The following is a 224264-nucleotide window of genomic DNA, read 5'->3' on the forward strand; positions in this document are numbered from 1 at the left end:
TGTCGACGCTGGCGCCCAGCACCGACGGGCGGCCCCCGATGCTGCAGATGTGGGCGCGGCCGCGTGGTGTCGCTCCTGACGGCCTCTTCGCGCTGATGTGCGGCGATCTGTCCGCACCGGTGACGTTCGCCGTGGAGCGCACCGGCTGGGCGCCCACGATCCAGCTGACCGCCTTCCTTCGCGCCCTGCCCGCCGACGGCTGGCTGCGCGTGATCTGTACCTGCCTGGAGATCGGGCACGACTGGTTCGACGAGGACCACATCGTCGTCGACAGCCTGGGCCGGCTGGTCGCGCAGTCCCGGCAACTGGCGCTGGTGCCCGCGCCCCGGTAGCCGGGCGAAGCCCGGCCGTCTGCGATGCTTTCTCCGTGGCGAGAATCGCGATCATCGGTGGTGGCAGCATGGGCGAGGCCCTGCTGTCGGGTCTGCTTCGGTCCGGGCGAAAGGTCAAGGACCTGGTGGTGGCCGAACGTGTCCCGGAACGCGCCAAGTACCTGGCCGACACGTATTCGGTGCTGGTCACATCGTCAGTGGGCGATGCGGTGAGCGGCGCGACGTTCATCGTCGTCGCGGTGAAGCCCGCCGACGTCGAGTCGGTGATGGAAAAGCTGAGCAAAGCGGCTTCCGCGGTCGAAGGCGACAGCGCCGAGCAGGTTTTCGTCACCGTCGCGGCGGGGATCACGCTCGCCTCCTTCGAGTCCAAGTTGCCCGCCGGGACGCCGGTGGTCCGGGCGATGCCGAACGCGGCCGCAGTGGTGGGCGCGGGGGTGACCGCGCTGGCCAAGGGCCGTTTCGTCACCCCGCCGCAGCTCCAGGAGGTGTCGGCGCTGTTCGACGCGGTCGGCGGCGTGCTGACCGTGCCCGAATCCCAAATGGATGCGGTGACCGCACTGTCGGGCTCGGGACCCGCGTATTTCTTTCTGATGGTCGAGGCGCTGGTGGACGCGGGCGTCGCGGCGGGTCTGAGCCGGGGCGTGGCGACGGACCTGACGGCACAGACGATGGCTGGATCGGCGGCGCTGCTGCTGGAACGGCTGGATCAAGGGCCGGGGCCGGCCGACAGCGAGGCAATGGGCAAGCAGTCGGATGCCACCGCGGCGCAACTGCGTGCCATGGTGACCTCACCGGGCGGTACGACCGCCGCTGCGCTGCGCGAACTCGAACGAGGGGGGCTGCGCACAGCCGTCGACGCGGCCGTTCAGGCCGCGAAAACGCGCTCTGAGCAGCTGAGAATTACATCGGAATAATTTAAAGATTTCAAATTGATTGTCCCCCACCAGTACCAGTAACCCCACTAGTCCCGCTATTCTCCTTTCTGTATGCCCGTGTGGGTGCCAGCGGAGGGGAAGCCGCTGGCGTTGCGCGGGCCTGACACGATTGGGTTGCGATGACGTCTACCAATGGGCCATCGGCGCGAGATTCCGCAGGTAAGCCGCGGGACACAGCTTCGGCCGATAGCCAGGCAAGGACACAATTTCTCACCGTCGCCGAGGTGGCGGCCCTGATGCGGGTCTCCAAGATGACGGTTTACCGCTTGGTGCACAACGGAGAGCTGCCGGCGGTACGAGTTGGCCGGTCCTTCCGCGTGCACGCCAAGGCGGTGCACGACATGCTGGAGACGTCCTACTTCGACGCCGGCTGAGCCCGCGCTCGCCGCGAGACGCCGGCGGACCGATCGGGACCGACGCGTGGCGCGTGGCCGTTCAACCGGCCGCGCGACCGGCGGTTTGGTGTTCGGTGCGGCCCGCCGGGTAAAGTGACCCCGAAGTTTTCAATTACTTCAGCAGTCCTTAAGAAGCGGTCACAGGTCAGATAGCGGAGTTCATGGGTTCAGTAATCAAGAAGCGGCGCAAGCGTATGTCGAAGAAAAAGCACCGCAAGCTGCTGCGCCGCACGCGAGTGCAGCGCAGAAAACTGGGCAAGTAAGCCCCGCTTCGCCGCACTCGCGAACTCACCGACCACCGCGCGGCCATAGCGCCGCGGCGCATCTCGGCCGCTAGGCTGTTCGGGTGGATTCGTCGAGCGGAGGCGGAGCCGGAACCGGCGACAACGCGGATAACACGATGCACTACCCCAAGGTGGTGCTGGTGACCGGTGCGTGCCGGTTTCTCGGCGGCTACTTGATTGCCCGGCTGGCGCAGAACCCATTGATCCAAGGGGTTATCGCGGTGGACGCGATTGCGCCGAGCAAGGACATGCTGCGCCGGATGGGGCGGGCCGAGTTCGTCCGCGCCGACATTCGTAATCCCTTCATAGCCAAGGTGATTCGCAACGGCGACGTCGACACGGTGGTGCATGCCGCCGCGGCGTCATACGCGCCCCGCTCCGGCGGCACGGCGGCACTGAAGGAACTGAACGTGATGGGCGCGATGCAGCTTTTCGCGGCCTGCCAGAAAGCGCCCTCGGTCCGGCGCGTCGTGCTGAAGTCGACCTCCGAGGTATACGGGTCAAGCCCGCACGACCCGGTGATGTTCACCGAGGACAGCAGTAGCCGTCGCCCGCTGCGCAGTGGATTCGCCAAGGACTCCCTCGACATCGAGGGATACGTGCGCGGGCTGGGGCGGCGTCGCCCCGATATCGCGGTGACGATTCTGCGGCTGGCCAACATGATTGGCCCGGCGATGGACACCACCCTGTCCCGGTATCTGGCCGGTCCGGTGGTCCCGACGATGTTCGGCCGGGACGCGCGATTGCAGTTGCTGCACGAGCAAGACGCGTTGGGTGCGCTCGAGCGTGCGGCGATGGCCGGCAAGGCCGGCACCTTCAACGTCGGCGCCGACGGCATCATCATGCTGTCGCAGGCGATCCGGCGTGCGGGCCGTATTCCGTTGCCGGTGCCGGGTTTCGGTGTGTGGGCGCTGGATTCGCTGCGGCGAGCCAATCGCTATACCGAGATCAATCGGGAACAATTCAATTACCTGAGTTATGGCCGGGTCATGGACACCTCGAGGATGCGCACCGAGCTCGGCTATCAGCCGAAATGGTCGACCGCGGAGGCGTTTGACGACTATGTTCGCGGTCGCGGCCTGACTCCCATAATCGACCCACATCGGGTACGCTCCTTGGAGGGTCGCGCCATAGCCTTAGCGCAGCGCTGGGGAAGCCGAAATCCAATTCCATGGGGTGGGGTCAGGTAGATATCGTGGCGGGTGAAACCAGAGCGAATGTCATTCCCCTGCACAGTAATCGGGGTCGCGTCGCAGCTCGCCGCAGAGCCGAAGCATCGCGTCAGCATCCTTCCTTGCTGTCCGATCCGCACGGTCATGCATCTGCCGAACAGATCGCCTCGGTGGTCCGCGAAATCGACGAGCACCGGCGCGTCGCGGGTGGGACTTCGTCAACTGAGGCTCCGCTCAACGAGTTTGCTCAACAGGTCGCCTCGGTCGCCGGATTTTTCCGGCAGCGTCTGACGGGCGACTACGCAGTCGACGAATTCGGCTTCGATCCGCACTTCAACAACGCGATCGTTCGGCCTTTGCTGAGATTCTTTTTCAAGAACTGGTTCCGCGTCGAGGTCAGCGGGATCGAGAACCTGCCGACTGAAGGCGCCGCGCTGTTGGTGGCCAATCACGCCGGGGTATTGCCGTTCGACGGACTGATGTTGTCGGTGGCGGTACACGACGAACATCCGGCGCAGCGGGACATGCGGCTGCTGGCCGCCGACATGGTGTTCGACCTACCTCTGGTCGGCGAAGCCGCCCGCAAGGCGGGTCACACCATGGCCTGCACGACGGACGCACACCGGCTGCTGGCCGCGGGCGAGCTCACCGCGGTGTTCCCGGAGGGCTACAAGGGCCTGGGCAAGCGCTTCGAGGACCGCTACCGGCTGCAGAGGTTCGGTCGCGGTGGCTTCGTGACGGCGGCGCTGCGCACCAAGGCGCCGATCATCCCGTGCTCGATCATCGGATCCGAAGAGATCTACCCGATGCTCACCGACGTGAAGCTGCTGGCGCGCCTGTTCGGCCTGCCCTACTTCCCGCTCACCCCGCTGTTCCCGCTGGCCGGACCGGCCGGGCTGGTGCCGCTGCCGTCGAAGTGGCGTATCGCGTTCGGTGAGCCGATCTACACCGACGACTACGCCGCGTCCGACGCCGAGGACCCGATGGTCACCTTCGAGCTGACTGATCAGGTGCGCGAGACCATCCAGCAGACGCTGTACCGCCTGCTGGCCGGGCGTCGCAACGTCTTTCTCGGCTAACGCATCGGCCAGCACTGACGAAAACGCCCCGGGCCGATTGGCACCGGGGCGTCTTGCGTACGGGTTACTTGACCAGCGTGAACTGGCAGACGTTGGTATAGCCGTCGCGGAACAGGTCCGAGCAGCCGCGCAAGTACTTCAGGTAGATGTCGTAGGTCTCCTGCCCCTTCAGGGCAATCGCCTCTTCCTTGTGCGCCTCGAGGGCATCGGCCCACGCGGTCAGCGTCGGGACGTAGTTCTTGCCGATGAAGTGGTGGCGCTCGATCTTGAAGCCGGCGTCAGTCGAGTACTTGTCGACCAGGTCCACCTGCGGCAGCTTCCCGCCCGGGTAGATCTCCTTCAGGATGAAGCTGATGAACCGCAGCAGGGTCATGTTGACCTTCAGGCCCATCGCGTTGCCCTCTTCGCGGCTGGGGACGACGATCGAGTGCAGCAGCATGCGGCCGTCGTCGGGCAGCAGGTCGTAGTACTTCTTGAAGAAGGTGGCGTACCGCTCGTACCCGGCGTCACCGGCGCCGTCGGCGAAGTGCTCGAAAGCCCCCAGCGACACGATGCGGTCGATCGGCTCGTCGGGGAATTCCTCCCAGCCCTGGATCCGCACCTCCTTGCGGCGGGGGCTGTCCATCTTGTCGAACTCCGCCACACAGTGGGCGTGCTGGTTCTCGCTGAGCGTCAGGCCGATGACGTTGACGTCGTACTCGGCCACCGCGTGCCGCATTGTCGAGCCCCAGCCGCTGCCGATGTCCAGCAGCGTCATGCCGGGCTCGAGGTTCAGCTTGTCCAGCGCGAGCTTGCGCTTGGCGTACTGCGCCTCTTCGAGCGTCTTGGTGAGGTTCTGCGGGTCTGGATTTTCGTCAAAGTAACCGCAGCTGTAGGTCATTGACGGGTCGAGCCAGAGCTTGAAGAACTCGTTCGACTTGTCGTAATGGGACCGGACTTTTTCGACTGGTGGCTTGAGCTGGGTGCCACCGGCTTCCCCCTGGGACGTCATCAAATCGACCCTACTTTCGTGCAGATATTGATGCAATCGCGGCGACGGTTTCTTCAGCGCGCGCGTCTGGGTGTGAGGCTTCCCCGAGCATGGTTACGACGCTGGTGACGATCGGTTTGCCGTCGGCGTCGGTCACCTCACTGCGGATCTCGGCGATCACAGTGCCGTGCGACTCGATGACCGAGTCTAGATAGGTATCGAAGTACAACTTGTCGTGGGCCAGGATCGGGCGGTGAAAGGTGAACTTCTGGTCGCGATGCAGCACCCGGGCGATGTTGATCGGGATGCTGAACTTCGTGAAAATGTCCAGCTGCACCCGGCGTCCGGCGATTGCCAGGAATGTCAGCGGAGCCACCACGGCCGGATACCCGGCTTCCCCGGCGTCAATCTCGCTGAAGTGCGTCGCGTGGTCGTCTTGCACCGAGGCCGCGAACTCGCGGATCTTTTCGCGGCCGACCTCGAAGTAGTCCGGTGCGCGGTAATGGCTGCCGATCAGGCCCTGGGTCCCCTCGGGAAGGGTCGTGGCCCCCTCTGATGTTGTCATGGCGTTGCGGGCTCCCCACTAATCGTTGCTCAGCGGCGCAGCCTATCAGCGGGATTGGCGCCGGGACGCCAACGCGGCCAGCGCACCGCCTGCGGCGCCGAGGGCCAGCGCCGACGGAACCCCGATCCGCGCGGCCTTGCGAGCGGTCCGGAAGTCGCGGATCTCCCATCCGCGCTCCCGGGCCAGGCTGCGCAGCCGGGCGTCGGGGTTGATGGCGACCGCGGTGCCCACCAGCGACAGCATCGGCACGTCGTTGTAGCTGTCGGAGTAGGCCGTACAGCGTTTGAGATTGAGGCCCTCGCGGATCGCCAGGGACCGAACGGCGTGCGCCTTGCCCGGGCCGTGCAGGATGTCGCCGACGAGCCGACCGGTGAAGACGCCGTCCACCGATTCCGCCACGGTGCCCAGCGCGCCGGTCAGGCCGAGCCGACGCGCAATGGTTGCGGCAAGCTCGTACGGCGTTGCCGTGATCAGCCACACCTGCTGGCCCGCGTCCAGATGCATCTGGGTGAGCTCCCGAGTGCCGGCCCAGATCTTGTCGGCGATGATCTCGTCGTAGATGTCCTCGCCGAGGGTGACCAGCTCTTCGACCGAGCGGCCCTCGATGAACGTGAGCGCTTTGCGTCGGCCGGCGGCGACGTCGTTGCTGTTCTCCTTGCCGAGTAGCTGAAACTTGGTCTGCGCGTAGATGAATCCGATCACGTCGCGATAAGTGAAGTAGTTGCGCGCGGCCAGACCGCGTCCGAAATGCACCGCGGAAGAGCCCTGGACCAATGTGTTGTCGACGTCGAAGAACGCCGCGGCGGTCAGGTCGATCGGCGGTTGCGGGCCACCTTGGGCGGCGGTCGCCTCTTGCAGGCCCTCGAGCGCGCGGGCGGCGCTGGCATTGGCCGCTACCGACTCCAGGTCAACTCGAACGGCGGGGTCGGCGTTGTCCGACTCATCCGACTCTGAGGAAGTCATCGCCACACCTCCTGGATCGCCGGGCCATCGGGTGGCCGGTCCGCGGCCGCTATCAACCCTATCCGGCAGGCTTGATGGCCGGTTTCACGCCTCCGACATGGGTTGGTGTTGTGGAGACTGCGGCGCGAAATGTGTTGTGACACTTAACTCTTCGATAGCACCGCTCGGCTTGGGATCGACAGGTCTCTCGACGTATGCATTTCTAGTGCACACGGCGTCACGCTTTTCGCAGTGCCGAAGAAATCCGAAAGGATGCGTAGCAAATCGTCATTGGCGGACAGGCCACGGAGATTCGCAGTCATCGAGATGTGCGTGAATCAGCGATTCTTTGGATCGTACTCAGTCCCGGAAATGTCATCCCAAAACTTTGGTGAGATTTCCTTGATTCGATCTTCCGGAGCGATAGCGTCCACCTCTCGCTGAAACTCGTCAAATGCTTTCCGTGCCCGTGCTAATTCTTCGGGCGTCGGTGGTGTGACGCCAGCTTCCTCGGGAGTTGAAAAGATCTTACCCGCGATTTTCTCGCTCATCATGCAATCTCCATATCACTCGCCTGCGCCTGTACCATACGCTATGCCTAGCGCTCAATCATCTCGATAATGGTCCGACCCGTTCTCGGGTCGACTGTCCTGTTTTCGACATAGAACTTTGATCCCGGCGGGAATAACACCTCTTTCTCGCCGGGATACATCGAGAAAGACGAAATATCTCGACCAGTGAGGGAGAAAATTCTAAACTCGACATTTCCGCCGAACGCCGGTCCCTCTGCGACGGCCCGGAGAGTTGTCGTACTCGTAAAAGCAGGTTCTGTAATGACTCGGCCAGGTTGATATCGGTCGAGAACTTCGGTCGGTAAGCTTGTGCCTCGAATGACCGGGCCTTGGTAGGCTGGAAGCTTTTCTAATGCTCGATTTATCGCGTCGACTCGCGCTTGATGAGATGCATCCAATGCGCCGTTCCTCAGGACGTCATTTAATTCTTGATAGCCAGGCCCAGTGTAATCGGTCAACGCCGCTATATCAGCCGGTGTCAACGGGATCGTTGAATGTGGGTGGCCGCTGCCGTCGCCGGGTTCGAGTGGTGAGCCATCAGCCGGTGGGTATGGCGTGCCCTCACCGGGATGGTGTGGGGATCCGCCGTCAGGAAGATGCGGCGTCGCCCCATTGGGTTGGTGTGGTCCGTGTGGGCCCGGTTCACCCATGTGAGGCGCCCCGCCGTGCGGGACTGGCGCCTCGCCTGGGCCGCTACCTGTCGGCACCGACGGCGGATGCGGCGCAGACGGGTTTGCGCCTTTCTGAGCCAGCTCGCCCGGATTTTCGCTCGGAGTCGTCGGGACATGCTCATGCGGCTGGGGCGCCTCCGCAGGTGCAGACGCGGGTGGCTTGCCACCGGACGTCGGTGGCGGCGCAGTCGGTTTGGGCGTCTTACCGGCTGGAGGCTTGGGCTCGGTTGGGCTATGCGGCGGTGCGGTGCCGGCGGGGGCCGGGCCCGGCTTGGGCGTAGGTGCTGGACTGCCTGGTTCCGGCGGTTTCGGGCCGGTCGGCGGTGGTTTGGGGCGCTCGACGGGCGGCTTAGGCGTCTCGGGCGGCTTGATTCCCGCGCGATCGAGAGGCTCCGGCAGGGGCGGCTTCTTCAAGCCCTTGATGGCATCCAGCGCTGCGCGGCCCCTGGTGCCCAGCCTGGAAAGCGGTCCGCCCGGCAGGGCCAACGTCAGTCCGTCAAACAACGTCCGGCCGGCCGCCCCGACGGGATCGGTCTGCCACTGATCCCAATGGGAGACGTCCTTGCCCAATGCTTTCCACGAATCTTGGACCGACGGCGAACCTTCCGGGCCCAAGCCGGCCAGCGGCAACGCACCCCGGACCATGTCGTTCGAATCGTGGTAGAAACCCACCGGGTCGAACAGGAGCCGCAGCTGGCTCATGCTCAACGCGCCTTCGACGAATTCGGCGGCTTCGCTCAGAAACTCCTCGCCGCCGTGCCCATTCCGACCGATGATTCGCCCGACATCGGTACCGTGCAGAAACTGATCCCACTGCTTGGCGGCGTAATTGCCCATCGTGGTAACAATCGCCTCGGCTTCGGCGAGGGCGGAGGCGATCTCGGCTTCCAGCGCCTTGACCTCGGAATTGAAATTGTCGATCACCGTGCGGATGTCGTTGGCGATCTTTCTGATCTCGTCTTCGTCCTCGTCGGTCAGGATGTCCCAGACCTCTTTGAACCCGGTCAGCGGATCGCAGATCCGCGACAGCAAGTCCAGGATCGCCGCATGAACCTTGTCGATCTTGGCGGCATAGCTGCTGAGCTGACTCGCGATCCGTTGGCACTGCTGCACGAGTCGGGTGGAACGGCTGTATGCGTCGGTGAAGGCGTTCTCGACGAGTGAGGCCTCCGGAAGTTGTTGGGCGCGAATAACTCCCATCGCCGTCCCGGTCCCGAGAATTTCCCCGAGCGCGAACTGCGTGCCGGCTGCCGTCCACGCCGTGGCGGCGGCCCGCAATTTCGCCGAATCGCCACTGGGCCAGATCATTCCGAGGTACGGCGCGACCCAGCCCCAACCCGGCGGGGCGCTATCGCTGTTTCCGAGCGACGACGGCAAATGGCCCGCCGAAATGAAACCTGAGGACGGGGGTGGCGGAACCGTTCCACCGTTACCGCCAACGTTAGACATCGCTTCGGCCAGTGAGTAATTGTGCGCCGACATCCGTACGCCATTACCCAAGCTGCACAGCCCGTTTCGGGTCGACACCATGGCCTCGATGAGCTTGGCTGCCGAACGGTCGTAGTCGCGGCCGAGTGCAGCACCGGCAGGATCGTCGCCGGCCATACCGGCACAACCTGACAGTGCCGCCGTCAGAGTCGAGATCACCGACGCCAACCCCTCGGCGGCGGTCACCACCTCGGCGCCTGCCCCGTCAAGGGCCGCGGTATCAACCGCTAGCGGCGCCATTAGCTCACGACCACATCGCCAAATTCGTCGTCATGGCGCCGGTGTAGTTGCTGTGCGCGGTCGCACCGGCCGTTCGCAGCCGAGCCAGCGCCTCGCGCATTATTGCCTCGCCGCGAGCCCAGTGTTGATGGGCTTCGGCATGGGCAGCCGCTCCCTCGCCCGTCCACGTCGTGTGCAGATTGCTTACAAGAGAGTCGATTTCGGTCAACATGCTCTCGGCATAGCGTTGAAATTCGGCCATCCGTTGCACGGCATCCGCCAATGCCTGCGGTTCCACCCGGAATGCCTCAGCCACGGTGCACCTGCCGGACCAGCTGCGCGGATACAGCCTCGTTGTTCAGATATTCCTGGCCGGCCCGGTCTACCGCCTTGGCCAAGATCGACAGTCCCATCTCGACCTCGCGAGCACCGCGATGCCACAGCTCCCACGCGGCCGAGTAGGCGCTTCCCGATCCGCCCAGCCAGCCGCCCAACATGTCGCCGACTTGACCGTCCAGCTCGGCCAGCTGACTCCGCAGCGACTCGGCCGCACCGAGTAGTCCCTGCGCGAACCCCTGCATCATGTGGGGGTCGACACGCAGATCCTCGTTTGCGGCCATAGCCGAAATTTAATCCGTGCCGTGGCCGCCCACAATTCACTTTTGGGTGTCCAAATGTGCCGATGCCACACTGGTGCCATGACCAAGCGCCCCAAGGTGGAGCTGCTGACTCGCGCCGGATGCACCATCTGCGAGCGGGCCCACGCACGGCTGGCGGAGTTAGCCGGGGAGCTGAATTTCGACCTGGCCACCACCGACGTCGACGCCGCCGCGGCGGCCGGCAACCCCGGGCTGCGGGCCGAGTTCGGCGATCGGCTGCCCGTGATTTTGCTGGACGGCCGCGAGCACAGTTACTGGGAGATCGACGAGCCGCGGCTGCGCGCGGACCTCACCCGATAATGGAGCGGGGTGGGCGACGACTCATTATTTGGTAGCCCACCGAATAAACGTTTACCGTAGATGGCAGTTCAGTTACTGGAGTAGCGAGGGAGCTGGCCAGGTGATGCTGCCGTGAGCATCTTGCTCTTCGGGGTTTCGCACCGTAGTGCGCCGGTCTCCGTTCTGGAACAACTCAGCATCGACGAATCGGATCGCAACAAGATCGTCGACCGGGTTTTGCAGTCGCCGCTGGTCACCGAGGCCTTGGTGCTGTCGACATGCAACCGGGTCGAGGTCTACGCGGTGGTTGACGCGTTCCACGGCGGTTTGGCCGTGATCGGGCAGGTGCTGTCGGAATACTCCGGAATGTCGATGGGCGACCTCACCAAACACGCGTACGTGCGCTACAGCGAGGCCGCCGTCGAGCACCTGTTCGCCGTCGCCAGCGGTCTGGACTCCGCGGTGATCGGCGAACAGCAGGTGCTCGGGCAGGTGCGCCGCGCCTACGCCGCCGCCGAGTCGAATCGCACAGTCGGGCGGATCCTGCACGAGCTGGCTCAACGCGCGCTGTCGGTCGGCAAGCGGGTGCATTCCGAAACGGCGATCGACGCCGCGGGCGCCTCGGTGGTGTCGGTCGCGCTCGGCATGGCCGAACGCAAGGTGGACGGGCTGGCGGGCAAGACCGCCGTCGTCGTCGGCGCCGGCGCGATGGGCGCGCTGTCGGCGGCCCACCTGATCCGGGCCGGTGTCGATCACATCCTGGTCCTCAACCGGTCGCAGTCCCGGGGACAACGGCTGGTCCGCAAGATTCGCGAATCGGGCGTGCGCGCCCAGGCGATGACGCTCGACCGGCTCGCCGATGCACTGGCCGACGCCGACGTGGTGGTCAGCTGTACCGGCGCGGTGAGTCCGGTGGTGTCGCTGGCCGACGTGCACAACGCGCTGGCCGCCGCGCAGCGCGACGACACCGGCCACCCGCTGCTGATCTGCGACCTGGGCATGCCGCGCGACGTCGATCCCGCGGTGGCCGGGTTGCCCGGCGTCTGGGTCGTCGACGTGGAGCGCATTCAGCACGAGCCCTCGGCGCACGCCGCCGCCGGCGACGTCGACGCCGCACGCCACATCGTGGCCGCCGAGGTTGCGGCCTACCTGGCCGGACAGCGGATGGCCGAGGTGACCCCGACCGTGACCGCGTTGCGCCAGCGCGCCGCCGACGTCGTGGAAGCCGAGCTGTTGCGGCTGGAGAACCGGCTGCCTGGCCTCGAGAGCGCCCAGCGCGAAGAGGTCGCTCGCACTGTCCGGCGCGTGGTGGACAAGCTGCTGCACGCTCCGACCGTGCGAATCAAGCAACTCGCCAGCGCCCCCGGCGGCGACAGCTACGCCGAGGCACTACGCGAACTTTTCGAACTCGACCAGACCGCCGTCGATGCCGTGGCTGCGGGTGAATTGCCGGTACTCCCAATGGGATTCGACGCCGGCACGCAGCAATCCGCCGAGTAACCCGATTGGCGCACGTGATCCGGTTAGGCACGCGGGGCAGTCTGCTCGCCACCACCCAGGCCTCCGTCGTTCGAGACACTCTGATCGCCAACGGCCACCCCGCGGAGTTGGTGATCATCAGCACGGCCGGTGACCAGTCGTCGGCGCCCATCGAAAGTCTGGGTGTGGGGGTGTTCACCACCGCGTTGCGCGAGGCGATCGTAGATGGCCGGGTCGACGCTGCCGTGCACTCTCACAAGGATTTGCCGACCGCCGACGACCCGAGGTTCAACATCGCGGCCATCCCGGCACGGAATGACCCGCGCGACGCGCTGGTTGCGCGCGACGGACTGGTGCTCGGGGAGTTGCCGGCGGGTTCGCTGGTGGGCACGTCATCCCCGCGACGGGCCGCGCAGCTTAGGGCATTGGGTCTCGGTTTGGAAATCCGCCCCCTACGAGGCAACCTAGATACCAGGTTGAACAGGGTAAGTAGTGGTGATCTAGACGCCATCGTGGTGGCCCGGGCCGGACTGGCCCGCCTGGGCCGGCTCGCTGATGTCACCGAGACGCTTGAGCCGGTGCAAATGTTGCCAGCGCCGGCTCAGGGTGCGCTCGCCGTCGAATGCCGCGCCGAGGACAGCGGGCTGGCGGCAGTGCTGGCGGAGTTGGACGACTCCGACACACGCGCAGCGGTCACCGCGGAGCGAGCCCTGTTGGCCGAACTGGAGGCGGGTTGCTCCGCACCGGTGGGAGCGATCGCCGAGGTGGTCGAGTCCATTGATGAGGACGGCCGGGTCTTCGACGAGCTGTCGCTGCGCGGTTGCGTGGCGGCGCTCGACGGATCCGATGTGATCCGCGCGTCCGGCATCGGCGCTCCCGAGCGGGCCCGAGAGCTAGGGCTCTCGGTGGCAGCGGAGCTGTTGGAGTTGGGCGCGGGAGAGCTGATTGGGGGAGCGCGGCAAGACCCCGCGCATGAGAACTGAATGACCTCAAAAAGGGATGACTTGGGAGCGACAATGACGACGCGAGGGCGCAAGCCGAGACCGGGCCGCATCACGTTCGTGGGTTCCGGCCCGGGTGATCCGGGATTGTTGACCACACGGGCGGCCACAGTGCTGGCCAATGCGGCTCTGGTGTTCACCGATCCCGACGTACCCGAACCGGTGCTGGCGCTGATCGGCAAAGACCTGCCGCCCGTTTCGGGCCCGGCACCCGCCGAACCACCACCCGCGACGAGCGATGGGTCAGCCGACGCGGATCCGCCACCGGCGGCGCCGACGGTGCTGTCCGGTGGTGCCGACATCCGCCCGGCGCTCGGCGAGCCCGCCGAGGTGGCCAAGACGCTGACCGCCGAGGCCCGCACGGGCGTCGACGTGGTGCGGCTGGTGTCCGGCGACCCGCTGACGCTCGACGCGGTGATCAGCGAGGTGAACGCCGTCGCGCGAACTCACCTGCACATCGAGATCGTGCCGGGCCTGGCCGCGACCAGCGCGGTGCCGACGTATGCGGGTCTGCCGCTGGGCTCCTCGCACACCGTGGCCGACGTGCGCGACCCGCAGGTGGATTGGGAGGCGTTGGCGGCGGCTCCCGGCCCGCTGATCCTGCAGGCCACGCCGACGCATCTGGCCGACGCGGCGCGCACGCTGATCGAGCATGAGCTGGCCGAGACGACCCCCTGCGTGGTGACCGCCCAGGGCACGACCTGTCAGCAGCGTTCGATCGAGACCACGTTGCACGGGCTGACCGACGCGGCCGTCGTGGCCGGCGCCGGCGACCCGGCGGGCCCGTTGACCGGACCGCTGGTGGTGACCATCGGCAAGACGGTCAACAGCCGGTCGAAGCTGAACTGGTGGGAGAGTCGCGCCCTGTACGGCTGGACCGTGTTGGTGCCGCGCACCAAGGACCAGGCCGGCGAGATGAGCGAGCGACTCACCTCCTACGGCGCGCTGCCGGTCGAGGTCCCGACCATCGCGGTCGAGCCGCCGCGCAGCCCCGCCCAGATGGAGCGTGCTGTCAAGGGATTGGTCGACGGCCGGTTCCAGTGGGTGGTGTTCACCTCCACCAACGCCGTGCGCGCGGTGTGGGAGAAGTTCGGCGAGTTCGGGCTGGACGCCCGCGCATTCTCCGGCGTGAAGATCGCCTGCGTGGGCGAGTCGACGGCTGACCGGGTCCGGGCCTTCGGGATCAGCCCCGAGCTGGTGCCGGCCGGGGAGCAGTCCTCGCTGGGTCTGCTGGACGACTTCCCGCCCTACGACAGCATTTTCGATCCGGTGAACCGGGTTTTGCTGCCGCGTGCCGACATCGCCACCGAGACGCTGGCCGAAGGTCTGCGCGAACGTGGTTGGGAGATCGAGGATGTCACCGCGTACCGGACGGTGCGTGCGGCGCCTCCGCCGGCGTCTACCCGCGAAATGATCAAGACGGGTGGCTTCGACGCGGTGTGCTTCACGTCCAGCTCGACAGTGCGCAACCTGGTCGGCATCGCCGGTAAACCGCACGCGCGCACCATCATCGCCTGCATCGGCCCCAAGACGGCCGAGACCGCCGCCGAGTTCGGCCTGCGGGTGGATGTGCAGCCCGACACCGCTGCCATCGGCCCACTGGTCGACGCGCTGGCCGAACACGCCGCGCGGTTGCGCGCCGAGGGCGCGCTGCCACCGCCGCGTAAGAAGAGCCGCAGGCGCTAGTGGCGTACCCGCGGCAGCGCCCGCGTCGGCTCCGTTCCACCCCCGCGTTGCGTCGCTTGGTGGCGCAAACATCCTTGGAGCCAAGGCATTTGGTGCTGCCGATGTTCGTCGCCGACGGGATCGACGAACCGCGCCCGATCCCGTCGATGCCTGACATCGTGCAGCACACCCGCGAATCGCTGCGCCGCGCAGCCGCCGATGCGGTGGCAGCCGGAGTGGGCGGGCTGATGCTGTTCGGTGTGCCGCTCGACGAGGACAAGGACGTGACCGGCTCGGCCGGTACCGACCCCGACGGCATTCTCAACGTCGCGCTTCGGGACCTGGCCAAGGATCTCGGTGACGCCACGGTGTTGATGGCCGACACCTGCCTCGACGAATTCACCGACCATGGTCACTGTGGCGTCCTTGACTCCCGGGGCCGGGTGGACAACGACGCCACGCTGAGGCGATACGTGAAATTGGCTGTGGCGCAAGCGGAATCGGGCGCTCAGGTGGTTGGTCCGAGCGGCATGATGGACGGGCAGGTGGGCGCCATTCGCGACGGCCTGGACACGGCGGGCTACACCGATGTGGTGATCCTGGCCTACGCCGCGAAGTTCGCTTCGGCGTTCTACGGCCCGTTCCGGGAAGCGGTGAGCTCGAGCCTGTCCGGCGATCGTCGCACCTACCAGCAGGAACCGGGCAACGTCCGAGAAGCGGTGCGGGAGATCGAGTTGGACATCGACGAGGGCGCCGACATCATCATGGTCAAGCCCGCGATGGGTTACCTCGACGTGGTGGCCGCCGCGGCGGAAGTCTCGCCAGTGCCGGTGGCCGCCTATCAGGTGTCGGGGGAGTACGCGATGATTTGTGCTGCGGCAGAAAATAATTGGATCGACAAGCGCGCCGCGGCCCTGGAGTCGCTAATCAGCATTCGCCGGGCCGGTGCCGACATCGTGCTGACCTATTGGGCCGCGGAGGCGGCGGGTTGGCTTTCCTAGCGGCCACATCGCCGGTAGACGATCAGGGGATGAGGCTTCCATGACGACAGCGAGGGATGTCGATCCCGGCCCGTTGTTCTACGAACCCGGCGCCAGCTGGCTTTGGGTGTTGAGCGGCCCGGCCGCGGCGGTGTCGATGATCCTGATCGAAATGTGGAGTGGCGCAGCGATATCGCTGTGGGTCCCGGCGATCTTCCTGGTGATGGTGTCGGCGTTCATCTCGCTGCAGATCAAGGCGGCGCGCATCCACGTGTCGGTCGAACTGACCCAGGACGCCCTGCGTCAGGGCACCGAGACGATCCTGGTGCGCGAAATCATCAAGGTTTACCCCGAACCGGAGAATCCGGCGAATTCCGACAGGGAGTTGGCGCGCTGGCAGTCGGCTCGGGCGCTCGGCGAACTGTTCGGGGTGCCGCGCGGCCGGACCGGAATCGGCCTCAAGCTCACCGGGGGGCGCACCGCGCAGGCTTGGGCCAAACGCCATCGTCGTCTTCGGGAAGCGTTGACCCCGTTGGTGCAGGAGCGCGTGGAGCCGGCCCGATCGGACGTCTGGGACATCGACGACGATGAGCCTCAGCTGTGATCGCCCGCTACCGGGCCGTGGTCGAACTCGTCGTCGCCGGCGTGGCGCTGGTCGGTGTCGGAGTGAGCTGGGTGCACGCGCGACACATCGTGAACGTGGCGCCGATCACCGATGGTCAGCCGTCCACGACGGCGTTGGTATACAACCCCCAGCTGCTGCTGCTGGCCTTGCTGCTGGCGTTGATCGCCGGAGTGCTGGCCGTCCTTGGGGCCGCCAGGCTGTGGCGCGCTCGACGCGCCGCTACGCCGTCTTCCTGAACAGCGGCATCGCCAGCCGGCGGCGGCAGACGACCGCGTCGGCCAGGTCGCCGAATGCCTGGGGCACCGAGCCGGCGATCGGAAACACCGAATCGCCGTTGCCGGCGACCAGCTGCTCGATCACGTCGGGGCCGGCGACCAGCGTCCACTCCACCCCGGCGCGGCGGCAATCCTCGTCGAATGTGTACAGCAACGAGAAGCCGGCACCGGCGAAGTCGGTCACGGCGCTGATGTCGAGTACCAGAGGATTGTCGCCGACGACGAAACGGCGAACGCAGCCGCTGACCCGGTCGACATTGACGGCGTCGACCTCTCCCCGGATGGTCACCACCGTCGCGAGGTGGCGGCAGTGAGCCCGAACCTCGGCTCCGCCGCAGTCGAGGCTTCCTTGTCGAGCTGTGGTCATCGCGATCGTCATGAACGCCCCTATTTCGGTGGTGGTGCGAAGGCCGTCCGCAATGCCGACCAAGCTAGCTACAACGGTGCCCGCCAAACTTAAGGAGACCGACAGTTACGTCTAACTGTTTGCTAAAAAGCTGACCGAGTAGATGTCTGCGGCGGCATGTCGGCGGGCACACCGTCGCCGTCACGCGATCCGGGCCGCCGCGCTGTTAGGCTGCTCTGGCTACCGGTTGCGAGTCGGGGGGCTTGGGATAGGGCGAAATGCCCGGTCAGCCGGGTGAGAAGGCAACGAAAACCGCAAGGGCCAGAGCGAAAGAGCGTCGTGCGCAGCGCAGAGATCAAGGGTGAGATCAAGGCCCTGACGGGACTCCGCATCATCGCCGCCGTGTGGGTGGTGCTGTTTCATTTCCGGCCGATGCTGAGCGACATCTCGCCCGATTTCCGCGAGAACCTGGCGCCCGTGCTCAATAGCGGCGCCCAGGGCGTCGACCTGTTCTTCATTCTCAGCGGGTTCGTGCTGACCTGGAACTACCTCGACCGGATGGGTCGTTCCTGGTCGACGCGCGAGACCCTGCACTTCCTGTGGCTGCGGCTGGCCCGGGTCTGGCCGGTGTATTTGGTCACCATGCACCTGGCCGCGTTGCTGGTGATCCTTTCGATGCACGTCGGCCATGTGCCGCTGCCCGAGGCGAACGACCTCACCGCGATCAGTTACATCCGCCAGGTCCTGCTCGTGCAGCTGTGGTTCGAGCCGTTCTTCGATGGAACCAGCTGGGACGGGCCGGCCTGGTCGATCAGTGCGGAATGGCTGGCTTACCTGCTTTTCGGCGTGCTGGCCCTGGTCGTGTTCCGGATGAAGCTGGCCACCCGGGCGCGGACCCTGATGTGGCTGGCCGTCGCGGCCTCGCTGCCGCCGGTGGTGATGCTGTTGGCCAGCGGGCACTTTTATACGCCGTGGAGCTGGCTGCCGCGGATCGTGACGCAGTTCGCCGCGGGGGCGCTGGCCTGCGCGGCCGTGCGCCGGTTGCGGCTGAGCGACCGCGGTCGCCACATCGCCGGATACCTCTCGTTGTTGCTGCTGGCCGCGGTGGTGGGCGTGCTGTACTGGTTTAACGCCCATCCGATCAGCGGGGTCGTGGAAAACGACAGCGGCGGCGTGGTCGACGTGCTGTTCGTCCCCCTGGTCATCACGCTGGCGGTCGGCCTGGGCAGCCTGCCCAGGGTGCTATCCACCCGGGTGATGGTCTACGGCGGGCAGATCTCGTTCTGCCTGTACATGGTGCATGAGCTGGTGCACACGTCCTGGGGATGGGCGGTCGAACAATTCGAGCTGACGCCGTGGGAGTCCGATTCCCCCTGGAAATGGAACGTGCTGGGCCTGTTCGCGATCGCTCTGGCGCTGTCCAGCCTGCTCTATCACGTCGTGGAGGAGCCCGCCCGGCGCTGGATGCGCAGGATGGTCGACGTCCGTTCCGCGGCCCAGCCAACCGAGGCCGGCGAGCCGGCCGCGGCCAGGGTTCGCCCGATCGACGGTGGACTGGAGCCGATCGCCGAGCGCACGGCTTCCTGAGTGCCCGCGAATCATGCTGTGCCCCATGCCCTCTCGGACCAGGAGTTCGCAGTGGTAGCCACGCCGCACTGGTAGCTTGGGGCATGCCGATCCATCCGGTCCTGTATCGCACCTGTGAAACAGCGCGTTGACGGCCGGTTCGCGTCGGTTATTCGTACGATTTCCGTTGGTCGGGTGCATTACCGGGCCATGCAGTGCACAGGGGTGCAAAAGGGGGGAGTAAGAGTGAGTCGTCTGGCCGCGTTCGTCGTCAACCTTGCTCTGCTGGTCGGCGTGGGCTGTGAAGTCGTGGCACACCCGGCATACGCGCTGCCTTACCAGGCATTGACTCTGGATGGCCGGCTGACCCACATCGCGGTGGTCGGCGACTCCTACACGACCGGCACCGACGAGGGCGGCCTGGGCCCGAACGCGTGGACCGCCCTTGCCTGGCAAACACTGACCAAGCGCGGCCTGCAGATCGACGCCGAGGTGGCGGCCGAGGGCAGGGCCGGTTATGCCGTACTCGGTGACCACGGCAGCATCTTCGAGGATCTCACTGTCAGGTCGGTCAAGGCCGATGACGTGCTGGTGGTGTTCTTCGGCTCCCGCAACGACCAGGGCACCGATCCGGGCATGCTGGCCGGGCGCGCGCGCGATACGTTCCAGATTGCGCGCATCCTGGCACCGACGGCGAGATTCCTGGTGATCGGACCGCCGTGGCCGACCGCCGATGTGCCCGAATCGGTGTTGCAGATTCGTGATGTGCTCAACTCGGAGGCCCGGGCTGCGGGTGCGGCGTTCGTCGACCCGATCGGCGCCCACTGGTTCGTCGACAGGCCCGACCTGATCGGCCCAGATGGCGTGCACCCCAATGACGCCGGGCACCGATACATGGCTGACAAGATTGCGCCGCTGATTCGCACGCAGTTATTCAGGTAGCGAGGCAATGGAAGTTTCGGCGGGCTGGCCCCCTCAAAACGCCAGCCGCGCAAGGCTTTACGCGCCGACCCTGAGCGCTTAGTCCTCTGCGTGCCGTTCGTAGTCCCACTGCTCCAGGCGTGCTTGTAGCTGCATCAAGCCGATTCCGGCGACTGGCGTAGCAGCCGCGATGCAGACCAACAACAGCGGGGACATTTCAAACCTCCAAAACCCTTACATTCCTAACACGTTCGGTTTCGCGGCGGGGTTCATTCGCAAAGAAAGTCATCGCAACGTCATCCGTCCGTTATGGCTCCGTCTGCGAGTGCGCCCATCACTGGCGCCAACAACTGCGCATATTCGGTTGTGACGTGGTTGTCGTCGCGAAACACCAGGGTGTTACCGACGATCATGGGGCACCGTTCGGACGTGCAGAACAGGTCGGTGAGGTCGGCGTAGTGGCCGCCGTTGCCGGTGGCCGCGGCCCGCTCGGCGGAGATACCGCCGTCGTTGACCGCGACCGAACGGCTTGGAGCGCAGGCGGTGGCGTCGTCCAGGTGTCCCGATAAGCAGGTGGGCACCGGGGACTGCGGATCCGGGGCGGGGCCGAGCACCAGCACGGTCGCGCCGGTGCGGCGCAGTTGTGCGACGGTGCGACCCAGCGTCTCGATCCACGCCGGGTCGTACGACACGAAGCCGAAATCGCCGCCGTAGCGCCGGCTCATGTCCAGCACGACCAGCCGCGGATGCTCGGCAGCCACCCGGGCCAGCACCTGCGCGCGCCATTGTTCGCACTCGGTGTACTCGCGGCCCAGATACGGGCTGTCGATGGGCAGGTCCTGGATCGGGCAGGTCACTTTGGCCATCGTCTCCAGTCGCCAGTGCCGCTGCTCGGCGACTTGGGCAAAGGCCGGGTTCCACATCGCCGCGTGCGAGTCGCCGATCAGCGCGACCGTCGTCGGCGAGCCGACGTCGCCTGCCGCACACTCGCTTTGCCCGATGTCGCGCCAGGAGCGCACGCAGCCGTTGACGAACACGGCGGCCTTGTCGGCCGGCGCCTGGGCCAGCGGCGGATCCAGATTCGACGGGACGGCACGCAGGCCGGCGGCCTGCCCGACGGCGTCGCGCACCTGCGCCAGAGCCTGCTGGACGGCCGTCTGCTGCGCACCGGCGTTGGGGGCGGCGGTGGGCAGCGCCATGATGGTGGCCTTCGCCGCGGCCGGGCCGTGGCCGACCGGAACCGGTATCACCGTCAGCAGCAGCACGCAGGCGGATGCGGTGGCGGCACTGGCGATCCCGGCTACGGCCAGGCTCGTCTTGGCCGACCGGCGCAGCGCGGCGGCGAACCGACCGGGATTCTCCACCAGATGGAACGTGATCACTGCCAGCCCGGCGGAGACGGCCGTCGCGGCCAATCGGGCCGCCAGGCCGGCTTCGCCCAGCAGCCGCGGCATCAGCAGCAGCACCGGCCAGTGCCACAGGTACCAGGAGTACGACACCCGCCCGATCGCGCGCATCGCCGGCCGGCACAGCAGCCGTCCGACCCCCAGGCTGCGGGTGGCACAGCCACCGCCGATCACCAGCGCGGTGCCCAGCACCGGCAGCAGCGCCGCGGTGCCCGGGTAAGGAGTAGCGGGGCCCAGCTGGGTGCAGGTCAGCAGAATCAGCGCCAGGCCGCCCCAGCCGGCGATCGCCGCGGGCAGCAGCGGCAGCCGGCGCCACTGCTCGATCGACAGCGCGACCAGGCCGCCGACGGCCAGCTCCCAGGCCCGGGTGGGCAACGAGAAGAACGCCCACGGCGGCGAGCTACGGGTCCACACCACGGCCGCCGCCAGGGAGGCCGCGGCGACCAACGCCAGCACCGCCGCGTACGGCGCCGCCTTGGCTTTGGCATCGGCATTGGGACTGGCCTCAGCGTCGCGCCGCACGCGTCCGGCCAACCACGCGGTGCCGATGATCAACACCGGCCATACCAGATAGAACTGCTCCTCGACGCCGAGTGACCAGTAGTGCTGGAACGGCGAGGGCCCCTCGGCGTTCAGGTAGTCGGTGCCAAGGTGGGCGAACCGGTAATTGCCGACGTAGAGCGCACTGGCGATGCCGTCGAGGAACACGCTTCGGGCCTGCAACGGCGGCAGCACGGCGGCCGCCGCGATGGCGGGGACGACGGCGACGGTGGCCGCGGCAGGCAACAGCCGTCGGGCCCGTGCTCCGTAAAACCGGCCCAGCGCAATGGTTTTCGCGGTGCTGACTTCGCGCCACAACAGGCCGGTGATCAGGAAGCCGGAGATGACGAAGAAGACGTCGACGCCGATGAAGCCGCCGGCGGTACCGGGAATGCCCGCGTGGTAGAGCACCACCGCGACGACTGCGACGGCCCGCAGGCCCTCGATGTCGGGGCGAAACCCGCGTCGGGGAATTTGTCGGGTGGGGCTATCGCCCGCTGGTGAGGGCGGGCTCGACGCGGTTTCCTGCCGGACTGCCATGCCTTTGTTGGGATGCCTCGCTAGGTCGCCAGCCAGGAAAGCTCGCCGGGTAATTGCAAACGCCACCACGTCATGTCGTGGCCTCCGACGGTGAAGCTTACCGCCGGAGGCGTTTTGAGTTGGCTCACGAATTGGCGTGTCGCGGGATAGAACCGGTCGAATGTTCCGCAGTCCACCCGCAGCGGAATCTGCGACAGCGCCGGCAGGCCCATGACGCTGTTGGTCATCCAGTCCTCTTCGCTGTCAAACGCTTTGGGTGCGCAGTCGGCGTAGGACGGGTACAGCGCCGGGCTGATTGCGCAGATCCCCGCGGTCCGCGACGGCCCCAGCTTGGCGCCCAGACGCAGTGCCCCGTATCCACCCATGGACCAGCCCATGAAGCCCACCCGAGACGTATCCATGCCCATCGAGCCCAGCATCGGCAACAGCTCGTCGAGGACCATCGCGCCGGAGTCGGTACCGTCGGCCCGCTTGTGCCAGTAGGAGTCGCTGCCGCCGTCGACACCGACCACCGCGAACGGCGGCTTGCCCTCCTTGACCAGCCGGGCCAGCGCGTCCTCGACACCGCAGTCCAGCATCATGTTCGCGTCGCCGTCCTTGCCGTGCAACGCGATTACCGGCCGCAGCGGCCCGCTTTGCGACATCTGCCCGGGCGGCAGCGCGATCACCCAGTTGGTCTTGACCCCGCCGCGCGCCTTGGAGATGAACGAGCCCGTCAGTTTGTTGGGCAGGTTGCTGCTCGCGGTCGACGGTTCGAACGGGGAGGGCAATGGCGCCGCTCGTGGCTGCAGCGGATCCAGCCAGGCGCTCAACGCCCACGCGCCCGCGGCCGCAACGGTGGCATTGGCGCCCAATCGCAGCACCGCGCGGCGGTTCGGTTCAGGCACGAGCGTCATAATGCCGCGCGCACCGCGTCATTCCGACCCCGTCGCGGAGTTTGGAAGGGCTTTGTGATGCGGCAGTCATCGAGCAGTGACGTGCGGCGCAGCACAGTCCGGCGGATGGAATCTGCGAGGTTTCAACCCTCGCGCGGCGCACCGCGCTTCGCGACGCTGGAGCTTTCGTGCATGGTTTCGAAACGAATGCTGATCAGGAACGGAAAAGGATTCGATGACTCTGGCATTTCACTGGTTCTTGCCGACGTACGGGGATTCGCGCAATCTCGTTGCCGGTGGGCACGGTACGTCGATGCACGGCGACCGGCCTGCGACGCTGCGATATCTGCACCAGATTTGCGCCGCCGCCGAGGACAACGGTTTCGAGGCGGTGCTCACACCGACCGGATTGTGGTGTGAGGACGCCTGGTTGACGACGGCGACGCTGATCGAGCGCACCGAGACGCTGAAGTTCCTGGTCGCCTTTCGCCCGGGCCTGCTGAGCCCCACCCTGGCCGCACAGATGGCCGGCACCTTCCAGCGCCACTCGGACGGACGGCTGCTGCTCAATGTCGTCACCGGTGGCGAACCCCACGAGCAGCGGGCCTACGGGGATTTCCTGGACAAGCAGGCGCGCTACGCCCGCACCGCCGAATTTCTCGACGTGGTGCGGCAATTGTGGACCTCGAAGGAACCGGTGACGTTCGCCGGTGAGCACGTTCACATCGAGGGCGCACAACTGAACAATCCGCCCGACCCGATTCCCGAGGTGTTCTTCGGCGGCTCGTCCGGGTCGGCCGGGCCGGTCGCGGCGAAGTACTCCGACGTCTACCTCACCTGGGGGGAACCGCTGGCGGCCGTCGGCGAGAAATTGGATTGGGTGCGCGGGCTGGCCGCCGATGTCGGGCGGACCCTGAAATTCGGGTTGCGGATCCACGTGATCAGCCGCCCGAGCGCCGAGGAAGCCTGGGCCGAAGCCGATCGGCTGCTCGAGGCGATCGACCCGGCGGACGTCGAACGCGTGCAGGCGAGTCTGGCCCGCAGCGAATCCGAGGGACAGCAGCGGATGCTGAAGTTGCACGGCGGCAAGAGCAGTGAGTTGCTGATCGCCCCCAACCTGTGGGCCGGCGTCGGCCTGGTGCGTGGTGGTGCGGGCACCGCGCTGGTCGGGTCGCACGAAGAGGTCGCGCAGCGACTGATCGAATACGCGGACCTCGGCATCGACCACTTCATCCTGTCCGGATACCCGCACCTGGAAGAGGCGTACTGGTTCGGCGAGGGCGTGCTGCCGCTGCTGGAGCGCCGGGGCGTATGGAAGCACCCCAATCGCAGGCCCCGGCAGCCGGCCTCGTCGACACCGTTCGCCGCGGCGTCGGCGCAATAGCCGTGGCGACGACGCTGCCCGCCCCCGCACCGGCGGACAACCTCGACGAATCCGACGCCGACCGGCGCCGGCGCCTGCGCACCGTCGTCGCGGCGAGCCTGCTCGGCACCACGGTGGAGTGGTACGACTTCTTCCTCTACGCCACCGCCGCCGGGCTGGTGTTCAGCAAGCTGTTCTTTCCCAACGCCAGCTCGCTGGTGGGCACGCTGCTGGCGTTCGCGACGTTCGCTGTCGGGTTTGTGATGCGGCCCGTCGGTGGCCTGGTGTTCGGCCACATCGGTGACCGGATCGGGCGCAAACGCAGCCTGGCGCTGACGATGCTGATCATGGGAGGTGCGACGGCGCTGATCGGCGCGCTGCCGAGCGCCGCCGCGATCGGGGTGTGGGCGCCGATCCTGCTGCTGGTGCTGCGCGTGCTGCAGGGTTTCGCACTCGGCGGTGAGTGGGGCGGTGCGGTGCTGCTGGCCGTCGAACACAGCCCCGGCGACCAGCGCGGCCGGTACGGGGCGATCCCCCAGATCGGCCTGGCCCTGGGCCTGGCGCTGGGGACCGGCATATTCGCGCTCCTGCAGGTCGAGTTGGGTTCGGCGGAGTTCCTCGCCTACGGCTGGCGGATCGCCTTCCTGCTGAGCCTGGTGCTGGTCGTGGTCGGCGTCCTGGTGCGGTGGCGCGTCGACGAGACACCGGCGTTCCAGGAGCTGCGCGACCTCGAGGCGGCGTCCACCGTGCCGATCCGTGAGATTTTCCGCGGCGGCCGCTCCAGGCGAAACACCTTGCTGGGACTGCTTTCTCGGTGGGCCGAGGGTTCGGCGTTCAACACCTGGGGGGTGTTCGCGATCAGCTATGCCACCGGGTCGCTGGGCTTCCACAAGGTGCCCGTCCTGGTCGTGGTGACCATCGCCGCCCTGGTGATGGCGGTGCTGTTGCCCGTGTCGGGCGCACTGACCGACCGGTACGGCGCCCGGCGGGTCTACCTGGTGGGCGTGGTGTGCTACGGCCTGGTGACCTTCCCGGTATTCGCTCTGTTCGGCACCAGGAATCTGGTGTTGTTCGGGCTGGCGATGGTCATCGTGTTCGGTGTCGTGCACGCGCTGTTCTACGGCGCGCAGGGCACGCTGTTCTCGTCGCTGTACCCGACTCAGACCCGCTACACGGGCCTGTCGTTCGTCTACCAGTTCTCGGGCATCTATGCCTCCGGGGTGACGCCGATGATCCTGACCGCGCTGATCGCCGCGACCGGAGGCACGCCGTGGCTGGCGTGCGGGTATCTGGTTGCCACGGCGGTGATTAGCGTGATCGCCACGGCGTTGATCCGCGACCAAGATCTCTACCTCTAAGCCCCCTGCACAGTCACTTTCCTCAGTAGGCTGCACTACTGGAGTTGTCGTTCCCCGTCGGCAGCCGCCGAGGAAGCGAGAAGGCAAGTGACTGACGCTAACGTCGCCGGTTTCGAGTCGTTGTATGACCAGGCGGAGCACACCGACCGGCGGATCCCCTGGGACATCGGCGGCCCGCAGCCCGCCGTTGAGCAACTGGTGGCTTACGGCGGGATCCGCGGCCAGGTGCTCGATCCCGGTACGGGTCCCGGCTACCACGCCATTCATTTTGCGGCGCAAGGGTATTCAGCAACCGGAATCGACGAGTCGCCGTCGGCTATCGAGCGCGCCAAACGAAACGCCGAACAGGCCGGGGTCCAAGTCGATTTCCAGGTGGCCGACGCCACCAGGCTGGAAGGTTTCGACGGCCGATTCGACACCGTGGTGGACAGCGCGTTTTATCACGTGTTTTTGAATGACGAGGACGTCCAGACCCGGTACGCACAAGCGCTGCACCGGGCCACCAAGCCCGGGGCACGTCTGTACATGTTTGAATTCAGCCCCCACAACGTCAACGGCCTGCAGTGGACGGGTATACCGGCCGACAATTTCGAGCGGGTGCTCGGTGGTAGCGGGTGGCATATCGACTACCTGGGTGCAACGACCTATCAGGCCCGCTTCCTCAAGGAGACGTTCGACGCGATGAAAACCTTTGCGTCCGACCAGCAGGGCGAGATTCTGGAGAAGATGCGACCGCTGGTGCATCGACTGGGCGTGATCGATCCGCTCCTGGAAGACCACCGGGTGCACCTTCCGGCGTGGTCGGTGGTGGCCACCCGCCTGGACTAAACAGCTTCAAGGGCGGGCGCTTGCAACGGCGTCGGGACACCGGCGTCGGCCTGGCCCAGCAGGCCGGCGCGGGCCGGCGTGCAGACCGTCTCGCCCAACAGCGCGCTGGCGTTGAGCTGGGGCTGGATTCCCGAGGTTCCCGCCAACCCCGGTGAGCCGCTCGCGACCGCGGTCGCCGGCGCCACCGGGGCCGTGCTGGGGGCGATGGGCGTCGCGACCGGGCTCAGGGAGGTGATCGCGAATCCCTCACCGCTGATGTTGGCCGTGCCGCCCCCGACCTCGACGAGGGCGGAGCTGCCGGCGCTGAGCATCACTGGGGCGTTTGGCTGGACTACGGTTGCGGCGCCCTGCTCTAAAGGGATTACGAAGCCGTCCCCCAGCAGGATGACGCCGTTGCCGCCTTGGAGGGTGACCGTGACAGTGGAGTCGCCTTGAGCCCCGACGAACGCCACGCTTGTTTCATCGAGAGTGGTTGTCACGGTGTAGGAGCCGGGACCGATGGCGGGGTCGGCGTCGGCGGCGGCGCTAGAGACGAGCTGGTTCGTGAAGCCGCTCGAGTTGAGTTGCTGCGTGGCGGTATTCGAGCTGAGCTGTACCAGGGATTGGGTGCGGGCGCTGGTGGTGTTGCCGGAGGCTTGGGCCACGGCGCGAGTCTGGTCCAGCTGCCCGTCCGGCCGGGTGGTCTGTTGTGGTTGGTCAAAGGGTTGCAGTGCGCTGGCGGTCTCGGAGTCGGCGGCGTAGGCGTACATCGCGGTGGCGTCTTGGACCCACATCTCCATGTACTGGGCTTCGGTGGCCGCAATCGCCGGCGTGTTCTGTCCCAGGAAGTTGGTTGCCACCAACACCATCAGCTGGGCACGGTTGGCCGCGATGACCGGCGGAGGCACCGTCATCGCGTACGCCGCCTCGTACGCAGCCGCGGCGGCGTACGCCTGTGCGGCGGTTTTCGCGGCTTGAGCGGCGGTGGCCTGCAGCCACCCCACTGGGTGTGCGGCCGCGCCCGCCATCACCAACGACGAAGGACCCAGCCAGCGGCTGGTCAGCTCCGCGACCTGCGCGGTGCAGTCACTCGCGGCCACCTCCAGCTGAGCGCTCACCGCATCCCAGCCCGCTGCCGCCGCCAGCATCGGTCCCGCCCCGGGGCCGGTATACATGAGTCCGGAGTTGACCTCCGGTGGCTGCAGCGCGAAATCCATGGCATGAGCCTCTTTTCGGCCATAAGCGTGTTTCTTACGGAGCTTCATGCATGCGCAGAGGATCTAACGCCGCTTACGTAAACGCGCGGCGACAGCGTGCTTAAGCTCCGCTATAGACCACGGGATTCATGCGTGAAAACGCTTCTGCTGTTGGAATTCCGCGGGCCTGAGGGTTTCAATTGCATTCTCTCCCAGCATTTCACGCGATATTTTTAAAACCCACGTCGAATCCAGGTAGTTCGGGCTAATACATCGCGGGTCCGGCTAGAGGTGACCGGGCGCCGCTCGCAAACCAGCGGCGTGGCGACTGGCTGCATAACCTGAGCGCCAGTCGTCGGGCGCTTCTGGTTGATGCATCAGCCACCATGTGCTGTGGTTAATTTCCATGACTAGCTGGGGCGCGCCGGGAGGCCCGAGACATGCAAGACGTGAGTAGCACTGCGGAGCTGCGCCAAGGGCTTTCGCAGCGGCAGCTGAGCATGATCGCGCTCGGCGGGGTGATCGGCGCCGGGTTGTTCGTCGGGTCGGGCGTGGTGATCCGGGACACCGGTCCCGCCGCGTTCCTGACGTATGCGCTGTGCGGGGTGCTGGTCGTCCTGGTGATGCGGATGCTGGGCGAGATGGCCGCCGCCAACCCGTCGACCGGATCGTTCGCCGATTACGCGGCCAAGGCGTTGGGCGGCTGGGCCGGGTTTTCGGTGGGCTGGCTGTATTGGTACTTCTGGGTGATCGTCGTCGGGTTCGAGGCGGTCGCCGGCGGCAAAGTCCTCAACTATTGGTTCCACGCGCCACTGTGGTTGCTGTCGCTGTGCCTGATGGTGTTGATGACCGCGACCAATCTGTTCTCGGTGACATCGTTCGGCGAGTTCGAATTCTGGTTCGCCGGAATCAAAGTCGCGACCATCATCGCATTCCTCGGCATCGGTGCGGCGTTCGTGCTCGGCCTATGGCCAGGGCATCACGGCGGGTTCGCCAACCTGACCGCTCACGGCGGATTCTTCCCCAAGGGCATCGGCGCGGTCTTCGCCGCGATCGTCGTGGTGATCTTCTCGATGGTCGGCGCCGAGATCGTCACGATCGCCGCGGCCGAAAGCCGCGACCCGGCGCTCGGCGTGCAACGGGCGACCCGCTCGGTGGTCGTGCGCATCGCGATCTTCTTCGTCGGCTCGGTCTTTCTGCTCGTCGTCATCCTGCCGTGGCACTCGGTCGAGCTCGGTGCTTCGCCGTATGTCGCGGCGTTCAAGCAGATGGGCCTGGCCGGTGCGGATCAGGTGATGAACGCCGTGGTGCTCACGGCGGTGCTGTCGTGTTTGAACTCCGGCCTCTACACCGCGTCGCGCATGTTGTTCGTGCTCGCCGCGCGCAACGAGGCGCCGATGCGGCTGGTCAAACTCAGCGGACGCGGGGTGCCGCACTTCGCCATCTTGTTCTCGTCGGCGATCGGGTTCCTGTGCGTGCTGATGTCCTGGCTGGCGCCGCGCACGGTGTTCCTTTTCCTGCTCAATTCCTCGGGCGCGATCATCTTGTTCGTCTACTGGCTGATCGCCCTGTCACAGATCATCCTGCGTCGGCGGACTCCCCCGGAGAAGCTGCGATTGAAGATGTGGTTCTTCCCGGTGCTGTCGATCCTCACGCTGGCCGCAATCACCGCCGTGCTGGTGCAGATGGCGTTCGACCATTCGGCACGCAGCCAGTTCTGGTTGTCGCTGTTGTCCTGGGCGTTCGTGCTGGGGCTGTATGCGGTGATGCGCGCGAGGGTTCGCCGCGCCGCCTAGGACGTCTTGGTGAACAGCACCGCCTGCTCGAACGGCAGCCGCCCGAACACCTTCTGCACCCCGTCGCTGACATGCTCGGCGGCCTCGTCGCGGCTGACGATCTGGGGGTCGGTGATGCCGAACGTCTTGCCGTGGCGCCGCATCTTCCCACCGCCGGCCGCCTTGAGGTTCTTCAGCCAGTCGCGGTCCGGGCCGTAGGTCAGCAGCACCGCGATGCCGGGTTTGCCGTCGACGGTCGCGTTGAACGCGCTCACCGGCGTGCGGAACTCCTTGCCGGATTTTCGCCCGGTGTGCTCGATGATGGCGAAGGACGGGGCCCACCCGGCCCACATCTTCTGGATGGGGTTGGTGACGTGCCGGTTGAACCGGGCCAGGCCTTGGGGAAGTTGCATGACACCATCCAACTCTTCCTCGGCGGGCGACTTCAAGGCGTCGCCGCTTAATCCGGCGCAAACGGCGTAGGTTCATTGCATGGCCGCCTCACCCGGCGATGAAGCCGCCCAACGCGCTCGCGAGCTGCTGCAGCGCGCCGCGGAGCTCGCGGAACGCAAGGCCGTCACGCCCGAAGACGCTGAACGCGCGGCCGAGCGTGCCGCGCACGCCCGGGTGCGCGACCAGCAGGCCCGCGACCGGGAGCTGCTGCGCCACTACGAGGCCGGCGCGGCCCACGAACGCGCCGCGGAGATCGAGGAGCTCGCTGTTCGGGAGGGTCTCGGCGATGTCGCGGCGCACCGTCGTGCGGGAGAACGAGAACGCGCGGCGGCCCGCCGGGACCTGATGGCCGCGCAGGAATCCGACCAACAGGACGCCTGACTGCTACACCCTGTAGTTGAGCGATCGGCGAAGGCTGGGACACTGGTCGGCATGGGCAGCACTGATCAGACGACCGCGTCGGTGCGCACCTCGGCGCGGTTGTTCGACGACGCCTGCAAGGTCATCCCCGGCGGGGTGAACTCGCCGGTGCGGGCGTTCACCGCGGTGGGCGGCACGCCGCGCTTCATCACCGAGGCGCACGGCTGCCGGCTCACCGACGCCGACGGCAATCGCTACGTCGACCTGGTCTGTTCCTGGGGCCCGATGATCCTGGGCCACGCGCACCCGGCCGTGGTCGACGCGGTCGCCAAGGCCGCGGCGAACGGTCTGTCGTTCGGGGCGCCCACCCCGGCGGAGTCCGAGCTGGCCGCCGAGATCATCGGCCGGGTCGCGCCGGTCGAACGGCTGCGGCTGGTGAACTCCGGCACCGAGGCCACGATGAGCGCGGTGCGGCTGGCCCGCGGCTTCACCGGCAGGGCCAAGATCATCAAGTTCTCCGGCTGCTATCACGGCCACGCCGACGCATTGCTCGCCGACGCCGGATCCGGGGTGGCGACACTGGGATTGCCGTCCTCGCCCGGCGTCACCGGTGCCGCCGCGGCCGACACAATTGTGTTGCCCTACAACGATATTGACGCAGTGCGCGAAACGTTCGCGCAGTTCGGTGACCAGATCGCCGCGGTGATCACCGAGGCCAGCCCCGGCAACATGGGTGTCGTCCCGCCGGGTGCGGGCTACAACGCGGCGCTGCGGGCGATCACCGCAGAGCACGGCGCGCTGCTGATCGTCGACGAGGTGATGACCGGCTTCCGGGTCAGCCGAAGCGGTTGGTACGGAATCGATCCCGTCGCCGCGGACCTGTTCACGTTCGGGAAGGTGATGAGCGGTGGGCTGCCCGCCGCCGCATTCGGCGGACGGGTCGAGGTGATGGAGCGTCTGGCGCCGCTGGGGCCGGTGTATCAGGCCGGCACCTTGTCGGGTAACCCGGTGGCGATGGCCGCCGGGCTGGCCACCCTGCGCGCCGCGGACGATGCCGTCTACGCCGCGCTGGACGCCAACGCCGACCGCCTGGCCGGGTTGTTCTCCGAAGCGCTCACCAATGCTGGTGTGCCGCATCAGATTCCGCGAGCCGGCAATATGCTCGGGGTGTTCTTCACCGACACGCCGGTCACCGACTTCGCGTCGGCTCGCAATAGCCAGACGTGGCGCTACCCGTCGTTCTTCCACGCCCTGCTGGACGCGGGGGTCTATCCGCCGTGCAGCGCGTTCGAGGCGTGGTTCGTTTCGGCGGCACTCGACGACACCGCGTTCGAGCGAATCGCGGCCGCGCTGCCCGGTGCCGCGCGCGCTGCCGCGAGCGCGACCCACGAGGGAGAAGCTTGATGGCCGAACAAACCCGGGTGCATGTGATGCGCCACGGCGAGGTGCACAACCCCGACGGCATCCTGTACGGGCGGCTGCCCGGATTTCACTTGTCCGACCGCGGGAAAGCGCAGGCGGCGGCGGTCGCCGACGCGCTGGCCGGCCGCGACATCGTCGCGGTCATCGCCTCGCCGCTGCAGCGGGCGCAGGAGACCGCGACCCCGATCGCGTCCGGGCTCAACCTGCCCATCGACACCGATCCCGATCTGATCGAGTCGGCGAACTTCTTCGAGGGCCGGCGGGTCAGTCCCGGTGACGGCGCCTGGCGCGACCCGCGGGTGTGGTGGCAGCTGCGTAATCCGTTCGCGCCGTCCTGGGGTGAGCCCTATCGCGAGATCGCGCAGCGCATGTCGACCGCGGTGGACAAGGCGCGTGCCCGCGGCGCGGGCCACGAGGTGGTGTGCGTCAGCCATCAGCTGCCGGTGTGGACGTTGCGGCTGCACCTGACCGGCCAGCGGCTGTGGCACGACCCGCGGCGGCGCGAATGCGACCTCGCCTCGCTGACCACCCTGGTCTACGACGGCGACCGGCTGGTCGACGTCGAGTACTCCCAACCGGCGCGAGGCACTTGACCGTGCTTCGGTCGATGATCGCCGTGGCTGTGTTGGCAATCTCCGGATTGCTGACCGGCTGCTCGGCTGGTCATGACGCCGTCGCGCAGGGCGGCACCTTCGAATTCGTCTCTCCCGGAGGCAAAACCGACATCTTCTACGACCCGCCGTCGAGTCGCGGCCGCCCCGGCCCGCTGTCCGGGCCGGACCTGGCCGACCCGTCGCACACGCTGTCGCTGGACGACTCGATCTTCTCCGGCAACGTCGTCGTCATCAACGTCTGGGGCCAGTGGTGCGGGCCGTGCCGCGCCGAAGTCACCCAGCTGCAGCAGGTGTATGACGCCACCCGCGAATCGGGGGCGTCATTCCTCGGCATCGACGTGCGCGACAACAATCGCCAGGCGGCCCTGGACTTCGTCAACGACCGGGCCGTCACCTACCCGTCGATCTACGACCCGGCGATGCGCACCCTGATCGCGTTCGGCGGCAAGTATCCGACCACCGTCATCCCGTCGACGCTGGTGCTGGATCGCCAGCACCGGGTCGCAGCGGTGTTCCTGCGGGAGTTGCTGGCGTCCGACCTGCGTCCGGTGGTGCAGCAGCTGACCCGGGAAGCGCCGCCGGGCGTGCAGGCGCCGGGGCAGCAGGGTTCGTCGCGATGAACGGTTTCGCACAGACCGCCGCCGCCGGGCCCTTGCTGGTGGCGCTGGGTGCCTGCGTGCTCGCGGGGCTGGTGTCGTTCGCCTCGCCCTGCGTGGTGCCGCTGGTGCCCGGCTACCTGTCTTATCTGGCCGCGGTGGTCGGAGTGGACGACCAGCCGGGCTCCGGTGTGGTCAAAGCCCCGCCCGCGGCCCGGTGGCGCGTCGCCGGATCTGCGGCCCTGTTCGTCGCCGGATTCACCACGGTGTTCGTCCTCGGCACCGTCGCCGTGCTCGGGATGACGACGACGCTGATCACCAACCAGCTGGCGCTGCAGCGCGCCGGCGGCGTGCTGACCATCGTGATGGGCCTGGTGTTCGTCGGGCTCATTCCCGCGCTGCAGCGCCAGGTCGGGTTCAGCCCGCAACAGCTGACGACGGTCGCCGGGGCGCCGGTGCTGGGTGCGGTGTTCGCGCTGGGGTGGACGCCGTGTTTGGGCCCGACGCTGACCGGCGTGATCACCGTGGCCTCGGCCACCGAAGGCGCGAATGTTCCCCGCGGCATCCTGCTGGTGATCGCCTACTGCCTGGGATTGGGAATCCCGTTCGTGCTGTTGGCTTTTGGCTCGGCGCGCGCGGTCGCCGGCCTGGGCTGGCTGCGCCGGCACAGCCGGGCCATCCAGGTCTTCGGCGGCGCGCTGCTGATCGCGGTCGGGGTGCTGCTGGTCACCGGCGTGTGGAACGACTTCATCTCCTGGCTGCGCGACGCGTTCGTCAGCGACGTGAGGTTGCCGATTTGAGGCACGCTTTCGCTTGGATGCGCAACACCTGGCGCGCGCTGACCTCGATGGGCACCGCGCTGGTGCTGCTGTGCCTGCTGGCGCTCGGCGCGATCCCCGGCGCGCTGCTGCCGCAGCGCAGCCTGAACGCCGGCAAGGTCGACGAGTATCTGGCCGCCCACCCGACCATCGGCCCGTGGCTGGATCGGTTGCAGGCCTTCGAGGTGTTCTCCAGCTTCTGGTTCACCGCGATCTACGTGCTGCTGTTTGTCTCCCTGGTCGGCTGCCTGACCCCGCGGATGATCGAGCACGCCCGCAGCCTGCGCGCCACGCCCGTCGCCGCCCCCCGCAACCTGGCCCGGCTGCCCAAGCACGCCGGCTCGCAACTCACCCTGGCCGACGAGGCGGACCTGAACGCCGTGGCGAACAACATCGCCGGGCGCTTGAACGGCTGGCGCACCGCGATCCGCCACGAGGACCACGCCGTCGAGGTCTCGGCCGAAAAGGGCTACCTCCGCGAATTCGGCAACATCGTCTTCCACTTCTCGCTGCTGGGCCTGCTGGTCGCGGTGGCCGTCGGCAAGCTGTTCGGCTACGAAGGCAACGTCATCGTCATCGCCGACGGCGGCCCCGGCTTCTGCTCGGCCTCACCGGCCGCGTTCGACTCGTTCCGCGCCGGCAACACCGTCGACGGCACCTCGCTGCACCCAATCTGTGTACGGGTCAACGACTTTCAGGCACACTACCTGCCGTCCGGGCAGGCCACGTCGTTCGCCGCCGATATCGACTACCAGGACGGTCGCGACCTGGCGGCCAACAGCTGGCGGCCCTACCGGCTGGAGGTCAACCACCCGCTGCGGGTCGGCGGCGACAGGGTGTACCTGCAGGGCCACGGTTACGCGCCCACCTTCACGGTGACCTTTCCCGACGGGCAGCAGCGGACGTCGACGGTGCAGTGGCGCCCCGACAATCCGCAGACCCTGCTCTCGTCGGGGGTGGCGCGCATCGACCCGCCGGCCGGCAGCTACCCGAACGCCGCCGAGCGCCGCCAGCACCAGATCGCGATCCAGGGCCTGCTGGCGCCGACCGCGCAACTCGACGGCGCGCTGCTGTCGTCGCGGTTCCCGGCGCTGGACGCCCCGGCGGTGGCCGTCGACATCTACCGCGGCGACACCGGCCTGGACACCGGGCGCCCGCAATCGTTGTTCACCCTGGACCCGCGGCTGATCGAGCAGGGCCGGCTGACCAAGGAGAAGCGGGTCAACCTGCGCGCCGGCCAGGAGGTGCGCATCGACCAGGGTCCCGGCGCGGGCACCACGATCCGGTTCGACGGGGCCGTGCCTTTCGTCAACCTGCAGGTTTCCCACGACCCCGGCCAGGCGTGGGTGCTGGTCTTCGCGATCACGATGATGGCCGGGCTGCTGGTCTCGCTGCTGGTGCGCCGCCGCCGGGTATGGGTTCGTCTGATGCCGGCGGAATCGGCCCCCGGTACGGTGAACGTCGAGCTGGGCGGCTTGGCCCGCACCGACAACTCCGGTTGGGGCGACGAGTTCGAAAGGCTCACCGAGCGCTTGTTGAGCGGGCTCGACGAATCCGCCGCCCCGGGCCAGGCCCAATACCCAGCGTCCAGAAGGAGTTCTGAGGTGGACGTCACGTGAACACCACACACGTCAATATCGGCTTGGCGCGCTACTCCGACTGGGCGTTCACCTCGGCGGTGGTGGCCCTGGTCGTCGCAATGCTGCTGCTGGCCTTCGAGCTCGCCTACGCCGGCAGCAGGCGATCCGACAACCGCGAGCGGGTACTGGCCGGCGTGCGCGCCGACAGCGCCACCCCCGGCATCGTCGAGGACGCCGACCGGCGGCCGGTCGACGAACGCGCCGGGCGGGCCGGGCTGGCGGTCGTCTACCTCGGCATCGGCCTGCTGCTGGCCTGCCTGGTGCTGCGCGGCCTGGCCACCATGCGGGTGCCGTGGGGCAACATGTACGAGTTCATCAACCTCACCTGCCTGTGCGGGCTGATCGCCGGCGCAATCGTGCTGCGCCGCCCGCAGTTCCGCCCGCTGTGGGTCTTCCTGCTGCTGCCGGTGCTGATCCTGCTCACGGTGTCCGGGCGCTGGCTTTACACCAACGCCGCTCCCGTGATGCCGGCGCTGCAGTCCTACTGGCTGCCCATCCACGTGTCGGTGGTCAGCCTGGGCTCCGGGGTGTTTCTGGTCGCCGGCATCGCCAGCATCCTGTTCTTGCTGCGCACCTCGCGGTTCGGCGACCCCGCCGCCGACCAGCGCGCTGAGGGCGTGCTGCAACGTGTGGTGCATCGGCTGCCCGACGCGCAGACCCTGGACCGCATCGCCTACCGCACCACGATCTTCGCGTTCCCGGTCTTCGGTTTCGGGGTCATCTTCGGAGCCATCTGGGCTGAGGAGGCCTGGGGCAGATATTGGGGCTGGGATCCCAAGGAGACGGTTTCGTTCATCGCCTGGGTGGTATACGCGGCGTACCTGCATGCCAGGTCGACCGCGGGTTGGCGAGACCGAAAGGCCGCCTGGGTCAACGTGGTCGGTTTCGTGGCCATGGTCTTCAATTTGTTCTTCGTTAACCTGGTCACCGTGGGCCTGCATTCGTATGCCGGCGTGGGCTGACAGTTAGGAAGCGACACCGCAACAAGGGGGAAATGCACGTGGCTGAGCAGTCATCGAGTGGCGTGGGGGCGCCCGAACATCCGACGGCTGATTTGAATCCGCAGGAGCAGCAGTCGGCCGGCGAGACGTCTGTCGATCCCAACACCGAGGCACCGACCAGGGCCTTCGCGGGCTTCCGCGCCCAGGGTCGGCCGCCGGCAACCGAGCGGCGCGAAGCACCGGCGCCGCCCCCGGGCGCGATGCCGCCCTGGGATTCCACGCCGGTGACCGGCATCCCGCGCGTCGACCCGACCGCATACGGCGCCTACTACAACGGCCAGGCCGACGCGCCCGCGCAAGCCCCGGCCCCGTACCGCCGCGAGCACCTGCCGCACACCCCGTATCCGGAGCTGTCCACCGGCATGCTGCTGCGCCCGATCAAGCCGCCGCCCTCCGAGGGCTGGCGCCGGCTGGTGTACGTGCTGTCCGGCCGGACGATCAACCTGGGCGAGAGCCCTCGGGCTGCCCGGCAGAACAACCTGGTGGCGTCGGTCAACCGGCCGCTGCGCGGCTCCTACCGGATCGCGGTGATCTCCCTGAAGGGCGGCGTCGGCAAAACCACGATCGCCGCCACCCTGGGTGCCACCTTCGCCGAGATCCGCGGCGACCGGGTGGTGGCCGTCGACGCCAACCCCGACCGCGGCACCCTGAGTCAAAAGGTTCCGCTGGAGACCGCGGGCACGGTGCGTCAGCTTCTGCACGACGCCGGAGCCGTCGAGCGCTACAGCGATGTCCGCCGCTACACCTCGAGGGGCCCGAGCGGGCTGGAAGTGCTGGCGTCGGACAGTGACCCGGCGGTGTCGGAGGAATTCGACGCCGACGACTACACCCGCACCCTGGGCATCCTCGAGCGCTACTACGGCCTGGTGATCACCGACTGCGGGCCGGGCCTGCTGCACTCGGCGATGTCGTCTGTGCTGGAGAACGCGAACGTTCTGATCGTGGTGAGTTCTGGTTCCATCGACGGTGCGCGCAGCGCCTCGGCGACGCTGGACTGGCTGGACGCGCACGGCCACGAAGCGCTGGTGCGCAATTCGATCGCGGTCATCAACGCGGTGCGCCCGCGGACCGGCAAGGTCGACATGAACAAGGTGGTCGACCACTTCTCCCGGCGCTGCCGCGCGGTGCGGTTGGTGCCCTACGACGCTCACCTCGACGAGGGCGCCGAGATTCACCTGGATCAGCTGCGGCGGGAGACCCGCGAAGCACTCACCAGCCTGGCTGCCGTTGTCGCCGAAGGGTTTCCGGGAGACCAGCCAAACCTCGGCCTGGGCTAGTCGAGCCTGACGGAGGGGTCAGCGGGGGCTATCGTCCCCGCTTCCCAACCGCCGCATGAAGTCTGGATCGTCGTCGGGCCCGATGACGCGCGTCTTCGGCCGGTGCGCCTGCGATCGCGCCGCGCGCCAGCCAACGTAGATCAGCGTCCCCAAGACCAGGACGACCACCAGGTAGAGCACTGCACACCTCCTGTGAGCGAATATACTCGCGCCGTAGGCTCGAGCTGTGTCAGAAAGGCCGAGCGACAACAGCACTGGGAACCATCCGCCGGACGGTGCGCAGCAGCGCACTCGAGACCGCGTGGTGGTCGACGTTTTGCTCTACGCGGCGGCACGACTGCTGCTCGCGGTGGTGCTCACCGCGGTGATCTATCTCGTCGCGCGGCTGCTCGGCGTCACCCAGATCCCGATCGTCGTCGCGGCGCTGTTCGCGTTGATCATCGCGATGCCGTTGGGCATCTGGGTGTTCGGCTCGCTGCGCCGGCGTGCCACGGCCTCGCTCGCGGTTTCCGGCGAACGCCGCCGCGCCGAACGCGAACACCTGCAAGCCCGGCTGCGCGGTGAGGCCGTCGACGACGAGCCTTCCGAGACCTGAGCTCAGTAGTTGGGCATCCGCACGACCTGCGCGGCGTAACTCAGGCCGGCGCCGTAACCGATCAGCAGGGCCAGATCGCCGGGCTGGGACGCCCCGGTCGCGAGCAGCTCGGCCATCGCCAGCGGAATGGACGCCGCGGACGTGTTCCCGGTGTGCTCAATGTCATTGGCGACGATCGCGTCCGAGCGAAGGTCCAGATTCTTGGCCAGCACCTCGTTGATCCGGGCGTTGGCCTGATGCGGGATGAACACGTCGATCTGGTCGGATCGCACGCCCGCGGCGTCCATCGCCTGCCGCCCGACCTTGCCCATTTCGAATGCGGCCCAACGGAATACAGCGCTGCCTTCCAGCCGGAGAAACGGGCGCGGGCCAGTCGGGTTCTCGGTGTAGGCGATCCAGTCGATGTCCTGACGGATGGCCATGGCCTGTTCGCCGTCGCTGCCCCACACGGTCGGCCCGATACCTTGCTCGGGCGTCTCGCCCACCACGACCGCGGCGGCGCCGTCGGCGAAGATGAAGCAGTTGCTGCGGTCGAGCATGTCCACGGTGGGGGACAGTTTCTCCGAACCGATGACCAGCATCTTGGCCACGCTGCCGCCGCGGATCATGTCGGCCGCGACGCCGACCGCGTAGCCGAAGCCGGCGCATCCGGCCGAGACGTCGAATGCGGGCACACCGGTTGCGCCCAACGCCGAAGCGACCGCCGGTGCGCTGGCCGGGGTCTGCAAGAACTGCGTGCTGGTGGCGACGATGACGCCGTCGATGTCGGTCGCTTCCAGCGAGGCCCTGGCGATCGCTTCCCGGCTGGCCTCGATCGACATGGACGCGACGGATTCGTCGGCGGCGGCGAAGCGGCGGGGCTTGATGCCGGGGCGCGAGTAGATCCACTCATCGGACGAGTCGATGTTGCGACACAGCTCCTCGTTCGTGACCACGCGTTCGGGGCGGTACGCGCCGACGCTGAGCAGTCCGATGTTCCTGGGCCCACTGGTCGCGGCGATCTGCTGCATTGCGCTCCTCGCTCGGTCTAGCGGTGTAAGGGCTGTCACACCGACGCTAACGTGTGTTGCCGGAATCCGACGACGTCTTCGTAAGGAATCCCGTTATCGGGTGTGTAATGACGGCGCCGTCACCGCACACTCGAAGCCCTCAGCGCACACTCAACGCATCAATAACGGGGGGCCAGCGCCAGGGCCGCGGCCACCGCGACCGCCCAGACCAGCATCGTCAGCCCCGTGTCCCGCAGCACCGGGATCAGCTCGGGGCCGCCGCGCCCGGATCGCACCGGCGCGGCAGCGCGCAGCGCCAACGGCGTGGCGATCAGGCCCGCCGCGCACCATGGCGTCGCCCACATCAACGCCAGGGTCAGCACCCCGGCGGTCGCCAGCAGCCCCTGGTAGAACACCCGGGTGTAGGTGTCGCCGAGGCGCACCGCGAGGGTGATCTTGTTGGCCTGCGCGTCGGTCGGGATGTCCCGCAGATTGTTGGCCACCAGCACCGACGACGACAGCGCGCCGGTGGCCACCGCCAGCTCCAGGCCTACCCAGTCCACCTGCAGTGCCTGGGTGTACTGCGTGCCCAGCACCGCGACCAGCCCGAAGAACACGAACACGGCGACCTCGCCGAAACCCGCGTACCCGTAGGGCCGCGAGCCGCCGGTGTAGAGCCAGGCGCCCGCGATGCACACGACACCGACCGCGATCAGCCACGGCGCGGACAGCAGGGCCAGCGACAGACCGGCCGCCGCGCCCACCGCGAGCGAGGCCACCGCGGCGGTCAGCACCGCCCGCGGCGTCGCCAGTTTCGAGCCCACCAGCCGTGCCGGGCCGGTCCGGACGTCGTCGGTGCCCCGGATGCCGTCGGAGTAGTCGTTGGCGTAGTTGACGCCGACCGTCAGCGCCACGGCGACTGCCAGCGCCAGCAGCGCTTTCCACCACACGGCGCTGTGCAGCCATGCCGCCGCACCGGTGCCCGCGACGACCGGTGCGATCGCGTTGGGCAGCGTCCGCGGCCGAGCCCCCGAAATCCACTGCGCAAAAGTGGCCACCAGGGCATCCTGCCCTATGCGCCAGAATGGGCGAATGCCCGCCGGTGACGATGCAGAGCGGAGCGATATGGGGGCACCACCCGCTTGCGGGGGAGAGGAAGCGGCGTCAATGCTCGGGGTGATCGGCGGCAGCGGTTTCTATACGTTCTTCGGCTCCGACGTTCACCACGTCACCCCCCAGACCCCATACGGCCCGCCCAGTGCCCCGCTGACGGTGGGCACCGTCGGCGAGCACGAGGTCGTTTTCCTGCCCCGGCACGGCGCCCGGCACGAGTACTCGGCGCACACCGTGCCGTACCGTGCCAACATGTGGGCGCTGCGCTCGCTGGGGGTGCGGCGGGGGGTCGCGCCGGGCGCGGGGGGGAGGCTGAACCCCCCCCATGGGCCGGGCTCCATCGTGGGGCCCGATCAGCTGGGGGGCCGCACCAACAGCCGCGCTGACACCTACTTCGACTCCGGCGCGATTCACGTCGACTTCGCCGACCCGTATTGCCCGGTATTGCGCGAGGCGGCCACCGGCCTGCCCGGCGTGGTCGACGGCGGCACCATGGTAGTGATCCAGGGCCCGCGTTTTTCCACCCGCGCCGAGAGCCAGTGGTTCGCCTCGGCGGGTTTCACGCTGGTCAACATGACCGGATATCCGGAGGCGGTGCTGGCTCGTGAGCTTGAAATATGTTATGCGGCAATCGCTTTGGTGACCGATCTGGACGCCGGTGTCAGCCATGGTCAGGGGGTGAAGACGGTCGACGTGATGGTGGAGTTCGAGAAGAACATCGAGCCGTTCAAGACGCTGGTGCGCGCGGCCATCGGCCGGGTGGCCGTCGAGCGCGACTGCACACACTGCCTGTCGCACACCGGTGTCACGCTGCCCTTCGAGCTGCCGTGAGGGTGCTGCTGACCGGTGCGGCCGGTTTCATCGGGTCGCGGGTGGACGCGGCGCTGCGCGCGGCGGGTCACGAGGTGATCGGTTTCGACCTGCTGTTGCCCGCCGCCCATGGTCCAAAAGCATTGCTGCCCAACGGGTGTCACCGGGTTGACATCCGGGACGCCGAGGCGCTGGCCCCGCTGCTCGACGGGGTGGATCTGGTGTGTCACCAGGCCGCGATGGTGGGCGCCGGCGTCGACGCGGCCGACGCGCCCGCCTACGGCGGTCACAACGACTACGGCACCACGGTGCTGCTGGCGCAGATGTTCGCCGCCGGGGTTTCTCGCCTGGTGCTGGCGTCGTCGATGGTGGTGTACGGGCAGGGCCGCTATGACTGTCCGCAACACGGGGAGGTTGACCCGTTGCCGCGACGGCGGGCCGATCTGGATGCCGGAGCCTTCGAGCACCGTTGTCCGCTCGGTGGCGAGGAGCTGGCCTGGCGGCTGGTCGACGAGGATGCCGCCCTGCGCCCGCGCAGCCTGTACGCCGCCAGCAAGACGGCCCAGGAGCATTACGCGCTGGCGTGGTCGGAGGCGACGGGCGGCTCGGTGGTGGCGTTGCGCTACCACAACGTCTACGGCCCGGGCATGCCGCGCGACACCCCGTACTCCGGAGTGGCGGCGATCTTCCGCTCGGCGCTGGAAAAGGGTGAGCCGCCAAGGGTTTTCGAAGACGGCGGCCAGATGCGTGACTTCGTCCACGTCGACGACGTGGCGGCCGCCAACCTGGCTGCCACCGCTGACCGCGACGGCTTCACCGCGGTCAATGTCTGCTCGGGACGGCCGATCTCGATCCTGGAGGTGGCCACCGCGATCTGCCAGGCGCGCGACGAGGCGGTGTCCCCGGTGATCACCGGGCAGTACCGCAGCGGCGACGTGCGCCACATTGTCGCCGACCCCGCGCGCGCCGCCGAGGTGTTGGGCTTCCGCGCGGCGATCGATCCGCGTGAAGGCCTGCGCGAGTTCGCATTCGCGCCGCTGCGGTAAGCCTCGCTACGAGGGGTCGTGCGGCGGCCGGTAGATCTGCGGCTTGGCGACCGGGATCTGGCTGGTGGCCGAATCGTCACCGCGGAAGATCCGCGGCGAGCCGGCCAGTTGCGGTATCGCGGTGGTCGGTGATTCGCCGGTGTGAATCCGGGTCGTCACATCGGCCGGCGCAGCGCCGGTCGGGATGTGGGTCGTCGGCGCCTCGGCGTTCTGCGCGACGGCACGCCGGCGCGCGGCACGGCGACGCCGCCGCAGCCGGCTCAGGTGTCCGGTGATGATCGCCGCCACCAGGATGCACACCGCCAGCGCGGACAGCGCCACGTCGAAGGTGCTGGTGATCTGCTGGGCGAGATCGTTTCCGTAGACCGGGTTTTGCACCGCATTGGGCGCTTCCTGGAACCGCGGCGCCAGCACGACGCCCACGATCACCCGCGAAATGCTCAGTGTGGCAACAAGTCCGCACAGCGTCGTGATCAGCCGGGCGGAGGCCGACGCCTGACCCAGGCTGCTCCGCAACCAGATGGCCAGCGCAGCGGTGGCCACGTCGAACGCGGCCAGCACCACACTGTCGTAACGCGAGTACGGGTAGTTCAGGCTCACCGCGACGGCCAGGTCGGTGATCCGCATCACCACCGACCCCAGGCTCCACATGACGATGAGCGACAGGCCGGTTCGGGCCGCCGCCCGCCAGGCGCCCTCCTCGGACGACACGGTGCGGGCGCGCCCGAACAGCGTGCGCGGCACGAAGATCGCCGCGACCGCGGCCCACGCCAAATAGCCCTCGAACCCGACGCCCGCCGTCGACGTGTTCTGCGCGATGCCGTGGAACGCGTCGATGTCACGGCCGACCGGGAGCAGCCAGACGATGATCCCGGCGACCAGCGTCGAGGCCCCCAGCGCGATCGTCGCCAGCCGGGCAGCCCTGGTGCCGCTGAGCAGCCACCGCGAGGCGACGAGCACCGCGATCAAGGCGACCAGGCCGTACACCGTCGCCGTCGCGATGACCGCGATGTTCTGCCTACCGAAGTCGCCGCCCGAGTCGCCCAGCGCGTACTTCACCCGCCAGTACAGCGTGAAGCCGAAGCTCAATGCCGCGGCCACCATCGAGACGTAGCCGATGATCTGGGCGGAGCGGTGCCGCCCGTCCGCGGTGTCGTCGTCCGGCGCGTCGACGTGGCCGCCGGCCTGCGTGCTCAGCACCGCGCCGGCCACGCCCAGCCAGGCGCCCGGCCCGACACCGCCCGGCACGGTCACGGTCCCGCCGAAGCGGACTGTCTCGAACGCGTCGAACCCGACGAAGGCGAGTACCAGCAGCAAATAGGGAACGTTGAGCGCCAGACGAAGCGTGCTGACCGTCCGCCCGGAACCGGGCAAAGCGATGGCGATCAGCGAAAGTAGGGTCACCCCGATCAGGGCCGCGAACACCGAGGTGTTGCTGTCGGCGATCGCGATGCCGAAATACAGGTTCCACGGCAACAGCGCCGCGGCGAGGAGCAAGACGGCGGCGCTCAGGTCGGCCACGACGTTGCGCCGCGGGGCCGGCGCCCCGGCAACCTGCGGGCCCGCGGCCGGCACACCTCTGATGGGGCCGGTAGGCGCCTCGTCGCTGCTCTGGCTCACGGTTCCCCCCGGGTATCGAGGACGGTTACGGACGGCGCACATTCGCTCAGGTGGCCAGGGAACCCCCTGCCGTGGCGACTTCGTTGCTTACTTGGAAACATAATCTCCGTTCGGACGACGCGGGAGTGACCGTCCGGTCTGGGAACGCGGTTACGCTGCGCCTGTAGGCGAACGGGGTCGCCCGAATGATTGTTACTGCCGACGGTACCGAAGTGTAATGATGCCGGGACAAGCTGGTTGCGGGGTCGGCCAGCCGAAGGAGAGCAGGTATGGACGTCGTTTTGGGGGTCGCTGTCACCGGCCCCGTCGCCCGCTTGGCGCTTGTCGGAGCGGGTGCCGGCGGTAGTGACGTGATCGACCAATCCGTCGTCGACCTGGCTAACAACCCCATCGAACAACTCACCGAAACCGTGGTCGGCACTAATCGGCTGCTGGCGAACGACAACCACCGGCTGGTCGGGACCCGGCTGTGCTGGACCGACCATCCCAGCGCCGACCAGCTGCGGCAGGCGCTGGAGGATTCCGGCGTTCACAACGTCGCCGTGCTGTCGCAGTCGCAGGCGGTGACGGCCCTGATGCGTGCGGCGGGCCGGTCCGGCGGCGCGCTGGTGGTGGACGACAACACCGCGACGCTGTCGGTGGTGGGCTCGGCCGACGGGGATCCGGACGCACCGCCGACCATGCTGGCCAGCGAGCTGCTGGGCGGCGACGCCACCGGCACGCTGGACACGATGATGGCCCGGCTGGGCGCGCACCCCGAGGCCACCAACGACGTGTTCCTGGTGGGCGCCTCGTCCGATCTATCCGGGGTCGCCGATCAGCTGCGCGACGCGACGGTGCGGGTGCAAATTCCCGAAGACCCGACTTTCGCGCTGGCCCGCGGCGCCGCGATCGCGGCCGCACCGCCGGCCGCGGACTCCACCGCGATGGCCCCTGCGGTCGGGCTGACCAGCGATGCGACGGCGATGGCGCCCGCGGCCGGGCTGACCGGCGACGCGACCGCGATGGCCCCGTCCGCCGGGTTGACCGATCCTGCCGCGGTCGACCAGCTGGCCTACTCGATGACCGACGATGACGACGATCTGTTCGAGGGCGAGGTCGACGATTTCGACGACTTCTACGAGGACGACCCCGACGCGGAGACCGGCCCGCTGAAACTGAGCCGCCGGTCGTTGCTGGTCGGCAATGCCGTGATCGCGTTCGCGGTCGTCGGGGTGGCCTCGCTGGCCGTCGCGGTGGTGGTTGCCGTGCGGCCGACCGCGGCCCAGGAGCCGGTGGTGGGTCACCAGAACGCCGCGCCGGGCAAGTTCATGCCGCTGTTGCCGACCCAGCAGCAGGCGCCGGTGCCCCCGCCGCCGCCGCAAGCGCCCAACGCGGGCTACCAGGGCGGCGTCATTCCGGCTGTGCCGCAGGCGCCGGTGGGTCCGGCACCGGTCGGTCCCGCTCCGGAAGCACCGGTCGCACCGGTTGTTCCGGGCCTGGTGCCCAACCCGGATGGGCCGATTCCGATACCGGTGCCGATCATCGTCCCGTACCCGGGCTGGCGGCCACATCCCTGGTATCCGCCGTACACGCCGCCGACGTACACGACACCGACCACGCCGACGACGCCGACCACACCGACCACCCCGACCACGCCGACGACGACCCCGTACACGCCGCCGACGACGACGACGCCGACGACACCGACGCCGACGACCACGCCGTACACACCGACGACGCCCGTCCCGCCGCCGACGACGACGTCCACGCCACTGACGCCGACGACGACCGTCGCGCCCACCACGGTCGCTCCCACGACGCAGGCGCCGACTCAGCAAACCCAGACGCCACAGACCCAGACGCAGCAGCCGACGGTCCAGCCGACGCAGCAGCCGACCGTCCAGCCGACGCAGCAGCAGACGGTCGCGCCCAAGCCGCCCACCCAGCAGCAGACCGCGGCGCCCAAGCCGCCGCCGCAGACCGTGGCCCCCAAGCCGCCATCCAGTGGCGGGGGCGGCCACTCGTCTTCCGGGTTCTGATCGCGGCTCATGCCCGGCGACCTGGTCACGGTGGTGCTGCCGTGTCTGAACGAGGAGGAGTCGTTGCCGGCGGTGCTGGCGGCCATCCCCGCCGGTTATCGGGCACTGGTCGTGGACAACAACAGCACCGATGACACCGCGGGCGTCGCCAAACGGCACGGCGCCGACGTCGTCGCCGAACCGCGGCCCGGATATGGCTCGGCGGTGCAAGCCGGCGTGGTCGCCGCGACGACTCCGATCGTGGCGGTCATCGATGCCGACGGCTCGATGGATGCCGGCGACTTGCCGCGGCTGGTCGCGGCGCTCGAGCAGGGCGCGGACCTGGCGACTGGCCGGCGGCGGCCCGTTGCCGGGCTGCACTGGCCGTGGGTCGCGCGGGTGGGCACCGTGGTGATGAGCTGGCGGCTGCGCACCCGTCACGGCCTGCCGGTCCACGACATCGCGCCGATGCGGGTCGCCCGCCGGGATGCGCTGCTGGGTCTCGGGGTCGTCGATCGGCGCTCCGGGTATCCGCTGGAGTTGCTGGTGCGCGCCGCGGCGGCCGGCTGGCGTGTCGTCGAGCTCGACGTCAGCTACGGACCCCGCACCGGTGGCAAGTCGAAGGTCAGCGGATCACTGAGGGGCAGCATCATCGCGATCCTCGACTTCTGGAAAGTGATTTCATGATCCCGGTGACGCTGCTCGTCGTCGCCAAGGCGCCGGAGCCCGGCCTGGCCAAGACCCGGCTGGCCGCTTCGGTCGGCGATAGGGTCGCGGCGGAGATCGCCGCGGCGGCGTTGCTGGACACGCTCGACGCGGTGGCGGCCGCCGCGGTGAGCTCGCGGGTGGTCGCGCTGACCGGAGACCTGGATGCGGCCGCCGGCGCGGCGCAGATCCGGCAGCGGCTCGAGTCGTTCACGGTGATCGAGCAACGCGGTGACGACTTCGCCGACCGGCTGGCCAACGCCCACGCCGACGCGGCCAACGGCTGTCCGGTGTTGCAGATCGGCATGGACACCCCGCAGGTGACCGCCGAGCTGTTGACCGACTGCGCGCGCCGGTTGTTGAATGCGCCGGCTGTGCTCGGCCCGGCCGACGATGGTGGTTGGTGGCTGCTCGGTGTGCAGAACCCGGCGATGGCCGAATGTCTGCGTGTCGTGCCGATGTCTCAACCCGACACCGGCGAGCTCACGCGAAAAGCTCTGAAAGACAACGATATTGACGTGATTATGCTAAAGCAGCTGAGCGATTTCGACGTCGTTGCCGATGTCGCCGCGGTACGGGAGGCCTGCGGGCCGGCCAGTCGTTTCGCGCGCGCCACCCGCGCGGCGGGACTCTAGCGCGCTCCCGGCGTGCATCCTGGGCGGAAATTCGGCGGCACATTTCCCGCCGCCACCGCACACTCAAGATCATTGCCGCACAATCAACGTCGTTGCCGCACTGTCGACGGCGCACCCGACCAGTTGTCTAGTGCTTGGCGGTCTAGCTCTTCCCGCCCTTGCCGGTTTCCTCGAGTTGTTTCGGGCAGTACGATTTCGCGGAAATCGTCGCGAACTGGGCGGCGCCGCTGGTGGTCAGCGCGGGGTTGTTTTCCTTGAGGTCGTTGAGCAGTTGCAGACCGGATACGCCACGAGAGATCAACCCGCACACCGATTTTCCGGCGGATATCGCTTGGCCCGGGTCCTGAAAGCTGATTCCCACCGCATGCAGGTCCGCCAGGAAGACTTCGTTGTTGTCATCGACGGCCGCCTCATCGACGCCGGTTTCGCCGTAGGCAGGCACCGCGACGACGAATCCCATCGAGATGCCGAGAACGGCGAGCAGCAGTTTCATAATTCCTCCATCTCCGTACTGATGTTCCTGCGCCGCAAAGGCTTTCCCGCGGTTATCCGAGCTTGGATTCGGTCGAAATGACCGGGGCCCGCGCGTCGTCGGTGACATGCACCGCGTGGACGCCGGGCGTGGTCGTCAATCTGGCAACCAAGTCGTCGAGCCCGGCTTCGTCGACACTCCAGTGCTGCACCTGGTCGGGCTGTTCTTGCAGTTGCGCGATGACGCGGTCGAGTTTGACCGGACCTACGCGGCGCTCACCGGTGATCGTGCGGGACTGGATGCCGGTTGAGCTGACGACGCGGGAAACCGGGCTGCCCAACGCACCACCGGACAGACTGCCCAGGGTCGCCTCGTTGATCAGGCCGGCATCCAGGCTCGCGGGAGCCGCTGCCACACTGGCAGGCAGTGCGGTCGAGGTCAGCCTGATCGCCGGGGTGGCGGTCGCCCAACTCGGCGGCACCGACATCGATCCCACCGTCGGCGCGCCGCCCAGCACCGCCGACACCGGCCGCACCGCGCCGACGGCGGCGAGATGTCCGGGCGACGCAAGACCGGCGCCCAGCGACGACTTGGCCATCGCGGCACTCCATGGCGCGTAGATGAAGAAGTTCTTCCACTGCGAAACACCAAGGCCGATACTGGCATTGACGACGTTGGTCCACGTGCCCTGACTGCCGATCGACGAAATGGTGGAGTACAGCGCTTCCCACATCGGTGCGACATCCGAGCTCCCCGTCACCCCGGTGATCAGTTGCTGCCAGAACGTCGCGTACTGACCCGTGAGCGAGTTGATGTAGTTCTCCAGCTCCGTCAGCCACGACGACAACGACTGCGGCGGTGCCGCGGCCGCCGCGGCGGCTTGAGTTGCCGGCGCGGTCGCGGAGGTGGTTTGCGGCGCCTCGCGGAACGCCGTCAGCTCACCGGCAGATTCCGAGGCGCTGGCGTAGCCGAACATCACCTCGACGTCCTGAGCCCACATCTCGCCGTATTCGGCTTGGTTGGCCGCGATTTCGCCGTTGTTCTGGCCGAGGATGTTGGTCGTTAACAGCTCTTCCAGCTCGAGACGGTTCTCGATGATCAGCGGAGGCGGAACGGCCGCCGCCAACGCGGCCTCGTAGGCGCGCGCCGCGGCCAGCGCCTGGGACGCGGCCTCCTCGGCCTGAGCCGCCGTCGTCGACGTCCACGTCACATACGGTGCCGCTGCCGCCGCCATGGCCTCGGACGACGGACCCGCCCACGACTCGCCGACCAGTTCTGAAATCACCGAACTGTACGAGGCCGCGGCGGAATGCAACTCGGCGGCCAGCGCCTCCCACGCCGCGGCGGCGGCCAAAAAGGATCCCGAACCCGGGCCCGAGTAGAGCAGACCGGAGATCAGCTCCGGTGGCTGCACTGCGAAATCCGCGAAAACCATTGCCGTGACTCTCCTTATTTCACGTTCGGCGGGATCACGATGACCGTCGAGGTCGTCGCGATGTCGTCGAGTGCCACCGCACCGGGAACCCGCACGGCGGGTGCAACGGCACGGGTGGCGGCCCCGCCGACAGCGCGGCCGGCCAGGCTCGACAACGCCGTCGGGGCGAACATGCCGTCGTCGGCGGCCACCGCGGGAGCCGCCTCGAGCATGGTCTCGGGCAACTCCGAGGCAACCGTTCTGATCGCCGGAACAGCCGACGCCCAATTCGCGGGCACCGACAGCGCGCCGACCGTGCCGGCACGCCCCGCCGCGGCCGCCACCGCCCCCGCCGGGTGCAATGCACCGGCCCCGGTCAACAGGTCGCTGTGCAGCAACGGCGCCAAAACCCCGAGCAGTGGTTTGGGGTGCAGCAGCGGGCCGATGCCTTGGATGCCCGTGCCCACAGACGGGATGCTGATCGCGACCTGGTACCAATTCCTGAACAGGCCCGCGATCCCGAGCGGGTTGTAGGGCCCGGCCACGAAGTTGGTCATGAAGCCGTTGAACGTCTTGAGAATCCCCGTGATGTCCTTGATGCCCAACGGGACCTCGGCCGCTGCCGCGTTCACGGTGGCGTTCGCGGCGAGGGCTTGCACCGCGGCCGGCGCCTGAACCGATGCTTGTGACAGCGCCGATTCCGCATCGGAGGCAGCCGACGACTCGGCCGCGGCGGCGACCACGGCCGACTGGTCGGCCGTCCCGCTCTCGGTCGTCGTCGTTGGGGGTGCGGTGAACGGAGTCAACCGGGTCGCAACTTCGGAGGCCGCGGCGTAGCCGTACATCGCGCCGGCGTCTTGGGCCCACATCTCGGCGTACTGGGCCTCGGTGGTCGCGATTGCCGGCGTGTTCTGACCCAGGATGTTGGTCGCGGTCAGCGTCGCCAACAACGCCCGGTTGGCCGCGACCACCTGGGGCGCAACGGTCGCCGCGAAGACGGCCTCGAACGCGGCGGCCGCGGCCTTGGCTTGCAATGCCGTCTGCTCGGCTTGCGCGGCAGTGCTTTCCAGCCACGCGATGTACGGCGCCGCGGCAGCCAACATCGACGTCGCCGAGGGTCCAAGCCAACCGCTGAGCAGCTCGGCGATGATGGACCCGTAAGACGCTGCCGTTGAACGTAATTCGCTGGCCAACCCATCCCAGGCAGTTCCGGCGACCAACAGCGGCGCCGACCCCGGCCCAGAGTAGATCTTGCCGGAGTTGATCTCCGGAGGTAACGCTCCGAAATCCATTGCCTTCCCTCCGCCGGCCCCTTGATCGCTGACATCGTTGAACGTCAACAACATTGACCGACTTCGACCATCGCCGGTCGACGACCGTGATTGGTTGTCAGTCATTGAGCTGCTCTCGTGGCCAGTACGCTAGCCAGCCCCGGCGGAAAACTCGGTCGCCCACTTGGCCGTCGCGACGGTGCCCGGCTCCGGGTTGAGATTCGGCGGCCGGCCAGGCGAGGCGCCGATGAACCCGTCTACCTCGCGTTAACGCCGAAGCTCGGCAGGGTGAACACATATAAAACACACACTCGACGTATAGCGGCCGACGATGTCGTTAATTTAAATCTCCCCACCAATAATTCGGGTCCGCGCCAGCAAACGTGCCGAACGGTAAGTGCGCACCCCGCGCGCTGCCACCGTGGCCGCAGATCCGACCCGTGCCACGAGACGCTCCGCGCCGGCAAAGGCCAGTTGAACGGTTTGATGCGTGGACAACACATGGCCCGAAATCGGCACCACAATCGGCCGGTGCAGCCGGCTGACCGGCTCGGCCCTGGTTAACTGCCGGAGAGCCTCAGTCGCGCCGGCTCAACACGGCCGCGCGTCCGGCGATCCCGACGGCGAAAACCGCCAGCCCCGCGGCCGCCGATTCCCACGGCAGGGTGGCGACCAGCAGCAGGCACCCGGCCAGTCCGACACCATTCATCAGCCGGCGACGGCGCAATGTATACGCGGCGGCGTTGGCGATCGCGTAGTAGATCAGCACCCCGAACGACGAAAAGCCGATGACTCCACGCAGATCCGCCGCACTCACCAGAACGCAGACCACCACGCCGATCGCGATCTCGGCGTGGTGTGGCACCCGGTGTTCCGAGTGCACCGCCGCCAGCCAGGCCGGCAGATCCCGGTGCCGGGCCATCGCCAGGGTGGTGCGCCCGAGTCCGGCGATCAGTGCCAGCAGCGCGCCTAGGCTGGCCAGCGCGGCCCCGATCGAGATCACCGGGACCAACTCCGGGGCGCCGGCCGCGCGCACGGCCTCGGCCAGTGGGGCAACGGCATTCGCGAGCCGGTCGGGTCCCGCGGCCAGTAGTGCGGCCACCCCGACAACCAGATAGATCACCACCGCGATCGCCAAGGCAATTGAAATCGCGCGGGGGATGGTGTGGGCCGGGTCGCGAACCTCCTCACCCATCGTCGCGATGCGGGCATACCCGGCGAACGCGAAGAACAACAGGCCCGCCGACTGCAGCACTCCGTAAATCGAGCCGGTGAACCACGAGCCGCTCAGGTGGGCGATATTCGGCTTGCTCATCGCGATACCGATGACCACGGCGGCCAGCGCAATCAGGGTGCATACCAACAGAATTCGGGCCAGCATCGCGGTCTTGGTGACGCCGCGGTAGTTCAGGGTGGTCAGCAGGACCACGGCGGCGATCCCGACGATTCGCTGCAACCACACCTGCGCCCCGGGAACCGCATAGGCGGCAACGGTGAGCGCCATCGCCGCGCACGACGCCGTCTTGCCGATCACGAATCCCCACCCAGCGATGAAGCCCCACCACGGGCCGAGGCGTTCCCGGCCGTAGATGTACGTCCCGCCCGACGTCGGATACTCCGCGGCCAGTTGCGCGGACGAGGTGGCGTTGCAGTAGGCGATCACCGCGGCCAGCGCCAGACCGATCAGCAGACCCGCGCCCGCGGCGCGCGCGGCCGGGCCGAACGCGGCGAACACCCCGGCCCCGATCATCGACCCCAATCCGATGACGACCGCGTCGGTCGTGTTGAGCCGGCGCGCCAGCTCGGGTTGATCTTCCATGTCCGCCTACCAGTGCGTGACCATGACGGTATTGACCAGGAGTGCACCGGCCGCGTTGATGGCCAGCCACATACGGTGCGACCGCACCGCCAGCAGCGCGGGCGCGGCGGTGAGCCAGATCGTGAACGGCAGCCAGATCCGTTCCACCTCGGCCTTACTCAGCATGCTCAGGTCGGCGCAGACGATCGCGGCCAGCATGGCCAGCAACAGCAGGTGAAAGCCGGATCGGCGGCGGATGGCGGCGCCGTCGAACACCCGGGTGATGCCCGCGACACCGCCGAGGCCGATCGCGCACACCACGCAGGCCAGATTAGCCCACCACCAATACTGGAACGGCCGGTCGTGGGCGATCCCCTGCCAATAGCGCTGCTGGACAAGGGTGTAGCCGTCGAACCAGTAGAACCCGGCGACGGCGAAGGTCACCGCGACCGCCAACGCGGTCACGGTGGCCGGGCCCAGTGCCCGCAGCGCCGGGCGAAAATCCTTGGCCGAGAAGAGCACGGCCGCGGCGGGAAGGCCCAGCAGCGCCAGGCCGTAACTGAGGAACACGCACCAGCCGAGTAGCAGCCCGGCGGCAGCGGCGATCAGCGCCGGGAAACGAACCTGTCGGTGTACGGCCACGGCCAAAAGCGCGATGCCCCACGCCGCGACGCCGGCGAAGTAGCCGTCGGCCGAGACCGCCACCCAGATCGCCGTCGGCGCTATCGCGACGAACGGGGCGGCCAGCCGCGCGGTCTGCTCGTCGGCCACAGCGCGGATGGCGATCAGCACGGCTGCCGCCGAGCTGGAGCCGACCAGCAGGCACCACAGGCCGGCCCACGCGCCGCCGTGCAGACCGAGGCGGTCCAGCCAGACGAACGACAGGAGCGCGCCCGGCGGGTGCCCGGACACGTGGGTGATCCAGGAGTTGGGCTGGTAGTCCAGAATCCGGGTGGTAAACGTGCGCACCGTCGCCGGAATGTCGCGGATGCCCGGCACCTGGGTCACATATTCGTCCCGGGTGGTCAGCCGGCCCGCGAAGCCGCGCTGCCAGCCGTCGATCATGGCCAGCGCGAATGCCCACCCGCAGGCCAGTGCCCAGGTGCCCAGCGTCAGCGTCCGCCACGAAAGCCGTTGTGCGACAGAGGGTCCCCACACGACTGCGGCAACCGCGAGCAGTATCGCCGGGCCGGTTCCCCAACTGGCGTGCACCTCCCAGGCGCCGAACAACGGTGCTGACTCGGCGTTGGTGGCAAAGCGCTCCGGACCCAGGTCGAGGCGGGGCCGCACGCCCCAATCCAGCGACGGCAGCACCACCGCGGCGGCAACCAGGCCGGCACCGGCCGCGGCGGCCAGCATTTCCCGGCGAGCCACCCTCACGATCGGCCGGCCTCGTGATCGGCACCGAACCGGTGGACCAGCGCCGCCCGGTCTACTTTGCCGATACCGCGGCGGGGCAACGCGTCGACGATGTGCAACTCGCGCGGGGCGGCGGTGGTGTGCAGGATGCCGGCCACATGTGTGCGCAGCGCGTCCAGCGTCGGCGGTCCGGAGCCGTCACGCACCACGATCGCCGCGACCACCCGCTGCCCCAACCGGTCGTCGGCCAGTCCGAACACCGCGCAGTCGCCGACCGCGGGGTGGGTGCACAGCGCGGCCTCGACCGGCTGGGGCAGGACCGTCAGCCCGCCGGTGCTGATCGCGTCGTCGGCGCGGCCCAGCACGGTCAGCACACCGGAGTCGATTGCACCCAGGTCGTCGGTGCGGAACCAGCCGGGCTCGGCGAACGGGTCCGGATCAACCGGGTTGCGATAGCCCTTAGCCACTGTGGCGCCGCCGATCACGATGCGCCCGTCGTCCACCCGCAGCCGTACGCCGTCCAGTGCGACGCCGTCGTATACGCAGCCGCCCGCCGTCTCGCTCATCCCGTAGGTGCGCACCACCGTGATTCCCGCGGCCGCCGCGGCGTCGAGCACCGGTCGGGGAGCGGGTCCGCCGCCCAGCAGTACGGCGTCTAATTCGGCGAGCGCGGCGGCAGCCGCGGGATCGGCCAATGCCTTGGCCAGTTGGGCGGCGACCAGCGACGTGTATCGCCGGCCGGCGCTCAATGTGCTTACCGCACGCGGCAATTCGGCGGCGTCGAACCCGTGGGAGACATCCAGCTCGACGGGCGCCGAACCGGCCAGCAGACTGCGCACCAGCACCTGGATGCCGGCGATGTGATACGGCGGCAGAGCCAGCAGCCAGCTGCCCGGCCCGCCGAGACGGTCATGGGTGGCGGCTGCGCTGGCGGCCAGGGCCGCGGCAGTCAGCAAGGCGCCCTTGGGTTTACCGGTGGTTCCCGACGTCGTCACAACCAAAGCGACGTCGTCGTCGATGGCCTCGCCCACCCGCAGCCCGCGCAGGTCGTCGTTATCCTGTTGCGCCGCAACGAACGCCGAGTCACGCCCGGCCAGCACCCGCTCCAGCGCGGGCAGCAACACTGCGGTGGCGGAGCCGGGCGAGACAAACAGCGCACGCAGAACAGCTATGCGTGCGCTCCGCCATCGAGGTCGTCGACTTCGTCGTCATGCGGGTCGTCCAACGGCCAGCCCTGGGCGGCCAGCCGCGCCCGCACCCGCTCGATGTCCTCGGGCGACGGCAGCTCATCGGTGAGTTTGCTGATCATCACGCCGATGTCGATATTGTCGAAATCGCCGCGTTCCATCAGCGCGTTGGCCACGAGTCGGACCTCGTCGTTGGACAGTCGGTTGGCCAACAGCGCCAGCAGGGCGAAGGTATCCGTCGGGGGAATGCCCTCCGGATAACCAGCGCGCAACCACGAGACGACGGAGGTTAGGAATCGGTTCATTCGATCAACTCCGCCCGGGGGCTCGGTAGTTCGGTGGACGACGATTCGATGTTACTTAAGCTTGGCCCCTAGGAAGGGGTACCCGGTGTGGTGCGCAATGAAATCGCGCGCGATGAACAACACACCGACGATGATCACGGTCACCACCAGTGCGTAGATCAACCAGGCCAGAGCCGACAGCATCGGGTTCGGTTGCGACGTGGAGCCGTCGGCGCCGGCGTGACCGGAGCCGAGCGCTTGCAGCCGGATCCCGACGGCGAACAGCCCGGGCAGGAAGGCGCCGGCCAGCATGCTGAAGAGCAGGATCTTCAGGGTTGCTTCGTAGTTGAACCACTCGCTCAGTTGACTCATCGGACGCTACCCCACACTCACGTCGTCGGAACCGGCCGCAGCGCCTACCTTGGCGCCACTGGACGGCTTGGCCTCGTCGAGCCCGGCGGTCAGGTCGCCCTTCCAGTCGTCGTTGACGTTGTGCTGGTCGACCTTGTTCTTGCGAGACCGGATGTAGATGGCCGCCGAGGTGGCGACCAGAAGCCCGAAGCCGACGACGGCGCCGGGGTATCCGCCGATGTAGTGGACGATCCAGTAGGTGACGGCACCGACCAGGCCGGCCAGCGGAAGCGTCACCACCCAGGCAACGGCCATCCGGCCGGCGACACCCCAGCGGACCTCACCGCCGGGCTTGCCCAGCCCGCTGCCCATCACCGAGCCGGTGCAGACCTGGGTGGTCGACAGCGCGTAGCCGAAGTGGGCGGACAGCAGAATCACTGCGGCAGAGGACGATTCGGCGGCCATCCCCTGCGGCGACGTGATCTCGACGAGTCCCTTGCCCAGCGTGCGGATGATCCGCCAGCCGCCCAGGTAGGTGCCCGTGGCCATCGCGATGGCGCAGCAGACGATGACCCACATCGGCGGGACCGCGGCGCTCTTGCTGACCGAGCCGTAGGACATCAGGGCCAGGAAGATGATGCCCATCGTCTTCTGCGCGTCGTTGGTGCCGTGCGCCAGCGAGACCAGCGACGCCGAGCCGATCTGGCCGCGCCGGAACCCGGCTTCGGTGCGCTCCTTCCCCAGGCCCCGGGTGATCCGGAAGACCGCCCAGGTCGCGCAGGCGCCGACCAACAGGGCCACGAACACCGACACGACGGCCGGGATGATCGCCTTGGACATCACGCCCGACCAGATCACCCCGTGCGCGCCGACGGCCGCGATCGTGGCACCGATGATGCCTCCGATCAGCGCGTGCGACGAGCTCGAGGGGATACCGAGAAGCCAGGTCAGCAGGTTCCAGACAACGCCGCCGACCAGGCCGGCGAACACCAGTTCCAGCGAGACGATGCTGGAATCGATGAGGCCCTTGGCGATGGTGGCCGCAACGGTGGTCGACAGGAACGCGCCCACCAGGTTGAGCACCGCGGAGAGCGCGACGGCTGTTTTGGGCTTCAGCGCGCCACTGGCGATCGAGGTCGCCATGGCGTTCGCGGTGTCATGGAAGCCGTTGGTGAAATCGAATGCCAATGCCGTGACTACGACAATGATTAGGAGGAACAGTTGTATGTCCACAGCGCCTGATTCTGGTGGTAGGGGGATTAAATTGTCGAATGCTGGCATGGGTGAAACTCAGGTAATTTATGAACCGTCGCCAGATGTTACCTGTCAGTTAACCGGTCGTTCCCTGCTGTTCACCTCGGGTGTCGCGGCGTAACGGGTGGTCGCCCGGGACCTCGACGAAGATGAGCGTAACGCCATCCGGATCGGTCACATGCATCTCTTTGAGACCCCACGGTTCGGTACGGGCCTCGCGGGCAATCGGCACCCCGCGGCCGACCAGCTCGGCCTGGGTTGCCTCGATGTCGCGCACCTGCAGCCACAACGCGCCGGGGAAGGGTCCGCGGGACCCGTGGGTATCGCTCCAGCCGGCCAGCTCCAGCAAAGACTGACCCGCGAAAAACACTGTGCCAGCGCCATAGTCGCGATAGATGGCCAGGCCGATTTCGTCGCGGTAGAACGTCAACGACCGCTGATAATCAGCCGGCCGAAGCAGCATTCGGCTGAACAGGATCTCCATAGCTCGTGTCTATCACGTCGCCGTCGCGCGCTGGCTTGGCGGCGCGGCCCCACAACCCTGCGAAGACCGGCGGTCAGCTCCCGTTTTCGCGATTGGGCTGAAGGTTCTGGCGCTGCATCAGGGTGTTCACCCAGCGGGGTCCGATGGTGTCGAGTGCCCGCGCCGCGATCGCCATCCGCGGGGCGATCCGCACCGGCCGGGTTCGGGCCGCGGTGACCATCCACTCGGCGGCTTCTTCTGACGTCAGCGCGGGCAATCCGTCATAGGCCTTAGTCGGCTCGATCATCGGCGTGGCCACCAATGGGTAGTACAGCGTCGTCGAGTGCACACCGCGCCGGCCCCACTCGGTTTCGGCGACCCGGCTCACCGCGGACAGCGCCGCCTTGGACGCGTTGTACGGAGCGAACAACGGCGACGCCTCGGACAGCACTCCCCAGGTCGAGACGTTGATGATGTGGCCGTCGCCGCGCTGCAGCATTCCCGGCGCGAAACCGCGGATGAGCCGCAGCGGCGCGTAGTAGTTGAGCACCATGGTCCGCTCGACGTCGTGCCAGCGCTCCAGCGAGTCGGCCAGCGGCCGGCGGATGGATCGGCCGGCGTTGTTGATCAAGATGTCGATCCCGCCGAGACGTTTGTCGACGTCGGTGACCAAGGCGTCCACGGCATCCATGTCCGAGACGTCGCACGGGACGGCGACGGCGTCGCCGCCCGCGACGGTGATGCGCTCGGCCAGCGCGTCCAGTAGTTCCTGGCGCCGGGCGACGACGACCACGGTGGCGCCGTGCTCGGCCAACCGTTCGGCGCCGGCTTCGCCGATGCCCGACGACGCCCCGGTCACCAGGATGCGCTTGCCGGCGAGCTCGACCGGCTTGATCGGTGGGCGGTTGACCAGAATCTGCGGCGATATCGGGGGCCGCATGGTGGCCAGGACCAGCTGGTCGGTGATTCGGCGAAGCGGACTCTTACCCACGGGACGCGAGTCTAGGTGGGGGCGCCGAGCGTCACGCCAGCGTGGCGTTCGGCCTCGAGCGTCACGCCAGCGTGACCCGCTAGAAGTAGCGGGGGAAGGGGCTCCAGTCCGGATCGCGCTTCTGCAGGAACGCGTCACGGCCTTCGACCGCCTCGTCGGTCATGTACGCCAGCCGGGTGGCCTCGCCCGCGAACAGCTGCTGGCCGACCAGGCCGTCGTCGAGCAGGTTGAACGCGAACTTGAGCATCCGTTGCGCCTGAGGCGATTTGGCGTTGATCTCGCGCGCCCACTGGATGGCTTCGGATTCCAGGTCGGCATGGTCGACGACGGCGTTGACCGCGCCCATGTGATGCATCTGTTCGGCGGTGTACGGGCGGCCCAGGAAGAAGATCTCCCGGGCGAACTTCTGTCCGACCTGACGGGCCAGATACGCGCTGCCGTAGCCGCCGTCGAAGCTGCCGACGTCGGCGTCGGTCTGCTTGAAGCGGGCGTGCTCGCGGCTGGCCAGCGTGAGGTCGCAGACCACGTGCAGGCTGTGCCCGCCGCCGGCGGCCCAGCCGTTGACCAGACAGATGACCACCTTGGGCATGAACCGGATCAGCCGCTGCACCTCGAGGATGTGCAGCCGGCCGGCGCGGGCGGCGTCGACGGTGTCGGCGGTCTCGCCGGAGGCGTATTGGTAGCCCGAGCGCCCGCGGATGCGCTGATCGCCGCCGGAGCAAAACGCCCAGCCGCCGTCCTTCGGGGACGGGCCGTTGCCGGTCAGCAGCACCACGCCGACGTCGGGGGACATTCGGGCGTGGTCGAGCACCTGGTACAGCTCGTCGACGGTGTGCGGCCGAAACGCGTTGCGCACCTCGGGGCGGTCGAACGCCACGCGGACCGTGGCGTCGTCGACGTGGCGGTGGTAGGTGATGTCGGTCAGATCGCCGAAGCCGTCGACTTCTCGCCAGACCTGCGCATCAAATGGGTTGTCACTCAAGGCTGTTCAACTCCTATACGGGGTCCAGGCGGAACACCGCGCAGCGGCCCGCCAGACGCTCGAACTCGTCGGGACTGCCCTCGGTGACGAGTCCGGCCCGCTTCATGAATCCCACACCCGTGGGCACCTCTTGAGGGAACACCCGCAGAATCGACCGGGCGTCGGCCGCGGACAACTCCACCATCCGCACCCGCTCGGTCCGGCGGCCGCGGGCCACGGTCGCCTGTTCGGCGGCCCGCACGTTGGCCACCCAGTCGGCGCCGGGGAATCCGGCGACGACGTACTGTTTGCCGTCGACGGTCATCGGTGTCACCGGCGTCGCGCGCTCGCGTCCCGATCTGCGTCCCCGCACCGTCAGCACGACAGGGCTTTCGCCGCCGAAACTCATTCCCAGCCGCGACATCTGGATGAAGAGTTTGTTCGCCGGCTTCAGCCACCACGGGGGCCTGATCGGTTTACCCATGCGACCACAGTAGTCAGGTTTGCGGCGCCTCCAAGAAGCGTTGGACTCCGTGCGCCCACGGGTCGGCGCCGGGGGTGGCGACGGCGTCCAGCCTTTTCAGGGCGTCCGCATCCAGCGTGACGTCCGCCGCGCCGATGTTCTCCTCGAGGTGCGCGATCGACTTCGTGCCCGGGATCAGCAAGCTGTTCGGCGCGTGCGCCAGGATCCAGGCCAGCCCGATCTGCGACGGCGTGGCGCCGATCTCGCCGGCGATGTCGACGACGACGGGGTTGTCGGTGGCCTTAGGGAAGCCCGGGAACGCCGAGCCCAGCGGGAAATACGGCACCCAGGCGATGCCCTCGGCCACGCAGACGTCGACCATCTCCTCCTGGGAGCGGTCCAGCAGGCTGTAGGCGTTCTGCACGCACACGATGCCGGCGGGCAGGGCGCGCCGCAGCACGTCGAGCGGCACGCTGCTGATCCCGATCGCGCCAATCTTGCCCTCGTCGCGCAGCGCGATCATCTCGGCCAGCTGGTCGTCGAGGTCGACGATCTGATCGCCCTCGGCGGCCACCCCGGGGCCAAGGTCCATGCGCCGCAGGTTGACCACCGGCACACGGTCCAGGCCGAGCTGGCTCAGGTCGTCCTCGACGGCGGCCCGCAGCTCGGCGGGCCGCTGCGCGGCGGCCAGCGGAATCGGTTCGTCGCCGGTGTAGCGCGCGCCGACCTTACTGACGATGACGAGGTCTTCCCCATACAGCGAGCGGTAGGGGGCCAGCGCCGCGCGGATGCGGCGATTGACCTCGCCGGGGCCGTAAAACGAGGCCGTGTCGATGTGGTTGACGCCGAGTTCGACGGCGCGGCGCAGCACCGCGGCGGCGTCGTCGGGCGAGGTCTCGAACAGCTGCATGGCGCCGTACCCGACGCGGGCGACCGCCGCCGTGCCGATGCTGCCCAGGCCGCCGGGCTGTGGTTTGTCCGTCATGGTGCTCCTTATCCCGTGCGACACTGGGGAATGCGGAGGCTCCTCCGCTTGGCCGAGAGTAGCAGAAACGGAGGGCCCTCCGCTTGGCTGACAGCTCCCGGTCCGACGCGCGCCGGAATCGCGAAAAGCTCCTCGAGGTGGCGACCGCGGCGTTCGCCACCGCCGACGGGCGCGCGGTGTCCCTGGAGTCGATCGCGCGCGCCGCCGGCGTCGGCATCGGCACGCTGTACCGCCATTTCCCCAGCCGGGAGGCGCTGGTCGAGGCGATTTTCCGCACCGAGCTCGCCGAGGTGGCCGCGGCCGCCGGGCAGCTGCTGGACCGGCACCCGCCCCAAGTCGCCCTGCGGCGCTGGATGGACCGCTACGCCGGCTTCGTGGCCGCCAAGCGCGGTATGGCCGAGACGCTGCATGCGATCTTCGACTCCGGCGCCATGGAACCCGGCCACACCCGCGACAGCATCCCCGGCGCCGTCGACCTGCTGCTGCGGGCGGGCGCCGACGACGGCAGCCTGCGCGACGACGTGCGCGCCGACGACGTGGTGTCAAGCCTGATCGGCATTTTTCTGGCCAGCGGCTCGCCGGAGCAGACCGGCCGCATGCTCGACCTGCTGGTCGCCGGCATAGCCACGTAGGCCGTTCCATCGACCGCCAGCGTCACGCCAGAGTGACCGCCGACCGCGAGCGCCACGCTGGCGTGACGCTCGGTGCGGAAACTCAGCCCACCGAGCGGCCGGCGCCCTCCCAGAACCGCGCGCGGACGGCCTTCTTATCGGGCTTGCCCAGCGCGGTCACCGGCACCGACTCGACGACGATCACCTGCTTGGGCGACTGCACCGAACCCTTGCGCTCCTTGACCGCGGACTGGATCTCGACGGTCACCTTCGCCACCGACTCCTCGTCGGACGGGTGGTCGGGCCGGAGCACTATCACCGCGGTGACGGCCTCGCCCCACTTCTCGTCGGGCGTGCCGATCACGCAGACCTGCGCGACGGCCGGATGCTCGGCGACGACGTCCTCGACCTCGCGCGGGAACACGTTGAACCCGCCGGTGACGATCATGTCCTTGACCCGGTCGACGATGAACCAGAAGCCGTCCTCGTCCTCGCGGGCCATGTCGCCGGTGTGCAGCCAACCGTCTTTGAACGTCTTGGCCGTCTCCTCGGGCAGGTTCCAGTACCCGCCGCTCAGCAGCGGCCCGGACACGCAGATCTCGCCGACGTCGCCTTGCGGCACGGGGTTGCCGTCGGCGTCCAGCAGTGCGGTGCGCGCGAACAGCGTGGGCCGTCCGCAGGAGGTCAGCCGCTTCTCGTCGTGGTCCTTCTTGGCCAGATACGAGATCACCATCGGGGCTTCGGACTGCCCGTAGTACTGGGCGAAGATCGGCCCGAAGCGGCGGATGGCCTCGGCCAGCCGCACCGGGTTCATCGCCGAGGCGCCGTAGTAGACGGTCTCCAGCGACGACAGGTCGCGGGTGTGCGAATCCGGGTGGTCCATCAGGGCGTAGATCATCGACGGCACCAACATGGTCGCGGTGATCTTCTGCTCCTCGATCACCCGCAGCACCTCGGCCGGATCGAACTTGGTCAGCACCACCAGCTCGCCACCCTTGATGATGGTCGGCACGAAGAACGCCGCCCCGGCGTGCGACAGCGGGGTGCACATCAAAAAGCGCGGGTTCTCGGGCCACTCCCACTCGGCGAGCTGGATCGTGGTCATCGTGGTGATCGACTGCGCGGTGCCCAGCACGCCCTTGGGCTTGCCGGTGGTGCCGCCGGTGTAGGCCATCCCGCCGATGTGGTCGGGCGGAAGGTCCGCGGCCACCAACGGCTTCGGGGAATACTTCGCGGCTTCGGCCACCAGGTCCACCGCGGAATCGCCCAACGCCTCGGGGACCGGGCCGATGGTCAGGACCTGCTTGAGGCCGGGCACCTTGTCCAGCAGGCCCAGCGCGCGCTCGACGAACATCGGGTTGGGGTCGATGATCAGCGACGTCACGCCGGCGTCGCCCAGCACGTAGGCGTGGTCGTCCAGCGAGCCCAGCGGGTGCAGCGCCACGCGCCGATAGCCTTGGGTCTGCCCGGCGCCGATGATCATCAGCACCTCGGGCCGATTCAGCGACAGCAGCCCGACGGTCGCGCCGGTGCCCGCACCGAGCGCCTCGAACGCCTGGATGTATTGGCTGATGCGCTCGGCGAGCTGTCCACCGGTCAGCGTGGTGTCGCCGAGATGCAGCACCGGCTTGTCCTTATTGCGCTTGAGCGCACCGACTGTCAGGTGTCCGGAATGAATGGGATGGCGCAACAGATCGTCACTCATGGGGCAAGACTAGAACGTGTTGCAATTCTTGTCTGCCACCCCCTCGGCAGGCGGCGGCAGCACTAGGCTTTCTGCCCATGGCGCAGGCAGATCTCGTCGTTACCGGAACCATCCTCACCGTCGATGACGCGAAGCCCACCGCGGCGGCGCTCGCCATCGCCGATGGCCGCATCGTCGCCGTCGGCGACCGGTCCGAGGTCGAGACGCTCATCGGCCAGGCCACCGAGACGATCGATATCGGCGACGGCTGCGCGATGCCGGGATTCGTTGAGGCACACGGACATCCGCTGATGGAGGCCGTCGCGCTGTCGGACCGGATCGTCGACATCCGGCCGGTCACCATCCCCGGCCCCGACGACGTCGTCGCCGCGATCCGTCGCGAGGTCGCCCGGCGCCGATCGACGGGCGCCTACCTGAACGGCTGGGACGCGCTGCTGCAGTCCGGCCTGCCCACCCCGACGCTGGCGTGGCTGGACGACATCGCCCCGGACGGACCGCTGGTGATCATCCACAACTCCGGGCACAAGGCCTACTTCAACTCGCACGCTGCGCGTCTCAACGGGTTGACCCGCGACACCCCAGACCCCAAGGGCGCCAAGTACGGCCGTGACGCCAGCGGTGACTTGGACGGCAGCGCCGAGGAGATCGGCGCGGTGTTCCCGTTGCTCGGTGGCGCCATCTCGGCCGACAGCTACCCGGCGATGTTGCTGGCCGAGTGCGCCCGGCTCAATCGGGCCGGGCTGACCACCTGCTCGGAGATGGCATTCGACCCGAACTTCGGACCGATGGTGGCGCAGTTGCACGACCGGCTGACGGTCCGGCTGCGCACCTACGAGGTCTCCAACCCGAAGATGGCCACCGCCGCCACGCCCGGCCAGGGTGACGACATCGTCCGTCAGGTCGGCATCAAGATCTGGGTGGACGGCTCGCCCTGGATCGGCAATATCGCGCTCTCCTTTCCCTACCTGGACACCGAGGCCACCCGCGCCATCGGCATCCCGCCGGGTTCGTGCGGCTGCGCCAACTACACCCCCGAGCAACTGCGCGAGATCGTCGGTGCCTACTACCCGCTGGGCTGGCAGATGGCCTGCCATGTGCAGGGCGACGCCGGCGTGGACACCATCCTCGACGTCTACGAGGAGGCCCTCAAGCGCCACCCCCGCGACGACCACCGGCTGCGCCTCGAGCACGTCGGGGCCATCCGGCCCGAACAGTTGCAACGCGCCCACGACCTCGGCGTGACCTGCAGCATCTTCGTCGACCAGATCCACTACTGGGGTGACGTCATCGTCGACGGGTTGTTCGGCGAGGAGCGCGGATCCCGTTGGATGCCGGCCGGATCGGCGGTGGCCACCGGGATGCGCATCTCGTTGCACAACGACCCGCCCGTCACGCCCGAGGAGCCGCTGCGCAACATCAGCGTGGCCGTCACCCGCACCGCGCCCAGCGGCCGGGTGCTGGCCCCCGAAGAGCGGCTGACGGTCGAGCAGGCGATCCGCGCGCAGACCATCGACGCGGCCTGGCAGCTGTTCGCCGACGACGTCGTCGGCTCGCTGGAGGTCGGCAAGTACGCGGACCTGGTGGTGCTGTCGGCCGATCCGCGCACGGTGCCGCCCGAGCAAATCGCCGATCTCGAGGTGCGGGCGACCTATCTGGCGGGCCGCCAGGTCTACAGCCAGTGAGGCCCGCTTTAGGCGAGCTGCTGGAGCGCCTGCATGTGGTGGCGCTGCCGATGCGGGTGCGGTTTCGCGGCATCACCACCCGCGAGGTCGCGCTGATCGAGGGACCGGCGGGGTGGGGCGAGTTCGGGGCCTTCGTCGAATACGGGCCGGCCGAGGCGTCGGCATGGCTAGCGTCGGGCATCGAGGGCGCCTACCGGCAGCCGCCGCCGGTGCACCGCGACCGCATCCCGATCAACGCCACCGTGCCCGCCGTGGCCGCGGCCGAGGTGCCCGGCGTGCTGGCCCGATTTCCCGGCGCCGGCACGGCGAAGGTGAAGGTCGCCGAACCCGGTCAGACGCTGGCCGACGACGTCGCCCGGGTCAACGCCGTGCGCGAACTGGTCCCGACGGTGCGGGTGGACGCCAACGGCGGCTGGACGATCGACCAGGCGATGCTGGCCGCGGCCGTGCTGACCGTCCACGGCCCGCTGGAATACCTCGAACAACCCTGCGCCACCGTCGACGAACTCGCCGAGCTGCGGCGGCGGATCGACGTTCCGGTCGCCGCCGACGAAAGCATCCGTAAGGCCGACGATCCGTTGGCCGTGGTCCGCGCCGGCGCCGCTGACATTGCGGTGCTCAAAGTCGCTCCGCTGGGCGGGATTTCGGCCCTGCTGGACATTGCCGCGCAGATCGACATCCCGGTCGTGGTCTCCAGTGCTCTCGACTCGGCGGTCGGCATCGCCGCCGGGCTGACGGCCGCGGCGGCATTGCCGCAACTGCGGCACGCCTGCGGGCTGGGCACCGGCGGGCTGTTCGCCGAAGACGTCGCCACGCCCGCTGCGGCCGTCGACGGCCACCTGGCCGTCGGGCCTGTTGCCCCCGATCCGGAGCGGCTGCACGCGCTGCGGGCATCGCCGCAGCGCCGACAGTGGTGGATCGACCGGGTCAAGGCGTGCTATCCGCTCCTTGTACCGTCGATCCAGTGATCAACCTGGCGTATGACGACCGCGGCAGCGGTGAGCCCGTGGTCTTCATCTCGGGCAGCGGCGGCCCCGGACGCACCTGGTTGCCGCATCAGGTCCCGGCATTCGTGTCCGCGGGTTATCGCGTGATCACCTTCGACAATCGCGGGATCGGCGCCACCGAAAACGCCGAGGGGTTCACAACGGACACCATGGTCAACGACACCGCGGCCCTGATCGAGTCCCTGGGTGCGGCCCCGGCGCGCATCGTCGGGGTGTCGATGGGCGCGTTCATCGCCCAGGAGCTGATGGTGGCGCGCCCCGAGCTGGTGAAGGCCGCGGTGCTGATGGCCACCCGCGGTCGCCTGGACCGCGCCCGTCAGGGTTTCCACGAGGGCGAGCAGGAGCTCTACGCTTCCAACACCGAACTACCGCCCGCTTACGAGGCGAAAGTCCGTGTGCTGGAGAACTTTTCGCGCAAGACAATCAACGACGACGTGCTGGTCGCCGACTGGATCACCATGTTCCGGGCCTGGCCGGTCAAGCGCACGCCCGGGTTGCGCACCCAGCTCAGCGTGTCCCCGCAGACCAGCCGGCTCGCGGCCTACCGCGGCATCAATACCCCGGTGCTGGTGATGGGCTTCGCCGACGACGTCATCACCCCGCCGCACCTGGGGCGCGAGGTCGCCGACGCCTTGCCCAATGGCCGCTACGTGCAGATCCCCGACGCGGGTCATCTCGGCTTCCTGGAGCGGCCCGAGGCGGTCAACAGCGTGGCGCTGAAGTTCTTCACCGACGTTTGAGTTCGTCGTCCGACGACGCAGCGCGGCGGCCGACGACGCAGCGCGGCGGCCGACGACGCGGCGCGTCGGGCATCGTCAGCGCGTGGGTTGATGGCGCGCTTCCTCTTCCCGACGCGACGCGTCGGGCATCGTCAGCGCGTGGGTTGATGGCGCGCTTCCTCGTCCCGACGCAGCGCGTCGGGCATCGTCAGCGCGTGGGTTGATGGCGCGCTTCCTCGTCCCGACGCAGCGCGGCGGGCATCGTCAGCGCGCTGTGACACCCTGTAGGAGTGAATCCCTCGACGACACAGGCTCGCGTCGTCGTTGACGAGCTGGTCCGCGGCGGCGTGCGCGACGTGGTGTTATGCCCCGGCTCGCGCAACGCCCCGCTGGCGTTCGCGCTGCAGGACGCCGATCGATCCGGCCGGATCCGGCTGCATGTGCGCATCGACGAACGCACCGCCGGCTATCTGGCCATCGGGTTGGCGATCGCGGCGGGCGCGCCGGTCTGTGTGGCGATGACCTCGGGCACCGCGGTGGCCAATCTCGGCCCAGCCGTCGTCGAGGCGAATTACGCGCGGGTGCCGCTGATCGTGCTGTCCGCCAACCGGCCCTACGAACTGCTGGGCACCGGGGCCAACCAGACCATGGAGCAGCTGGGCTACTTCGGCACCCAGGTCCGCGCCACGATCAGCCTGGGGCTGGCCGAGGACACGCCGGAGCGACTGGATGCGCTCAACGCCACCTGGCGGTCGGCCACCTGCCGGGTGTTGGCGGCGGCCACGGGTTCTCGCACCGCCAACGCCGGGCCCGTCCAGTTCGACATCCCGCTGCGCGAACCGCTGGTGCCCGATCCGCACAGTGCGGCGACGCCGCCCGGGCGGCCCGACGGCAGGCCGTGGACCTACACGCCGCCGGTCACCTTCGACCAGCCGCTGGAAATCGACCTGTCGCCGGACACCGTCGTCATCGCCGGCCACGGCGCCGGCGCGCAGCCCGCCCTCGCGCAGCTGCCGACGGTGGCCGAACCGACCGCGCCGGCGGCGGTCACCCCGTTACACCCGCTGGCCCTGCCGCTGCTGCGCCCGAAGCAGGTGATCATGCTCGGCCGTCCGACGCTGCATCGCACGGTCTCGACGCTGCTGGCCGACCCGCAGGTGCCGGTGTACGCACTGACCACCGGACCGCGCTGGCCGGACGTCTCGGGCAACTCGCAGGCCACCGGAACCCGGGCCGTCACCACCGGGACACCCAATCCGGCGTGGCTGGATCGCTGCGCACAGATGAACCGGCACGCGGTCGCGGCGGTGCGCGGCCAGCTGGCCGCGCATCCGTTGACCACCGGCCTGCACGTCGCCGCCGCCGTGGCGGATGCGCTGCGGCCGGGCGATCAGCTCGTGCTGGGCGCGTCCAACCCGGTCCGCGACGCCGCGCTGGTGGGGCTCGACACGACCGCCGTCCGGGTCCGGTCCAACCGCGGCGTCGCCGGCATCGACGGCACCGTGTCCACCGCGATCGGTGCGGCGCTGGCGCACGAACGCAACGGTACGGGCGAGAACCCGGCCCGCACTGTCGCGCTGATCGGCGACCTGACGTTCGTCCACGACAGCTCCGGGCTGCTGATCGGTCCGACCGAGCCGACGCCGCGGCATCTGACTATCGTGGTGTCCAACGACAACGGCGGCGGCATCTTCGAATTGCTGGAGCAGGGCGACCCGAGGTTCTCGGACGTGTCCGCACGGATCTTCGGCACCCCGCACGATGTGGACGTCGGTGCACTATGTCGCGCCTACCACGTCGAAAGCCGTCAGATCGAGGTTGACGAACTGGATGCGGCGCTCAACGAATCCGGCGCCGGCATGCGCGTGCTGGAGGTCAAGGCGGATCGGTCGTCGCTGCGCGGCCTCCACGCCGCCATCAAGGCTGCCTTGTGAAGTCACCAAAAGCATTGCTGCGCACTGTGATCCACGGCCGCAGCGATGAACCGCCGACCACGCCGGCGCGGATTACGTTGCGGCTGACCCGGATCGCGGTGCTGGTGATCGCCGGGCTGGTGACGCTGCAGTCGGTGTTGCTGGTGGCCGGCGCCTGGCGCAACGATCTCGCGATCCGGCACAACATGGGTGTGGCGCAGGCGGAGGTGCTCAGTGCGGGGCCCCGCCGGTCGACGATCGAATTCGTCACACCTGAGCGAGTCACCTACCGACCCGAGCTCGGCGTGCTATATCCGTCCGAATTAGCCACGGGTATGCGGATATACGTCGAATACAACAAAAACGACCCGAACCTGGTGCGAGTCCAGCACCGCAACGCCGGGTTGGCGATCATCCCGGCGGGATCGATCGCGGTCGCCAGTTGGCTCGTCGCACTGGTTGTGCTGGTGGGCCTGGCGCTGATAGACAAGCAACTGGACCGTCGCGACGCGGCCAAAAGTGCCGGTAGCAAAGACATATAACGTTTCAGCAGCAAATTTCGCGCCCTGTATGCCAGTCGGCAACCTTCGAGACAGGCAGTGCTGACACTATGGCCTGGTGCGCGTTGCGATCGTCGCAGAATCCTTTCTGCCTCATGTCAACGGTGTCAGTAATTCAGTAATCCGCGTACTAGAGCATCTGCGCCGAACGGGCCATGAAGCTCTGGTGATCGCGCCCGACACCCCGCCCGGTGAACCGCCCGCCGAGCGCATTCACGACGGTATCCGGGTACACCGGGTGCCGTCGCGGATGTTTCCGAAGGTCACCACGTTGCCGCTTGGTGTGCCCCGCCCGCGACTGCTCAAGGTGCTGCGCGGGTTCCAGCCCGATGTGATGCATCTCGCATCGCCCGCGCTGCTGGGCTACGGCGGCGTGCGAGCCGCGCGCTACCTCGGGGTGCCGACGGTCGCCGTCTATCAGACCGACGTACCGGGTTTCGCCGAGAGCTACGGCATCGGGATCACGACGCGCGCGGCGTGGGCGTGGTTCCGCCACCTGCACCGCCTCGCCGACCGCACGTTGGCGCCTTCCACGGCGACGATGGAATCGCTTGTCGCCCATCGAATCCCGCGGGTTCATCACTGGGCGCGCGGCGTCGACATCATGGGATACGCGCCGTCGGCGCGCGACGAGGAATTACGCCGGCACTGGTCGCCCGAAGGCAAGCCGATTGTCGGGTTCGTGGGCCGGTTGGCGCCGGAGAAGCATGTGGAGCGCCTGGCCGGCCTGGCCGCCGCCGGTGACGTGCAGCTCGTGATCGTCGGGGACGGCGTCGACCAGCAGAAGCTCCAATCGGCAATGCCCACAGCGCGATTCACCGGTGCGATGTACGGCGCCGAGCTCGCCGCGGCGTACGCCAGCATGGACGTTTTCGTCCACACCGGCGAGCACGAGACGTTCTGCCAAGTCGTGCAGGAGGCGCTGGCGTCCGGGTTGCCGGTGATCGCGCCCGACGCGGGCGGACCGCGCGACCTCGTCACGCCGTGGCGCACCGGATTGCTGCTGCCCGTCCCCGAATTCGAGCAGCGGCTACCCGAGGCCGTGGGGCATCTGCTGGCTGAGCGGCCGCGCTATTCACAAGCCGCACGCAAGAGTGTCCTCGCCCGCACCTGGCCCGCCATCTGCGACGAGCTACTCGGCCACTACACCGCCGTGCAATCCCCTATCGCCAGGGCGCGCGCCCGCAACGCACAACGCAAACTCGCGCAAGGCGAGTGACGTTGCGCCGCTAGCCCTGCGCCAGCTCGGAGACCGGCTGCCATTGCTCCCAGATGCGTAACCGGTTCTCGTAGTCGGCCTTTGCGGTCTGCAGCGGCGACGCACCGAAGAACACTCGCAGCGGCGGCTCGTCGGCGTCAACCACCTTCAGCAGCGCGGCCGCCGAGGCTTTCGGATTGCCGGGACTCGCCCAGCGCCGACCGCGCTCTTCTTGGACGGCGGCGCGCACCTCGTCATAGGCGGGCAGTGGTTCGCTGTGCCGCGACGACGAGCCGGACCAGTCGGTGTCGAAGCCACCCGGTTCGATCAGCGTGACGTGCACGCCGAACGGCGCGACCTCCTGAGCCAGCGCCTGGGAGAAGCCCTCCAGTGCCCACTTCGACGCGTGGTACATGCCGACGAGCGGGAACGCGGTGATGCCGCCGATCGACGACACCTGGATGATGTGGCCGCTGCGCTGCTCGCGCAGGTAGGGCAATGCGGCCTGGGTGATCCACAGCGCGCCGAACACATTCGTTTCGAGTTGATCGCGCGCGTCTTGCTCGGACAGTTCCTCGACGAATCCGAAGTGACCGTAGCCGGCGTTGTTCACCACGATGTCCAGCCGACCGAAGTGGTCGTGTGCCTGCTTGACCGCGGCGAAATCCGCGTCGCGATCGGTGACATCCAGCCCGATCGGCAGCACGGCGTCGCCGTACTCGGCGACCAGGTCGTCCAGCGCCGCGGTGTTGCGCGCGGTGGCGGCGACCTTGTCGCCCCGCTGCAGCGCGGCGATGGTCCACTCGCGCCCGAATCCACGTGATGTACCGGTGATAAACCAAACTTTTTCGCTCACGCCGTTGTGTAACGCACTGCCCGGCGCACCATTCCCGAGTGGGCAGACCGGAGCCGGGTAGCGTCTTCGTCGTGAGTCGTGCGGCCTTGGACAAGGATCCCCGGGAGGTCGCGTCGATGTTCGACGGCGTCGCCCGTCGTTATGACCTGACCAACACCGTGTTGTCGCTGGGGCAGGACCGCTATTGGCGACGCGCCACCCGCGCCGCGCTGCGGATCGGACCCGGCCGCAAGGTGCTGGACCTGGCCGCGGGCACCGCGGTGTCCACGGTGGAGCTGGCGAAATCCGGGGCCTGGTGCGTGGCGGCCGATTTCTCGGTCGGGATGCTCGCCGCCGGCGGTATGCGCAAGGTGCCCAAGGTCGCCGGCGACGCCACCAAGCTGCCGTTCGCCGATGGCGTATTCGATGCCGTGACAATCAGTTTCGGGTTGCGCAACGTCGCCGACCCGCTGGCGGGGTTGCGGGAGATGGCCCGGGTCACCCGGCCGGGCGGGCGCCTGGTGGTGTGCGAATTCTCCACACCCACCAACGCGCTGTTCGCCACCGTCTACAAGGAATATCTGATGCGGACGCTGCCACGGGTGGCGCAGGCGGTGTCCAGCAACCCCGATGCCTACGTGTATCTCGCGGAATCGATCAGGGCCTGGCCCGATCAAGCCGCTCTGGCAGCGCAGATGGCCCAAGCCGGATGGTCGGGCGTGCGGTGGCGCAATTTGACCGGCGGAATCGTGGCCCTACACGCGGGGCACAAGCCCCTGCGCTGACTCAGTTCGGGTGCTGCCCCGCGGCCTGCACCACACCCACCTGGTCCGGGCAGTAGTGGTCGACGGCCGCGCCGAGGAACTGGAACGCCTGTCCCTGGCTGGTGCCGCGCGGCAGGTTGCGCTGGATGAAGGTGGCCGACTGGTACGCGTCGTGGTCCACACCGCGGCCCAGCCGATCGCAAGTGATTTTGCCCAGCCACGCGAGCTGGTCCTGCGGCTGGTAGATGCCGAAGCCGTTGACGGTTTGCTTGAACGGGGCGTCGTAGTCGCTGGGCGGCGACGGGGTCCGCAGCGGCGTCGGAGCCGGAGGCGGCAACGGCGGCGTCGTCGGATCGGCCAATGCCGGCGCGCCCAGCGAAATAGCGGCAGCCGCAACGGCGGCGCCGGAAAGCAGCTTGATACCCCTCATTAGCCGGACTATACACCTCGATAACGACTCGGTCTCAAGGACGATCAGTCCCGGTGAGCAATCAACAGCCACGCGCTCGCTGACTTCAAACCGTTGGGTTCGTCGCGGAGTCCGACGAACGGCATCTCTGGGGAGTCCTCCGGCAGCTTGGCATGGATGCGGGCCGGCCGGATCTCGTCGATGACCCAGTAGTGGGACACGGCGTCGCGCAGCTCGTCGGCGGTCACCGCGTTGACGGGACCGTCGGGTGCGCCCGCCCTGTCGAAGACGAGGGCGAAGTAGGTGGCGCCGGGAGCGGCGGCCCGGCTGATCGACTGCTGGTAGCCCTCGCGCAGCTCGACCGGGATCGAGTGGAACAGCGTGCTGTCGACGATGGTGCCGAACCGGCCGTCGTATCCAGTGAACCTGCTGATGTCGGCAACCTCGAAGGTGGCGTTGGTCAGGCCGCGCTTCGCGGCTTCGCGGCGGGCCAGGTCGATCGCGGTCGGCGAGAGGTCCAGGCCCACCGTGGTGTGGCCCTGGGCGGCCAGCGTCAGGGAGATGGCGGCTTCTCCGCAACCCACGTCGAGCACGTCGTCGTGGAACTTGCCCTGCTCGATCAGTGCGGCCAGCTCGGGTTGCGGGACGCCGATGCTCCACGGCGGGCGCACGCCCTCGCCGAGGCTGGATTCACCGCGATAAGCCGATTCGAATTCGAAATCCGTTGGTTGAGTCATGGCTCCAGATATATCAATTAGCCTGATTTATGTCAACGAAGTTGATATTAAGCGAATGGGTGCATCGCGGGCGAAAAGTTGGTTCAGCTGAACGGTGTTCGGCGATCCAGCAGTCGCGAGAATCGGCCACCGCCGCGCCAGGCGCGCGCCACCCAGTCGGCGTCGTCGTCGGTGACCAGATTCGCCATCACCCGCACGGCGATGGTCATCAACGTGGTCGAGCGCATCGCGACGGGGCCGGTGGCGGGGAGGAATCGCTGGAAGGTCAGCAGCAGCGCCAGCCGGCGCGCGACGGAGAATCCGCGGCCGTAGTGGTCTTGCAACAGCGACGGCCAGGCCCGCGACACGTCACCCGAGTCCAGCAACTCGGCGGCCAGCCGTCCGGTTTCCAGCCCGTAGTCGATGCCCTCCCCGTTGAGCGGGTTCACGCAGGCCGCGGCGTCGCCGATCAGCATCCAGTTCGGCCCGGCCACGCCCGAAACGGCGCCGCCCATCGGCAGCAGCGCCGAGGAGACCGCCCGCGGTTCACCGGTGAAGCCCCACTCCTCGCGGCGCAGGTCGGTGTAATAGGAGATCAGGGGTCGCAGCGACAGGTCGGCCGGCCGCTTCGACGTCGAGAGTGCTCCGACACCGATGTTCACCTCGCCGTTGCCCAGCGGGAAGATCCAGCCGTAGCCGGGCAGCACGGCGCCGTCGGGGGAGCGCAGCTCGAGATGCGATGTCAACCACGGGTCCTCGCTGCGCGGGGTCCTCAGATAGCCACGGGCCGCGACGCCGTACACCGTCTCCTGATGCCAGCGCCGGCCCAGCTTGCGGCCCAGCGGGGAGCGCGCGCCGTCGGCGACGATCAGGTATCGGCAACCCAACTCGGTGCCGTCGGCCAGCAGCAGCGAAGTTACCTTGCGTGACGAGTCATGGTGTACGCCAACAACTTTGGTGCCGAGTAACATACGTGCCCCGGATTCCTCGGCGACTTTGCGGATCCGGTCGTCGAGTTCGAGGCGGGCGACCGCGCTGCTGGTGGACGGGAACGACGGCCCCGGCCAATCCACTTCGAGCTCGGCGCCGAACCCGCTCATCCGCAGGCCCCGGTGCCGGATGCGAGTGTCCAGCCAGTCGCCGAGTCCGAGGTGTTCCAGCTCGGCGACGGCACGCGGGGTCAGGCCGTCGCCGCACGGCTTGTCGCGGGGAAAGCTGGCGGAGTCGACGACGAGCACGTCGCGACCCGCGCGAGCCGCCCAGGCGGCGGCCGCCGAACCGGCAGGTCCGGCACCCACGACCACCACGTCGGCCCCCACGCCAAGCCCGGTCTCCACGCCCACCAGTATGTTGGTCGCGTGAGTACTCCGGCGACGGTGGTCGCGGGCATTGACTTCGGCGACGCCGCGTTCGCCACTACCGTGCGCGACGGCGTCGCGAAGATCGAGCAGCTGATGGACGCCGAGCTGCGCAGCGCCGACGAGATCATGACTGATTCGCTCACGCATTTGTTCAAGGCCGGCGGCAAGCGGTTCCGGCCGTTGTTCACCGTGCTGTCCGCGCAGGTCGGGCCGCGCCCGGACGCCGACGAGGTGACGATCGCCGGCGCGGTCATCGAGCTGGTGCACCTGGCCACGCTGTATCACGACGACGTGATGGACGAGGCCGAGGTGCGCCGCGGGGCGCAGACCGCCAACATGCGCTGGAGCAACAACGTCGCGATACTTGCCGGCGATTACCTCTTCGCGACCGCGTCGCGGCTGGTGTCGCGGCTGGGGCCCGACGCGGTGCGGCTGATCGCCGAAACGTTCGCGCAGCTGGTCACCGGGCAGATGCGGGAGACCCGCGGGGTGGCCGACGGCGCGGATTCGATCGAGCACTACCTGAAGGTGGTCTACGAGAAGACGGCCTGCCTGATCGCCGCGGCCGGACAATTCGGCGCGATGTTTTCCGGTGCCGACGATGAGCAGGTCGCCCGGCTGAGCCGGCTCGGCGGCATCGTGGGCACCGCGTTTCAGATCTCCGATGACATCATCGACATCGACAGCGACTCGCACGAGTCGGGCAAGCTGCCCGGGACCGACATCCGCGAGGGCGTGCACACCCTGCCGATGGTCTTCGCGCTGCAACAACCCGGGCCGGACGGCGACCGGCTGCGCCAGCTGCTGTCCGGTCCCGTCGAGGACGACGGCGAGGTGGCTGAGGCGCTGCGGCTGTTGCGAGCGTCGCCGGGCATGGCCCAGGCCAAGGAATTTCTGGCGCAGTACGCCGCGAAAGCCCGTCATGAGCTGGGCCTTTTGCCCGACGTCGCCGGTCGGCGCGCGCTGGAGACGTTGGTCGACTACACGATCAGCCGGCACGGCTAGCGGGTCATGGAACCCGGAAGGTCGTCCGGGGCGTTCAATTGACAACAGTCAAGCAATGACCGAGTTCTTCTTAGGGGAGGACAACCCGATGACCTGGCATCCGCATGCCAACAAGCTGAAAACCTTCCTGCTGTTGGCCGGTATGTCCGCGATGATCGTGTTCGTGGGGTCGCTGTTCGGCAGGACGGCGATGTTCCTGGCGCTGATGTTCGCCATCGGCATGAACCTGTACACGTACTACAACAGCGACAAGCTGGCGCTGCGTGCGATGCACGCCCAGCCGGTGTCCGAACTTCAGGCTCCGGTGATCTACCGGATCGTGCGCGAGCTGGCCACCGCCGCACACCAGCCCATGCCCCGGCTGTACATCAGCGACACCAACGCTCCAAATGCCTTCGCGACCGGACGCAACCCGCGCAACGCCGCGGTGTGCTGCACCACCGGCATTCTGGACATCCTCAACGAGCGTGAGCTGCGCGCCGTGCTGGGCCACGAACTCTCGCACGTCTACAACCGCGACATTCTGATCTCCTGTGTGGCCGGCGCGCTGGCGGGTGTGATCACCGCCCTGGCCAACATGGCGATGTGGGCCGGCCTGTTCGGTGGCAACCGCGACGGTGAGAATCCCTTTGCGCTGCTGCTGGTTTCGCTGCTGGGCCCGATCGCGGCGACGGTGGTCAAGCTGGCCGTCTCGCGGTCCCGCGAGTACCAGGCCGACGAGTCCGGCGCGGTGCTGACCGGTGACCCGCTGGCCTTGGCGTCGGCCCTGCGCAAGATTTCCGGCGGTGTGCAGGCGGCCCCGTTGCCGCCCGAGCCGCAGCTGGCCAGCCAGGCCCATTTGATGATCGCCAATCCGTTCCGCGCCGGCGAGCGCATCGGCTCGATGTTCTCGACGCACCCGCCGATCGAAGATCGCATCCGCCGGCTGGAGGCGATGGCGCGCGGGTAAGACAGCGGGCGGGCGTCGTCCACGCGAGGCCGCGAATTGCCCAGCGCGATAGGGCTGTTCGGCTTCGATCAGAACCCGGAGCCGTGCACCTCGTGCCCCGGCACCTCGGCGATCAAGCCGCTGTAGGCCTGCTCGACCGTCGAGCCGTGATTGATGACGCCGTCGACTTCGCGGGCGATCGGCATGCTCAGGCCGAAGTCGTTGGCGAACTCCATGATCACGCTGGCAGCCTTCACTCCCTCGGCGACCTGGTTCATCGACGCAATGATCTCGTCGATGGGCTTGCCCGCGCCGAGTTGTTCACCGACGTGGCGGTTGCGGCTGCGCTGACTGGTACAGGTGACGATCAGATCACCCAGGCCGGCCAGCCCGGGGAAGGTTTCCGGATCACCGCCCAGCGCCACGCCCAGCTTCGTCATCTCGCGCAACGCCCGCGCGATCACCAGCGCACGGGTGTTCTCCCCGATGCCCAGCGAGTAGCCCATCCCGACCGCGATCGCATAGACGTTCTTCAGCGCACCCGCCATCTCGACGCCGATGACGTCGTCGGTGGTGTAGACCCGGAATCGCCGGGTGCGGAACAGCCCCGACAGCCGGGTCGCCAGATGCTGGTCGGGCATCGCCAGCACCGCCGCGGCCGCATAACCCTCGCCGACCTCGCGCGCGATGTTGGGTCCGGCCAGGATGCCCGCCGGATGACCTGGCAGCACCTCCTCGATGATCTGCGACATCCGCATATTGGTGCCCTGCTCGAGCCCCTTGACCAACGACACCACCGGAACCCAGGGCCGCAGTTCCTTACTCAGTTCGGTCAGCACCCCGCGGAAGCCATGCGAGGGCACGCCCATCACGAGAACGTCGGCACAGTGGGCGGCCTCGGCGAAATCGGTCGTGGCGCGCAGCGTCTCGCTGAGGATCACGTCGTTTCCGAGGTAGCGGGTATTGCGGTGCTGCTCGTTGATGTCATTGGCGGTCTCCTCGGAGCGCACCCACTGCAGCGTCGGTCCTCGGCGCGCGCAAATGGACGCCACGGTGGTTCCCCAGGAACCACCGCCAAGGACAACGACTTTGGGTTCGCGCTTCTCGGCTGCCATGAAGCTCAGCGTATTGCTGAAACCTCACATTTAGTAGCAGTTCACTCGGAGTGTGGGCCGGCGCCGGGTTCCCCGCGCAGACACCGAACGCGGCGGCCTGCGGGTGAAGTTAAAACCAACGACCTCCGAGCAGGGGACTTCGGTCCCTACCCGACGGCGCCCCGGCACCGGATCGTCAAGGTCATCGCTTCATCGAGGAGGAATCATGTCCCGACGAGCGGACCTGGCGAGTACAGGGTTCGTGGCCCGCGGCAGCCGGGCGTTCGCGGCTGCTCTGGTGGTGCTGGCCGGATCGCCGGGCGTCGCCGCCGCCGATGGCGCACGGCCCCAGGCCAACCCCGAGGAGAGGGCGGCCGCGCTGATACGGCCCGCCGTGGTCTATCTCGACGTCGAAACCTTCGGCCAGGTGCGTCTGCCCGACGGGCAGACGTTGTCTCCATTCGGCGGAGGCTTGAATCTTCCCTTCGATGCGAACTGGTCGTGCACCGGTTTCGTCGTCAACCCCGACGGCTGGGTCGCTACCGCCGGCCACTGCGTCGACCCGGAAAACGCGAAAGATTTCATCGCCAAGAGTGCCGCGGACGCCTACATCGAACAGTTTCCGGACTCACCCACCGGGAAGGATCCCGTCGCCACAGCGGAGTGGCTGCGCAAGAACGCGCGGATAGAAGGTAAGAGCCCCGACCGGGGTCCCGAGGTCGGCCTCACGGTGCTCTACGGCGCGGGGACCAAGCTCACCGGCAAGCTGCCCGCGAGCGTGGTCGATTTCCGGCCCCTCGGCAAGGGTGACGTCGCGTTGCTCAAGGTGGAAAGGCACGGCATGCCGTCCTCCGAGCTGGCCGGCGACGCCGACGTCAACATCGGCACCCCGATTCTCGCGGTCGGTTTCCCCGAAGCCACGCAACGGGTCACCGGCCCCTCGCTGGATCCAACGAACAAGAGCGGCAAGGTGAATAAGAAGTCGGCGATCCAGACCATGCCGGAGTACGAGATCGACGCCGCCGTTTCGGAAGGCATGAGCGGCGGCCCGACGATCGCACTCGACGGCAGGGTGATCGGCGTGAACAGCTTCGCCCCCGTCGGTGAGCCGCAGGCGTTCAACTTCATCGCCCCGGTCGATCGTCTGGCGGCGATGCTGGCCGGCAAGGCCGTCAAGCCAGAACTCGGCCCCGCCGACGTCTATTACCGCAAGGGGCTCAGCAACTACTACTCCGGCCGCTACAGCGACGCGATCAAGAACTTCGACCAGGCCGCGGCGTTGTCACCGGATTATCCCGGGCTGGCCGATCTGAAGACGAGCGCGGTGAATCTGCGCCAGCAGTATGGTGACGTGTCGGTGTTCCATACCTCAAACCTGTTGTGGTACATCGTCAGCGGGATTCTGATGATGCTGGTCGTCGGCGGCTGGGTGGCATTCATGGTGCTCAAGAGCCGTCGGCAGCGCCGCACGCAAGCGGGTATCGCGGCTTTGCCCGAGGTCGTCGGCAGGCACGAACGCGTCGATAGCCCGGTCGCCGAACCTCATGCGACTGCGACGGAGCCGCACTACTGCGCCAATTGCGGGGCGCAGCACCATCCCGCCGAAAAGTTCTGTCCCAGCTGTGGCAAGCACATCGAACTCTTGCGACCCGAGGCGGAAACCGGCCAATTATTCTGACGCCCGGACAGTTTGGGCCCAACGGGAGCTAACCCGCTACTGGCGCCCGGTCGGGGACGCGGCCGAATTCCATCGACTCCTCGATCCGGTCGAACCGGTAGTCGAGGGCATCGGCGAGGTAGTTCTGCCGCACGTTCCACGGCCGCTTGGTGCCCGACTTGGGTAACTGATGCGCGGAACGCAACACGTAGCCGGCGTTGATGTCCCAGGACGGTTTCTCGGTCATCGGCTGGTTGCCCAGGTGTGGGTAGGCGTGGGTGTAGCCATGAGAAGCCATGTGCGCCAGCAGTTTTGCGGTGGCACGGGCGGTGATGTCGGCACGCAGTGTCCACGACGCGTTGGTGTAACCCACGCACCAGAACAGGTTCGGCACGTCTTCGAGCATGTGCGCCTTGTAGACGAAACGCTCACGGTGGTCGACCTTTTCGCCGTCCAGGCTGATTGTGGCGCCGCCCAGCGCCTGCAGTTGCAAGCCGGTGGCGGTGACGATGATGTCGGCGTCGAGGTGTGCGCCGGACTTCAGCGCGATGCCGGTGGCATCGAAGTGGTCGATCTGATCGGTCACCACCTCGGCGCGGCCCTGGCTGATCGCGTTGTACAGGTCCGCGTCGGGGATCATGCACATCCGCTGGTCCCACGGGTTGTATCGCGGTTTGAAGTGGACGTCGACCGCGTACCCGTCGGGCAGATTGTCCACCGCCTGACGCCGCAACAGCCGCTTGATCAAACCGGGCAGCTTGCGGGACATGAAGAAGAACACGGCCTCGGTCAGGGCGGTGTACATCCGGATTACCAGGTGAGATACCTTGCGCGGCAACAGAGCACGAATGACGGCGTCGATTGTTCGATACTTCGTTGCAGAGACCAGATAGGTCGGCGAGCGCTGCAGCATGGTCACTTTCGCGGCCCGCTCTGACAGCGAGGGAAGCAGGGTGACCGCGGTGGCGCCGCTACCGATCACCACGATCTTCTTGCCGTCGTAATCGAGGTCCTCGGGCCAGCGCTGGGGATGGATGACGGTGCCGCCGAACCGCTCGATGTCGGGGAATTCCGGGGTGTAGCCCTCGTCGTAGTTGTAGTAGCCGGAAGCGAAGAACACGAACCGGCTGCGGTACACCGTGGTGGAGTCGCCTTGGTCGACGGTGATCGTCCAGGTGTCGGTGGACGAATCCCAATCCGCGGAACGGACATAGCTGTTGAACTGGATGTGGCGATCGATGCCGTACTTGTGTGCGGTGGCCGCCAGGTATTCGCGGATGTGCTCGCCGTCGGCGACGCCCTCCCTCCGGGTCCAGGGCTCGAAGGGAAACGACAGCGTGAAGATGCTGCTGTCCGAACGCACTCCCGGATACCGGAACAGATCCCACGTACCGCCGATCTGCTCGCGGCGTTCCAAAATCGTGTACGTCATCTGGGGGTTGCGCTCGGCGATGCGGTAAGCCGCGTCGATGCCGGAGATCCCGGCGCCGATGATGACAACGTCGAAGTAGCCGGCCTTGGCCGGTGGGCGGCCGGTGGCTTCCTGGGGAGTCACGGTCATCGTGAACCTCGCTTGCAGTGTGGGACTCGTCACTACATTAGGCACCGACTGGTTGGTGGAGCCAGCAGGCCGGAAATGTTCGTGTTACGAAGGCTCGATCAGCACGTCGACGTGCAGCGGCGCGCAGCGATCGATCAGCCAGATTTGGTCGGCCGGGCTGGCGAAGATGCGCGCGTGCGACGGATCCTGACTGAACCCCTGTGAGCACCTGTCGCCGAAGAATACGTATGCCTTGGTGTCGTTGCATTGCCGCGACATCCACACCAGCCCGTCGAACCCCGAGTCATGGGCGGCCTGCGCCCAGCGCACCGTGCTGGCGTAGCTCGATGCCGGGCTGGACGTGAGTTCACCGGCGGTGACCTTGAGCCGGCGCAGCCCGGTGCCGTGCAGTACGGCGAGGCGCAACTCCTGCTCGACTTTGAGCCGGACGAGCACCTTGGCCGCGTATTGGTCGTACGGCAGCAGACCGCCGTCGACCGGAATATCGTGCAGCAACGTCTCGGCGACGGCCGCGTCTTCGGTGTCTGCCGCGTACATGATCGGCACCACCGGCTTGCCGAAGAAGCCGAACCGGGTCCGCGCGCCGAAACCGGGGTTGAAGTCGGTGGCGGTTCGGGTGGCCGACAGGACCCGGTAAAGCAGCTGACCCTCCGGCAGCGTGGCGGTGGCCGGGTCGAAGGGGTCCGGCGGACGTCTCACCACGAAACGTTCAGCGCCTCCCCGGCGACCGCCAGGACGCGATCGGGATCCGTGACGAGGTGGTCGACGGGCCGGTCTCCGTCCAGATAGGTGGTGGGGGAGCAGAGCCACTGCACCAGGCCCGCCTCCGACCAGCCACTGTCGTCGGCCAGCGCGAGCAGGCGTCCGATCACGGGCAGCGGCTTGCCGTCCGGCCCGAACTGGAAACCGGGATAGGACAGATAGTTGCCCTGGCGGACCGCGAGCAGTGTCTTGTTGCGGCGCGCGGTGGTGGCCAGGTTACGCGGCGCGCTCGACCGCGACCCCATCCGCTTGCCGGCTTCGGTGCTGGTCAGCATCCCGAACTCGGCCGTGATGCGGGCATACAGATTCAGCTCGGCCTGCACTGCCCGCGCGACGGCGGGCTCGGTGTACCCGGCGACCGACGACAGGGCGACGCCCACCGCGTGGGCGCTTTCGCGGAGCCGACGGTGAGCGGCGTCCAGCTCGGCGACCGTGGGGGGCATGACCAGCTCCTACATTCGATCCGTGCGGCCCAGTTTACTGCACGAAACGAACGCTAAAGGGTGCGCTTTTTCGCGAGCGTAAAGGCACCGCGAAAAAGCGCGCTCCATTTCGCAGCGTGCTTACGCTCGGCTCGCTAGCGGTAGTTGACGAACTGCAGCGCCACGTCGAGGTCGGCGCCGCGCAGCAGCGCTTGGACGGCTTGCAAATCGTCGCGCTTCTTGCTGCTGACCCGAATCTCGTCGCCCTGGATCTGGGTCTTGACGCCCTTGGGCCCGTCGTCGCGGATCAGCTTGGTGATCTTCTTGGCGTTCTCGCTGTCGATGCCCTGCTTGAGGGTGCCGGTGACCTTGAAGGTCTTGCCGGAGGCCTGCGGCTCGCCGGCGTCGAAGGCCTTCATCGAGATGTCGCGGCGGATCAGCTTCTCCTTGAACACGTCGATGGCGGCCTTGATGCGCTCCTCGGTGGAGGAGGTCAGTTCGACGCCCTCTTCGCCCTTCCAGGCGATCGTGGTGTCGGTGCCGCGGAAATCGAACCGGGTGGCCAACTCCTTGGCGGCCTGGTTAAGCGCGTTGTCGACCTCTTGCCGATCGAACTTGCTGACGATGTCGAACGATGAGTCCGCCATGCGAACGCCCTTCCTCGTTGGTTCCGGGTTGCTCCTAGCCGTTTGTGAATTGTCTACCCGCTCGTTGTACCCTGCTAGGCGGCAGGTTGCCCGAGCGGCCAATGGGAGCGGACTGTAAATCCGTCGGCTTACGCCTACACTGGTTCGAATCCAGTACCTGCCACCACAGGTCAGAAGGTATTTTCGCGCACCGCAACGGGTTTGGCCCCCGGACCGGGCGCGGCGGCCCCAGCGTCAGGCGCCGTCGATTTGGGCGACGATCTTGCCGAGAACTTTGCGGCTGCCCAGTCGCGCGAGCGCTTCGGGGATGTCGTTGAACGACACGCTTTCGGTCACCGTTTTCGCGATGGTCCCGGCGTCGACCAATTCCTCGAGGCCGCGCCGGATCCCTTCGAGATGCTCGCGGCTGTAGCCCGCCGCGAGCACACCGACCAGTGCGGTGTTCGTCATGACCATCATGGCCACGTCGGGGGTCGTCCAGGTGCCGCTGGCGAAGCCGACCGCCAGATGCCGGCCGTCGCGGGCCAGGGCGCCCATGGCCGCGGTGCCTTGCGCGCCGCCGACCGGGTCGAAGATCACGTCCAGACCGGCCCAGTCGGTCGCTTCGCGCAGCGCATGTGCGAGTGGTGTTCCGTCAGAAGCGGTTTCGCCGAGGGCGACGACGACGTCGTCGGCGCCCAGGGATCGGCAGTATTCGGCCCTCCTCTCGTCGCTGACGACGGCCAGCACCTTCGCGCCCTTGGCCTTCCCGAGTTGGACGGCGGCGATGCCGCTGCCGCCGGCTGCGCCCAGCACCGCGAGGCGTTCTCCCGCCTGGAGTCCGCCGCGATCGACCAGGCCGATCCATGCCGTCATGTTCGGGATCCAGAATCCGGCCGCGGCGGAGTCGTCCATGTTGGCGGGAGCGGGGAAGACGGTGCTGGCGTGTGCGAGCGCTTCGGTGGCGAAGGACCCGTTGCCGCTGACAAAGTCACTGACGCCCATTACGCGGGTGCCGATTGCGATGTCGGCGCCCGGCCCGACCGCGGTGACAGTGCCGACCAGTTCCTGGCCGGGCGTAAACGGCAATGGGGGAGTCAGCGGGTAGGTGCCGCGACACATCAGCACATCCGGCAGTCCGAGCCCCGCCGCGGCGACCTGGATTCTTACCTGCTCGGCCCCGGGCTCGGGCAGCTCCCGGTCCACTTGGCGCAAGACGTCCGCCGGCTCACCGCTTCCGTGGACTTGCCAAGCTTTCACGTCGCTCCCCGGCCTGTCTGTGCGTTGAATCACATAATAATTACACCGTAATTTCAACGCGCGGAAGGGCTGCGCCGGTTGGGTCCGGCGGCTCAGCTGCCCGTCGGCACCTCGGTGGCCACGCGCCCGCTGGCAGGACTCGAACTCGGCGCGGATTCTTCCGCAGGGTGGCGTCAACAGACATCACCGATGCGGCCGGCGTGCCAAAAGGCTCTCTGGACGCCTGCATCGAGAAAAGAAGCGTTCGCCGCGGCTGCGGCCGATGTTCACGGAGGCGGGTTGGCTCAGGCGGCGCGTTACGCCGGTCTAGGCGCTTGCCGACGAACATGAATCGGACGAATTCCTGATCGGCAGTGAGCCGACCGGTCACCTATCTTTTGGTGACGGCGCTAGCAGCGGGCGCCGGGCCCGTCGACTACCAAGCCAGAACAGCCACTGCGGCAGCGCATCCGGTAGATGACGCGTCCGACCGTGTTCCCCCGTGAGGAGTACTGATACCAGACCAGCGCGTCGGCCTGGCCCCGGCACTTTCGGCATTCTTCGGTTTCACGTTTGTACATTGGCGTCCTCCATCCAGCGGAGCGGGGGAATCGTCCAACGGTGGGCGACTTGAATTAAAATTACCGGGGCGCCATTGTCGAGGCGCCTTGGCGCGCCGAGAGTTTTACAACCGTAAACGCAGGGCGACACCATCGCAGCTCAACCGAAACATATTTGATACATAGTGCAGTGAAAGGGGCCGGGCCATTTCGGTATTCGTCGTGGCCTAGACGGCGCGTGGCGAAATGCCGAATACTTGACTTCGTGGTCATGGCAGACGTTCCGGACGGCACCAGCAAGATTGCGGATTTCTGGAGCCTTGTTGTCCCGCAACGCATTACCGAGATCGTCGACGTCGGTGCGAATCCGATCGATTCCGAGCCGCCTTATACGCCAATGCTGGCCGCGAGACTATGTCGTGTAACGGGATTCGAGCCGCAGGGCGATCCGCTGCGAACGTTGCAGAGCCGCGAAGGCTTGCCGGAGCGGTATCTGCCGTATGCCGTGGGCGATGGCAAAGCGCACACGCTCAACGTGTGTCGCGGATCCGGAATGACGAGCCTGCTCGAATTGGACCCGGCGGCGCTGGACGTTTTCGAGTACCTCAAGCTGCCGGGGCTCGTGGTCGAGCGGGTACCCGTGCAAGCGCACAAGCTTGATGACATCTCCGAGATTGAACACGTCGACTTTCTGAAAATAGACGTTCAAGGAAGCGAACTCGCGGTATTTCGGGGCGGCACAGCGAGACTCGCCGAGACGGTCGCGATACAAACCGAGATTCCATTCGTGACGCTGTACAAGGACCAGCCAACGCTGGGCGACATCGACGCCGAGCTACGCGGCCAGGGATTTATTCCGCACGGTTTCCGCGAGATCAAGCTATGGCCCATCTCGCCGTGTTTGGATCCGCGCCAGCCCATCAACCAGCTCCTGGAAGCCGACATGGTCTACGTGCGGGACTTCATCCACGCGGAGACGATGAGTGACGAACAACTCAAGCACCTCGCCCTGATCGCGCACTACTGTTATCGATCGTTCGATCTCGCGCTGCGTTGTGTGCTGCTGCTGGAGCGCCGGAAGGCGGTCGAGGCCGGAGTCCTGCAGGGGTATTTGAACCTGTTGTCCGCCGGTTGAATTCGGTCAGGCCGGACGCGAGGCTCCTCATGATTCGCTTTCCGCCAGCACCCGCTGCTTCTGCTCGTCGATGACCCTGTGGAGATACTCGGCCTTCGCGCAGCCGTAGTACGCCGCGAATTGCAAAGCCAGTTCGTCCATTTCGCCGAACGAAACGTCACCGCTCTTGAGTGCCGCGTAGACGTGGGACACGATCGGGATCTCGGCGTCCTGGAACGCGACACACGCGACGGTGATCAGCCGCCGCTCCTTCATGCCCAGCCCGGGGCGAAGCCACATCTCGCCGAAGACGAAGTTCAGGATGCCCGCGCCGGTGTACGGGTTGTCCCGCGGCGGCGCGAACGGGATGCAGTTGATGTCCTTGAACGAGCTCTCGCCGCCCAGCAGCCGTTGCTCCGGATCGCTTTCGGTGACCAGTGGCAGCAACTCCTCGGCGGGTGGCGGCTGCTGGCCGCGTTCCGCCATCAGGGCCGACCACTGCTGGTCGACGACGATGTTGAACCTCGACGCTTTGGGCCAGCCCGCGTAGACGGCGAAATGTAGTACCGCCTCCCGCATTTCGGTGATCGAGATATCACCGCTACTCAGCGCCGCGTAGACGTGTTGCTCCAGGGGCGTCATCGCATCGGCGGCGGCCACGCAGGCCAGGGTGACGAACCTGCGATCGCGACGGCTCAGCGTCGGCCGCGACCACACCTCGGCGAAGACGAAGTCGATCAGCCCGGCGGCAAACGGGGTACTGGTATCCGCGGGCGGGTCGACGGCCATCACCTCGGCATACGCGCGGATGCCCCGCTCTCGACGTTGATGATCCATCGCGGCTCCTACCTAATCGTCACGCCGGCGTCTACTTTGAATTCGAGGCCGGTGACATAACGCGATTCATCCGATACCAGGAAGAGCACGGCGTTGCTCACGTCGGCTGCCTCGATGAGCGGTACCGGCAGCGCATTGACGAAGATGGGCACCAAGTCGGCTCGTGCCTCGATGTGTTGGTGCAGGGATGCCGGCGCCATTCCCGTCGCGACGCCCGTGGGATGGACCGTGTTGACCCGAATGCTTTGTGCCGCCAGCTCATTGGCGAGCGCCAAGCTCATGCCCACGATGGCGTGCTTGGATGCGGTATATGGCACGTGTAGCGGGGTGCCCTTGATGCCTGCCGACGAACTGATGTTGACCAGGCTGCCGCCTCGCTCGATCAAGTGGGGAATCGCGGCGGCGCAGGTGTTCCACGCTCCGATCAGATTGACATCCGTCACCAGGCGCCACTGCTCGGCCGTGGTGGTGTCCCAAGTGCCGGTGGTCAGGACGCCGGCGTTGGCTACCGCCGCGTCGAGCCCGCCGAGCCGCGAGACCGCGTCGTCCGTAACGGATTTCATCGCATCGGCGTCGCGGACGTCGGCTACGTAGGTCAGAGCCGTGCGGCCACGGTCGCGGACCAGGCGCGCGGTTTCCTCCAGTTCTTCTTTCGTCGCCAGCGGGTATTCCAGCCCGGCAAGCGGCGCGCAGACATCGACCAGCACCAGGTCGGCGCCTTCTTCGGCCAGGCGTACCGCGTGGCTGCGGCCCATTCCCCTTGCCGCCCCGGTGATCACGACGCGTTTGCCGGCCGCCCGCCCGCTCATAGCTTGTTGCAGAATCCGGCGTCGACGGGGAACGTCACACCCGTGATGTACCGGCCCTCGTCGGACACCAGGAACGCGATGGCGGCACTGATGTCTTCAGGCTGGAGCAACTCGACCGGCAGCGGGTTCTGCAGATGTGGTCCGCCGCCGGGATAGTTTTCGAGGAATTCGGTCATCGTGGGATTGATCGCCATCATGGTGTTGACCGCGGTGGGATGCACCGTGTTGACCCGGATGTTCGCCGGCGCAAGAGCATTGGCGAGGGTGCGCATCAGCCCGACGATGCCGTGCTTGGACGCCGCATAGCCGAGTCCGCCACCCTGCACGCCACCGAATCCCCTCAGTCCGGCCGTCGAACTGGTGAACACGATCGATCCACCCCGATTCCCGGACAGCAGATGGGGAACCGCGGCCGCCGCGACGTGGTAGGAGCCGTCGAGATTGACGTCGACCGCCGCGCGCCATTGGGCCAACTCTTCTTCGATACTCAGCTCACGAAAGGCCACCGGAGCGATCCCGGCGTTCGCCAGCACGATGTCGAGGCGGCCGAAATGCGCGACCCCGGCGTCCAACGCCACCTTGACTTGCAGGAAGTCACGCACGTCCGCCACGGTGCCGAGCATCTTGCCGCCGGCCTGTTCGACAAGGGCGATCGTTTCGTCGAGCTCCTGGCGCGATGCCATCGGGTAGTGATTGGCCGGGATGTCCGTGCAGATGTCGATGCCGATGATGTCGGCGCCGTCGCGGGCCAGCCGGATCGCATGGCTGCGTCCCTGGCCACGTGCGACTCCGGAGATAAAGGCGACCTTGCCGTCCAGCTGGCCCACATGTCCTCACTTTGGATCGCCGCGTCAGTGCAGTTAGATCACCGGTAACCGGGTTACTCGCAGCACAGTAACATGGTTACCGTGACCCGCAACAGGGGTTCCGAGACGGTCGACCCGATCATCGGAATCGTCGTCGAGCTACTCGACACCGACGGCTATGACGCCGTCGCGCTGCGTGAAATCGCGCGGCGGGCGCGCGTGTCACTTGCGACGATCTACAAGCGCTTCGGCACGCGCGACGAACTCATCGTCGCCGCGCTCGAATGGTGGATGGACACCAATCGCTACGCGAAGCTGCCGGAGCCGGAGGCGGCCAGGCTCTCCGGTGAATCCCTCTACGCGGGACTCATGCGCGTGATGAGAACCATCTTCGAACCGTGGGAGCAGCACCCGCAGATGCTGAAATCCTACTTTCGCGCGAGGTCCGGACCCGGTGGTGAGCGACTCATCGAACGCGGCGTTGACGCGGTGGTACCAGTCGCCAGAGCCGTTCTGGCACAAGCTGATCAGAGTTTCGCCAGCGACCTCGAACTGATCCTCACCGGCGTCGTATACGGCTTCCTCGCCCGATTCACCCAAGGGGAAATCGAGGTCACCGAGATCGTCCCCGGGCTCGAGCGTGCGGTGTACCGGTTGACCGCGGCCCACGAGACGGGCCGGCCGCAGGGCTAGAACCAAGGGCCGGGGTAATGGCCTTCCTGGTCTTGCACCATGACGATCTCCTTGCACTCTCCGCCCGCGGTGGTCTCGCCGCGGCAGACCAGCGTCCAGCCCGATATCCGCTCGAACGGCCGGATGGACCAGTTCGTCGCGACCGGGTCCGCAGCGGGCAGGGCCAGCACCGAATACGTTCCGCCGATGTTCGAGATGTAGAGGTGGTTTTCGAAGAACGCCATCTTGGCGATCGGCATCTTCTTGGCCTCCTCTCGGTTCTTCAGCAGGTCCCAGTGCTGGGTGCGCAGGTTCCACACTCCGAAGCCGAACTGCGAATCGGCCGAGTCCCGGCCGTCGACGAACAGCTGTCCGTCCGACAACGTCGCCGTCAATCCGCCGCCGGAGAGCCGGTCGGTGTCGCCGATTTTGATGATGGCTTTGGAATTCAGGTCGAAGAACATGGTCGACACGGCGGTCGGCGAGTCACGATGAGTGATCTTCACCAATTTGTCTGGCCCATCGGATAATTCGGCATCGATGCTTACGGCATCGTTGTCCTGATAGACCGGTTCTCCCGACGGACGGCGCAGTTCTGCCCCAGAGGCCTTGCCGGGCTGGTTATTTCGTTGAAACGACAAGACATCCGGCCAGACTCGACCGGGTTCTGGGTCGCTCCACGGCATGGCCAGGTCGGTGCCGGAAAGAATGACGGTTCGTGGCGGCGACGCGGTCGCATGCCCGTCGGTGAAGGCGTTGAGCCATGCGGCGCCGGATGTCGTTGCGCCAAGCCGCCATTGCTTCGGTTCACTCAATTTCAACTCGGGAGTGGGTGGTTGCAGTTCTTTCGTCGCGGCCGACTTTCCGGTCTTGAAGTCGAAGCTGTAGGCGGTGGTCTTGGTGACCTCGGGTGCCGGCGCCTGCGCCGGTTTGAGGGTGGTCACCACATAGATGACTTTCATGTCGTCCGCGGTGCCCGAAAGCGCGCAGATGGCGCCGGTGACGTTTTCGCCGGCGGGGATCGTCGGCAGGGACGGCGCTACGTACTGTCCTGATTTGGTATCGAATATTTTGGGGCGAATGTCATCGAGTGCGGATTTGCTGACCGAGAATTCCTCGGGGCAGCCGAAGTAAGCCGTTCCGCCGTAACTTTTCCAGTCCTTCTCCAGCGGGCCGGTGATCGGCGGCGGGGGTGGGGCCGAACTGGTGGCCGTCGTCGAAGTAGCAGTCGAGGTCGTCGGCGTTGCGGCTGGTGGGGACGCCGTCTCCGAACACGCGGCAACCAGAAGGCAGATTGCCGGCCCGAGCAGGCCAAGCCGGTGTCTGGGCACACTTCGGCCCATGAACCCACGCATCAGTGAACCCCCGTTAACTTCGTGTAACCAAGGAGCGTAAGGCGGGTTCGCTGGGGCCGCGACCCGTGGGGGTCTTTCTCACAATCGCACAATCACGAAGCCGGTTGGGCCTCGGGGAATGTCCACTGCCCGTCGAGGACCCTTTGTTGCGGCCGGTAGAGCCGGACCAGGTAGTTCCAGCCCGCGGTGATCGGCAGGCAGTTGGCTGTCGCGGTATCACAACCGCCGAATTGAATGGTGATCGCGCCGCTGTCGTCGCGTCGCGCGGTGATGTTGTTGAGCGAATACGCGTTGAGCGGGTTCGGGGTGAAGTAGCCGTCTTTGTTGTAGACGGTGACCGACCAGAACCCGTCCACCGGCACCTCGCCCACGGTGAGCCGGTAAACGGTGGCGCCGTCATTTTCGGCGGGATGGGAACTGAAATAAATCGCATCTTTTTCCGGATTGCCGCCCCACGCGGAGGCCGAACCGGCCAGGTGGCGCACCGGGTCGGTGGCGTCCTGGGTGCCGAACATCCGGTGGGAGTCGGGCAACGTCGCCGACAGCGCAACCAGAGCCTCGCGAACCGCCTGTTGGCTGACCGGATCCCAGTTCGGAGTCTCAAAGGTGCCGGTGGCCTCATGGTGCACCGCGACCGCATCTTGCAGCCGGTGGACCTCGTCGAGGTCGGCGTCGTCGTCGGGATCGACGAGGGTGCGGATCACGACGGCGACATATCGCGTGCCGACGTCGTCGCGGGTGAGGGTGTGTTCGCCCTGCCCGTAGAACACGGCGGGCACATAGTGATCTTCGGTGATGACCTGCATCGACATGAACCGCCCGGCGGGGTCGGGCAGCACTATCGTCACCGGCGCGGCGTCGAGGTCGAAGACACCCGCGGAGTACAAGGTGTCACGGTTGGGACGCACCACCAGTTGGTTGTCCAGCGGCGTCAGCTCCCGGATGTGCATGAATTTTCCGAACCCGCCGCCGTTGACGATATTGCCGAAATACAAGTCGCTTCGGCCCTGGCGAAGTTGTCCGGTGAGACCGGTGCCGCCGCCCCGCCGGGCGTCGTCCGTCCTGCCACCATTCGGACCTTACGCGCGCAGCGCGGCGCTGACTATCGCTGAATGTCGAACTCGATGGGCACGCTCGTCGGCCCGCTCAAACTCACCATCGGCTTCCACGGCACCGGACCGGTGATGCGTGGGTTGGCCATCCGCTGGCTGAGCACGGTCAGCGCTTCGGCGAGTTCGCGGCGGGCCAGGTTGGCGCCCAGGCAGTAGTGAACTCCGCCGCCGAAGGTGAGGATGGGCGGTGCTCCCTCGCGGGTGATGTCGACGCGGTTCGGGGCGTTGTACACATCGGGATCACGGTTGGCCGCAGCGGTATTCACCAACACCATGGTGCCGGCGGGGAAAAGATAGCCGTCGAGTTCGGCGTCCTCTACTACCAGACGCAGAGTCCCGCAGGCGATCGGTGAGTGGCGCATGGTCTCCTCGACCGCGCGCATGGCCAGCTCGGGATTCTGCTTGAGCAAGTCCCACTGCTCGGGGTGCTCGCAGAGGACTTGCACCGAGGCGCCCACCTGGTTGCGGGTGGTGTCCGTCCCCGCCAACAACAGACCTCCGGCAAGCATCCGCAGTTCGGCGGCGTTGAGGCGATCGCCGTCGTCCTCGGCGCGGATGAGGTCGGACAGCAGGTCGTCGGTCAGGCTGTGCCGGCGCCGGGCCACCATGTCGTCGACGTAGTCGTCGAGCTCGGCCCACGCGCGCATGACACCGGGCTCGAGTTCACGAATGTCGGCACTGAAGGTGAAGGCCTTGAAGATCTCGTCGGCCCACAGTGAAAACTGTTGCCAATCCTCACGTGGCGCACCGAGTAGCGCGCAGATGATCGGGACGGGGTAGGGGCGGGCGATATCGGTGACCACGTCGCAGCGCCTCGCGCTGGCGACCTGATCGACGAGTTCGTTCATCAAATCGGCCATCGTGTCGTGCAGCCGAAGGGTCGCTTTGGGGGTGAAGGCCTTGGACGTCAGACTCCGCAGCCGATGGTGCTCGGCGCCTTCCAGGCACAGCAGGCTGTTGACCACCTTGTCCCACAACGGGCCCGACGTGATGCCCTGGACCAGCAGATTGATGCCGGGCGGGATCTGGAACCGGGTGTCGCGAAGCACGGCGCGCACGAGTTGGTACGAGAGCACCTCGGGTCCGAACGGTCCGATCGCGATGGGGCTTTGTTGCTGGACCGCTTCGATGCGCGGGTAGACATCCGCGGGAGTTTCCGCGGCGTCGTAGCTCAGCGTGGGGAGGTCAGCATCGAAAACACTTGGGGCGGCGGTACCGACGGCCATGGCGGTCTCCTTAGCCGGAGTCTGCGGTGTACGCAGCTCGCGGACAATTTCCGAATAATGTATGGCCACGCTGTTCGAGTGTCAACGAGGCGCGTGGCCCGTCGAGGCCTACGCGCTAACGCGTGTAGTCGACCTGCCAGTGTTTGATGCCGTTGATGAACGGTGACCGCAGCCGCTGCGGCTCTCCCGCGGAGACCAGATCGGGCATGTGGTCGGCGATCGCGTTGAACATGATGTCGATCGTCATGCGGGCCAGGTTGGCGCCGATGCAGTAGTGCGCACCGGTACCACCGAATCCCAGATGTGGGTTCGGGCTGCGTAAGACGTTGAACGCGTAGGGGTCGGCGAAGACTTCTTCGTCGAAATTGGCGGAGCGGTAGAACATCACGACCCGCTGACCCTTCTTGATCGCGACACCGCCGAGCTCGGTGTCGGCCAGCGCGGCGCGCTGAAACGCGGTGATCGGGGTGGCCCACCGGATGATCTCGTCGGCCGCGGTCCTGGGTCGCTGCGCCTTGAACAGCTCCCACTGGTCGGGGTGGTCGGTGAAAGCCATCATCCCCTGGGTGATCGAATTACGGGTGGTCTCGTTGCCGGCGATGCCCAGCGTGACCACGAACATGCCGAACTCCGCGTCGGAAAGCCCGTCCCCGTCGGCGCCGGCAGCCACCAGCGCCGTGACGATGTCGTCGCCCGGGTTCTCGGTCTTACGGGCCGCCAATTGCATTGCATACCACATCAATTCGCCCGCCGAAGTGAGGGCGTCGTAATCGGCGAACTCCGGGTCGTCGCTGCCGATCATCTTGTTGGACCAGTCGAACAGCTTGCCCCGGTCCTCGGCCGGCACTCCGAGCAACCCAGCGATGGCGTGCAGCGGCAACTCGCAGGCTACCTGCAACACAAAGTCGCCCGAACGTTGTGCCTTGGCCTGCTGGGCGATCTGCCGCGCCCGCTCATTGAGGTCCGTGCGCAGCCGCTCGACGGCTCGCGGGGTGAAGCCGCGCGCCACAATCTTTCGCAGCCGGCTGTGTTCGGGATCGTCCATCATGATCATCGACGCGCGGCCGGCTTCGATCTGCCCCTGCGCCTGGTCTTCTCGATAGCGCGGCACGATGGATTTCGACGCCGACGAAAACACGTCAGTGCGCAGCGACACCTCGCGGATGTCGCGGTGCTTGGTCACTACCCAGTAGCCGCCGTCGGAGAACCCACCCCGATCCAGCGGCTGCTCATTCCACCAGATCGGCGCCGCACGGCGCAGTTCCGCCAACTCCTGCACCGGTAACCGGTGGGCGTAGATGTCGGGATCGGTGAAGTCGAACCCCGGCGGCAGGTTGACACTGGCGATGAATGTGCTCCTCGGGAATCACGAGCTGTGAGGAGATGCTAGCGCTCACCCGCTCCTGGGCATACACATCAGCGGCGAATGTCGGCTATTTGCCGTGCGCTGGCGCCTTTCCGGTGTGGTTAGAGCCTGCCAACTCCGTGCGCGAGGCCGCGGGCTCAGCTCGTCGTGGAGCTGGACAGCGTCGGGGTGTCGTGGGCGCCGAGGTTGGTCGCGGCGGTGATGATGGCGCGTTCGATCTGGCGAAGTGCGTGTACCGCGGTGAGGAATCGCCGGGTGTCGGGATGCGGCCCGTCCTCGCCGTCTTGGTGGCGGGCCAGTGCCTCGGCGGCGTCGAGCGCATCGGTCGTGGAGTTGACCGTCACCGCGGTTGCCCCGTCGACGAGGGCGATCAGCGCGTCGATGTTGTGCCGAGTCTGGTCGGCGGCGGCGGTGAAGGCGTCTACGAGTCGTTGCGATCCAACGGGATCCCGATAGCGCTCGCTGCTGCGCGCCAGGCGTCGCCCGTAGCGGTCGCACGCGCTGAAGATGCGCAGGCCACGCCGAATGCTGCGACGCCCGGCAAGGCCGGCCACCCCGGCCAGCAGCGGCTTGGCGGTGACCCGGAACTGCTGCAGGTTGCGGTCCAGCTGGCGTGCTTGCTCGGTCGGGCTGACGGCCTCGTCCTCGCCGAACATCGTCGCGGTGGAGATCTCGATCAGCGAGTTCAACGCCTGCAGGAAGGCCCGAGTGTCGTCGCGGATCGCGGTTCTGGTGTTGGTCGGCAGCACCAGGATCGCCACCGCTACTCCGATCACCGCGCCGACCGCGGTCTCTTCGATCCGCAACATCAGTACGCCGAAAGAGAATTGGCCCATCAAGCCGTACAGCAGCGCCAGCATCGTGGTGATCCAGAAGGTCATCAGGCTGTAGGTGACCGTCATGAAATAGAAGGCGCAGAACAGGCAGACGAAGATCGCGGCTAGCGATGCGGTCTTGTCGCCGGCCAACACCGTGGCCGCCAGCATGCCGCAGGGCACGCCGAGCAAGGTGCCGAACAGCCGCTGCCAGCCCTTGGTCAGCGTTTCGCCCCAGGAGTTGGTGCCGGCGAAGATCACGAACGCCGCGATCACCGCCCAGAACCACCGGGCCGGCGAAACCAGCTCGCCCGTGATGATTGCCAACGACGCCGCGATAGTCACCTGGATGGCTTGCCGGGTGGTCTGCGACAGCCCACTGTCCGCTGTGCCGGCACCGGCGTCGTCGTCGTTCACGTCGTCTTCGGGTTCGGGCGGCTCGGTGCTGCCGGGGCCGGCCTCGGCGCCGGTGGTGGCGTGCTCGACGATTGCGCGCACTTCAGCGGTTGCGTTGGCGGCGTTGATGACTGCCAGCGCAAGGCGCCGCACCGCAAATTCGCCGGCATCGTCGTCGGCGGTGGGTCCGGGCTGCTTGTCGAGGATCCGCTGAGCCTGTTTCGCGGCCTCCTGCAGACCGCCGGGCGCGGGAATCCGGATCGCTCGCGCGAGTTCGTTGAGCGCTCCGACCAGTTCGAGGCGGGTGCCCTCCAGGATGGCGGCCGGATTTTCCGCGGCGACGGCTGTCACCGTCCGCCCGGCATTGGCGACCCATTCGATGGCGAGTTCGGCGTCGAACAACCACGGCGCCAGCTGCTGGCTGGTCACACCCGGCCACAGGACGGCGGGATCGGCCTTATCCTCAATCTGGCTCTGCACCATCAGCGCGGTCTCGTTGAGCCGAATCGTGCGGGCCCGCATGTGGCGTCGGCGCCGTTCGTCGAGCCGGCCGGTACGAACCGCTTCGGCCGTGGTGTCGACCAGGATGGCCATCCGAGCGCGCAGTGCCCGAATTGTGGCGCGCAGCACGCGTTCTGGCCGATCGGGCATGACGTAGGTGCTCATCACGAACGTGCACACCGTTCCCACCACGACGGCACCGATCATCCACGGCAACTCCGAAAGGCTTGCTCGCAGATACAAAGTGAAGAAAAAGGCCATGAAAGCGACCATGCCGAGTGCTCGGCCGCGAGGTCCGAAGCGGCGGACGTAGACCGCGGCGAAGACGACAGCCACGAACACGACGTCGGCGGCCACCGGGTATGGCGCGAGCACCGCGGCGGCGGTGATGGACAGGGCGGCGGGCACCGGCAGCAGCGCCATCGTGATGCGCTGCTGGAGCGGGTCCGGTTCGTTGACGGATCGGGCCGCGATCATCGTGATGACGACGCCCAGCAACGCGACGGTCAGCGGCTGCCCCGTCGCCCGAGTCAGCACGAAAAGCATCCCCAGCGAGCAGGCCAGCGCGGCCGTCGTGCGCGTCGCCATCCGCAGTCGCAACAGCCCGGGATCGGAGCCGATCCACCAGTTTCGCGCTCGCTCGTAGTGCTCCATCGCGGCTGCGCGCAGGCCGACGGCGGCGTCGAGATTTCGGGTATCGCCGAGGCCGCGCTCGTCCACCTCGCGCCCACCCGACACCCGCTACCGCCTCTCTGCTGCTCGCCCCATTCGCCGCGTCAACTGCGTGACTGCTGCCGACCAGGCTAGTCTTCGAACTCGTGACAGCGCCGACGCGGGCGAAACTGGCCGACGGCCGTGACCTGTTGTTCTTCGCATTGCCGGGGCACTCGCCTGAGCCGGTCGCCGACCGCAGACCCTTGCCGCAGCGCAACCCGGACCAGTCGCAGTTGCGGTTCGACCGCTCGACCGGGCAGTGGGTGATCATCGCCGCGCTGCGACAAGACCGCACCTACAAGCCGCCCGCCGACCAGTGCCCGCTGTGTCCGGGTCCCACCGGACTGACCAGCGAGGTGCCCGCGCCGGACTACGACGTCGTCGTCTTCGAGAACCGGTTCCCCAGCCTGTCCGGCGCCGGCCGGCCGTTGGGTGCACCCGGCGGCGACGGCTTCGTCTGCGCACCCGGCCACGGCCGCACCGAGGTGATCTGTTTTTCCAGTGACCACACCGGTTCGTTCGCCCAGCTACTGCCGGCGCACGCGCGGCTGGTGATCGACGCCTGGCGGCACCGCACCGCCGACATGTTGGCCACCCCGGGTATCGAGCAGGTCTTCTGCTTCGAGAATCGTGGCGAGGAAATCGGGGTCACGCTGAGCCACCCGCATGGTCAGATCTACGGTTACCCGTATCTGACGCCGCGCACCGCCACGATGCTGGAGCAGGCACGCGAACATCGAAAGCGTTACGGCGGCAACCTCTTTGCCGCCCTGCTCGAGCATGAGGTCGCCGATGGCAGCCGTGTCGTCGCCCGCACCGAGCTGTTCACTGCGTTCGTTCCGTTCGCGGCGCGCTGGCCGGTGGAAGTGCACATCTACCCGAACCGGTTCGTGCGCAACCTGGTCGAATTGACCGGCGACGAGCTCGACGAATTCGCACGGCTGTACCTCGACGTGCTGGGGCGGTTCGACCGCATGTATTCGGCTCCGCTGCCTTATATTTCGGCACTGCATCAGTACGCCGAAACCGACGCACAGGCGGACGGCTACTTCCACGTCGAGTTGATGTCGATCAGGCGCGGCGCCACCAAGCTCAAGTACCTGGCGGCTTCCGAGTCGGCGATGGGCGCGTTCATCGGCGACGTCATGCCCGAAAGCGTGGCCGAGCGTCTGCGTGAACTCGCGTGACGGTCCGTTACGCGGCACCCGGCCGGATCAACCTGATCGGGGAGCACACCGACTACAATCTCGGATTCGCGCTGCCGATCGCACTTCCGCGGCGCACCACGGTGACTTTCACCCCTGACGGCGGTGACGCGATCACCGTGACCAGCGACCGCGCCGACGCCGCGGTGCGCATTCCACTGACAACGGTTCCCGGCGACCTGGACGGCTGGGCGAGTTATGTGGCCGGGGTGATGTGGGCGCTGCGCCAGGCCGGTCATCCGGTCCCGGGTGGGGCGATGTCGATCACCAGCGATCTGCAGATGGGGTCGGGCCTGTCGTCGTCGGCGGCTCTGGAATGCGCGGTGCTGGGCGCGATCACCTCGGTCGCCGGCGTCGCGCTCGACAGAAAAGACCAGGCCCGCCTTGCTCAGCGTGCCGAGAATGACTATGTCGGCGCCCCAACGGGTTTGCTCGATCAACTGTCCGCGCTGTTCGGAGAACCGTCGACCGCACTGCTGATCGACTTTCGCGATGTCACCGTCGAGACGGTGGCATTCGACCCCGATGCCCGCGGTGTCGCACTCCTCCTGATCGACTCCCGGGCGCGGCATCGGCATGCCGGCGGCGAATATGCGGCCCGGCGCGCGTCGTGCGAGCGGGCGGCCGCCGAGCTCGCGGTGTCGTCACTGCGCGAGGTCCAAGACCGTGGGCCCGCGGTGCTGGCCGGGGTGAGCGATTCCCTCGACGTTCGCCGGGCTCGTCATGTGCTGACGGAGAACCGGCGGGTTCTCGATTTCGTTGCTGCGCTGGGTGATTCGGATTTCACCGCGGCCGGCCGGCTGATGACCGAGTCACACGCGTCGATGCGCGACGACTTCGAAATCACTACCGGGCACCTCGATCTGATCGCCGACGCCGCGGTGCGCGCGGGCGCCCTGGGTGCCCGGATGACCGGCGGCGGGTTCGGGGGCTGCGTGATCGCGTTCGTGCCGACCGACCGTGCTGAGGCGGTCGGAGACGCGGTGCGAGAGGCGGTGTCGGAAGCCGGTTTCCAGCTACCGGCGATCACCCGAACCCGCGCGGCCGCGGGTGCCGGCGTTAGCTGAGGGCCCTCGAGTGTGCGTGCTGGGCGCCGCTGGTGCACACTCGACGCCGTCGTTGCACACGCGAAGTCAGGACTGAGCCGGGGTCAGCTTGACCGCGCCGAGGTGCATGCGGTCGACCGCCTCGCCGAACTCCTCGAGCGTCGGGATCCGCTGGTCGCGGAACTTCAGCCCGATCATCGTTTGCGCACGCCGCAGGCCATACGCCTCAGCGCAGCGATGGTAGAGATCGGAGACGATCGCGCGGTCCCGGATCAGCTCGCCGTTCATCGCGGTCGACTTGCCGTCGTAGACCACCTGGGCCGATGCACCGCCGCGGAAGTTCTGCTTCCACGGCGCACCGGTCAGCGCATACAGATCGTTGTCGATGACATGGGCGCTCACCGGAAGGGTGAACGGGCGACCGGTCTTTCGGCCGGTGAAGCTCAGCACCATCAGCTGCTTGCGGGCCGGGCCGGCCAGCGGGGTGCGCAGCAGAAAACCCAGCAGCGGGTTGATGAGTTTGAGCAGGAAAGAGGGCGGGTGCCCGGCGTCGATCGCGTACGGCTCTTCTGCCATGCACACACCGTAAGGCCAATCGCTACGTTGAGCAGCCTTTTTCGCGCAGGATCGGGGCGAGCTGAGCCAGCGGAATGTGGGGTGCGACGGCGCCGGGCGAAATCCCGCCGGGGCCGCGCTCGGCCGGCATGTAGAGGATGAGATCTTCGCCGTCCACTGCCCAGGCCTGGTAGCCGTCGACCAGTGTGCCCTCGGGACGGTCGGGTTCGAACTGCTCAACCTGGAACGGCGACCCAGCCAGCGCCTGCTGCACATAGGGATGCGCGATGGGCGGGATCGCCGTCAATGGATCCATCCCGGGGCAGAGCAGGTCGGCCAGCTGCAGCTGACGTTTCGCGTCGAAGGTGAACGTGGTGATCGCGGCACTGGGGTGGGGCATGCTGCTGAAGTACCAATCTGACTGGAATACCACCGTTCTCGTCGTTCCCGCGTGCGTGAGAACCTGCGCGCGCAGGTTGGCGTCGCCCTTGCCGTTTGCATCCGTTTCGCCGTAGTCGGCGAAGAATTTCCGGATGAACGGTGTCAGGACCGGGCCGGCCGGCGGGTTGTCGACGAGGTCGACGGGGTACGCGGCGGTCACCTCGAGGTGCGCGCCGTTGACATCCCTGCTCACTTTGCATCGGCTTCCGTCCCACGCCCCGTGCACCTCGCCGCAGAGGGTATTGGGACGCGGAGTCGCGCTGGCGCCGGGACTGCTCGGGCCCGGGTTCGCGCTCTGGCAGCCGCATGCGAGCAGTGCTGCGGCTACGGCGATGGCGAGCCGGCGTCCTGGCATCGCCTCACTCTAGGGCTCTGTCGTCGGCGACGGATCGGTCTGCGCCCGGCGTCGCGCCGGCCGGCATTTGCAAAAGATCTACGCGAACGCACGGTTATGCAGTAAGAGACAGCTATGAAGTCGCGAAGAATCCTCATCGCACTCGTTGCGGTGACGGCTGTCTTCATGACTTTTGTCGCGGCCGCCCCGCCCATCGCCTACGACGGTGAACCGGCGTTCGTCGCGAATCCGGTCGAGCATGTCGACACGCTCATCGGAACCGGCACCGGTGGCGAGACGGTGGGAGAGATCAACGACTTTCCCGGCGCGTCCGTGCCCTTCGGGATGGTGCAGTACTCGCCGGACACCGTCGACAACTACGCCGGCTACAACTACCACAATCCGCGCTCGACGGGGTTCAGCATGACCCACGCATCGGTGGGCTGTGCGGCATTCGGCGATATCTCAATGTTGCCGACTACCACGCGCCCCCACTCGCAACCGTGGAACGCCTGGGAGCGGATCGCCCACGATGACACGGAGCAGGGCGAGCCGGGTTACTACACCGTGCGATTCCCCGATACCGAAGTGAAGGCGGAACTTACCGCCACCACCCGCACCGGCGTGGGTCGATTCAGCTACCCGCACAACGGCCGGCCGGCCGTGTTGCACGTGCGCTCCGGCGCCTCGTTGGCCGGCAACTCGCGCGCGGCCATCCAAATCGGAGAAGACAACACCACGATCACCGGATGGGCGACCAGCGGTGGATTCTGTGGCAAGAACAACACGTACACAGTGTATTTCGCGATGAAGTTCAGCCAGCCGTTCACCTCCTACGGCACCTGGGACGGGTATGCGGTCTACCCGGGTTTGCGCGCCGCGGTTTCACCGTTCAGCGGAGGCTACGTCGAGTTCCCGGCCGGGTCGGCGGTGGAGGTCCGCACCGCGATCTCCTACGTCGGCATCGACGGGGCGCGCGCCAACCTGGCCGCCGACGCAGCGGCGAGTTTCGACGAGGTACGTGCCGGGGCAAGCTCGCAGTGGAACGCGGCTTTGTCGGGTATTGCCGTGGCCGGCCGCAATACCGCCAACATCGACACGTTCTATACCTCGCTCTACCGATCTCTGTTGCACCCCAACACCTTCAATGACGCGGACGGACGCTACATCGGATTCGACGGCTCGATCCATGAGGTCGCCCCGGGGCACACCCAGTATGCGAACTTCTCCGACTGGGACACCTACCGCAGCCTGGCGCCTCTGCAGGGACTGCTCTTTCCCAAGCAAGCCAGCGACATGGCGCAGTCACTCGTCAACGACGCCGAACAAAGCGGATCGCTGCCGCGCTGGTCCTTCGCGAACGCGGCAACCGGTGAGATGAGTGGAGACAACGTGGTACCGCTCATCGTCAATCTGTATACCTACGGCGCTAAAGAATTCGATACTCGAACGGCGTTACGCTACATGGTGAATGCGGCGATTAACGGCGGCATCGGTCTGAACGGCTACGTGGAACGACCGGGCATCTCCACGTACCGCCAGCTCGGTTATGCGCCGTTCACGTATGAGTTTCACACCGACGGGTGGATCGCCGACGCGTCCATCACGCTCGAATGGTCGGTCGATGACTTCGCCATCTCCCGATTCGCCGACTCGCTCGGCGAGGCCGCGGTCGCGGCCCAATTCCAGAATCGGTCGCAGTACTGGCAGAACCTCTTCAATCCGACCACCCGTTACGTTTCTCCCCGCAACTCGATGGGCTTCTTCAGCGAAGGTCCCGGATTCGTCGATTCTCCTTCAGCTTTCGGTCAGATCGGGTACGACGAGGGCAACGCCGAGCAATATGTCTGGTGGGTACCGCACAATGTGGCCGGCCTGGTGACGGCGCTGGGTGGTCGTCAGACAGTGGCCAGCCGGCTCGACCGCTTCACCAGGAAACTCAACGAGGGGCCCAACGAGCCATACCTGTGGGCCGGCAATGAGCCGGGCTTCGGGGTGCCGTGGCTCTACAACTACCTCGGTCAGCCCTGGAAGACTCAGCTCACCGTCGACCGGGTGCGCGGACTGTTCGGGCCTACGCCGGACGGTGCGCCCGGCAACGACGACCTGGGGGCGCTGTCCAGCTGGTATGTCTGGGCAGCGCTCGGCCTGTATCCGGAAACTCCCGGTACGCCGACCCTCACGCTCAGCGCCCCGCTGTTCGATCGCGCCGTAATCAGGCTTCCGGCAGGCAATTCCATCCGGATGTCCGCGCCAGGGGCATCCGGACCCAACCACCTGAAATACATCAGCAGCCTGACCGTCGACGGCAAGCCCACCGCCCGCACCTTTGTTCCCGATTCGATCGTCCGTACCGGCGGCGATCTGATGTTCTCGTTGGCCGCCCACCCTGACATGGACTGGGGTGTCGATAAGGACTCGGCGCCACCGTCGTTCGGCGTGGGAGGTTCGGCGATGACTCTCAGCGCGCCGCGTCCTGTCGTCACGATTGCCCCCGGAGGGACGGCCGGCGTCAAAGTCGACGCCCAACGAATGGTCGACGATGTCGGCGGCTACAGTCTCGCCGGGGTGTCCGCTACCGATGGGATCACCACGACACCGGTGTCGGGTCAGTTCGCCGCTGACGGCTCATCGGCGGTTACCGTCCCCATCGCGGTGGCGCGATCGGTGCCCGAGGGTTATCACTTCGTTTATCTCACCGCTGTCGTGGGCGAAAGTGTCCGGCGGGCAACGGTACTCGTCACGGTGCGTGCCGAAAGCGACGAATCCTGAGCGTGTCCCTACACCATGTCGTTGTCGGTGAGCCAGCGCATCACCGGCCAGCCGATGAACACCGGTACCCAACAGGTCAGCACCCGGTACAGCAGCACCGACGGGACCCCGACGGCGGCCGGCACTCCGAAGGCCGCCAGCCCACCGATCAGGGCCGCCTCGACGGCGCCCACACCGCCGGGTGTCGGGGCGGCCGAGGCGAGCGTGCCGCCGACCATCGTCACGACGGTGCAGGTGACGAACGTCGCGCCGCCGCCGAACGCCTGCACACTGGTCCACAGCGCCAGTGCTGCGCCGAGAGTTGTTCCAGCACAACCGAGTACGATCAGCGAGAGCCTCCGCGGTTCACGGACCAGCTCGACGAGATCCTCGGCGACCTCCTGTAGCCGCGGACGCACCGCTGTCGACAGCCAGCTGCGGAGCTTGGGCACGAACAAGAACGTCCCGATGATGCCCAGCGCCACACCCGCGAGCAGATAGAGCACCGTGGCATCGGGAACGAAATGTGAAAGGTCCATCGACGCGCCCGCCACGGTGCTGAACAAGATCAGCAACACCAGGTGCATGATTACCTGCACCGATTGCTGCAAGGCCACCGCGGCGGTGGCCCGCATCACCGAAAGGCCACCCTTCTGCAAGATCCGGGTGCTCAGCGCCAGGCCGCCGACCCCGGCCGGGGTGGTGGTCGCGGCAAAGGTGTTGGCCACCTGAGCGATCGACAGCTTCCAGAAGTTCACCGTGCCGTCCGTGCACGCCCACAAGGCCGCTGCCGCACCCACATACGTCGACGCCGAGATGAACAGCCCCAGCAGCGCCCACCACCAGTTCGCGGTTCGCAGTTCGGAAAAGAACGTCGGCACGGTGCTGATGAAGGGGTATGCGACATAGACCAGCGCGCCGAGCAGGATCAACTGGATGACCTGGCTACGGGTGAACCGGGTGATGGTTTCCTTCTTGATCTGATCCGCACCGGTCTGGGATTTGACTTCGGCGCGGGCGGCCGAGATGACGGCGGACGCATCGCCGACCGACTTCCGCACTCGTTTGGGCACAGCGGATTTGGTGAGCCGACGGGACGCGGTCAAGATGGCGTCCTTACCGAAGGTGTCGATCGCCGCCCGCACCGCCGACTTCGCGTCGTATAGCGCCGTCGTCGTCACCAGAAGCTGTGCCAGGTCGGACTGCAGCTGCGCGTCGGTGGCACCGTATTCGGCGTTGCCGAACCCACCGAACAGCACGGTGCCGTCCTCGACGGTGATCTCGTGGCAGCGCAGGTCGCCGTGCGAGATCTGGTACTCGTGCAACTTTCGCAGCGATTCCCATACCCGCGCCACCGGCGTGGTCTTGGTGCATTCGTCGAGCGCGATGCCCCGAACGGGCTTGTGCGCGTATAACGTCCAGCCCCGGTCCAGGGCCGCGAAGGCGATCGTCGACGTGTTCGCCACGCCGGCCTCGCCGATCGCGATGGCCATCAACGCGCGGTGCTCGACGGCGCGGCTCATCGAGGCTTGGAAGGGGGCGGTCTCCGCGTCGCGCAGCCGCAGCTTGCGCCACAGCTCGCGCAGTGCGCCGCCGCTGCGCTGGTGCGGGCCGTACAACTCGATTGCGGCCGTCGAGTCCGGGTCCCCCGAATCGGTCGACAGCACCAGCGGACCCGGCCCGGCGGGGCGGACCACCATCAGCCGCGACACGATGAACCCGCGCTTGGCCATCGCTCGCACCGCGGCCGCCAGCGGGACTTCCAACGCCGGCGTTCCGACGGCCAGCACCACCAGCGCTCCGACGAACCATCCCACCGCCAACCCCACCAGGGAACGGGCCGGGACGATCGCGCTGATCAACAGGTGAATCGGGACGAACGCGAGCAGCAGCGCCCACCACCAGTGCCGCCAGCGCGCGGGCAGCCAGGGGCCGGAAACCGTCAGCACCGCGGCCAGCATCGCGATCCAGCGCGGATCGTCGAGGAACTGCGCCGGCAGCGTGCTCAACCGGTCCGAGACATCGAAGTGCCACCGGGGTGCGGCGAGACGGTTGCTGCTGATCGACAACGGCAGTGCCGCCAGAACCGCGGCAGCTCCATAGGCGCCCAACAGCTTCCATTGGCGGGCGACGACCAGACCGATCAGGATCATGAACGGCAGCGCCAGAATCGCGAATCCGTACAGCAGGTAAACCACATCGGCCTGGGTGGGCGACAAGACCCCGACGATCCGCGAGATGGATTTCTCCAGCAGAATCCAGCGGCTGCGGGTGACCAGCGAACCGGTGATCACCGTCGCGAGAAAAGCGGTGGCCAGGATCAGCCGCAGAATGTCATTGGTGCGCCGGTTGACCGGTTGCAGCAAGCTGCCAGAGACGCTGATGTCGCGCCCGTCAACTCGCATGTCAGGATCCTTCGGATCGGGGCCACGCTGTTAGCCGCCCGCCGACAACTTAACCGGATACCTTCGGGCAAGCGTGCATGAACCTGACGGAAAGCTTGTTCACCTGCGGGTAAACGGTAGCGGGCGCCGAAGCCGGGCACAGCCTGCGGACAGCTTGCTCACGTAGGGTCGCCGAAGGCGGGATTCAACCGGGAGGACGTGAGGGTGGCCAGGACCGATAACGACAGCTGGGAGATCACCGAGAGCGTGGGGGCGACGGCACTGGGCGTCGCGGCGTCCCGCGCGGCGGAGACCGAGAGCGACAATCCCCTGATCCGCGACCCGTTCGCGCGGGTGTTCCTCGACGCGGCCGGCGACGGGGTGTGGAACTGGTACTCCGCTGCGCGGTTACCCGACGAATTGCTGGAAACCGAACCCAATCTGGCTCAGCAGATGCAGGCGATGGTCGGCTACATGGCCTCCCGGACCGCCTTTTTCGATGCGTTCTTCATCGATGCCGCCACCGCCGGCATTTCCCAGGCCGTCATCCTGGCGGCCGGCCTGGACTCGCGGTCCTGGCGGTTGCCATGGCCGGACGGCATCACGGTCTACGAGCTCGACCAGCCCAAGGTGCTGGACTTCAAGGCGTCGACGTTGGCTGAGCACGGGGCCGAACCCGCCTGCAACAGGGTCGCGGTCCCGGTGGACTTGCGCCAGGATTGGCCAACGGCGTTGCGGGAGGCCGGTTTTGACGCCTCGAGGCCGAGCGTCTGGTCGGCCGAGGGGCTGATGCCCTATCTGCCGGCCGCGGCCCAGGAGCTTTTGTTCGAACGCGTGCAGGCGCTGACCGTCCCCGGCAGCCGGGTCGGCGTGGAGGCGTTGGGGCCGAAGTTTCTCGATCCCGAGGCCCGGGCGCGCCGGCGGGCACGGATGGATCGCGTCCGCGAGGTGTTCGCGAAAGTGGACCCGCAGCGCCAGGTCCCCACCACCGACGAACTGTGGTACTTCGAGGAGCGCGAGGACGTGGGCCAGTGGTTCGGCCGCCATGGCTGGGACGTGACGGTGACGCCGTCGCTGGAACTGATGGCCGGCTATGGTCGCAGACCGGCGCCAGAGGTCGAGAATGACGTGCCCGGGAACCTGTTCGTGGCCGCGCAGCGCTCTGGGACGTGATTCGCGGCGCGATCTCATCAGCCCTACAGCGGTTGTTCGTGTCGATGTAACGGCTGGTTAGACCTTCATGGCGAATGCTGTGGGCGGGCCCGACGCTGTCGTCGGAATGGCTAACGCGCCGAACAGGAGAAGCCATGAGCATTGCCAGGGTCGCGCCCGGTGCTGTCACCGGGCAACGCGACGGAAAGGCAATCGAAATAGCCTTTTCGGGACGGTTTGGGTTTGGTATCTACCGCTGGGCCTACCTACCGTTCGAGGTACCGCCGGGTGTGCAACAAATTCGGGTGACCACCTCGCATGACTCCGGCATGGGCGGGCCAGCGCGAAATGTGTTGGACCTGGGTATGTTTGGGGCCGCAGGCCACGAACTGGGCAATGCCGCCGGATTCCGGGGCTGGTCGGGCGGGGCCCGTGACGAGTTCATGATCTCCAGCTCTTATGCCACACCCGGGTACCTGGCCGGTCCGATCGAACCGGGCGTGTGGGCGGTGGCGCTGGGCCCGGTGGTCCTCAGCCCGTGGGGGATGGCCTGGCAGGTGACGGTCGCGTTGGACTACCAGCCGCCGGTCGGGCCACCGGTGACGCAGAGCACATCGACGGCGTTCACACCCGCCTCTGTCGGAGCGCGCTGGTACCGCGGTGATCTGCATCTGCACACCGAGCACTCCGACGGTGAGCGCGATCCCGGTGAATTGGTGTCGGCCGCGCACGCCGGCGGGCTCGACTTCATCGTCTCGACCGAACACAACACCAATTCAGCCAACCGGGTATGGCCCACCTGCCGCACCGGATCGCTGTTGGTGATTCCGGGCGTCGAGGTCACCACGCGGCACGGACACTGGCTCGCGGCCGGCCTGCCCCCGGGCGGTTGGGTCGACTGGCGCTACGGGCCGAGCGACGGGGTGTTCGGCCGCTTCGCCGCCGAGGTGCGCCAAGCCGGCGGCTTGGTGGTCGCCGCCCATCCTGCCGCGCCGCTGCCGGGCTCGGCGTGGGAATTCGGCTTCGCCGACGTGGACGCGTTAGAGGTATGGAACGGCCGCTGGAACGTCGATGATGAAGTCTCCCTGCGTATTTGGCAACGGCTCTTGCGACAGGGCCGACGCATCGTCGCCGTCGGCGGCAGCGACTCGCACGCCAAACGGCAAGTGGTCGGTGCACCGCAGACCGCCGTGCATGCCGACGAACTGTCGACGACGGCGATCATCGACGGGTTGCGCCGGGGCCGCTCGTACATCGCGGGATCGCGCGATGTCGCATGCGAGCTGACCGCGTCCGGTCCGAGCGGCGACGTGGCCGGGCCCGGGCAGCAGTTGCGGGTGCGGACCGGTGACGCGGTGACGGTCACCGCGGTCATCAGTGGCGCTCCCGGCACCACCGCCGCCCTGATCACCGCGGCGGGCTGCGCCGGCCGGGCGCCGGTAGCCTCGGCGGGGAGCAGGCTGCAGTGGGAGCTCGATGCCGCGTCCGCGCGTTTTGCCCGGCTCGAAGTCCGCGACCGGCGGCGGGGCCGGCTCGGCGCGATGGTCGCCTTGACGAATCCGGTGTGGCTAGCCTGAGAAGAGGCCAAGCACAGCGGCATTCGCGGCATCGGCGCGCGCTGAGGAGAGGAACGAGATGGAAACCTGGGACGCGATCTGTGCGCGACGCAACGTCCGGCAGTACCAGCCGCAACCGGTGTCGGACGACGATCTGAACAGGATCGTCGAGGCCGGATGGCGAGCACCGTCGGCGAAAAATCGCCAGCCGTGGGACTTTGTGATCGTCACCGACCCGGTGCAGCTGCAGGAGCTGTCCACAGTCTGGCGCGGTGCCGGTCACATCGCGTCGGCCCCGGCCGCGATCGTGTTGGTGATTCCGGTGCCGCCGGACGAGCGCCGGCTGGTGACCGACAACTACGACGTCGGTCAGGCGACGATGGCGATGATGATCGCGGCCACCGACCTGGGCATCGGCACCGGCCATTCTTCGGTGGGGGACCAGGAGAAGGCGCGTTCGATCCTGGGCGTGCCGGATGACTATCTGGTGGCTTTCATGCTTGGCGTCGGATATCCGGCCGATCGCCCGATCGCTCCGATCCGCAAGCCGGATCGGCGCCCGTTCGACGAAGTCGTCCACCGCGGACGCTGGTGAGGGCGGGCATCGTGGCAGCGGACATGGCGCTGGCGCGCCGGCATCGCGGCGAATACGGATACGACGGGTCTTTTCACAACGTCTCGCCGGTAGCGCAGGTGGCCGGCGTGGCCGGTATTTCCGCCGCCCTCTTCGCGGGTGCGGCAGTCGCCCTGGCCCGCGGTAACCGGCTGGCGGCGGTACTCGGCGCGGCCTCGGCGGTGGAGGTTCTGGCGACCGCAGCGTCGTATATCTACGCCACCAGGAGCGGCAAGTTCGTGGTGTGGGAGCGGATCCTCGACGAGTTGGGGCTGCAAGGCGACGAAACCGTGCTCGATCTCGGGTGTGGGCGCGGTGCGGTGTTGCTGGCCGCGGCCAAGCGGGTGCCGCGGGGCCGTGCGATAGGCGTCGACCTGTGGCGCGCGGACCAGACCAAGAATTCGCAGCAGTCCACGCTGTCCAACGCGGATCTGGAAAGCGTCGCTGACCGCGTCGAGGTGCGGACCGCCGACATGACCGCGCTGCCGTTGGCCGACGAGAGCGTCGACGCGATCGTCAGCAGTTTGGCCATCCACAACATCGCGACTCACGAGGGCCGGCGAAAGGCGCTGCAAGAAGCGATTCGGGTGCTGCGTCCGGGTGGTCGACTCGCGATCGCCGACCTGTGGGAAACGAACCGCCATGCCGGCTACTTGCGTCGACTGGGCTGGCACGACGTGCGGCGGCGCAATCTCGGCTGGCGGATGTGGTACGGCGGCCCCTGGGTCGCGACGCGCGTGGTCACCGCGACCAAGCCCGGCCGATTACCGACTCAGGATCTCGCTGTAGTCGACGAGTAGATGCCGTGGGCCGCGGAATACCTGGCTGATGCGATAAGGCGGTGGATCTTCAACCAGCCGTGGACCTTTCACCCGGCGCAGGAAAGCCTCGAACGCGGTGTTGACTTCCAGCCGGGCCAGCGGTCCACCGAAACACACGTGAATGCCGCGGCCCCAACCCACGTGCTCGTTGTCGGCCCGCCGCGGGTCGAACGTGTTGGGGTCGCAGAAGCGGCGCGGATCCCGGTTGGCGGCGCCGTACATGAGATAGATGGGCGCACCTTTGGGGATCGTCGTGCCCGCGATGTCGATGTCGGCCAGCGCCGAACGGGTCGGGAAGAATTGCACCGAAGACTGCAATCGCAGCACTTCTTCGATGGCACCGGGGATCAGTTCCGGCTTTTCGCAGAGTAATTCGATCGACCACGGGTTGCGCAGCACGGTGAGAATGCAATGCGAGATCAGATTGACCGTTGAGTCGTGACCGGCGACGAACAACAGGATGGTGTTGTTGACGATCGCACTCGTCGACATCTGGCCGTCGGGTCCGTCGTCGTGGACCAACTGCGAAATCATCCCGGGCCCAGGGGACTTCGCGGCCTTCTCGACCAGACCGATGATGTACTCGTTGAGTTCGGCGTCGGCGGCTTCGCCCTTGGCGCGCCGGGTCTGGCCCTCCTCGGTTTGGATGTCGGGGCCGAGATCGAATATGCCGGAAGCGATGTCGGTGACCCACGCGTGAAACTGGGGTTCGTCTTCGACGGGTATGCCCATGATTCGGCAGATCACATTGACCGGCAACGGGTAAGCGAACTCGTCGACCACGTCCATCCGGGTCTTACCCGTTGTCTTGTCGAGCATGTCGTTGACGAGCTGTTCGCAAAACGGCTCTTGGCCCGGGATCAGCTCCGGCGATTCCGGCGGCCCGAAAAAGCGCATGCACTGGCGGCGTGCCCGGTCATGGTCGGGCGGGTCCTGCGCGATGAAGCTCGGCTCCCGGCCGTAGGCCCCGGTGATTTCGGAGGCCATCTCGTCCGCGCCCAGCCGGTTGCGGCTGACGGCCGCGGGGCGTCCCTTGCGCAGGTCGGAACTCACCCGCGGGTCGTGGGCCAGCGCCATCAGCTCCTCGTACCCGGTGACCGCATAGATGCCATTGGTCACCCGCACCACCGGTGTCTTGCGCAGCTCGTCGAAGTACGGATAGGGATTCGCGCGGTTTTCGTACCGCATCGCGGCGTCGAATGCTTCCTCGGGAGTCATTGGCGCCGCTCCTTCACATCGCTCTTTTGCTCTGCCTCGTCGCCGGCGCGCGTCATGCGCAGGTCCTCACTCATCGCTGCCGGGGCCGGAATTCCGCGCGCCGTTCGCTGGGGTCATGTCCCGTCAACACCACGTCGGGTGTCTCGGTCGGCACGCCGCGTGCGGGAAAGTCGGCCGGCATCACGCGCATGTTCTCCGGGAAGTCGAAACCCGGCGGATGCGGCGGGAACGGTCCCGAGCGCGCGATCTGGTCGCGGTAGAAGTCGATCCATTTCGCGTGGTTGAAGGTGACCGCGCCGACGATGCGCCCGCGGCGGCCATAAGCCGCGGCAAACCGCCGCGCTCTGACCGAGCCCTGAGTGAAGACGATCTCGTCGCCGAAGGACGGCACACCGACGGATTTGATGTTGACGCCGAATTGGGCCGACCAGAACTGCGGGACCAGCAGGTGCGCCCAGCGGTCGACCTCGTTGCAGACCATGTTGTGTGCCGCGACCCGCGCGCCCAGCACGGCGTTGTCCCAATGCTCCATCGCCAGGAATTCGTAGTCGTAGAGAACATGCGGAGCCCGGGCGATGTCGCCGGCCACGAAGATGCGGTTGGTCACCACGGCGTTGATATCGAACGCGCGGCACCCGGCGTCGCACCCCACGCCCCAGAACCCGGCCGCCAACCCGGCGCCCTCAAGCCACTCGACATTGCGGATCGAGCCCAGCGAGGTCAGCACCACGTCGACGTCGAGCGTGCTGCCATCGGAGAGCCGGGCGCGTCGTACCCGCCCGTCGGCATCCCCGTCCAGCGCGAGCACCGACACCCCGGTGCGCAGATCCACCCCGGCGTCGCGCTGCATCTCGGCAGCGATCGCGCCGATCACGCCGCCCAGCGGACCGCTCAGCGGTGCCGGACCCCGCTCGGTGACCGTGACTTCCAAGCCGAGTTCGCGGCAGACCGAGGCGGCCTCCGATCCGATGAACCCCGAACCGATGATCAGCACCCGGCGCGGGCGGGCGGCCAACGCGGCCTGCAATCGCGCGGCGTCGGCCCTGGTGCGCAGCGTGTAGACGCCTTGCAGCGCGGCCTCGTCCGGGTTGGGCCACCGCCGCGACCGCACACCCGTGGCGATCAGCAGACTGTCACCCGATACCTCACTGCCGTCGGCAAGGCGGACCACCTGGCTGGCCCGGTCCAGGCCGGTCGCGGCCACCCCGAGGCGCCACTGGGCATCCACCGCACGCAGCCGCGGCAGCTTGGTGTGATCGGCTGGCACCCAGCCCTTGAGGACCTGCTTGGACAACGGCGGCCGGTCATACGGCTCGTCCGGCTCGTCGCCGACGATGGTCAGCTGACCCCGAAAACCCTCTTCGCGCAGCGCTTCGGCGGCACGCAGGCCGGCCAGCGAGGCGCCGACGATGACGATGCGTCCGTTGTCCTTGAAGTCCTTCGGATCCACGGCCGGCCGCTACTGCCCGTCGAGCTTGTCGACGATGATCGCCTGCACCGGGCAGGCGGCCGCCGCCCGCAGCACCCGCAGGCGCTGATCGTCGTCGGGGTTGGGGTCGTAGCTGAGGGCCTCTTCCCCGTTGAGCTTGAGCACCTCCGGAGCCAGCGGTACGCAGTGCGCGTACCCCAGACAACGGTTGAGGTCGACAACGATCCGCATAGCGCCTCCGATCCCCCGGGGCCCAAGATCCGACGCCTGGCAGCGTACCTCTCCCAGGTGAGGCCAATCTCGGTGTTTGCGAAACCCTTTCGCGGGGACGCGCCGCATATCGCTGCGCTATGAAGTCTTCTTCGCGGGTCGTGGCGACAGGACGGCTAGGGCATGCTGGGTTGATGAACAGAAACGAGATCACCGAGCAGATCGTCGTTGCCCGCCTGACGAAGCGCCTCACATGGCAGGAGCTGGCCGACGCGATCGATCGGCCGCTGCTGTGGACCACGTCGGCGCTGCTCGGTCAGCATCCGATTCCGCCGGAGCTGGGCAAGGTGCTGGTCGAGATGCTGGGTCTCGAGGAGTCGGCGACACCGGTGCTGGCCGCCCCGCCGTTGCGCGGGGGACAGGCCGCCTTCGCAAACGGCGGAGTGCCGACCGACCCCACCATCTACCGGTTCTACGAAGCGCTTCAGGTGTACGGCGGTGCCATCAAGGAGGTCATCCACGAGCAGTTCGGTGACGGCATCATGAGCGCGATCAACTTCAGCGTCGACCTGCAGCGTAAGCCGCACCCCGCCGGCGATCGCGTCGTCGTGACTTTCGACGGCAAATACCTTGCCTACGACTGGGTTTCGGCGCAGGACGAGTGATGGGGAGCCGGCAGTCGAAATCCGCTGATCTCGTTCTCTCCGGCGGGGGCGTCAAGTTCATCGGTCTGGTGGGCGCCATCGTCGCCCTGATGGACGCGGGCTATACGTTCCCGCGGGTATCGGGCGTGTCGGCCGGATCGGTGGTCGGTGCGATTCTGGCGGCCTCGTCCAAGGGTGACCAGCTGACGAGCGAAGAGGTCAAGGAGCTCGCGCTGTCGGCGCCGCTGAGCAAGTGGCGCGACTCGGGACCCGTCCCGATTCTCGGTGCTGCATGGGGACTTGTCCGGGACACCAGCATGTTTCGGGGAGACGCCGCCTACGAATGGATTCGCGGCGAGCTGAAGAACCTGGGCGTCACCTACTTCGGAGATCTGCTCCTCGACGAGGCCACGATGCCCGAGCGGCCGCGGCACAAGCTGGTCGTTACCGTCGCCGACGTGACCGCGGCGCAGTTGGTGCGGCTGCCCTGGGACTACCGGCGGCTCTACGGGCTGGACCCGAATGAGCAGCTGGTCGCTGACGCCGTGCGCGCGTCGATGGCGATCCCGTTCTTTTACCCCCCGGTCAAGCTGCGCAGCGTCACCGGGGCGACGTCCACCCTCGTCGACGGCGGCGTGCTGTCGAACTTTCCGATCGACACGTTCGACCGCTTCGACGGAAAAGTGCCGCGGTGGCCGACATTCGGGGTCACGGTCTTGCCCCGGCTTAATGAAGGTTTCAGCGCGGTGATGCCCGCGCTGAAACCGCTACGGCTTTTCGAACAGACGGCGTTGCTGGAAAGCCTGCTCACCACGATGCTGACCGGCCACGATCAGACCCACCTCAACCAGCCGTGGGTCGCAGCCCGCGCGATCCCGGTCGAGTCGACCGATGTGGGCGTCCTCGACTTCGACATCGCCGCGGATCGCCTCGAGGCGCTGTATCAGAAGGGCTACCAGGCGGCGCAGGAGTTTTTGCTGACGTGGGATTGGGAGGCGTACCTCAAACGGTTCCGCTGGGCCGTCTGACGCGGTGGTCTCAGGGTGAAGTGACGGCCGGTCGCCGCGGTGCCACACTCTGCGGTGGAGGAGGCGACAGGAGGGGAGGCGGTTGCCCGGGCAATCGCATCGCCTCCTCCCTACAGACCAAATTCGGCTTCGATGCCGTCGATTCCGGCGCGCAGCGCCTTGAGCGTGTCGGCGCGGGCACGCAATTTCGTTGCGGCGTGCGCGTGCTGGTGCAGGCCGGCGAATTCCTTCGCGGCTTCCTCGGCGCGGCTGACCACCATCTCGGGCAACACGATCTCGTCGACAAAGCCTGCGGCAAGGGCGGTTTCACCGAAGAAGGTCTTGGCCAGCCCGGTGGCTTGCTGATACGCCGAACGGGTCAGCCGCAGCTTCATGATCTCCAGCGCGGCATAGGGGATCGTCATGCCGATCTTGACCTCGTTTGCCTGGATGTTGTAGGCGTGGGCGGCGATCCGGTGATCGCCGGACGCCAACAGGAACGAGCCCATCGCGATGGCGTGCCCGGTGCAGGCGATCACCACCGGCTTGGGGTAGGACAGCAGCCGGTAGGACAGCTCGAAGCCGCCCCTGAGCATGTCGATCGCGGGCTGCGTCTCGCCGGAGGTCAGGATCTTCAGGTCGAATCCGCCGCTGAACACCCGCTCGTTGCCGGTGATCACCAGTGCGCCGACGTTGTCGCTGTCGGCCCGGTCGATCGCCTCGTTGATGGCCGCCTGCATGGTCGGGCCCAGCGCGTTGACCTTGCCGTCGTCCATCCTGATGGTCGCGACGGTGTCGTTGAGGCTGTAGGTGACCGGACCGCTCATGCGTTGCTCCTTCGGACGTGGACGCTCAGACGTGCTCGCCGCGGTGTTTACCGAGGTCGTCTTGGGAGTTGCCCCAGCGCAGTCCGACATCGGTGGGTGCATCGAGCTGGCGGGCTCGCCAGCGATCCTGAGTTTCGGCGACTGCGCTGTTGATTCGGTCGATCTCGGTGCGGAACACGTCGGCGCGCGTTTCCTTGCTCGCGTAGTGGAAGTAGGTCAGCAGGCTGCGTAGCAGTTCCAGTTTCTGCTTCTCCCGCTTGGCCAGGTCGTGCGTGGTCATCAGCTCGATGCGCTGCACCGGCGGCAACGCATCCCAGTCCAGCACCACATTGGTCTCCAGCGGCTGGCGCTCGCGCTCCCAGAACCGCCACCCGCGCGGCTTGTCGGGGCGGTCGTAGTAGAGCACCTTCCCGGTGAAGCGAGACTCGATGCCGCCGCCGATTTCGCCGCGGTCGAGTGCGGAATCCCAGACCATCCGCCACTCCTGGCCGGGCGCGAGTACCGGCAATTCGCTGGGCAGCTGCAATTCGACCACTTCGGCATAGCCGTCGGTGGAATTCTCGTATTCGGCCACCGTCGGCGGACTCGCGAATGAAAAGCGGATGTCGTAGGCGGCGGTACGGCCGAAATTGCGAACGACCAGCTCGATCACGTGCCAGTCCGCGGCGTGCGGCTCCATCAGCATGCCGACGTGGGGTCGGGTCTGCTCGGCGGCCAGTCGGCGGCTGCGGCCGATCTGGTGGTTGGCGAAGATCAGGGCGATCACGCCGAGCGCAATTGCCGCCCACGCCGCCCACGCCAACCAGGTGCTGGACTCGACATCGGTGACCCCGTGCCAGCTGCCCTGGATCCACCCCATGGAATCCATCCCTCCGCTTATATCACAGCGATGTGCACCCGAAATTCTGCTGGCCAGACTGCGGAATCGCAACGACCGTGGCTATTACTCAGCCGCCCATCAACATTCGCCACTGATCGAGGTTGGTGGCGCGATACACGTAGTTGGAACGCTTGACCTCGGCCAGCGACGCGCTGGGGTCGGTGGAATACCAGTGCCCCGGGAAAACAGTCGGGTCGCCGGGCAGCGCCGCCAGCTGCTGCAGGCTGCGATACATCTCGTCGGAGTCGCCGCCGGGAAAGTCGGTTCGTCCGCAGCCGTCCAGGAAGAGCGTGTCCCCGGCGACCAGCCGGCCGTCCAGCAGGAAGCACTGGCTGCCCGGCGTATGGCCCGGGGTGTGCAGCAGCTCGATCTCGATAGCGCCGATGCTGATCTTGTCGCCGTGCTCGTGCGGGGTCAGGTCGTCGACACCAATCCCGGTAACCCGCGAAACCCACAGCGCCTCGTGGGTATTCACATGCACCGGCACGTTGGTTCGCTCCAGCAGGTCGGCGAGGCCGTTGAGCTCGAAGCCCATCATCGAGCCGCCGACGTGGTCCGGGTGATGGTGGGTGACCAGGACCCCGGACAGGTGCATACCGTCGGCTTCGGCCGCGTCGACCAGCTCGCCGGCGGCATAGGCCGGGTCCACCACCACGCAGTCGCCGGTCTGACGGTCGCCGATCAGATAGGCGAAATTGCGCATTTGGGCGGCCATCATGTCGCCGGCGGCGAAATCGCGACCGGAGAGCAGTTGCCGGAAATACAGTCGGTCCGCGGACGAATCTGTCACCGCATCAGACTATGACCCGGCGAACCGACCTGGCATTTCGGGCGCATCACCGCTCGTCAACCGCGCTTTCGCCGGCGATTCGGACGGTGCTGCGTGGGTATTGTTGCTCCATGCTGAAGAAGGTCGAGATGGAGATCGACGACGATCTGGTCCAGGAGGCGATCCGTCGTTATCACGTGGCCGATGCGCGCGAGGCCGTCCACCTCGCGTTGCGGACGCTGCTCGACTCGGACGCGCAGAGCGACCAGGACGACATTTACGACGAATTCAGCGACCTCAGCGCGTGGCAGCCGAAGCGCAACAGCGCCGAGGGCTGACCGTCTGCAGCGTGGTTTGGTGCCGTCGCGCGTCGCGCTGTACCCTCTTTTAGGCCCGAGGCAAGACTGTTCGCTACGGGTTCCAGGCCCCCTTAGCTCAGTCGGTAGAGCGTTTCCATGGTAAGGAAAAGGTCAACGGTTCGATTCCGTTAGGGGGCTCGGCGGACGCCGAACAGGCGGACGGCGCGTACCAGAGGCGATGTAGCTCAGTCGGTTAGAGCGAACGACTCATAATCGTTAGGTCGCCGGTTCGAGTCCGGCCATCGCTACAACACAACAACGTAGAGTTCGAGAGATTTGAGAGAGAACCGTAATGGCTTCCAGTACCGATGTGCGGCCGAAGATCACTTTGGCCTGCGAGGTGTGTAAACACCGCAACTACATCACCAAGAAGAACCGGCGAAACGACCCGGACCGGCTGGAGCTGAAGAAGTTCTGCCCGAACTGCGGCAAGCACCAGGCACACCGCGAGACGCGCTAATCATCTCTGGCCGTTTAGACGAAATTGACCAGGTAGGTTTTGAAGCCGTGCCGTTGACCAAAGATCTAGTCGGGATGCATTACCGCTATCCCGACTACTACGAGGTGGAGCGGGAGAAAATCCGCGAGTACGCGGTCGCCGTGCAGAACAACGACGCGTACTTCTCCCAGGAGGAGGCCGCTGCCGAGCTTGGTTATAAGGGGCTGCTGGCGCCGTTGACGTTCTGCTGCGTGTTCGGCTACCAGGCGCAGTCGGCGTTCTTCAAGCACGCCAACATCGCGGTCACCGACGCGCAGATTGTCCAGGTCGACCAGGTGCTCAAGTACTTCAAGCCGCTGGTAGCGGGCGATCGGCTCTACTGCGACGTGTACGTGGACTCGATGCGCATCTCGCACGGCACCCAGATCGTCGTGACCAAGAACATCATCACCGACGAGGCCGGTGACATCGTGCAGGAGACCTACACGACCCTGGCGGGCCGTGCTGGTGAGAACGGAGAAGAGGGATTTTCTGATGCCACTGCGTGAGTTCAGCTCGGTGAAGGTGGGCGACCAGCTTCCGGAGAAGACCTACCCGCTGACGCGCCAGGATCTGGTGAACTACGCGGGAGTTTCGGGGGACTTGAACCCGATCCACTGGGACGACGAGATCGCCAAGGTCGTCGGGCTGGACACCGCGATCGCGCACGGCATGCTCACGATGGGCATCGGCGGCGGTTACGTCACGTCGTGGGTTGGGGACCCCGGTGCGGTCACCGAATACAATGTGCGGTTCACGGCCGTGGTGCCGGTGCCCAACGACGGCAAGGGCGCCGAGCTGGTATTCAGCGGCCGGGTCAAGTCGGCGGACCCGGAGACCAAGTCGGTGACCATCGCGATCAGCGCCACCACCGGCGGTAAGAAGATCTTCGGACGGGCAATCGCGTCGGCCAAGTTGGCGTAACCCATGGCGCTCAAGACTGATATCCGCGGCATGATCTGGCGGTATCCGGACTACTTCGTGGTGGGCCGCGAGCAGGTTCGGGAGTTCGCCCGGGCCATCAAGAACGATCACCCGGCCTTCTACGAGGAGGCCGCGGCGGCCGAACTCGGTTACGACTCGATCCTCGCGCCGCTGACCCTCGTCACGATCTTCGCCAAGTACGTGCAGTTGGACTTCTTCCGCCATGTCGACCTGGGCATGGAGAGCTTGGTTATCGTCCAGGTCGAGCAGCGCTTCGTGTTCAACAGGCCGATCCAGGCCGGCGACAAGCTGTGGGGGCGGATGGACGTCGAGTCGGTCAACGAGCGATTCGGCGCCGACATCGTCGTCACCAAGAACATCTGCACCGACGACAACGGTGAGGTCGTGATGGTGGCCTACACGACGTTGATGGGGCAGTACCGGGAAGAATCGAACGACGACGATCCCGTCAAGCTCAGATGGGACCACGAATCCGGGCAGGTCGTCAGAACCGCGTAATTAGTATCTGACTCCCGTGCCGATGTACACTCGGACCTCGGGGTTTTCCCATTACAGCGCGCTGTCCACAGGTTCGGCGATCACCGAACGGAGAGCGCGCGTGTCATGTAGGCCCCGGAAGGTAAGCGCAGGTTGGCCTGCCAACCGCGAAGGGGCGTAGCTCAACTGGCAGAGCAGCGGTCTCCAAAACCGCAGGTTGCAGGTTCAAGTCCTGTCGCCCCTGCACAAGGCGAACGTCCGACGACGATGCAGGCCGCAACGGCCTGAGGAGGAGTTGGACAATCGGATCCAAGTCCGACGACGATGCAGGCCGCAACGGCCTGAGGAGGAGTTGGACAATGGGAAACGTGCCATGCTGGACACTAACCGGTCAGCGCGGGACGAATCGCGCGATAGCTAGCGAACAAAGGAGCATGCGGTGAGCGACGAGGGCCTCGACGTCCCTGCTGCCAACGACGCCGCACGCGACGGCGGTGACACCGACGACAGCACCAGCGGCGGTCGGACGGCCGTGGTGACCAAGCCTGTGGCGCGTCCGCAGCGGCCAACGGGCAAGCGGTCCCGGCAGCGGGTGGCGGATGCCGGCGACGACGTCGACGTCGAGTCATCGGACGAGACCGAGGACTCCAAGGAGAAGTCTCCGGCCAAGAAGGCCGGAGCCGGCAAGAAGGCCAAGAAGCCGAAGAAACCCGGGGACCGCACGGCCAACCCGCTCGTCTTCGTCTACAACTACCTCAAGCAGGTCGTTGCGGAGATGCGGAAGGTGATCTGGCCCAACCGCAAGCAGATGCTCACCTACACCTCCGTGGTGCTGGTGTTCCTCGCCTTCATGGTGGCGCTGGTCGGCCTGACTGATTTCGGCTTGACCAAGCTCGTGCTGCTGGTGTTCGGCTGAGCTTAGAGATAGAGAGGACTGAAAACCGTGACTACCTTCGACGGTGACACGTCCGCCGGTGAAGCGGTCGACGTAGAAGAGCCTGCCGAGGTCGTCGAGGCCCCTGAGACCACTGAGGAGCCCGCGGCCATCGAGGCCCCGGCAACCCCCGCGGAGTCGGCCGACGAGGCTGACCCGGCCGCCGCCCTGAAGGCGGAGCTGCGTAGCAAGCCCGGCGACTGGTACGTCATCCACTCTTACGCGGGATACGAGAACAAGGTGAAGGCCAACCTCGAAACCCGGGTGCAGAACCTCGATGTCGGCGACTACATCTTCCAGGTGGAGGTACCCACCGAAGAGGTCACCGAGATCAAGAACGGCCAGCGCAAGCAGGTCAACCGCAAGGTGCTGCCGGGCTACATCCTGGTGCGCATGGACCTGACCGACGACTCGTGGGCCGCGGTGCGCAACACCCCCGGCGTGACGGGATTCGTCGGCGCGACGTCGCGTCCGTCGGCGCTCAAGCTCGACGACGTGGTGAAGTTCCTGCTGCCGCCGGGTTCGGCGAAGAAGCCCGTCAAGGGTGGTACCACCGCTGCCGCCGCCACGACCGAGGCCGGTGGGCTGGAACGCCCGGTCGTCGAGGTCGACTACGAGGTGGGCGAATCGGTGACGGTCATGGACGGGCCGTTCGCGACGTTGCCGGCCACCATCAACGAGGTCAACGCCGAACAGCAGAAGCTCAAGGTGTTGGTGTCGATCTTCGGCCGCGAAACACCGGTGGAACTCACCTTTACCCAAGTCTCCAAGATCTAGCCAGCCATCCCGTTCGCGGGGACGGCTGGGTGCATAAACCAGGAAGGAACGTCGAAATCTCATGGCCCCGAAGAAGAAAGTCGTTGGGCTGATCAAGCTCCAGATCGTGGCGGGACAGGCAAACCCTGCGCCGCCGGTGGGACCCGCGCTCGGCCAGCACGGTGTGAACATCATGGAGTTCTGCAAGGCATACAACGCCGCGACGGAAAGCCAGCGCGGCACCGTGATCCCGGTGGAGATCACGGTCTATGAAGACCGCAGCTTCACCTTCGCGCTCAAGACGCCGCCCGCCGCCAAGCTGCTGCTCAAGGCCGCCGGCGTCGGCAAGGGCTCGGCCGAGCCGCACAAGACCAAGGTCGCCAAGGTCACCTGGGATCAGGTTCGCGAGATCGCCGAGACCAAGAAGACCGACCTCAATGCCAACGACATCGACGCTGCCGCCAAGATCATCGCCGGTACCGCCCGGTCGATGGGGATCACCGTCGAATAGGTCCGCATAACCCTCAGCTCCACCCCGTGGGAGGGCTGGCTTCGGCCCGAATTAACCACGACCCCAACACCAGATTGGATTGATCAATGAGCAAGAACAGCAAGGCATACCGCGCCGCCGCCGAGAAGGTGGATCGCGACAACCTGTACACCCCGCTCCAGGCCGCCAAGCTCGCCAAGGAGACGGCGTCGACCAAACAGGACTCGACCGTCGAGGTGGCGATCCGGCTCGGCGTCGACCCGCGCAAGGCGGACCAGATGGTCCGCGGCACGGTCAACCTGCCGCACGGCACCGGTAAGACCGCCCGGGTCGCGGTGTTCGCCGTCGGCGACAAGGCCGAAGAGGCCACCGCCGCGGGTGCCGACGTGGTCGGCAGCGACGACCTGATCGAGAAGATCCAGGGCGGTTTCCTCGACTTCGACGCCGCGATCGCCACGCCGGACCAGATGGCCAAGGTCGGGCGCATCGCGCGCATCCTGGGCCCGCGCGGCCTGATGCCGAACCCCAAGACCGGCACGGTGACGCCCGACATCGCCAAGGCCGTCAACGACATCAAGGGCGGAAAGATCAACTTCCGCATCGACAAGCAGGCCAACCTGCACTTCGTGATCGGCAAGGCGTCGTTCGACGAGAAGAACCTCGCGGAGAACTACGGCGCCGCGATCGACGAGGTGCTGCGGCTCAAGCCGTCGTCGTCGAAGGGTCGCTACCTGAAGAAGATCACCGTGTCGACGACCACCGGCCCGGGCATTCCGGTCGACCCGGCCGTCACCCGCAACTTCACCGAAGCGTAGGTTTTTCGCGCTGGGCGCGCCTGATTATCCGCCGCACTCGGCGATGCGCCGCCGCAGGAAGTCGCGCCCCGACTCAGAACCGCCTGACTCCAACGCGATCCGGTACCAGGTGAGTGCTTCGATGGGCCGTCCGGCGCGCCGCAGCAGATCGGCCCTTACCGTCGCGACCAGATTCGAGTGGGTCAGCCGGGGATCACGCGCCGCTTCGTCCAGCGCGCGAAGCCCGGCGTCGGGACCGTCGCGCAAGCCCACCGCCATTGCGCGGTTGGCGCGCGCCACCGGCGAACCCGTCAGCTCCACCAGCCGGTCGTAGGCCGTGCAGATGGTGACCCAGTCGGTCTGCTCCCATGACGGCGCCGTCGCGTGCACCGCGGCGATCACGGCCTGGGGCAGATAGGGGCCCGCGGCAGGTGGGGCACCCTCGGCCAGCCGCAACCGGTGCAGGCCGCGCGCGACGCGGCTGCGGTCCCACTTGCCGCGGTCCTGGTCTTGCAGCGGCACCAGCATCCCGTTGTCGTCGATCCGCGTCGCTCGCCGCGAGTCGTGCAGCAGCGTCAGCGCGGCCAAGGCGTGGGCCTCGCGCTCGTCCGGCATCAGCACGCACAACTCGCCGGCCAACCGGACACCCTCGTCGCATAGTTCGTCGCGAATCGCCGACGGACCCCCAGTCGACCAATAGCCCTCGGTGAACACCGAATAGATACAACCGAGCACATGCGGTGTCCGCTCGGGTAGCAGCTGTGCCGGCGGTACCCGCAGCGGGATGTTGGCGTGACGAATCTTGTTCTTGGCGCGCGTGATTCGTTGACCGACGGCGGTGTCCGTCTGCAACAGGGCTCGTGCGATCTCGGGGACGGTCAAGCCGGACACCAGCCGCAGCGTCAGCGCCAATTGCGACTGGCGGTCCAGCGCCGGATGGGCACAGGTGAACATCATCCGCAGCTCGTCGTCGCGAACCGGATGCGGGTCGGTGTGCTCGGTGCGAGCCCTGATCTCGTCCACGAAAGCCGCCAATTCCTTTCCGGGACGGACGGATTCGCGGCGCAGCCGATCCCGGGCACGGTTGCGGGCAACGGTGACCAGCCACCCGCCGGGGCGCTCAGGCACACCGTCGCGGGGCCAGCTGCGCAGCGCCTCGGCGCAGGCCTCCTGGACGGCGTCCTCGGCGACGGTGAGGTCGCCGGACCAGCGCGCGAGCGCGGCGACGGCGGGACCCCATTCCCGGCGGAAGACGCCGTCCAGGTTGGTCATTGCGGGCGGTTAGAGTCCCGAGATTCCAGCGAGCTGCCGCAGCTGCACCGTCGAAGCGGGAATCATCGACGCTATCTTGATGGCCTCGTCGCGATCCGCGGCACCCAATAGGTAGATCCCGGTGGCGATTTCGGCGCCCTCCACATAAGGCCCGTCGGTAATCAGGACCTCACCGTCGCGCACCCGCACGGTCGTCGCGGTGGACCGATCGTGCAACGCGGCGCCGCCAACGATGTGATCGCCGGCGGCCGCGTGCAGATCCGCGTGCTTGGCGGCCACCGCTTCCCATTCCGGCGTGCCGGGGGTGTGTGCCTTCTCGGCCGGTTCCAGCAGCAGCGCCAGCCAGTCGTTGCCGGTGAGCGGGCGGGACGGGTCCAGCGCGTGGACCGCGGGCCACACCTCGACGGCCCCATAGCCGGCGAGCGGGATGTCGCGCGCCAGCCCCAGCGCTTCGTCGAGATTTTCCGCTTCGAACACGTAGTAGCCGCAGGCCACCTCGGCGGACTCAGCGAACGGGCCGTCGGTGACCACTCGGGTGTCCGGGCCGCCGGTGATGACCGCCGCGGCGGCCGCGGGCGCCAGGGCGTCGCCGGATTTGATCGCCGGGCCGGCTTTAGCGTGGAAGCTCTCCCACGCCGCCATCGCGGTGGCCGGGTCGTCGGGTGTGCGGTCCTGCTCTTTGCTGATCAACAGCGCGAAATACTGCATGTTCGTCACCTCCGATAGCGAGCGAAGCCTCGTGCTCCACTCTCTACCCATCCGACGAACGACGCAGCGCTAATCCGACAGCGCGGCGAAAATCAGGCCGAGGCGCCCGGCTTGAGGTAGGTCACCAGGCTGCAGTCCAGCATCTCGTCACCGAAGTAGTGCTCGCAGCCGCGTAGGTACTTCATGTAGCGCTCGTAAACCTCTTCGGAAGTGACCTCGATGGCCTTGTCCTTGTTGGACTCCAGCGTGTCACCCCAGATGTGCAGCGTCTTGACGTAATGGTCGCGTAGTGAAAGCGGTTCGGGGACAACGAAACCCGCCTTCTCGCCGTGTTCGACCATCATCTCGGTGGTTGGCAGGCGACCACCCGGGAAGATCTCGGTGACGATGAACTTGATGAAACGCACGGTTTCGAAGGTGAGCTTCTTGCCGCGGGCGTTCAGGTTGTACGGGTGATAGCTGACGCTGCTCTGCACGGTCATCCGGCCGTCCTCGGGCATGATGTCGAACGTCCGCTTGAAGAAGTCGTCGTAGTTCTCGTGGCCGAAGTGCTCGAACGCCTCGATCGAGACGATCCGGTCGACGGGCTCGTTGAAGTCCTCCCAGTTCAGCAGCCGCACCTCACGGGAGCGGTTTGTGTCGATCGCACCCAGCACCTGCTCGCAGCGGGCGTGCTGATTCTTCGACAGGGTCAAGCCGATGACGTTGACGTCGTAGCGCTCCACGGCGCGGCGCATGGTGGTGCCCCAGCCGCAGCCGATGTCGAGCAGGGTCATGCCGGGTTGGAGGTCCAGCTTGTCCAGGTTGAGGTCGATCTTGGCGTATTGAGCCTCTTCGAGGGTCAGGTCGGACGGCTCGAAGTACGCGCAACTGTAGGTTCGGGTGGGGTCCTGAAACAGGGCGAAGAAATCGTCGGAGACGTCGTAGTGCGCCTGGATATCCTCCGAACGCGTTCGGAACTTCGTCGCACTAGTCGGTTGCTCTGCCATTTGCGTTTAGTCTCCTGAATTCACTGCTTTCAAACCCGTTGCCCATCTTCGCCCGATTGACCAGCAACGATACCCACACCCGATCGGGCTGCTTAACTGCCGGTGGCGCTTGACGCACGGCCCCCCGCGGCCCGACCCATCAGTCTACTTTTCCAGGGTGAACTGGTTGCAGTCGATATAGCCCATCCGGAACGCGTTGGCGCAGCCGGTCAGGAATTTCATGTACCGCTCGTAGACCTCTTCGGACTGTATTTCGACGGCTTGGTCCTTATGAGCCGTGAGGGCATCGGCCCACAGGTCGAGGGTGCGGGCGAAGTCGGACTGCAGTGACTGGCGCCGGGTGACGTCGAAACCGGCCTTGGCGCTGTGGTCCTCCACCTTCTCGATGGACGGCAGGCGGCCGCCCGGGAAGATGTCGGTCAGGATGAACCGGATGAACTTCGCCATCTCGATCGTCACCGGAATGCCGCGCTCCGTCATCTGCGTGGGATGCAAGGCGGTGATCGAATGCAGCAGCATTACCCCGTCATCCGGCAGGACGTCGTAGGCGAATTTAAAGAAGTCGTCGTAGCGGTCGAAGCCGAAGTGCTCGAGCGCTTCGATGATGACGATGCGGTCGACCTGCTCGGTGAAATCCGCCCAGTCGGTCAGCAGCACCCGGTGTGAGCGCTTCGAGTCGAGGGTGCCGAGCACCTGCTGGCAGTAGGCGTCCTGGTTCTTGGACAAGGTCACCCCGACGACGTTGACGTCGTACTTCTCGACGGCGCGCTTCATCATCGAACCCCAGCCACAACCGATGTCGAGCAGGGTCATCCCCGGCTCCAGCGCCAGTTTGTCGAGTGTGAGATCCAGCTTCGCGACCTGCGCCTCGTGCAGCGACATGCCCTCGTGGGGAAAGTATGCGCAGCTGTACGTGCGGGTCGGATCCTGGAACAGCGCGAAGAATTCGTTGGACAGGTCGTAGTGCGCCCGAACATCAGCCTCGTTAGACCGCGTCCGCGTGGCACCCGCTGAACTTTCAGACATATGTCCCCCCGGTGGACATGGCTCCCGGCGGGAGACCATCTGGGGGACCCTACACCCGGGGGGACGTATCGCTCGGATTTGAGCTGCGATGCCACCGGGTTTCTCGATCGGCGATCCGCCACCTGTCCGGGGCGGACGCGATCGCTACTTCTCCAGGGTGAATTGGTTGACGTCGATGTAGCCGACCCGGAACGCATTGGCGCAGCCGGTCAGGTATTTCATGTAGCGCTCGTAGACCTCTTCGGACTGGATCTCGATGGCCTCGTCCTTGTGCGATTCCAGCGCCGCTGCCCACAGATCGAGGGTCCTGGCGTAGTGCGGCTGCAGCGATTGGCGCCGGGTCAACCGGAAACCGTGCTTCGACGAGTGGTCCTCCACCTTCTCGATGGAGGGCAGCCGGCCGCCCGGGAAGATCTCGGTGACGATGAACTTGATGAAGCGGGCCATCTCGAAGGTCAGCGGTATGCCACGTTCGACGATCTGTGGCCCCGTCAATCCGGTGATCGTGTGCAGCAGCATCACGCCGTCATCGGGCAGTACGCTGTGCGCCATCGTGAAGAAGTCGTCGTAGCGGTCGTGGCCGAAGTGCTCGAATGCGCCGATCGACACGATGCGGTCCACGGGCTCGTCGAACTGTTCCCAGCCGGCTAGCAGCACTTGCTTGCTGCGGCTGTTGTCCATCTCGTCGAACGACTGCTGCACGTGCGCGGCCTGGTTCTTGGACAACGTCAGCCCGACGACGTTCACGTCGTACTTCTCCACCGCGCGGCGCATCGTGGCACCCCAGCCGCAGCCGACGTCGAGCAGGGTCATGCCCGGTTGCAGGCCGAGCTTGCCCAGCGCGAGGTCGATCTTGGCGAGCTGGGCTTCTTCGAGCGTCATGTCGTCGCGCTCGAAGTAGGCGCAGCTGTAGGTCTGGCTGGGATCCAGGAACAGCCGGAAGAAGTCGTCGGACAGGTCGTAGTGTGCCTGCACATCGGCGAAGTGCGGTGTCAGTTTCCGAGCCATGACCTTTTGCCTTCCTGACGAAAACGCACCTAAAGATACCCTGCGCATGCGCCGGGACCGATCATCGATCCCGGGGGGTCACTGCCGGCGGGTTACTTCGCGAGCGTGAATTGGTTGACGTCGACGTAGCCTTGCCGGAATTTGTCGGCGCAACCGGTCAGGTATTTCATGTAGCGCTCGTAGACCTCTTCGGACTGGATCTCGATCGCCTCGTCCTTGCGCGCCCGCAAGGCCGCCGCCCACAGGTCCAGCGTCTTGGCGTAGTGCGGCTGCAGCGACTGGCGGCGCGTCAACGTGAAACCTGCATCGCGCGAATGTTCTTCCACCATAGGGATTTTCGGCAACCGCCCGCCGGGGAAGATCTCCCGCTGGATGAAGATGATGAAGCGCAACAAGTCGATGGAGATGGGCAAGCCCAGGTCGATGATTTCCTGCTTGGTGAAGTCGGTGATCGTGTGCAGCAGCATCACGCCGTCGCCGGGCAGCACGTGATAGGCCATCTTGAAGAAATCGCCGTAGCGGTCGTGGCCGAAGTGCTCGAACGCGCCGATCGACACGATGCGGTCCACCGGCTCGTCGAACTCTTCCCAGCCGGCCAGCAGCACGCGCTTGCCGCGGGGGTTGTCCATCTCGTCGAACGACTTCTGCACGTGCGCGGCCTGGTTCTTGGACAGCGTCAGCCCGATGACGTTCACGTCGTACTTCTCGATCGCGCGGCGCATGGTGGCGCCCCAGCCGCACCCGACGTCGAGCAGCGTCATACCGGGCCGCAGGCCCAGCTTGCCCAGCGACAAATCGATCTTGGCGAGCTGGGCTTCCTCGAGCGTCATGTCGTCGCGCTCGAAGTAGGCGCAGCTGTAAGTCTGGCTGGGATCCAGGAACAGCCGGTAGAAGTCGTCGGACAGGTCGTAATGCGCCTGTACGTCGTCGAAGTGTGGTTCCAGTTTTTGAGCCATCAGCGTGCGCCCTCCCCGCAAAAACGCATCGAACATCCCCCGAGCCCGAGTGGGCAAAATTTTATTACTCAGCATCTGCCCGTATTGACGAACGGCGAAACCTCGCAGTTCAACCCGACTGTCATGTCGGGCGTGTCGCGCTACTTGGCCAGGGTGAACTGTCCGACGTTGGAGATGCCTTTGCGGAAGAGGTCCGCGCAGCCGGTGAGGTAGCGCATGTAGCGGTCGTAGACCTCTTCGGACTGGATGGCGATAGCACGCTCGCGATTGGCCTCCAGATTGGCCGCCCACATGTCCAGCGTCCGCACGTAGTGCGACTGCAGATACTGAGTTTGCTCGAGCGCGAAACCACTGGCCTGCGCGAGATCGACGATGTCGGGTTCACCGCACATCTGGCCGCCGGGGAAGATCTCCTTGCCGAGGAATCTCAGAAAGCGCAGATCGGTCATCGTGATCGGGATGCCGTGCTCTTTCCAGTACGACTGCGGATGGGTGAAGATGCTGTGCATCAGCAGCCGGCTGTTGTCAGGCAGCACCTCGTAGGCCCAGTCCCAGAACGCCGGCCACCGCTCTTTTTTGAACGCGTCGAAGGCCTCAAAGCTGATGATCCGGTCGACGTGCTCATCGAACTCTTCCCAGCCCTGCAGCCGGGCCTCGGCCCGGCGCGTGGTTGTGATCGCGGCAAGACGAGATTTGCTGCGCTCGTAGTGATTTCGGCTCAGTGTGATGCCGACGACATTGACGTCGTACTTCTCCACCGCACGGACCAGCGCTCCGCCCCAACCGCATCCGACGTCGAGCAGCGTCATTCCCGGCTCGAGCTTCAGCTTGTCCAGCCCCAGATCCAGCTTGGCGAGCTGCGCCTCTTCTAGCGTCATGTCGTCGTTCTTGAAGTATGCGCAGGTGTAGACCATGTTGGGGTCCAAGAACAACGCGAAGAAGTCATCAGAAATGTCGTAGGTAGCCTGCGACTCTTCGTAATACGGCTTCAATTTCGCGACCATCGCGTCCTCCCAAGTATCAACGCTACAACTCTGTGAGATCTCGTGCGAAAGTTGCGACGAACAAAAACAGCCTAAGCCGTCTGCTCGACTCCGGCTCAGCTGGCGTCGGCGAAATTGCTCGTCAAAACACCGATCACCGGATCCCACAGCTGCTGTGGCAGATCATGTCCCATTCCGTCCAATAACACCAATCGTGCTCCGCGTATTGCGCGCGCGATCGCTCGTCCCCCGGTAGGCCGCATCAGTTTGTCGGACCGACCGTGGATGACGACCGTCGGTGCCGTGATGCGCCGGTCGTGATGAAGCAGGCTCCCGCTGCCCAGGATCGCGCTGAACTGCCCGGCGATGCCCTGCGGGTAGTAACTGCGGTCGTATCCTTCGGCGGCCTCCGCGCGGACCTGCTCGTGGGGAATGCGGTAACCCGGGCTCCCGATAATCCTGTTCACCCGGACCGCATTGTCGAGGATCACGTCGCGGGGCGAGCTCGGCGGCGGACCTTTGATCAGCGCCAGCAATGCGCGCGGTGCCGGCGGGGGCAGGAACGCCGAATTATTGCTCGAGAAAAGGACCCCGAGAGTCCTTGTGCGATGGGCGAATTGCGCGGCGAAGACCTGGGCGATCATCCCACCCATCGATGCCCCGACGACGTGCGCCGCCTCAATGCCCAGATGGTCCAACACCGCCGCTGCGTCGTCGGCCATGTCTTCGAGGGTGTACGTCGCCCTGCTGCGCAGGCCCACCCAGGAGCGGCCCAATCGCGTGACCAGCGACTGCCCGACGCTACGGCGCTCGGTCTTGCTGGACAGTCCGACATCGCGGTTGTCGTAACGGATTACCCGAAGGCCGTGGCCGACCAGCCGCTCGCAGAACTCGGTGCGCCACAGCAGCAGCTGGGCGCCGAGGCCCATGATCAACAACACCGGCGGGTCGTCGACGTCGCCCATGTCTTCGTAGTAGAGCTTCAGGTCGCTGGACGCGGGTCCGGCCGTCGCATAACCGGTGCGGATCTCCACCTAGACCTCCACGTCGGAGGAATGCTCGCGGCTGACCTCGACCATGAAGTTGGCGAAGTACCCGGTGAGTTGCGGGTCCGACATCATCTGCCACTTCGGCGCGAGCAGCTTCATGTACCGCTCGACGTAGAGGAACTGCTTGCCGATCAACACCAACTCGCGCGGCAGCTTCACGTCGTAGGCATCGGCCAGCGTCGACAGCTGCCGGCCGATGTCGGCATACGACATGTCGCCCAGCGTCGACATGGTCAGCGGGGTGGCGAAGCGCTCCAGGTCCTTGGCGGCCTGGGCTTCGGGCTTGACCGTGCCGACGGCTCCCATCAGCACGACGATCTTGCCGGCCGCGGCATGGTCCTTCTTGACCAGCAACGCGTACACCAATTCGCGCAGCAACCAACGGGTGCGCGGGTCGATGCGGCCCATAATGCCGAAGTCGAAGAACACGATGCGGCCCTGGTCGTCGACGTACAGGTTGCCCGCGTGCAGGTCGCCGTGGAACAACCCGTGCCGCAGCCCGCCCTCGAAAAGCGAGAACAGCAGCGCCTTCACCAGTTCGACGCCGTCGAACCCGGCCTTGCGGATGGCGGCGACGTCGTCGATGCGGATGCCCTGCACCCGTTCCATCGTCAGCACACGATCGCTGGTGAAGTCCCAGTGCACGGTCGGCACCCGGATGTTGCGGCCCAACGGCGACACGTGCAGATGCGAGACCCAGGCCTCCATCGACTGCGCCTCGAGACGGAAATTCAGCTCCTCGGCCAGGTTGGCCGAGAAGTCGGCGACCACGTCCTGCGCCGAGAGCCGGCGGCCCAGCTTGGCCAGCTCGACGGCCTGGGCGAAGCGTTTCAGGATCTGCAGGTCGGCGGCCACCCGGCGGCGGATACCCGGACGCTGGATCTTGACCACCACCTCCTCGCCGCTGTGCAGCGTGGCGTAGTGCACCTGCGCGATGGACGCCGAGGCGAACGGCGTCTCATCCCACTTGGCGAACAGGTCGGCCGGGTCGGCGCCGAGCTCCTCGACGAACAGCTTGTGCACCTCTTCGGAGTCGGCCGGCGGGACCCGGTCCAGCAGGCCGCGGAATTCGCGGGACAGCGACTCGCCGAACGCGCCCGGGCTGGACGCGATGATCTGGCCGAACTTCACATACGTCGGGCCCAGGTCGGCGAAGGTCTGGGGGAGCTGCTTGATCACCTTCTGCTGCCACGGGCCCCGGCCCGGCAGCTTGGTGACGACGCGAGCGGCGGAGCGAGTGACCTGCCAACCGGTGACCGCGACCCGGGCCGCTTCGATCGGCAACGGCACCCGGTCGAGCCTGGCCACGTCTCGGTGTTTGGTAGAGCTCATCTGTGCAGTCTGCCAAACCAGGGCTGCCAAGGCCCAACTCGCTGTCCGGTGAGCAGGCGTTTTACCGATCCGGCCCAGTGCTCACGCCTTTTTCCAAGGCGTGACCCAGCCCTCGATGGCCCAGCCCTCCAGCCCCGCGATCAGGTCGTACATCGTGGCTCCGTCGATGGTCTCCCGGACGATGTCGGCGTGCCCCGCGTGACGGGCCAGCTCGTTGATGACGTGCAGGATCACCCACCGCACCGACCAGGCATCCAGGTCCTTGGGAAACCACGGAACATCGTGTGGCACCGGCACCCGGGCGTCCAGGTCGGCGGTTTCCACCAGGCGCAGCGACGCCGCGTTCTGTTCGGCGAAATCCCGCAGCAACCCGTCCAGCGTCTCGTCGGGCCGCATCACGTGCTGGTCCGCGAACGCCTCGGCGTCGAACGGCCGGGGATCTTGCGGCGCCGCGTCCGGTGCGGCCGCGACCCGTGCCATCCAGCTGCGTTGCATCCGGGTGACGTGCTTGACCAGCCCTCCGACCGACAGCGCACTGGCCGACGGTGACGACCGGGCCTGCTCGTCGGTGAGGCCGTAGGACACCGCGAAATAGGAGCCTTGGTGGAACGCCAGGTATTCGCGCAGGGCGCTGCGCTCGTCGGTCACCGGCGGGGCGAGGGCTGGCATGATCAATCCTCCTGGTTGAGCGGGTAGTCGGCGCACGGCTGTGTCGTCAGGTCATCCGTAGCGCCGAGTTTTCCAGCTACCGGTGACAGCTTTGCGCTGCGCCGACGGCTTAACCTCCGGCGCCGGGCCGTCGCGCGTTAAGGTGCGGGCATGCAGCTGATTTCGGCGCAGTCGACCGAACTGTTCGTCGGGCCGCAGGACACGCCGCTACAGCTGGCCCGTGTCGCTGTCGAGGGGGTGACCGAGCCGACGCCGCTGCGCATCGACGGTGACGGTCTGCACGGTGCTGGGAGCGCCGAGGCCGGCGCCGAGGCCGTCGAGATCGCGGTGACCGTGCGGCGCCCGGTCGTCGGCGAGCGGCGGCCCGCCCGGGTGCACGCCGGCGACGACAGTGTGGCGTTCGAGTTCACCGTCGCCGAGCCGGGCTGGACGATGTTCATGGTCAGCCATTTCCACTACGACCCGGTGTGGTGGAACACGCAGGGCGCTTATACCAGTGAATGGCGCGAAGACCCGCCGGGCAAAGGCCGGCAGACCAACGGTTTCGAATTGGTGCACGCGCATCTGGAAATGGCCCGCCGCGAGCCCGAGTACAAATTCGTGCTGGCCGAGGTGGACTACCTTAAGCCGTACTGGGACACCCACCCCGAAGACCGCGCCGATCTGCGCCGCTTCATCGCGCAAGGCCGGGTCGAGATCATGGGCGGCACTTACAACGAACCCAACACCAACCTCACCAGCCCCGAGACAACAATCCGAAACCTGGTGCACGGCATCGGCTTTCAGCGTGACGTACTGGGCGCCGATCCCGCCACGGCATGGCAGCTCGACGTGTTCGGCCACGACCCGCAGTTTCCCGGGATGGCCGCCGACGCCGGGCTGACGTCGAGTTCGTGGGCCCGCGGACCACACCACCAGTGGGGCCCGACGCACTCGGGCGGTGTCGAGGGCATGCAGTTCTGCAGCGAGTTCGAATGGATTTCGCCGTCCGGGCGCGGGCTGCTCACGCACTACATGCCGGCGCATTACGGGGCCGGCTGGGGGATGGATTCGTCGGCGTCGCTGGCCGAGGCGTGCGACGCCACGTACGCAGTGTTCGATCAGCTCAAGAGGGTCGCGTTGACCCGCAATGTGCTGTTGCCGGTGGGCACCGACTACACGCCGCCGAACAAGTGGGTCACCGAAATCCACCGCGACTGGGCCGCGCGCTACACCTGGCCGCGATTCGTGTGCGCGCTGCCCAAGGAGTTCTTCGCCGCGGTGCGTGCCGAGCTGAACGAGCGAGGGTCGGTGCCGTCCCCGCAGACGCGCGACATGAACCCGATCTACACCGGCAAAGACGTCTCCTACATCGACACCAAACAGGCCAACCGCGCCGCCGAAAACGCGGTGCTGGACGCCGAGCGCTACGCCGTGTTCGCCGCGCTGATGACCGGCGCCGACTACCCGCAGGCCGCGCTGGCCAAGGCGTGGGTCCAGCTGGCCTACGGCGCGCACCACGACGCGATCACCGGCTCGGAATCCGACCAGGTCTACCTCGACCTGCTGACCGGTTGGCGTGACGCGTGGGAGCTGGGCAGCGCGGCCCGCGACAACTCCCTGGCGCTGTTGTCGCGCGCTGTGCGTCCCGAGGCCGGTGACGTGGTCGTCTGGAATTCGCTGACGCATCGGCGCACCGACATCGTCACCGCACGGGTTGATCCGCCGCTGCCCGCCGGGGTGCGGGTGCGCGACGCCGACGGCGCCGAGCTGCCCGCGCTGGTCGAGCACGACGGGCGGTCGGTCACCTGGCTCGCCCGCGACATCCCGTCGCTGGGCTGGCGGTCGTATCGACTGATCGCGGCCGATGCGGCGACCGGCTGGGAATCGGTGGCCGGACACCAGATCGAAAACGAGCACTACCGGTTGACGGTCGATCCGGCCCGGGGCGGGGCGGTGGTGTCGTTGGTTCACTTGACCGGCCGGGAAGGCCGTGAGCTGATCGCGGACGGGCGGGTGGGCAACGAGCTCGCCGTCTACGACGAATACCCGGCTCACCCGACGCAGGGCGAGGGCCCTTGGCATCTGCTGCCCAAGGGGCCGGTGGTGGGCTCTTCGGAATCGCCCGCGCAGGTGCAGGCCTACCGCGGGCCGCTCGGTCAGCGGCTGGTCGTGCACGGCCGGATAAACGAATTGCTCAGCTACACACAGACGTTGACGCTGTGGAATGGTGTGACGCGGGTGGACTGCCGCACCACGATCGACGACTTCACCGGCGCGGATCGCCTGCTGCGGATGCGCTGGCCGTGTCCGGTGCCGGGCGCCATGCCGGTCAGCGAGGTGGGCGATGCCGTCGTCGGCCGCGGTTTCGCGTTGCTGCACGACGGACCCGAATCGGTGGACACCGAGCACTTGCCGTGGACGTTGGACAACCCGGCCTACAGCTGGTTCGGCCTGTCGTCGGCTGCGCGGGTTAGGTTGGGAAGCAACAATATTCGTGCGCTGTCCGTAGCCGAGGTGGTGTCGCCGTCGGAAGCGTCGTCGGGACCGCTGGCGCGCGAGCTGATGGTCGCCCTGGTCCGCGCCGGCGTGACGGCTACCTGCAGTGGCGCGCACCGGCCGCGCTACGGCAACCTCGCGGTCGACTCCAACCTGCCCGACGTCCGCATCGCGCTGGGCGGGCCTGAACGCAACGCCTTCACCAAAGCGGTACTCGCCGAAGCCGATCCGGAGTACGCCAAGGAACTTCAACGCCAGCTGTCGAAGCGGGGCCGGGCCAGGGTGTGGGTGCCCGCGGCGAAGTCGTTGGCGGAAACCTGGGTGCCAGGAGTCGACCTGAGCGGCGTGCGCGCGCTGCCCGTGCTGGTGATTGACGGCAGTGATGAGAAGCGTCTCAATAACGAAATAGCCGCGTTGGCACACGATCTCGACGATGCTGAGATCGTTGTCAAACAGCGCGCCACGTCAGGCGCGGAACCCTTCGAATCCCGCACGGTCGCATTGCTCAACCGCGGGGTGCCGAGCTTCGCCGTCGACAGCGAAGGCACGCTGCACACCGCGCTGTTGCGGTCCTGCACCGGCTGGCCGTCGGGCACCTGGATTGACGAACCGCGCCGTACCGCGCCCGACGGGTCGAACTTCCAACTGCAGCACTGGACACACCACTTCGACTACGCGCTCGCCAGCGGCGACGGCGACTGGCGGCACGCCGACATCGCGAACCGCAGCGCGCAGTTCTCCCATCCGCTGCGCGCCGTCTTCCCCGATCAACGGCGAGGCGACCTGGCGTCCGCCGGGTCGCTGCTGCACGTCGACCCCGACCACACCGTCCAGATCGGCGCGTTCAAGGCGGCCGGCAACCCGCTGACGGCCGGTCGCGCCGAGCCCGTCGACCCCGGCGCGGTCACGCTGCGGCTGGTCGAAACCACCGGCGCGCGGACCCGCGTCTCGGTCGGCTCTACGCTCGGCAAACTGGGCTCGCTACACCTCGCTGACCTGCTGGAAAAGCCGCAGGGGCGCAAGCGATCGATCGAGCTGCACGGCTACCAGGTCGCCACCGTGCTGGCCCGCCTCGAGATCCCCAAGGCATTCGACGAGCCCACCGCGCTGGCCCCGGAAGCCGAGACCGCGCAGCCGCTGTATGCGCGCTACTGGCTGCACAATCGCGGGCCCGCGCCGCTGGGCGGGCTGCCGGCCGTCGCACACCTGCATCCCCAGCGGGCGACCGCCGAGCCGCGCGGCGAGCTGACCCTGCGGCTCACCGCGGCCAGCGACTGCACCGACACCGAGCTGCACGGCGTGGTCGCGCTCGCGTGCCCGGACGGCTGGTCCGCGACACCCGCCGAGCTGCCGCTGCGGCTCGGCAGCGGCGAGCACCGGGAGGCCGACGTGGTGCTGACGATCCCGGCCGATGCCGCGCCCGGGCTCTATCCGGTCCGGGCGCAGCTGCGCATCTTCGGCGACGACATCCCGGCCGCCTGGCGCCAGACCGTGGAGGACGTGAGCATCGTCGAAGTCGGCGCGGACCAGGACACCGAGCTGGTCTACCTCGTCGACGGTCCCGACGAGATCTCACTGCGGGCCGGCCAGACGGGCCGGGTGGCCGTGACGATCGGCAGTCACGGCGCGGCAGACCTGTCGGCCGAGGCCCATCTGATCAGCCCCTGGGGCACCTGGGAATGGATCGGCCCGGCCTCGGTCGGTGCGGTGCTGCCGGCCGGGGGCACCGTCGAGTTCGGCTTCGACGTCAGCCCGCCACCGTGGCTGGAACCCGGCCAATGGTGGGCGCTGATCCGGGTGGGCTGTGCAGGACGGCTGGTCTACTCGCCGGCGGTGCGGGTGACCGTGACATGAGCCTGCACCCGGTCGCCACCGTCGCGGGCGCCCCCGTCGCGGTCGAGGAGGTCGACGCGGCCGAGGCGCGATTGCGCAGCGGCCCACACGCGGCGGCGCTGCCCGCGCGCGGCACCAGCGAGGGCCGCCAGCTGCGGCGGTGGCTCACGCAACTTCTGGTGACCGAACGCGTGGTCGCCGCCGAGCTGGCCGCCCGCGGATTGAGCGTCGGCGACGCGCCGACCGAGGCCGAGTTGCTACCCGACGTGACGGCCCGGCTGGAGATCGGCAGTGTGGCCGCGGCGGCGCTGGCGGACCCCCGGGCGCGAGCGCTGTTCGTCGATGTGACGGTCGCGGTCCGGGTCAGCGATCGACAGGTGGCCGACTATCACGCCCGCAATCCGCTTCGGTTCGCCGCGGCGAGCCCCGACGGTCACGGCTGGCGCGCGCCGTCGTGTGTCGAGCCGCCGCTGGCGCAGGTGCACTCCGCGGTCGCCGAGCATCTGCGCGCCGCCGCTCGCCGTCGCGCGTTCCGGCTGTGGCTGGACGAGCGCCGCGCCGACCTGGTCCAGCTCGCCGCGGGTTACGAGCATCCCGGTGACCCCCGCCAACCCGACAACACCCATCGGCACTGATCGGCGATGCTTACTCTCGGTCTGGACATCGGTGGCACGAAAATCGCTGCGGGACTTGTGGATTCCACCGGAGCGTTGGTGTACAACGCGACCCGGCCCACCCCGCCCGGCGGTTCGGCCGAGCAGGTGTGGGAGGTGGTCGCCGCGATGGTCGCTGACGCCCTGTCGACGGCCGGCGGCGCGGTCCGCGCGGTGGGGATCGCTTCGGCCGGGCCCATCGACCTGCGCAGCGGAACCGTCAGCCCGATCAATATCAAAGGCTGGCAACGCTTTCCGTTACGGGACCGGGTCGCGGCAGCGGTGCCCGGGGTGCCGGTGCGGCTCGGCGGTGACGGATTGTGCATGGCCCTGGGAGAGCACTGGCAGGGCGCGGGGCGGGGTGCGGGCTTTCTGCTGGCCATGGTGGTGTCGACCGGCGTCGGGGGCGGATTGGTACTCAACGGCGCCCCCTACACCGGGCGCACCGGCAATGCCGGTCACGTCGGTCACGTGGTCGTCGAAGAAGGCGGTGAGCGGTGCGCATGCGGGGGCCGCGGTTGCGTCGAGACGGTCGCGGCAGGTCCGTGGCTGGTGCGCTGGGCGCGGGCCAACGGATGGTCAGCGCCGCCTGCTGCCGGCGCTCGCGAGCTGTCCGCCGCAGCGGCGGATGGCGACGAGGTAGCGCTGCGGGCATTCCGGCGAGGCGCCACCGGGCTGGCGGCGATGATCGCTTCGGTGGCGGCGGTCTGCGATCTGGACCTCGTCGTCATCGGGGGAGGAGTCGCCAAGTCCGGCCCCGTGTTGTTCGACCCGTTGCACGCGGTGCTGGCCGACTACGCCGGGCTGGATTTCCTGGCCGGGTTGCGGGTGGTGCCCGCCGAGCTCGGCGGCGAAGCCGGCCTGGTCGGCGCCGCCCGGCTGGCGGGGGCTTAACCGACCGCGTCGCGCCGCATATGGTCGAACGGTCTGCCCCGGCCGCTGGTGCATTTGTTCTGCTGAGCGTCGCCGTCACCCGAGATCCGCCGTTTTGGCCGACCGCGTGTTGTCACGCTATCCTTGGTGCCGATCCACCGAAGACCGTCGGTCACCGAGCAATCGGTTGAAGGTCCGGGAAACATCCCGGCGGCCCACGCAGGGGGACGAGGCATTACCGCCGGCGCTCGCGCCGGTGTACTTCAACGCCCCGTGCCGCTTCCTGCGCCGGGGCGTTCGTCGTTCCTCGGGGGAAGCGCAGACGACACTTTCACCGAGGAGGTTATGTATGGCCAAAGCCGACAAGGCCACCGCCGTAGCGGACATTGTCGAGCAGTTCAGCGCCTCGACCGCGACCGTCATCACCGAGTACCGCGGCCTGACCGTCGCTAACCTGGCCGAGCTGCGTCGTTCGCTGGCGGGTTCGGCCACCTACACCGTGGCCAAGAACACGCTGATCAAGCGGGCGGCGACGGAAGCCGGGATCGAGGGTCTCGACGAGCTGTTCGCGGGCCCGACGGCCATCGCGTTCGTCAGCGGCGAGCCGGTCGACGCCGCCAAGGCCATCAAGACCTTCGCCAAGGAGAACAAGGCGCTGGTCATCAAGGGTGGCTACATGGACGGCCACCCGCTGACGGTGGCCGAGGTCGAGCGGATCGCCGACCTGGAATCCCGCGAGGTGCTGCTGGCCAAGTTGGCCGGTGCCATGAAGGGCAACCTCGCCAAGGCTGCCGGCCTGTTCAACGCGCCGGTCTCGCAGTTCGCCCGCCTCGCGGCCGCCCTGCAAGAGAAGAAGGCGGCCGACCCGGCTGCCGCAGCGGCTCCGGCCGCAGAACCCGCTCCCGAGGCAGCCGCTTCGGAGGCACCCGCCGAGGCAGAAGCACCCGCCGAGACACCGGCTGACGCCGAATAACCCAAAAACCCACACCAGGAAGGACCCACACCATGGCAAAAATCTCCACCGAAGACTTGCTCGACGTCTTCAAGGAAATGACCCTGCTCGAGCTCTCCGACTTCGTGAAGAAGTTCGAGGAGACCTTCGAGGTCACCGCGGCCGCCCCGGTCGCCGTTGCCGCTGCCGGTGGCGCCGCCGCCGGTGGTGCGCCCGCCGAGGCCGCCGAGGAGCAGTCGGAGTTCGACGTCATCCTCGAGGCCGCCGGCGACAAGAAGATCGGTGTCATCAAGGTCGTCCGCGAGATCGTCTCCGGCCTGGGCCTGAAAGAGGCCAAGGACCTGGTGGACGGCGCACCCAAGCCGCTGCTGGAGAAGGTCGCCAAGGAAGCCGCCGAGGAAGCCAAGGGCAAGCTCGAGGCCGCCGGCGCGACCGTCACCGTCAAGTAGGTCAACTCGCGCACGAAGCCCCCGGCAGCCCCTAGTGGCTGTCCCGGGGGTTTTCGTGTATTCAGCGGAAAAACGCCGAACTTACCGACTGCGTCACCCGCTCGGCTGTATCTCCCAGGGCGACAAGCAGATTCGATGTCAGCGTGTTGAGTACCGGGGCGACGGCCGAGCCGTCGTCGCCGTAGTAACCGGCCAGCTCCAGCATCACGAATCCGTGTATCTGCGCCCAGAATTGGGCCGCGGTGGCCACGACGCTGGCGTCGTCGTCCGCGCCACCCACGGTGATCCGGCCGGCCAGCATGCACCGGCGCACCACCCGAACCACATGCGCGAAGCTCGGGTGATGTTGTTCGATCTCGGCAACCGTGAGCGTCAGGACGTTGCCGGCCGGCGCGTTGATGCCGTGCGCACTGGTGCTGCCGAACATCAGGCGATACATGTGTGGCCGCTCGATGGCGTACCGGCGGTACGCGGCGCCGGTGACGAACAGATCGGCGACCGGGTCCTCGGTCTGGGGCACCCGTTGCGCCTCCTCGAACTGTCGCAACCCCTCCTCGGCGACCGCCGCGATCAGCGCCTGCATTCCGCCGAAATGCGTATACACCGACATCGTCGAGGTCCCCGCTGCGCCGGCCACCTTGCGGGTCTGCAGTGCGTCGGGCCCGTGCTCGTCGAGCAGGCCGACCGCGGCGTGCAGCATCTCTTCGCGAACGCTGCGCTGAAGTTCCGAAGTCATCTCTCCAACCATCTCTGATGAGGCCTTGCCATCTTCTCACCGTCGGCGTACGGTCTCAATAACGCTGAAATATCAATGTTATAGGAGCTCAGCAGTGACTTCCACACAGACAGCCAGATCCGAGAACCCCTATCTCGAAGACTTCCTGGCGCCGGTGGACGCCGAAGTGACCGCGACCGACTTGCGGGTCACCGGGCAGATCCCCGAGCACCTCGACGGGCGCTACCTGCGCAACGGACCCAACCCGGCCGCGGAGGTGGACCCGGCCACCTATCACTGGTTCACCGGCGATGCGATGGTGCACGGCGTCGCGCTGCGCGACGGACAGGCCTGCTGGTACCGCAACCGCTGGGTCCGCACGCCGCCCGCGTGCGCCGCACTCGGCGAGCCCGAGCCCCGCGGGCTGAACCCGCGCGCCGGGATGCTGTCGGTCGCTCCCAACACCAACGTGCTGCCCCACGCCGGGCGGACCCTGGCGCTGGTCGAAGGCGGCGGCGCCGCCTACGAGCTCACCGAAGACCTGGACACCGTCGGGCCCTGTGACTTCGACGGCACCCTGTTCGGCGGCTACACCGCCCACCCGCACCGCGATCCGCGCACCGGCGAACTGCACGCGCTGTCCTATTGCTTCGGCCGCGGGCGCACCGTGCAGTACTCGGTGATCGACAACGACGGCCGCGCGCGGCGCACCGTCGACATCGAAGTGGCGGGGTCGCCGATGATGCACGACTTCTCCCTGACGGATAAGTACGTGGTGATCTATGACCTGCCAGTGACATTCGACCCGATGCAGGTCGTGCCGGCCAGCGTGCCGCGCTGGCTCAGTTCGCCCGCCCGCCTGGTGGTGCAATCGCTGCTCGGCCGGGTCCGGATCCCCGATCCGATGATGACGGCGATGAACGGCAATCGGCAGCCGGTGAATCGGATGCCCTACAGCTGGAAGAACGACTATCCGGCGCGCATCGGCGTGATGCCCCGCGAAGGTGACAACGGGGACGTGCGCTGGTTCGACATCGAACCCTGCTACGTGTTCCACCCGCTCAACGCCTACTCGGAGACGCGCGACGGGGCTCGACAACAAGAAGAGGTCCTGGTCCTCGACGTGTGCAGTTACGCGCGGATGTTCGAGCGCGACCTGCGCGGCCCCGGCGACAGCCGGCCGACACTGGATCGCTGGACGATCAACCTGACCACCGGTGCGGTTACCGCCGAACGCCGCGACGACCGTCCGCAGGAGTTTCCCCGCATCGACGAGTCGTTGCTGGGCGGCCGGCACCGATTCGGCTACGCCGTCGGACTGGACGGCGGCTACCTGTCCGGCGGCGCCACCGAGATGACCTCGGCGCTCTACAAACACGACTATGCGACGGGCTCGAGCAGCGTCGCGCCGCTGGATCCGGGTCTTTTGCTCGGCGAGATGTGCTTTGTGCCCAACCCGGCGAACGGCTCGGCGCAGCGCGCCGAGGATGACGGCGTCCTGATGGGCTACGCCTACCACCGTGGCCGTGACGAGGGGCAATTGTTGTTGCTGGACGCCCAGACTCTCGAGTCGGTTGCCACGGTTCACCTGCCGCAGCGGGTGCCGATGGGCTTCCACGGCAACTGGGCCCCCGCTGTCTGACCCTTTACCGTTGCTGCCAGGACCGTTAGCCTGCCTGCAGGGGTGGGTCTCAGGTCAGCGAATTTTTCGCTGCGGTGCTGTGCAACCATGCTGTGTGGTCCCAGGCGTGCGCTACAGTGACTCATGCCACACAAAGGGGCAGGTGGCAGCATGCGTCGACGGAAGGATCCCTATGGGCGTCGCTATCGAGGTCAGTGGTCTGACCAAGTCCTTCGGAGCCTCCAGGATTTGGGAAGACGTGACCCTGGATATCCCCGCCGGGGAGGTCAGCGTTTTGCTGGGCCCGTCGGGTACCGGCAAGTCCGTGTTCTTGAAGTCGCTGATTGGCCTCCTTCGTCCCGAACGTGGCTCGATTGTCATCGATGGCACCGACATCATCGAGTGCTCGGCCAAGGAGCTCTACGAGATCCGCACGCTGTTCGGGGTGCTGTTCCAGGACGGTGCGCTGTTCGGCTCGATGAACCTCTTCGACAACACCGCGTTCCCACTGCGTGAGCACACCAAGAAGAAGGAAGGCGAGATCCGTGACATCGTCATGGAGAAGCTCGAGATGGTGGGCCTCGGCGGCGACGAGAAGAAGTTCCCCGGCGAGATCTCCGGTGGTATGCGCAAGCGCGCCGGCTTGGCCCGCGCCCTGGTGCTGGACCCGCAGATCATCCTTTGCGACGAGCCCGACTCCGGTCTGGACCCGGTCCGTACCGCGTACCTGAGCCAGCTGATTCTGGACATCAACGCCCAGATCGACGCGACCATCTTGATCGTCACGCACAACATCAACATCGCCCGCACGGTGCCGGACAACATCGGCATGTTGTTCCGCAAGCACCTGGTGATGTTCGGCCCGCGCGAAGTGCTGCTGACCAGCGACGAGCCGGTGGTTCGCCAGTTCCTCAACGGCCGCCGCATCGGTCCGATCGGTATGTCCGAAGAGAAGGACGAGGCGACCATGGCCGAAGAGCAGGCGCTGCTCGACGCCGGTCACCACGCCGGTGGTACCGAGGAAATCGAGGGCGTTCCGCCGCAGATCACCGCGACGCCGGGCATGCCGGAGCGCAAGGGTGTGGCCCGGCGCCAGGCCCGCGTGCGCGAGATGCTGCACACGCTGCCGAAGAAGGCTCAGACGGCGATCCTCGACGACCTCGAGGGCACCCACAAGTACCAAGCGCACGAGTTCGGCGACTAGAAACCGGCTGATCCTCAGGCCCGATCGCCACGGCTTGCCGTGGTCGGGCCTGTTCGTGCGCATCGGAAGCCGCTGACCGAGGAATTCGGTAACAACTTGCCGACCCTTCCTCTTGACGAAAAGGCGTGCACAGGTCAATCTGTTGGGCAGCATGTACCCACGGGAAATTCGAGATGCCAGCCAGCGTCGACCTCCCCTGGGTGGGTAGTTGAGGAATGCGCGCGCCTGCGCTATTGTTGGACGTTGCGCTGGCTACTTCCTGCCCACCTCACTCCGCCACCTGACACCGTGGTCTTAGCCTGAGCCCCCTCTGCGGTTCAGCTATTCGTTGCGCGCGTGAGGCTCGAGCAGTTCGTTCGCCGGCTTTAAACCGAAATAATTTTGCGGCGAGCAGGTCCGGTGGTCCGGTGAGTCGCATGAGGTGCTGGAAGGATGCATCTTGGCAGATTCTCGCCAGAGCAAGACGGACTCCTCTAGTTCTAACAACTCCGTGCCCGGAGCACCTGACCGAGTATCTTTCGCCAAGCTCCGCGAACCGCTCGAGGTTCCGGGGCTTCTCGACGTGCAGACCGACTCCTTTGAGTGGTTGATCGGCTCGCCGCGTTGGCGCGAGATCGCCTCCGCCCGCGGGGACGTCAACCCGGTCGGTGGCCTCGAAGAGGTGCTGTACGAGTTGTCACCGATCGAGGACTTCTCGGGCTCAATGTCGCTGTCGTTCTCCGACCCGCGCTTCGACGAAGTCAAGGCTCCGGTGGACGAGTGCAAAGACAAGGACATGACGTACGCGGCTCCGCTGTTCGTCACGGCCGAGTTCATCAACAACAACACCGGTGAGATCAAGAGCCAGACAGTCTTCATGGGTGACTTCCCGATGATGACCGAAAAAGGCACGTTCATCATCAACGGGACCGAGCGCGTCGTGGTCAGCCAGCTGGTCCGGTCGCCCGGTGTGTACTTCGACGAGTCGATCGACAAGTCGACCGAGAAGCTGCTGCACAGTGTCAAGGTGATTCCGAGCCGCGGTGCGTGGCTGGAGTTCGACGTCGACAAGCGCGACACCGTCGGTGTGCGCATCGACCGCAAGCGTCGTCAGCCGGTCACCGTGCTGCTCAAGGCGCTGGGCTGGACCAACGAGCAGATTCACGAGCGGTTCGGCTTCTCCGAGATCATGATGTCGACGCTGGAGAAGGACAACACCGCCGGCACCGACGAGGCGCTGCTGGACATCTACCGCAAGCTGCGTCCGGGCGAGCCGCCGACCAAGGAGTCCGCGCAGACCCTGCTGGAGAACCTGTTCTTCAAGGAGAAGCGCTACGACCTGGCCCGCGTCGGCCGCTACAAGGTCAACAAGAAGCTGGGCCTCAACGCCGGCGAGCCGATCACGTCGTCGACGCTGACCGAAGAGGACGTCGTCGCCACCATCGAATACCTGGTGCGCCTGCACGAGGGCCAGCCGACCATGACGGTTCCCGGCGGCACCGAGGTTCCGGTGGAGACCGACGACATCGACCACTTCGGCAACCGTCGTCTGCGTACCGTGGGCGAGCTGATCCAGAACCAGATCCGGGTCGGCATGTCCCGGATGGAGCGCGTCGTCCGCGAGCGGATGACCACGCAGGACGTCGAGGCCATCACGCCGCAGACCCTGATCAACATCCGGCCGGTCGTCGCCGCGATCAAGGAGTTCTTCGGCACCAGCCAGCTGTCCCAGTTCATGGACCAGAACAACCCGCTGTCGGGGCTCACCCACAAGCGCCGCCTGTCGGCGCTGGGACCGGGCGGTCTGTCGCGCGAGCGCGCGGGCCTCGAGGTTCGTGACGTGCACCCGTCGCACTACGGCCGGATGTGTCCGATCGAGACTCCTGAGGGGCCGAACATCGGTCTGATCGGGTCGCTGTCGGTGTACGCGCGGGTCAACCCGTTCGGGTTCATCGAGACGCCGTACCGCAAGGTGGTCGACGGTGTGGTCAGCGACCAGATCGACTACCTGACCGCCGACGAGGAGGATCGCCACGTCGTGGCGCAGGCCAACTCGCCGATCGACGCCGACGGCCGCTTCGAGGAGTCGCGCGTTCTGGTTCGCCGTAAGGCCGGCGAGGTCGAGTATGTGCCGTCCTCCGAGGTCGACTACATGGACGTGTCGCCGCGCCAGATGGTGTCGGTGGCCACGGCCATGATTCCGTTCCTCGAGCACGACGACGCCAACCGTGCCCTGATGGGTGCCAACATGCAGCGCCAGGCGGTTCCGCTGGTGCGTAGCGAGGCGCCGCTGGTCGGTACCGGTATGGAGCTGCGCGCCGCGATCGACGCCGGCGACGTGGTGGTGGCCGATAAGGCGGGCGTGATCGAGGAGGTCTCCGCCGACTACATCACCGTGATGGCCGACGACGGCACCCGGCACACCTACCGGATGCGCAAGTTCGCCCGGTCCAACCACGGCACCTGCGCCAACCAGTCGCCGATCGTCGACGCGGGCGACCGTGTCGAGGCCGGCCAGGTGATCGCCGACGGTCCGTGCACCGAGAACGGTGAGATGGCCCTCGGCAAGAACCTGCTGGTGGCGGTCATGCCGTGGGAAGGCCACAACTACGAGGACGCGATCATCCTCTCCAACCGCCTGGTTGAGGAGGACGTGCTCACCTCGATCCACATCGAGGAACACGAGATCGATGCCCGCGACACCAAGCTGGGCGCCGAGGAGATCACCCGGGACATCCCGAACGTCTCCGACGAGGTGCTCGCCGACTTGGACGAGCGGGGCATCGTGCGCATCGGTGCCGAGGTTCGCGACGGCGACATCCTGGTCGGCAAGGTCACCCCGAAGGGTGAGACCGAGCTGACGCCGGAAGAGCGGCTGCTGCGTGCGATCTTCGGTGAGAAGGCCCGTGAGGTCCGCGACACTTCGCTGAAGGTGCCGCACGGTGAGTCCGGCAAGGTGATCGGCATTCGGGTGTTCTCGCGTGAGGACGACGACGAACTGCCCGCCGGTGTCAACGAGCTGGTCCGCGTCTACGTGGCCCAGAAGCGCAAGATCTCCGACGGCGACAAGCTCGCCGGACGCCACGGCAACAAGGGCGTCATCGGCAAGATCCTGCCGGTCGAGGACATGCCGTTCATGCCGGACGGCACCCCGGTCGACATCATCCTGAACACCCACGGTGTGCCGCGTCGTATGAACATCGGCCAGATCCTGGAAACCCACCTCGGGTGGGTCGCCAAGGCCGGCTGGAACATCGAGGGCACTCCCGAATGGGCGGCGAACCTGCCGGAGGGTCTGCGGCACGCTCAGCCGGACCAGACGGTGTCGACACCGGTGTTCGACGGTGCCAAGGAGGAGGAGCTGCAGGGTCTGCTGTCCTGCACGCTGCCCAACCGCGACGGCGACGTCATGGTCAACGCGGATGGCAAGGCGAGGTTGTTCGACGGCCGTAGCGGTGAGCCGTTCCCGTACCCGGTGACCGTTGGCTACATGTACATCATGAAGCTGCACCACCTGGTGGACGACAAGATCCACGCCCGGTCCACCGGTCCGTACTCGATGATCACCCAGCAGCCGTTGGGTGGTAAGGCGCAGTTCGGTGGACAGCGATTCGGTGAGATGGAGTGCTGGGCCATGCAGGCCTACGGCGCCGCGTACACACTGCAGGAGCTGTTGACCATCAAGTCCGACGACACCGTCGGGCGGGTCAAGGTGTACGAGGCGATCGTCAAGGGCGAGAACATCCCCGAGCCGGGCATCCCCGAGTCGTTCAAGGTGTTGCTCAAGGAGCTGCAGTCGCTGTGCCTCAACGTTGAGGTTCTGTCGTCGGACGGTGCGGCGATCGAACTGCGCGAGGGCGAGGACGAGGACCTGGAGCGCGCTGCGGCGAACCTGGGAATCAACTTGTCCCGCAATGAATCTGCGTCCGTTGAGGATTTGGCCTAATAGTTACTAAACCCGCAAGGGGAAAGGGAGTTACGTGCTCGACGTCAACTTCTTCGATGAACTCCGTATTGGCTTGGCCACCGCTGAGGACATCCGCAACTGGTCTTACGGCGAGGTCAAGAAGCCGGAGACGATCAACTACCGCACGCTCAAGCCCGAGAAGGACGGCCTGTTCTGCGAGAAGATCTTCGGACCGACTCGCGACTGGGAGTGCTACTGCGGCAAGTACAAGCGGGTCCGCTTCAAGGGCATCATCTGTGAGCGCTGTGGCGTCGAGGTAACTCGGGCCAAGGTGCGTCGGGAGCGGATGGGCCACATCGAGCTGGCCGCTCCGGTCACGCACATCTGGTACTTCAAGGGTGTGCCTTCGCGCCTCGGGTACCTGCTCGACTTGGCGCCGAAGGATCTCGAAAAGATCATCTACTTCGCGGCGTACGTGATCACCGCGGTCGACGACGAGATGCGCCACAACGAGCTCTCGACACTCGAGGCCGAAATGGTGGTGGAGCGCAAGGCGGTTGAGGACCAGCGCGACGCCGACCTGGAGGCCCGTGCGCAGAAGCTGGAGGCCGACCTGGCCGAGTTGGAAGCCGAGGGCGCGAAAGCCGATGCGCGACGCAAGGTTCGCGACGGTGGCGAGCGTGAGATGCGCCAGCTGCGCGACCGGGCCCAGCGCGAGCTGGACCGGCTGGAGGACATCTGGACGACGTTCACCAAGCTGGCTCCCAAGCAGCTGATCGTCGACGAGAACCTCTACCGCGAGCTCGTCGACCGCTACGGCGAGTACTTCACCGGGGCGATGGGCGCGGAGTCGATCCAGAAGCTGATCGAGAACTTCGACATCGACGCCGAGGCCGACATCCTGCGTGACGTCATCCGAAACGGTAAGGGGCAGAAGAAGCTTCGTGCGCTGAAGCGACTGAAGGTCGTCGCGGCCTTCCAGCAGTCGGGCAACTCGCCGATGGGCATGGTGCTCGACGCGGTTCCGGTGATCCCGCCGGAGTTGCGTCCTATGGTTCAGCTCGACGGTGGCCGGTTCGCCACGTCCGACCTGAACGACCTGTACCGCCGCGTGATCAACCGCAACAACCGCCTCAAGAGGCTGATCGACCTCGGTGCGCCCGAGATCATCGTCAACAACGAGAAGCGGATGCTGCAGGAGTCGGTGGACGCGCTGTTCGACAACGGCCGCCGCGGCCGCCCGGTCACCGGGCCGGGTAACCGTCCGCTCAAGTCGCTGTCGGATCTGCTCAAGGGTAAGCAGGGCCGGTTCCGTCAGAACCTGCTCGGTAAGCGTGTCGACTACTCCGGCCGTTCGGTCATCGTGGTCGGTCCGCAGCTCAAACTGCACCAGTGCGGTCTGCCCAAGCTGATGGCGCTGGAGCTGTTCAAGCCGTTCGTGATGAAGCGGCTCGTCGACCTCAATCACGCGCAGAACATCAAGAGCGCTAAGCGCATGGTCGAGCGCCAGCGTGCCCAGGTGTGGGACGTGCTCGAGGAGGTCATCGCCGAGCACCCGGTGCTGCTGAACCGCGCGCCGACCCTGCACCGACTCGGCATTCAGGCTTTCGAGCCAATGCTGGTGGAGGGCAAGGCCATTCAGCTGCACCCGCTGGTCTGTGAGGCGTTCAACGCCGACTTCGACGGCGACCAGATGGCTGTGCACCTGCCGCTGAGCGCCGAGGCGCAGGCCGAGGCTCGCATCCTGATGCTGTCGAGCAACAACATCCTGTCGCCCGCGTCCGGCCGCCCGCTGGCCATGCCGCGACTCGACATGGTGACCGGGCTGTACTACCTGACCACCGAGGTGGCCGGGGCCGAAGGTGAATACCGCGCGGCCGCCGATGACCAGCCGGAGCAGGGTGTGTACTCCTCACCGGCCGAGGCGATCATGGCGTCCGACCGCGGTCTGCTCTCGGTGCGGGCCCAGATCAAGGTGCGGTTGACGCAGCTGCGTCCGCCGGCCGAGGTCGAGGCCGAGCTGTTCGGCCAGAACGGTTGGCAGCCAGGCGATGCCTGGATGGCCGAGACGACCCTGGGCCGGGTGTTGTTCAACGAGCTGCTGCCGTTGGGCTACCCGTTCGTGAACAAGCAGATGCACAAGAAGGTGCAGGCTGCCATCATCAACGACCTGGCCGAGCGCTACCCGATGATCGTGGTCGCACAGACCGTCGACAAGCTCAAGGACGCCGGTTTCTACTGGGCGACCCGAAGCGGCGTCACGGTCTCGATGGCCGACGTGTTGGTTCCGCCGCGTAAGAAGGAAATCCTCGACCACTACGAGGACCGGGCCGACAAAGTCGAAAAGCAGTTCCAGCGTGGTGCTTTGAACCACGACGAGCGCAACGAAGCGCTGGTGGAGATCTGGAAGGAAGCCACTGACGAGGTCGGTAAGGCGCTGCGTGAGCACTACCCGGCCGACAACCCGATCATCACGATCGTCGACTCGGGTGCCACGGGTAACTTCACCCAGACCCGAACGCTGGCCGGCATGAAGGGTCTGGTGACCAACCCGAAGGGTGAGTTCATCCCGCGTCCGGTCAAGTCGTCGTTCCGCGAGGGCCTGACCGTGCTGGAATACTTCATCAACACGCACGGCGCTCGAAAGGGCTTGGCCGACACCGCGTTGCGTACCGCGGACTCGGGTTACCTGACTCGTCGTCTGGTGGACGTGAGCCAGGACGTCATCGTCCGCGAGCACGACTGCGAGACCGAGCGCGGCATCATCGTCGAGCTGGCCGAGCGTCAGCCCGACGGGACTCTGATCCGTGACCCGTACATCGAAACCTCGGCGTACGCACGGACTTTGGGCGCCGACGCGGTCGACGAGGCCGGCAACGTCGTCGTCGCGCGTGGCGAGGACCTGGGCGATCCGTCGATCGAGGCCTTACTGGCTGCGGGCATCACGCAGATCAAGGTGCGTTCGGTGCTGACGTGCACCACCGGTACCGGTGTGTGTGCGACCTGCTACGGCCGTTCGATGGCCACCGGCAAGCTCGTCGACATCGGCGAGGCCGTCGGTATCGTCGCCGCGCAGTCCATCGGTGAGCCCGGCACCCAGCTGACCATGCGTACCTTCCACCAGGGTGGTGTCGGTGAGGACATCACCGGCGGTCTGCCGCGGGTGCAGGAGCTGTTCGAGGCCCGGGTGCCGCGAGGCAAGGCGCCGATCGCCGACGTCACCGGGCGGGTTCAGCTCGAGGACGGTGAGCGCTTCTACAAAATCACCATCGTCCCCGACGATGGCGGCGAGGAAGTCGTCTACGACAAGCTCTCCAAGCGGCAGCGGCTGCGTGTGTTCAAGCACGAAGACGGTTCCGAGCGAGTGCTTTCCGACGGCGACCACGTCGAGGTGGGCCAGCAGCTGATGGAAGGCTCGGCCGACCCGCACGAGGTGCTGCGCGTGCAGGGCCCCCGCGAGGTGCAGATCCACTTGGTCCGCGAGGTCCAGGAGGTCTACCGCGCACAGGGTGTGTCGATCCACGACAAGCACATCGAGGTGATCGTTCGCCAGATGCTGCGCCGCGTCACCATCATCGACTCGGGTGCAACGGAGTTCCTGCCCGGTTCGCTGATCGACCGTGCGGAGTTCGAGGCGGAGAACCGCCGGGTGGTCGCCGAGGGCGGCGAGCCCGCCGCCGGTCGTCCGGTGCTGATGGGTATCACGAAGGCCTCGCTGGCTACCGACTCGTGGCTGAGTGCGGCGTCGTTCCAGGAGACCACGCGAGTGCTGACCGATGCGGCGATCAACTGCCGCAGCGACAAGCTCAACGGTCTGAAGGAGAACGTGATCATCGGAAAGCTGATCCCGGCCGGGACCGGAATCAACAGGTACCGCAACATCCAGGTTCAGCCGACCGAGGAAGCACGCGCCGCGGCGTACACGATCCCGTCCTACGAGGATCAGTACTACAGCCCGGACTTCGGTCAGGCCACTGGTGCCGCGGTTCCGCTGGACGACTACGGCTACAGCGACTACCGCTAGTTCGGCGACGATGCGGCGAGGTAACTCGCCGCTGAGGAGTCGGACAATCCGACGTAGTTCGGCGACGATGCGGCGAGGTAACTCGCCGCTGAGGAGTCGGACAATCCGACGTAATCGACAAACGAAAAAGCCCCGGGCAAGCCCGGGGCTTTTTCGTTGCGGCTGTGACCTTTCCGTCGCCGAGTGTGCGTCCGGCCTCACACTCGGCAGCGAGTGTGCGTCCAGCCTCACACTCGGCGGCGAGTGTGCGGCCAGCTTCTCCCCCGCTAGCGGGAGGTGCCCCCAACTCGCGGACTCGCTTGCGCCATCGTGCGGATCAGCTCGGAGAACTCCGCCGGCGTGTAGTTGCGGTGCCAGTGCCGAAGGTAGACATCCTTCGGCAGGATCAGCACATCCACCTCGTCCTCCGCGACGACCGTGGAGTTTCGGAAATCGCCCCGGATGACGCCGGTAACGCCCAGCGGCTCCCACGGATGGACGCGAAAGTAGTCGTAACCGCCCGACGGCCGGCCGCGCAGACCCGACGACAGCGGGACATACACAAAGCTCGCCCGGGCGCCGACTTCGGTCAGGCATTCGCCGGGCGAAAGGTGGCCCAGCCGAGCGCTTTTGAAGCCGAGTTCGGGATCGATATGGTCGGTGCGGTAGCCGCGGCTCGCGACGTTGCGCAGCAACGCCGTGCGTTCCGCAAGGTCCCAGTCGACGGCGCTGGCCGCCAGGAAGCGCCGCCGCTCCGGTTCGGGAGCGTTGCGCAGGGCAGGTACGCAGACGACGCGATCGGCCAGCGACGGAGTCCGGGCGATCACCAATTCGGCTACCAGCGGCGCGAATGCGGGATTGTCCTCGGTGTGTTCGAGGAGCAGGAAGGTGCGCCGACCACCGTTTTCGCCGGTGCCGCCGATGAAGCTGTCGACGACGTCGGCCTGGATGTCGTCGACGATGACCGACGCGTTGCGAGCGGCGCGGCGCATCGCCTCGTCCGATCCGAAGCTGCCCCGGAAGAAGGCGAAACGCAGGTCGCCTTCGTGGGTGACTTCGCAGACCTCGAGATTGGCCTCGCCGGCATTGATCGGATTGTCGCCCTCGACGAGGTAGGTTCGCCCCTCCCGGTCGTGCAGGGCGTAGACGGCGTTCGCCGTGCGCTGATCGATGAAAATCTGGTAGTTGCCCGAGGTCCTCAGATGGGTGCCGCGCTGTCGCAGGGCATCGGCGCACCGCAGGCAGCGGATGGTGTCCACGACATCGGCGACGAACTCTTGGGCTTGCGGCGCAACGACTTCCAACCACGCAAACGCTGTGCTCTCGAAGTCATCGTAATGGCGAGCCAGCAGCTGCACCCGGTGCTCGTCCAATGACTCAGGCGCGGCCGCGCGCTGCAGCGCGGTCTCGTGATGTGCATGCCGATCGTCGCTGCGGCTCTTGTTCAGCTGCTTCGCGTGGTAGAGCGCCTCCAGCGGATGGCTCAGGATATGCAACATTCTGTCGCGCAGCGCCGCGGTGTCGTTGAGCACCGCCGCGGGCACGGAACTCTTGCTGTGCGCGTAGCCCAGCGAGGCTAGCTCACGCAGGATCCGTTGCGGGGGCCCGTCGAACAGACCGGCGTTGGTCAGGCGCAGCACCCGCCACGCCAGGTTCCCGACGTTCTCCTCCCACAGGATGTCGACGATCTCGTCGAAGACCCCGCCGAAAGCCTCATGTCCGCCAAACTCCGCATGAACGGCCCGCCCAAAGGGATTCAGGTCTGACATCCCGATGTCGTGGACGTAGGCGAGTAGACAGCCGTAGCTCGTCATGAAATCCAGGCGACGCGGTGGCCGCTCGGCGATCTTGACGCCCGACACGTTGGCGATCATGTCGACGATGCGACGGGCGACGTCACGCATGTGCATCACGCCGTGATCGGTGAACAGCGCAAGGTGGCTGATCGGGTCCTCCAGAAAGGCCGGATCCTTGGCCACCTCCTCGAGGGTCAGGCTCGCATTCACCTTCGAGTAGTAATTGCGTTCGATGAGTTCACGAATGCGGGCAGGAAGCAGCAGATCCAGCGCGGCGTCCGCGTCCGCCGGCGTCATACCGGCTCCGCCGGTTGCGCGTCCGCTGGCTCGAGCGGCTTCGAAAGCGTCTCTGCCGGAACGGAACTGAACCTACGCTCGGCACGGTCGGCAACGACCGCGTCCAGCGAGCAGGCGCGGAGATCGAGGATGAGTTCGGATTCGTCGAGCTGGTGTGTGCAAGGCAATCGAATCCACCGCCGAATCGGTCGAGCATCCGTGTTAGCTCCGACGATCTCACGTCCGGGCGCCGCGGTCCAGCGCAGTTCCCGGCGGCCGGGCCCGGAAACGTAGACTGTCCGATGTGCTGATCGGTTCGCACGTCAGTCCGCAAGACCCGCTGGCCGCAGCGGAGGCCGAGGGCGCTGACGTTGTACAGATATTCCTCGGCAACCCGCAGAGCTGGAAAGCCCCTAAGCCCCGCGAGGACGCGGCCGTGCTGAAGGCGGCGGCGCTACCGATCTACGTGCACGCGCCCTACTTGATCAACGTCGCGTCGGCCAACAACAAGGTGCGGATCCCGTCGCGCAAAATCCTGCAGCAGACCTGCGACGCGGCCGCCGACATCGGCGCGGCGGCGGTCATCGTGCACGGTGGCCATGTTGCCGACGACAACGACCTCGACGAGGGTTTTGTGCGCTGGCGCAAGGCGCTGGACCAACTGGAATCCACCGTGCCGGTGTATCTGGAAAACACCGCCGGCGGCGACCACGCGATGGCCCGCCACTTCGACACGATCGCCCGGCTGTGGGATGTCATCGGCGACAGCGGAATTGGCTTCTGCCTCGACACCTGCCACACCTGGGCGGCCGGTGAGGCTCTGGTGGGTGCCGTCGAGCGCATCAAGGCCATCACCGGCCGGATCGATCTGGTGCACTGCAACGACTCCAAGGACGAGGCCGGGTCGGGGCGGGACCGCCATGCCAACCTGGGCACCGGCCAGATCGATCCCGAGTTGCTGGTCGCGGCGGTCCACGCCGCCGGGGCGCCGGTGATCTGTGAAACCTCCGACGAGGGCCGCAAGGACGACATCGCGTTCCTGCGAGACAAGACCACGGGCTGACCACGGCTGGCATTACACCTCTTGTGCGGTTGTTGGAAAAATGTAATATGAGTGGCATGTCAGACACGCATGTCGTCACCAATCAGGTTCCGCCGCTGGAGAACTACAACCCGGCGACGTCACCGATGCTCGTCGAGGCCCTGATCCGCGAGGGCGGCCAGTGGGGCATGGAGGAGGTGCACGCGGTCGGGGCGTTGTCGGCCAGTCACGAGGCCCAGCGCTGGGGCGAGCTCGCCGACCGCAATCGGCCCATCCTGCACACCCACGACCGCACCGGGCACCGTGTCGACGAGGTCGAGTTCGACCCGGCCTACCACGAGTTGATGCGTGCGGCGATCGCGCACGGCATGCACGCCGCGCCGTGGGCCGACGACCGCCCGGGCGCGCATGTGGTGCGCGCCGCCAAGACTTCGGCGTGGAACGTCGAGCCGGGCCACGTCTGCCCGATCTCGATGACGTACGCCGTCGTCCCGGCGCTGCGCTACAACCCCGAGCTGGCAGCCATTTACGAGCCGCTGCTGACCAGCCGCGAGTACGACCCGGAGCTCAAGCTGGCCGCCACGAAGGCCGGCATCACCGCGGGCATGTCGATGACAGAGAAGCAGGGTGGCTCCGACGTGCGCGCCGGGACCACGCAGGCGACCCCCAACGGCGACGGCACCTACAGCCTGGTCGGTCACAAATGGTTCACCTCGGCGCCGATGTGTGACATCTTCCTGGTCCTCGCGCAGGCGCCCGGCGGCCTGTCGTGCTTCATGTTGCCGCGCATCCTGCCCGACGGCACCCGCAACCGGATGTTCCTGCAGCGCCTCAAGGACAAGCTCGGCAACCATGCCAACGCTTCGAGTGAAGTCGAATACGACGGCGCCACCGCCTGGCTGGTCGGCGAGGAAGGTCGCGGCGTGCCGACCATCATCGAGATGGTCAACCTGACCCGGCTGGACTGCACCCTGGGTAGTGCCACCAGCATGCGGACCGGGCTCACCCGCGCCATCCATCACGCCCAGCACCGGAAAGCGTTCGGCGCCTACCTGATTGACCAGCCGCTGATGCGCAACGTGCTAGCCGACCTGGCCGTGGAGGCCGAGGCCGCCACGATCGTCGCGATGCGGATGGCCGGTGCCACCGACAACGCGCTGCGCGGCGACGAGAAGGAGGCGCTGCTACGCCGGATTGGCTTGGCGGCCAGCAAGTACTGGGTGTGCAAGCGTTCCACCCCGCACGCTGCCGAAGCGCTGGAATGCCTGGGCGGCAATGGTTATGTCGAAGAGTCCGGCATGCCGCGCCTGTACCGCGAGGCGCCGCTGATGGGCATCTGGGAAGGCTCCGGCAACGTCAGCGCACTGGACACCTTGCGCGCCATGGCAACTCGGCCCGAATGTGTCGAGGTGCTCTTCGCCGAGCTGGACGAGAGCACGAGCCAGGACCCGCGGCTGGGCAGCCACGTCGAACGGCTGCGCCAAGACCTGAGCGATCTGGAAACCATCGCCTACCGCGCCCGCAAGGTCGCCGAGGACATCTGCCTGGCCCTGCAGGGCTCGCTGCTGGTGCGCCACGGCCACCCCGCCGTGGCGGAGGCATTCCTGGCGACCCGGCTCGGCGGTGCGTGGGGCGGCGCGTTCGGCACCATGCCGACCGGGCTCGATCTGGCACCCATCCTGGAGCGAGCCCTGGTAAAGGGCTGAGCCACAACATGACCTGCGCCATCGACAATAGCGAAATGAGCGATGAGGTGGGGGCACCACCCGCTTGCGGGGGAGAGTGGCGCCCGTGACCCACGCGATCAGGCCGGTCGATTTCGACAACCTGAAGACGATGACCTACGAGGTCACCGACCGGGTGGCGCGGATCACCTTCAACCGGCCGGAAAAGGGCAACGCGATCGTCGCGGACACCCCGCTGGAGCTCTCGGCGTTGGTCGAGCGGGCCGACCTCGATCCAGGAGTGCACGTCATTCTGGTATCCGGTCGCGGGGAAGGCTTTTGCGCGGGCTTCGACTTGTCCGCCTACGCCGACCGCACCGGCTCGGCCGGTGGCACCGGCACCTATGAGGGCACGGTGCTGGACGGTAAGACCCAGGGCATCAACCACATGCCGGATCGCCCGTGGGACCCGATGATCGATTACCAGATGATGAGCCGGTTCGTGCGCGGGTTCTCCAGCCTGATGCACGCCGACAAGCCGACGGTGGTCAAGATCCACGGGTACTGCGTAGCCGGCGGCACCGATATCGCGCTGCATGCCGACCAGGTGATCGCCGCCGCCGACGCCAAGATCGGCTACCCGCCCACCCGGGTGTGGGGTGTTCCGGCCGCGGGCCTATGGGCCCACCGCCTCGGTGACCAGCGCGCCAAACGTCTTCTGTTCACCGGTGATTCGATCACGGGTGCACAGGCCGCCGAGTGGGGACTGGCCGTCGAGGCGCCGGATCCGAAGGACCTCGATGAGCGCACCGAACGGTTGGTGCAACGCATCGCGACGGTCCCGATCAACCAGCTGATCATGGTCAAACTCGCGCTGAATTCCGCGCTGCTGCAACAGGGTGTGGCCACCAGCCGGATGGTCAGCACGGTATTCGACGGTGTGGCTCGGCACACCCAAGAGGGACACGACTTCGTCGCCGACTCCGTCGAGCACGGTTTCCGCGAAGCGGTGCGGCATCGCGACGAGCCGTTCGGTGACTACGGCCGGCGCACCTCCGAGGTCTAGCCATGCCGAACATGACGGCCCGGTCGGTGGTGCTGAGCGTGCTGCTCGGGGCGCACCCCGCCTGGGCGACTGCGAGCGAATTGATCAGGCTGACAGCCGATTTCGGGATCAAGGAAACGACGCTGCGGGTCGCGCTGACCCGCATGGTCGGTGCCGGCGATCTGATTCGCTCGGCCGACGGGTACCGGCTCTCGGATCGGTTGCTGGCCCGCCAGGCCCGCCAGGACGAGGCGATGCGGCCACCCACCCGGGCCTGGCACGGAGACTGGCACGTCGTGATCGTCACCAGTGTGGGCACCGACGCCCGCACCCGGGCCGCGCAGCGAGCCAGCATGTACCGCAAGCGTTTCGGTGAACTTCGCGAGGGCGTCTGGATGCGGCCCGACAACCTCGAGCTCGACTTGGAGCCCGACGTAGCCGACCGGGTGCGGGTGCTCAAGGCTCGCGACGACGCACCCGAGCAGCTGGTCGCCGAACTGTGGGACCTGCCCGCATGGGCGCAGGCCGGGCGACGCCTGGTCGACGAAATGGCCGGAGCCCGCGACATTCCCAGCAGGTTCATGGTGGCCGCGGCGATCGTGCGGCACCTGCTGACCGACCCGATGCTGCCTGCCGAACTGCTGCCCGACGATTGGCCGGGTGCGCGGCTGCGCAGCGTCTACCACGACTTCGCGACCGAATTGCTGCAGCGGCGCGATACAACTCAACTTCAGGAGGCGAGATGACCGATCCGGTGCGAGTGGAGCGGAACGGCCCGGTGACGACGGTGATCCTGAACCGGCCAGCCGCGCGTAACGCCGTGAACGGCCCGACGGCCGCGGCGCTGTACGAGGCTTTCGACGAATTCGACCGCGACGATTCCGCGTCGGTGGCCGTGCTGTGGGGCGACGGCGGAACCTTCTGTGCGGGAGCCGATTTGAAGGCATTCGGCACGCCGGAAGCCAACTCGGTTCACACGACCGGTCCCGGCCCGATGGGCCCGTCGCGAATGGTGTTGTCCAAACCCGTGATTGCCGCGGTGAGCGGTTACGCCGTCGCGGGCGGCCTGGAGCTGGCTCTCTGGTGCGACATGCGGGTGGCCGAGGAGGATGCGGTGTTCGGGGTGTTCTGTCGCCGCTGGGGAGTGCCGCTGATCGACGGTGGCACCGTGCGGCTGCCGCGCCTGATCGGGCACAGCCGGGCGATGGACATGATCCTGACCGGCCGCGGTGTCAAAGCCGACGAAGCGCTCGCGATGGGACTGGCCAATCGCGTTGTCCCCCAAGGCGAATCGCGACAGGGCGCCGAGGATTTGGCCGCAGAATTGGCCGCCCTGCCCCAGCAGTGCCTGCGAGCGGACCGGCTTTCGGCACTAGAGCAGTGGGGCCTGTCGGAATCGCAGGCAATGGAACAGGAATTCGCCAGTATCGCCAAAGTCGCCGCGGAAGCCAACGAGGGGGCCGGGCGGTTCGCGGCCGGCGCCGGACGGCACGGGGCGCCGGCCAGCTAGCCGGTCAGCTCGCCTTGTTGATGGTGTTGCCCGAGCCGAGGTTGTCGACCTTTGGCTCACCATCCTTGTAAGTGATCGTGTTGTCCAGCCCCAGCACCGTGATGCGGGTATCGACCTTGTCGATGGTGATCTTGTTGTTGGCGCCGCCGACATTGACCGTCTGGCAGTTGCCGGTGACCGTCAGGGTGTTGTTGGAACCAGCGACATTCAGCGATTTGCCGGTAGCGCAGTCAAGGGTTGCCGTCGTCCCCATCGAGCCGTAGTTCAGCGTGTTCCCGATTTCGACGGACGCCGTGGTGCTTTCGCTACCCGACGTCGTCGGCGCGGCCGCGCCCGTGGTCGTGGTCGTGGTGGTGGTGCTGCTCTTCGTCGTCGTGCTCGGGTTTCCCGGAGGGTTAGCGGTCGAACTGCAACCGGACAGCACTACCGCCGCGACGGCCGGCGCCAGAGCGAATACCGCCAGCCGCGGCGATCGGTCAGTGATGTGGACGCGCAATGACAATGTGTTCCCCTCCTTGGTGTCCCCAACGGGAAGTCGCGGTGCCTCAGGCAGGCACCTGCTGCAGCCGGTTTACCATTCCCAGCTCTCGGCCGCGGTCCCAGAGGATCGGCGAACCGTTGTGAAAGAAGACGGTCTGGTCGTAGCCGTACACCGTGATGTCGTGCGTGACCGAGTCCGCGATGATCGTGTTGCCCGAGCCCATCACCGTCACCGCCCAGCAGTTGCCGAGCGCGTTGACCGAGTTCCCGGTGCCGTTGACGATCAGGGTTCCGTCGTTGCAATCCAGGGTTTGCGTGGTGTTCTGCCCGATGACGTGCGTGTCGCCGTTCTTGGCGTGCGCGGCCGGCGGCGGCGCGGCGAGTGCGGCCGCAAGCGCGATGACACAGGTTGCAAGCGACCCGGCGACGGTTCTCCGGTGCACCGCGGCCCCCTTCGTGTCGGCGGGGATCTGCTGGACTGAGCCTACGTGCATTTGCCTGCTCGATGGCAAATAATTTTCCTCGCGGCCAACTGCGAGCCGCTCGGGTTACCTCCGAGTAGATTGGCGACTCTGTCAACTAGAGTCATTAGTTGACCTCCACCTATTCACCGCAATCGAGGGGCGACCGCCATGGCAGTTCATCCGGAACAGCCGACGGCGGGAGGGCGCCAGCGTGGCGGCAGGTCCGGATCCCGGCCGGGAAAGCTGAGCCGGGACGGCATCGTCGATGGCGCACTGACATTCCTGGACCGCGAGGGCTGGGACTCGCTGACCATCAACGCGCTGGCGACCCAGTTGGGCACCAAGGGGCCGTCGCTCTATAACCACGTGGACAGCCTGGAGGACCTGCGTCGCGCCGTTCGGATCCGGGTCATAGACGACATCATCATGATGCTGAACCGGGTCGGGGAGGGGCGGGCCCGCGATGACGCGGTGCTGGTCATGGCCGGGGCTTACCGCAGCTATGCCCATCACCACCCCGGGCGGTACTCGGCCTTCACCCGGATGCCGCTGGGCGGCGATGACCCTGAATACACCGCGGCAACCCGGGGTGCGGCCGCGCCGGTGATCGCGGTGTTGTCCTCGTATGGCCTCGACGGCGAGGAGGCGTTTTTCGCCGCGCTCGAATTCTGGTCCGCCCTGCACGGGTTCGTCTTGCTGGAAATGACCGGTGTCATGGACGACATCGACACCGATGCGCTGTTCACCGAAATGGTGTTGCGGCTGGCAACGGGTTTGGACAGGCGCACCGCGCCGGGCGGCGCCGCGCCGAAGTAGCGGTCCACCGCGGGCGCGCGCCGGGTTGAGCGGTTGCGTCCAGCGGCCGCTTTGACCTGTTCGACCAGCGGCGGGTATTGTGGTGGCTCGTGCCTGGCGGCTTACGGCGCCTGACGTAAGGAAGTGGATGCCGGGCGAATTCGCATGTCCACCAAGTATCGGATGACTCCGGTGCTGAGCGGGTGCGACACACCCGGCCGCGGGGTAGTGCGGCGGGGAAAAACTGCAGTACAGAGACTTAAGAGCAGCAAGAAGACTTCGAACACAGAAAGCCAGTAGATGCCAACCATTCAGCAGCTGGTCCGCAAGGGTCGCCGCGACAAGATCGCCAAGGTCAAGACCGCGGCCCTGAAGGGCAGCCCGCAGCGCCGTGGCGTATGCACCCGCGTGTACACCACCACCCCGAAGAAGCCGAACTCGGCACTTCGGAAGGTCGCGCGTGTGAAGCTGACGAGCCAGGTCGAGGTCACCGCCTACATCCCGGGTGAGGGCCACAACCTGCAGGAGCACTCGATGGTGCTGGTGCGTGGCGGTCGTGTGAAGGACCTGCCCGGTGTGCGCTACAAAATCATCCGCGGTTCGCTGGACACCCAGGGTGTCAAGAATCGCAAGCAGGCTCGCAGCCGTTACGGCGCCAAGAAGGAGAAGAGCTAATGCCGCGCAAGGGGCCCGCGCCGAAGCGTCCGCTGGTCAACGACCCGGTCTATGGATCGCAGCTGGTGACCCAGCTGGTCAACAAGGTCCTGCTGCAGGGGAAGAAATCGGTCGCTGAGCGCATTGTTTATGGTGCGCTCGAGCAAGCTCGCGATAAGACCGGTACCGATCCGGTGATCACGCTCAAGCGCGCTCTCGACAACGTCAAGCCCGCCCTGGAGGTGCGCAGCCGCCGCGTCGGTGGTGCGACCTACCAGGTGCCCGTCGAGGTGCGTCCGGACCGGTCCACCACGCTGGCGCTGCGCTGGCTTGTCAGCTTCTCCCGGGCCCGCCGGGAGAAGACGATGATCGAGCGGCTGGCGAACGAGATCCTGGACGCCAGCAATGGCCTCGGGGCTTCCGTCAAGCGGCGTGAGGACACCCACAAGATGGCCGAGGCCAACCGCGCCTTCGCGCACTATCGCTGGTAGAGCCCAAGCGGGCGCCAAACTGGCAGAGTGGCCGGGCGTAAACCGACAGCGAACTAACAACGCAATCGAAAGAGTGGGAAGACTTCTGTGGCACAGAAGGACGTGCTGACCGACCTGACCAAGGTCCGCAACATCGGCATCATGGCGCACATCGACGCCGGTAAGACGACGACGACGGAGCGCATCCTCTACTACACCGGTATCAGCTACAAGATCGGTGAGGTCCACGACGGCGCTGCCACCATGGACTGGATGGAGCAGGAGCAAGAGCGCGGGATCACCATCACCTCCGCCGCCACCACCTGCTTCTGGAACGACAATCAGATCAACATCATCGACACCCCCGGGCACGTCGACTTCACCGTGGAGGTGGAGCGCAGTCTGCGCGTGCTCGACGGTGCCGTTGCCGTGTTCGACGGCAAGGAGGGCGTCGAGCCGCAGTCCGAGCAGGTGTGGCGTCAGGCCGACAAGTACGACGTGCCGCGGATCTGCTTCGTCAACAAGATGGACAAGATCGGCGCCGACTTCTACTTCTCGGTCCGCACGATGGAAGAGCGCTTGGGCGCCAACGTCATTCCGATTCAGCTGCCCGTCGGCTCCGAGGGCGACTTCGAAGGCGTCGTCGACCTGGTCGAGATGAAGGCCAAGGTCTGGAGCGCCGAAGCCAAGCTGGGCGAGAAGTACGACGTCTTGGACTTATCCAGCCTCCCGGCCGACTTGCAGGAGAAGGCCGACGAGTACCGCACCAAGCTGCTCGAGGCCGTCGCCGAGACGGACGAGGCGCTGCTGGAGAAGTACCTGGGCGGCGAAGAGCTCAGTGTCGCCGAGATCAAGGGCGCTATCCGCAAGCTGACCATCAGCTCGGAGGCCTACCCCGTGCTATGCGGCAGCGCGTTCAAGAACAAGGGCGTGCAGCCCATGCTGGACGCGGTCATCGACTACCTGCCCTCGCCGCTGGACGTGCCGCCGGCCGTCGGCCACGCGCCGGGCAAGGAAGACGAGGAGATCACCCGCAAGCCGTCGACCGACGAGCCGTTCTCGGCGCTGGCCTTCAAGGTCGCGACGCACCCGTTCTTCGGCAAGCTGACCTACGTCCGGGTGTACTCGGGCAAGGTCGATTCCGGCAGCCAGGTCATCAACGCCACCAAGGGTAAGAAGGAGCGGCTCGGCAAGCTGTTCCAGATGCACTCCAACAAGGAGAACCCGGTGGAGACCGCGTCGGCGGGCCACATCTACGCGGTGATCGGCCTCAAGGACACCACCACCGGTGACACCCTGAGCGACCCGAACCAGCAGATCGTGCTCGAGTCGATGACCTTCCCCGACCCGGTCATCGAGGTGGCCATCGAGCCCAAGACGAAGAGCGACCAGGAGAAGCTGTCGCTGTCGATCCAGAAGCTCGCCGAGGAAGACCCGACCTTCAAGGTGCACCTGGACCAGGAGACCGGCCAGACCGTCATCGGTGGTATGGGCGAGCTGCACCTGGACATCCTGGTGGACCGCATGCGCCGCGAGTTCAAGGTCGAGGCCAACGTCGGTAAGCCGCAGGTGGCCTACAAGGAGACCATCAAGCGGGCGGCCAACAACGTCGAGTTCACCCACAAGAAGCAGACGGGTGGCTCGGGCCAGTTCGCGAAGGTGATCATCAACCTCGAGCCATTCACCGGCGAGGACGGTGCGACCTACGAGTTCGAGAACAAGGTCACCGGTGGTCGCATCCCGCGGGAATACATCCCGTCGGTTGACGCGGGTGCCCAGGACGCCATGCAGTACGGCGTGCTGGCTGGCTACCCGCTGGTGAACCTGAAGGTCACCTTGCTCGACGGTGCCTACCACGAGGTTGACTCCTCGGAAATGGCGTTCAAGATCGCAGGGTCACAGGTGCTGAAAAAGGCTGCGCAGCAAGCCCAGCCGGTGATCCTCGAGCCGATCATGGCGGTCGAAGTGACCACACCCGAGGACTACATGGGTGACGTGATCGGCGACCTGAACTCCCGCCGTGGCCAGATTCAGGCCATGGAGGAGCGGGCGGGTGCGCGCGTCGTTCGGGCGCACGTCCCGCTGTCGGAGATGTTCGGCTATGTCGGCGACCTGCGGTCCAAGACACAAGGCCGGGCGAACTACTCCATGGTGTTCGACTCGTATGCCGAGGTTCCGGCGAACGTCTCGAAGGAGATCATCGCGAAGGCGACGGGCGAGTGAGTGTCAACTCACGAGTTCGGAGCCGAGCAATCCGTCGGGCGGAAGGCGACGGGCGAGTGAGTGTCAACTCACGAGTTCGGAGCCGAGCAATACGTCGGGCGGAAGGCGACGGGCGAGTGAACACCAGCTCGGAGTAACCTAGCCCGGTTACCACCGCGGCACTTACAACAACATCAACACTGCTTTTCAAAAGCACCAATCAGTCCAGGAGGACACACAAGTGGCGAAGGCGAAGTTCGAGCGGACGAAGCCGCACGTCAACATCGGGACCATCGGTCACGTTGACCACGGCAAGACAACCCTGACCGCGGCGATCACCAAAGTCCTGCATGACAAGTACCCGAACCTCAACGAGTCGCGCGCCTTCGACCAGATCGACAACGCGCCCGAGGAGCGTCAGCGCGGTATCACGATCAACATCTCCCACGTGGAGTACCAGACCGACAAGCGTCACTACGCCCACGTCGACGCCCCGGGTCACGCCGACTACATCAAGAACATGATCACCGGTGCGGCCCAGATGGACGGCGCGATCCTGGTGGTCGCCGCGACCGACGGTCCGATGCCGCAGACCCGCGAGCACGTGTTGCTCGCGCGTCAGGTCGGGGTGCCCTACATCCTGGTAGCCCTGAACAAGGCCGACATGGTCGACGACGAGGAGCTGCTCGAGCTCGTCGAGCTGGAGGTCCGCGAACTGCTGGCCGCCCAGGAATTCGACGAGGAGGCCCCGGTCATCCGCGTCTCGGCGCTCAAGGCGCTCGAGGGTGACGCCGAGTGGGTCAAGTCCGTCGAGGACCTGATGGACGCCGTCGACGAGTCGATTCCGGACCCGGTCCGCGAGACCGACAAGCCGTTCCTGATGCCCGTCGAGGACGTCTTCACGATCACCGGTCGTGGCACCGTGGTCACCGGTCGTGTCGAGCGCGGCGTGATCAACGTCAACGAGGAAGTCGAGATCGTCGGCATCAAGCCGACCAGCACCAAGACCACGGTCACCGGTGTGGAGATGTTCCGCAAGCTGCTTGACCAGGGCCAGGCCGGCGACAACGTCGGGCTGCTGCTGCGTGGTATCAAGCGTGAGGACGTCGAGCGCGGCCAGGTTGTGGTCAAGCCCGGCACCACCACCCCGCACACCGAGTTCGAGGGCAGCGTCTACATCCTGTCCAAGGACGAGGGCGGTCGGCACACGCCGTTCTTCAACAACTACCGTCCGCAGTTCTACTTCCGCACCACCGACGTGACCGGTGTGGTGACGCTGCCGGAGGGCACCGAAATGGTGATGCCCGGTGACAACACCAACATCTCGGTGAAGCTGATCCAGCCCGTCGCAATGGACGACGGTCTGCGGTTCGCGATCCGTGAGGGTGGCCGCACCGTCGGCGCCGGCCGGGTCGTCAAGATCATCAACTAGTTCCACAGCACGGGGCCCGGACTCGCCGATCTCGGCGGTCCGGGTCTTGTGCTTTCTGGCCCGCCCGAAAGCTCTGCACACCTGGTCAGCGAATTTCCGGTAAGATCTTGCGATGTCCAGTCTGAAATTGACGGTTCGGGAATTTGACCGTCTTGGCCTGGCCGGGAGGTTCGGATGTCGTTCGTAAATGCGACGCCGGAGTATGTGGCGGCCGCGGCATCAGACCTGGAAAAAATCGGTACGGCGATCAACTACGCCAACTCGATGGCCTCTGGCGCGACGTCGGTTGTTCAGGCCGCCGGCGCCGACGCGGTTTCGGCGAGCATCTCGCACCTGTTCGGCGTGCACGCGGCGGCCTATCAGGCGATCAGCGCGCAGGCGGCGCTATTCCACAACCAGTTTGTGCAGCTCATGAGTGGTGGGGCCCAGCAGTATGCGGACACCGAGGTCGTCAACGCCGAGCCGTTGGCGGTCGCCCCGCAGGCGGTGGCGGGTGCGGCCAACCTATCCGGCCAGGCAATGAGCAGTCAGCAATTCATCGGCGCTGCGGCGCAGGCGGGCGGCGTGGCATCCGGGGCGCCGGTGGCAGCGGCGGTGCAACCGGCTGCAGCGGCGCCGGCCGCCGCGGCGGCGCCCACGGTCGCCCCGGCAACAGCAACGGTGACGCCGATGGCGGCAACCACCACGGCGGCGGCCCCGGCCGGGGCTTCGGCAACGGCGCCCCACTCAGAAACATCGGCGTATGCAGCGGCGGCGCCGGCAGCAGCGGCGGCGGCCCCCGCGGCAGCAGCGGTACCCCCCGCTGCGACGGCAGCCGATGTCGCCGGCCCGGCGACCGCCGCTACCGCCCCGCCGGATGTGGCGGCCGCGGAACTGTCGTCGGCCACGATGCTGCCCGCGGCGATGCCCCTGTCCAACGGGCCGGCCATGGCGCCGCCGCCCGCCTCTCCCAAAGGCGCACCACCGAAGCCATCGCGCTGACTGCCAGGGCCGATGCCCGCACGCAGGCTATGGATACAGCGCACGCGACAGCGCTAATCTGACACGAACCTTCCCGGCGAGGCGAGGAGAAACACGTGTTGGCGCGGTATCTGAAGACACAGTTGGTCGTTTTGCTGTGCGGTGGTCTGGTCGGGCCGATCTTTCTGGTCGTCTACTTCACCCTGGGGCTGGGCAACCTGCTGCAATGGATGTTCTACGTCGGCCTACTCATCACCGTGGCCGACGTGCTCATCGCACTCGCGCTGACCAACTACGGTGCGAAATCGGCGGCCAAGTCCGCGCTGCTCGAACAGCACGGGGTGCTGGCGCTCGCCCAAATCGTCGGGCTCTCCGAGACGGGAACCCGGATCAACGACCAGCCGCTGGTGAAGGTCGACCTGCACATCGAGGGACCCGGCTTCCCGGCGTTCGACAGTCAAGACCGGGTCATCGCCAACGTCACCCGGTTGGGCAACCTCACCGCGCGAAAGCTCGTGGTATTGCTTGACCCTACGACGCAGGAATACCAAATCGACTGGGAGCGAAGCGCTTTGGTCAATGGTCTGGTACCCGCGCAGTTTACGGTGGCCGAGGACAACCGGACCTATGACCTTAGCGGGCAAGCCGGGCCGCTGATGGAGATCCTGCAGATCCTCAAGGACAACAACGTTCCGCTCAACCGGATGGTCGACATCCGGTCGAACCCGGCGCTGCGCGAACAGATCCAGGCGGTGGTGCGCCGCGCGGCCGCCCAGGCGCCCGCGGCGCAGGGGGCCCCGGCCGGAGCGGCGCCCGTCGCCACGCCGCCCCAGGCCTCGATCGCCGATCGGCTCCAACAGCTCGAGACACTGCGCGCCAGTGGCGCTTTGACCGACGACGAATACAACGCACGCCGGACCCAGATCATCTCGGAGATCTGAGCCCGTCCGCGTCGGCGAGCCAAGTTAGAACACGTTTCAGTTTCGCTGCTAGCCTGTGATTCGGCGAAAGGGGCGTGCCGTGTCGGGACGTGAAGGATCACTGCAGGGACGGGTGGCATTCGTTACCGGCGCCGCCCGCGCGCAAGGGCGCGCGCACGCGGTGCGGCTGGCCCGCGAGGGCGCCGACATCATCGCCCTCGACATCTGCGCGTCGGTGTCCGACACCGTGACGTACACGCCGGCCACCCCCGAAGATCTCAGTGAGACCGTTCGCCTGGTGGAGGCCGAGGGCCGCAAGATCCTGGCCCGCGTCGGCGACATTCGCGACGATCCCACCGTGCGTCAGCTGGTGGCCGACGGCGTGGAACAGTTCGGCCGGCTCGACATCGTGGTGGCCAACGCCGGTGTGCTGGGCTGGGGCCGGGTCTGGGAACTCACCGACGAGCAGTGGGACACCGTGATCGGGGTCAACCTGACCGGCACCTGGCGCACCCTGCGCGCCGCTATCCCCGCGATGATCGAGGCTGGCAACGGCGGATCGATTGTGGTGGTGAGCTCGTCGGCCGGCCTGAAGGCCACTCCCGGCAACGGCCATTATTCGGCCAGCAAGTTCGGGTTGACCGCGCTGGCCAACTCGCTGGCGATCGAGCTCGGCGAATACGGTATCCGGGTCAACTCGATTCACCCCTACTCGATCGACACCCCGATGATCGAACCGGAAGCGATGATGGAGATCTTCGCCAAGCATCCCCGCTTCGTGCACAGCTTCCCGCCAATGCCGATGCAGTACAAGGGATTCATGGCGGCCGAGGAGGTTTCCGACGTCGTTGCCTGGTTGGCCGGCGACGGCGCGGGCACCGTGACGGGCATGCAGATCCCCGTCGATAAGGGCGCCCTAAAGTACTGAGCGTCGCGCGTGCTATGAACTCCACGTGAGCAATAAAGGAATCGTGATCGTCGGAGGCGGGCTGGCCGCGGCCCGCACGGCCGAGCAATTACGGCGGTCGGAATACACCGGGCCCGTCACGATCGTCAGCGACGAGGTCCACCTGCCGTATGACCGGCCGCCTTTGTCCAAGGAAGTGCTGCGCAAAGAGGTCGACGATGTCGCCCTCAAGCCGCGTGAGTTCTACGACGAGAACAACATCACGCTGCGCCTCGGTGCGGCGGCCACCGGCCTGGACATCGACGCGCAGACCCTGACCCTCTCCGACGGCACCATGCTCGGCTACGACGAGCTGGTGATTGCGACCGGGTTGGTCCCGCGGCGCATTCCCGCGTTCCCGGATCTCGAAGGTATTCGCGTGCTGAGGTCGTTCGACGAGAGCATGGCGTTGCGTGAGCACGCCTGCAAGGCGCACAACGCCGTGGTCGTCGGAGCCGGCTTCATCGGCTGCGAGGTCGCGGCCAGCCTGCGCAGCATGGGGGTCGATGTGGTGCTGGTGGAGCCGCAGCCGACGCCGCTGGCGTCGGTGCTCGGCGAGCAGATCGGTGAGCTGGTGTCGCGGTTGCATCGTAATGAGGGCGTCGACGTGCGCACCGGCATCGGGGTTGCCGAGGTGCGCGGCGAAGGCCATGTCGACACCGTGGTGCTCAGCGACGGCAGCGAATTGGCTGCCGACCTGGTCGTCGTCGGTATCGGATCGCGTCCGGCCACCGAGTGGCTGCAGGGCAGCGGCGTTGAGGTCGACAACGGTGTCATCTGCGACGACGCCGGGCGCACCAGTGCGCCCAACGTGTGGGCGCTCGGAGACGTCGCCTCTTGGCGTGATGCGACGGGACATCAAGCGCGCGTGGAGCATTGGAGCAACGTCGCGGACCAGGCTCGAGTCGTGGTGCCCGCGATGCTTGGTCAGGAGGTGCCTTCTATCACGGTCGTGCCGTACTTCTGGAGCGACCAGTACGACGTCAAGATCCAATGCCTGGGCGAGCCGGAAGCAACCGACGTCGTGCACCTGGTCGAGGACGACGGACGAAAGTTCCTGGCCTACTACGAGCGCGACGGGGCGGTGGTGGGCGTGGTCGGCGGCGGTTTGCCGGGCAAAGTCATGAAGGCCCGCGGCAAAATCGCTGCGGCAGCACCGATTTCGGAGCTGCTAGGCTGACGATATGCACCGGGTGGCGATACTCGATGATTATGCCGGTTTGGCACTCGAGCTCGCCGACTGGTCACCGGTGCAGAGCCGATCCGAGATCACCGTCTTCGAGCGGCATCTCGGTCAAGCGGAAGCGGTAGAGGTCCTGCAACCGTTCGACGTGATCTGCACGATGCGCGAACGGATGGCGTTGCCGCGCACGCTGCTTGAGCGACTGCCGAATCTGAAGCTGATAACGATCGTGGGCATGAGCCTGCCGAACCTGGACATGGTGGCGGCCAGTGAATCCGGAGTCCTGGTTGCCCATTCGGATTTCGGCAACCCCCGGTTCCGGGCGGTCCGCGACGCCACCCCCGAACTGGCCTGGGGCTTGCTGATCGCGACGGTGCGCAACTTGGCCGAAGAGCACCGCCGGATGCGCGATGGGGGATGGCAGAGCAGCGTTGGCGTGACGCTGGCCGGTAAGACCCTCGGGTTGCTGGGGCTGGGCAGAACCGGAAAACGGATGGCCGAGTACGCGGGGGTGTTCGGCATGAATGTCGTTGCGTGGAGCCAAAACCTGACCGCGCAGGCCGCGGCCGCGGCCGGTGCGCGCCGGGTCGAGAAGGCGGCATTGTTCGAATCCTCCGATGTGGTGTCCATCCACCTGGTGCTCTCCGAGCGGACACGAGGTTTGGTCGGCGAAGCCGAGCTGGCCCTGATGAGGCCGCACGCCTACTTGATCAACACGTCCAGGGGCCCGATCGTCGACGAGGCCGCACTGATCTCTTCGCTGCGGACCGGTCGTATCGCCGGAGCCGGTCTCGATGTGTTCGACGTCGAACCCCCCGCGCCCGACCATCCGCTGCGCGCTCTGCCCAACGTGACATTGTCCCCTCACCTGGGGTACGTCACCCGCGAGATGCTGAGTGCTTTCTACTCCGACAGCATCGAGGCGGTGGTGGCCTGGCTGGACGGTGCGCCGATCCGGATCGCCAATCCCGAGGCGCTGCAGTAGAAATCAGGCTTAGAGCTGGCCTTCAAAACTGGCCCAGGTAGAACCGCGCGCCCTGATCGTCGGTGCACTCGGCGCTGATGCCGTAGGGCTGGCGGGTCGGCTCATCCAGCACGGCGCCGCCGGCTTCGCGCACCCGCGTGACCGCGGCATCAATGTCGGCCACCGTCCACATCGGCACGGTGGTCGGACGCGCACTGCCACCGGCAACCCCGGCCATCGGATGCGTGTCCACCACTTGCCAGCCGTCGGCGATGCGGCCCGGCTCGAAGGTCCAGCGCAGCACCCGCCCATAGAAGTGGCGGAACGCGGCTGAATCCGGCACTTGGTAGGTGACATAAGACAGTTCACCGGGCCCAGAACCGTTGATCTCCGCGCGCTTTCGGCCGGCGATGGGTTGGTGCACCGCGAAGGCCGCACCTTGTGGGTCGGTGGCCTCCAGCAGGACGCCGTAGTCGGTGTCCCGGATTTCGCCGGGAACACCGCCGGCTTCTGCTACCGCGATGCGGGCGGCCCGCACGTCGTCGACGGCGTAGCAGCAGAACAGGGTGGCGGGCTCGTCGGTGGCGACGATGCCGGTCGGCAGGTCGGTGTTGGTGACCCGGTGTGACGACGGGTCGTATGTCCAGCCCAGGACGTGCCCGTAGAAGGCCGCCGCACGATCGGCATCCGGAGTCCACACCGAGATGTATCCGATGTCGCCGTGCGCAATGACCGAAACCGGCGCGGCTGCGGGCCCGGACAACATCCAGCGGTGCCCGAACGGGTCGACGACAGTGGCGTTGCGGGTTCCGTAATTCTGGTAGATCTCCCGCTCGACGGTCGCGCCGTGGTCGCGCGCCTGCTGCAGTGCGGCGTCGGTGTCGGCGACGTGCAGCATCAGGCTGACCGAAACCGCCCTGGCAGCAGGGGCTTTCAGGCCGATCTCGGGATATTCATCGGCCAGGTACAGCACGCCGTCGCCGATCGCGATCTCGGCGTGCCCGATGCGCCCATCGTCCATCACGACCGGGTCGCCGACGACCACGGCGCCGAATGCGTCGGCGTACCAGTCGATGGCCGCGCGTGCGTTTGCCACGCTGAGGTAGGGCAATGCCGCCGGCCGCGGCCGCTGCGGTGCAACGGGTTCGGTCAGGTCGGCAAGGGCAGTCGTGGTGCCGCTCATGACAACTCCTTCGGGTAGCGACAGTGCGGATTCCAGTTGCCGGCGCAGCTGCGCGGCAAAAGCCGGATCAGGTTGAACCGGGAGGTCATCGGAGCGCAGCACGCTGAGTGGGTCGTGTTGGTTCATGACGTGCCTCCTTCCGGGTAGTGCCTCTTGAAGGCGCGGCGCGCGCGGACCAGCAACGCTTCGGTGGCATGCACCGTGCGCCCGATCAGCTCGGCGCATTCGCCGACGCTGCAGTCGTCCATATAGCGCAGCACCAGCACCGTGCGGTGTGACTCGGCCAGCCGGGCCAGTACGGCTTCGGCGACCATCCGATCCAGCTCGGCGTCCCAGTCGTCGGCGCTGTCGACGGGTTCCGGCAGCTCGGCCACCGGCACGCTGAGCCGGTCCTGCCCGCGCCGATAATGGTCGGCCAGTTTGTGTCGCGCCACGCCGAGCAACCACGCCACCGAGATCGGCGGCGGCTCGGCCCGGCGTGCGGCGTCCATCGCCGCGAGGAAGGTCTCCGACGTCAGGTCCTCCGCCGCGGCACGTTCGCCGCAGCGTCGGACGAAGTACCCGTAAACCACCGGCAACGCCTCGTCGTAGAGCGCCAGAAGCGCGCGTCGAGGGTCGGATTGGTGATCCGTTCCGGCGCTCACACCCTTATCGTCGCTGCGGCGCCCCGAACTCCGACGGGTAGTGGGCAAAATTTTTCCTGATTGTGGTTATCGCCAGTTCACCGGTGGGCCGTGCGGATGGCATTCACCCAGCACCACAACCTCACCGCCGGGCCAGCGACGGACGCGCACCAGGAACTTCAGCGGGCCGCCCGCACCGTCGCGCGCGGGTTCCATCGTCAGGTGTGCGAACTGCGCTGTGGCGTCGGCTCGTTCGCCGAGCGTGTTCATCCCGTCGAGCACCGCACTGCGTTCGTCCTGCGACAGGTACTGCCACGTGATCGAATGCCACAGCACCGTCAATGCGCCGTCGGCCAGTGTCAGGCCGTTCACGGCGGCGCCGGCGCTCTGTCGCAGCAGCAGTGCGGGCACCCTGCGAGCGACCGCGATGGCGCCGCGCAGCCGCTCCAGCCGGGCGGACTGGTCGGGCCAGACATAGCTCAGCGCGGTCACCTCGCCGTCGGTGTCCGTGACATCCACCGGCGCGATGTCATAGCCCCGTCGTTCGACGATCCGCACCGAGCCGGGCGGCGGCACCTGGCCCCGCCAAGCGTCGTCGATGATCACCGGCGAGTCGATCGGTCCCCACTGCCCGCCGCCGTAGCGGTAGTGGTATCGGTCGGCCCGCAGGTTCAGCCCGGCGCTCGATCCGATCTCGAAAAGCCTTATCGGAAACTGATTTTCGTGGTTGACACGCAGCAGGGCACCGATTAGTGCGGCGGATCGACCCACCTCATTGGTCTGCGGCGGCTGCCCCAGCGCCGTGCGCAGCGACTCGGCATGGGCCGCCGCGGCGAGCTTGATCTCGGGCCATGCGCCGGCGGCATCCCAGGTGCCGCCGGTGCTGGGATACCACTGGCGCAACACCTCGGCCCGCCCGTCGAGCACCATCCGGTGCAGGCCGCCCAGCAGCCGCAGCGGCACCGCCTCGCGCGCCGGGTCGTCCTCGTGACCGGACAGGATCGCCGCGAAGATCCCACCGGTTTCGACGTCGGAGGCCACCAGCTCGAACAGCTCGTCGTACATCGGGGATCCGGAGATACCGCAGAACCGCCCCTGCGAGCGCAGAGTGTGCAGCAGGTGCGTGCGATCGGCGGTCATGGGTTCAGCGCGTTCAGTCCGGCACCGGCGACGTCGAAGGCATTGCCGAGTGCGGACTGCAGCGTGACGGCCTCGTCGCGCAGCCAATGCTCGTAGGCCGAGAGCGCGACCCCGAGCAGCGTCCAGGCCACGGTCTGCGGCGCCAAGTCGGTCGTCTTGGCGCCCGAGCGCCGGGCGACGAACTCCGCGATCACCTCGCGCCAGCCGGCGTACATTGTCATCGAATACGCCTGCAGTTCGGCGGTTTGCAGGATGACCCGCATCCGCTGACGGTGCTGGACGGTCTCGGAATCGTCAAAGGTGTTGAACGCCAACAGTGCTGCCCGCAATGCCTCGCCCAGCGGGACTCGCGGGCCGACCGCGTCCAGCAGCTCGCGAAGATGCGCGAGGTGGCTGTCGAAGTCGCCCCAGAGGATGGCGTTCTTGGAGGCGTAGTAGCGGAACAGCGTGCGGCGCGAGATCCCGGCGGCCTGCGCGACGTCGTCGACACTCACCTCGGCGAATCCCCGCGCGGTGAACAACGCGATAGCGACGTCGGTGATGTGGTCCGGCGTTGTCGAGCGGCGCCGGCCGACCCGCGCCTGCGGATTCATCAGACCCGCCCTTCCATTTCGGCACCCGATGCCATATTCTGACGACGATTGTGACAAGATCGACCATCGTTGTCGAGAGCGCAGGAGAGGCAATTCATATGGACCGCGAGATCGAAACCGACGCCGAGCTCGTCACCGAGACTCTGGTTGAAGAGGTGTCCATCGACGGAATGTGCGGGGTCTACTGACCGTGCCTGCGCCCGCGCAGGCTCGATCGACCGAAAGCCGGTTCGACCCTGATCGCGGTTGGCGATTGCACCCGCAGGTCGCGGTTCGTCCGGAACCGTTTGGCGCACTGCTCTATCACTTCGGCACCCGCAAGCTTTCGTTCCTGAAGAACCGCACCATCCTTGCGGTGGTGCAGTCGCTGGCCGACCACCCCGACGTCCGGTCCGCCCTGCGGGCCGAGGGGGTCGACGACTCGGAGCAGGGGCCCTACCTGCACGCGTTGGGTGTGTTGGTCGAGTCCCGCATGCTGGTGCCCCAGGAGGACCATCAATGACAACAGCGGCCCCCGTACCCCGGCTCATCGAGCAGTTCGAGCACGGCTTGGACGCCCCCATCTGCCTGACGTGGGAACTCACCTACGCCTGCAACCTGGCCTGCGTGCACTGCCTTTCCTCGTCGGGTAAGCGCGATCCACGCGAGCTGTCCACCCGACAGTGCATGGACATCATCGACGAGCTGGAACGCATGCAGGTGTTTTACGTCAACATCGGTGGCGGGGAACCGACTGTGCGCCAAGACTTTTGGGAGCTTGTCGACTACGCCACCGCGCACCACGTCGGAGTGAAGTTCTCGACCAACGGGGTGCGCATCACACCGGAGGTCGCCGCGCGGCTGGCGGCCAGCGACTACGTCGACGTCCAGATCTCGCTGGACGGCGCCACCGCCGAGGTCAACGACGCGGTCCGCGGACCGGGCTCCTTCGCGATGGCGGTGCGCGCGCTGGAGAACCTGGCCGCGGCCGGCTTCAAAGACGCCAAGATCTCTGTCGTGGTCACCCGTCACAACGTCGACCAGCTCGACGAATTCGCAGCGCTGGCAAGCCGTTACGGCGCGACCCTGCGGATCACCCGGCTGCGGCCTTCGGGGCGCGGCGCGGATGTCTGGGAAGAGCTGCACCCGACCGCGGCCCAGCAGGTCGCGCTCTACGACTGGCTGGTCGCCAAGGGGGAGCGGGTGCTCACCGGCGACTCCTTCTTCCATCTGGCCCCGCTGGGCGCCTCGGGTGCGCTGTCCGGCTTGAACATGTGCGGAGCTGGCCGGGTGGTGTGCCTGATCGATCCGGTGGGCGACGTGTACGCCTGCCCGTTCGCCATCCACGACCGCTTCCTGGCCGGAAACGTCTTGACGGACACTGGTTTTGGGGCTGGGTTCTCCAACGTCTGGAAGAACGCCGCGCTGTTCCGCGAGCTGCGCGAGCCCCAATCGGCGGGCGCCTGCGGAAGTTGCGGGCATTACGACAGCTGCCGTGGTGGTTGCATGGCGGCCAAGTTCTTCACCGGCCTGCCGATGGACGGACCGGATCCCGAATGCGTCCAGGGGCACAGCGAGTCGGCACTGGCGCAGGATCGGGAGACTCCGCGCCCGCGAGCCGACCACTCGCGTGGCCAGCAGGTCCGCCAGCCGGTGCCGCTGACACTGTCGGTGCGGCCGCCGCAGCACCCGCCGGCGCGGCTGTGTAACGAAAGCCCCGTGTAGTCGTGGCCGACGAGTGGTTTGAGACAATCGCCATCGCGCAGCAGCGCGCAAAGCGCCGGTTGCCGAAATCCGTTTATGCGGCCCTTGTTGCGGCCAGCGAAAAAGGAATTACGGTCTCGGACAATGTCGAAGCTTTCGGCGAACTGGGATTCGCGCCGCACGTGATAGGCGCGCAGGAAAAGCGCGAGTTGTCGACAACCGTTATGGGACAAGATATCTCCATGCCGGTGCTGATTTCACCGACCGGCGTTCAGGCGGTCGACCCGGAGGGTGAGGTGGCCGTCGCGCGGGCCGCGGCGGCGCGGGGGACGGCGATGGGTCTGTCCTCGTTCGCCAGCAAGCCGATCGAGGAAGTGATCGCGGCAAACTCCAAACTGTTCTTCCAGGTGTACTGGCTGGGCGGGCGCGACGCGATCGCGGACCGGGTGGAGCGGGCCCGCGCGGCCGGTGCGGTCGGTTTGATCGTCACGACCGACTGGTCCTTCTCGCACGGGCGCGACTGGGGCAGCCCCAAGATTCCCGAAGAAATGAACCTGCGCACTATTCTGCGGCTGTCGCCGGAAGCGGCCTTCAAACCGCGGTGGTTCCTGAAGTGGGCGAAGACGATGCGTCCGCCGGCGTTGTCGGTGCCGAACCAGGCGGCGCGGGGGGAGGCCGGTCCGCCGTTCTTCCAGGCCTACGGCGAATGGATGGGCACGCCCCCGCCGACCTGGGAGGACATCGCCTGGCTGCGTGAGCTGTGGGGCGGACCATTCATGCTCAAGGGCGTCATGCGTGTCGATGACGCGAAAAGAGCTGTGGATGCTGGTGTTTCGGCGATATCGGTGTCCAACCACGGCGGCAACAACCTGGACGGGACGCCCGCGTCCATCCGGGCGCTGCCCCCGGTGGTGGCCGCGGTCGGCGACCAGGTCGAGGTGTTGCTGGACGGCGGCATCCGGCGCGGCAGCGACGTGGTGAAGGCTGTGGCATTGGGAGCGCGGGCGGTGATGATCGGCCGCGCCTATCTGTGGGGCCTGGCCGCGAACGGTCAAGCGGGCGTCGAGAACGTGCTCGACGTCCTGCGCGGGGGTATCGACTCGGCGCTGATGGGGCTGGGGCATGCGTCGGTCCACGACTTGCGCCCGGACGACATTCTGGTGCCGGACGGCTTCACCCGCGCCCTCGGCGTTGCGCCGGCCTGATCTCGGCGGCGCCCGAGTTAATCCGCAGCATGTTGGGCGGCTTTGCCATATTTAGCGCCCAGGGTGCTGCGTCGGACCCTCCCGCGGAACCGCCGAATTCAGGCCAATGTGGGATTGCGAGCGAAAATCGACGTATGCGAAAATTGTGATACGCGCGTGGCAACCGTGACGGACGAGCCGAATTTCGGCGCCCCGATGAACAGCCCAGAAAAAAATTAACTTTGAACGCTCAACAATTGGTGCACGCCAGGTGAATTCGGCCTACCATCACCGAGTGCCCGTACTCGGCGAATTAGGAGCTGCGACGTCGAACGAGCTATTTCCCACCTCGCCGTCGATAATGATCCCGCTGGGGTCGACCGAGCAACACGGTCCGCACCTGCCGTTGGACACCGACACTCGCATCGCGACGGCGGTCGCCCGGGGGGCCCGGGCCAGCCTTGAGCAGCCCTGGTTGGTGGCGCCGGCTATCTCCTACGGCGCCAGCGGTGAGCATCAGAGTTTCGCCGGAACAATTTCCATCGGCACCGACGCCTTGACGATGCTGCTGGTCGAGTACGGCAGGTCGGCCGCCGGCTGGGCCCGGCGCCTGGTCTTCGTCAACGGCCACGGCGGCAACACGCAGGCATTGCACCGTGCCGTGACCACCCTTCGCACCGAAGGCCGCGACGTCGCCTGGTGCCCGTGCGCGGCCGCCGGCGCCGACGCCCACGCCGGCCATACCGAAACATCGGTGTTGCTGCATATCTCGCCGTCCGATGTGCTGACCGATCGGTGGCTCCCCGGGAACCGGGCGCCACTGCCCGAATTGCTCCCGGCGATGCGCACCGGCGGAGTGGCGGCGGTCAGTCCGGTGGGCGTGTTGGGAGACCCCACCACCGCCACCGCGGCCGAGGGCAAGCGCATCTTCTCGGAGATGGTCGACGGTTCTGTGCGCCGCATCGTGCGCTGGACGCCCGGCCCCGACGGAATGCTGACATGAGTCAGCCTCGACTGCCGGACGGGTTCGCCGTTCAGGTCGATCGCCGCGTGCGGGTACTCGGCGACGGCTCGGCCTTGCTGGGCGGCTCGCCGACCCGACTGCTCAAGCTGGCTCCCGCCGCCCAGGACATGCTCTCGGACGGCCGGCTGAAGGTCCGCGACGACGTCAGTGCCCAGCTGGCCCGCACCCTGCTGGACGCCACCGTCGCGCATCCGCGCCCGGCCGGCGGACCGTCGCATCGCGACGTCACCGTGGTAATTCCAGTGCGGGACAATGTTTCTGGTGTGCGACGGCTGGTGAACTCGCTGCGCGGATTGCGCGTGATCGTGGTGGACGACGGCTCGGTGTCGCCCATCGAGCAGGAAGACTTCGCCGGCACACACTGCGACATCGAGGTGTTGCACCACCCTCGCAGCAAGGGGCCGGCGGCGGCCCGCAACACCGGGCTGGCGGCGTGCACCACCGACTTCGTCGCCTTCCTGGACTCGGATGTGACGCCACGCCGCGGCTGGCTGGAGGCTCTCCTCGGCCACTTCTGCGACCCGACGGTGGCCCTGGTGGCACCCCGGATCGTGGGCCTGGCCCACAGCGAGAACGTGGTCGCCCGCTACGAGGCGGTGCACTCCTCCCTCGACCTCGGGCAGCGCGAAGCGCCGGTGCTGCCGCACAGCACGGTGTCCTACGTGCCCAGTGCGGCGATCATCTGCCGCCGCTCCGCGCTCGCTGATGTCGGCGGGTTCGACGAGACCATGCAGTCCGGTGAGGACGTCGACCTGTGCTGGCGACTGATCGAGGCGGGTGCCCGGCTGCGCTACGAGCCGATCGCGCTGGTCGCGCACGATCACCGCACCCAATTGCGGGATTGGCTTGCGCGCAAGGCATTCTACGGCGGTTCGGCGGCCCCGCTGTCGGTACGCCACCCCGACAAGACCGCCCCGGTGGTGATCTCCGGGTGGGCGCTGATGGCCTGGATCCTGATGGCGCTCGGGACCAGCCTGTCGCAACTGGCGTCGGTCGTGATCGCCGTGCTGACCGGCCGGCGCATCGCCAAAGCCATGCGCAGCGCCGATACCGCTTTCTCCGATGTCGTGGTGATCGCGACCCGCGGCCTGTGGTCGGCGGCGCTGCAGCTGGCCTCGGCCATCTGCCGGCACTACTGGCCCGTGGCGTTGCTCGCCGCGATCGTGTCCCGGCACTGTAGACGCGTCGTCGTGGTGGCCGCGGTGATGGACGGCGTGGTCGATTGGCTGCGTCGCCGCGACACCACCGGTGACGAGGCCGAGCCGATCGGCCTGCTGACCTATCTGTTGCTCAAGCGCGTCGACGACCTGGCCTACGGCCTGGGGCTGTGGTGGGGCGTGGTCCGCGAGCGCAACCTGCGCGCGCTCAAACCGCAAATCCGGAGCTAGCCGGCGCCTTGACAACGCACAGCGATGTGCTGATCGTCGGCGCCGGAAGTGCTGGATCCGTTGTTGCCGAAGGCCTTTCCGCCGACCCCGCACGGACCGTGACCGTCCTGGAAGCGGGTCCCGCGCTCGCTGACCCGGCGCTGCTGGCGCAAACCGCCAACGGGTTGCAGTTGCCGATCGGGGCGGGCAGCCCGCTGGTGGCGCGCTATGCGAGCCGGATCACCGATCAGCCCGTTCGCGAACTGCCGATCGTGCGGGGGGCGACGCTCGGCGGTTCGGGGGCGGTCAACGGCGGATACTTCTGCCGCGGATTGCCGCGCGACTTCGATCGGGCCGCGATACCGGGCTGGGCATGGTCCGACGTGATCGGCCATTTCCGGGCCATCGAGACCGACCTGGACTTCACCGGTCCCGCCCATGGCGACAGCGGGCCGATTCTGGTTCGCCGCACACACGAAATGACCGGTACCACTGAGCGTTTCATTGCCGCAGCGCAAAGCGCCGGGTTTTCCTGGACAGCCGATCTCAACGATTGCGGTCCCGAGCCGGCACCGGGCGTCGGCGCGGTGCCGCTTAACATCGTCGACGGCATCCGCATCGGGCCGGGTGCGGGCTATCTGCTGCCGGCGCTGGGGCGATCCAACCTGACCCTGCTGTCGCAGACTCGGGCGGTGCGGCTGCGGTTCAACGGCACCATTGCCTTCGGGGTCGACGTCGTCGGCCCGCAAGGCCCGATGTCGCTGACCGCTGACCGAATCATCCTGTGTGGCGGTGCCATTCAATCAGCGCAGCTGCTGATGCTGTCCGGCATTGGCGAGGAGGCGATGCTGCAAGCACTCGGCGTGCCGGTGGTGGCACCGCTTCCGGTGGGGATGAACTGCCGCGATCACCCCGAATGGGTGCTGCCCACCGACTGGGCGGTGGCCACTGGGCGGCCCGTGCTGGAGGTGGTGCTCAACACCGCCGACGATATCGAGATCCGGCCGTACACGGGTGGGTTCGTCGCGATGACCGGTGACGGCACGGCGGGCCATCCCGACTGGCCGCATCTCGGGGTCGCGCTGATGCAGCCGCGGGCGCGCGGGCGCATCTCGCTGGTGTCCGCGGATCCGGCCGTGTCCCCGCGCATCGAGCACCGCTACGACAGCGAACCCGAAGACATCGCCGCGTTGCGCCGCGGCAGCGAGCTGGCGCGCGAACTTACCGGTGCGGCAACATATGTCGGGCCGCCGGTATGGGCGACATCGCAGCACCTGTGCTCCAGCGCACCGATGGGTCCCGACGGTGACCCGCACGCGGTCGTCGATTCTCGGTGCCGGGTGCGTGGGATGGACAACCTGTGGGTGATCGACGGCTCCGTCCTGCCCGCCATCACCAGCCGCGGCCCGCACGCGACCATCGTGATGATCGGTCACCGGGCAGTGGAATTCGTCCGCTGAAGCGGCGGCTCTGCCGGGCCTTCCGGTTGCCCGGGCCACGGTGGCTGGGCGGGCCGCGCTCGGTTGGCCGAGATGTCGAGGGGGCGCGACCCGCCCGATGAGACTGCGTTCATGCGTTCCACGTAAATGGCCACGACCAGTGGCGGTGCGCGCGGATGATGGTGCGTCATGCGCGAGATATGCGTCGCAATATTCGTGGACGGCATGACAGCCGTATCACCGTGGTGTGCAATGGCTCTGCTAGCAGACCACCTCCTTCAGCTCGAATGGGCTTGTCGCAGTGGCAATCACGAGTGCAGCGGAGGCGATCGCTGGCGCGGCCACACCATGCTCACCTGCCAGCGTGCGTCCGGCCTGGCTTGCTCGACCGACCCTGCGTACGGCGTGGGTCCCACGGTCACTACGGTGCTCGCTCGACGCGGACCCGGCCGTCGCGCGGGCAGCCCACCGGTGACATGAGCACCCTTCTCGCTCGAGCAGCGCACGCGTATCCACTCGGCCTCCACGATGGCCGCTGCCTCCACCAACGCCGGGCAGCACGGCTCAATCGCCACGCTCACGTGATCACCCCGCTGTACGGCCGATCCGGCGCTGGCATTGATGCACAGCGAATTATCCAGCGAGACAAACAGACTGGGTGCCCCGACGAGCCCGTCGATAACTCTGCACGTGTCAGTCTCGACAATGCGGACCGTGCAACGCCACTCGGCGCCGGCGACGACCGGCGTACTCGTTGTCTGCGTGAGTAAGTACTCATCAACATCACATCCACCTCATCCTGCGAGATGACCTGTCCCTGTCGATATGTATCTCTGATACCAGAACGATCTGGCCGTTTCAAGTACCTTTCGAGCGTGAATTTCGGCCACCGGCACCGACCGCACGGATCGCGCCCTGGCCGCTGGTACTTTCCGTCGTGCGTTCTGCGGTACGACTTTTCGGCCCGCGCCCTTGGTGCGGTGCGCCCACGAATGGGTTCGGCGGACGGGCGAGCTACCGATCGGCGCCGTCGTGCTGGACGAGCGGTTCGCGAGCGTCCGATCCACCGTCGCCGCGGCCAGACACCCGGCGCACCAGGCTCAGCTGCTTGCCGTCTCGCCCCGGCGCCCACAGGCCGATCAGGATCGAGATCGCGGCCACGATCACCGCCATCACGATCGTCGACGCATGCATGGCGGTCAGAAAGGCGGTCTTGCTCAGCTCGGCGAGCTTGGCCCCCTGCGGCCCGAGCCGGCCGGCCACCTCGACGGCCTTGGCGAGCGAGTCGGTGGCCGGGCCCCGCACCGCCGGCGGGAAGCTCGCCAGCTGCGGCGCGAGCTCGTGCGAATAGCGTCCGGCCAGGATCGAACCCGCCACGGCGATGCCCAGTGCCCCACCCATCTCGCGCGAGGTGTCGTTCACCGCGGAGGCCACGCCCTGCTTTTCGTCGGGCACCGCGCCCATGATCGCCGAAGTCGTTGGTGCCGTGCATATCCCGATGCCGGTGGCCAGGATCAACGTCGGCCATGCGAACTGAGAGTAGCTCGAGTGCAGGTCGAGGGTGTACATGCACCCGAAACCAACCGCCATCAGCAGGGTGCCGATGAACAGCACCAGCCGCAGTCCGAGCTTCGGCACATACCAAAACGACAGCGCCGAGAAAATCGCCAGCGGAATCATGAACGGGCCGAAAGCAACTGCCGTCGTCAGCGGTGAATAACCCATGATCTGCTGGACGTATTGCATACCGATATAGAAGAACCCGAACGTCGCGCCGAACAGCACGACGATCGCGGCGACCCCGGTGGCGAAATTAGGGTCGGCGAACAGTCGCACGTCGAGAAGTGGTTGGCGCCGCCGGAATTCGACGACACCGAACAGCGCCGCGATGATAGCCCCGGCGGCTATCCCGCCCCAGACCAGAGGATCGTCCCAGCCGCGAGTGGGGGCTTCCAGGATGGCGGCCACCGCGATCGCGACTGCGGCCCCGATCAGAACCGCCCCCAGCGCGTCGACGCGGGGAGCGTTGTTGTCGCGCGATGGCGACACGGTGCACGCCAGGGCGAAGATCACCAGCCCCGCGATGCCCAATGACCAGAAGATCGCGTGCCAATCCCAAAAGTGCAGCAGCAGGCCGGATCCGATCAGGCCGAAGACCCCGCCGGATCCCGCGGTGCCGGCCCAGATGCCGACGGCCTTCATCCGATCGTCCTTCGGGTAGGCCACCGTCAGCAGTGACAGCGTCGCGGGCATGACGAACGCAGCGCCGACACCGGCCACCGCGCGCCCCGCGATGATCTGCATGGGAGCGTGCAGGATCGCCGGCGTGACCGAGCCGAGCGCGAACACCACCAGGCCGGTCAGCAGCGCGCCGCGCCTGCCGTAGCGGTCACCGATCGCCCCGGCCGGCAGCAGCAGGCAGGCCAGCGCCACGGTGTACCCGTCGACAATCCAGTTCAGCTGCGACTGCGTCGCCGAGGTTGCCACCGCGAGGTCGCCCAGCGCGGTGTTCAGGGCGGTCATGGATGCGACCACCAGCGCGACCCCCATGCAGGCGACCGCCAGGGTCCAGACTCGCGCGCGCGGGCTACCGCCAATGCTCACTGGATCAGTACGCTGGTCAGGCCGGGTCAAGACATCGACCATGAGATGCGCCTCCCTCCGGGGGCGTGCGAAGTTTAGAGACCAATAGTCTCGTAGGTAGACCGATGGTCTTGCTTCTAAACAGGGAGGTGAGTCACAATCACCGAGGGAAGTACGGATCCCCGGCCCGCGCGATCGCGGGCTCGTTTACTGGAAGCCGCCGCGACGCTGTTGAACTCCGGGGGTCCCAGCGCGGTGACCGTGGAAGCGGTCACCCGTACCGCCAACGTAGCCAGGGCCACCCTGTATCGCCACTTCCCGAGTGGCAATGATTTGCTGGCCGCGGCGTTCAACAGCCTGATACCGCCGTCCCCGACACCGCCCGACGAGGGCTCGCTGCGGGATCGGCTTGTCGCCTTGATGCTTGCCCAAGCCGAATCGGTGGCCCAAGCCCCCGCGCTGATGACCGCCATGTCGTGGTTGGCGCTGGGCCGCGACCTGGAAGGTATGCCAGAACCGCACCACGACAACTGCACAGACAGCCCGGCGATCACCACGCTTCGCGAACGCATCGCCCAGCAGTACGCGGCGCCGTTCGACGCCTTGTTCGACAGTCCGGAGGCCGCGGAACTGGGCGAGGTGGACCGATCCCGGGCCATCGCCCTGCTGATCGGCCCGCTGGTGCTGGGGCGTTTGTCGACCCTGCCGGATTTCGACTACCGGGAATGTGCGTTCGCGGCCGTCGACGGTTTCCTGCACGTTCAGCGCGCGCAAAGCAGGGCTAGCGCGGCGAGTATCGAATCGGCAGGTGCTTGAGTCCACCGACGAACGTCGTGGCGATCGGTTCCGGTTCGCCGCCCAGCTCAATGGATTTCGGTCGCGGCAGCAGTTCGGTGAAAATGCCGTTCAGCCGTCCTTCCCCCGATCACGCTTTTCGCACGAGCAGTGGAACTCCCAGCGCTCGGGCCACCACCCCGTGAGGTCGCCGTAGCAGCAGAAGCGGATGCATTCGCCGTCATCAGAGGTCAGTTCGACTTCGTGCCAGTCCTCATAGATGCGGCATGACCAGAGATAGAACTCTCGGGATAACCAACGCCGAAAATTGAGCATCGCTCGGGCCTATCGGGACTCCGCTCAAACGGCGAAGAGAGGGACCTTACTGCGCAGGTCAGGCCAGCGATATGACTGATGCAAACTGACCCACCACCGGAATTTTGTTTGGGCCATGATCTAGGGCATACTGTTCGGGTTGCCTTGAGCCGGGTTCACGCCTGGCCGGGCATACGACCAGCGCCCAAACGGGCGCGTCCGGTCCCATCCTTGGAGCGACTATTTTTGGCCGCGAACAAGGCTGTGTGAGGGTGACACGCCCGACCGCGGGGGCCGGTGAACCACGACAGGTAAACAGCGGCGCAGTATCCGGCGCGGCGCTCGATCGGCCCCAGATGGGCCGGGTCGGGTCGGCGCGACGGGGGCACTGAGACATGGATATAAGCCCGGGTGCCCCGGGCTTCAAGAAGAGTGAGGGTAGGAGAAGCGTGGCGGGACAGAAGATCCGCATCAGGCTTAAGGCCTACGACCATGAGGCTATCGACGCCTCGGCGCGCAAGATCGTCGAGACCGTCGTCCGTACGGGTGCCAGCGTCGTAGGGCCGGTGCCGCTGCCGACCGAGAAGAATGTGTATTGCGTCATCCGCTCCCCGCACAAGTACAAGGACTCGCGGGAGCACTTCGAGATGCGCACCCACAAGCGGTTGATCGACATTCTTGATCCGACGCCGAAGACCGTTGACGCACTGATGCGCATCGATCTGCCGGCCAGTGTCGACGTCAACATCCAGTAGGGGATCGACGAACTCATGGCAAGAAAAGGCATTCTGGGTACCAAGCTGGGCATGACGCAGGTGTTCGACGAGAACAACCGGGTCGTGCCGGTGACTGTGGTCAAGGCCGGTCCCAACGTGGTCACGCGCATTCGCACCCCGGAACTCGACGGTTACAGCGCCGTGCAGTTGGCCTACGGCGAAATCAGCCCACGGAAAGTCAACAAGCCCGTCACGGGCCAGTACACCGCCGCGGGCGTCAACCCGCGCCGTCACCTGGCCGAGCTGCGTCTGGACAACCCGGAGGCGGCCGCCGAATACGAGGTCGGCCAGGAGCTGACGGCGGAGATTTTCGCCGACGGCGCCTATGTCGACGTGACCGGTACCTCCAAGGGCAAGGGCTTCGCCGGCACCATGAAGCGCCACGGCTTTCGTGGCCAGGGCGCCAGCCACGGCGCCCAGGCGGTGCACCGTCGCCCGGGTTCCATCGGTGGTTGCGCCACTCCCGCGCGCGTCTTCAAGGGCACGCGGATGGCGGGCCGGATGGGTAACGACCGGGTGACCGTGCAGAACCTGGTGGTGCACAAGGTCGACGCCGAGAACGGTGTGCTGCTGATCAAGGGTGCGGTCCCCGGCCGCACCGGCGGACTCGTCGTGGTTCGCACCGCGATCAAACGAGGTGAGAAGTAATGGCAGCGGTAAAGATTGACGTCAAGACGCCGGACGGCAAGGTCGACGGCTCGATCGAGCTGCCCGCCGAATTGTTCGACGCCCCAGCCAATATCGCGTTGATGCACCAGGTGGTCACCGCGCAGCGCGCGGCGGCTCGCCAGGGCACGCACTCGACCAAGACGCGCGGCGAGGTCAGCGGTGGTGGCCGTAAGCCTTACCGGCAGAAGGGCACCGGACGTGCGCGGCAAGGTTCGACGCGCGCCCCGCAGTTCACCGGTGGTGGCACTGTGCACGGCCCCAAGCCGCGCGACTACAGCCAGCGCACGCCGAAGAAGATGATCGCCGCCGCGTTGCGCGGGGCGCTGTCCGACCGGGCCCGTAACGGCCGCATCCACGCGGTGACCGAGCTGGTGTCGGGTCAGACGCCGTCGACCAAGAGCGCCAAGGCATTTCTGAACACGCTGACCGACCGCAAGCAGGTGCTGGTCGTCATCGGCAGCACCGACGAGGCCGGTGCCAAGAGCGTGCGCAACCTTCCCGGTGTGCACATCCTGGCGCCGGGTCAGCTCAACACCTATGACGTGCTGCGTGCCGACGATGTGGTGTTCAGCGTCGAGGCGCTCAACGCCTATATCGCGGCAGCTTCGGGCAGTGCTCAAAACAACGACGAGGCTGACAACAACGATGTGGAGGTTTCGGCCTGATGGCGACCGTCACTGACCCACGCGACATCATCCTGGCTCCGGTCATCTCGGAGAAGTCCTACGGACTGCTCGACGACAACGTGTACACCTTCGTGGTGCACCCCGATTCGAACAAGACGCAGATCAAGATCGCTATCGAGAAGATCTTCTCCGTCAAGGTCGCATCGGTGAATACCGCGAACCGGCAGGGCAAGCGCAAGCGCACCCGCACCGGGTTCGGCAAGCGCAAAGGCACCAAGCGCGCGATTGTCACCCTGGCCGCGGGCAGCAAGCCGATTGACCTGTTCGGAGCTCCGGCCTAGCCGCGCGCGAGAGAAAGACCTGATTAGACATGGCAATTCGCAAATACAAGCCGACGACCCCCGGTCGCCGCGGCGCCAGCGTCTCCGACTTCGCCGAGATCACTCGGACGGAGCCGGAGAAGTCGTTGGTGCGCCCGCTGCACGGACATGGCGGACGTAATGCGCACGGCCGCATCACCACTCGTCACAAGGGTGGCGGCCACAAGCGCGCCTACCGGGAGATCGACTTCCGGCGCAACGACAAGGACGGCGTCAACGCCAAGGTCGCACACATTGAGTACGACCCGAACCGCACCGCCAACATCGCGCTGCTGCACTTCCTGGACGGCGAGAAGCGTTACATCATCGCCCCGCAAGGACTCTCGCAGGGCGACGTGGTGGAGTCCGGCGCCAACGCCGACATCAAGCCCGGTAACAACCTGCCGTTGCGCAACATCCCGGCCGGTACCTTGGTCCACGCCGTGGAGCTGCGCCCGGGTGGCGGCGCCAAGATGGCGCGGTCGGCCGGATCCAGCATCCAGCTGCTCGGTAAAGAGGGCACCTACGCTTCGCTGCGTATGCCCAGCGGCGAGATCCGCCGCGTCGATGTGCGCTGCCGCGCCACCGTCGGCGAGGTGGGCAACGCCGAGCAGGCGAACATCAACTGGGGCAAGGCCGGTCGTATGCGCTGGAAGGGCAAGCGCCCGACCGTCCGTGGTGTCGTGATGAACCCGGTGGACCACCCGCACGGTGGTGGCGAGGGTAAGACCTCCGGTGGTCGCCACCCGGTCAGCCCGTGGGGTAAGCCCGAGGGCCGTACCCGTCAGCCGAACAAGGCCAGTAACAAGCTCATTGTCCGACGCCGGCGCACCGGCAAGAAGCACGGTCGCTAGGAAGTCGAGGAGTAACAGATGCCACGCAGCCTGAAAAAGGGACCGTTCGTCGACGACCACCTGCTCAAGAAGGTGGACGTGCAGAACGAGAAGAACAGCAAGCAGGTCATCAAGACCTGGTCGCGTCGTTCGACGATCATTCCCGACTTCATCGGCCACACCTTTGCGGTGCACGACGGCCGCAAGCACGTCCCGGTGTTCGTCACCGAGGCGATGGTCGGCCACAAGCTCGGTGAGTTCGCGCCGACGCGCACGTTCAAGGGCCACATCAAGGACGACCGAAAGGCCAAGCGCCGATGAGCACCACGACGACTGAATATCCGTCGGCTTTCCCATCGGCCACAGCCAAAGCACGGTTCGTGCGGGTTTCGCCGACCAAGGCGCGCCGGGTCATCGACCTGGTGCGCGGCAAGTCGGTGGCCGACGCGCTCGACATCTTGCGCTGGGCGCCGCAGGCCGCCAGTGAGCCGGTCGCCAAGGTGATCGCCAGTGCTGCCGCCAACGCGCAGAACAACGATGGCCTGGACCCGGCGACCCTGGTGGTCGCCTCCGTCTACGCCGACGAGGGTCCCACTGCCAAGCGGATCCGTCCGCGCGCCCAGGGCCGTGCGTTCCGGATCCGCCGGCGCACCAGCCACATCACCGTTGTGGTGGAAAGCCGCCCGAGCAAGGACCAGCAGTCTTCGAAGTCGTCGCGCACCCGCCGTGCCGAGGGCAGCAAGGCCGCCGCGAAGGCACCGGCGAAGAAGGCCGGCTCCCCGGGGGCCACCGCACCTGCCAAGAAGGCGCCCGCCGCCAAGAAGGCGCCCGCGAAAAAGGCTGCGCCGCAAGCCGAAGCCAAGACGTCTGAGACTTCTGACGCGAAGGGAGGCTCAGAGTAGTGGGCCAGAAGATCAATCCGCACGGCTTCCGGCTGGGGATTACCACCGACTGGAAGTCCCGCTGGTACGCCGACAAGCAGTACGCCGACTACGTCAAGGAAGACGTGGCGATCCGTCGGCTGCTGTCCACCGGTCTGGAGCGCGCCGGCATCGCCGACGTGGAGATCGAGCGCACCCGCGACCGCGTCCGCGTCGACATCCACACCGCGCGTCCCGGAATCGTCATCGGCCGCCGCGGCACCGAGGCCGACCGAATCCGCGCGGACCTGGAGAAGCTGACCAAAAAGCAGGTGCAGCTGAACATCCTCGAGGTGAAAAACCCGGAGTCGCAAGCACAATTGGTGGCGCAGGGCGTTGCCGAGCAGCTGAGCAACCGGGTGGCGTTCCGTCGCGCGATGCGTAAGGCCATCCAGTCGGCGATGCGTCAGCCCAACGTCAAGGGCATCCGGGTGCAGTGCTCGGGCCGCCTCGGTGGCGCTGAGATGAGCCGCTCGGAGTTCTACCGCGAGGGCCGAGTTCCGCTGCACACCCTGCGCGCCGACATCGACTACGGCCTGTACGAGGCCAAGACCACCTTCGGCCGGATCGGCGTGAAGGTGTGGATTTACAAGGGCGACATCGTCGGCGGCAAGCGCGAATTGGCCGCTGCCGCACCGGCGGGCGCCGACCGTCCGCGCCGCGAACGGCCGTCGGGCACCCGCCCACGCCGCAGCGGCGCATCGGGTACCACGGCCACCAGCACTGAGGCTGGACGAGCCGCGGGCGCCGAAGAGAGTGCGGCTCCGGTGGAGGCGACGCCTGCAGCGGAACCGCAGAGCACGGAGAGCTGAATCATGTTGATTCCCCGCAGAGTTAAGCACCGCAAGCAACACCATCCACGCCAGCGCGGCATCGCCAGCGGTGGCACGGAGGTGAACTTCGGCGACTTCGGGATCCAGGCCCTCGAGCACGCCTATGTCACCAACCGGCAGATCGAGTCGGCTCGTATCGCGATCAACCGGCACATCAAGCGTGGTGGCAAGGTGTGGATCAACGTCTTCCCCGACCGTCCGCTGACCAAAAAGCCCGCCGAAACCCGCATGGGTTCGGGTAAGGGCTCGCCGGAGTGGTGGGTGGTCAACGTCAAGCCGGGCCGGGTGCTGTTCGAACTCAGCTACCCCAACGAGCAGACCGCTCGCGAGGCGCTCACTCGAGCAATCCACAAGCTGCCGATCAAGGCACGCATCATCACCCGAGAGGATCAGTTCTGATGGCAGTGGGTATTTCGCCTGGCGAACTGCGCGAGCTCACCGACGAGGAGCTGACCGAGCGCCTGCGCGAATCCAAGGAGGAGCTGTTCAACCTCCGCTTCCAAATGGCGACCGGACAGCTCAACAACAACCGCCGGCTGCGCACGGTGCGTTCGGAAATCGCCCGTGTGTACACGGTGCTGCGTGAACGAGAGCTGGGCCTGGCTAGTGGTCCTGACGGATCCGACGGAACTAAGGAATCGTGATGGCAGAAGCTAAAGCCGCCCCCAAGCAAGCCGCCGCGAAGGATGGCGCTTCGAAAGAGAAGGGCCCGCAGCACACTCCGGCGAACCCGAAGACGCGTGGCCGGCGCAAGACGCGCATCGGCTACGTGGTGAGCGACAAGATGCAGAAGACCATCGTCGTCGAGCTGGAAGAGCGTACCCGGCACTCGCTGTACGGCAAGATCATCCGGACAACCAAGAAGGTCAAGGCGCATGACGAGAACGGCGACGCCGGCGTCGGCGACCGCGTCCTGCTGATGGAGACCCGGCCGACGTCGGCCACCAAGCGGTGGCGGCTCGTCGAAGTACGGGAAAAGGCCAAGTAACGTCCGAGTGGCATGCAACGCCCGAGACCTCACGGTCTCGGGCGTTTTGCTTTCGCGAGCTGGGTCGACTCAGCGTTGGCGAGCGTAATCCCACTGCGAAAAATGGTCGGAAATTTCGCAGTGGGGTTACGCTCGGCGCATGTCCCCTGACGCACAAGGCTTTCAAGGCAAGATCGAGCTGGACATTCGCGATTCGGAGCCGGACTGGGGCCCGTATGCCGCACCGACCGCCCCGGAGAATTCGCCGAACATCCTGTATCTGGTCTGGGATGACACCGGCATCGCGACCTGGGATTGCTTCGGCGGCCTGGTCGCGATGCCCGCGATGATGCGGATTGCCCAGCGTGGCATCCGGCTGTCGCAATTTCACACCACCGCACTGTGCTCGCCGACCCGCGCGTCGTTGCTGACCGGTCGCAACGCCACCACGGTCGGCATGGCCACGATCGAAGAATTCACCGACGGTTTCCCGAACTGCAACGGCCGCATCCCGACCGACACCGCGCTGATCTCCGAGGTGCTCGCCGAACGTGGTTACAACACTTACTGTGTCGGCAAGTGGCACCTCACGCCGCTCGAGGAATGCAGCATGGCCTCGACGAAACGGCACTGGCCCACCTCGCGCGGCTTCGAGCGGTTCTACGGCTTCATGGGCGGTGAGACCGATCAGTGGTACCCGGACCTGGTCTACGACAACCATCCGGTGAACCCGCCCGGCACGCCCGAAGACGGCTACCACCTGTCCAAGGACCTCGCCGACAAAACGATCGAATTCATCCGCGATGCCAAGGTGATTGCGCCCGACAAGCCCTGGTTCACCTATCTGTGCCCCGGCGCCGGACACGCGCCGCATCATGTCTTCAAGGAGTGGGCCGACAAGTACGCCGGCCGGTTCGACATGGGCTACGAACGCTACCGCGAGGTCGTGCTGGAAAACCAGAAGTCGTTGGGGATCGTGCCGCCGGACACCGACCTGTCCCCGATCAACCCTTATCTGGACGTCACGGGGCCGGCCGGCGAGCCGTGGCCGCTGCAGGACACCGTTCGACCGTGGGACTCGCTCAATGACGAAGAGAAGAAGCTGTTTTCGCGGATGGCCGAGGTGTTTGCCGGTTTCCTCAGCTACACCGACGCCCAGATCGGCCGCGTCCTGGACTATCTCGAGGAATCCGGCCAGCTCGACAACACCATCGTCGTGGTGATTTCCGACAACGGTGCCAGCGGTGAAGGCGGCCCGAACGGATCGGTGAACGAGGGCAAATTCTTCAACGGCTACATCGACACCGTCGAGGAGAGCATGAAGCTCTTCGATCACCTCGGTGGGCCCCAGACCTACAACCATTACCCGATCGGCTGGGCGATGGCCTTCAACACGCCCTACAAGCTCTACAAGCGCTACGCCTCCCACGAAGGCGGTATTGCCGACTCGGCAATCATCTCTTGGCCCAACGGAATTGCGGCCCACGGTGAGGTGCGCGACAACTACGTCAACGTTTCCGACATCACTCCGACCATCTACGACCTGCTGGACATGACCGCGCCGGAGACGGTCAAAGGTATTACGCAGAAGCCGTTAGACGGCGTGAGTTTCAAAGTGGCCCTGGATGATCCGGCCGCCGACACCGGCAAGCAGACCCAGTTCTACACGATGCTGGGCACCCGCGGGATCTGGCACAACGGCTGGTTCGCCAACACCGTGCACGCCGCCACGCCGGCGGGCTGGTCACACTTCGACGCCGACCGCTGGGAGCTGTTCCACATCGAGGCCGACCGCAGCCAGTGCCACGATCTGGCCGCCGAGCAACCCGAGAAGGTGGAAGAGCTTAAGGCGCTGTGGTTTTCCGAGGCCGCCAAGTACAACGGTCTGCCGTTGTCGGACCTGAACCTGATGGAGACCATGACCCGCTTCCGGCCCTACCTGGTGGGGGAGCGGACCAGCTACATCTACTACCCCGACTGCGCGGACGTCGGAATCGGTGCCGCCGCCGAAATCCGTGGCCGCTCGTTCGGCGTGCTGGCCGACGTGACCGTGGACACCACCGGCGCCGAAGGCGTGCTGTTCAAGCAGGGCGGCGCGCACGGCGGGCATGTGCTGTTCATCCAGGACGGACGCCTGCATTACGTCTACAACTTCCTGGGCGAGCGTCAGCAGCTGGTGTCCTCGTCGGGCCCGGTGCCGTTGGGCAGACACCTCTTCGGCGCCAGTTACACGCGGACCGGCACGGTGCCGAACAGTCATACGCCGCTGGGTGACGTCACCCTGTTCGTCGATGACGAGGTGGTCGGAACGCTCGCCGATGTGACCACCCACCCCGGAACCTTCGGTTTGGCGGGCGCCGGCATCACCGTCGGCCGAAACGGCGGATCCGGAGTATCCAGCCGGTACAAGGCGCCGTTCGTCTTCACCGGCGGCACCATCGCCGCGGTCACCATCGACTTGTCCGGGCGGCCTTATCAAGACGTGGAAACCGAACTTGCGCTTGCATTTTCGCGTGACTGAACGTTCGCGGCTAGCCAGGTTCGTCGCGGCGGGTCTGATTTGCCTGCTGGCAGGCGGGGCCTGTGGTTGCGGGAAAACAACGGGCGGCAACGCCGTTCGGGCCGGCACGACGGCAACGTCAACGACGACGTCGGGCGCGCCGCGCAAATCCGACCCGGCTGAGCCGGTGCCCGGCGTCGAGGCCACACTGCCCGATCACATTCCGCCCAACGCCCTGGCCTGCCTGCCCGCCGCCACCGGCAACGGCCGGATGACGGCGGCGTCGGTATCGGATCCGGTGGCCCCCAGGCTCACCGTGCCGCTGCCCGACGGCTGGAGCTCGGCCCCCGGTGGTGGTGATGTCGCACTGACCGCGAGCGGGTCCGACGGGTTATCGGCCAGGGTGACGATCACGCCGACCGACCTCGAACCCGGCGGCGCCTTCTTGCGCTACGGCGCCGATCTGCGCACCGCCAACCCGGGCGTGCAGGTCAGCGTCGAAGCGGCTCAGTTCTGCGGCTACAGCAGCCAGCTGCTCGGTGGCAGCACCGGCGGGCTCGCCTTCGCCGACCGCATCACCCACATCTGGACGAACAACAAGGCATTTCTCGTGGTCGTCCACCTGGAGGGGCCCGCGGCTGCCCCGGGATTCAGTGCGGCGAAATCCACGGTGATGCAGCAATTCGCGGTCGTTATCCCCTGAAAGAGGCCGCTTGACTGCTAGCATCTGACCCCGTGCCTGCCGGGAAAGGCGTCAAACTATCCGTTCTACTCGTGGTGGTGATGTCCGATGACCGCTGAAGCCCCGCCGCTGCCGCCGTCGAAACCAGAAGCGCGCGGTCGCCAAATCGCAATAGCCTTCGGGATTCTGGTAGCGGTCATCAGCGTCTACGTCCTATCCCTGATCGCCGTGCACCTGTTGGCCAAATCGGCGCCGCCGTTGCCCGCCGTGGACTTCAGCAAGGTCGAGGCCGAAGACAGCGTCGTGCAGGTGAACCTGAGCGAGCTGAAAACGGTGGCGAATCGCCTAACGGTGAATGTGCTTGTCTACCCGAAAGATTCGTTGTACGACAAGAACTTCGGTGTGCTGACCACCGATGCGGCGGTGCGGCTGTATCCCGATAACGACCTCGGCGACCTGCAGTACCCGATTGGCAAGGCGCCGGCGCAGGTGACCACCACCATCGAGGCGCGCGGCGATCCGGGTAACTGGCCTTTCGACTCGTACAAGACGGACGTCATCGCGGCCGATGTGTTCACCGGAACGGGCCAAAACCGCGAAAAGGCGCCTGCCCGCGTCGAAGTCACCGGAAAGCTGGACGGCTGGGACGCTAGTGTCACCCGGGTCCACGACCCCGACGACGCCGATCCCAACATCATGGACAACGTCGTGATCACGCTGCACCGGTCCAAGGGCCCGCTGATCTTCGACGTCGGTGTGGTGCTGGTACTCATCGCCCTGCCGATGCTGGCGCTGTGGGTGGCCATTCCGGTGGCCCTGGGCCGGACGTCGTTCCTGCCGCCGCTGACAACCTGGTATGGCGCGATGCTGTTCGCCATTGTCCCGCTGCGCAATATCCTGCCGGGCAACCCACCGTACGGTTCCTGGATCGACCAGGCCGTCGTGCTATGGGTGTTGATCGCGCTCGTCGTCGCCTTGGCGTTGTTCCTGGTCGGCTGGTGGCGGCAACGAGATCGAAGAACGCCTAAGAAGACCTAGGGCAGACCTAGAGCGCGAAAAGCCTTAGCGCACATTCTCAATCGACGACGAGGTGATGGCGTCGATAGCGGTGAAGACGCGTGACTGGAAGTCGGGCGGCAACGGAATGTAGCCGTTCTTGTCGAGATCGACCTGGCCCGGTCCGACGGCCGCCTGCAGGAACGCCTTGACCGCCTGGCCGACAGCCGGGTCGGTGTACTTCGAGCAGACGATCTCGTAGGTGACCATCACGATCGGGTACACATCGGGCTGGGTGGGGTTGTAGAAAGGCGTGGTGTCCAGCACGAGATCGTTACCCTTGCCGACGATCTTGGCGTTGGCGATGGTCTTGCCGACGGTGTCGGTTCCGATGCGGACCGGGCGCAACGATTTCCGGCTCGCCGGGGTCTTGATCTGGGCGGCGAACAGGCCCTGGTCCAACGCGAACGACAGCTCGTTGTAAGAGATCGCGCCCTCGGTGTTCTTCACCTCCGACGACGTGCCGACGTTGCCGTGGGCGCTGGTGCCCACGCCGCCGTTGAAGATCTTGCCGGTGCCCTTGTCCCAGGCCCCACCGGATGCGGCCTGCAGGTAGGCCTGGAAGTTGGCGGTGGTGCCGGACGGGTCGGCGCGGTGGATCACGTGAATGTTTTCCGGCGGCATCGAGGCGTTCATCGCGGTGATGGCCGGATCGTCCCAGCGCGTGATGGTGCCGTTGAAAATCTTGGCCAGCGTGGGCGCGTCGAGCACCAGGGAATCGACGGCGTTGAGGTTGTAGGTGATGGCGATCGGCCCGAACACCACAGGAAGGTTCCACGCGTCGGCGCCGCCGCAGCGCTGTTTGGCGGCCGCGTACTGGTCACCGGTGAGGGGAAGGTCGGATCCGGCGAAGTCGGTCTTGCCTGCCAGGAAGTCCTCGACGCCCGCAGCAGAACCGTTTGCGGTGTAGGACAGATTTTGCGCCTTGCAGGCTTTCGCGTAGGCATCGACAAAGCGCTTCATCGCATTTGCCTGCGCGGTCGAACCGCTGGCGGTGAGGTCTTGTTTGCCGCCGCAATCGACTCGCGCTCCGTTGGCGTAAGACAGCGAGGTGTGGGGTTTTCCGCATCCCGAGAGCACCAGTGCGGCCGCGGTCAGCACGCTTATGGCGGCAGCCGGTCGGTTGTGCTTCACGTTGAATGCCTCCTTGGGAACGGCCGGGGGTGGGACGGCCTTGAGCTGTGATCGAAGTCTAGCGACGTGGCGTGAGTGGTGGGAGCGGTGACCTGGGGTAACCGCGTCAATCGGAACGGGGGGCGGCAGGTGTGCACTCGGTCTCCGGCAGCGTGGCCAGCCCCGACGTGCCAGACGGCGCCCGGCATCGGCGGCGAGCCCGGTTTCGGGGTGCATGTCCACCCCGCTTTCGACACACGTCGACATTTACAGCTATCGAAGCGACGCGCAAACAAACATCGGGTGAATTGGCAGTTCGCACCCGGTCGGGGGAATGGCTAAGGCAGTTTGCGAAAACCCGCATTTCGAGCGCTATTGCCGCGCGTTGATTACCATCTGACTTCGTGTCGGCTCCGGTTAGCTGGAATCGCCCAGCGAACTGCGAGCCGAGGTCCGTTGTCCGCCGTGGAGGTGACCGATGACCGCTCAAGCCCCGCCTGCGCACGCCGCCCCGCCGCCACCGGAAAAACCCAAGCGCCACCGGCTGCTCGGCATAGCGATCCTCGGCGGCTTCGTCGTGGTGTACGCGTTGTCGTTGTTCGGGTTTCTTCTGCTGGGAGAGTCCGCGGCGCCACTGAAGGCCCCCGATCTCAACGCGTCCGACGACACCGTCGTTCTGATCCGCGTCGAGGAGCTCAAGACGGTCGCCAATCGCCTCGGGGTGAAGGTGCTCGTGTACCCGCAGGAGGCCATGTGGGACTCGCGCCTGGACGTCTTGAAACAGGACACCGCGGTGCGGATGGATCCGCCGAACGACCTGGGGGACTTGGTCTATCCGGCGGGGAAGTCGCCGGCACAGGTGGCCACTACGGTCGAGGCCCACGGCGACCCGGAGATCTGGCCCTTCGACTCCTACGAGACGGACACTCTCTCGGCCGACGTGCTCGTCGGGTCCGGTGACGACCGCAAATACAAGCCGGCCCGTATCGAGGTGACCGGAAAACTCGAGGGCTGGGACGTCAGCGTTGCGCGGGTAGGCGAAGGCGGTGACAGCGTGATCATCACCCTGCAGCGGTCCAAGGCGCCGCTGATCTTCGATCTGGGAATCTGTCTGGTCCTCTTCGCCATGCCCACCATCGCGTTGGCGGTCGTCATTCCGATGGTGATCGGTAAGCGAAAGGTGGTGCCCCCGTTCGGCGGGTGGTTCGCCGCGCTGCTGTTCGCCGTCATCCCGATCCGCAACTTCCTGCCGGGGGCCCCACCGCCGGGTGCCTGGATCGACCAAGCGCTGGTGATCTGGGTGTTGATCGCCCTTGTCGGGGCGATGGGCTTGTACATGTTCGCGTGGTACCGGCGATCCGACTAACGCGGGTCAGACGCCGCCTACCCTGACATAGTGCTCACCGAGTTGGTCGATCTGCCCGGCGGCGCCTTCCGGATGGGGTCGACGAGCTTCTACCCCGAAGAGGCGCCGATTCACACCGTGACGGTGAGCTCGTTCGCGGTGGAACGGCACCCGGTGACAAACGCCCAGTTTGCCGAATTCGTCTCTGCCACAGGCTATGTCACGGTCGCCGAGCAGCCGATCGATCCCCGGCTGTACCCCGGTATCGATCCCGGCGAGCTCAGCGCCGGAGCGATGGTTTTCCGTCCCACGCCGGGCCCGGTCGACCTGCGCGACTGGCGGCAGTGGTGGGTGTGGGTGCCGGGCGCGAGCTGGAAGCACCCGTTCGGACCGGACAGCGATGTCGCGGACCGGGCCGATCATCCGGTCGTTCAGGTGGCGTATCCGGACGCCGCCGCCTACGCGCGCTGGGCCGGGCGGCGGCTGCCGACGGAGGCGGAATGGGAGTATGCGGCCCGCGGCGGCAGCGCGACCACCTACGCGTGGGGCGAGGAGCCCAAGCCCGGCGGGCAACTGATGGCCAACACGTGGCAGGGCAATTTTCCGTACCGCAACGACGGAGCGCTGGGCTGGGTGGGCACGTCGCCGGTGGGGGCGTTTCCGCCGAACGGGTTCGGCCTGCACGACATGATCGGCAACGTCTGGGAGTGGACCGCCACCGAGTTTTCCGCGCACCATCGGCTCGATCAGCCCGCGAAGGCGTGTTGCACCCCCTCAGGGCCCGCCGACCCAGCCGTCAGCCAGGCGCTGAAGGGCGGCTCGCACCTGTGCGCGCCGGAGTACTGCCACCGCTACCGTCCGGCCGCCCGGTCGCCGCAATCGCAGGACACCGCCACCACTCACATCGGCTTTCGCTGCGTGGCAGACCCCGGATCCGTCGCCGAGCATGAACGACGGCTTTCGGGCAGGTGACAGTAGTCCCTGGGGCGTCAGGTTTTGTTGCGCGGGCGGTGTGGATGTTCGCTACCATCTGCCCGTGTCACCCCGTCAAGCTGGACTTCGCCAGCGAGTTGCCGGCCGGGACCGATGACGACCGAAACGCCGACAGAGGCGCCTTCGGAGGAACCATCGGCGAAGAAGTCGGGCCCGCTCAGCTATCTGAACCGGCACCGCCCGCGCCTGTCACTGGGTGCCTTCATTCTGGCCGTGGTGGTCGGCGTCTACGTCCTCTCGCTGTTCGGTGTCCACTACTTGCAGCGCTCGGAAGGACCGCTTCCGCCGCTGGACCTCAGTGAGGGTGGCGGCAACGACACGATCGTGCAGTTGCGTCTGGACGACTTCAAAACCACGTCCAATCGTCTCAAGGTGGATGTCCTGGTCTATCCCCCGGACACGCTGTACGACAAGCGATTCGACGTGCTGAACACCGACGTCGCGGTGCGCCTGTATCCGACGAACGACCTCGGCGATCTGCAGTTCCCGAAAGGCAAGGCGCCGGCACAGGTCGAAACCACCATCGAGGCCCACGGCGATCCGGCCAACTGGCCGCTCGACACCTACAGAACCGAGAAGATCTCCGCCGATACCTTCGTCGGCTCCGGTGACGATCGCAGAAAACTACCCGCTCGCGTCGAGGTGACCGGGGGGTTGGACGGCTGGGATGTGACCGTCAGCCGTGACGACGAGACCAGCAAAGTGAACTCGCGTGGCCTCGACGACGCTCAGCTGGTCATCACGATGAAGCGGGCCAAGGGCCCGCTGGTCTTCGACATCTTCATCTGCATCGTGCTCGTCACACTGCCGATCTTGGGCTTGTCGGTGGTCATTCCGATGGTGATGGGTCGCAGAAAGTTCGTGCCGCCGTTCGGGACGTGGTACGCCGCGATGCTGTTCGCGATCGTCCCGCTGCGAAATATCCTGCCGGGGTCCCCACCCCCGGGTTCGTGGATCGACCAGGCCGTCGTGCAGTGGGTGCTGATCGCGCTGGTGGTGGCGATGAGTTTGTACATCGCGGCCTGGATCCGGCAGGGCGACTGACGCCGGCGCGATTCGGCCAGCCAGGAATTTGGCGCTGAGCAGGTCTTCACCTAGACTCTAGGGGTTGCCTTGGGCAGACCTCGGCCGGTGCGTGCGAACGTCACGGGCCCCGCGTGCCCTTCGGCGACAAAGACCGCGCACGTCAGGTTTGTGGTGGGCCTTGCTTTCTCGAGGTTTACCGAGGTGTTCTCCTGCCGTGCACACGTGAACTCAGTCAGGAGATCGGGTGATTCAGCAGGAATCGCGACTCAAGGTCGCCGACAACACGGGTGCCAAGGAGATCTTGTGCATCCGGGTGCTCGGCGGCTCGTCGCGACGTTACGCCGGCATCGGTGACGTCATCGTCGCCACCGTCAAGGACGCCATCCCGGGTGGCAACGTCAAGCGCGGTGACGTCGTCAAGGCCGTCGTGGTGCGCACCGTCAAGGAGCGCAGGCGTCCCGACGGCAGCTACATCAAGTTCGACGAGAACGCCGCGGTAATCATCAAGCCCGACAACGACCCGCGCGGAACCCGCATCTTCGGGCCCGTCGGACGCGAACTGCGCGAGAAGCGATTCATGAAGATCATCTCGCTGGCCCCGGAGGTTTTGTAGATGAAGGTCAAGAAGGACGACACCGTCCTGGTGATCGCGGGCAAGGACAAGGGCGCCAAAGGCAAAGTGCTGAAGGTTTACCCGGAGCGCGACCGCGTGCTGGTCGAGGGTGTCAACGCGATCAAGAAGCACACCGCTGTTTCGACCAACCAGCGCGGCGCCCGCTCGGGCGGAATCGTCACCCAGGAAGCGCCCATTCACATCTCCAACGTGATGGTGGTCGACTCCGACGGCAAGCCGACCCGGGTCGGCTACCGGGTCGACGAGGAGACCGGTAAGCGCGTCCGTATCGCCAAGACCAACGGCAAGGACATCTAAGGTGACCACCACAGAGAAAGTGCAGCCGCGCCTGAAAGAGCGCTACCGCAACGAAATTCGCGATGCGTTGCACAAGGAATTCAACTACGGCAACGTGATGCAGATCCCGACCGTGACCAAGGTCGTCGTCAACATGGGCGTCGGCGACGCCGCCCGGGACGCCAAACTGATCAACGGCGCGGTCAGCGACCTGGCCCTGATCACCGGCCAGCGGCCCGAAATCCGCAAAGCCCGCAAGTCCATCGCGCAGTTCAAGTTGCGCGAGGGCATGCCGATCGGCGCGCGGGTCACCCTGCGGGGCGACCGGATGTGGGAGTTCCTCGACCGGCTCACTTCCATTGCGCTGCCGCGTATTCGTGACTTCCGCGGGCTTTCGCCCAAGCAGTTCGACGGCGTCGGCAACTACACCTTCGGACTGGCCGAGCAGTCGGTGTTCCACGAGATCGACGTGGACAAGATCGACCGGGTTCGCGGTATGGACATCAACGTCGTCACTTCGGCGACGAACGACGACGAAGGACGGGCGCTGTTGCGGGCTCTCGGCTTTCCGTTCAAGGAGAACTGAGTAGATGGCTAAGAAGGCACTGGTTAACAAGGCCAACGCCAAACCGCGCTTCGCGGTGCGTGGCTACACCCGCTGCAACAAGTGCGGACGTCCGCGTGCGGTTTACCGCAAGTTCGGGCTGTGCAGGATCTGCCTGCGCGAAATGGCGCACGCGGGCGAACTGCCCGGCGTGCAGAAGAGCAGCTGGTAACAGGCACAGGACGAGAGACCAACCCAGAACAGGTGCGCGACAGGCCCCTAACGGGAACCATCGCGAGGAAGGTTACAGACGCTGTCATGACAATGACGGACCCGATCGCAGACTTTTTGACACGTCTGCGCAACGCCAATTCGGCGTATCACGACGAGGTGACGTTGCCTCACTCCAAGATCAAGGCCAACATCGCCCAGATCCTCAAGAGCGAGGGATACATCAGCGACTTCCGGACCGAAGATGCTCGGGTCGGCAAGGCGCTGGTCGTTCAGCTCAAGTACGGACCCAGCCGGGAACGCAGCATTGCCGGCCTGCGCCGGGTCTCCAAGCCCGGTCTGCGGGTGTACGCGAAATCCACCAACTTGCCGCGCGTGCTCGGCGGGCTGGGCGTGGCGATCATCTCGACGTCGTCAGGTCTGCTCACCGACCGTCAGGCAGCCAGACAAGGCGTGGGCGGCGAAGTCCTCGCGTACGTGTGGTGAGGGGGTAACCATGTCGCGCATTGGTAAGAAGCCGATTCCGGTTCCCGCCGGAGTCGACGTAACGATCGACGGCCAGAAGGTCTCGGTCAAGGGACCCAAGGGCAGCCTGGACCTGACCGTTGCCGAGCCGATCACGGTGGTTCGCAGCGAAGACGGTGCGATCGTGGTCAACCGTCCGGACGACGAGCGGGAAAACCGCTCGCTGCACGGGCTTTCGCGCACGCTGGTGTCCAACCTGGTCACCGGCGTGACCGAGGGCTACACCACCAAGATGGAGATTTTCGGGGTCGGCTACCGGGTGCAGCTCAAGGGCCGCAACCTCGAGTTCGCGCTGGGATACAGCCATCCCGTGTTGATCGAGGCGCCCGAGGGCATCACGTTCGCGGTGGAGACGCCGACGAAGTTCAGCGTCACCGGGATCGACAAGCAGAAAGTCGGCCAGATTTCGGCGAACATCCGCCGCCTGCGCCGTCCCGACCCGTACAAGGGCAAGGGCGTGCGCTACGAGGGTGAGCAGGTCCGCCGCAAGGTCGGAAAGACAGGTAAGTAGCCATGGCGAAAACACAGGCTGAAACGCAAAAGCCGGTGGGCAAGAACATCTCCGCGACTCGCCGCGTCGCGCGGCTGCGCAGGCACGCCCGGCTGCGCAAGAAGATCTCCGGCACCTCGGAGCGTCCGCGGCTGGTGGTGAACCGGTCGGCGCGACACATTCACGTGCAGCTGGTCAACGACCTCACCGGCACCACGGTGGCGGCCGCGTCGTCCATCGAGTCCGATGTTCGCGGACTCGACGGCGACAAGAAGGCCCACAGTGTGCGGGTCGGCCAATTGATCGCCGAGCGCGCCAAGGCCGCCGGCATCGACAGCGTGGTGTTCGACCGTGGCGGTTACAGCTACGGCGGACGGATCGCCGCGCTGGCGGACGCCGCGCGCGAGAACGGATTGAAATTCTGATGACAACTGGAAGGACCGCATAATGGCGGAGCAGTCCGCTGGGGGGCAAGGCGCCCCGGACAGCCGTGACGGCCGCGATTCCCGCGACTCCCGTGACGGGCGGGGTCGGCGCGACGGCGGCGGTGGCCGCGGCCGCGACCGTGACCGTGACGGAGACAAGAGCAACTACCTGGAGCGGGTCGTCGCGATCAACCGTGTTTCGAAGGTGGTCAAGGGCGGACGGCGCTTCAGCTTCACCGCTCTGGTCATCGTGGGTGACGGCGCCGGCATGGTCGGCGTCGGCTACGGCAAGGCCAAGGAAGTTCCGGCCGCGATCGCCAAGGGCGTGGAAGAGGCGCGCAAGGGCTTCTTCCGGGTCCCGCTGATCGGCGGGACCATCACTCACCCGGTGCAGGGCGAGGCGGCCGCGGGTGTGGTGCTGCTGCGCCCGGCCAGCCCCGGTACCGGTGTGATCGCCGGCGGCGCCGCGCGCGCCGTGCTGGAATGCGCTGGGGTGCACGACATCCTGGCCAAGTCGCTGGGCAGTGACAACGCGATCAACGTGGTGCACGCCACGGTGGCCGCGCTCAAGCTGTTGCAGCGCCCGGAGGAGGTGGCCGCTCGCCGCGGCCTGCCGATCGAGGATGTCGCCCCGGCCGGAATGCTGAAGGCGCGACGGGAAAGTGAAGCGCTGGCCGCCAGTGCAGCGCGTGAAGGAACGGCACAGCAATGAGCCAGCTGAAAATCACCCAGGTGCGCGGCATCATCGGGGCGCGCTGGAAGCAGCGCGAATCCCTGCGCACCCTCGGGCTGCGAAAGATTCGCCAGTCGGTGGTCCGCGAGGACAACGCAGCGACCCGCGGGCTGATCGCGAAGGTGAGCCACCTGGTTGAGGTGGAGGAGACTAAATGACCATCAAACTGCACGACCTGAAGCCGGCCCCCGGGTCGAAGACGGCGCGCACCCGCGTTGGCCGCGGTGAGGGCTCGAAGGGCAAGACCGCTGGCCGCGGTACCAAGGGCACCAAGGCACGTAAGAACGTGCCGGTGACCTTCGAGGGTGGTCAGATGCCTATCCACATGCGACTGCCCAAGCTCAAGGGATTCAAGAACCGGTTCCGTACCGAGTACGAGATCGTCAACGTCGGTGACATCAGCCGGCTATTCCCTGAGGGCGGTGCCATCGGCGTCGCCGAACTGGTCGCCAAGGGCGCGGTTCGCAAGAACTCGTTGGTGAAGGTCCTCGGCGACGGCGACCTGGCCGTCAAGGTCGACGTCTCCGCGCACAAGTTCAGCGGCAGCGCCCGCGAGAAGATCACCGCCGCGGGCGGCTCGGCCACCGAGGTCTCTTAGTCCGCGGACTCCGCATCCATCAATGCGGACGCCGTGGTGAGCGCGGAATCTAGTACTGCGCTTCGGTTTTCGCTCTGCTCGGGCATGCCGCGCGAGATCAGGACCGATCCGACCATCAAGGCGACGATGCTCCATGCCCGTCGCCGGCGGTCGGACTCTTCTCCGTCGAGTAATTCGGCGATCCGGTCGATCAGCGCGGCCATCTTGCGCTCATAGGCCTTTTTGACGGGCGGTTCAGCGCGAGATACGTCCGCGCTCAACGCGGGCATCACGCACCCGCCCGCCACATCGTTGCTGTGATCGGTGTTCATGTATTCGCGGAGAAACGCGATCATCTTGGCCCGCGCCTCGTCGGGGGTCATCGCGCCGGTGTCGGTGACGAACGGTTCACCCAGCCCCGCCTCGATGACGGCCTCGAGAATCGCCGTCTTGTTCGGGAAGTTCGAATAGAACGCGCCCGACGTGACGCCCGCGGCGGCGGCCAGTCCGTCGACGCCGATGCCGTTGAATCCGCTCGTCTTGAGCGAGCGGGTGCCGGCCCGCACGAGTGCGTCACGCGCCCGTGCCTTCTGATCTGGCGGGTATCTCACGGATCCTCCCTTCGGGTTGACGCTCACCCCATTATAGGATAACGTCCGTTACGATAACGATCGTTATTCAATAAATCCAGTGGGAGGCACTCCGATGGTCAGCACGCAGGCGAAAGAGTTCGCCGACTTCTTTGGCGCCCTGAGCGCGCGGTCCGCCAACCCCAACTTCGACTTGGACACGGTGCGCGACGTGATCGAGTCGATGCATCTGGCGACCAAGGAACCCGAGGGCGTGACCTACGCCGAAGTGGACGCCGGCGGAGTCGAGGCGCTGTGGTGCATTCCCGTCGACAGTGACCCTGACCGGGTGTTGCTGCACGGCCACCTGGGCGGCACCGTCGTCGCGTCCATGCACTCCGACCGCAAGGCCGCGGCGCACATCGCGAAGGCGGCGGGCGCGCGATCCCTGGTGCTCAACTTCCGGCGTTCACCCGAACACAAATTCCCCGCCCAGGTCGATGATGTCCGCACCGCCTACAACTGGTTCCTGCAGCAGGGTTATCGGCCGGAAAACATTGCCAGCGTTGGCCATTCGATCGGCGGCAACTTCGCGGTCGGCCTGGCGATCGCGCTGCGCGACGAAGGAGCAGCACTGCCGGGTGCGATCGTGTCGATCTCCCCGTGGGTCGACCTGACGATGACGAACGGGACCTACGAGAGCAATGCCGAACGCGACCGGCTGCTGTCGCGTCCACTCGGGGAGTTCTTCCGGTCATGCTGGCTGGACGACACCGGGGTCGGTTTCGACGACCCCCGGGTGAGTCTGCTTGCCGCGGACCTGTCGGGACTGCCGCCGACCGCGGTGTTCTGGGGCCGCGACGAAGTGCTGGCGGGTGAGGATGCCGAGTTCGCCCGCCGCCTCGAAGCGGCCGGAAACGACGTCTTGGTGGGCGAAGTCGAGGGTGGTCAGCACTCCTTCATCATCGGCGCGGGCTGGGTGCCCGAGACCGACGACGCGATCGCCGAGATCGGTGCCTGGCTGCGGAAGAAGCTTGGCCGCTGACTAACCGAGCTGCGGAATCACTTCCGCGGCAAGGCGTTCCATCTGCTCGCGGTTCTCCGCGACGTCGGCGCCCAGGGGATTGAGCAACAGGGTCTGGGCGCCGGCGTCGAGCACCTCTTGGAGCCCACGGACGACGTCATCGGGCGTTCCGGACACCGGAACCGCCTCGATGCCGGATATCACGCCGCTGTAGGTGCGCTCCAGCCCGTCGAGCACCCGCTCGCGGGCACGTGCGGCGTCGTCGTCGACCATCAGATATACGCGCTTGCTGATCGGAAAGTGGGCCGGGTCCTTCTGCTGTTCGTCGAGTTCGCGGCGCACGATCGGGACGGCTTCGGCGAAGGCTTCGGTGGGCGACGCGCCCGGGCCCATGTAGGCGTCCCCGTGGCGCACCGCCCGGGCCAAGGCCTTGGGGGCCATCCCGCCGAACCAGATCGGCGGGTGCGGACGCTGCACCGGCTTGGGTTGGAACGGCAGGTCGGCGACGTCACGGAACCGGCCGTGGAAGTTCACTGTCGGCTCGTCGGACCATGCCGCCTTCATCAGGGTCAGGCCCTCGGTGAAATACGAGATGAACGTGTCCTTTTCGACGCCGAACGCCGCGAGTGTGGGCCCGCCGCGCCCCGGTGCGACACCGATGTCCAGCCGGCCGTGACTGATGCGGTCGACCGTGGCCACCGCCGAAGCCAGCTGCAGGGGTTCGTGCTGGGACGTCACCAGCACGGCCACCCCCAGCCGCAGTCGCTCGGTGAAAGCCGCGCAGTACGACAGCAGCTCCAGCGGTGCCAGCAGCGGCCCGCGGCCGATGGTTTGCTCGAGCGTCCAGATTCCTTCGAATCCCAGTTCTTCGGCGCGCATCACATAGGAGCGCATCCCCTCGGTGTCGAAGACGTCGTAGTCGAACTGCGGGATGGCGATCGAGAACCTCACGAACTCACCCTACGGGCGTCGATCGGTACGCTGCAGAGCATGTTCGCCTTTCTGCCTCCGCTGCCCGGTGTCGACGACGTGCGTGCCCTGGCCGGGCGCGTCGATACGGCTCGTCACCACGGTGTCCCCAGTGGCTGCGTGCTGGAATTCAACCTGCGTTCGGTGCCGCCCGAGACGGCGGGCTTCGAGCCGATGGCGTTCGTCACCGGGGCGGAGCGGCCGATAACCCTGCGCCAGGCGGTCGCCGCGATCCACCGCGCCGCCGAGGACTCCCGGGTGGCCGGGCTGATCGCGCGCGTGCAACTCGCGGCCGCACCGCCGGCCGCGGTCCAGGAGCTGCGCGAGGCGATCGCCGCGTTCAGCGCGGTCAAGCCATCGCTGGCCTGGGCCGAAACCTACCCGGGGACGTTGTCCTACTACCTGGCTTCGGCGTTCAGCGAGGTCTGGATGCAGCCGTCGGGCAGCGTCGGGCTGATCGGCTTCGCGAGCAACGCGACCTTCTTGCGCACCGCGCTGGACAAGGCGGGGATCGAGGCCGAGTTCGTCGCCAGAGGCGAATACAAGTCGGCGGCAAACGTTTTCACCGAAGAGGGGTTTACCGAAGCCCATCGCGAAGCGGTCACCCGAATGCTGGCAAGTCTGCAGGACCAGGTGTGGCACGGGATCGCCGAGTCACGCAAGATCGACGCGGCAGGGCTCGACGCCCTGGCCGACCGGGCCCCGCTGCTGCGCGATGACGCGGTGTCCTCCGGTCTGGTCGACCGGATCGGCTTCCGTGATCAGGCTCACGCGCGAATCGCGGAATTGATTGGCGTGGAAGGTGTTTCGGCTGACGAAGATGACCCCGAGGCTGACCCGGAAAAGCTGGCGCCGCGGCTCAATCTGACGCGTTATTCCGCCGCGTCCCGGTCACGGCTGGTGCCGCCGGCGCCCCCGATTCCCGGCCGCCGCCCCAAGCCCACGTTCGCCGTGATCACGCTGCAGGGGCCGATCGTCAACGGGCGCGGCGGCCCGCAGTTCCTGCCGTTCGGCAACTCCAGTGCCGGCGCCGACACGATCGCGGCGGCCCTGCGGGAGGCCGCGCGCGACGATTCGGTAGCGGCGATCGTGCTGCGGATCGACAGCCCCGGCGGTTCGGTCACCGCGTCGGAGACCATCTGGCGCGAGGTCGCGCGGGCCCGCGAACGCGGCAAGCCGGTAGTGGCATCGATGGGCTCGGTCGCCGCGTCCGGCGGTTACTACGCCGCGATGGCCGCCGACGCGATCGTCGCCAGTCCGGCCACGATCACCGGTTCGATCGGTGTGATCACCGGGAAGCTGGTGTTTCGCGATCTCAAGGAGCGCTTCGGAGTGTCCTCGGATGCGGTGCGCACCAACGCCAATGCCGACGCGTGGTCGACCGATGTGCCCTTCACCGCGCAGCAGCGGGCCGACCGAGAGGCCGAGGCTGACCTGATCTACGACGACTTCGTGCAGCGGGTGGCCGACGGTCGCAACCTGACCACCGAGGCCGTCAACGCGGTGGCCCAGGGGCGGGTCTGGACCGGAGCCGACGCACTCGAACGCGGCCTGGTCGACGAACTCGGCGGCTTGCGCACCGCGGTGCGCCGCGCCAAGGTCCTGGCCGGCCTGGACGAGGACGCCGATGTGCGGATCGCCAACTTCCCGGGATCCTCGTTGCTTGCGCTGGTACGCCCCCGGGCGTCCTCGCAGCCGGCCGCCGCATCGCTGCCGGAGGCGCTGGGCGCACTGCTCGGCCGCACGGTTGCCGCGGTGGTGGAGAACCTCGAGCAGGCGGTCAGCGGTGCCAGCGTGTTGTGGCTGGGGGAGTCGCGCTTCTAGCTCGATGGAGGCGACCCTCCCCCGCAAGCGGGAGGTGCCCCCACGCGCCCGGCTACGCCGCGCTTGCGATCGCCTCTAGCCGTCGAGCCGGCCGCTGATGAAGATGATCTCGCCGAGCGGGTCATCGTTTTCCGGCGGCGGCACCTCGAGGCCGTTTCGGCCGAACAACTCCGTGCGCGTGACGCCCTCGACGGTCCAGCCCTTAGTGCCCAGATAGTCGACGACGTGGTTGCGCTGCCCGGCGTACACCAGCGACGCCATGTCGATGTCGACGCCGTGCTCCCGGAAGGAGCCCGACATCTCGCGCACCCGATCGGCATCGAAATCCACGATGCCCGGGACGAATTCGGTGGCGATCGTGCTGCCCGGCACGGACAGGGCGGTGATGTTGTCGAACAACAGGTCCTGGGCTTCGGGCGGCAGGTAGATCAGCAGCCCCTCGGCCAGCCACGCGGTCGGCGTGGTGGCGTCGAACCCGGCGGCCCGAAGTGCGGCCGGCCAGTCCTGGCGCAGATCGATCGGAATGGTGCGCCGGATAGCGGTCGGCTTAGCCCCGATATCGGCCAAAGTGGTTGTCTTGAAATCGATTACCTGTGGCTGGTCGATTTCGTACACCACCGTCTCGGCGGGCCACGGCAACCGGTAGACGCGCGAGTCCAACCCGGACGCGAGGATCACCACCTGGCGCACGCCGGCGGCGGTGGCGCTGAGGAAGTAGTCGTCGAAATACTTCGTACGCACCGCCATCCCGTCGACCATCGACCGCATGCGGATCGGCGTGGCGTTCTCGATGGCCGACAGGTCGAGCTCGCCGTCCATCATCTTGATGAAGAAATCCACCCCGACCGCGCGCACGAGTGGCTCGGCGAACGGATCGTTGATCAGACCGCGGGGATCCTTCGTCGCCATGGCGCGCCCGGTCGCGACCATGGTTGCGGTCGCGCCCACGCTGGACGCCAGATCCCAATTATCGTCGTGTGCGCGAGGCATGAGACGACCCTAACCAAGCCCTACTTCAGCGTCGCGTCCACATAGCTCATGTCGCCGAAGGCGGCCGTCATCTCGTCGGAGGGAAACTCAAACCCGTTGCGGGCATACAGTTCCTTGGCCGAATGCGCCTCTACCTGCCAGCCGTGCGTGTTCAGATAGTCCACCACGACGCTGCGCTCGCCCTGGTAGAACAGGTCGGCCGCGTTCAGGTTGAACCCGAAGCTGCGCCACCGGTCGCTGATCTGCTGCAAGCGCTCGTTGGTGAACGCGTTGGGGTCGGGCACATGCTCGGTGGCGACCCGGCTGCCCGGCGCGCTCAGCGCGGTGATGTGGTCGAACAACCGGTCCTGGGCCTCCGGCGGCAGGTAGGGCAGCAGTCCTTCCGCACTCCAGGCGGTCGGCTGGGTGACGTCGAAGCCGGCCGCCCGCAGCGCCGCGGGCCAGTCGTCGCGCAGGTCGATCGCGACGGTACGGCGTTGCGCACTCGGCTCGGCGCCGATACCGGCCAGTGTGTCGGTCTTGAACGCGATGACCTGGGGCTGGTCGATCTCGTAGACCACCGTGCCGGCCGGCCACGCGAGCCGATAGGCCCTGGTGTCCAGACCCGACGCCAGGATCACCGCCTGCCGCACACCGTTTTCGGTTGCGCTGGTGAAGAAGTCGTCGAAGAACCGGGTGCGCACCGTCATCTGATGGATCCGCGCCTGGCGGTTGAGCAGCGCGTCGTCTTCGAAATCGATCTTGCCGTCGATCACCCGGACGAAGACATCCAGCCCGACGGCCCGCACCAGCGGATCCGCGTAGGGGTCGTCAAGTAGCGCGTCGGGTCCCTGCGAAGCCACGGCGCGGGACGCGGCGACCATGGTGGCCGTCGCTCCCACGCTGCTGGCCAGGTCCCAGCTGTCGCCTTCGGTACGTCCTGAGTCAGTGCTCATCTATTTCGCTTTCTTTTGCAGGGTGCCGCTGGTGTAGAGCATCTCGCCCATCCGCATGTCATCGTCCACAAGGGGTTCGAAGCCGTTGTCCGCGAACAACTCCCGGATGCTGCTGCTCTGCAGGCGCCAGCCGCGTTCGGCCAGGTAGTCGACCGCCTCGTTGCGGTCGCCGAGGTAGACCAGACCCGCCATGTCCAGGTCGAACCCGTGCGCACGCCACCGTTCGGCGATGGTCTGCATGCGCTCGCGCATCTTGTCCTCTTCACCGGGCTCCGGGTTGGGCGCGCTCTCGGTGGCCAGCCGGCTGCCCGGCGCGCTCAGCGCGGTAATGGTGTCCAGCAGCCGGTCCTGGGCCTCCGGCGGCAGATAGCCGAGCAGGCCTTCGGCGCTCCATGCCGCGGGCTGGGCCGGGTCGAAGCCGGCGGTGCGCAGCGCGGTGGGCCAGTCGTCGCGCAGGTCGATGGCCACCACCCGGCGATCGGCGGTCGGTGCGGCGCCCAGGTTCGCCAGCGCCTTGGTCTTGAATTCGATGACCTGCGGCTGGTCTACCTCGTAGACCACCGTGCCGGCGGGCCATGCCAACCGGTAGGCGCGGGAGTCGAGCCCGGACGCCAGGATCACAACCTGCTTGATACCGGCCTTCGTGGCGTCGGTGAAGAATTCGTCGAAGAACTTGGTGCGCACGGCCATGTTGTCGGCCATCCGCGACATCGCGCCGGCCGATCCCGCCGCGCCGTCGTGGACGTCGTTCAGCTCGGCGGGGTCCAGTTCGCCACTGGCCAGCCGGGAGAGTAGATCAACGCCGACAGCCTCGACCAGTGGTTCGGCGAACGGGTCGTTGATCAGCGGGCGTTCGGCGCGGGACGCGATCGCGCGCGCGGCCGCGACCATCGTGGCCGTGACCCCGACGCTGGACGCCAGGTCCCAGGTGTCGCCGTCGTATCTGGTGGAAGAAGTCATTCAGGTGCCCCCTCAATAGGATGTATTTAGCTTACCTTCGCTAATACTTAGCTGATATAACAAGCTCCACCACTGTACGCTTCCCGCGATTCGGGGCGACTTTGACGAATGGCGTACGCGACGCAGGTCAGTCTTGCGCCTAAGCGGGCCGGGTGGCCTGGTAGTAGGTGAGTTGGCCGACGATGCGTTGCCGCGAGGTGGCGACTTCGGTGCAGTCGAATCCCGCCGCGCGCAGCAGTCTGGGCACCGCGTCGCCGAGGTTGCCGACCGCGTGCGGGTTGTGCCGGATAAGCCGTGCCAGCCAGCCGCCGCTGGTCTCCTCGCCGCCGATGTCCACCAGGTGCAGCCTGCCGCCGGGACGCAACACCCGAAATATTTCGGCTGCCGCTGCCGGCTTCGCATCGTCGTTGATGTGGTGCAGCATCATCGACGACAGGACCCGGTCGAATTCGCCGTCGGCGTAAGGAAGCCGCTCGGCATAACCCTGTTCGAACCGAATGCCGGCCAGTCGGGCGGCCTTGCGCCTCGCGACCGCCAACATTCGGGGGTCCGGGTCGCACCCGGTCACGTCGGCCGAAGGCTGGGCACGTTTGGCGCGAATCGCGAGATTGCCGGTGCCGCAACCTATCTCCAGGACGCGCTGACCGTCGGCGATGTCGGCTTGAGTGATGAGCCGCCGATAGACGCTGTCGAGGCCCATGACCCGGGCGATCACGTCGTACGCGGGCAGAAAAGCAGCGTGACCCGTAGCAGGCAGGTAGTCATGTGGATGATGTTTAGTCATGTGCTCCATAGTGGACGGCTGGGCCACTGTGCAATTAGGTGATCATCGCCAAAAATAGGACTATATTTTGCAATCATGACGCAGGCACCCCGGCTGGTCGGCCACCGCGCCGGTGTCCCGATCTATCAATATCGCACCGATCCGAACATGTCTCCGGTGTCGCTGCACCGCCACATGGGCGATCTCGGCGAGCGGGGCCGTCACATTCACGACTTCCCGGCGCTGTGGTACGTGCCCGCGGCGGGCCTGGTCTACGTGGCCGCGGCCGGCGAGGTGCTCGACCCGGCGCAGCTGGAAGACTTGGATGCCGGAGTCGCGGTGTTCTTCGATCCCGCCGCGCTCGGATTGGACGGCCGCTCGCCGTGGCCGGCCTGGCGGGGGCACCCGCTGCTCTTCCCCTTTCTGCACGGATTTTCCGGTGGGGTTTTGCGCCTGGAGATACCTCAGGACCGACGACCCATGTGGGACAACTCGATCCGATCGATCGAAGCCGAACTCACTGCCCGGCAGGAGGGCCATCGACAGGCGGCCCTGGCGCACTTGACGCTACTGCTGATCGAGCTCGCGCGGCTGGCCCGTGATGTGGTGGCCGATCTCAAGCGCAGCGGTGAACCGCTGCTGGCCGACGTGTTCGCGGTGCTCGACCGCCGTAAGGGCGAGGCGTTGTCGCTGCGCGACGTGGCCGGCGAACTCGGCATCACGCCGGGGCATCTCACCACGGTGGTGCGCCGCCGCACCGGACGCACCGTGGGTGAGTGGATCATCGAACGCCGGATGGCGCAAGCGCGCACCTTGCTGGAGGAAACGGATCTCCCGGTCGCCGAGATCGCCCGGCGGGTCGGGGTATTCGATCCCGGTTACTTCAGCCGGCAGTTCACCCGGGAGCACGGCATGCCGCCGCGGGACTGGCGCCGTCGCGCTGCCTAGGCCATTGCGCCGCGAGATCCCATGATCGGCAGATCAATTGGGGTGATGATGCCAGGGGGCGCGTCGCAGAGGAAGGGGATGGCGTTGACCGCCGCGATGGCGGTGCTGTCCATCAGCACCGTCATCGCATCTTGGCCCGGATGGCCGAACCGGATCGTCGCGTCGACATACGGTTCGCCGTCGATCACCACGCTGAAACCTTCGGGGTCTTCCCATTGCGGATCCAGCGCGTCGCTGCTCATCGTCCAGCAAATCGCGAGCTCGATCACCGGGCGGCCGTTGCGCAGACCGCGATAGGTGCGGCGCTGGCCCCCGGCAGTGCCGGCTGCGTACTCAACCCATCCCAGATCCAGATCCCGGGTCAGCACCGCGGGCTCGACGAATGCTTCCTTGGAGTCGAGTTCGACGCCGAGCATGGTTGCGATCATGTCGAGCGTCTCGAAGTAGCCGAGCCCGTAGCGTTGTGCCGACGGGTCGAGGTGCGTCACCGGCTCTCGCGGCGGCTTGCCGAATCCGAGCACCTTCCATACGTCCTGCACGGGATAGGTGGTGCAGTCCAATGTCTCAACAAGCTTGACGCTGTCCACTTTTCGGCACGCGCCGGTGAGGAAACCGGCGACGACGTTGATGAACCCCGGCTCGAATCCCGTTCCCAGAAAGGTCGCGCCGCCATGAAGCGCCGCCTCCCGCAGCGCCGCCCGCTCGACCGGGTGGTGCGAACCGGTCAGGAAGTCTCCCGTGGTCACCACGTTGATGCCGGTGCGCAGCAGCCTGTCCACCAATTCGAAGTCGATGACGCGAGGCATGTAGTTCACGCAATCCGGTGCCAGCTCGATCAACGCGTCGACATCCGCGGTGGCGGACACATCGATCGGGGGACGCTCGGCGAGAACTCCCGCGTCACAACCGACTTTGTCGGGCCCGAACGCGTGGACGCCGACGACCTCGAAATCGTCACGATCGATCAGGGCACCGAGTGCTCGCTTGCCGATGTTCCCAGTCGACCATTGAACTACCCGATAAGTCATAGCCTTTCGATCTCCAACCATTCGTCGACTTCGAACCGGTCGTCGACGGCGCGCAACGACGCGCCGCCGTGGCCGGGATAGTGCGCGGGGATCACGGTGGCGCGTGCCTGCGCGGCCTCGGTGAAGATCCGGTGCCGGGTCGCCGCGGCAGCCGCGGCGTCGACGTCGAACGCGCAGGGGTCGGCCGGACGGCGCACCTGCAACGGGCTGTGCGTGATGTCGCCGACGAAGACCGTGGGCACTCCCGCATCCAGCCACAGCACCGACGAGCCCGGGGTGTGTCCCGCGGCCGGCCGCAGGCGCAGTGACGGGCTGATCTGGTAGTCGTCCGACCAGCAGACGAGCTGTCCGGCCTCGTCGATGGGCAGCACGCTGTCGGCGAACACCAACTGATCACCGCGCTGCTGGGTCGCCTCCTGCTCGGTGCGCGGCGATCGCCGCGCCACCGGCCCGTCGGGGGCGAAGTAACGGTAATCGGCTGCGGGCGCGAGGTATCGGGCGTTGGGGAACGTCGGGACCCACACGTCGCCGTCGAGCATCGTGTTCCACCCGACGTGGTCGGAGTGAATGTGGGTGTTGATCACCACGTCCACCGCGGCGCGGTCGACGCCGGCTGACTCCCACGCGGTGAGGAACGCGGTGTTCAGCTGATCCAGCGGCGGCATGTGCGGGCGCTGACGGTCGTTGCCCACGCCGGTGTCCACGACGACGGTCAGCCCGTCGACCTCGACGACCCAGCTTTGCACCGCGATGCGCCACTTCTCGGTGCCGGGGTCGAAGAAGTCGGGCACCAGCAGGTCGGCGTTGTCGTGCCAGCCGTCACGCGGGGTGTGCGCGAAAGACTTTGTCCCCAATTCGAACTGGAATTCCACGATACGCGCCACGCAGGCGCGGCCGAGACGCACGCGGCTCATCGGGGGTTGGTGCGCAGGTAGCCGTAGACACCGGCGAAGTTGCGGTTCACGTCTTCGGGAATCGGCACCGGACCACCGAGAGACCTTGCACCCCAAACGATTTGAGCCGTGCGCTCGATGAGGGCGGTGATGTGCAGGGCCTTGTCCGGGCGGGGTCCCACCGCGACCAGGCCGTGGTTGGCGATCAGGGCGGCGCCGCGGCCTTCCAGGGCTTTGACCGCGTTGACCCCGACGTCGGGGGTTCCGGACGCGGCGTAGTCGGCGCACCGGACGTCGCCGCCGACGTAGACCGCGAATTCGTCGATGCAGGCCGGAATCGGCTCATGCGCGATCGCGAACATGGTCGCCCACACCGGATGACTGTGGATCACGCTGCCGATGTCGTCGTATGCGTGATAGGCCGCCAGGTGCAGTTGCATTTCCGACGATGGCGCCCGGCCGTCCTTTGCGTGCTGCACGGCGCCTTGCGGGTCGATGAGCACCAAGTCGTCGAGCTCCATGTCGCGATAGTCGACCGACGAGGGGGTGATCACGATGTTGCCGTCGCGGCGTCGTGCCGAGATGTTGCCGGCGGTGCCCTCGACGAGCCCGCGACGCAGCATGTCTTTGGCCGCGTCCAGCACCGCGGTTTCCGGGTTGTCGACGAACATCATGACCCCAGCACCTCCGGGTTGACGATATGGGCGGGCGTGTTGCCGGACAGCAACGCTTCCAGATCGTCGGCGACCATCTGCGCCTGCCGTGCCTCAGTGTCCCAGGTGGCCCCGCCGATGTGCGGTGTCAGCACGACATTGGGCATACCGACCAGCGGGTGGTCCGTCGCCAGAAACTCGCCCACGAAATGGTCCAGGCCCGCCGCGGCCACCTTGCCACTGCGCAGCGCGTCCACGAGCGCGTCGGTGTCGTGCAGTTGCGCGCGGGCGGTGTTGAGGAAAACCACGCCGTCGCGCATCGCGGCGAATTCCTTCGCGCCGATCATCCCGGTGGTCTCGTCGGTGACCGGTGCGTGCAACGAGATGACGTCGGCCTCGCTCAGCAGTTCGTCGAGGCGGTGCCGGGCTTCGTCGTGATACGGGTCGTGCGCGATGACCCGCATGCCCAGCCCGGTCAACCGCCACCGCAGCGCGCGGCCGACGGCGCCAAGCCCCACCAGCCCGGCGGTGCGCCCCGCGATCTCCCACCCCCGGAAGCGCTGATAGGGAATGCTGCCGTCGCGAAACGTGTTGCCGCTGCGCACATCCGAGTCAGCGGTCAGCACGTGGCGGGTGGCGGCCAACAGCAGAGCTACCGCGATCTCGGCGACCGCATCGGCGTTGCGGGCCGGCGTATTCAGCACCGGGATGCCTGCCGAGGTGGCCCCGGCGATGTCGACGTTGTTGGGGTCGCCGCGGGTGGATGCGATCGCACGCAGACCCAGGTCCAACACCGGTCCACGCACGGAGTCGCTCTCCACCACAACGACGTCGGCGGCTTCGGCGGTGATCCGTTCGGCCAACTGCTCGGGGCCGTAGATCCGCAGCGGGGCCGTCTCGATCCAGGGGTCGTACACCACATCGGCCAGCCGGCGGAGTTTGGCGAACCCCGGACCACGCAGCGGGGCCGTCACCAGGGCGCGCGGTCTTGATGTCACGAATGCCAATGCTGGCGTACGGTGACGCCCGTGTCACGCAACGGCGTCACAATCGGCATCGACATCGGCACAACGGCGGTCAAAGCGGTCGCCGCCGACGCCGACGGCCGCGTGACGGCGCGGGTTCGCATTCCCCATCACGTTCGGGTGCCCGCGCCCAACCGGCTCGAGCACGACGCCGACGAGGCGTGGCGGCGCGGCCCGGTGGCCGCCCTCGATCAGGTGCGTCAGTTGGTTCCCGGGCCCGAGCCCCGCGCGGTGGCCGTTTCGGCGATGGTTCCCTCGCTGACCGCCGTCGATGCCGCGGGCCGGCCGTTTACCCCGGGATTGCTCTACGGCGACGAGCGAGGCCGGGTCGACGGCGATCAGCCGCTTCCCGCGCTGGGTGAAGCCGCCGAGTTCCTGCGTTGGACGGCCGCCGAAGCCCCCGGGGCGGCCGGGTACTGGCCGGCGCCGGCGGTGGCCAACCACGCGCTGGCCGGCGAGGCGGTCATCGACTTCGCCACCGCGGCCACCTCGTACCCCCTGTTCGACGGCACCGGCTGGAATCAGGCCGCCTGCGCCGAACGCGGCGCCGCCCCGGCGCAGCTGCCGCGGGTGGAGACGATCGGCGCCGCGGCCGGGCAGCTACCCGGGACCCGAACCGTGCTCGGCACGGGTGCCGTCGACGCGCTGTGCGAGCAGATGGTGGCCGGCGCCGATCGCGACGGCGAGGTGCTGGTGATGTGCGGAACCACCCTGATCGTGTGGGTCACCATTCCCGAGGCCCGCCAGGTGCCGGGGCTGTGGACCATTCCGCACACCAAGGCGCCCAAGAGCCAGATCGGCGGCGCCAGCAACGCGGGCGGGCTGTTTCTCGGCTGGGTGGATCGCGTCCTGGGACCCGCCGACCGCGCCGACGCCTTCCCCACGATCGATCCGCGCCGGATCCCGGTGTGGTCGCCCTACATTCGCGGTGAACGCACGCCGTTCCACGACCCGGACCGCCGCGCCGTGCTCGACGGCATCGACCTGACCCACGGCCCCGGCGCATTGCGCAGAGCCGCCTACGAGGCGTCGGGATTCGTCGTTCGTCAGCTGATCGAACTCAGTGGAGCGCCGGTGTCGCGCATCGTGGCCACCGGCGGCGGCACCCGGCTGCAGCCATGGATGCAGGCCATCGCCGACGCCACCGGCCGCCCGGTGGAGGTATCCGCGGTGGCCGAGGGCGCGGCGCTGGGAGCGGCCTTCCTGGCCCGGATGGCGGCCGGGCTGGAAACGTCGATCGCCGATGCCGCCCGCTGGGCCTGCACCGGGCGCATCGTCGACCCCGATCCCGCCTGGGCAGCCGCGGTGCAGGACCGCTACCGGCGTTTCCTGGCACTGGGCGAGTGCCCGTCGCGCCGACCAGAGTCGAGGATCTAGCGCGATACTCGGGTTGGCGTTCTAGTCTGGTGCAATGACTGACCAGGACCGCAAAGCCGCCCGCAGAGAGATCGCAGACGCCCTTCTGAAAGCTCTTGAACGCCGGCATGAAATAGCCGACGTCGTGGTGGAGTCGGAGAACAAAGCAGTCGCGGTCGAGGGGATCGTCAAACTGCTCGACACCTCCCACGCCGCCGCCGAAGCGGTGATGGGCATGTGCTTCGAGCAGCTCACCATCGATTCGCGCCGCAAAATCCTCGCCGAACTCGAAGACCTGAACAAGCAGCTGAGCTTCACGCTCGGCGAGCGGCCGGCGAGTTCGGGGGAGAGCCTGGAGTTGCGGCCGTTCTCCGCCGCCGAGGACCGCGACCTGTTCGCAACGCGCACCGCGGAAATCGGCGAGGCCGGCGATGGTTCTCGGGTCCCCGCCGGGAACATCGACGACGAGATCCGTGCTGCCCTCAAGCGGGTAGACGACGAAGAGGCCGCCTGGTTCGTCGCGATCGATTCCGGCGAGAAGGTCGGAATGGTGTTCGGCGAGCTGCTCGCCGGCGAGGTGAACGTGCGGATCTGGATTCACCCCGAGCACCGCAAGCACGGTTACGGCACCGCCGCCCTGCGCAAGTCGCGCTCGGAGCTGGCGTGGTGCTTTCCCGCAGTGCCATTGGTGGTTAGGGCGCCGGCGGCCAGACCGGAGTAGCCGCTACGGCAAGGTGGCAATCACCGAAATGTGGTTCTCCAGCGCCTTGAGTCCTTCGCCGGGCGGCACGGGCAGCCCGGCCTTGGCGAACTGATCGGCGCGGGTGCGCGCCGTTATCTGCCAGCCGGCAGCGCTGAGGTATTCCGCGGCCGGGGTGCGTTCACCGTGATAGACGAGCGTGGACACGTCGGTGTCGAAGCCGAATTGTCCCCAGCGCTTGGCCATCGCCTTGGCACGCTTCTCCAGCAGGGGCATGCCGTCGCGGTGGTATTCGGTTGCCAGCCGGCTGCCCGGTGCGCTCAGCGTGGTGATCGCGTCGAACAACCGATCCTGCGCCTCCGGCGGCAGGTACATCAGCAGTCCCTCGGCGCTCCACGCCGCGGGCTTTGTCTCGTCAAAACCTGCTTGGCGCAACGCGTTTAGCCAGTCGTCGCGCAGGTCGACGGCAATGGTCCGGCGCTGGGCCGTGGGTTCGGCGCCCAGGTTCGACAGCGCGGTGGTCTTGAACTCGACGACCGCCGGTTGATCAACCTCGTACACGACGGTGCCCGCGGGCCAATCCAGCCGATAGGCACGCGAGTCCAGGCCCGCGGCCAGGATCACCGCCTGGCGCACACCCGCGGCGGTGGCGTCGGTGAAGAATTCGTCGAAATACCGAGTGCGCACGGCCATCATGTTGACCATTCGCCGCAGATTGAATTCTGCATCGGGGTCCGCGTCGGGGTCCAGACCGCCGGTCTCATCGGTGATTTCGCCGTCGAGCACTCGGATGAAGAAATCCGCACCCACCGCGCGCACCAGCGGATCGGCGAACGGGTCGTCGATCAGCGCGTCCGGGCCCTTGCCGGCAAGAGCGCGGCAGGCGGCGACCCAGGTCGCGGTCGCCCCCACGCTCGACGCCAGGTCCCAGGTGTCTTGATCGGTGCGTGCCACGCTCAACCCCCCAGCGTTGCGGACAAGTATCTGATGTCGCCGAACGCCACCATGGACGGTTCGGTGGGAAACTCAAAACCGTTGCGCGCGTACATCTCCGGAGTGCTACGCACCGTCGTCTGCCAGCCCCGCTCGGTGAGGTAGGCCGATACGTCATTGCGCTCGCCGGTGTAAACCAGTTCGGACCAGTTCAGATTCAGGCCCATCCGGCGCCACCGTTCGCTCATCTCGCGACCCCGCTTTTCGACACGGTCACACATGTCGGGGACGTAACCGGTACCGATCCGGCTGCCGGGCGCAGACAGCTCGGTGATGTTGTCGAACAGGCGATCCTGGGCGTCCGGCGGCAGGTAGCCGAGCAGGCCCTCGGCTATCCAGGCGGTCGGCTGCGTCGAGTCGAATCCGTTGCTGCGCAACGCGGCCGGCCAGTCGTCGCGCAGATCCACCGCCACCGTCCGGCGCTCGGTGGTCGGGGCCGCGCCGAGGCCGGCCAGGGTGCGGGTCTTGAACTCGATCACCTGCGGCTGGTCGATCTCGTAGAGCACGGTTCCGTCCGGCCACGGCAACCGGTAGCCGCGGGTGTCCAGCCCGGACGCGAGAATCACCGCCTGGCGCACCCCGGCTTCGGCGGCATCGAGGAGGAAGGTGTCGAAGTACCGGGTTCGCACGGCCATGCCTTCGCTGAGCCGCTGCGTAGTGAACGCCGGATCGTCCTCGGAGAGTTCGACCTCGCCGTTCATCATCCGGATGAAGGCGTCCACCCCGACCGCATTGACCAGCGGCTCGGCGAAGGGATCGTCGATCAACGGATCGGGGCCCTTGGATGCCATCGCCCGGCGGGCCGCCACCGCGGTGGCGGTGGCTCCCACGCTGGACGCCAAATCCCAGCTGTCTCCGTCGAATCGCTTGCTGTCGGTGCTCGTCATGCCTGCGCTCCTAACCGAGAGTGGCGGTAACCGAGACGATGTTGCGCAGTTGGGACAGGGCCTCGCTGTCATGGAAATCGCGGCCGTAGTCGGCGAAAAGTTCGCGCCGTGGCCGCGAGCTCACCTGCCAGCCGTGGTCGCTCAGGTACTCGACGACGTCGCTGCGGTCGCCGTCGAAGAACAATTGCGACAGGTCGATGTCGCAGCCCAGATTGAGCCAGCGCTGGTTGAACTCCTGCGCACGCTCGGACATCGTCGTCTCCGAGGGCGGATGGAACTCGGTGGCCAGCATGCTGCCGGGTGCCGACAGCGAGGTGATGTTGTCGAAGAGCCGGTCTTGGGCATCCGGGGGCAGATACATCAGTAACCCCTCGGCACTCCACGACGTCGGCTGGGTGACGTCAAACCCGCTGCTGCGCAAGGCCATTGGCCAGTCGTCGCGAAGGTCGATGCTGACGGTGCGTCGCTCCGCGGACGGTAGGGCGCCCAGGCTGGACATTGTGGTGGTCTTGAACTCGATGACCTGGGGCTGATCCACCTCGTAAACGACGCTGCCGTCCGGCCAGGACAGCCGATAGGCGCGCGCGTCGAGTCCGGCGGCCAGAATCACCGCCTGGCGGATGCCGTCACGAGCGGCGTCTCGAAAGAAATCGTCGAAGAAGCGGGTGCGCACCGCGATCGAGTCGGTCTCGACCTGCAGGTCGCCCAGGCCGCCCTCGGGCGTCTCGGCCGTGGTCAGCTTGCCGTCGACCACCCGCGTGAAGAAGTCCAGCCCGACCGCCCGCACCAACGGTCCCGCGAATGGATCGTTGATGATCGGGTTGTCCTCGTTGCTGGCCACCGCGCGGGCCGCGGCGACCATCGTGGCCGTGGCGCCGACGCTCGAGGCCAGATCCCAACTGTCTTGGTCAGTGCGTGTCATCGTGCTCCTCGATCCTCCGCAGCCAGCTTTGATACTTAGCAAATGCAACGAGCTTTCAAAACTCTACGCCTGGTTGCTGTCCGCTTCCTGAATTTTTTGAGCCCTTTTGGTGCGGCTCCATGACGCCCTTTTAAGGATCTACTCCGACCAGCTGTTAGTCTCGTACACGATTTGACGCGTGACGCCGTACGTCCTGGCCTGCGGGTGTTGAGCGCGCGTAAACGCAGGAATACCCCCGGCCGCGCAGGAGGATAGAAGTGCTTTCGGCTTTCATCTCGTCGCTGCGAACAGTCGACTTGAGACGGAAGATCCTCTTCACGCTTGGCATTGTCGTGCTGTATCGCCTCGGCGCCGCTTTGCCGTCGCCCGGCGTCAACTACCCGAATGTGCAGCAGTGCATTAAAGAGGCCAGCGGTGGCGAAGCTGGGCAGATTTATTCGCTGATCAACCTGTTCTCCGGCGGCGCGCTGCTCAAGCTCACCGTGTTCGCGGTGGGCGTGATGCCCTACATCACCGCGAGCATCATCGTGCAGCTGCTCACCGTGGTCATTCCACGGTTCGAGGAATTACGCAAGGAAGGCCAGTCCGGCCAGGCCAAGATGACCCAGTACACGCGTTATCTGGCGATCGCGCTGGCCATCCTGCAGGCCACCAGCATCGTGGCTCTGGCGGCCAACGGCGGCCTGCTGCAGGGCTGCTCGCTGGACATCATCGCCGACCAAAGTATCTTCACCCTGGTCGTCATCGTGCTCGTCATGACGAGCGGTGCGGCGCTGGTGATGTGGATGGGTGAGCTGATCACCGAGCGTGGCGTCGGCAACGGCATGTCGCTGCTGATCTTCGTCGGCATCGCCGCCCGCATTCCGTCCGAGGGCAAGACGATCCTGGACAGCCGCGGCGGGATGATCTTCACCGCCGTGCTGCTCGCCGCGCTGCTGATCATCGTCGGCGTGGTCTTCGTCGAGCAGGGCCAGCGCCGGATCCCGGTGCAGTACGCCAAGCGCATGGTGGGCCGGCGCATGTACGGCGGCACCTCGACGTATCTGCCGCTCAAGGTCAACCAGGCCGGTGTTATCCCCGTCATCTTCGCCTCGTCGCTGATCTACATCCCGCACCTGATCACCCAGTTGATCCGCAGCGGCAGCGGAGGTGTGGGCAACAGCTGGTGGGACAAGTTCGTCGGCACCTACCTGTCGGACCCGAGCGATCCGGTCTACATCGGCATCTACTTCGGGCTGATCATCTTCTTCACGTACTTCTACGTGTCGATCACCTTCAATCCCGACGAGCGCGCTGACGAAATGAAGAAGTTCGGCGGCTTCATCCCCGGCATCCGGCCGGGCAAGCCCACCGCCGACTACCTGCGTTTCGTGCTGAGCCGGATCACGCTCCCGGGCTCGATCTACCTCGGTGCGATCGCGGTGCTGCCCAACCTGTTCCTGCAGATCGGGAATGCCGGGACGGTGCAGAATCTGCCATTCGGCGGTACGGCGGTTCTGATCATGATTGGCGTCGGGTTGGATACCGTCAAACAGATCGAGAGTCAGCTGATGCAGCGCAACTACGAAGGGTTCCTCAAGTGAGAGTCGTTTTGCTGGGGCCACCGGGGGCGGGTAAGGGCACACAGTCGGAGAAACTCAGCGAAAAGCTCGGCATTCCGCAGATCTCCACCGGGGACCTGTTCCGGAGCAACATCGGGCAGGGCACCAAGCTCGGCCTGGAGGCCAAGCGCTACCTGGACGCGGGCGACTTGGTCCCCTCCGACCTGACCAACCAGCTCGTCGACGACCGGCTGAACGACCCTGACACCGCCAACGGCTTCATCCTGGACGGCTATCCCCGCTCGATCGAGCAGGCCAAAGCGCTGCACGAAATGCTGGAACGCCGCGGCACCGACATCGACGCGGTGCTGGAATTCCGGGTGTCCGAGGACGAGTTGCTGGAGCGCCTCAAGGGCCGCGGCCGCGCCGACGACACCGAGGACGTCATCATCAACCGGTTCAAGGTGTACAACGACGAGACCGCGCCGCTGCTGGAGTACTACCGCGACGAACTCAAGACGATCGACGCCATCGGATCGTTGGACGAGGTATTCGCGCGCGCGCTGCGAGCGCTGGGCAAGTAGTGATGCGCGCGCTGGCGCGGCTGCGCAGAAGCAAGGTAGTGCCGCAGCGCAGCGCCGGCGAACTCGACGCGATGGCCGCGGCCGGCGCCGTGGTGGCCAACGCCCTGCAGGCGGTGCACGCGGCCGCGGTTGCCGGGGTATCCACGCTGAGCCTGGACGGAATCGCCGAGTCGGTGATCCGGGAAGCCGGGGCGACGCCGTCGTTCCTGGGCTATCACGGTTACCCGGCGTCGATCTGCGCGTCGGTCAACGACCGGGTGGTGCACGGCATCCCCTCCGCCGCGGAAGTCCTCGCCTACGGTGACCTGGTCTCCATCGACTGCGGTGCGGTCCTGAACGGCTGGCACGGCGATGCCGCGATCACGTTCGGGATCGGGGCACTCGATCCCAACGACGAGGCCCTTTCCGCGGCGACCCGGGAGTCGCTGGAAGCCGGCATCGCGGCGATGATCCCGGGCAACCGGTTGACCGACGTCGCCCACGCCATCGAAATGGGAACGCGGGCGGCCGAGGTTCGCCACCGCCGTGCGTTCGGCATCGTCGAGGGCTACGGCGGCCACGGCATCGGCCGGCAGATGCACATGGACCCGTTCCTGCCCAACGAGGGAGCACCGGGCCGCGGACCGCTGCTGGCCCCCGGTTCGGTGCTGGCCATCGAGCCGATGTTGACGCTGGGCACAGGTAAGACGCGGGTGCTCGACGACGACTGGACGGTCACCACTACCGATGGCTCACGGGCGGCGCACTGGGAGCACACCGTGGCGGTCACCGAGGACGGGCCCCGCATTCTCACGTTGAGCTGATCTCGAACTAAACGCCTGTTGCACTCGTTTCAATGGGCAGGAGGTGATCGAGTGGCTCGAGGCGCTGGTACTTGGCGGGCTTCGGGGGTGGCAGAAGCTGCGTTGATGACGGCGCTCTACGACGAGCACGCGGCGGTCTTGTGGCGCTATGCGCTGCGGCTGACCGGCGATGCCGCCCACGCCGAGGACGTGGTTCAGGAAACGCTGCTGAGGGCCTGGCAGCATCCGGAAGTCGTCGGTGACACCGAGCGGTCGGCGCGCGCCTGGTTGTTCACCGTTGCCCGCAACATGATCATCGACGATCGCCGCAGCGCCCGGTATCGCAATGTGGTCGGGTCGCTCGACGAAGACGGAGCGCCCGAGCAGGCCACGCCCGACGAGGTCAACGCGGCGCTGGACCGGCTGCTGATCGCCGACGCGATGACGCAACTGTCAGCGGAACACCGCGCCGTTATCGAGCGCTCGTACTACCGCGGATGGACCACCGCGCAGATTGCTGCAGACCTTGACATTGCCGAAGGAACCGTGAAGTCGCGACTACACTATGCCGTGCGGGCTTTGCGGCTCACTCTGCAGGAACTCGGAGTTACTCGATGACAGCGCGATGCCTTCCCGGGGCACCAATCCGTGTGGTCGTCGGCTCCGAATGCTTGAAGGGTGACAGGAGATGGATGAAATGAAGACGCCGATTCCGGGGGTAGGCCCGCCCGGCGACAACGAGGTCTTTGGTCTGATCATGGGTGACAATCACCGCTACGCGATGTGGGATGCCGCATACGTGCTGGGGTCGCTGTCGTCCGTCGACCGCCGCGAATTCGAAGGGCACATGCTGCAGTGCCCGGCTTGCCGGGACGCCGTCGCCGAACTCAGTGGAGTGCCGGCCCTGCTTTCACAACTCGATCGCGAAGAAGTTGCGGCGATCGCAGAGTCCGGCGATCTCCCACCGGCGACGCCGGAGCCCTCACCCGAGCTCTTGCCGTCGTTGCTGGCGAAGGTGGCCTGGCGCCGCCGCCGGACGCGGGCGATCACCTGGGTGGCATCGTCCGCCGCGGCCGCGGTATTGGCGGTCGGCGTATTTGTCGGCATTCAAGGTCATAGCCCGTCGGCGACCCCGCCGCAGCCGGTGACCGCTTCCTCGGAGATGGCGCAGGTGGGTACCAACTTGCTGGCGTCGACGGTGCAGATCTCCAGCCAGCACTGGGGGACCTACATCAACTTGAAGTGCGTCTGCCTGGCACCGCCGTATGCGCACCACGACACGTTGGCGATGGTTGTGGTCGGTCGCGACGGCAGCCAAACCCGGCTGGCGACCTGGGTGGCCGAACCCGGGCACACCGCGACGCCCGCCGCGAGCATCTCGACACCGATCGAGCAGATCGCCGCCGTGCAGGTGGTCGCCGCCGACAGTGGTCAGGTTTTGTTGCAGCGTTCGCTGTAAACCTTCTCAGGTGAACCGGCGGCTCACCTGAGTCGTGCCTTAGGCATCGTCTCAATCGAACTTAGGTGAGCAGATGCCTCGGAAGCACCGGGTTGTTGACCACATCGTCGAATGCCTCGCGTCAATCGGTGTCGACCACATCTTCGGAGTGGATGGCGCCGACATCGAAGACCTTTACGACGCGGCACATTTCCGCTCCGAGGTCACCGCGGTCCTGGCCAAGCACGAGTTTTCCGCCGCCACGATGGCCGACGGTTATAGCCGCAGCGGCGCCGGGCTCGGTGTGGTGGCCGCTACTTCGGGCGCCGGTGCGTTGAATCTTGTTGCAGGACTTGGGGAGTCGCTTGCGAGCCGGGTCCCGGTGTTGGCTTTGGTCGGGCAGACCCCGACGACCATGGATGGCCGCGGCAGCTTCCAGGACACCAGCGGCAACAATGGATCCCTGAACGCCGAAGCGGTATTCTCCGCAGTGTCGGTGTCCTGCGAGCGGGTGTTGCGGCCGGCCGACATCGCTGCGGCGCTGTCCCGGGCCATCGCGGCGGCGCGCACCGGTGGTCCTGCAGTGTTGTTGCTGCCCAAGGACATTCAGCAAGCATTCGTCTACGCCGACCGATCGGGCCCCGCTGCTTTCGAACCGCGGCCGATCGATCAGGTCTTCGGGTTTGTGTTGGCGCTCAACGTGGCCCGCAAACTGTTGTCCTCCGGTGAAGGGCACACCGCGCTGATCGCGATCGCGCAGAACGCGGCCGGTCAGTTCTTCGATCAGCCGACGATTCGCCGCAAGGCTCAGTCGGCCGTGCCCGGTGACGGGGCGGCGGTCGGACTCGTCAGGGTGGGTGACGAGTCGCCGATTCTCGATGTCGAATGCCGCACCTTCGGCGAATACGCGGGAGAGATGACCCTTTCCTTCGACCCGCAGCGTAAGTGGTGGCAGGCCGGCGACTTCGCCGGTGCGGCGGCGGTGCGCTGGGGCGGACGAGCCTGATGCAACCACTTGTCAGCTCTGCCACCGTGGAGGTCGATGACGCGGTTCCGCATGCCGTCGATCCACTGGCGTTGTCGCTCAACGAAAATTCGTTCCCGCCGCTTCCCGCGGTGCGATCGGTGTTGGTCAAATCCATCGACGCGGCCAACCGGTATCCGGAGTTCCTGCCCGAGCGGCTGCGCAACCTGATCGCCAATCGCATCGGGGTCGGTTCGGAGCAGGTGGTGCTGGGCGCTGGGGCGACGGGGGTGGTGCTGCAGGCTTTGCAGGCATTGACCGTTCCGGGTGACACGATGGTCATGTCGGCTCCCACCTTCGACGGCTACCCGATCATCGCGCAGATGGCGCGGCTGAACCCGGTGACGGTGCCGCTGAACAAGGGCGGCCACAACGATCTGGACCGGCTGGCCGACGCGGCCGCGAGGGCCCGCGTTGTGGTGGTGTGCCGGCCGCACAACCCCACCGGCACGCTGGAGCCGACGTCGCACCTGTTCCGCTTCCTGCGCCGGGTGCATCGCGACACCATTGTGCTGCTCGACGAGGCGTACATCGAGTTCGCCGCACCCGAACACCGGGTCGAGGTGTCGGCGTTGGCGCGTCGATTCCCCAATG

The 224264-nt window shown here is 66.8% G+C and carries 225 protein-coding genes, 4 tRNA genes and 4 pseudogenes (2 of these 233 running past the window's edge); 140 read left to right on the forward strand and 93 right to left on the reverse strand.

Going from position 1 to position 224264, the window contains the following annotated elements:
* The 6 genes from MAAFP003_RS03550 to MAAFP003_RS03575 all read left to right on the forward strand — a co-directional run.
* Positions 1–332, forward strand: partial view of a thioesterase family protein gene (locus MAAFP003_RS03550; protein ID WP_096284500.1) — the end only. The gene continues 493 nt to the left of window position 1, outside the view; the window shows 332 of its 825 coding nt (coding positions 494–825); the start codon falls outside the window, past its left edge; the stop codon is at positions 330–332.
* A gap of 35 nt (positions 333–367) precedes the next feature.
* Positions 368–1246, forward strand: coding sequence for a pyrroline-5-carboxylate reductase (proC, locus tag MAAFP003_RS03555; protein WP_096284502.1), 879 nt, complete (start codon positions 368–370; stop codon positions 1244–1246).
* A gap of 140 nt (positions 1247–1386) precedes the next feature.
* Entirely contained in the window at positions 1387–1641 is a 255-nt protein-coding gene (locus tag MAAFP003_RS03560) for a cell division/environmental response transcriptional regulator (RefSeq protein WP_036466538.1), read from the forward strand.
* 182 nt (positions 1642–1823) lie between these two features.
* Positions 1824–1925: a 30S ribosomal protein bS22 gene (locus MAAFP003_RS03565; protein WP_003402602.1), complete on the forward strand. Its 102-nt coding sequence runs from the start codon at positions 1824–1826 to the stop codon at positions 1923–1925.
* A gap of 83 nt (positions 1926–2008) precedes the next feature.
* Positions 2009–3136, forward strand: a complete 1128-nt coding sequence (locus tag MAAFP003_RS03570; protein ID WP_096284504.1) for an SDR family oxidoreductase — start codon at positions 2009–2011, stop codon at positions 3134–3136.
* Positions 3118–4197, forward strand: coding sequence for a lysophospholipid acyltransferase family protein (locus MAAFP003_RS03575; RefSeq protein ID WP_096284506.1), 1080 nt, complete (start codon positions 3118–3120; stop codon positions 4195–4197). The genes MAAFP003_RS03570 and MAAFP003_RS03575 overlap by 19 nt, the downstream gene beginning before the upstream one ends.
* A gap of 64 nt (positions 4198–4261) precedes the next feature.
* Here the strand turns inward: MAAFP003_RS03575 and MAAFP003_RS03580 are convergent, their stop codons facing one another.
* The 7 genes from MAAFP003_RS03580 to MAAFP003_RS03610 form a co-directional block, all read right to left on the reverse strand.
* Positions 4262–5188: a cyclopropane mycolic acid synthase family methyltransferase gene (locus tag MAAFP003_RS03580; RefSeq protein ID WP_096284507.1), complete on the reverse strand. Its 927-nt coding sequence runs from the start codon at positions 5186–5188 to the stop codon at positions 4262–4264.
* A 10-nt stretch (positions 5189–5198) separates the two neighbouring features.
* Positions 5199–5732 (reverse strand): FAS1-like dehydratase domain-containing protein, encoded by a 534-nt coding sequence (locus MAAFP003_RS03585; protein ID WP_096284509.1) that lies wholly within the window; start codon positions 5730–5732, stop codon positions 5199–5201.
* A 45-nt stretch (positions 5733–5777) separates the two neighbouring features.
* Positions 5778–6695 (reverse strand): HAD family hydrolase, encoded by a 918-nt coding sequence (locus tag MAAFP003_RS03590; protein WP_096290851.1) that lies wholly within the window; start codon positions 6693–6695, stop codon positions 5778–5780.
* Positions 6696–7012: 317 nt separating this feature from the next.
* Positions 7013–7225 carry a hypothetical protein gene (locus tag MAAFP003_RS03595; RefSeq protein ID WP_096290852.1) on the reverse strand — a complete coding sequence of 71 codons (213 nt, stop codon included), beginning with the start codon at positions 7223–7225 and terminating at the stop codon, positions 7013–7015.
* Positions 7226–7272: 47 nt separating this feature from the next.
* Positions 7273–9594 carry an ADP-ribosyltransferase gene (locus tag MAAFP003_RS03600; RefSeq protein ID WP_243393756.1) on the reverse strand — a complete coding sequence of 774 codons (2322 nt, stop codon included), beginning with the start codon at positions 9592–9594 and terminating at the stop codon, positions 7273–7275.
* Positions 9595–9649: 55 nt separating this feature from the next.
* Entirely contained in the window at positions 9650–9940 is a 291-nt protein-coding gene (locus MAAFP003_RS03605) for a WXG100 family type VII secretion target (RefSeq protein ID WP_096284513.1), read from the reverse strand.
* Entirely contained in the window at positions 9933–10244 is a 312-nt protein-coding gene (locus MAAFP003_RS03610; RefSeq protein WP_096284515.1) for a WXG100 family type VII secretion target, read from the reverse strand. The genes MAAFP003_RS03605 and MAAFP003_RS03610 overlap by 8 nt, the downstream gene beginning before the upstream one ends.
* Before the next feature lie 78 nt (positions 10245–10322).
* Between MAAFP003_RS03610 and MAAFP003_RS03615 the strand changes: the two genes are divergently transcribed.
* The 7 genes from MAAFP003_RS03615 to MAAFP003_RS03645 all read left to right on the forward strand — a co-directional run bounded on the left by MAAFP003_RS03615 (position 10323) and on the right by MAAFP003_RS03645 (position 16548).
* Positions 10323–10583, forward strand: a complete 261-nt coding sequence (locus tag MAAFP003_RS03615) for a glutaredoxin family protein (protein WP_096284516.1) — start codon at positions 10323–10325, stop codon at positions 10581–10583.
* A gap of 111 nt (positions 10584–10694) precedes the next feature.
* Positions 10695–12062 (forward strand): glutamyl-tRNA reductase, encoded by a 1368-nt coding sequence (locus MAAFP003_RS03620; protein ID WP_096284518.1) that lies wholly within the window; start codon positions 10695–10697, stop codon positions 12060–12062.
* Positions 12063–12076: 14 nt separating this feature from the next.
* Positions 12077–13024 (forward strand): hydroxymethylbilane synthase, encoded by a 948-nt coding sequence (hemC, locus tag MAAFP003_RS03625; protein WP_096290853.1) that lies wholly within the window; start codon positions 12077–12079, stop codon positions 13022–13024.
* Between the two features lie 33 nt (positions 13025–13057).
* Entirely contained in the window at positions 13058–14728 is a 1671-nt protein-coding gene (locus tag MAAFP003_RS03630; RefSeq protein ID WP_096284520.1) for a bifunctional uroporphyrinogen-III C-methyltransferase/uroporphyrinogen-III synthase, read from the forward strand.
* Entirely contained in the window at positions 14728–15708 is a 981-nt protein-coding gene (hemB, locus tag MAAFP003_RS03635; protein ID WP_096284522.1) for a porphobilinogen synthase, read from the forward strand. The genes MAAFP003_RS03630 and hemB overlap by 1 nt, the downstream gene beginning before the upstream one ends.
* 40 nt (positions 15709–15748) lie before the next feature.
* Positions 15749–16291 carry a DUF3093 domain-containing protein gene (locus MAAFP003_RS03640; protein WP_243393757.1) on the forward strand — a complete coding sequence of 181 codons (543 nt, stop codon included), beginning with the start codon at positions 15749–15751 and terminating at the stop codon, positions 16289–16291.
* Positions 16288–16548 carry a hypothetical protein gene (locus MAAFP003_RS03645; RefSeq protein ID WP_096284524.1) on the forward strand — a complete coding sequence of 87 codons (261 nt, stop codon included), beginning with the start codon at positions 16288–16290 and terminating at the stop codon, positions 16546–16548. Before MAAFP003_RS03640 ends, MAAFP003_RS03645 begins: the two co-directional genes overlap by 4 nt.
* Here MAAFP003_RS03645 and MAAFP003_RS03650 read toward each other — a convergent pair.
* On the reverse strand, positions 16532–16966 hold the full coding sequence (locus tag MAAFP003_RS03650; RefSeq protein WP_096290855.1) for an STAS domain-containing protein: 435 nt from the start codon (positions 16964–16966) through the stop codon (positions 16532–16534). The two genes, MAAFP003_RS03645 and MAAFP003_RS03650, sit on opposite strands and share 17 nt — an antisense overlap.
* Before the next feature lie 306 nt (positions 16967–17272).
* Here MAAFP003_RS03650 and MAAFP003_RS03655 point away from each other — a divergent pair, with 306 nt between their 5' ends.
* Together MAAFP003_RS03655 and MAAFP003_RS03660 are read left to right on the forward strand one after the other, a co-directional pair.
* The gene (locus MAAFP003_RS03655) at positions 17273–18520 is read left to right on the forward strand and encodes an acyltransferase family protein (RefSeq protein ID WP_207768453.1); all 1248 of its coding nucleotides are present in this window, start codon (positions 17273–17275) and stop codon (positions 18518–18520) included.
* Between the two features lie 225 nt (positions 18521–18745).
* A complete protein-coding gene (locus MAAFP003_RS03660; RefSeq protein WP_096284527.1) occupies positions 18746–19441 on the forward strand; it encodes an Rv0518 family GDSL lipase in 696 nt (231 codons plus the stop codon).
* A gap of 275 nt (positions 19442–19716) precedes the next feature.
* Here MAAFP003_RS03660 and MAAFP003_RS03665 read toward each other — a convergent pair whose 3' ends face one another.
* Positions 19717–21906, reverse strand: a complete 2190-nt coding sequence (locus MAAFP003_RS03665) for an acyltransferase family protein (RefSeq protein ID WP_096284529.1) — start codon at positions 21904–21906, stop codon at positions 19717–19719.
* Between the two features lie 20 nt (positions 21907–21926).
* On the reverse strand, positions 21927–22802 hold the full coding sequence (locus MAAFP003_RS03670; RefSeq protein WP_096284531.1) for an alpha/beta hydrolase: 876 nt from the start codon (positions 22800–22802) through the stop codon (positions 21927–21929).
* Positions 22803–23016: 214 nt separating this feature from the next.
* Between MAAFP003_RS03670 and MAAFP003_RS03675 the strand changes: the two genes are divergently transcribed.
* From MAAFP003_RS03675 to MAAFP003_RS03685, 3 genes are all read left to right on the forward strand, one after another.
* The gene (locus MAAFP003_RS03675) at positions 23017–24165 is read left to right on the forward strand and encodes an LLM class flavin-dependent oxidoreductase (RefSeq protein WP_096284533.1); all 1149 of its coding nucleotides are present in this window, start codon (positions 23017–23019) and stop codon (positions 24163–24165) included.
* Positions 24166–24167: 2 nt separating this feature from the next.
* Positions 24168–25502, forward strand: coding sequence for an MFS transporter (locus MAAFP003_RS03680; protein WP_243393915.1), 1335 nt, complete (start codon positions 24168–24170; stop codon positions 25500–25502).
* An 87-nt stretch (positions 25503–25589) separates the two neighbouring features.
* Entirely contained in the window at positions 25590–26330 is a 741-nt protein-coding gene (locus MAAFP003_RS03685; RefSeq protein WP_096284537.1) for a class I SAM-dependent methyltransferase, read from the forward strand.
* Here MAAFP003_RS03685 and MAAFP003_RS29875 read toward each other — a convergent pair.
* Positions 26327–27526 (reverse strand): PPE family protein, encoded by a 1200-nt coding sequence (locus tag MAAFP003_RS29875; protein WP_096284539.1) that lies wholly within the window; start codon positions 27524–27526, stop codon positions 26327–26329. The two genes, MAAFP003_RS03685 and MAAFP003_RS29875, sit on opposite strands and share 4 nt — an antisense overlap.
* A gap of 428 nt (positions 27527–27954) precedes the next feature.
* On the opposite strand from MAAFP003_RS29875, the gene MAAFP003_RS03695 reads away from it, so the two are divergent.
* The gene (locus MAAFP003_RS03695; RefSeq protein WP_096290856.1) at positions 27955–29301 is read left to right on the forward strand and encodes an amino acid permease; all 1347 of its coding nucleotides are present in this window, start codon (positions 27955–27957) and stop codon (positions 29299–29301) included.
* Here the strand turns inward: MAAFP003_RS03695 and MAAFP003_RS03700 are convergent.
* Positions 29298–29693, reverse strand: a complete 396-nt coding sequence (locus tag MAAFP003_RS03700; protein ID WP_096290857.1) for a nitroreductase family deazaflavin-dependent oxidoreductase — start codon at positions 29691–29693, stop codon at positions 29298–29300. The genes MAAFP003_RS03695 and MAAFP003_RS03700 overlap by 4 nt on opposite strands.
* Positions 29694–29772: 79 nt before the next feature.
* Here MAAFP003_RS03700 and MAAFP003_RS03705 point away from each other — a divergent pair, with 79 nt between their 5' ends.
* From MAAFP003_RS03705 to MAAFP003_RS03740, 8 genes are read left to right on the forward strand one after another with little or no spacing between them, the layout of a single operon-like run.
* Positions 29773–30114: a hypothetical protein gene (locus MAAFP003_RS03705; protein ID WP_096284541.1), complete on the forward strand. Its 342-nt coding sequence runs from the start codon at positions 29773–29775 to the stop codon at positions 30112–30114.
* 51 nt (positions 30115–30165) lie between these two features.
* Entirely contained in the window at positions 30166–31497 is a 1332-nt protein-coding gene (gene hemL / locus MAAFP003_RS03710) for a glutamate-1-semialdehyde 2,1-aminomutase (RefSeq protein WP_096284543.1), read from the forward strand.
* Positions 31497–32108: a histidine phosphatase family protein gene (locus MAAFP003_RS03715; RefSeq protein WP_096284545.1), complete on the forward strand. Its 612-nt coding sequence runs from the start codon at positions 31497–31499 to the stop codon at positions 32106–32108. The genes hemL and MAAFP003_RS03715 overlap by 1 nt, the downstream gene beginning before the upstream one ends.
* 14 nt (positions 32109–32122) lie before the next feature.
* On the forward strand, positions 32123–32749 hold the full coding sequence (locus MAAFP003_RS03720; RefSeq protein WP_423790850.1) for a TlpA disulfide reductase family protein: 627 nt from the start codon (positions 32123–32125) through the stop codon (positions 32747–32749).
* On the forward strand, positions 32746–33525 hold the full coding sequence (locus MAAFP003_RS03725) for a cytochrome c biogenesis CcdA family protein (RefSeq protein ID WP_096284549.1): 780 nt from the start codon (positions 32746–32748) through the stop codon (positions 33523–33525). The genes MAAFP003_RS03720 and MAAFP003_RS03725 overlap by 4 nt, the downstream gene beginning before the upstream one ends.
* Before the next feature lie 17 nt (positions 33526–33542).
* The gene (resB, locus tag MAAFP003_RS03730) at positions 33543–35162 is read left to right on the forward strand and encodes a cytochrome c biogenesis protein ResB (protein WP_207768454.1); all 1620 of its coding nucleotides are present in this window, start codon (positions 33543–33545) and stop codon (positions 35160–35162) included.
* Positions 35159–36145: a c-type cytochrome biogenesis protein CcsB gene (gene ccsB / locus MAAFP003_RS03735; RefSeq protein ID WP_096284551.1), complete on the forward strand. Its 987-nt coding sequence runs from the start codon at positions 35159–35161 to the stop codon at positions 36143–36145. Before resB ends, ccsB begins: the two co-directional genes overlap by 4 nt.
* 32 nt (positions 36146–36177) lie before the next feature.
* Complete coding sequence (locus MAAFP003_RS03740) at positions 36178–37461, forward strand: MinD/ParA family ATP-binding protein (protein ID WP_096284553.1); 1284 nt, start codon at positions 36178–36180, stop codon at positions 37459–37461.
* A gap of 18 nt (positions 37462–37479) precedes the next feature.
* Here MAAFP003_RS03740 and MAAFP003_RS29515 read toward each other — a convergent pair whose 3' ends face one another.
* On the reverse strand, positions 37480–37641 hold the full coding sequence (locus tag MAAFP003_RS29515; RefSeq protein WP_096284555.1) for a hypothetical protein: 162 nt from the start codon (positions 37639–37641) through the stop codon (positions 37480–37482).
* Between the two features lie 46 nt (positions 37642–37687).
* On the opposite strand from MAAFP003_RS29515, the gene MAAFP003_RS03745 reads away from it, so the two are divergent.
* Positions 37688–38056: a DUF4229 domain-containing protein gene (locus MAAFP003_RS03745; protein ID WP_096284557.1), complete on the forward strand. Its 369-nt coding sequence runs from the start codon at positions 37688–37690 to the stop codon at positions 38054–38056.
* 2 nt (positions 38057–38058) lie between these two features.
* Here MAAFP003_RS03745 and fabH read toward each other — a convergent pair whose 3' ends face one another.
* Both fabH and MAAFP003_RS03755 read right to left on the reverse strand, forming a co-directional pair.
* Positions 38059–39066 (reverse strand): beta-ketoacyl-ACP synthase III, encoded by a 1008-nt coding sequence (gene fabH, locus MAAFP003_RS03750; protein WP_096284559.1) that lies wholly within the window; start codon positions 39064–39066, stop codon positions 38059–38061.
* Between the two features lie 158 nt (positions 39067–39224).
* Positions 39225–40103 carry a 1,4-dihydroxy-2-naphthoate polyprenyltransferase gene (locus tag MAAFP003_RS03755; protein WP_096284561.1) on the reverse strand — a complete coding sequence of 293 codons (879 nt, stop codon included), beginning with the start codon at positions 40101–40103 and terminating at the stop codon, positions 39225–39227.
* A 109-nt stretch (positions 40104–40212) separates the two neighbouring features.
* Here MAAFP003_RS03755 and MAAFP003_RS03760 point away from each other — a divergent pair, with 109 nt between their 5' ends.
* Together MAAFP003_RS03760 and MAAFP003_RS03765 are read left to right on the forward strand one after the other, a co-directional pair.
* A complete protein-coding gene (locus MAAFP003_RS03760; RefSeq protein ID WP_096284563.1) occupies positions 40213–40989 on the forward strand; it encodes an S-methyl-5'-thioadenosine phosphorylase in 777 nt (258 codons plus the stop codon).
* Positions 40986–42014, forward strand: a complete 1029-nt coding sequence (locus MAAFP003_RS03765; protein WP_096284565.1) for an NAD-dependent epimerase/dehydratase family protein — start codon at positions 40986–40988, stop codon at positions 42012–42014. The genes MAAFP003_RS03760 and MAAFP003_RS03765 overlap by 4 nt, the downstream gene beginning before the upstream one ends.
* Positions 42015–42020: 6 nt before the next feature.
* Here MAAFP003_RS03765 and MAAFP003_RS03770 read toward each other — a convergent pair whose 3' ends face one another.
* Positions 42021–43676: a DUF7937 domain-containing protein gene (locus MAAFP003_RS03770; RefSeq protein ID WP_096284567.1), complete on the reverse strand. Its 1656-nt coding sequence runs from the start codon at positions 43674–43676 to the stop codon at positions 42021–42023.
* Between the two features lie 227 nt (positions 43677–43903).
* On the opposite strand from MAAFP003_RS03770, the gene MAAFP003_RS29360 reads away from it, so the two are divergent.
* From MAAFP003_RS29360 to MAAFP003_RS03785, 3 genes are read left to right on the forward strand one after another with little or no spacing between them, the layout of a single operon-like run.
* Positions 43904–45655 (forward strand): DUF7159 family protein, encoded by a 1752-nt coding sequence (locus MAAFP003_RS29360; RefSeq protein WP_096284569.1) that lies wholly within the window; start codon positions 43904–43906, stop codon positions 45653–45655.
* Between the two features lie 9 nt (positions 45656–45664).
* On the forward strand, positions 45665–46321 hold the full coding sequence (locus MAAFP003_RS03780) for a glycosyltransferase family 2 protein (protein ID WP_207768455.1): 657 nt from the start codon (positions 45665–45667) through the stop codon (positions 46319–46321).
* Positions 46318–46974, forward strand: coding sequence for a TIGR04282 family arsenosugar biosynthesis glycosyltransferase (locus MAAFP003_RS03785; RefSeq protein WP_096284571.1), 657 nt, complete (start codon positions 46318–46320; stop codon positions 46972–46974). Before MAAFP003_RS03780 ends, MAAFP003_RS03785 begins: the two co-directional genes overlap by 4 nt.
* A 142-nt stretch (positions 46975–47116) precedes the next feature.
* Here MAAFP003_RS03785 and MAAFP003_RS03790 read toward each other — a convergent pair whose 3' ends face one another.
* From MAAFP003_RS03790 to MAAFP003_RS03855, 14 genes are all read right to left on the reverse strand, one after another.
* Positions 47117–47467 (reverse strand): DUF732 domain-containing protein, encoded by a 351-nt coding sequence (locus tag MAAFP003_RS03790; protein ID WP_096284573.1) that lies wholly within the window; start codon positions 47465–47467, stop codon positions 47117–47119.
* A gap of 52 nt (positions 47468–47519) precedes the next feature.
* Entirely contained in the window at positions 47520–48881 is a 1362-nt protein-coding gene (locus tag MAAFP003_RS03795) for a PPE family protein (protein WP_096284575.1), read from the reverse strand.
* A gap of 14 nt (positions 48882–48895) precedes the next feature.
* Positions 48896–50152 carry a PPE family protein gene (locus tag MAAFP003_RS03800; protein ID WP_096290860.1) on the reverse strand — a complete coding sequence of 419 codons (1257 nt, stop codon included), beginning with the start codon at positions 50150–50152 and terminating at the stop codon, positions 48896–48898.
* A gap of 556 nt (positions 50153–50708) precedes the next feature.
* Complete coding sequence (locus MAAFP003_RS03805; RefSeq protein ID WP_096284577.1) at positions 50709–51950, reverse strand: APC family permease; 1242 nt, start codon at positions 51948–51950, stop codon at positions 50709–50711.
* 6 nt (positions 51951–51956) lie between these two features.
* The gene (locus MAAFP003_RS03810; protein WP_096284579.1) at positions 51957–53309 is read right to left on the reverse strand and encodes a hypothetical protein; all 1353 of its coding nucleotides are present in this window, start codon (positions 53307–53309) and stop codon (positions 51957–51959) included.
* On the reverse strand, positions 53306–54388 hold the full coding sequence (gene menE, locus MAAFP003_RS03815; protein WP_243393918.1) for an o-succinylbenzoate--CoA ligase: 1083 nt from the start codon (positions 54386–54388) through the stop codon (positions 53306–53308). The genes MAAFP003_RS03810 and menE overlap by 4 nt, the downstream gene beginning before the upstream one ends.
* A gap of 68 nt (positions 54389–54456) precedes the next feature.
* A complete protein-coding gene (locus MAAFP003_RS03820; protein ID WP_096284583.1) occupies positions 54457–54780 on the reverse strand; it encodes a DUF3349 domain-containing protein in 324 nt (107 codons plus the stop codon).
* A gap of 51 nt (positions 54781–54831) precedes the next feature.
* Positions 54832–55131: a hypothetical protein gene (locus MAAFP003_RS03825; protein WP_165796297.1), complete on the reverse strand. Its 300-nt coding sequence runs from the start codon at positions 55129–55131 to the stop codon at positions 54832–54834.
* Positions 55132–55137: 6 nt separating this feature from the next.
* On the reverse strand, positions 55138–56343 hold the full coding sequence (locus tag MAAFP003_RS03830; protein ID WP_096284585.1) for an inorganic phosphate transporter: 1206 nt from the start codon (positions 56341–56343) through the stop codon (positions 55138–55140).
* Between the two features lie 97 nt (positions 56344–56440).
* Positions 56441–56848, reverse strand: a complete 408-nt coding sequence (locus tag MAAFP003_RS03835) for a VOC family protein (RefSeq protein WP_096284587.1) — start codon at positions 56846–56848, stop codon at positions 56441–56443.
* A gap of 73 nt (positions 56849–56921) precedes the next feature.
* Positions 56922–57818 (reverse strand): SDR family oxidoreductase, encoded by an 897-nt coding sequence (locus tag MAAFP003_RS03840; protein ID WP_096284589.1) that lies wholly within the window; start codon positions 57816–57818, stop codon positions 56922–56924.
* Positions 57819–57897: 79 nt separating this feature from the next.
* The gene (locus MAAFP003_RS03845; RefSeq protein WP_096284591.1) at positions 57898–58800 is read right to left on the reverse strand and encodes a 1,4-dihydroxy-2-naphthoyl-CoA synthase; all 903 of its coding nucleotides are present in this window, start codon (positions 58798–58800) and stop codon (positions 57898–57900) included.
* A gap of 13 nt (positions 58801–58813) precedes the next feature.
* Positions 58814–59263, reverse strand: a complete 450-nt coding sequence (locus tag MAAFP003_RS03850; RefSeq protein WP_096284593.1) for a nitroreductase family deazaflavin-dependent oxidoreductase — start codon at positions 59261–59263, stop codon at positions 58814–58816.
* A gap of 13 nt (positions 59264–59276) precedes the next feature.
* On the reverse strand, positions 59277–60227 hold the full coding sequence (locus MAAFP003_RS03855) for an aldo/keto reductase (RefSeq protein ID WP_096284594.1): 951 nt from the start codon (positions 60225–60227) through the stop codon (positions 59277–59279).
* Positions 60228–60310: 83 nt separating this feature from the next.
* Between MAAFP003_RS03855 and MAAFP003_RS03860 the strand changes: the two genes are divergently transcribed.
* Positions 60311–60859 carry a TetR/AcrR family transcriptional regulator gene (locus MAAFP003_RS03860; RefSeq protein ID WP_096284596.1) on the forward strand — a complete coding sequence of 183 codons (549 nt, stop codon included), beginning with the start codon at positions 60311–60313 and terminating at the stop codon, positions 60857–60859.
* An 82-nt stretch (positions 60860–60941) separates the two neighbouring features.
* On the opposite strand, the gene fadD8 is transcribed toward MAAFP003_RS03860, so the two are convergent.
* Complete coding sequence (gene fadD8, locus MAAFP003_RS03865; RefSeq protein WP_096284598.1) at positions 60942–62543, reverse strand: fatty-acid--CoA ligase FadD8; 1602 nt, start codon at positions 62541–62543, stop codon at positions 60942–60944.
* A gap of 77 nt (positions 62544–62620) precedes the next feature.
* On the opposite strand from fadD8, the gene MAAFP003_RS03870 reads away from it, so the two are divergent.
* The 6 genes from MAAFP003_RS03870 to MAAFP003_RS03895 all read left to right on the forward strand — a co-directional run bounded on the left by MAAFP003_RS03870 (position 62621) and on the right by MAAFP003_RS03895 (position 69643).
* Complete coding sequence (locus MAAFP003_RS03870) at positions 62621–64225, forward strand: amidohydrolase (RefSeq protein WP_096284600.1); 1605 nt, start codon at positions 62621–62623, stop codon at positions 64223–64225.
* A gap of 50 nt (positions 64226–64275) precedes the next feature.
* Complete coding sequence (locus MAAFP003_RS03875) at positions 64276–65193, forward strand: o-succinylbenzoate synthase (RefSeq protein ID WP_423790880.1); 918 nt, start codon at positions 64276–64278, stop codon at positions 65191–65193.
* Entirely contained in the window at positions 65190–65972 is a 783-nt protein-coding gene (locus tag MAAFP003_RS03880) for an alpha/beta fold hydrolase (protein WP_096284604.1), read from the forward strand. The genes MAAFP003_RS03875 and MAAFP003_RS03880 overlap by 4 nt, the downstream gene beginning before the upstream one ends.
* A 269-nt stretch (positions 65973–66241) precedes the next feature.
* The gene (menD, locus tag MAAFP003_RS03885) at positions 66242–67885 is read left to right on the forward strand and encodes a 2-succinyl-5-enolpyruvyl-6-hydroxy-3-cyclohexene-1-carboxylic-acid synthase (RefSeq protein ID WP_096284606.1); all 1644 of its coding nucleotides are present in this window, start codon (positions 66242–66244) and stop codon (positions 67883–67885) included.
* The gene (locus tag MAAFP003_RS03890; protein WP_096284609.1) at positions 67882–68406 is read left to right on the forward strand and encodes a DUF3592 domain-containing protein; all 525 of its coding nucleotides are present in this window, start codon (positions 67882–67884) and stop codon (positions 68404–68406) included. Before menD ends, MAAFP003_RS03890 begins: the two co-directional genes overlap by 4 nt.
* 76 nt (positions 68407–68482) lie before the next feature.
* A complete protein-coding gene (locus tag MAAFP003_RS03895) occupies positions 68483–69643 on the forward strand; it encodes a glycosyltransferase family 4 protein (RefSeq protein WP_096284611.1) in 1161 nt (386 codons plus the stop codon).
* A 10-nt stretch (positions 69644–69653) separates the two neighbouring features.
* On the opposite strand, the gene MAAFP003_RS03900 is transcribed toward MAAFP003_RS03895, so the two are convergent.
* Positions 69654–70478, reverse strand: coding sequence for an SDR family oxidoreductase (locus MAAFP003_RS03900; RefSeq protein WP_096284613.1), 825 nt, complete (start codon positions 70476–70478; stop codon positions 69654–69656).
* 71 nt (positions 70479–70549) lie between these two features.
* On the opposite strand from MAAFP003_RS03900, the gene MAAFP003_RS03905 reads away from it, so the two are divergent.
* A complete protein-coding gene (locus MAAFP003_RS03905) occupies positions 70550–71242 on the forward strand; it encodes a demethylmenaquinone methyltransferase (protein WP_096284614.1) in 693 nt (230 codons plus the stop codon).
* A 1-nt stretch (position 71243) separates the two neighbouring features.
* Here the strand turns inward: MAAFP003_RS03905 and MAAFP003_RS03910 are convergent, their stop codons facing one another.
* From MAAFP003_RS03910 to menJ, 3 genes are all read right to left on the reverse strand, one after another.
* Positions 71244–71651 carry a DUF732 domain-containing protein gene (locus MAAFP003_RS03910; protein ID WP_096284616.1) on the reverse strand — a complete coding sequence of 136 codons (408 nt, stop codon included), beginning with the start codon at positions 71649–71651 and terminating at the stop codon, positions 71244–71246.
* Positions 71652–71695: 44 nt separating this feature from the next.
* Positions 71696–72367 carry a class I SAM-dependent methyltransferase gene (locus MAAFP003_RS03915; protein ID WP_096284618.1) on the reverse strand — a complete coding sequence of 224 codons (672 nt, stop codon included), beginning with the start codon at positions 72365–72367 and terminating at the stop codon, positions 71696–71698.
* 83 nt (positions 72368–72450) lie between these two features.
* Entirely contained in the window at positions 72451–73665 is a 1215-nt protein-coding gene (gene menJ, locus MAAFP003_RS03920) for a menaquinone reductase (RefSeq protein WP_207768512.1), read from the reverse strand.
* Between the two features lie 39 nt (positions 73666–73704).
* Between menJ and grcC1 the strand changes: the two genes are divergently transcribed.
* Both grcC1 and htpX read left to right on the forward strand, forming a co-directional pair.
* Positions 73705–74712: a nonaprenyl/(2E,6E)-farnesyl/geranylgeranyl diphosphat synthase gene (grcC1, locus tag MAAFP003_RS03925; RefSeq protein WP_096284620.1), complete on the forward strand. Its 1008-nt coding sequence runs from the start codon at positions 73705–73707 to the stop codon at positions 74710–74712.
* 88 nt (positions 74713–74800) lie between these two features.
* Complete coding sequence (gene htpX, locus MAAFP003_RS03930) at positions 74801–75661, forward strand: zinc metalloprotease HtpX (protein ID WP_096290863.1); 861 nt, start codon at positions 74801–74803, stop codon at positions 75659–75661.
* 68 nt (positions 75662–75729) lie between these two features.
* Here the strand turns inward: htpX and MAAFP003_RS03935 are convergent, their stop codons facing one another.
* Positions 75730–76755 carry an NAD(P)H-dependent glycerol-3-phosphate dehydrogenase gene (locus MAAFP003_RS03935; RefSeq protein WP_096284622.1) on the reverse strand — a complete coding sequence of 342 codons (1026 nt, stop codon included), beginning with the start codon at positions 76753–76755 and terminating at the stop codon, positions 75730–75732.
* Between the two features lie 205 nt (positions 76756–76960).
* Here MAAFP003_RS03935 and MAAFP003_RS03940 point away from each other — a divergent pair, with 205 nt between their 5' ends.
* On the forward strand, positions 76961–78412 hold the full coding sequence (locus MAAFP003_RS03940; protein ID WP_096284623.1) for a trypsin-like peptidase domain-containing protein: 1452 nt from the start codon (positions 76961–76963) through the stop codon (positions 78410–78412).
* A gap of 28 nt (positions 78413–78440) precedes the next feature.
* Here MAAFP003_RS03940 and MAAFP003_RS03945 read toward each other — a convergent pair whose 3' ends face one another.
* The 4 genes from MAAFP003_RS03945 to MAAFP003_RS03955 form a co-directional block, all read right to left on the reverse strand.
* Positions 78441–79952: a flavin-containing monooxygenase gene (locus MAAFP003_RS03945; protein ID WP_096284625.1), complete on the reverse strand. Its 1512-nt coding sequence runs from the start codon at positions 79950–79952 to the stop codon at positions 78441–78443.
* Positions 79953–80036: 84 nt separating this feature from the next.
* Positions 80037–80651, reverse strand: a complete 615-nt coding sequence (locus MAAFP003_RS03950; protein WP_165796298.1) for an RES family NAD+ phosphorylase — start codon at positions 80649–80651, stop codon at positions 80037–80039.
* Positions 80648–81157 (reverse strand): hypothetical protein, encoded by a 510-nt coding sequence (locus MAAFP003_RS29040; protein WP_165796299.1) that lies wholly within the window; start codon positions 81155–81157, stop codon positions 80648–80650. Before MAAFP003_RS29040 ends, MAAFP003_RS03950 begins: the two co-directional genes overlap by 4 nt.
* Positions 81158–81291: 134 nt before the next feature.
* A complete protein-coding gene (locus tag MAAFP003_RS03955) occupies positions 81292–81783 on the reverse strand; it encodes a YajQ family cyclic di-GMP-binding protein (protein ID WP_096284629.1) in 492 nt (163 codons plus the stop codon).
* A gap of 80 nt (positions 81784–81863) precedes the next feature.
* Here MAAFP003_RS03955 and MAAFP003_RS03960 point away from each other — a divergent pair.
* Positions 81864–81949 (forward strand) — tRNA-Tyr (locus tag MAAFP003_RS03960).
* Between the two features lie 68 nt (positions 81950–82017).
* Here the strand turns inward: MAAFP003_RS03960 and MAAFP003_RS03965 are convergent.
* Positions 82018–83022 carry a zinc-binding dehydrogenase gene (locus MAAFP003_RS03965; protein WP_133160817.1) on the reverse strand — a complete coding sequence of 335 codons (1005 nt, stop codon included), beginning with the start codon at positions 83020–83022 and terminating at the stop codon, positions 82018–82020.
* 810 nt (positions 83023–83832) lie between these two features.
* On the opposite strand from MAAFP003_RS03965, the gene MAAFP003_RS03970 reads away from it, so the two are divergent.
* Positions 83833–84696, forward strand: coding sequence for an FkbM family methyltransferase (locus MAAFP003_RS03970; protein WP_096290864.1), 864 nt, complete (start codon positions 83833–83835; stop codon positions 84694–84696).
* A 27-nt stretch (positions 84697–84723) separates the two neighbouring features.
* Here the strand turns inward: MAAFP003_RS03970 and MAAFP003_RS03975 are convergent, their stop codons facing one another.
* From MAAFP003_RS03975 to MAAFP003_RS03985, 3 genes are read right to left on the reverse strand one after another with little or no spacing between them, the layout of a single operon-like run.
* The gene (locus MAAFP003_RS03975) at positions 84724–85512 is read right to left on the reverse strand and encodes a carboxymuconolactone decarboxylase family protein (RefSeq protein ID WP_096284633.1); all 789 of its coding nucleotides are present in this window, start codon (positions 85510–85512) and stop codon (positions 84724–84726) included.
* Between the two features lie 8 nt (positions 85513–85520).
* Positions 85521–86321, reverse strand: a complete 801-nt coding sequence (locus MAAFP003_RS03980) for a mycofactocin-coupled SDR family oxidoreductase (RefSeq protein WP_096284635.1) — start codon at positions 86319–86321, stop codon at positions 85521–85523.
* Entirely contained in the window at positions 86318–87148 is an 831-nt protein-coding gene (locus MAAFP003_RS03985) for a mycofactocin-coupled SDR family oxidoreductase (RefSeq protein WP_096284637.1), read from the reverse strand. The genes MAAFP003_RS03980 and MAAFP003_RS03985 overlap by 4 nt, the downstream gene beginning before the upstream one ends.
* A 72-nt stretch (positions 87149–87220) precedes the next feature.
* Between MAAFP003_RS03985 and MAAFP003_RS03990 the strand changes: the two genes are divergently transcribed.
* Entirely contained in the window at positions 87221–87820 is a 600-nt protein-coding gene (locus MAAFP003_RS03990; RefSeq protein WP_096284639.1) for a TetR/AcrR family transcriptional regulator, read from the forward strand.
* Here the strand turns inward: MAAFP003_RS03990 and MAAFP003_RS03995 are convergent.
* The 5 genes and pseudogenes from MAAFP003_RS03995 to MAAFP003_RS04015 form a co-directional block, all read right to left on the reverse strand.
* Positions 87817–89154 (reverse strand): hypothetical protein, encoded by a 1338-nt coding sequence (locus tag MAAFP003_RS03995; protein ID WP_423790851.1) that lies wholly within the window; start codon positions 89152–89154, stop codon positions 87817–87819. The two genes, MAAFP003_RS03990 and MAAFP003_RS03995, sit on opposite strands and share 4 nt — an antisense overlap.
* Before the next feature lie 92 nt (positions 89155–89246).
* Positions 89247–90226: pseudogene (locus MAAFP003_RS04000) on the reverse strand (DUF1214 domain-containing protein).
* A gap of 30 nt (positions 90227–90256) precedes the next feature.
* A complete protein-coding gene (locus tag MAAFP003_RS04005; protein WP_096290865.1) occupies positions 90257–91492 on the reverse strand; it encodes a cytochrome P450 in 1236 nt (411 codons plus the stop codon).
* Between the two features lie 115 nt (positions 91493–91607).
* Complete coding sequence (locus MAAFP003_RS04010; RefSeq protein ID WP_096284643.1) at positions 91608–92840, reverse strand: cytochrome P450; 1233 nt, start codon at positions 92838–92840, stop codon at positions 91608–91610.
* Between the two features lie 155 nt (positions 92841–92995).
* Positions 92996–95224, reverse strand: a complete 2229-nt coding sequence (locus MAAFP003_RS04015; RefSeq protein ID WP_096290866.1) for an FUSC family protein — start codon at positions 95222–95224, stop codon at positions 92996–92998.
* Positions 95225–95388: 164 nt separating this feature from the next.
* Between MAAFP003_RS04015 and galT the strand changes: the two genes are divergently transcribed.
* Both galT and MAAFP003_RS04025 read left to right on the forward strand, forming a co-directional pair.
* Positions 95389–96471, forward strand: coding sequence for a galactose-1-phosphate uridylyltransferase (galT, locus tag MAAFP003_RS04020; protein ID WP_423790852.1), 1083 nt, complete (start codon positions 95389–95391; stop codon positions 96469–96471).
* Positions 96468–97556, forward strand: coding sequence for a galactokinase (locus MAAFP003_RS04025; RefSeq protein WP_096284647.1), 1089 nt, complete (start codon positions 96468–96470; stop codon positions 97554–97556). The genes galT and MAAFP003_RS04025 overlap by 4 nt, the downstream gene beginning before the upstream one ends.
* 66 nt (positions 97557–97622) lie before the next feature.
* Here MAAFP003_RS04025 and MAAFP003_RS04030 read toward each other — a convergent pair whose 3' ends face one another.
* Both MAAFP003_RS04030 and MAAFP003_RS04035 read right to left on the reverse strand, forming a co-directional pair.
* Positions 97623–98111 carry a hypothetical protein gene (locus MAAFP003_RS04030; protein ID WP_096284649.1) on the reverse strand — a complete coding sequence of 163 codons (489 nt, stop codon included), beginning with the start codon at positions 98109–98111 and terminating at the stop codon, positions 97623–97625.
* A gap of 22 nt (positions 98112–98133) precedes the next feature.
* Positions 98134–98886 carry a DUF3298 domain-containing protein gene (locus tag MAAFP003_RS04035; protein WP_133160818.1) on the reverse strand — a complete coding sequence of 251 codons (753 nt, stop codon included), beginning with the start codon at positions 98884–98886 and terminating at the stop codon, positions 98134–98136.
* A gap of 114 nt (positions 98887–99000) precedes the next feature.
* Between MAAFP003_RS04035 and MAAFP003_RS04040 the strand changes: the two genes are divergently transcribed.
* A complete protein-coding gene (locus MAAFP003_RS04040) occupies positions 99001–101637 on the forward strand; it encodes a GH92 family glycosyl hydrolase (protein WP_096284653.1) in 2637 nt (878 codons plus the stop codon).
* A gap of 8 nt (positions 101638–101645) precedes the next feature.
* Here MAAFP003_RS04040 and MAAFP003_RS04045 read toward each other — a convergent pair whose 3' ends face one another.
* Entirely contained in the window at positions 101646–104021 is a 2376-nt protein-coding gene (locus MAAFP003_RS04045) for a lysylphosphatidylglycerol synthase transmembrane domain-containing protein (protein ID WP_096284655.1), read from the reverse strand.
* 204 nt (positions 104022–104225) lie between these two features.
* On the opposite strand from MAAFP003_RS04045, the gene MAAFP003_RS04050 reads away from it, so the two are divergent.
* The 4 genes from MAAFP003_RS04050 to MAAFP003_RS04065 all read left to right on the forward strand — a co-directional run bounded on the left by MAAFP003_RS04050 (position 104226) and on the right by MAAFP003_RS04065 (position 108121).
* Complete coding sequence (locus MAAFP003_RS04050; protein ID WP_096284657.1) at positions 104226–105173, forward strand: class I SAM-dependent methyltransferase; 948 nt, start codon at positions 104226–104228, stop codon at positions 105171–105173.
* Positions 105174–105307: 134 nt separating this feature from the next.
* Positions 105308–106729, forward strand: a complete 1422-nt coding sequence (locus MAAFP003_RS04055; RefSeq protein ID WP_096284659.1) for a CehA/McbA family metallohydrolase — start codon at positions 105308–105310, stop codon at positions 106727–106729.
* A 58-nt stretch (positions 106730–106787) separates the two neighbouring features.
* Positions 106788–107303, forward strand: coding sequence for a nitroreductase family protein (locus tag MAAFP003_RS04060; protein ID WP_096284661.1), 516 nt, complete (start codon positions 106788–106790; stop codon positions 107301–107303).
* A gap of 23 nt (positions 107304–107326) precedes the next feature.
* Positions 107327–108121 carry a class I SAM-dependent methyltransferase gene (locus tag MAAFP003_RS04065; RefSeq protein WP_096290867.1) on the forward strand — a complete coding sequence of 265 codons (795 nt, stop codon included), beginning with the start codon at positions 107327–107329 and terminating at the stop codon, positions 108119–108121.
* Here MAAFP003_RS04065 and MAAFP003_RS04070 read toward each other — a convergent pair.
* The 3 genes from MAAFP003_RS04070 to MAAFP003_RS04080 all read right to left on the reverse strand — a co-directional run bounded on the left by MAAFP003_RS04070 (position 108086) and on the right by MAAFP003_RS04080 (position 111020).
* A complete protein-coding gene (locus tag MAAFP003_RS04070; protein ID WP_096284662.1) occupies positions 108086–109360 on the reverse strand; it encodes a cytochrome P450 in 1275 nt (424 codons plus the stop codon). The genes MAAFP003_RS04065 and MAAFP003_RS04070 overlap by 36 nt on opposite strands.
* A 70-nt stretch (positions 109361–109430) precedes the next feature.
* Positions 109431–110810, reverse strand: a complete 1380-nt coding sequence (locus tag MAAFP003_RS04075; protein WP_096284664.1) for an NAD(P)/FAD-dependent oxidoreductase — start codon at positions 110808–110810, stop codon at positions 109431–109433.
* Positions 110811–110819: 9 nt separating this feature from the next.
* A complete protein-coding gene (locus tag MAAFP003_RS04080) occupies positions 110820–111020 on the reverse strand; it encodes a ferredoxin (RefSeq protein ID WP_090600183.1) in 201 nt (66 codons plus the stop codon).
* A gap of 173 nt (positions 111021–111193) precedes the next feature.
* Here MAAFP003_RS04080 and cynS point away from each other — a divergent pair, with 173 nt between their 5' ends.
* Both cynS and MAAFP003_RS04090 read left to right on the forward strand, forming a co-directional pair.
* Positions 111194–111664 carry a cyanase gene (gene cynS / locus MAAFP003_RS04085; protein WP_096284666.1) on the forward strand — a complete coding sequence of 157 codons (471 nt, stop codon included), beginning with the start codon at positions 111194–111196 and terminating at the stop codon, positions 111662–111664.
* Complete coding sequence (locus tag MAAFP003_RS04090) at positions 111664–112671, forward strand: patatin-like phospholipase family protein (RefSeq protein WP_096284668.1); 1008 nt, start codon at positions 111664–111666, stop codon at positions 112669–112671. The genes cynS and MAAFP003_RS04090 overlap by 1 nt, the downstream gene beginning before the upstream one ends.
* A 110-nt stretch (positions 112672–112781) precedes the next feature.
* Here the strand turns inward: MAAFP003_RS04090 and MAAFP003_RS04095 are convergent, their stop codons facing one another.
* The 3 genes from MAAFP003_RS04095 to MAAFP003_RS04105 form a co-directional block, all read right to left on the reverse strand.
* Positions 112782–113477: a crotonase/enoyl-CoA hydratase family protein gene (locus MAAFP003_RS04095; protein ID WP_096284669.1), complete on the reverse strand. Its 696-nt coding sequence runs from the start codon at positions 113475–113477 to the stop codon at positions 112782–112784.
* Between the two features lie 25 nt (positions 113478–113502).
* Positions 113503–114345, reverse strand: a complete 843-nt coding sequence (locus MAAFP003_RS04100; protein WP_207768457.1) for a hypothetical protein — start codon at positions 114343–114345, stop codon at positions 113503–113505.
* Positions 114346–114424: 79 nt separating this feature from the next.
* Complete coding sequence (locus MAAFP003_RS04105; RefSeq protein ID WP_243393759.1) at positions 114425–115147, reverse strand: MBL fold metallo-hydrolase; 723 nt, start codon at positions 115145–115147, stop codon at positions 114425–114427.
* Between the two features lie 110 nt (positions 115148–115257).
* Here MAAFP003_RS04105 and MAAFP003_RS04110 point away from each other — a divergent pair, with 110 nt between their 5' ends.
* The 12 genes from MAAFP003_RS04110 to rplA all read left to right on the forward strand — a co-directional run bounded on the left by MAAFP003_RS04110 (position 115258) and on the right by rplA (position 120380).
* Complete coding sequence (locus MAAFP003_RS04110; protein WP_096290870.1) at positions 115258–115464, forward strand: type II toxin-antitoxin system VapB family antitoxin; 207 nt, start codon at positions 115258–115260, stop codon at positions 115462–115464.
* A gap of 86 nt (positions 115465–115550) precedes the next feature.
* Positions 115551–115623 (forward strand) — tRNA-Thr (locus tag MAAFP003_RS04115).
* 36 nt (positions 115624–115659) lie between these two features.
* A tRNA-Met gene (locus tag MAAFP003_RS04120) sits at positions 115660–115733 on the forward strand.
* 44 nt (positions 115734–115777) lie between these two features.
* On the forward strand, positions 115778–115945 hold the full coding sequence (gene rpmG / locus MAAFP003_RS04125) for a 50S ribosomal protein L33 (RefSeq protein ID WP_003898538.1): 168 nt from the start codon (positions 115778–115780) through the stop codon (positions 115943–115945).
* Positions 115946–116019: 74 nt separating this feature from the next.
* A complete protein-coding gene (gene hadA / locus MAAFP003_RS04130) occupies positions 116020–116472 on the forward strand; it encodes a (3R)-hydroxyacyl-ACP dehydratase subunit HadA (protein ID WP_370494536.1) in 453 nt (150 codons plus the stop codon).
* Positions 116459–116887, forward strand: a complete 429-nt coding sequence (hadB, locus tag MAAFP003_RS04135; RefSeq protein WP_096284673.1) for a (3R)-hydroxyacyl-ACP dehydratase subunit HadB — start codon at positions 116459–116461, stop codon at positions 116885–116887. Before hadA ends, hadB begins: the two co-directional genes overlap by 14 nt.
* Positions 116888–116890: 3 nt before the next feature.
* The gene (hadC, locus tag MAAFP003_RS04140; RefSeq protein WP_096284675.1) at positions 116891–117406 is read left to right on the forward strand and encodes a (3R)-hydroxyacyl-ACP dehydratase subunit HadC; all 516 of its coding nucleotides are present in this window, start codon (positions 116891–116893) and stop codon (positions 117404–117406) included.
* Between the two features lie 150 nt (positions 117407–117556).
* Positions 117557–117629: transfer RNA gene (locus tag MAAFP003_RS04145), tRNA-Trp, on the forward strand.
* A 195-nt stretch (positions 117630–117824) separates the two neighbouring features.
* A complete protein-coding gene (secE, locus tag MAAFP003_RS04150; RefSeq protein ID WP_096284677.1) occupies positions 117825–118301 on the forward strand; it encodes a preprotein translocase subunit SecE in 477 nt (158 codons plus the stop codon).
* Positions 118302–118328: 27 nt separating this feature from the next.
* Positions 118329–119096: a transcription termination/antitermination protein NusG gene (nusG, locus tag MAAFP003_RS04155; RefSeq protein WP_096284679.1), complete on the forward strand. Its 768-nt coding sequence runs from the start codon at positions 118329–118331 to the stop codon at positions 119094–119096.
* A gap of 61 nt (positions 119097–119157) precedes the next feature.
* Entirely contained in the window at positions 119158–119586 is a 429-nt protein-coding gene (rplK, locus tag MAAFP003_RS04160; protein WP_096284681.1) for a 50S ribosomal protein L11, read from the forward strand.
* Positions 119587–119672: 86 nt separating this feature from the next.
* Positions 119673–120380, forward strand: a complete 708-nt coding sequence (rplA, locus tag MAAFP003_RS04165) for a 50S ribosomal protein L1 (protein WP_096284683.1) — start codon at positions 119673–119675, stop codon at positions 120378–120380.
* A gap of 24 nt (positions 120381–120404) precedes the next feature.
* On the opposite strand, the gene MAAFP003_RS04170 is transcribed toward rplA, so the two are convergent.
* The 10 genes from MAAFP003_RS04170 to MAAFP003_RS04215 all read right to left on the reverse strand — a co-directional run bounded on the left by MAAFP003_RS04170 (position 120405) and on the right by MAAFP003_RS04215 (position 130330).
* Entirely contained in the window at positions 120405–121631 is a 1227-nt protein-coding gene (locus MAAFP003_RS04170; protein WP_096284685.1) for an RNA polymerase sigma factor, read from the reverse strand.
* 9 nt (positions 121632–121640) lie between these two features.
* On the reverse strand, positions 121641–122339 hold the full coding sequence (locus MAAFP003_RS04175; protein WP_096284687.1) for a YciI family protein: 699 nt from the start codon (positions 122337–122339) through the stop codon (positions 121641–121643).
* A gap of 92 nt (positions 122340–122431) precedes the next feature.
* A complete protein-coding gene (gene mmaA4, locus MAAFP003_RS04180) occupies positions 122432–123328 on the reverse strand; it encodes a hydroxymycolate synthase MmaA4 (RefSeq protein ID WP_096284689.1) in 897 nt (298 codons plus the stop codon).
* 144 nt (positions 123329–123472) lie between these two features.
* Positions 123473–124354 carry a cyclopropane mycolic acid synthase family methyltransferase gene (locus MAAFP003_RS04185; RefSeq protein WP_096284691.1) on the reverse strand — a complete coding sequence of 294 codons (882 nt, stop codon included), beginning with the start codon at positions 124352–124354 and terminating at the stop codon, positions 123473–123475.
* A gap of 144 nt (positions 124355–124498) precedes the next feature.
* Positions 124499–125362: a cyclopropane mycolic acid synthase MmaA2 gene (gene mmaA2 / locus MAAFP003_RS04190; RefSeq protein WP_096284693.1), complete on the reverse strand. Its 864-nt coding sequence runs from the start codon at positions 125360–125362 to the stop codon at positions 124499–124501.
* Between the two features lie 92 nt (positions 125363–125454).
* Positions 125455–126318, reverse strand: coding sequence for a cyclopropane mycolic acid synthase family methyltransferase (locus MAAFP003_RS04195; protein ID WP_096290871.1), 864 nt, complete (start codon positions 126316–126318; stop codon positions 125455–125457).
* A gap of 140 nt (positions 126319–126458) precedes the next feature.
* A complete protein-coding gene (locus MAAFP003_RS04200; RefSeq protein ID WP_096284695.1) occupies positions 126459–127322 on the reverse strand; it encodes a cyclopropane mycolic acid synthase family methyltransferase in 864 nt (287 codons plus the stop codon).
* A 95-nt stretch (positions 127323–127417) separates the two neighbouring features.
* On the reverse strand, positions 127418–128335 hold the full coding sequence (locus MAAFP003_RS04205) for an alpha/beta fold hydrolase (protein WP_096284697.1): 918 nt from the start codon (positions 128333–128335) through the stop codon (positions 127418–127420).
* Positions 128336–129682, reverse strand: a complete 1347-nt coding sequence (locus MAAFP003_RS04210; RefSeq protein WP_207768458.1) for an ABC1 kinase family protein — start codon at positions 129680–129682, stop codon at positions 128336–128338. It lies immediately after the preceding gene.
* Positions 129683–129763: 81 nt separating this feature from the next.
* A complete protein-coding gene (locus MAAFP003_RS04215) occupies positions 129764–130330 on the reverse strand; it encodes a DinB family protein (protein WP_096284699.1) in 567 nt (188 codons plus the stop codon).
* Positions 130331–130501: 171 nt separating this feature from the next.
* On the opposite strand from MAAFP003_RS04215, the gene MAAFP003_RS04220 reads away from it, so the two are divergent.
* The 5 genes from MAAFP003_RS04220 to rplL all read left to right on the forward strand — a co-directional run bounded on the left by MAAFP003_RS04220 (position 130502) and on the right by rplL (position 137589).
* Complete coding sequence (locus tag MAAFP003_RS04220; RefSeq protein WP_096284701.1) at positions 130502–134683, forward strand: glycoside hydrolase family 38 N-terminal domain-containing protein; 4182 nt, start codon at positions 130502–130504, stop codon at positions 134681–134683.
* Positions 134680–135297 (forward strand): DUF7158 domain-containing protein, encoded by a 618-nt coding sequence (locus tag MAAFP003_RS04225; protein ID WP_096284703.1) that lies wholly within the window; start codon positions 134680–134682, stop codon positions 135295–135297. The genes MAAFP003_RS04220 and MAAFP003_RS04225 overlap by 4 nt, the downstream gene beginning before the upstream one ends.
* Positions 135298–135303: 6 nt before the next feature.
* Positions 135304–136209, forward strand: coding sequence for an ROK family protein (locus tag MAAFP003_RS04230; RefSeq protein WP_096284705.1), 906 nt, complete (start codon positions 135304–135306; stop codon positions 136207–136209).
* Positions 136210–136537: 328 nt separating this feature from the next.
* On the forward strand, positions 136538–137161 hold the full coding sequence (rplJ, locus tag MAAFP003_RS04235; protein ID WP_096284707.1) for a 50S ribosomal protein L10: 624 nt from the start codon (positions 136538–136540) through the stop codon (positions 137159–137161).
* 32 nt (positions 137162–137193) lie between these two features.
* Positions 137194–137589 carry a 50S ribosomal protein L7/L12 gene (rplL, locus tag MAAFP003_RS04240; RefSeq protein WP_096284709.1) on the forward strand — a complete coding sequence of 132 codons (396 nt, stop codon included), beginning with the start codon at positions 137194–137196 and terminating at the stop codon, positions 137587–137589.
* 61 nt (positions 137590–137650) lie between these two features.
* On the opposite strand, the gene MAAFP003_RS04245 is transcribed toward rplL, so the two are convergent.
* A complete protein-coding gene (locus tag MAAFP003_RS04245; protein WP_096284711.1) occupies positions 137651–138325 on the reverse strand; it encodes a TetR/AcrR family transcriptional regulator in 675 nt (224 codons plus the stop codon).
* 94 nt (positions 138326–138419) lie between these two features.
* Between MAAFP003_RS04245 and MAAFP003_RS04250 the strand changes: the two genes are divergently transcribed.
* The 4 genes from MAAFP003_RS04250 to MAAFP003_RS04270 all read left to right on the forward strand — a co-directional run bounded on the left by MAAFP003_RS04250 (position 138420) and on the right by MAAFP003_RS04270 (position 149039).
* Positions 138420–139946, forward strand: coding sequence for a carotenoid oxygenase family protein (locus tag MAAFP003_RS04250; RefSeq protein ID WP_096284713.1), 1527 nt, complete (start codon positions 138420–138422; stop codon positions 139944–139946).
* Positions 139947–140118: 172 nt separating this feature from the next.
* A complete protein-coding gene (locus MAAFP003_RS04255) occupies positions 140119–141129 on the forward strand; it encodes an ABC transporter ATP-binding protein (RefSeq protein ID WP_207768459.1) in 1011 nt (336 codons plus the stop codon).
* Positions 141130–141568: 439 nt separating this feature from the next.
* A complete protein-coding gene (gene rpoB, locus MAAFP003_RS04265; RefSeq protein WP_423790853.1) occupies positions 141569–145054 on the forward strand; it encodes a DNA-directed RNA polymerase subunit beta in 3486 nt (1161 codons plus the stop codon).
* 34 nt (positions 145055–145088) lie between these two features.
* Positions 145089–149039 (forward strand): DNA-directed RNA polymerase subunit beta', encoded by a 3951-nt coding sequence (locus MAAFP003_RS04270; protein ID WP_096284717.1) that lies wholly within the window; start codon positions 145089–145091, stop codon positions 149037–149039.
* 266 nt (positions 149040–149305) lie between these two features.
* Here MAAFP003_RS04270 and MAAFP003_RS04275 read toward each other — a convergent pair whose 3' ends face one another.
* The gene (locus MAAFP003_RS04275) at positions 149306–151111 is read right to left on the reverse strand and encodes a hypothetical protein (protein ID WP_096284719.1); all 1806 of its coding nucleotides are present in this window, start codon (positions 151109–151111) and stop codon (positions 149306–149308) included.
* Positions 151112–151394: 283 nt separating this feature from the next.
* On the opposite strand from MAAFP003_RS04275, the gene MAAFP003_RS04280 reads away from it, so the two are divergent.
* The 5 genes from MAAFP003_RS04280 to MAAFP003_RS04300 all read left to right on the forward strand — a co-directional run bounded on the left by MAAFP003_RS04280 (position 151395) and on the right by MAAFP003_RS04300 (position 156351).
* Positions 151395–152153 carry a deoxyribonuclease IV gene (locus tag MAAFP003_RS04280; protein WP_096284721.1) on the forward strand — a complete coding sequence of 253 codons (759 nt, stop codon included), beginning with the start codon at positions 151395–151397 and terminating at the stop codon, positions 152151–152153.
* A gap of 56 nt (positions 152154–152209) precedes the next feature.
* Positions 152210–153838, forward strand: a complete 1629-nt coding sequence (locus MAAFP003_RS04285) for an acyl-CoA dehydrogenase family protein (protein ID WP_096284723.1) — start codon at positions 152210–152212, stop codon at positions 153836–153838.
* 85 nt (positions 153839–153923) lie between these two features.
* Positions 153924–154862 (forward strand): crotonase/enoyl-CoA hydratase family protein, encoded by a 939-nt coding sequence (locus tag MAAFP003_RS04290; protein WP_096290874.1) that lies wholly within the window; start codon positions 153924–153926, stop codon positions 154860–154862.
* A 2-nt stretch (positions 154863–154864) separates the two neighbouring features.
* Positions 154865–155587: a PaaX family transcriptional regulator C-terminal domain-containing protein gene (locus MAAFP003_RS04295; RefSeq protein WP_096284725.1), complete on the forward strand. Its 723-nt coding sequence runs from the start codon at positions 154865–154867 to the stop codon at positions 155585–155587.
* Positions 155584–156351, forward strand: a complete 768-nt coding sequence (locus tag MAAFP003_RS04300; protein WP_096284727.1) for a crotonase/enoyl-CoA hydratase family protein — start codon at positions 155584–155586, stop codon at positions 156349–156351. The genes MAAFP003_RS04295 and MAAFP003_RS04300 overlap by 4 nt, the downstream gene beginning before the upstream one ends.
* Before the next feature lie 4 nt (positions 156352–156355).
* Here MAAFP003_RS04300 and MAAFP003_RS04305 read toward each other — a convergent pair whose 3' ends face one another.
* Together MAAFP003_RS04305 and MAAFP003_RS04310 are read right to left on the reverse strand one after the other, a co-directional pair.
* Positions 156356–156814: a DUF3060 domain-containing protein gene (locus tag MAAFP003_RS04305; protein ID WP_096290875.1), complete on the reverse strand. Its 459-nt coding sequence runs from the start codon at positions 156812–156814 to the stop codon at positions 156356–156358.
* A gap of 82 nt (positions 156815–156896) precedes the next feature.
* Positions 156897–157325 (reverse strand): DUF3060 domain-containing protein, encoded by a 429-nt coding sequence (locus MAAFP003_RS04310; RefSeq protein WP_423790854.1) that lies wholly within the window; start codon positions 157323–157325, stop codon positions 156897–156899.
* A gap of 138 nt (positions 157326–157463) precedes the next feature.
* Here MAAFP003_RS04310 and MAAFP003_RS04315 point away from each other — a divergent pair, with 138 nt between their 5' ends.
* From MAAFP003_RS04315 to MAAFP003_RS04365, 10 genes are all read left to right on the forward strand, one after another.
* Positions 157464–158111, forward strand: coding sequence for a TetR/AcrR family transcriptional regulator (locus MAAFP003_RS04315; RefSeq protein ID WP_096284729.1), 648 nt, complete (start codon positions 157464–157466; stop codon positions 158109–158111).
* A gap of 279 nt (positions 158112–158390) precedes the next feature.
* Positions 158391–158765 carry a 30S ribosomal protein S12 gene (gene rpsL / locus MAAFP003_RS04320; RefSeq protein ID WP_007167812.1) on the forward strand — a complete coding sequence of 125 codons (375 nt, stop codon included), beginning with the start codon at positions 158391–158393 and terminating at the stop codon, positions 158763–158765.
* Complete coding sequence (gene rpsG / locus MAAFP003_RS04325) at positions 158765–159235, forward strand: 30S ribosomal protein S7 (protein ID WP_096284731.1); 471 nt, start codon at positions 158765–158767, stop codon at positions 159233–159235. The genes rpsL and rpsG overlap by 1 nt, the downstream gene beginning before the upstream one ends.
* 87 nt (positions 159236–159322) lie before the next feature.
* Entirely contained in the window at positions 159323–161437 is a 2115-nt protein-coding gene (gene fusA, locus MAAFP003_RS04330) for an elongation factor G (RefSeq protein WP_096284733.1), read from the forward strand.
* Positions 161438–161657: 220 nt separating this feature from the next.
* Complete coding sequence (gene tuf / locus MAAFP003_RS04335) at positions 161658–162848, forward strand: elongation factor Tu (protein WP_036466681.1); 1191 nt, start codon at positions 161658–161660, stop codon at positions 162846–162848.
* Between the two features lie 174 nt (positions 162849–163022).
* Positions 163023–163829 carry a PE family protein gene (locus tag MAAFP003_RS29520; RefSeq protein WP_243393760.1) on the forward strand — a complete coding sequence of 269 codons (807 nt, stop codon included), beginning with the start codon at positions 163023–163025 and terminating at the stop codon, positions 163827–163829.
* A gap of 95 nt (positions 163830–163924) precedes the next feature.
* The gene (locus tag MAAFP003_RS04350; protein ID WP_096284735.1) at positions 163925–164749 is read left to right on the forward strand and encodes an SHOCT domain-containing protein; all 825 of its coding nucleotides are present in this window, start codon (positions 163925–163927) and stop codon (positions 164747–164749) included.
* A 79-nt stretch (positions 164750–164828) separates the two neighbouring features.
* Positions 164829–165656 (forward strand): mycofactocin-coupled SDR family oxidoreductase, encoded by an 828-nt coding sequence (locus MAAFP003_RS04355; RefSeq protein ID WP_096284737.1) that lies wholly within the window; start codon positions 164829–164831, stop codon positions 165654–165656.
* A 25-nt stretch (positions 165657–165681) separates the two neighbouring features.
* Positions 165682–166854: an NAD(P)/FAD-dependent oxidoreductase gene (locus MAAFP003_RS04360; protein WP_096284739.1), complete on the forward strand. Its 1173-nt coding sequence runs from the start codon at positions 165682–165684 to the stop codon at positions 166852–166854.
* 4 nt (positions 166855–166858) lie between these two features.
* Entirely contained in the window at positions 166859–167842 is a 984-nt protein-coding gene (locus MAAFP003_RS04365; RefSeq protein WP_096284741.1) for a D-2-hydroxyacid dehydrogenase family protein, read from the forward strand.
* A 22-nt stretch (positions 167843–167864) separates the two neighbouring features.
* Here the strand turns inward: MAAFP003_RS04365 and MAAFP003_RS04370 are convergent, their stop codons facing one another.
* From MAAFP003_RS04370 to mftR, 4 genes are all read right to left on the reverse strand, one after another.
* Positions 167865–169130 (reverse strand): VOC family protein, encoded by a 1266-nt coding sequence (locus tag MAAFP003_RS04370; RefSeq protein ID WP_096284743.1) that lies wholly within the window; start codon positions 169128–169130, stop codon positions 167865–167867.
* Positions 169127–169648, reverse strand: a complete 522-nt coding sequence (locus MAAFP003_RS04375; RefSeq protein ID WP_096284745.1) for an RNA polymerase sigma factor — start codon at positions 169646–169648, stop codon at positions 169127–169129. The genes MAAFP003_RS04370 and MAAFP003_RS04375 overlap by 4 nt, the downstream gene beginning before the upstream one ends.
* Before the next feature lie 66 nt (positions 169649–169714).
* Positions 169715–170767 carry a DUF2332 domain-containing protein gene (locus MAAFP003_RS04380; protein ID WP_096284747.1) on the reverse strand — a complete coding sequence of 351 codons (1053 nt, stop codon included), beginning with the start codon at positions 170765–170767 and terminating at the stop codon, positions 169715–169717.
* Positions 170764–171360 (reverse strand): mycofactocin system transcriptional regulator, encoded by a 597-nt coding sequence (gene mftR / locus MAAFP003_RS04385; protein ID WP_096284749.1) that lies wholly within the window; start codon positions 171358–171360, stop codon positions 170764–170766. The genes MAAFP003_RS04380 and mftR overlap by 4 nt, the downstream gene beginning before the upstream one ends.
* A 98-nt stretch (positions 171361–171458) precedes the next feature.
* Here mftR and mftA point away from each other — a divergent pair, with 98 nt between their 5' ends.
* The 7 genes from mftA to mftG all read left to right on the forward strand — a co-directional run bounded on the left by mftA (position 171459) and on the right by mftG (position 178078).
* Entirely contained in the window at positions 171459–171548 is a 90-nt protein-coding gene (mftA, locus tag MAAFP003_RS04390) for a mycofactocin precursor MftA (RefSeq protein ID WP_036466690.1), read from the forward strand.
* Positions 171533–171862: a mycofactocin biosynthesis chaperone MftB gene (gene mftB / locus MAAFP003_RS04395; protein ID WP_207768460.1), complete on the forward strand. Its 330-nt coding sequence runs from the start codon at positions 171533–171535 to the stop codon at positions 171860–171862. The genes mftA and mftB overlap by 16 nt, the downstream gene beginning before the upstream one ends.
* Complete coding sequence (gene mftC, locus MAAFP003_RS04400) at positions 171859–173064, forward strand: mycofactocin radical SAM maturase (RefSeq protein WP_096284753.1); 1206 nt, start codon at positions 171859–171861, stop codon at positions 173062–173064. The genes mftB and mftC overlap by 4 nt, the downstream gene beginning before the upstream one ends.
* 2 nt (positions 173065–173066) lie before the next feature.
* Complete coding sequence (mftD, locus tag MAAFP003_RS04405) at positions 173067–174248, forward strand: pre-mycofactocin synthase MftD (RefSeq protein ID WP_096284755.1); 1182 nt, start codon at positions 173067–173069, stop codon at positions 174246–174248.
* A gap of 250 nt (positions 174249–174498) precedes the next feature.
* On the forward strand, positions 174499–175230 hold the full coding sequence (gene mftE, locus MAAFP003_RS04410) for a mycofactocin biosynthesis peptidyl-dipeptidase MftE (RefSeq protein WP_096284757.1): 732 nt from the start codon (positions 174499–174501) through the stop codon (positions 175228–175230).
* The gene (gene mftF / locus MAAFP003_RS04415) at positions 175227–176639 is read left to right on the forward strand and encodes a mycofactocin biosynthesis glycosyltransferase MftF (protein ID WP_096284759.1); all 1413 of its coding nucleotides are present in this window, start codon (positions 175227–175229) and stop codon (positions 176637–176639) included. The genes mftE and mftF overlap by 4 nt, the downstream gene beginning before the upstream one ends.
* Positions 176640–176647: 8 nt before the next feature.
* Positions 176648–178078: a mycofactocin dehydrogenase MftG gene (gene mftG / locus MAAFP003_RS04420; protein WP_207768461.1), complete on the forward strand. Its 1431-nt coding sequence runs from the start codon at positions 176648–176650 to the stop codon at positions 178076–178078.
* 287 nt (positions 178079–178365) lie between these two features.
* Here mftG and MAAFP003_RS28910 read toward each other — a convergent pair whose 3' ends face one another.
* Both MAAFP003_RS28910 and MAAFP003_RS04425 read right to left on the reverse strand, forming a co-directional pair.
* Complete coding sequence (locus MAAFP003_RS28910; RefSeq protein WP_133160819.1) at positions 178366–178638, reverse strand: hypothetical protein; 273 nt, start codon at positions 178636–178638, stop codon at positions 178366–178368.
* A 433-nt stretch (positions 178639–179071) separates the two neighbouring features.
* Positions 179072–180703, reverse strand: a complete 1632-nt coding sequence (locus MAAFP003_RS04425; RefSeq protein WP_096284763.1) for an MFS transporter — start codon at positions 180701–180703, stop codon at positions 179072–179074.
* Between the two features lie 147 nt (positions 180704–180850).
* Here MAAFP003_RS04425 and MAAFP003_RS04430 point away from each other — a divergent pair, with 147 nt between their 5' ends.
* On the forward strand, positions 180851–181456 hold the full coding sequence (locus tag MAAFP003_RS04430; protein ID WP_279304455.1) for a TetR/AcrR family transcriptional regulator: 606 nt from the start codon (positions 180851–180853) through the stop codon (positions 181454–181456).
* Here the strand turns inward: MAAFP003_RS04430 and MAAFP003_RS04435 are convergent.
* Positions 181422–181550: pseudogene (locus tag MAAFP003_RS04435) on the reverse strand (cytochrome P450); the annotation flags it as partial. The gene MAAFP003_RS04430 and the pseudogene MAAFP003_RS04435 overlap by 35 nt on opposite strands.
* A 628-nt stretch (positions 181551–182178) precedes the next feature.
* Here MAAFP003_RS04435 and rpsJ point away from each other — a divergent pair.
* The 14 genes from rpsJ to MAAFP003_RS04510 all read left to right on the forward strand — a co-directional run bounded on the left by rpsJ (position 182179) and on the right by MAAFP003_RS04510 (position 191932).
* A complete protein-coding gene (rpsJ, locus tag MAAFP003_RS04445) occupies positions 182179–182484 on the forward strand; it encodes a 30S ribosomal protein S10 (protein WP_003873519.1) in 306 nt (101 codons plus the stop codon).
* 15 nt (positions 182485–182499) lie between these two features.
* Positions 182500–183153, forward strand: coding sequence for a 50S ribosomal protein L3 (gene rplC / locus MAAFP003_RS04450; protein ID WP_036466700.1), 654 nt, complete (start codon positions 182500–182502; stop codon positions 183151–183153).
* Positions 183153–183839, forward strand: a complete 687-nt coding sequence (gene rplD, locus MAAFP003_RS04455) for a 50S ribosomal protein L4 (protein WP_096284769.1) — start codon at positions 183153–183155, stop codon at positions 183837–183839. Before rplC ends, rplD begins: the two co-directional genes overlap by 1 nt.
* Positions 183839–184141, forward strand: a complete 303-nt coding sequence (gene rplW, locus MAAFP003_RS04460) for a 50S ribosomal protein L23 (RefSeq protein WP_096284771.1) — start codon at positions 183839–183841, stop codon at positions 184139–184141. The genes rplD and rplW overlap by 1 nt, the downstream gene beginning before the upstream one ends.
* 29 nt (positions 184142–184170) lie before the next feature.
* Positions 184171–185013 (forward strand): 50S ribosomal protein L2, encoded by an 843-nt coding sequence (gene rplB, locus MAAFP003_RS04465; RefSeq protein WP_096284773.1) that lies wholly within the window; start codon positions 184171–184173, stop codon positions 185011–185013.
* An 18-nt stretch (positions 185014–185031) separates the two neighbouring features.
* Entirely contained in the window at positions 185032–185313 is a 282-nt protein-coding gene (gene rpsS, locus MAAFP003_RS04470) for a 30S ribosomal protein S19 (protein WP_025738376.1), read from the forward strand.
* Positions 185310–185894, forward strand: a complete 585-nt coding sequence (rplV, locus tag MAAFP003_RS04475) for a 50S ribosomal protein L22 (RefSeq protein WP_096284775.1) — start codon at positions 185310–185312, stop codon at positions 185892–185894. Before rpsS ends, rplV begins: the two co-directional genes overlap by 4 nt.
* Positions 185894–186724, forward strand: a complete 831-nt coding sequence (rpsC, locus tag MAAFP003_RS04480; RefSeq protein WP_096284777.1) for a 30S ribosomal protein S3 — start codon at positions 185894–185896, stop codon at positions 186722–186724. The genes rplV and rpsC overlap by 1 nt, the downstream gene beginning before the upstream one ends.
* A 3-nt stretch (positions 186725–186727) precedes the next feature.
* Positions 186728–187144 carry a 50S ribosomal protein L16 gene (gene rplP, locus MAAFP003_RS04485; RefSeq protein ID WP_096284779.1) on the forward strand — a complete coding sequence of 139 codons (417 nt, stop codon included), beginning with the start codon at positions 186728–186730 and terminating at the stop codon, positions 187142–187144.
* A complete protein-coding gene (gene rpmC / locus MAAFP003_RS04490) occupies positions 187144–187389 on the forward strand; it encodes a 50S ribosomal protein L29 (protein WP_096284781.1) in 246 nt (81 codons plus the stop codon). Before rplP ends, rpmC begins: the two co-directional genes overlap by 1 nt.
* Positions 187389–187733 (forward strand): 30S ribosomal protein S17, encoded by a 345-nt coding sequence (rpsQ, locus tag MAAFP003_RS04495; protein ID WP_096284783.1) that lies wholly within the window; start codon positions 187389–187391, stop codon positions 187731–187733. The genes rpmC and rpsQ overlap by 1 nt, the downstream gene beginning before the upstream one ends.
* A gap of 139 nt (positions 187734–187872) precedes the next feature.
* A complete protein-coding gene (locus MAAFP003_RS04500; protein WP_096284785.1) occupies positions 187873–190233 on the forward strand; it encodes an arylsulfatase in 2361 nt (786 codons plus the stop codon).
* Positions 190226–190915, forward strand: coding sequence for a hypothetical protein (locus MAAFP003_RS29525; protein ID WP_243393762.1), 690 nt, complete (start codon positions 190226–190228; stop codon positions 190913–190915). The genes MAAFP003_RS04500 and MAAFP003_RS29525 overlap by 8 nt, the downstream gene beginning before the upstream one ends.
* An 87-nt stretch (positions 190916–191002) precedes the next feature.
* Positions 191003–191932, forward strand: coding sequence for a DUF4436 domain-containing protein (locus MAAFP003_RS04510; RefSeq protein WP_096284787.1), 930 nt, complete (start codon positions 191003–191005; stop codon positions 191930–191932).
* Between the two features lie 24 nt (positions 191933–191956).
* Here MAAFP003_RS04510 and pstS read toward each other — a convergent pair whose 3' ends face one another.
* Positions 191957–193084, reverse strand: a complete 1128-nt coding sequence (gene pstS, locus MAAFP003_RS04515) for a phosphate ABC transporter substrate-binding protein PstS (RefSeq protein WP_207768462.1) — start codon at positions 193082–193084, stop codon at positions 191957–191959.
* Positions 193085–193541: 457 nt separating this feature from the next.
* On the opposite strand from pstS, the gene MAAFP003_RS04520 reads away from it, so the two are divergent.
* The 13 genes from MAAFP003_RS04520 (at position 193542) to rplO (ending at position 200883) form a co-directional block, all read left to right on the forward strand.
* Positions 193542–194429, forward strand: a complete 888-nt coding sequence (locus tag MAAFP003_RS04520) for a DUF4436 domain-containing protein (RefSeq protein WP_096284789.1) — start codon at positions 193542–193544, stop codon at positions 194427–194429.
* A 30-nt stretch (positions 194430–194459) separates the two neighbouring features.
* Positions 194460–195380 (forward strand): formylglycine-generating enzyme family protein, encoded by a 921-nt coding sequence (locus MAAFP003_RS04525; protein WP_096284791.1) that lies wholly within the window; start codon positions 194460–194462, stop codon positions 195378–195380.
* A 114-nt stretch (positions 195381–195494) separates the two neighbouring features.
* Positions 195495–196445, forward strand: a complete 951-nt coding sequence (locus tag MAAFP003_RS04530) for a DUF4436 domain-containing protein (protein ID WP_096284793.1) — start codon at positions 195495–195497, stop codon at positions 196443–196445.
* Between the two features lie 226 nt (positions 196446–196671).
* Positions 196672–197040, forward strand: coding sequence for a 50S ribosomal protein L14 (gene rplN / locus MAAFP003_RS04535; RefSeq protein ID WP_003403649.1), 369 nt, complete (start codon positions 196672–196674; stop codon positions 197038–197040).
* Positions 197041–197358, forward strand: coding sequence for a 50S ribosomal protein L24 (gene rplX, locus MAAFP003_RS04540; protein ID WP_096284795.1), 318 nt, complete (start codon positions 197041–197043; stop codon positions 197356–197358).
* A gap of 1 nt (position 197359) precedes the next feature.
* Entirely contained in the window at positions 197360–197923 is a 564-nt protein-coding gene (gene rplE, locus MAAFP003_RS04545) for a 50S ribosomal protein L5 (protein WP_096284797.1), read from the forward strand.
* A 4-nt stretch (positions 197924–197927) separates the two neighbouring features.
* Positions 197928–198113 carry a type Z 30S ribosomal protein S14 gene (locus MAAFP003_RS04550; protein ID WP_090600437.1) on the forward strand — a complete coding sequence of 62 codons (186 nt, stop codon included), beginning with the start codon at positions 197928–197930 and terminating at the stop codon, positions 198111–198113.
* A gap of 86 nt (positions 198114–198199) precedes the next feature.
* A complete protein-coding gene (gene rpsH, locus MAAFP003_RS04555; RefSeq protein WP_036466727.1) occupies positions 198200–198598 on the forward strand; it encodes a 30S ribosomal protein S8 in 399 nt (132 codons plus the stop codon).
* Positions 198599–198608: 10 nt separating this feature from the next.
* Complete coding sequence (gene rplF / locus MAAFP003_RS04560; protein ID WP_096284799.1) at positions 198609–199148, forward strand: 50S ribosomal protein L6; 540 nt, start codon at positions 198609–198611, stop codon at positions 199146–199148.
* A 2-nt stretch (positions 199149–199150) separates the two neighbouring features.
* A complete protein-coding gene (gene rplR / locus MAAFP003_RS04565) occupies positions 199151–199552 on the forward strand; it encodes a 50S ribosomal protein L18 (RefSeq protein ID WP_096284801.1) in 402 nt (133 codons plus the stop codon).
* Between the two features lie 22 nt (positions 199553–199574).
* Entirely contained in the window at positions 199575–200264 is a 690-nt protein-coding gene (rpsE, locus tag MAAFP003_RS04570; protein WP_096284803.1) for a 30S ribosomal protein S5, read from the forward strand.
* The gene (gene rpmD, locus MAAFP003_RS04575) at positions 200261–200443 is read left to right on the forward strand and encodes a 50S ribosomal protein L30 (protein WP_096284805.1); all 183 of its coding nucleotides are present in this window, start codon (positions 200261–200263) and stop codon (positions 200441–200443) included. The genes rpsE and rpmD overlap by 4 nt, the downstream gene beginning before the upstream one ends.
* Positions 200440–200883, forward strand: a complete 444-nt coding sequence (rplO, locus tag MAAFP003_RS04580; RefSeq protein ID WP_096284807.1) for a 50S ribosomal protein L15 — start codon at positions 200440–200442, stop codon at positions 200881–200883. The genes rpmD and rplO overlap by 4 nt, the downstream gene beginning before the upstream one ends.
* Here the strand turns inward: rplO and MAAFP003_RS04585 are convergent.
* On the reverse strand, positions 200880–201473 hold the full coding sequence (locus MAAFP003_RS04585; protein WP_165796300.1) for a TetR/AcrR family transcriptional regulator: 594 nt from the start codon (positions 201471–201473) through the stop codon (positions 200880–200882). The genes rplO and MAAFP003_RS04585 overlap by 4 nt on opposite strands.
* A 94-nt stretch (positions 201474–201567) precedes the next feature.
* Between MAAFP003_RS04585 and MAAFP003_RS04590 the strand changes: the two genes are divergently transcribed.
* On the forward strand, positions 201568–202476 hold the full coding sequence (locus tag MAAFP003_RS04590; protein WP_096284811.1) for an alpha/beta hydrolase fold domain-containing protein: 909 nt from the start codon (positions 201568–201570) through the stop codon (positions 202474–202476).
* On the opposite strand, the gene MAAFP003_RS04595 is transcribed toward MAAFP003_RS04590, so the two are convergent.
* Positions 202477–203406, reverse strand: a complete 930-nt coding sequence (locus tag MAAFP003_RS04595) for an LLM class flavin-dependent oxidoreductase (protein ID WP_096284813.1) — start codon at positions 203404–203406, stop codon at positions 202477–202479.
* Between the two features lie 39 nt (positions 203407–203445).
* Here MAAFP003_RS04595 and sppA point away from each other — a divergent pair, with 39 nt between their 5' ends.
* Positions 203446–205248, forward strand: a complete 1803-nt coding sequence (sppA, locus tag MAAFP003_RS04600) for a signal peptide peptidase SppA (protein WP_096284815.1) — start codon at positions 203446–203448, stop codon at positions 205246–205248.
* A 75-nt stretch (positions 205249–205323) separates the two neighbouring features.
* Here the strand turns inward: sppA and MAAFP003_RS04605 are convergent, their stop codons facing one another.
* The 4 genes from MAAFP003_RS04605 to MAAFP003_RS04625 all read right to left on the reverse strand — a co-directional run bounded on the left by MAAFP003_RS04605 (position 205324) and on the right by MAAFP003_RS04625 (position 208917).
* Positions 205324–206238, reverse strand: a complete 915-nt coding sequence (locus tag MAAFP003_RS04605) for a class I SAM-dependent methyltransferase (RefSeq protein WP_207768463.1) — start codon at positions 206236–206238, stop codon at positions 205324–205326.
* 20 nt (positions 206239–206258) lie between these two features.
* Positions 206259–207173, reverse strand: a complete 915-nt coding sequence (locus tag MAAFP003_RS04610; protein WP_096284817.1) for a class I SAM-dependent methyltransferase — start codon at positions 207171–207173, stop codon at positions 206259–206261.
* Complete coding sequence (locus tag MAAFP003_RS04615) at positions 207174–208133, reverse strand: class I SAM-dependent methyltransferase (RefSeq protein ID WP_096284819.1); 960 nt, start codon at positions 208131–208133, stop codon at positions 207174–207176.
* Positions 208134–208272: 139 nt separating this feature from the next.
* Entirely contained in the window at positions 208273–208917 is a 645-nt protein-coding gene (locus MAAFP003_RS04625) for a class I SAM-dependent methyltransferase (RefSeq protein WP_423790855.1), read from the reverse strand.
* 75 nt (positions 208918–208992) lie between these two features.
* On the opposite strand from MAAFP003_RS04625, the gene MAAFP003_RS04630 reads away from it, so the two are divergent.
* Positions 208993–209844 (forward strand): helix-turn-helix transcriptional regulator, encoded by an 852-nt coding sequence (locus MAAFP003_RS04630; protein ID WP_096284823.1) that lies wholly within the window; start codon positions 208993–208995, stop codon positions 209842–209844.
* Here the strand turns inward: MAAFP003_RS04630 and MAAFP003_RS04635 are convergent.
* From MAAFP003_RS04635 to MAAFP003_RS04650, 4 genes are read right to left on the reverse strand one after another with little or no spacing between them, the layout of a single operon-like run.
* Positions 209841–210872, reverse strand: a complete 1032-nt coding sequence (locus MAAFP003_RS04635) for an NAD(P)H-dependent amine dehydrogenase family protein (protein WP_207768464.1) — start codon at positions 210870–210872, stop codon at positions 209841–209843. The genes MAAFP003_RS04630 and MAAFP003_RS04635 overlap by 4 nt on opposite strands.
* Positions 210869–211786, reverse strand: a complete 918-nt coding sequence (locus MAAFP003_RS04640) for an MBL fold metallo-hydrolase (RefSeq protein WP_096284827.1) — start codon at positions 211784–211786, stop codon at positions 210869–210871. The genes MAAFP003_RS04635 and MAAFP003_RS04640 overlap by 4 nt, the downstream gene beginning before the upstream one ends.
* Entirely contained in the window at positions 211783–212439 is a 657-nt protein-coding gene (locus tag MAAFP003_RS04645) for an L-fuculose-phosphate aldolase (protein WP_096284829.1), read from the reverse strand. The genes MAAFP003_RS04640 and MAAFP003_RS04645 overlap by 4 nt, the downstream gene beginning before the upstream one ends.
* Positions 212436–213416 carry an NAD(P)-dependent oxidoreductase gene (locus MAAFP003_RS04650; protein WP_096284831.1) on the reverse strand — a complete coding sequence of 327 codons (981 nt, stop codon included), beginning with the start codon at positions 213414–213416 and terminating at the stop codon, positions 212436–212438. Before MAAFP003_RS04650 ends, MAAFP003_RS04645 begins: the two co-directional genes overlap by 4 nt.
* A 30-nt stretch (positions 213417–213446) precedes the next feature.
* On the opposite strand from MAAFP003_RS04650, the gene MAAFP003_RS04655 reads away from it, so the two are divergent.
* Together MAAFP003_RS04655 and MAAFP003_RS04660 are read left to right on the forward strand one after the other, a co-directional pair.
* A complete protein-coding gene (locus tag MAAFP003_RS04655; protein WP_096290879.1) occupies positions 213447–214820 on the forward strand; it encodes a xylulokinase in 1374 nt (457 codons plus the stop codon).
* Positions 214821–214854: 34 nt separating this feature from the next.
* On the forward strand, positions 214855–215520 hold the full coding sequence (locus MAAFP003_RS04660) for a GNAT family N-acetyltransferase (protein ID WP_096284833.1): 666 nt from the start codon (positions 214855–214857) through the stop codon (positions 215518–215520).
* 3 nt (positions 215521–215523) lie between these two features.
* Here MAAFP003_RS04660 and MAAFP003_RS04665 read toward each other — a convergent pair whose 3' ends face one another.
* From MAAFP003_RS04665 to MAAFP003_RS04675, 3 genes are read right to left on the reverse strand one after another with little or no spacing between them, the layout of a single operon-like run.
* Complete coding sequence (locus MAAFP003_RS04665) at positions 215524–216453, reverse strand: class I SAM-dependent methyltransferase (RefSeq protein ID WP_096284835.1); 930 nt, start codon at positions 216451–216453, stop codon at positions 215524–215526.
* Between the two features lie 2 nt (positions 216454–216455).
* Positions 216456–217379 (reverse strand): class I SAM-dependent methyltransferase, encoded by a 924-nt coding sequence (locus tag MAAFP003_RS04670; RefSeq protein WP_096284837.1) that lies wholly within the window; start codon positions 217377–217379, stop codon positions 216456–216458.
* A 10-nt stretch (positions 217380–217389) separates the two neighbouring features.
* Positions 217390–218301, reverse strand: coding sequence for a class I SAM-dependent methyltransferase (locus MAAFP003_RS04675; protein WP_096284839.1), 912 nt, complete (start codon positions 218299–218301; stop codon positions 217390–217392).
* 257 nt (positions 218302–218558) lie between these two features.
* Here MAAFP003_RS04675 and secY point away from each other — a divergent pair, with 257 nt between their 5' ends.
* The 8 genes and pseudogenes from secY to MAAFP003_RS04710 form a co-directional block, all read left to right on the forward strand.
* Positions 218559–219884 carry a preprotein translocase subunit SecY gene (gene secY / locus MAAFP003_RS04680; protein WP_096284841.1) on the forward strand — a complete coding sequence of 442 codons (1326 nt, stop codon included), beginning with the start codon at positions 218559–218561 and terminating at the stop codon, positions 219882–219884.
* A complete protein-coding gene (locus tag MAAFP003_RS04685; RefSeq protein WP_096284843.1) occupies positions 219881–220426 on the forward strand; it encodes an adenylate kinase in 546 nt (181 codons plus the stop codon). Before secY ends, MAAFP003_RS04685 begins: the two co-directional genes overlap by 4 nt.
* A gap of 2 nt (positions 220427–220428) precedes the next feature.
* Positions 220429–221229: a type I methionyl aminopeptidase gene (gene map / locus MAAFP003_RS04690; protein ID WP_096284845.1), complete on the forward strand. Its 801-nt coding sequence runs from the start codon at positions 220429–220431 to the stop codon at positions 221227–221229.
* Between the two features lie 51 nt (positions 221230–221280).
* Positions 221281–221826, forward strand: coding sequence for a sigma-70 family RNA polymerase sigma factor (locus tag MAAFP003_RS04695; RefSeq protein WP_096284847.1), 546 nt, complete (start codon positions 221281–221283; stop codon positions 221824–221826).
* A gap of 70 nt (positions 221827–221896) precedes the next feature.
* Complete coding sequence (locus MAAFP003_RS04700; RefSeq protein WP_096284849.1) at positions 221897–222667, forward strand: zf-HC2 domain-containing protein; 771 nt, start codon at positions 221897–221899, stop codon at positions 222665–222667.
* A gap of 73 nt (positions 222668–222740) precedes the next feature.
* Positions 222741–223280: pseudogene (locus tag MAAFP003_RS04705) on the forward strand (thiamine pyrophosphate-binding protein); the annotation flags it as partial.
* Between the two features lie 48 nt (positions 223281–223328).
* Positions 223329–223622: pseudogene (locus MAAFP003_RS29365) on the forward strand (3-oxoacyl-ACP synthase); the annotation flags it as partial.
* Positions 223623–223651: 29 nt separating this feature from the next.
* Positions 223652–224264, forward strand: the 5' portion of a protein-coding gene (locus MAAFP003_RS04710) for a pyridoxal phosphate-dependent aminotransferase (RefSeq protein ID WP_096290880.1). 419 nt of this gene lie beyond the right edge of the window; 613 of the gene's 1032 nt are visible here — the first part of the coding sequence; the start codon lies at positions 223652–223654; its stop codon lies off the right edge, out of view.

Source organism: Mycobacterium ahvazicum (assembly GCF_900176255.2).
Classification (GTDB): Bacteria; Actinomycetota; Actinomycetes; order Mycobacteriales; family Mycobacteriaceae; genus Mycobacterium; species Mycobacterium ahvazicum.

What these genes read in the sequence shown, in the direction of transcription:
- MAAFP003_RS03560 (WP_036466538.1), top strand. Translation starts at nt 1,387, where the DNA reads ATGACGTCTACCAATGGGCCATCGGCGCGAGATTCCGCAGGTAAGCCG.
- MAAFP003_RS03565 (WP_003402602.1), top strand. Translation starts at nt 1,824, where the DNA reads ATGGGTTCAGTAATCAAGAAGCGGCGCAAGCGTATGTCGAAGAAAAAG.
- MAAFP003_RS03575 (WP_096284506.1), top strand. Translation starts at nt 3,118, where the DNA reads ATGGGGTGGGGTCAGGTAGATATCGTGGCGGGTGAAACCAGAGCGAAT.
- MAAFP003_RS03580 (WP_096284507.1), bottom strand. Translation starts at nt 5,188, where the DNA reads ATGACGTCCCAGGGGGAAGCCGGTGGCACCCAGCTCAAGCCACCAGTC.
- MAAFP003_RS03585 (WP_096284509.1), bottom strand. Translation starts at nt 5,732, where the DNA reads ATGACAACATCAGAGGGGGCCACGACCCTTCCCGAGGGGACCCAGGGC.
- MAAFP003_RS03590 (WP_096290851.1), bottom strand. Translation starts at nt 6,695, where the DNA reads ATGACTTCCTCAGAGTCGGATGAGTCGGACAACGCCGACCCCGCCGTT.
- MAAFP003_RS03595 (WP_096290852.1), bottom strand. Translation starts at nt 7,225, where the DNA reads ATGAGCGAGAAAATCGCGGGTAAGATCTTTTCAACTCCCGAGGAAGCT.
- MAAFP003_RS03610 (WP_096284515.1), bottom strand. Translation starts at nt 10,244, where the DNA reads ATGGCCGCAAACGAGGATCTGCGTGTCGACCCCCACATGATGCAGGGG.
- MAAFP003_RS03615 (WP_096284516.1), top strand. Translation starts at nt 10,323, where the DNA reads ATGACCAAGCGCCCCAAGGTGGAGCTGCTGACTCGCGCCGGATGCACC.
- MAAFP003_RS03630 (WP_096284520.1), top strand. Translation starts at nt 13,058, where the DNA reads ATGACGACGCGAGGGCGCAAGCCGAGACCGGGCCGCATCACGTTCGTG.
- MAAFP003_RS03640 (WP_243393757.1), top strand. Translation starts at nt 15,749, where the DNA reads ATGACGACAGCGAGGGATGTCGATCCCGGCCCGTTGTTCTACGAACCC.
- MAAFP003_RS03650 (WP_096290855.1), bottom strand. Translation starts at nt 16,966, where the DNA reads ATGACGATCGCGATGACCACAGCTCGACAAGGAAGCCTCGACTGCGGC.
- MAAFP003_RS03665 (WP_096284529.1), bottom strand. Translation starts at nt 21,906, where the DNA reads ATGGCAGTCCGGCAGGAAACCGCGTCGAGCCCGCCCTCACCAGCGGGC.
- MAAFP003_RS03670 (WP_096284531.1), bottom strand. Translation starts at nt 22,802, where the DNA reads ATGACGCTCGTGCCTGAACCGAACCGCCGCGCGGTGCTGCGATTGGGC.
- MAAFP003_RS03675 (WP_096284533.1), top strand. Translation starts at nt 23,017, where the DNA reads ATGACTCTGGCATTTCACTGGTTCTTGCCGACGTACGGGGATTCGCGC.
- MAAFP003_RS29875 (WP_096284539.1), bottom strand. Translation starts at nt 27,526, where the DNA reads ATGGATTTCGCGCTGCAGCCACCGGAGGTCAACTCCGGACTCATGTAT.
- MAAFP003_RS03700 (WP_096290857.1), bottom strand. Translation starts at nt 29,693, where the DNA reads ATGCAACTTCCCCAAGGCCTGGCCCGGTTCAACCGGCACGTCACCAAC.
- MAAFP003_RS03705 (WP_096284541.1), top strand. Translation starts at nt 29,773, where the DNA reads ATGGCCGCCTCACCCGGCGATGAAGCCGCCCAACGCGCTCGCGAGCTG.
- hemL (WP_096284543.1), top strand. Translation starts at nt 30,166, where the DNA reads ATGGGCAGCACTGATCAGACGACCGCGTCGGTGCGCACCTCGGCGCGG.
- MAAFP003_RS03715 (WP_096284545.1), top strand. Translation starts at nt 31,497, where the DNA reads ATGGCCGAACAAACCCGGGTGCATGTGATGCGCCACGGCGAGGTGCAC.
- MAAFP003_RS03720 (WP_423790850.1), top strand. Translation starts at nt 32,123, where the DNA reads ATGATCGCCGTGGCTGTGTTGGCAATCTCCGGATTGCTGACCGGCTGC.
- MAAFP003_RS03725 (WP_096284549.1), top strand. Translation starts at nt 32,746, where the DNA reads ATGAACGGTTTCGCACAGACCGCCGCCGCCGGGCCCTTGCTGGTGGCG.
- resB (WP_207768454.1), top strand. Translation starts at nt 33,543, where the DNA reads ATGCGCAACACCTGGCGCGCGCTGACCTCGATGGGCACCGCGCTGGTG.
- MAAFP003_RS03740 (WP_096284553.1), top strand. Translation starts at nt 36,178, where the DNA reads ATGCACGTGGCTGAGCAGTCATCGAGTGGCGTGGGGGCGCCCGAACAT.
- fabH (WP_096284559.1), bottom strand. Translation starts at nt 39,066, where the DNA reads ATGCAGCAGATCGCCGCGACCAGTGGGCCCAGGAACATCGGACTGCTC.
- MAAFP003_RS03760 (WP_096284563.1), top strand. Translation starts at nt 40,213, where the DNA reads ATGCTCGGGGTGATCGGCGGCAGCGGTTTCTATACGTTCTTCGGCTCC.
- MAAFP003_RS03770 (WP_096284567.1), bottom strand. Translation starts at nt 43,676, where the DNA reads ATGTGCGCCGTCCGTAACCGTCCTCGATACCCGGGGGGAACCGTGAGC.
- MAAFP003_RS29360 (WP_096284569.1), top strand. Translation starts at nt 43,904, where the DNA reads ATGGACGTCGTTTTGGGGGTCGCTGTCACCGGCCCCGTCGCCCGCTTG.
- MAAFP003_RS03780 (WP_207768455.1), top strand. Translation starts at nt 45,665, where the DNA reads ATGCCCGGCGACCTGGTCACGGTGGTGCTGCCGTGTCTGAACGAGGAG.
- MAAFP003_RS03785 (WP_096284571.1), top strand. Translation starts at nt 46,318, where the DNA reads ATGATCCCGGTGACGCTGCTCGTCGTCGCCAAGGCGCCGGAGCCCGGC.
- MAAFP003_RS03790 (WP_096284573.1), bottom strand. Translation starts at nt 47,467, where the DNA reads ATGAAACTGCTGCTCGCCGTTCTCGGCATCTCGATGGGATTCGTCGTC.
- MAAFP003_RS03795 (WP_096284575.1), bottom strand. Translation starts at nt 48,881, where the DNA reads ATGGTTTTCGCGGATTTCGCAGTGCAGCCACCGGAGCTGATCTCCGGT.
- MAAFP003_RS03800 (WP_096290860.1), bottom strand. Translation starts at nt 50,152, where the DNA reads ATGGATTTCGGAGCGTTACCTCCGGAGATCAACTCCGGCAAGATCTAC.
- MAAFP003_RS03805 (WP_096284577.1), bottom strand. Translation starts at nt 51,950, where the DNA reads ATGGAAGATCAACCCGAGCTGGCGCGCCGGCTCAACACGACCGACGCG.
- MAAFP003_RS03820 (WP_096284583.1), bottom strand. Translation starts at nt 54,780, where the DNA reads ATGAACCGATTCCTAACCTCCGTCGTCTCGTGGTTGCGCGCTGGTTAT.
- MAAFP003_RS03825 (WP_165796297.1), bottom strand. Translation starts at nt 55,131, where the DNA reads ATGAGTCAACTGAGCGAGTGGTTCAACTACGAAGCAACCCTGAAGATC.
- MAAFP003_RS03835 (WP_096284587.1), bottom strand. Translation starts at nt 56,848, where the DNA reads ATGGAGATCCTGTTCAGCCGAATGCTGCTTCGGCCGGCTGATTATCAG.
- MAAFP003_RS03850 (WP_096284593.1), bottom strand. Translation starts at nt 59,263, where the DNA reads ATGGGTAAACCGATCAGGCCCCCGTGGTGGCTGAAGCCGGCGAACAAA.
- MAAFP003_RS03855 (WP_096284594.1), bottom strand. Translation starts at nt 60,227, where the DNA reads ATGACGGACAAACCACAGCCCGGCGGCCTGGGCAGCATCGGCACGGCG.
- fadD8 (WP_096284598.1), bottom strand. Translation starts at nt 62,543, where the DNA reads ATGAGTGACGATCTGTTGCGCCATCCCATTCATTCCGGACACCTGACA.
- MAAFP003_RS03870 (WP_096284600.1), top strand. Translation starts at nt 62,621, where the DNA reads ATGGCGCAGGCAGATCTCGTCGTTACCGGAACCATCCTCACCGTCGAT.
- MAAFP003_RS03875 (WP_423790880.1), top strand. Translation starts at nt 64,276, where the DNA reads ATGCGGGTGCGGTTTCGCGGCATCACCACCCGCGAGGTCGCGCTGATC.
- MAAFP003_RS03910 (WP_096284616.1), bottom strand. Translation starts at nt 71,651, where the DNA reads ATGAGGGGTATCAAGCTGCTTTCCGGCGCCGCCGTTGCGGCTGCCGCT.
- MAAFP003_RS03915 (WP_096284618.1), bottom strand. Translation starts at nt 72,367, where the DNA reads ATGACTCAACCAACGGATTTCGAATTCGAATCGGCTTATCGCGGTGAA.
- htpX (WP_096290863.1), top strand. Translation starts at nt 74,801, where the DNA reads ATGACCTGGCATCCGCATGCCAACAAGCTGAAAACCTTCCTGCTGTTG.
- MAAFP003_RS03935 (WP_096284622.1), bottom strand. Translation starts at nt 76,755, where the DNA reads ATGGCAGCCGAGAAGCGCGAACCCAAAGTCGTTGTCCTTGGCGGTGGT.
- MAAFP003_RS03940 (WP_096284623.1), top strand. Translation starts at nt 76,961, where the DNA reads ATGTCCCGACGAGCGGACCTGGCGAGTACAGGGTTCGTGGCCCGCGGC.
- MAAFP003_RS03945 (WP_096284625.1), bottom strand. Translation starts at nt 79,952, where the DNA reads ATGACCGTGACTCCCCAGGAAGCCACCGGCCGCCCACCGGCCAAGGCC.
- MAAFP003_RS29040 (WP_165796299.1), bottom strand. Translation starts at nt 81,157, where the DNA reads ATGCCCCCCACGGTCGCCGAGCTGGACGCCGCTCACCGTCGGCTCCGC.
- MAAFP003_RS03955 (WP_096284629.1), bottom strand. Translation starts at nt 81,783, where the DNA reads ATGGCGGACTCATCGTTCGACATCGTCAGCAAGTTCGATCGGCAAGAG.
- MAAFP003_RS03970 (WP_096290864.1), top strand. Translation starts at nt 83,833, where the DNA reads ATGGCAGACGTTCCGGACGGCACCAGCAAGATTGCGGATTTCTGGAGC.
- MAAFP003_RS03975 (WP_096284633.1), bottom strand. Translation starts at nt 85,512, where the DNA reads ATGGATCATCAACGTCGAGAGCGGGGCATCCGCGCGTATGCCGAGGTG.
- MAAFP003_RS03980 (WP_096284635.1), bottom strand. Translation starts at nt 86,321, where the DNA reads ATGAGCGGGCGGGCGGCCGGCAAACGCGTCGTGATCACCGGGGCGGCA.
- MAAFP003_RS03990 (WP_096284639.1), top strand. Translation starts at nt 87,221, where the DNA reads ATGGTTACCGTGACCCGCAACAGGGGTTCCGAGACGGTCGACCCGATC.
- MAAFP003_RS03995 (WP_423790851.1), bottom strand. Translation starts at nt 89,154, where the DNA reads ATGCGTGGGTTCATGGGCCGAAGTGTGCCCAGACACCGGCTTGGCCTG.
- MAAFP003_RS04005 (WP_096290865.1), bottom strand. Translation starts at nt 91,492, where the DNA reads ATGGCCGTCGGTACCGCCGCCCCAAGTGTTTTCGATGCTGACCTCCCC.
- MAAFP003_RS04015 (WP_096290866.1), bottom strand. Translation starts at nt 95,224, where the DNA reads ATGGAGCACTACGAGCGAGCGCGAAACTGGTGGATCGGCTCCGATCCC.
- MAAFP003_RS04030 (WP_096284649.1), bottom strand. Translation starts at nt 98,111, where the DNA reads ATGGCAGAAGAGCCGTACGCGATCGACGCCGGGCACCCGCCCTCTTTC.
- MAAFP003_RS04035 (WP_133160818.1), bottom strand. Translation starts at nt 98,886, where the DNA reads ATGCCAGGACGCCGGCTCGCCATCGCCGTAGCCGCAGCACTGCTCGCA.
- MAAFP003_RS04040 (WP_096284653.1), top strand. Translation starts at nt 99,001, where the DNA reads ATGAAGTCGCGAAGAATCCTCATCGCACTCGTTGCGGTGACGGCTGTC.
- MAAFP003_RS04045 (WP_096284655.1), bottom strand. Translation starts at nt 104,021, where the DNA reads ATGCGAGTTGACGGGCGCGACATCAGCGTCTCTGGCAGCTTGCTGCAA.
- MAAFP003_RS04055 (WP_096284659.1), top strand. Translation starts at nt 105,308, where the DNA reads ATGAGCATTGCCAGGGTCGCGCCCGGTGCTGTCACCGGGCAACGCGAC.
- MAAFP003_RS04060 (WP_096284661.1), top strand. Translation starts at nt 106,788, where the DNA reads ATGGAAACCTGGGACGCGATCTGTGCGCGACGCAACGTCCGGCAGTAC.
- MAAFP003_RS04065 (WP_096290867.1), top strand. Translation starts at nt 107,327, where the DNA reads ATGGCGCTGGCGCGCCGGCATCGCGGCGAATACGGATACGACGGGTCT.
- MAAFP003_RS04070 (WP_096284662.1), bottom strand. Translation starts at nt 109,360, where the DNA reads ATGACTCCCGAGGAAGCATTCGACGCCGCGATGCGGTACGAAAACCGC.
- MAAFP003_RS04080 (WP_090600183.1), bottom strand. Translation starts at nt 111,020, where the DNA reads ATGCGGATCGTTGTCGACCTCAACCGTTGTCTGGGGTACGCGCACTGC.
- cynS (WP_096284666.1), top strand. Translation starts at nt 111,194, where the DNA reads ATGAACAGAAACGAGATCACCGAGCAGATCGTCGTTGCCCGCCTGACG.
- MAAFP003_RS04090 (WP_096284668.1), top strand. Translation starts at nt 111,664, where the DNA reads ATGGGGAGCCGGCAGTCGAAATCCGCTGATCTCGTTCTCTCCGGCGGG.
- MAAFP003_RS04095 (WP_096284669.1), bottom strand. Translation starts at nt 113,477, where the DNA reads ATGAGCGGTCCGGTCACCTACAGCCTCAACGACACCGTCGCGACCATC.
- MAAFP003_RS04100 (WP_207768457.1), bottom strand. Translation starts at nt 114,345, where the DNA reads ATGGATTCCATGGGGTGGATCCAGGGCAGCTGGCACGGGGTCACCGAT.
- MAAFP003_RS04110 (WP_096290870.1), top strand. Translation starts at nt 115,258, where the DNA reads ATGCTGAAGAAGGTCGAGATGGAGATCGACGACGATCTGGTCCAGGAG.
- rpmG (WP_003898538.1), top strand. Translation starts at nt 115,778, where the DNA reads ATGGCTTCCAGTACCGATGTGCGGCCGAAGATCACTTTGGCCTGCGAG.
- hadA (WP_370494536.1), top strand. Translation starts at nt 116,020, where the DNA reads ATGCATTACCGCTATCCCGACTACTACGAGGTGGAGCGGGAGAAAATC.
- hadB (WP_096284673.1), top strand. Translation starts at nt 116,459, where the DNA reads ATGCCACTGCGTGAGTTCAGCTCGGTGAAGGTGGGCGACCAGCTTCCG.
- hadC (WP_096284675.1), top strand. Translation starts at nt 116,891, where the DNA reads ATGGCGCTCAAGACTGATATCCGCGGCATGATCTGGCGGTATCCGGAC.
- rplK (WP_096284681.1), top strand. Translation starts at nt 119,158, where the DNA reads ATGGCCCCGAAGAAGAAAGTCGTTGGGCTGATCAAGCTCCAGATCGTG.
- rplA (WP_096284683.1), top strand. Translation starts at nt 119,673, where the DNA reads ATGAGCAAGAACAGCAAGGCATACCGCGCCGCCGCCGAGAAGGTGGAT.
- MAAFP003_RS04170 (WP_096284685.1), bottom strand. Translation starts at nt 121,631, where the DNA reads ATGACCAACCTGGACGGCGTCTTCCGCCGGGAATGGGGTCCCGCCGTC.
- MAAFP003_RS04175 (WP_096284687.1), bottom strand. Translation starts at nt 122,339, where the DNA reads ATGCAGTATTTCGCGCTGTTGATCAGCAAAGAGCAGGACCGCACACCC.
- mmaA4 (WP_096284689.1), bottom strand. Translation starts at nt 123,328, where the DNA reads ATGGCAGAGCAACCGACTAGTGCGACGAAGTTCCGAACGCGTTCGGAG.
- MAAFP003_RS04185 (WP_096284691.1), bottom strand. Translation starts at nt 124,354, where the DNA reads ATGTCTGAAAGTTCAGCGGGTGCCACGCGGACGCGGTCTAACGAGGCT.
- mmaA2 (WP_096284693.1), bottom strand. Translation starts at nt 125,362, where the DNA reads ATGGCTCGGAAACTGACACCGCACTTCGCCGATGTGCAGGCACACTAC.
- MAAFP003_RS04195 (WP_096290871.1), bottom strand. Translation starts at nt 126,318, where the DNA reads ATGGCTCAAAAACTGGAACCACACTTCGACGACGTACAGGCGCATTAC.
- MAAFP003_RS04200 (WP_096284695.1), bottom strand. Translation starts at nt 127,322, where the DNA reads ATGGTCGCGAAATTGAAGCCGTATTACGAAGAGTCGCAGGCTACCTAC.
- MAAFP003_RS04210 (WP_207768458.1), bottom strand. Translation starts at nt 129,682, where the DNA reads ATGAGCTCTACCAAACACCGAGACGTGGCCAGGCTCGACCGGGTGCCG.
- MAAFP003_RS04220 (WP_096284701.1), top strand. Translation starts at nt 130,502, where the DNA reads ATGCAGCTGATTTCGGCGCAGTCGACCGAACTGTTCGTCGGGCCGCAG.
- MAAFP003_RS04225 (WP_096284703.1), top strand. Translation starts at nt 134,680, where the DNA reads ATGAGCCTGCACCCGGTCGCCACCGTCGCGGGCGCCCCCGTCGCGGTC.
- MAAFP003_RS04230 (WP_096284705.1), top strand. Translation starts at nt 135,304, where the DNA reads ATGCTTACTCTCGGTCTGGACATCGGTGGCACGAAAATCGCTGCGGGA.
- rplJ (WP_096284707.1), top strand. Translation starts at nt 136,538, where the DNA reads ATGGCCAAAGCCGACAAGGCCACCGCCGTAGCGGACATTGTCGAGCAG.
- rplL (WP_096284709.1), top strand. Translation starts at nt 137,194, where the DNA reads ATGGCAAAAATCTCCACCGAAGACTTGCTCGACGTCTTCAAGGAAATG.
- MAAFP003_RS04245 (WP_096284711.1), bottom strand. Translation starts at nt 138,325, where the DNA reads ATGACTTCGGAACTTCAGCGCAGCGTTCGCGAAGAGATGCTGCACGCC.
- MAAFP003_RS04255 (WP_207768459.1), top strand. Translation starts at nt 140,119, where the DNA reads ATGGGCGTCGCTATCGAGGTCAGTGGTCTGACCAAGTCCTTCGGAGCC.
- MAAFP003_RS04275 (WP_096284719.1), bottom strand. Translation starts at nt 151,111, where the DNA reads ATGACGCCGGCGGACGCGGACGCCGCGCTGGATCTGCTGCTTCCTGCC.
- MAAFP003_RS04285 (WP_096284723.1), top strand. Translation starts at nt 152,210, where the DNA reads ATGTCAGACACGCATGTCGTCACCAATCAGGTTCCGCCGCTGGAGAAC.
- MAAFP003_RS04295 (WP_096284725.1), top strand. Translation starts at nt 154,865, where the DNA reads ATGCCGAACATGACGGCCCGGTCGGTGGTGCTGAGCGTGCTGCTCGGG.
- MAAFP003_RS04300 (WP_096284727.1), top strand. Translation starts at nt 155,584, where the DNA reads ATGACCGATCCGGTGCGAGTGGAGCGGAACGGCCCGGTGACGACGGTG.
- MAAFP003_RS04310 (WP_423790854.1), bottom strand. Translation starts at nt 157,325, where the DNA reads ATGCACGTAGGCTCAGTCCAGCAGATCCCCGCCGACACGAAGGGGGCC.
- MAAFP003_RS04315 (WP_096284729.1), top strand. Translation starts at nt 157,464, where the DNA reads ATGGCAGTTCATCCGGAACAGCCGACGGCGGGAGGGCGCCAGCGTGGC.
- rpsL (WP_007167812.1), top strand. Translation starts at nt 158,391, where the DNA reads ATGCCAACCATTCAGCAGCTGGTCCGCAAGGGTCGCCGCGACAAGATC.
- rpsG (WP_096284731.1), top strand. Translation starts at nt 158,765, where the DNA reads ATGCCGCGCAAGGGGCCCGCGCCGAAGCGTCCGCTGGTCAACGACCCG.
- MAAFP003_RS29520 (WP_243393760.1), top strand. Translation starts at nt 163,023, where the DNA reads ATGTCGTTCGTAAATGCGACGCCGGAGTATGTGGCGGCCGCGGCATCA.
- MAAFP003_RS04365 (WP_096284741.1), top strand. Translation starts at nt 166,859, where the DNA reads ATGCACCGGGTGGCGATACTCGATGATTATGCCGGTTTGGCACTCGAG.
- MAAFP003_RS04370 (WP_096284743.1), bottom strand. Translation starts at nt 169,130, where the DNA reads ATGAACCAACACGACCCACTCAGCGTGCTGCGCTCCGATGACCTCCCG.
- MAAFP003_RS04380 (WP_096284747.1), bottom strand. Translation starts at nt 170,767, where the DNA reads ATGACCGCCGATCGCACGCACCTGCTGCACACTCTGCGCTCGCAGGGG.
- mftR (WP_096284749.1), bottom strand. Translation starts at nt 171,360, where the DNA reads ATGAATCCGCAGGCGCGGGTCGGCCGGCGCCGCTCGACAACGCCGGAC.
- mftA (WP_036466690.1), top strand. Translation starts at nt 171,459, where the DNA reads ATGGACCGCGAGATCGAAACCGACGCCGAGCTCGTCACCGAGACTCTG.
- mftC (WP_096284753.1), top strand. Translation starts at nt 171,859, where the DNA reads ATGACAACAGCGGCCCCCGTACCCCGGCTCATCGAGCAGTTCGAGCAC.
- mftF (WP_096284759.1), top strand. Translation starts at nt 175,227, where the DNA reads ATGAGTCAGCCTCGACTGCCGGACGGGTTCGCCGTTCAGGTCGATCGC.
- MAAFP003_RS04425 (WP_096284763.1), bottom strand. Translation starts at nt 180,703, where the DNA reads ATGGTCGATGTCTTGACCCGGCCTGACCAGCGTACTGATCCAGTGAGC.
- rplC (WP_036466700.1), top strand. Translation starts at nt 182,500, where the DNA reads ATGGCAAGAAAAGGCATTCTGGGTACCAAGCTGGGCATGACGCAGGTG.
- rplD (WP_096284769.1), top strand. Translation starts at nt 183,153, where the DNA reads ATGGCAGCGGTAAAGATTGACGTCAAGACGCCGGACGGCAAGGTCGAC.
- rplW (WP_096284771.1), top strand. Translation starts at nt 183,839, where the DNA reads ATGGCGACCGTCACTGACCCACGCGACATCATCCTGGCTCCGGTCATC.
- rplB (WP_096284773.1), top strand. Translation starts at nt 184,171, where the DNA reads ATGGCAATTCGCAAATACAAGCCGACGACCCCCGGTCGCCGCGGCGCC.
- rpsS (WP_025738376.1), top strand. Translation starts at nt 185,032, where the DNA reads ATGCCACGCAGCCTGAAAAAGGGACCGTTCGTCGACGACCACCTGCTC.
- rplV (WP_096284775.1), top strand. Translation starts at nt 185,310, where the DNA reads ATGAGCACCACGACGACTGAATATCCGTCGGCTTTCCCATCGGCCACA.
- rplP (WP_096284779.1), top strand. Translation starts at nt 186,728, where the DNA reads ATGTTGATTCCCCGCAGAGTTAAGCACCGCAAGCAACACCATCCACGC.
- rpmC (WP_096284781.1), top strand. Translation starts at nt 187,144, where the DNA reads ATGGCAGTGGGTATTTCGCCTGGCGAACTGCGCGAGCTCACCGACGAG.
- rpsQ (WP_096284783.1), top strand. Translation starts at nt 187,389, where the DNA reads ATGGCAGAAGCTAAAGCCGCCCCCAAGCAAGCCGCCGCGAAGGATGGC.
- MAAFP003_RS04500 (WP_096284785.1), top strand. Translation starts at nt 187,873, where the DNA reads ATGTCCCCTGACGCACAAGGCTTTCAAGGCAAGATCGAGCTGGACATT.
- MAAFP003_RS04510 (WP_096284787.1), top strand. Translation starts at nt 191,003, where the DNA reads ATGACCGCTGAAGCCCCGCCGCTGCCGCCGTCGAAACCAGAAGCGCGC.
- MAAFP003_RS04520 (WP_096284789.1), top strand. Translation starts at nt 193,542, where the DNA reads ATGACCGCTCAAGCCCCGCCTGCGCACGCCGCCCCGCCGCCACCGGAA.
- MAAFP003_RS04530 (WP_096284793.1), top strand. Translation starts at nt 195,495, where the DNA reads ATGACGACCGAAACGCCGACAGAGGCGCCTTCGGAGGAACCATCGGCG.
- rplX (WP_096284795.1), top strand. Translation starts at nt 197,041, where the DNA reads ATGAAGGTCAAGAAGGACGACACCGTCCTGGTGATCGCGGGCAAGGAC.
- MAAFP003_RS04550 (WP_090600437.1), top strand. Translation starts at nt 197,928, where the DNA reads ATGGCTAAGAAGGCACTGGTTAACAAGGCCAACGCCAAACCGCGCTTC.
- rpsH (WP_036466727.1), top strand. Translation starts at nt 198,200, where the DNA reads ATGACAATGACGGACCCGATCGCAGACTTTTTGACACGTCTGCGCAAC.
- rplF (WP_096284799.1), top strand. Translation starts at nt 198,609, where the DNA reads ATGTCGCGCATTGGTAAGAAGCCGATTCCGGTTCCCGCCGGAGTCGAC.
- rplR (WP_096284801.1), top strand. Translation starts at nt 199,151, where the DNA reads ATGGCGAAAACACAGGCTGAAACGCAAAAGCCGGTGGGCAAGAACATC.
- rpsE (WP_096284803.1), top strand. Translation starts at nt 199,575, where the DNA reads ATGGCGGAGCAGTCCGCTGGGGGGCAAGGCGCCCCGGACAGCCGTGAC.
- rpmD (WP_096284805.1), top strand. Translation starts at nt 200,261, where the DNA reads ATGAGCCAGCTGAAAATCACCCAGGTGCGCGGCATCATCGGGGCGCGC.
- rplO (WP_096284807.1), top strand. Translation starts at nt 200,440, where the DNA reads ATGACCATCAAACTGCACGACCTGAAGCCGGCCCCCGGGTCGAAGACG.
- MAAFP003_RS04590 (WP_096284811.1), top strand. Translation starts at nt 201,568, where the DNA reads ATGGTCAGCACGCAGGCGAAAGAGTTCGCCGACTTCTTTGGCGCCCTG.
- sppA (WP_096284815.1), top strand. Translation starts at nt 203,446, where the DNA reads ATGTTCGCCTTTCTGCCTCCGCTGCCCGGTGTCGACGACGTGCGTGCC.
- MAAFP003_RS04605 (WP_207768463.1), bottom strand. Translation starts at nt 206,238, where the DNA reads ATGCCTCGCGCACACGACGATAATTGGGATCTGGCGTCCAGCGTGGGC.
- MAAFP003_RS04610 (WP_096284817.1), bottom strand. Translation starts at nt 207,173, where the DNA reads ATGAGCACTGACTCAGGACGTACCGAAGGCGACAGCTGGGACCTGGCC.
- MAAFP003_RS04615 (WP_096284819.1), bottom strand. Translation starts at nt 208,133, where the DNA reads ATGACTTCTTCCACCAGATACGACGGCGACACCTGGGACCTGGCGTCC.
- MAAFP003_RS04625 (WP_423790855.1), bottom strand. Translation starts at nt 208,917, where the DNA reads ATGACTAAACATCATCCACATGACTACCTGCCTGCTACGGGTCACGCT.
- MAAFP003_RS04630 (WP_096284823.1), top strand. Translation starts at nt 208,993, where the DNA reads ATGACGCAGGCACCCCGGCTGGTCGGCCACCGCGCCGGTGTCCCGATC.
- MAAFP003_RS04635 (WP_207768464.1), bottom strand. Translation starts at nt 210,872, where the DNA reads ATGACTTATCGGGTAGTTCAATGGTCGACTGGGAACATCGGCAAGCGA.
- MAAFP003_RS04640 (WP_096284827.1), bottom strand. Translation starts at nt 211,786, where the DNA reads ATGAGCCGCGTGCGTCTCGGCCGCGCCTGCGTGGCGCGTATCGTGGAA.
- MAAFP003_RS04645 (WP_096284829.1), bottom strand. Translation starts at nt 212,439, where the DNA reads ATGATGTTCGTCGACAACCCGGAAACCGCGGTGCTGGACGCGGCCAAA.
- MAAFP003_RS04660 (WP_096284833.1), top strand. Translation starts at nt 214,855, where the DNA reads ATGACTGACCAGGACCGCAAAGCCGCCCGCAGAGAGATCGCAGACGCC.
- MAAFP003_RS04670 (WP_096284837.1), bottom strand. Translation starts at nt 217,379, where the DNA reads ATGACGAGCACCGACAGCAAGCGATTCGACGGAGACAGCTGGGATTTG.
- MAAFP003_RS04675 (WP_096284839.1), bottom strand. Translation starts at nt 218,301, where the DNA reads ATGACACGCACTGACCAAGACAGTTGGGATCTGGCCTCGAGCGTCGGC.
- map (WP_096284845.1), top strand. Translation starts at nt 220,429, where the DNA reads ATGCGCGCGCTGGCGCGGCTGCGCAGAAGCAAGGTAGTGCCGCAGCGC.
- MAAFP003_RS04700 (WP_096284849.1), top strand. Translation starts at nt 221,897, where the DNA reads ATGGATGAAATGAAGACGCCGATTCCGGGGGTAGGCCCGCCCGGCGAC.